This window comes from Xanthomonas nasturtii (genome assembly GCF_023337365.3).
Classification (GTDB): domain Bacteria; phylum Pseudomonadota; class Gammaproteobacteria; order Xanthomonadales; family Xanthomonadaceae; genus Xanthomonas; species Xanthomonas nasturtii.
Map to the genome: position 1 here is coordinate 3,501,295 of NZ_CP142084.2, position 230,686 is coordinate 3,731,980.

183 protein-coding genes, 1 tRNA gene, 2 other RNA genes, 11 pseudogenes and 1 riboswitch (2 of these 198 running past the window's edge) are annotated in these 230,686 nt (G+C 64.0%); of the genes and pseudogenes, 75 read left to right on the forward strand and 122 right to left on the reverse strand.

The window, feature by feature from the left end; all coding sequences use genetic code 11:
• The 7 genes from M3O59_RS15225 to M3O59_RS15255 form a co-directional block, all read left to right on the forward strand.
• Positions 1 to 1,814: the 3' portion of a TonB-dependent receptor family protein gene (locus M3O59_RS15225; protein WP_116905375.1), read on the forward strand. 322 nt of this gene lie to the left of the window's left edge; only the last 1,814 of its 2,136 coding nucleotides appear in the window; its start codon lies off the left edge, out of view; the stop codon is at positions 1,812 to 1,814.
• A 230-nt stretch (positions 1,815 to 2,044) separates the two neighbouring features.
• Entirely contained in the window at positions 2,045 to 3,271 is a 1,227-nt protein-coding gene (locus M3O59_RS15230; RefSeq protein ID WP_116905376.1) for an ATP-grasp domain-containing protein, read from the forward strand.
• Positions 3,268 to 5,070 (forward strand): IucA/IucC family protein, encoded by a 1,803-nt coding sequence (locus M3O59_RS15235; RefSeq protein WP_116905377.1) that lies wholly within the window; start codon positions 3,268 to 3,270, stop codon positions 5,068 to 5,070. The genes M3O59_RS15230 and M3O59_RS15235 overlap by 4 nt, the downstream gene beginning before the upstream one ends.
• Positions 5,067 to 6,263, forward strand: a complete 1,197-nt coding sequence (locus M3O59_RS15240) for an MFS transporter (RefSeq protein WP_064634583.1) — start codon at positions 5,067 to 5,069, stop codon at positions 6,261 to 6,263. Before M3O59_RS15235 ends, M3O59_RS15240 begins: the two co-directional genes overlap by 4 nt.
• Positions 6,241 to 8,010 (forward strand): IucA/IucC family protein, encoded by a 1,770-nt coding sequence (locus M3O59_RS15245; RefSeq protein WP_116905378.1) that lies wholly within the window; start codon positions 6,241 to 6,243, stop codon positions 8,008 to 8,010. Before M3O59_RS15240 ends, M3O59_RS15245 begins: the two co-directional genes overlap by 23 nt.
• Complete coding sequence (locus M3O59_RS15250; protein WP_116905379.1) at positions 8,007 to 9,212, forward strand: type III PLP-dependent enzyme; 1,206 nt, start codon at positions 8,007 to 8,009, stop codon at positions 9,210 to 9,212. The genes M3O59_RS15245 and M3O59_RS15250 overlap by 4 nt, the downstream gene beginning before the upstream one ends.
• A 283-nt stretch (positions 9,213 to 9,495) precedes the next feature.
• Positions 9,496 to 10,392: an SEL1-like repeat protein gene (locus tag M3O59_RS15255; protein ID WP_147308458.1), complete on the forward strand. Its 897-nt coding sequence runs from the start codon at positions 9,496 to 9,498 to the stop codon at positions 10,390 to 10,392.
• A 97-nt stretch (positions 10,393 to 10,489) separates the two neighbouring features.
• Here the strand turns inward: M3O59_RS15255 and M3O59_RS15260 are convergent, their stop codons facing one another.
• The 15 genes and pseudogenes from M3O59_RS15260 to ssuB form a co-directional block, all read right to left on the reverse strand.
• Positions 10,490 to 11,392, reverse strand: coding sequence for an AraC family transcriptional regulator (locus M3O59_RS15260; protein ID WP_249046933.1), 903 nt, complete (start codon positions 11,390 to 11,392; stop codon positions 10,490 to 10,492).
• 235 nt (positions 11,393 to 11,627) lie between these two features.
• The gene (locus M3O59_RS15265; protein WP_064634579.1) at positions 11,628 to 12,362 is read right to left on the reverse strand and encodes an adenosylcobinamide-GDP ribazoletransferase; all 735 of its coding nucleotides are present in this window, start codon (positions 12,360 to 12,362) and stop codon (positions 11,628 to 11,630) included.
• Positions 12,359 to 12,973: a histidine phosphatase family protein gene (locus M3O59_RS15270; RefSeq protein ID WP_064634578.1), complete on the reverse strand. Its 615-nt coding sequence runs from the start codon at positions 12,971 to 12,973 to the stop codon at positions 12,359 to 12,361. Before M3O59_RS15270 ends, M3O59_RS15265 begins: the two co-directional genes overlap by 4 nt.
• Positions 12,970 to 14,016, reverse strand: coding sequence for a nicotinate-nucleotide--dimethylbenzimidazole phosphoribosyltransferase (cobT, locus tag M3O59_RS15275; RefSeq protein ID WP_064634577.1), 1,047 nt, complete (start codon positions 14,014 to 14,016; stop codon positions 12,970 to 12,972). The genes M3O59_RS15270 and cobT overlap by 4 nt, the downstream gene beginning before the upstream one ends.
• Positions 14,013 to 14,534: a bifunctional adenosylcobinamide kinase/adenosylcobinamide-phosphate guanylyltransferase gene (gene cobU, locus M3O59_RS15280; RefSeq protein WP_116905381.1), complete on the reverse strand. Its 522-nt coding sequence runs from the start codon at positions 14,532 to 14,534 to the stop codon at positions 14,013 to 14,015. The genes cobT and cobU overlap by 4 nt, the downstream gene beginning before the upstream one ends.
• Complete coding sequence (locus M3O59_RS15285; protein ID WP_116905382.1) at positions 14,522 to 15,997, reverse strand: cobyric acid synthase; 1,476 nt, start codon at positions 15,995 to 15,997, stop codon at positions 14,522 to 14,524. Before M3O59_RS15285 ends, cobU begins: the two co-directional genes overlap by 13 nt.
• Positions 15,994 to 16,977, reverse strand: coding sequence for a threonine-phosphate decarboxylase CobD (cobD, locus tag M3O59_RS15290; RefSeq protein ID WP_116905383.1), 984 nt, complete (start codon positions 16,975 to 16,977; stop codon positions 15,994 to 15,996). The genes M3O59_RS15285 and cobD overlap by 4 nt, the downstream gene beginning before the upstream one ends.
• Before the next feature lie 93 nt (positions 16,978 to 17,070).
• On the reverse strand, positions 17,071 to 17,985 hold the full coding sequence (gene cbiB / locus M3O59_RS15295; protein ID WP_064634658.1) for an adenosylcobinamide-phosphate synthase CbiB: 915 nt from the start codon (positions 17,983 to 17,985) through the stop codon (positions 17,071 to 17,073).
• Positions 17,986 to 18,057: 72 nt separating this feature from the next.
• Positions 18,058 to 18,669, reverse strand: coding sequence for a cob(I)yrinic acid a,c-diamide adenosyltransferase (gene cobO, locus M3O59_RS15300; protein ID WP_064634573.1), 612 nt, complete (start codon positions 18,667 to 18,669; stop codon positions 18,058 to 18,060).
• A complete protein-coding gene (locus M3O59_RS15305; protein ID WP_116905384.1) occupies positions 18,666 to 19,271 on the reverse strand; it encodes a hypothetical protein in 606 nt (201 codons plus the stop codon). Before M3O59_RS15305 ends, cobO begins: the two co-directional genes overlap by 4 nt.
• Positions 19,271 to 19,864, reverse strand: a complete 594-nt coding sequence (locus tag M3O59_RS15310) for a hypothetical protein (protein ID WP_116905385.1) — start codon at positions 19,862 to 19,864, stop codon at positions 19,271 to 19,273. Before M3O59_RS15310 ends, M3O59_RS15305 begins: the two co-directional genes overlap by 1 nt.
• Before the next feature lie 205 nt (positions 19,865 to 20,069).
• Positions 20,070 to 21,947 (reverse strand): TonB-dependent vitamin B12 receptor, encoded by a 1,878-nt coding sequence (btuB, locus tag M3O59_RS15315; RefSeq protein ID WP_147308459.1) that lies wholly within the window; start codon positions 21,945 to 21,947, stop codon positions 20,070 to 20,072.
• Between the two features lie 115 nt (positions 21,948 to 22,062).
• Positions 22,063 to 22,285: riboswitch (cobalamin riboswitch) on the reverse strand.
• A 280-nt stretch (positions 22,286 to 22,565) separates the two neighbouring features.
• The gene (locus M3O59_RS15320; protein ID WP_064634570.1) at positions 22,566 to 23,852 is read right to left on the reverse strand and encodes an O-acetylhomoserine aminocarboxypropyltransferase/cysteine synthase family protein; all 1,287 of its coding nucleotides are present in this window, start codon (positions 23,850 to 23,852) and stop codon (positions 22,566 to 22,568) included.
• Positions 23,853 to 24,126: 274 nt separating this feature from the next.
• Positions 24,127 to 26,712 carry an ATP-dependent chaperone ClpB gene (gene clpB, locus M3O59_RS15325; protein ID WP_116905386.1) on the reverse strand — a complete coding sequence of 862 codons (2,586 nt, stop codon included), beginning with the start codon at positions 26,710 to 26,712 and terminating at the stop codon, positions 24,127 to 24,129.
• Between the two features lie 162 nt (positions 26,713 to 26,874).
• A pseudogene (ssuB, locus tag M3O59_RS15330) lies at positions 26,875 to 27,058 on the reverse strand (aliphatic sulfonate ABC transporter ATP-binding protein); the annotation flags it as partial.
• 241 nt (positions 27,059 to 27,299) lie between these two features.
• Here ssuB and M3O59_RS15335 point away from each other — a divergent pair.
• The 3 genes from M3O59_RS15335 (at position 27,300) to M3O59_RS15345 (ending at position 29,472) form a co-directional block, all read left to right on the forward strand.
• Positions 27,300 to 27,608: a GIY-YIG nuclease family protein gene (locus M3O59_RS15335; RefSeq protein ID WP_064634656.1), complete on the forward strand. Its 309-nt coding sequence runs from the start codon at positions 27,300 to 27,302 to the stop codon at positions 27,606 to 27,608.
• A gap of 98 nt (positions 27,609 to 27,706) precedes the next feature.
• Positions 27,707 to 28,717, forward strand: a complete 1,011-nt coding sequence (locus M3O59_RS15340; protein WP_082925906.1) for an IS630 family transposase — start codon at positions 27,707 to 27,709, stop codon at positions 28,715 to 28,717.
• Positions 28,718 to 28,764: 47 nt separating this feature from the next.
• Positions 28,765 to 29,472 carry a glutathione S-transferase gene (locus M3O59_RS15345; protein WP_116906303.1) on the forward strand — a complete coding sequence of 236 codons (708 nt, stop codon included), beginning with the start codon at positions 28,765 to 28,767 and terminating at the stop codon, positions 29,470 to 29,472.
• Between the two features lie 213 nt (positions 29,473 to 29,685).
• Here M3O59_RS15345 and M3O59_RS15350 read toward each other — a convergent pair whose 3' ends face one another.
• The 5 genes and pseudogenes from M3O59_RS15350 to M3O59_RS15370 all read right to left on the reverse strand — a co-directional run bounded on the left by M3O59_RS15350 (position 29,686) and on the right by M3O59_RS15370 (position 35,179).
• Positions 29,686 to 30,501: a DUF3014 domain-containing protein gene (locus M3O59_RS15350; protein WP_064634655.1), complete on the reverse strand. Its 816-nt coding sequence runs from the start codon at positions 30,499 to 30,501 to the stop codon at positions 29,686 to 29,688.
• A gap of 259 nt (positions 30,502 to 30,760) precedes the next feature.
• Entirely contained in the window at positions 30,761 to 31,930 is a 1,170-nt protein-coding gene (locus M3O59_RS15355) for a lysozyme inhibitor LprI family protein (RefSeq protein ID WP_116906304.1), read from the reverse strand.
• Positions 31,927 to 33,528, reverse strand: coding sequence for a SulP family inorganic anion transporter (locus M3O59_RS15360; RefSeq protein ID WP_116906305.1), 1,602 nt, complete (start codon positions 33,526 to 33,528; stop codon positions 31,927 to 31,929). Before M3O59_RS15360 ends, M3O59_RS15355 begins: the two co-directional genes overlap by 4 nt.
• Before the next feature lie 139 nt (positions 33,529 to 33,667).
• Positions 33,668 to 34,739, reverse strand: a pseudogene (locus M3O59_RS15365) (XAC2610-related protein).
• A complete protein-coding gene (locus M3O59_RS15370; RefSeq protein WP_064634563.1) occupies positions 34,706 to 35,179 on the reverse strand; it encodes a DUF3574 domain-containing protein in 474 nt (157 codons plus the stop codon). The pseudogene M3O59_RS15365 and the gene M3O59_RS15370 overlap by 34 nt, the downstream one beginning before the upstream one ends.
• Positions 35,180 to 35,418: 239 nt before the next feature.
• Between M3O59_RS15370 and M3O59_RS15375 the strand changes: the two genes are divergently transcribed.
• The 6 genes from M3O59_RS15375 (at position 35,419) to M3O59_RS15400 (ending at position 47,531) form a co-directional block, all read left to right on the forward strand.
• Positions 35,419 to 37,854 carry a TonB-dependent receptor plug domain-containing protein gene (locus M3O59_RS15375; RefSeq protein ID WP_116906320.1) on the forward strand — a complete coding sequence of 812 codons (2,436 nt, stop codon included), beginning with the start codon at positions 35,419 to 35,421 and terminating at the stop codon, positions 37,852 to 37,854.
• Positions 37,855 to 37,988: 134 nt separating this feature from the next.
• Positions 37,989 to 38,747, forward strand: coding sequence for a trehalose-phosphatase (gene otsB / locus M3O59_RS15380; RefSeq protein ID WP_116906306.1), 759 nt, complete (start codon positions 37,989 to 37,991; stop codon positions 38,745 to 38,747).
• Between the two features lie 42 nt (positions 38,748 to 38,789).
• Positions 38,790 to 40,568 (forward strand): glycoside hydrolase family 15 protein, encoded by a 1,779-nt coding sequence (locus M3O59_RS15385; RefSeq protein ID WP_116906307.1) that lies wholly within the window; start codon positions 38,790 to 38,792, stop codon positions 40,566 to 40,568.
• The gene (otsA, locus tag M3O59_RS15390) at positions 40,565 to 41,932 is read left to right on the forward strand and encodes an alpha,alpha-trehalose-phosphate synthase (UDP-forming) (RefSeq protein WP_064634560.1); all 1,368 of its coding nucleotides are present in this window, start codon (positions 40,565 to 40,567) and stop codon (positions 41,930 to 41,932) included. The genes M3O59_RS15385 and otsA overlap by 4 nt, the downstream gene beginning before the upstream one ends.
• Positions 41,933 to 42,499: 567 nt before the next feature.
• Positions 42,500 to 44,938 carry a membrane-bound PQQ-dependent dehydrogenase, glucose/quinate/shikimate family gene (locus M3O59_RS15395; protein WP_181920607.1) on the forward strand — a complete coding sequence of 813 codons (2,439 nt, stop codon included), beginning with the start codon at positions 42,500 to 42,502 and terminating at the stop codon, positions 44,936 to 44,938.
• Positions 44,939 to 45,662: 724 nt separating this feature from the next.
• Positions 45,663 to 47,531 (forward strand): methyl-accepting chemotaxis protein, encoded by a 1,869-nt coding sequence (locus tag M3O59_RS15400; RefSeq protein ID WP_064634558.1) that lies wholly within the window; start codon positions 45,663 to 45,665, stop codon positions 47,529 to 47,531.
• Positions 47,532 to 47,589: 58 nt separating this feature from the next.
• Here the strand turns inward: M3O59_RS15400 and M3O59_RS15405 are convergent, their stop codons facing one another.
• The 4 genes from M3O59_RS15405 to rluD are packed head-to-tail and all read right to left on the reverse strand — an operon-like array spanning position 47,590 to position 50,107.
• Complete coding sequence (locus M3O59_RS15405; RefSeq protein ID WP_373418977.1) at positions 47,590 to 48,045, reverse strand: thiol-disulfide oxidoreductase DCC family protein; 456 nt, start codon at positions 48,043 to 48,045, stop codon at positions 47,590 to 47,592.
• 25 nt (positions 48,046 to 48,070) lie between these two features.
• Positions 48,071 to 48,301 carry a DUF4166 domain-containing protein gene (locus M3O59_RS15410; protein WP_181920608.1) on the reverse strand — a complete coding sequence of 77 codons (231 nt, stop codon included), beginning with the start codon at positions 48,299 to 48,301 and terminating at the stop codon, positions 48,071 to 48,073.
• Complete coding sequence (gene pgeF / locus M3O59_RS15415; RefSeq protein WP_064634555.1) at positions 48,298 to 49,110, reverse strand: peptidoglycan editing factor PgeF; 813 nt, start codon at positions 49,108 to 49,110, stop codon at positions 48,298 to 48,300. The genes M3O59_RS15410 and pgeF overlap by 4 nt, the downstream gene beginning before the upstream one ends.
• Before the next feature lies 1 nt (position 49,111).
• On the reverse strand, positions 49,112 to 50,107 hold the full coding sequence (gene rluD, locus M3O59_RS15420; RefSeq protein ID WP_064634554.1) for a 23S rRNA pseudouridine(1911/1915/1917) synthase RluD: 996 nt from the start codon (positions 50,105 to 50,107) through the stop codon (positions 49,112 to 49,114).
• A 120-nt stretch (positions 50,108 to 50,227) separates the two neighbouring features.
• Between rluD and M3O59_RS15425 the strand changes: the two genes are divergently transcribed.
• Both M3O59_RS15425 and M3O59_RS15430 read left to right on the forward strand, forming a co-directional pair.
• Positions 50,228 to 51,109: an outer membrane protein assembly factor BamD gene (locus M3O59_RS15425; protein WP_064634553.1), complete on the forward strand. Its 882-nt coding sequence runs from the start codon at positions 50,228 to 50,230 to the stop codon at positions 51,107 to 51,109.
• A 289-nt stretch (positions 51,110 to 51,398) separates the two neighbouring features.
• Positions 51,399 to 51,886, forward strand: a pseudogene (locus M3O59_RS15430) (hypothetical protein).
• 13 nt (positions 51,887 to 51,899) lie between these two features.
• Here M3O59_RS15430 and M3O59_RS15435 read toward each other — a convergent pair.
• The 5 genes from M3O59_RS15435 to sucC all read right to left on the reverse strand — a co-directional run bounded on the left by M3O59_RS15435 (position 51,900) and on the right by sucC (position 56,877).
• Entirely contained in the window at positions 51,900 to 53,540 is a 1,641-nt protein-coding gene (locus M3O59_RS15435) for an NAD+ synthase (RefSeq protein ID WP_064634552.1), read from the reverse strand.
• Position 53,541: 1 nt separating this feature from the next.
• On the reverse strand, positions 53,542 to 53,934 hold the full coding sequence (locus M3O59_RS15440) for an endonuclease domain-containing protein (protein WP_064634653.1): 393 nt from the start codon (positions 53,932 to 53,934) through the stop codon (positions 53,542 to 53,544).
• Positions 53,935 to 54,166: 232 nt separating this feature from the next.
• On the reverse strand, positions 54,167 to 54,739 hold the full coding sequence (locus M3O59_RS15445) for a hypothetical protein (protein WP_373418978.1): 573 nt from the start codon (positions 54,737 to 54,739) through the stop codon (positions 54,167 to 54,169).
• 68 nt (positions 54,740 to 54,807) lie between these two features.
• The gene (gene sucD / locus M3O59_RS15450) at positions 54,808 to 55,683 is read right to left on the reverse strand and encodes a succinate--CoA ligase subunit alpha (RefSeq protein WP_064634550.1); all 876 of its coding nucleotides are present in this window, start codon (positions 55,681 to 55,683) and stop codon (positions 54,808 to 54,810) included.
• Between the two features lie 24 nt (positions 55,684 to 55,707).
• The gene (gene sucC / locus M3O59_RS15455) at positions 55,708 to 56,877 is read right to left on the reverse strand and encodes an ADP-forming succinate--CoA ligase subunit beta (RefSeq protein WP_064634549.1); all 1,170 of its coding nucleotides are present in this window, start codon (positions 56,875 to 56,877) and stop codon (positions 55,708 to 55,710) included.
• 232 nt (positions 56,878 to 57,109) lie between these two features.
• Here sucC and M3O59_RS15460 point away from each other — a divergent pair, with 232 nt between their 5' ends.
• Both M3O59_RS15460 and M3O59_RS15465 read left to right on the forward strand, forming a co-directional pair.
• Positions 57,110 to 58,723, forward strand: coding sequence for a sensor histidine kinase (locus M3O59_RS15460; protein ID WP_064634548.1), 1,614 nt, complete (start codon positions 57,110 to 57,112; stop codon positions 58,721 to 58,723).
• 179 nt (positions 58,724 to 58,902) lie between these two features.
• Positions 58,903 to 60,297, forward strand: coding sequence for a sigma-54-dependent transcriptional regulator (locus M3O59_RS15465; protein ID WP_147308524.1), 1,395 nt, complete (start codon positions 58,903 to 58,905; stop codon positions 60,295 to 60,297).
• 129 nt (positions 60,298 to 60,426) lie between these two features.
• On the opposite strand, the gene pilB is transcribed toward M3O59_RS15465, so the two are convergent.
• From pilB to M3O59_RS15480, 3 genes are all read right to left on the reverse strand, one after another.
• Entirely contained in the window at positions 60,427 to 62,157 is a 1,731-nt protein-coding gene (pilB, locus tag M3O59_RS15470; RefSeq protein WP_116906311.1) for a type IV-A pilus assembly ATPase PilB, read from the reverse strand.
• 45 nt (positions 62,158 to 62,202) lie between these two features.
• A complete protein-coding gene (locus tag M3O59_RS15475; RefSeq protein ID WP_116906312.1) occupies positions 62,203 to 62,643 on the reverse strand; it encodes a pilin in 441 nt (146 codons plus the stop codon).
• Positions 62,644 to 62,869: 226 nt separating this feature from the next.
• Complete coding sequence (locus M3O59_RS15480; protein WP_116906313.1) at positions 62,870 to 63,328, reverse strand: pilin; 459 nt, start codon at positions 63,326 to 63,328, stop codon at positions 62,870 to 62,872.
• Positions 63,329 to 63,695: 367 nt separating this feature from the next.
• Here M3O59_RS15480 and M3O59_RS15485 point away from each other — a divergent pair, with 367 nt between their 5' ends.
• The 3 genes from M3O59_RS15485 to coaE are packed head-to-tail and all read left to right on the forward strand — an operon-like array spanning position 63,696 to position 66,438.
• Entirely contained in the window at positions 63,696 to 64,949 is a 1,254-nt protein-coding gene (locus tag M3O59_RS15485; RefSeq protein WP_116906314.1) for a type II secretion system F family protein, read from the forward strand.
• A gap of 6 nt (positions 64,950 to 64,955) precedes the next feature.
• Positions 64,956 to 65,819 carry a prepilin peptidase gene (locus tag M3O59_RS15490; protein ID WP_046343941.1) on the forward strand — a complete coding sequence of 288 codons (864 nt, stop codon included), beginning with the start codon at positions 64,956 to 64,958 and terminating at the stop codon, positions 65,817 to 65,819.
• A gap of 13 nt (positions 65,820 to 65,832) precedes the next feature.
• Positions 65,833 to 66,438 (forward strand): dephospho-CoA kinase, encoded by a 606-nt coding sequence (coaE, locus tag M3O59_RS15495; RefSeq protein WP_116906315.1) that lies wholly within the window; start codon positions 65,833 to 65,835, stop codon positions 66,436 to 66,438.
• A gap of 71 nt (positions 66,439 to 66,509) precedes the next feature.
• Here coaE and M3O59_RS15500 read toward each other — a convergent pair whose 3' ends face one another.
• The 4 genes and pseudogenes from M3O59_RS15500 to rimK all read right to left on the reverse strand — a co-directional run bounded on the left by M3O59_RS15500 (position 66,510) and on the right by rimK (position 70,081).
• Positions 66,510 to 67,844 (reverse strand): sensor histidine kinase, encoded by a 1,335-nt coding sequence (locus M3O59_RS15500; RefSeq protein ID WP_181920605.1) that lies wholly within the window; start codon positions 67,842 to 67,844, stop codon positions 66,510 to 66,512.
• Positions 67,837 to 68,514: a response regulator transcription factor gene (locus M3O59_RS15505; protein WP_006448355.1), complete on the reverse strand. Its 678-nt coding sequence runs from the start codon at positions 68,512 to 68,514 to the stop codon at positions 67,837 to 67,839. The genes M3O59_RS15500 and M3O59_RS15505 overlap by 8 nt, the downstream gene beginning before the upstream one ends.
• 25 nt (positions 68,515 to 68,539) lie before the next feature.
• Positions 68,540 to 69,015, reverse strand: a pseudogene (locus M3O59_RS15510) (hypothetical protein).
• Positions 69,016 to 69,205: 190 nt separating this feature from the next.
• The gene (rimK, locus tag M3O59_RS15515; RefSeq protein WP_116906324.1) at positions 69,206 to 70,081 is read right to left on the reverse strand and encodes a 30S ribosomal protein S6--L-glutamate ligase; all 876 of its coding nucleotides are present in this window, start codon (positions 70,079 to 70,081) and stop codon (positions 69,206 to 69,208) included.
• A 514-nt stretch (positions 70,082 to 70,595) separates the two neighbouring features.
• Between rimK and glgX the strand changes: the two genes are divergently transcribed.
• On the forward strand, positions 70,596 to 72,728 hold the full coding sequence (gene glgX / locus M3O59_RS15520) for a glycogen debranching protein GlgX (RefSeq protein ID WP_116906316.1): 2,133 nt from the start codon (positions 70,596 to 70,598) through the stop codon (positions 72,726 to 72,728).
• Positions 72,729 to 73,337: 609 nt separating this feature from the next.
• Here the strand turns inward: glgX and M3O59_RS15525 are convergent.
• From M3O59_RS15525 to M3O59_RS15540, 4 genes and pseudogenes are all read right to left on the reverse strand, one after another.
• Positions 73,338 to 73,730: an H-NS histone family protein gene (locus M3O59_RS15525; protein WP_064634538.1), complete on the reverse strand. Its 393-nt coding sequence runs from the start codon at positions 73,728 to 73,730 to the stop codon at positions 73,338 to 73,340.
• Positions 73,731 to 73,818: 88 nt separating this feature from the next.
• The gene (locus tag M3O59_RS15530; protein WP_181920609.1) at positions 73,819 to 74,211 is read right to left on the reverse strand and encodes a hypothetical protein; all 393 of its coding nucleotides are present in this window, start codon (positions 74,209 to 74,211) and stop codon (positions 73,819 to 73,821) included.
• Positions 74,212 to 74,439: 228 nt separating this feature from the next.
• Positions 74,440 to 74,748: pseudogene (locus M3O59_RS15535) on the reverse strand (alginate lyase family protein); the annotation flags it as partial.
• Between the two features lie 448 nt (positions 74,749 to 75,196).
• On the reverse strand, positions 75,197 to 75,877 hold the full coding sequence (locus tag M3O59_RS15540; RefSeq protein ID WP_373418979.1) for a thermonuclease family protein: 681 nt from the start codon (positions 75,875 to 75,877) through the stop codon (positions 75,197 to 75,199).
• Between the two features lie 304 nt (positions 75,878 to 76,181).
• Here M3O59_RS15540 and M3O59_RS15545 point away from each other — a divergent pair.
• A protein-coding gene (locus M3O59_RS15545; RefSeq protein ID WP_330462629.1) for an IS3 family transposase occupies positions 76,182 to 77,284 on the forward strand; the annotation gives its coding sequence in 2 pieces (ribosomal slippage) (positions 76,182 to 76,431 and positions 76,431 to 77,284; 1,104 coding nt in all).
• Positions 77,285 to 77,316: 32 nt separating this feature from the next.
• Here M3O59_RS15545 and M3O59_RS15550 read toward each other — a convergent pair.
• Positions 77,317 to 78,078: pseudogene (locus tag M3O59_RS15550) on the reverse strand (type IV secretory system conjugative DNA transfer family protein); the annotation flags it as partial.
• A gap of 216 nt (positions 78,079 to 78,294) precedes the next feature.
• A pseudogene (locus M3O59_RS15555) lies at positions 78,295 to 78,444 on the reverse strand (transcriptional regulator); the annotation flags it as partial.
• A 592-nt stretch (positions 78,445 to 79,036) separates the two neighbouring features.
• On the opposite strand from M3O59_RS15555, the gene M3O59_RS15560 reads away from it, so the two are divergent.
• The gene (locus M3O59_RS15560) at positions 79,037 to 79,378 is read left to right on the forward strand and encodes a hypothetical protein (protein ID WP_116906929.1); all 342 of its coding nucleotides are present in this window, start codon (positions 79,037 to 79,039) and stop codon (positions 79,376 to 79,378) included.
• Between the two features lie 52 nt (positions 79,379 to 79,430).
• Here M3O59_RS15560 and M3O59_RS15565 read toward each other — a convergent pair whose 3' ends face one another.
• Complete coding sequence (locus tag M3O59_RS15565) at positions 79,431 to 81,026, reverse strand: MobA/MobL family protein (RefSeq protein ID WP_116906928.1); 1,596 nt, start codon at positions 81,024 to 81,026, stop codon at positions 79,431 to 79,433.
• Between the two features lie 266 nt (positions 81,027 to 81,292).
• Between M3O59_RS15565 and M3O59_RS15570 the strand changes: the two genes are divergently transcribed.
• The 3 genes from M3O59_RS15570 (at position 81,293) to M3O59_RS15580 (ending at position 83,428) form a co-directional block, all read left to right on the forward strand.
• Positions 81,293 to 81,619 carry a hypothetical protein gene (locus M3O59_RS15570; protein WP_116906927.1) on the forward strand — a complete coding sequence of 109 codons (327 nt, stop codon included), beginning with the start codon at positions 81,293 to 81,295 and terminating at the stop codon, positions 81,617 to 81,619.
• 182 nt (positions 81,620 to 81,801) lie between these two features.
• The gene (locus tag M3O59_RS15575; protein WP_080995336.1) at positions 81,802 to 82,194 is read left to right on the forward strand and encodes an HNH endonuclease; all 393 of its coding nucleotides are present in this window, start codon (positions 81,802 to 81,804) and stop codon (positions 82,192 to 82,194) included.
• Positions 82,157 to 83,428 carry an HNH endonuclease gene (locus tag M3O59_RS15580; protein WP_249047136.1) on the forward strand — a complete coding sequence of 424 codons (1,272 nt, stop codon included), beginning with the start codon at positions 82,157 to 82,159 and terminating at the stop codon, positions 83,426 to 83,428. Before M3O59_RS15575 ends, M3O59_RS15580 begins: the two co-directional genes overlap by 38 nt.
• A 109-nt stretch (positions 83,429 to 83,537) precedes the next feature.
• Here M3O59_RS15580 and M3O59_RS15585 read toward each other — a convergent pair whose 3' ends face one another.
• The 5 genes from M3O59_RS15585 to M3O59_RS15605 form a co-directional block, all read right to left on the reverse strand.
• A complete protein-coding gene (locus tag M3O59_RS15585) occupies positions 83,538 to 83,996 on the reverse strand; it encodes a hypothetical protein (protein WP_116906926.1) in 459 nt (152 codons plus the stop codon).
• A gap of 137 nt (positions 83,997 to 84,133) precedes the next feature.
• The gene (locus M3O59_RS15590; protein WP_249047137.1) at positions 84,134 to 84,454 is read right to left on the reverse strand and encodes a hypothetical protein; all 321 of its coding nucleotides are present in this window, start codon (positions 84,452 to 84,454) and stop codon (positions 84,134 to 84,136) included.
• Positions 84,455 to 84,456: 2 nt separating this feature from the next.
• Positions 84,457 to 84,837, reverse strand: coding sequence for a hypothetical protein (locus M3O59_RS15595; protein WP_095574599.1), 381 nt, complete (start codon positions 84,835 to 84,837; stop codon positions 84,457 to 84,459).
• Between the two features lie 74 nt (positions 84,838 to 84,911).
• Positions 84,912 to 85,508, reverse strand: a complete 597-nt coding sequence (locus M3O59_RS15600; protein ID WP_116906925.1) for a hypothetical protein — start codon at positions 85,506 to 85,508, stop codon at positions 84,912 to 84,914.
• Complete coding sequence (locus tag M3O59_RS15605; protein WP_220375948.1) at positions 85,505 to 85,858, reverse strand: abortive infection family protein; 354 nt, start codon at positions 85,856 to 85,858, stop codon at positions 85,505 to 85,507. Before M3O59_RS15605 ends, M3O59_RS15600 begins: the two co-directional genes overlap by 4 nt.
• Before the next feature lie 49 nt (positions 85,859 to 85,907).
• On the opposite strand from M3O59_RS15605, the gene M3O59_RS15610 reads away from it, so the two are divergent.
• Entirely contained in the window at positions 85,908 to 86,891 is a 984-nt protein-coding gene (locus tag M3O59_RS15610; RefSeq protein ID WP_116906923.1) for an IS5 family transposase, read from the forward strand.
• Between the two features lie 103 nt (positions 86,892 to 86,994).
• Here M3O59_RS15610 and M3O59_RS15615 read toward each other — a convergent pair whose 3' ends face one another.
• From M3O59_RS15615 to M3O59_RS15670, 12 genes are all read right to left on the reverse strand, one after another.
• The gene (locus M3O59_RS15615; RefSeq protein WP_116906922.1) at positions 86,995 to 87,951 is read right to left on the reverse strand and encodes an AbiJ-related protein; all 957 of its coding nucleotides are present in this window, start codon (positions 87,949 to 87,951) and stop codon (positions 86,995 to 86,997) included.
• An 11-nt stretch (positions 87,952 to 87,962) separates the two neighbouring features.
• Positions 87,963 to 90,614 carry a DEAD/DEAH box helicase gene (locus tag M3O59_RS15620; protein WP_249047139.1) on the reverse strand — a complete coding sequence of 884 codons (2,652 nt, stop codon included), beginning with the start codon at positions 90,612 to 90,614 and terminating at the stop codon, positions 87,963 to 87,965.
• A 2-nt stretch (positions 90,615 to 90,616) separates the two neighbouring features.
• Complete coding sequence (locus M3O59_RS15625; protein WP_116906919.1) at positions 90,617 to 92,179, reverse strand: site-specific DNA-methyltransferase; 1,563 nt, start codon at positions 92,177 to 92,179, stop codon at positions 90,617 to 90,619.
• Positions 92,180 to 92,364: 185 nt separating this feature from the next.
• On the reverse strand, positions 92,365 to 93,408 hold the full coding sequence (locus tag M3O59_RS15630) for a hypothetical protein (RefSeq protein WP_116906918.1): 1,044 nt from the start codon (positions 93,406 to 93,408) through the stop codon (positions 92,365 to 92,367).
• Entirely contained in the window at positions 93,405 to 93,608 is a 204-nt protein-coding gene (locus M3O59_RS15635) for a hypothetical protein (RefSeq protein WP_249050114.1), read from the reverse strand. The genes M3O59_RS15630 and M3O59_RS15635 overlap by 4 nt, the downstream gene beginning before the upstream one ends.
• Positions 93,609 to 93,771: 163 nt before the next feature.
• A complete protein-coding gene (locus M3O59_RS15640; RefSeq protein WP_116906916.1) occupies positions 93,772 to 96,357 on the reverse strand; it encodes a hypothetical protein in 2,586 nt (861 codons plus the stop codon).
• A 35-nt stretch (positions 96,358 to 96,392) separates the two neighbouring features.
• Positions 96,393 to 97,034, reverse strand: coding sequence for a DUF1629 domain-containing protein (locus tag M3O59_RS15645; protein ID WP_116906921.1), 642 nt, complete (start codon positions 97,032 to 97,034; stop codon positions 96,393 to 96,395).
• Positions 97,035 to 97,253: 219 nt separating this feature from the next.
• The gene (locus tag M3O59_RS15650; protein ID WP_147308598.1) at positions 97,254 to 97,457 is read right to left on the reverse strand and encodes a hypothetical protein; all 204 of its coding nucleotides are present in this window, start codon (positions 97,455 to 97,457) and stop codon (positions 97,254 to 97,256) included.
• A 48-nt stretch (positions 97,458 to 97,505) separates the two neighbouring features.
• On the reverse strand, positions 97,506 to 97,985 hold the full coding sequence (locus M3O59_RS15655) for a JAB domain-containing protein (protein WP_116906915.1): 480 nt from the start codon (positions 97,983 to 97,985) through the stop codon (positions 97,506 to 97,508).
• A 401-nt stretch (positions 97,986 to 98,386) separates the two neighbouring features.
• The gene (locus tag M3O59_RS15660; RefSeq protein WP_147308597.1) at positions 98,387 to 98,611 is read right to left on the reverse strand and encodes a hypothetical protein; all 225 of its coding nucleotides are present in this window, start codon (positions 98,609 to 98,611) and stop codon (positions 98,387 to 98,389) included.
• Between the two features lie 276 nt (positions 98,612 to 98,887).
• Positions 98,888 to 99,385: a hypothetical protein gene (locus tag M3O59_RS15665; protein ID WP_116906914.1), complete on the reverse strand. Its 498-nt coding sequence runs from the start codon at positions 99,383 to 99,385 to the stop codon at positions 98,888 to 98,890.
• Positions 99,386 to 99,425: 40 nt separating this feature from the next.
• Positions 99,426 to 99,932: a hypothetical protein gene (locus M3O59_RS15670; protein WP_181920678.1), complete on the reverse strand. Its 507-nt coding sequence runs from the start codon at positions 99,930 to 99,932 to the stop codon at positions 99,426 to 99,428.
• Positions 99,933 to 100,770: 838 nt separating this feature from the next.
• On the opposite strand from M3O59_RS15670, the gene M3O59_RS15675 reads away from it, so the two are divergent.
• From M3O59_RS15675 to M3O59_RS15685, 3 genes are all read left to right on the forward strand, one after another.
• Positions 100,771 to 102,129 carry an IS5 family transposase gene (locus M3O59_RS15675; protein ID WP_330462196.1) on the forward strand — a complete coding sequence of 453 codons (1,359 nt, stop codon included), beginning with the start codon at positions 100,771 to 100,773 and terminating at the stop codon, positions 102,127 to 102,129.
• A 254-nt stretch (positions 102,130 to 102,383) separates the two neighbouring features.
• The gene (locus tag M3O59_RS15680) at positions 102,384 to 103,784 is read left to right on the forward strand and encodes a site-specific integrase (RefSeq protein WP_116905182.1); all 1,401 of its coding nucleotides are present in this window, start codon (positions 102,384 to 102,386) and stop codon (positions 103,782 to 103,784) included.
• Positions 103,785 to 104,169: 385 nt separating this feature from the next.
• Positions 104,170 to 104,817 (forward strand): hypothetical protein, encoded by a 648-nt coding sequence (locus M3O59_RS15685; RefSeq protein ID WP_147308444.1) that lies wholly within the window; start codon positions 104,170 to 104,172, stop codon positions 104,815 to 104,817.
• A gap of 46 nt (positions 104,818 to 104,863) precedes the next feature.
• Here M3O59_RS15685 and M3O59_RS15690 read toward each other — a convergent pair whose 3' ends face one another.
• Positions 104,864 to 105,268 carry a helix-turn-helix domain-containing protein gene (locus M3O59_RS15690; protein ID WP_249046898.1) on the reverse strand — a complete coding sequence of 135 codons (405 nt, stop codon included), beginning with the start codon at positions 105,266 to 105,268 and terminating at the stop codon, positions 104,864 to 104,866.
• Positions 105,269 to 105,319: 51 nt separating this feature from the next.
• On the opposite strand from M3O59_RS15690, the gene M3O59_RS15695 reads away from it, so the two are divergent.
• From M3O59_RS15695 to M3O59_RS15705, 3 genes are read left to right on the forward strand one after another with little or no spacing between them, the layout of a single operon-like run.
• Positions 105,320 to 106,081, forward strand: coding sequence for a hypothetical protein (locus M3O59_RS15695; protein WP_181920466.1), 762 nt, complete (start codon positions 105,320 to 105,322; stop codon positions 106,079 to 106,081).
• Between the two features lie 54 nt (positions 106,082 to 106,135).
• Positions 106,136 to 106,450: a hypothetical protein gene (locus M3O59_RS15700; protein ID WP_116905186.1), complete on the forward strand. Its 315-nt coding sequence runs from the start codon at positions 106,136 to 106,138 to the stop codon at positions 106,448 to 106,450.
• Complete coding sequence (locus M3O59_RS15705; protein ID WP_181920467.1) at positions 106,447 to 106,824, forward strand: hypothetical protein; 378 nt, start codon at positions 106,447 to 106,449, stop codon at positions 106,822 to 106,824. The genes M3O59_RS15700 and M3O59_RS15705 overlap by 4 nt, the downstream gene beginning before the upstream one ends.
• A gap of 378 nt (positions 106,825 to 107,202) precedes the next feature.
• Here the strand turns inward: M3O59_RS15705 and M3O59_RS15710 are convergent, their stop codons facing one another.
• The 5 genes from M3O59_RS15710 to M3O59_RS15730 all read right to left on the reverse strand — a co-directional run bounded on the left by M3O59_RS15710 (position 107,203) and on the right by M3O59_RS15730 (position 112,919).
• Positions 107,203 to 107,421 (reverse strand): hypothetical protein, encoded by a 219-nt coding sequence (locus M3O59_RS15710; protein ID WP_147308445.1) that lies wholly within the window; start codon positions 107,419 to 107,421, stop codon positions 107,203 to 107,205.
• Complete coding sequence (locus M3O59_RS15715) at positions 107,412 to 109,127, reverse strand: patatin-like phospholipase family protein (protein WP_116905187.1); 1,716 nt, start codon at positions 109,125 to 109,127, stop codon at positions 107,412 to 107,414. The genes M3O59_RS15710 and M3O59_RS15715 overlap by 10 nt, the downstream gene beginning before the upstream one ends.
• Positions 109,128 to 109,316: 189 nt before the next feature.
• Positions 109,317 to 110,876 carry a site-specific integrase gene (locus tag M3O59_RS15720; protein WP_249046897.1) on the reverse strand — a complete coding sequence of 520 codons (1,560 nt, stop codon included), beginning with the start codon at positions 110,874 to 110,876 and terminating at the stop codon, positions 109,317 to 109,319.
• Between the two features lie 67 nt (positions 110,877 to 110,943).
• Positions 110,944 to 111,017 (reverse strand) — tRNA-Gly (locus tag M3O59_RS15725).
• A 117-nt stretch (positions 111,018 to 111,134) separates the two neighbouring features.
• The gene (locus tag M3O59_RS15730; protein WP_116905189.1) at positions 111,135 to 112,919 is read right to left on the reverse strand and encodes an autotransporter outer membrane beta-barrel domain-containing protein; all 1,785 of its coding nucleotides are present in this window, start codon (positions 112,917 to 112,919) and stop codon (positions 111,135 to 111,137) included.
• A gap of 189 nt (positions 112,920 to 113,108) precedes the next feature.
• Here M3O59_RS15730 and thiS point away from each other — a divergent pair, with 189 nt between their 5' ends.
• The 4 genes from thiS to M3O59_RS15750 all read left to right on the forward strand — a co-directional run bounded on the left by thiS (position 113,109) and on the right by M3O59_RS15750 (position 117,021).
• Positions 113,109 to 113,309, forward strand: coding sequence for a sulfur carrier protein ThiS (gene thiS / locus M3O59_RS15735; protein WP_064629323.1), 201 nt, complete (start codon positions 113,109 to 113,111; stop codon positions 113,307 to 113,309).
• Positions 113,310 to 113,357: 48 nt separating this feature from the next.
• A complete protein-coding gene (locus M3O59_RS15740; RefSeq protein ID WP_039405407.1) occupies positions 113,358 to 114,152 on the forward strand; it encodes a thiazole synthase in 795 nt (264 codons plus the stop codon).
• Positions 114,153 to 114,325: 173 nt separating this feature from the next.
• A complete protein-coding gene (gene trmB, locus M3O59_RS15745) occupies positions 114,326 to 115,084 on the forward strand; it encodes a tRNA (guanosine(46)-N7)-methyltransferase TrmB (protein ID WP_116905190.1) in 759 nt (252 codons plus the stop codon).
• Positions 115,085 to 115,158: 74 nt separating this feature from the next.
• A complete protein-coding gene (locus M3O59_RS15750) occupies positions 115,159 to 117,021 on the forward strand; it encodes an SLC13 family permease (RefSeq protein ID WP_064629327.1) in 1,863 nt (620 codons plus the stop codon).
• Between the two features lie 154 nt (positions 117,022 to 117,175).
• Here the strand turns inward: M3O59_RS15750 and M3O59_RS15755 are convergent, their stop codons facing one another.
• The gene (locus M3O59_RS15755) at positions 117,176 to 117,517 is read right to left on the reverse strand and encodes a Rieske (2Fe-2S) protein (protein ID WP_064629329.1); all 342 of its coding nucleotides are present in this window, start codon (positions 117,515 to 117,517) and stop codon (positions 117,176 to 117,178) included.
• A gap of 260 nt (positions 117,518 to 117,777) precedes the next feature.
• Between M3O59_RS15755 and M3O59_RS15760 the strand changes: the two genes are divergently transcribed.
• From M3O59_RS15760 to M3O59_RS15780, 5 genes are all read left to right on the forward strand, one after another.
• Positions 117,778 to 118,053: a hypothetical protein gene (locus tag M3O59_RS15760; RefSeq protein ID WP_064629330.1), complete on the forward strand. Its 276-nt coding sequence runs from the start codon at positions 117,778 to 117,780 to the stop codon at positions 118,051 to 118,053.
• A gap of 219 nt (positions 118,054 to 118,272) precedes the next feature.
• Positions 118,273 to 118,986, forward strand: coding sequence for a fumarylacetoacetate hydrolase family protein (locus M3O59_RS15765; RefSeq protein ID WP_064629332.1), 714 nt, complete (start codon positions 118,273 to 118,275; stop codon positions 118,984 to 118,986).
• A gap of 62 nt (positions 118,987 to 119,048) precedes the next feature.
• The gene (gene mscL / locus M3O59_RS15770) at positions 119,049 to 119,480 is read left to right on the forward strand and encodes a large-conductance mechanosensitive channel protein MscL (RefSeq protein WP_116905191.1); all 432 of its coding nucleotides are present in this window, start codon (positions 119,049 to 119,051) and stop codon (positions 119,478 to 119,480) included.
• 124 nt (positions 119,481 to 119,604) lie between these two features.
• Positions 119,605 to 121,023 (forward strand): M28 family peptidase, encoded by a 1,419-nt coding sequence (locus M3O59_RS15775; RefSeq protein WP_116905192.1) that lies wholly within the window; start codon positions 119,605 to 119,607, stop codon positions 121,021 to 121,023.
• 52 nt (positions 121,024 to 121,075) lie between these two features.
• Positions 121,076 to 122,128, forward strand: a complete 1,053-nt coding sequence (locus tag M3O59_RS15780) for a LacI family DNA-binding transcriptional regulator (protein ID WP_116905193.1) — start codon at positions 121,076 to 121,078, stop codon at positions 122,126 to 122,128.
• A 152-nt stretch (positions 122,129 to 122,280) separates the two neighbouring features.
• Here M3O59_RS15780 and M3O59_RS15785 read toward each other — a convergent pair whose 3' ends face one another.
• From M3O59_RS15785 to M3O59_RS15805, 5 genes are all read right to left on the reverse strand, one after another.
• Positions 122,281 to 123,321, reverse strand: a complete 1,041-nt coding sequence (locus M3O59_RS15785; RefSeq protein ID WP_064629341.1) for a cytochrome P450 — start codon at positions 123,319 to 123,321, stop codon at positions 122,281 to 122,283.
• Between the two features lie 117 nt (positions 123,322 to 123,438).
• Positions 123,439 to 123,528 carry a tryptorubin family RiPP precursor gene (locus tag M3O59_RS15790; RefSeq protein WP_064629343.1) on the reverse strand — a complete coding sequence of 30 codons (90 nt, stop codon included), beginning with the start codon at positions 123,526 to 123,528 and terminating at the stop codon, positions 123,439 to 123,441.
• Between the two features lie 342 nt (positions 123,529 to 123,870).
• A complete protein-coding gene (locus M3O59_RS15795; protein WP_116905194.1) occupies positions 123,871 to 125,559 on the reverse strand; it encodes a glycoside hydrolase family 6 protein in 1,689 nt (562 codons plus the stop codon).
• Between the two features lie 692 nt (positions 125,560 to 126,251).
• Complete coding sequence (locus M3O59_RS15800; RefSeq protein ID WP_116905195.1) at positions 126,252 to 129,188, reverse strand: TonB-dependent receptor; 2,937 nt, start codon at positions 129,186 to 129,188, stop codon at positions 126,252 to 126,254.
• Positions 129,189 to 129,329: 141 nt separating this feature from the next.
• Complete coding sequence (locus tag M3O59_RS15805) at positions 129,330 to 132,797, reverse strand: glycosyl hydrolase 2 galactose-binding domain-containing protein (RefSeq protein ID WP_249050274.1); 3,468 nt, start codon at positions 132,795 to 132,797, stop codon at positions 129,330 to 129,332.
• A gap of 218 nt (positions 132,798 to 133,015) precedes the next feature.
• On the opposite strand from M3O59_RS15805, the gene M3O59_RS15810 reads away from it, so the two are divergent.
• A complete protein-coding gene (locus M3O59_RS15810) occupies positions 133,016 to 134,983 on the forward strand; it encodes a glycoside hydrolase family 97 protein (protein WP_249046895.1) in 1,968 nt (655 codons plus the stop codon).
• A gap of 292 nt (positions 134,984 to 135,275) precedes the next feature.
• On the forward strand, positions 135,276 to 136,766 hold the full coding sequence (locus tag M3O59_RS15815; RefSeq protein ID WP_239686931.1) for a neprosin family prolyl endopeptidase: 1,491 nt from the start codon (positions 135,276 to 135,278) through the stop codon (positions 136,764 to 136,766).
• Between the two features lie 41 nt (positions 136,767 to 136,807).
• Here M3O59_RS15815 and M3O59_RS15820 read toward each other — a convergent pair whose 3' ends face one another.
• The 8 genes from M3O59_RS15820 to cysD all read right to left on the reverse strand — a co-directional run bounded on the left by M3O59_RS15820 (position 136,808) and on the right by cysD (position 150,603).
• Complete coding sequence (locus tag M3O59_RS15820) at positions 136,808 to 138,313, reverse strand: carboxylesterase/lipase family protein (protein WP_116905197.1); 1,506 nt, start codon at positions 138,311 to 138,313, stop codon at positions 136,808 to 136,810.
• The gene (locus tag M3O59_RS15825) at positions 138,313 to 139,230 is read right to left on the reverse strand and encodes a TrmH family RNA methyltransferase (protein ID WP_116905198.1); all 918 of its coding nucleotides are present in this window, start codon (positions 139,228 to 139,230) and stop codon (positions 138,313 to 138,315) included. Before M3O59_RS15825 ends, M3O59_RS15820 begins: the two co-directional genes overlap by 1 nt.
• Before the next feature lie 471 nt (positions 139,231 to 139,701).
• Positions 139,702 to 140,241 carry a GNAT family N-acetyltransferase gene (locus tag M3O59_RS15830; RefSeq protein WP_116905254.1) on the reverse strand — a complete coding sequence of 180 codons (540 nt, stop codon included), beginning with the start codon at positions 140,239 to 140,241 and terminating at the stop codon, positions 139,702 to 139,704.
• A 67-nt stretch (positions 140,242 to 140,308) separates the two neighbouring features.
• Positions 140,309 to 142,996, reverse strand: coding sequence for a M1 family metallopeptidase (locus M3O59_RS15835; RefSeq protein WP_116905199.1), 2,688 nt, complete (start codon positions 142,994 to 142,996; stop codon positions 140,309 to 140,311).
• Positions 142,997 to 143,129: 133 nt separating this feature from the next.
• Positions 143,130 to 146,255, reverse strand: a complete 3,126-nt coding sequence (locus M3O59_RS15840; RefSeq protein WP_249046894.1) for an efflux RND transporter permease subunit — start codon at positions 146,253 to 146,255, stop codon at positions 143,130 to 143,132.
• Positions 146,252 to 147,322 carry an efflux RND transporter periplasmic adaptor subunit gene (locus tag M3O59_RS15845; RefSeq protein ID WP_116905201.1) on the reverse strand — a complete coding sequence of 357 codons (1,071 nt, stop codon included), beginning with the start codon at positions 147,320 to 147,322 and terminating at the stop codon, positions 146,252 to 146,254. Before M3O59_RS15845 ends, M3O59_RS15840 begins: the two co-directional genes overlap by 4 nt.
• 396 nt (positions 147,323 to 147,718) lie before the next feature.
• Positions 147,719 to 149,632: a sulfate adenylyltransferase subunit CysN gene (gene cysN, locus M3O59_RS15850; protein ID WP_249046900.1), complete on the reverse strand. Its 1,914-nt coding sequence runs from the start codon at positions 149,630 to 149,632 to the stop codon at positions 147,719 to 147,721.
• A gap of 62 nt (positions 149,633 to 149,694) precedes the next feature.
• Positions 149,695 to 150,603 (reverse strand): sulfate adenylyltransferase subunit CysD, encoded by a 909-nt coding sequence (gene cysD / locus M3O59_RS15855; RefSeq protein ID WP_064629470.1) that lies wholly within the window; start codon positions 150,601 to 150,603, stop codon positions 149,695 to 149,697.
• Positions 150,604 to 150,781: 178 nt separating this feature from the next.
• On the opposite strand from cysD, the gene M3O59_RS15860 reads away from it, so the two are divergent.
• From M3O59_RS15860 to M3O59_RS15870, 3 genes are all read left to right on the forward strand, one after another.
• Complete coding sequence (locus M3O59_RS15860; protein ID WP_116905203.1) at positions 150,782 to 152,629, forward strand: assimilatory sulfite reductase (NADPH) flavoprotein subunit; 1,848 nt, start codon at positions 150,782 to 150,784, stop codon at positions 152,627 to 152,629.
• Positions 152,630 to 152,770: 141 nt separating this feature from the next.
• Complete coding sequence (gene cysI / locus M3O59_RS15865; protein ID WP_249046893.1) at positions 152,771 to 154,477, forward strand: assimilatory sulfite reductase (NADPH) hemoprotein subunit; 1,707 nt, start codon at positions 152,771 to 152,773, stop codon at positions 154,475 to 154,477.
• Positions 154,474 to 155,199: a phosphoadenylyl-sulfate reductase gene (locus M3O59_RS15870; protein ID WP_064629365.1), complete on the forward strand. Its 726-nt coding sequence runs from the start codon at positions 154,474 to 154,476 to the stop codon at positions 155,197 to 155,199. The genes cysI and M3O59_RS15870 overlap by 4 nt, the downstream gene beginning before the upstream one ends.
• A gap of 133 nt (positions 155,200 to 155,332) precedes the next feature.
• On the opposite strand, the gene M3O59_RS15875 is transcribed toward M3O59_RS15870, so the two are convergent.
• Both M3O59_RS15875 and M3O59_RS15880 read right to left on the reverse strand, forming a co-directional pair.
• Positions 155,333 to 156,796 carry a PepSY-associated TM helix domain-containing protein gene (locus tag M3O59_RS15875; protein ID WP_249045601.1) on the reverse strand — a complete coding sequence of 488 codons (1,464 nt, stop codon included), beginning with the start codon at positions 156,794 to 156,796 and terminating at the stop codon, positions 155,333 to 155,335.
• Entirely contained in the window at positions 156,796 to 158,799 is a 2,004-nt protein-coding gene (locus tag M3O59_RS15880) for a TonB-dependent receptor (protein ID WP_249046899.1), read from the reverse strand. The genes M3O59_RS15875 and M3O59_RS15880 overlap by 1 nt, the downstream gene beginning before the upstream one ends.
• Positions 158,800 to 158,961: 162 nt before the next feature.
• Between M3O59_RS15880 and M3O59_RS15885 the strand changes: the two genes are divergently transcribed.
• Positions 158,962 to 159,037: non-coding RNA, sX9 sRNA (locus M3O59_RS15885), on the forward strand.
• 101 nt (positions 159,038 to 159,138) lie between these two features.
• Here the strand turns inward: M3O59_RS15885 and M3O59_RS15890 are convergent.
• The gene (locus M3O59_RS15890; protein ID WP_116905207.1) at positions 159,139 to 159,576 is read right to left on the reverse strand and encodes a DUF2946 family protein; all 438 of its coding nucleotides are present in this window, start codon (positions 159,574 to 159,576) and stop codon (positions 159,139 to 159,141) included.
• 306 nt (positions 159,577 to 159,882) lie between these two features.
• Between M3O59_RS15890 and M3O59_RS15895 the strand changes: the two genes are divergently transcribed.
• Positions 159,883 to 161,079, forward strand: a complete 1,197-nt coding sequence (locus M3O59_RS15895; protein WP_116905208.1) for a sensor histidine kinase — start codon at positions 159,883 to 159,885, stop codon at positions 161,077 to 161,079.
• Positions 161,080 to 161,393: 314 nt separating this feature from the next.
• Positions 161,394 to 161,648 (forward strand): hypothetical protein, encoded by a 255-nt coding sequence (locus M3O59_RS15900; protein WP_249046892.1) that lies wholly within the window; start codon positions 161,394 to 161,396, stop codon positions 161,646 to 161,648.
• Between the two features lie 956 nt (positions 161,649 to 162,604).
• Here the strand turns inward: M3O59_RS15900 and M3O59_RS15905 are convergent.
• Complete coding sequence (locus M3O59_RS15905; RefSeq protein ID WP_064629374.1) at positions 162,605 to 162,886, reverse strand: hypothetical protein; 282 nt, start codon at positions 162,884 to 162,886, stop codon at positions 162,605 to 162,607.
• 10 nt (positions 162,887 to 162,896) lie between these two features.
• Positions 162,897 to 163,880 carry a LysR family transcriptional regulator gene (locus M3O59_RS15910; RefSeq protein ID WP_047693097.1) on the reverse strand — a complete coding sequence of 328 codons (984 nt, stop codon included), beginning with the start codon at positions 163,878 to 163,880 and terminating at the stop codon, positions 162,897 to 162,899.
• A gap of 165 nt (positions 163,881 to 164,045) precedes the next feature.
• Between M3O59_RS15910 and cobA the strand changes: the two genes are divergently transcribed.
• From cobA to M3O59_RS15930, 4 genes are all read left to right on the forward strand, one after another.
• Positions 164,046 to 165,251, forward strand: coding sequence for a uroporphyrinogen-III C-methyltransferase (gene cobA / locus M3O59_RS15915; RefSeq protein ID WP_116905209.1), 1,206 nt, complete (start codon positions 164,046 to 164,048; stop codon positions 165,249 to 165,251).
• A gap of 16 nt (positions 165,252 to 165,267) precedes the next feature.
• Positions 165,268 to 166,227 (forward strand): cysteine synthase A, encoded by a 960-nt coding sequence (gene cysK, locus M3O59_RS15920; protein WP_064629376.1) that lies wholly within the window; start codon positions 165,268 to 165,270, stop codon positions 166,225 to 166,227.
• A 418-nt stretch (positions 166,228 to 166,645) separates the two neighbouring features.
• Positions 166,646 to 167,152 (forward strand): methyltransferase family protein, encoded by a 507-nt coding sequence (locus M3O59_RS15925; protein ID WP_064629476.1) that lies wholly within the window; start codon positions 166,646 to 166,648, stop codon positions 167,150 to 167,152.
• Between the two features lie 192 nt (positions 167,153 to 167,344).
• Positions 167,345 to 167,884 (forward strand): O-acetyl-ADP-ribose deacetylase, encoded by a 540-nt coding sequence (locus tag M3O59_RS15930; RefSeq protein WP_249046891.1) that lies wholly within the window; start codon positions 167,345 to 167,347, stop codon positions 167,882 to 167,884.
• 386 nt (positions 167,885 to 168,270) lie between these two features.
• On the opposite strand, the gene M3O59_RS15935 is transcribed toward M3O59_RS15930, so the two are convergent.
• The 8 genes from M3O59_RS15935 to gap form a co-directional block, all read right to left on the reverse strand.
• Positions 168,271 to 169,275 (reverse strand): class I fructose-bisphosphate aldolase, encoded by a 1,005-nt coding sequence (locus tag M3O59_RS15935; RefSeq protein WP_064629381.1) that lies wholly within the window; start codon positions 169,273 to 169,275, stop codon positions 168,271 to 168,273.
• Positions 169,276 to 169,748: 473 nt separating this feature from the next.
• Positions 169,749 to 171,215, reverse strand: a complete 1,467-nt coding sequence (pyk, locus tag M3O59_RS15940) for a pyruvate kinase (protein ID WP_064629383.1) — start codon at positions 171,213 to 171,215, stop codon at positions 169,749 to 169,751.
• A 255-nt stretch (positions 171,216 to 171,470) separates the two neighbouring features.
• Positions 171,471 to 172,118, reverse strand: coding sequence for an HAD family hydrolase (locus tag M3O59_RS15945; protein ID WP_064629385.1), 648 nt, complete (start codon positions 172,116 to 172,118; stop codon positions 171,471 to 171,473).
• On the reverse strand, positions 172,115 to 173,290 hold the full coding sequence (locus M3O59_RS15950; protein ID WP_249046890.1) for a phosphoglycerate kinase: 1,176 nt from the start codon (positions 173,288 to 173,290) through the stop codon (positions 172,115 to 172,117). The genes M3O59_RS15945 and M3O59_RS15950 overlap by 4 nt, the downstream gene beginning before the upstream one ends.
• 323 nt (positions 173,291 to 173,613) lie before the next feature.
• On the reverse strand, positions 173,614 to 174,972 hold the full coding sequence (locus tag M3O59_RS15955) for a DUF3999 domain-containing protein (RefSeq protein WP_116905210.1): 1,359 nt from the start codon (positions 174,970 to 174,972) through the stop codon (positions 173,614 to 173,616).
• The gene (locus M3O59_RS15960) at positions 174,969 to 177,746 is read right to left on the reverse strand and encodes a DUF2339 domain-containing protein (protein WP_373418980.1); all 2,778 of its coding nucleotides are present in this window, start codon (positions 177,744 to 177,746) and stop codon (positions 174,969 to 174,971) included. The genes M3O59_RS15955 and M3O59_RS15960 overlap by 4 nt, the downstream gene beginning before the upstream one ends.
• 192 nt (positions 177,747 to 177,938) lie before the next feature.
• Positions 177,939 to 178,409, reverse strand: a complete 471-nt coding sequence (locus M3O59_RS15965) for a hypothetical protein (protein WP_064629393.1) — start codon at positions 178,407 to 178,409, stop codon at positions 177,939 to 177,941.
• Between the two features lie 214 nt (positions 178,410 to 178,623).
• Positions 178,624 to 179,625: a type I glyceraldehyde-3-phosphate dehydrogenase gene (gene gap / locus M3O59_RS15970; protein ID WP_116905212.1), complete on the reverse strand. Its 1,002-nt coding sequence runs from the start codon at positions 179,623 to 179,625 to the stop codon at positions 178,624 to 178,626.
• A gap of 441 nt (positions 179,626 to 180,066) precedes the next feature.
• Between gap and M3O59_RS15975 the strand changes: the two genes are divergently transcribed.
• From M3O59_RS15975 to modC, 8 genes are all read left to right on the forward strand, one after another.
• Positions 180,067 to 180,579, forward strand: coding sequence for an SgcJ/EcaC family oxidoreductase (locus M3O59_RS15975; RefSeq protein ID WP_064629395.1), 513 nt, complete (start codon positions 180,067 to 180,069; stop codon positions 180,577 to 180,579).
• 278 nt (positions 180,580 to 180,857) lie between these two features.
• The gene (locus M3O59_RS15980) at positions 180,858 to 181,481 is read left to right on the forward strand and encodes an OmpW/AlkL family protein (RefSeq protein ID WP_116905213.1); all 624 of its coding nucleotides are present in this window, start codon (positions 180,858 to 180,860) and stop codon (positions 181,479 to 181,481) included.
• Positions 181,482 to 181,604: 123 nt separating this feature from the next.
• Positions 181,605 to 182,219, forward strand: coding sequence for an OmpW/AlkL family protein (locus M3O59_RS15985; RefSeq protein ID WP_116905214.1), 615 nt, complete (start codon positions 181,605 to 181,607; stop codon positions 182,217 to 182,219).
• 272 nt (positions 182,220 to 182,491) lie between these two features.
• Complete coding sequence (locus M3O59_RS15990) at positions 182,492 to 183,265, forward strand: S1/P1 nuclease (RefSeq protein WP_147308451.1); 774 nt, start codon at positions 182,492 to 182,494, stop codon at positions 183,263 to 183,265.
• Between the two features lie 13 nt (positions 183,266 to 183,278).
• Positions 183,279 to 184,103 carry an MBL fold metallo-hydrolase gene (locus M3O59_RS15995; RefSeq protein ID WP_116905215.1) on the forward strand — a complete coding sequence of 275 codons (825 nt, stop codon included), beginning with the start codon at positions 183,279 to 183,281 and terminating at the stop codon, positions 184,101 to 184,103.
• 63 nt (positions 184,104 to 184,166) lie between these two features.
• Positions 184,167 to 184,943: a molybdate ABC transporter substrate-binding protein gene (modA, locus tag M3O59_RS16000; RefSeq protein WP_116905216.1), complete on the forward strand. Its 777-nt coding sequence runs from the start codon at positions 184,167 to 184,169 to the stop codon at positions 184,941 to 184,943.
• Between the two features lie 16 nt (positions 184,944 to 184,959).
• A complete protein-coding gene (gene modB / locus M3O59_RS16005; protein WP_015472643.1) occupies positions 184,960 to 185,646 on the forward strand; it encodes a molybdate ABC transporter permease subunit in 687 nt (228 codons plus the stop codon).
• A complete protein-coding gene (modC, locus tag M3O59_RS16010) occupies positions 185,646 to 186,260 on the forward strand; it encodes a molybdenum ABC transporter ATP-binding protein (protein ID WP_116905217.1) in 615 nt (204 codons plus the stop codon). The genes modB and modC overlap by 1 nt, the downstream gene beginning before the upstream one ends.
• Before the next feature lie 34 nt (positions 186,261 to 186,294).
• On the opposite strand, the gene M3O59_RS16015 is transcribed toward modC, so the two are convergent.
• The 10 genes from M3O59_RS16015 to M3O59_RS16060 form a co-directional block, all read right to left on the reverse strand.
• Positions 186,295 to 186,879, reverse strand: coding sequence for a hypothetical protein (locus M3O59_RS16015; RefSeq protein ID WP_116905218.1), 585 nt, complete (start codon positions 186,877 to 186,879; stop codon positions 186,295 to 186,297).
• The gene (locus M3O59_RS16020; protein WP_116905219.1) at positions 186,876 to 188,180 is read right to left on the reverse strand and encodes a TonB family protein; all 1,305 of its coding nucleotides are present in this window, start codon (positions 188,178 to 188,180) and stop codon (positions 186,876 to 186,878) included. Before M3O59_RS16020 ends, M3O59_RS16015 begins: the two co-directional genes overlap by 4 nt.
• A complete protein-coding gene (locus M3O59_RS16025; RefSeq protein WP_116905220.1) occupies positions 188,170 to 188,535 on the reverse strand; it encodes a BlaI/MecI/CopY family transcriptional regulator in 366 nt (121 codons plus the stop codon). The genes M3O59_RS16020 and M3O59_RS16025 overlap by 11 nt, the downstream gene beginning before the upstream one ends.
• 99 nt (positions 188,536 to 188,634) lie before the next feature.
• Positions 188,635 to 189,996, reverse strand: a complete 1,362-nt coding sequence (locus M3O59_RS16030) for an ATP-binding protein (RefSeq protein WP_116905257.1) — start codon at positions 189,994 to 189,996, stop codon at positions 188,635 to 188,637.
• Positions 189,997 to 190,013: 17 nt separating this feature from the next.
• Positions 190,014 to 190,712: a response regulator gene (locus M3O59_RS16035; RefSeq protein ID WP_116905221.1), complete on the reverse strand. Its 699-nt coding sequence runs from the start codon at positions 190,710 to 190,712 to the stop codon at positions 190,014 to 190,016.
• Between the two features lie 22 nt (positions 190,713 to 190,734).
• Complete coding sequence (locus M3O59_RS16040) at positions 190,735 to 191,397, reverse strand: hypothetical protein (RefSeq protein ID WP_116905222.1); 663 nt, start codon at positions 191,395 to 191,397, stop codon at positions 190,735 to 190,737.
• Positions 191,378 to 192,217 carry an SDR family oxidoreductase gene (locus M3O59_RS16045; protein ID WP_116905223.1) on the reverse strand — a complete coding sequence of 280 codons (840 nt, stop codon included), beginning with the start codon at positions 192,215 to 192,217 and terminating at the stop codon, positions 191,378 to 191,380. The genes M3O59_RS16040 and M3O59_RS16045 overlap by 20 nt, the downstream gene beginning before the upstream one ends.
• Positions 192,217 to 192,891: a TenA family transcriptional regulator gene (locus tag M3O59_RS16050; RefSeq protein ID WP_116905224.1), complete on the reverse strand. Its 675-nt coding sequence runs from the start codon at positions 192,889 to 192,891 to the stop codon at positions 192,217 to 192,219. The genes M3O59_RS16045 and M3O59_RS16050 overlap by 1 nt, the downstream gene beginning before the upstream one ends.
• The gene (locus M3O59_RS16055) at positions 192,888 to 194,387 is read right to left on the reverse strand and encodes an AMP-binding protein (RefSeq protein ID WP_249054346.1); all 1,500 of its coding nucleotides are present in this window, start codon (positions 194,385 to 194,387) and stop codon (positions 192,888 to 192,890) included. Before M3O59_RS16055 ends, M3O59_RS16050 begins: the two co-directional genes overlap by 4 nt.
• Positions 194,384 to 195,031, reverse strand: a complete 648-nt coding sequence (locus tag M3O59_RS16060; protein ID WP_116905258.1) for a thermostable hemolysin — start codon at positions 195,029 to 195,031, stop codon at positions 194,384 to 194,386. The genes M3O59_RS16055 and M3O59_RS16060 overlap by 4 nt, the downstream gene beginning before the upstream one ends.
• A 175-nt stretch (positions 195,032 to 195,206) precedes the next feature.
• Between M3O59_RS16060 and M3O59_RS16065 the strand changes: the two genes are divergently transcribed.
• From M3O59_RS16065 to M3O59_RS16085, 5 genes and pseudogenes are all read left to right on the forward strand, one after another.
• Complete coding sequence (locus M3O59_RS16065) at positions 195,207 to 197,165, forward strand: acetyl-CoA hydrolase/transferase C-terminal domain-containing protein (RefSeq protein ID WP_147308446.1); 1,959 nt, start codon at positions 195,207 to 195,209, stop codon at positions 197,163 to 197,165.
• A gap of 135 nt (positions 197,166 to 197,300) precedes the next feature.
• Positions 197,301 to 198,476, forward strand: a pseudogene (locus tag M3O59_RS16070) (phosphatidylinositol-specific phospholipase C1-like protein).
• Between the two features lie 132 nt (positions 198,477 to 198,608).
• Positions 198,609 to 200,850 (forward strand): annotated as a pseudogene (locus M3O59_RS16075) (TonB-dependent receptor).
• A 377-nt stretch (positions 200,851 to 201,227) separates the two neighbouring features.
• On the forward strand, positions 201,228 to 202,157 hold the full coding sequence (locus tag M3O59_RS16080; RefSeq protein ID WP_181920473.1) for a L,D-transpeptidase family protein: 930 nt from the start codon (positions 201,228 to 201,230) through the stop codon (positions 202,155 to 202,157).
• 2 nt (positions 202,158 to 202,159) lie between these two features.
• Positions 202,160 to 202,888 (forward strand): M23 family metallopeptidase, encoded by a 729-nt coding sequence (locus tag M3O59_RS16085; protein ID WP_116905227.1) that lies wholly within the window; start codon positions 202,160 to 202,162, stop codon positions 202,886 to 202,888.
• A gap of 234 nt (positions 202,889 to 203,122) precedes the next feature.
• On the opposite strand, the gene M3O59_RS16090 is transcribed toward M3O59_RS16085, so the two are convergent.
• Both M3O59_RS16090 and M3O59_RS16095 read right to left on the reverse strand, forming a co-directional pair.
• Positions 203,123 to 203,199: non-coding RNA, sX9 sRNA (locus M3O59_RS16090), on the reverse strand.
• A 58-nt stretch (positions 203,200 to 203,257) separates the two neighbouring features.
• Positions 203,258 to 203,800, reverse strand: coding sequence for an SDR family NAD(P)-dependent oxidoreductase (locus tag M3O59_RS16095; protein WP_116905228.1), 543 nt, complete (start codon positions 203,798 to 203,800; stop codon positions 203,258 to 203,260).
• Between the two features lie 34 nt (positions 203,801 to 203,834).
• On the opposite strand from M3O59_RS16095, the pseudogene M3O59_RS16100 reads away from it, so the two are divergent.
• A pseudogene (locus M3O59_RS16100) lies at positions 203,835 to 204,781 on the forward strand (LysR family transcriptional regulator).
• 330 nt (positions 204,782 to 205,111) lie between these two features.
• On the opposite strand, the gene fhuE reads toward M3O59_RS16100, so the two are convergent.
• Positions 205,112 to 207,301 carry a ferric-rhodotorulic acid/ferric-coprogen receptor FhuE gene (gene fhuE / locus M3O59_RS16105; protein WP_116905229.1) on the reverse strand — a complete coding sequence of 730 codons (2,190 nt, stop codon included), beginning with the start codon at positions 207,299 to 207,301 and terminating at the stop codon, positions 205,112 to 205,114.
• Between the two features lie 210 nt (positions 207,302 to 207,511).
• Here fhuE and M3O59_RS16110 point away from each other — a divergent pair.
• Positions 207,512 to 207,697: pseudogene (locus M3O59_RS16110) on the forward strand (hypothetical protein); the annotation flags it as partial.
• A gap of 85 nt (positions 207,698 to 207,782) precedes the next feature.
• Here M3O59_RS16110 and tkt read toward each other — a convergent pair.
• Both tkt and M3O59_RS16120 read right to left on the reverse strand, forming a co-directional pair.
• Positions 207,783 to 209,783, reverse strand: a complete 2,001-nt coding sequence (gene tkt, locus M3O59_RS16115) for a transketolase (RefSeq protein ID WP_116905230.1) — start codon at positions 209,781 to 209,783, stop codon at positions 207,783 to 207,785.
• A 211-nt stretch (positions 209,784 to 209,994) separates the two neighbouring features.
• Positions 209,995 to 211,311 (reverse strand): dicarboxylate/amino acid:cation symporter, encoded by a 1,317-nt coding sequence (locus M3O59_RS16120; RefSeq protein ID WP_095522230.1) that lies wholly within the window; start codon positions 211,309 to 211,311, stop codon positions 209,995 to 209,997.
• Between the two features lie 255 nt (positions 211,312 to 211,566).
• On the opposite strand from M3O59_RS16120, the gene M3O59_RS16125 reads away from it, so the two are divergent.
• A complete protein-coding gene (locus M3O59_RS16125; RefSeq protein WP_249046889.1) occupies positions 211,567 to 211,770 on the forward strand; it encodes a hypothetical protein in 204 nt (67 codons plus the stop codon).
• Between the two features lie 312 nt (positions 211,771 to 212,082).
• On the opposite strand, the gene M3O59_RS16130 is transcribed toward M3O59_RS16125, so the two are convergent.
• From M3O59_RS16130 to M3O59_RS16180, 11 genes are all read right to left on the reverse strand, one after another.
• Entirely contained in the window at positions 212,083 to 213,834 is a 1,752-nt protein-coding gene (locus M3O59_RS16130) for a BatD family protein (RefSeq protein WP_116905231.1), read from the reverse strand.
• Positions 213,831 to 215,648 (reverse strand): VWA domain-containing protein, encoded by a 1,818-nt coding sequence (locus M3O59_RS16135; protein ID WP_116905232.1) that lies wholly within the window; start codon positions 215,646 to 215,648, stop codon positions 213,831 to 213,833. Before M3O59_RS16135 ends, M3O59_RS16130 begins: the two co-directional genes overlap by 4 nt.
• Positions 215,645 to 216,652 (reverse strand): vWA domain-containing protein, encoded by a 1,008-nt coding sequence (locus M3O59_RS16140; RefSeq protein ID WP_116905233.1) that lies wholly within the window; start codon positions 216,650 to 216,652, stop codon positions 215,645 to 215,647. The genes M3O59_RS16135 and M3O59_RS16140 overlap by 4 nt, the downstream gene beginning before the upstream one ends.
• Positions 216,649 to 217,110 (reverse strand): DUF4381 domain-containing protein, encoded by a 462-nt coding sequence (locus M3O59_RS16145; protein WP_116905234.1) that lies wholly within the window; start codon positions 217,108 to 217,110, stop codon positions 216,649 to 216,651. The genes M3O59_RS16140 and M3O59_RS16145 overlap by 4 nt, the downstream gene beginning before the upstream one ends.
• A 2-nt stretch (positions 217,111 to 217,112) precedes the next feature.
• Complete coding sequence (locus M3O59_RS16150) at positions 217,113 to 218,075, reverse strand: DUF58 domain-containing protein (protein WP_147308447.1); 963 nt, start codon at positions 218,073 to 218,075, stop codon at positions 217,113 to 217,115.
• A gap of 20 nt (positions 218,076 to 218,095) precedes the next feature.
• Complete coding sequence (locus tag M3O59_RS16155; protein ID WP_064629444.1) at positions 218,096 to 219,115, reverse strand: AAA family ATPase; 1,020 nt, start codon at positions 219,113 to 219,115, stop codon at positions 218,096 to 218,098.
• A gap of 156 nt (positions 219,116 to 219,271) precedes the next feature.
• Positions 219,272 to 221,152: a type IV pilus secretin PilQ gene (locus tag M3O59_RS16160; RefSeq protein WP_116905236.1), complete on the reverse strand. Its 1,881-nt coding sequence runs from the start codon at positions 221,150 to 221,152 to the stop codon at positions 219,272 to 219,274.
• Positions 221,153 to 221,171: 19 nt separating this feature from the next.
• Complete coding sequence (locus M3O59_RS16165; protein WP_047695636.1) at positions 221,172 to 221,705, reverse strand: pilus assembly protein PilP; 534 nt, start codon at positions 221,703 to 221,705, stop codon at positions 221,172 to 221,174.
• On the reverse strand, positions 221,702 to 222,367 hold the full coding sequence (locus tag M3O59_RS16170; protein WP_006451354.1) for a type IV pilus inner membrane component PilO: 666 nt from the start codon (positions 222,365 to 222,367) through the stop codon (positions 221,702 to 221,704). Before M3O59_RS16170 ends, M3O59_RS16165 begins: the two co-directional genes overlap by 4 nt.
• Positions 222,364 to 223,128: a PilN domain-containing protein gene (locus M3O59_RS16175; RefSeq protein WP_064629447.1), complete on the reverse strand. Its 765-nt coding sequence runs from the start codon at positions 223,126 to 223,128 to the stop codon at positions 222,364 to 222,366. Before M3O59_RS16175 ends, M3O59_RS16170 begins: the two co-directional genes overlap by 4 nt.
• Positions 223,128 to 224,186, reverse strand: coding sequence for a pilus assembly protein PilM (locus M3O59_RS16180; RefSeq protein ID WP_064629449.1), 1,059 nt, complete (start codon positions 224,184 to 224,186; stop codon positions 223,128 to 223,130). The genes M3O59_RS16175 and M3O59_RS16180 overlap by 1 nt, the downstream gene beginning before the upstream one ends.
• Positions 224,187 to 224,400: 214 nt before the next feature.
• On the opposite strand from M3O59_RS16180, the gene M3O59_RS16185 reads away from it, so the two are divergent.
• Positions 224,401 to 226,827 (forward strand): penicillin-binding protein 1A, encoded by a 2,427-nt coding sequence (locus tag M3O59_RS16185; protein ID WP_283161265.1) that lies wholly within the window; start codon positions 224,401 to 224,403, stop codon positions 226,825 to 226,827.
• Positions 226,828 to 227,025: 198 nt separating this feature from the next.
• Entirely contained in the window at positions 227,026 to 227,676 is a 651-nt protein-coding gene (locus M3O59_RS16190; RefSeq protein ID WP_064629454.1) for a hypothetical protein, read from the forward strand.
• Between the two features lie 267 nt (positions 227,677 to 227,943).
• Here the strand turns inward: M3O59_RS16190 and M3O59_RS16195 are convergent, their stop codons facing one another.
• The 3 genes from M3O59_RS16195 to M3O59_RS16205 all read right to left on the reverse strand — a co-directional run.
• A complete protein-coding gene (locus M3O59_RS16195; protein ID WP_116905238.1) occupies positions 227,944 to 229,233 on the reverse strand; it encodes a citrate synthase in 1,290 nt (429 codons plus the stop codon).
• Positions 229,234 to 229,462: 229 nt separating this feature from the next.
• Positions 229,463 to 229,705 (reverse strand): type B 50S ribosomal protein L31, encoded by a 243-nt coding sequence (locus tag M3O59_RS16200; RefSeq protein WP_116905239.1) that lies wholly within the window; start codon positions 229,703 to 229,705, stop codon positions 229,463 to 229,465.
• Between the two features lie 71 nt (positions 229,706 to 229,776).
• Positions 229,777 to 230,686 carry the 3' portion of a nucleoside hydrolase gene (locus M3O59_RS16205; RefSeq protein ID WP_064629457.1) on the reverse strand. It continues 29 nt past the right edge of the window, so the window shows 910 of its 939 coding nt (coding positions 30–939); the start codon falls outside the window, past its right edge; the stop codon is at positions 229,777 to 229,779.

The window sequence follows — 230,686 nt, forward strand, 5'->3', positions numbered from 1 at the left end:
CGCAACTGATGTTGCGCGGCCTGTACGAAAGCCGCAGCGGCCGCGTGCAGGTGCTGGAAGACGGCATTCCGCTGGCCCTGGCGCCCTATGGGCAGACCAGCCTGTCGTTGTTCCCGGTGGGTTTGAACCAGATCGACCGCATCGACATCGTGCGCGGCGGCGCCGCCGTGCAGTACGGGCCCAATAACGTGGGCGGCGTGATCAATCTGGTCAGCAAGGACATCCCCAGCGAATGGAGCACCACGCTGGCGCACAAGGTCACTGCCGGCGGCCAGGGCCAGTTCTTGCAGGACAGCGCGCTGAGCAGCGGCGGCTACCTCACCGACAACTTCGGCATGCAGGTCGATGCCAATCGCGCCTATGGCGAATACTGGCGCGCGCACAGCGACACCGACATCAGCAATCTGCGCGTGCGTGCGGAGTGGTGGCTGGACGACACCAAACTGCTCAAGGCCAGCGTGCAGCGCTATCTGGTGGACATGGACCTGGCTGGTGCGTTGAGTCCGGACGATTACCGCCGCGACCCGCGTCAGTCCACGCGCCCCCTGGACACCTTCAACGGTCGCACCACGCGTGCATCGTTGAGCTATGAGCAACTGTTGGGCGACTGGGGACCGATGCAGGATGTGCGCCTGGAGTGGACCAACTTCAGCGCACGCAGCAGCCGCAATTTCATCGTCGGCATGCGCCAGGCCGCGACCGAAACCTGGCGCTCGGACCTGCCGCCGCAGCTGCGCCAGACTGCGCCGCGCGACTTCCGCGTGGTTGGCAGCGAGCCGCGCCTGAGCTGGAACATGGGCGATGCCGGTGGCGTGCGCCAGCAGTGGACCGCCGGTGTACGCGCCGTGCGCGAAGACATCGACTTCCTGGTCGGCAACCTGCGTCTACGCGATGGGCTGTTCACCACGGTACGCGATTGGCAGTTCGAAGACCGCGCAGTGGCCGCCTATGTCAGCAACGCAATCACGCTGCCGGACGAACGCATCACCATTACCCCGGGATTGCGCTACGAGCGCCTGGACTCGCGCTATTTCAACCGTGCGACCGGCGTGAGCACGCTCAACCAGACCCGCGATGTATTGCCCGGTCTGACAGTGGGTTTCCAGGCCAACGAGCAGTGGTTCTTCTACGCCGATGGCCAGCGTTCGATGCGCGCGCCGCAGGTCACTCAAATCATCTTCGGCAACAACCTGGATGCGGAGCTGGCGTGGAATTACGAAGCGGGCACGCGCTATCAGCCCAACGAGCGCACCCGTATCCAGCTGGGCGCGTACCTGATCGATTTCGACCAGCAGATTCAGCTGGACAACACCACCCGCGTGTTCCGCAACCTGGGCAAGACCCGCCATCAAGGTGGTGAGCTGGAGCTGCAATGGAGCCCGGAGCAATTGCGCGCGCTTACCCTCAACGCCAGCTATGCGTATCTGGACGCCAGCCAGGAATCGGGCGCATTCCGCGGCTTCCGCGTGCCGTATACCTCGCGCAACCAGATCACGCTGGGCGGCACCTACGCGCTCGGTCATACCACTGTCGCGCTTTCCGGTTATTACTTCAGCAAGGCCTTCAGCGATGCCGCCAACACCGTGCAAGAGAACGCCATCGCGTCAGTGGGCCAATTGCCGGCCTACATGGTGTGGAACACGCAGGTGAGCCATACCTTGTTCGAACGCGATGGACAAAAATTCAGCGCTTCGTTGGCGATCAATAATCTGTTCGATCGGCAGTACTGGTTCCGCGGCATCGACACCAGTCCGTGGGGCCGTCAGGCCGCACCGGCACGAACCGTGACCGCCGGGCTGGAATACACGTTCTGAGCCCGCATCACTAGCTGCACACGACCGCCGCACAGGGGTGCCGGTCGCGCCTGAGGGCAACGGCGGTCGCGCTGACGGCCGCCACAGAGAACACGGCGTGCATGACGCACGCCTCACTGCCGCAGCATGCGGTATGCGATCACCGCATCGCAGGCCACCCACCGCCCCGCGGCGCCAGGCAGCCCGTTTCAGTACCGGTTTTTCCACCGTCCTGTTGAACGAGAGCTGCCATGACTGCGACATCCGCTGCACCGTTGGTGATCCTCACCCATGTCTGCCATCCGGCCATCACCGAAGGCTTCTTGCCGGCCGCGCACGCGCTGGGCCTGCCGGTGTGGTTGCTGACCGACCACCGGCTCGATCATCTGGCCTACTTCCGCGAGCACCCGGCGCATGCGCCGCAGCGGGTGATCGAATGCGATGTGTTCAATCCGCTCGGGGTGCTCGACGTGTTGCACGATGCGGACATCGCGCCGCGTGCAGTGTTCAGCAATAGCGACCATCTGCAGACCAGCACCGCGCTGGTGGCCGCCGCGCTTGGCCTGCCCGGCAAGGACTGGCAGGTGTGCTACGCCGCCAAGAACAAGGCCGCGATGCGCCAGCGCCTGCGTGCACGTGGCCTGCCCTGCCCGTGGTTCTGCACCCTGCCGCCCGGCGCTGCGTTGCCGGCGCAGATTCCTTGGCCGGTGGTGGCCAAACCGCGCGAGGGCGTAGCGAGCCTGGATGTGCGCCACTGCGCCGACGCTGGGCAATTGCAGGCCTATCTGGACGATGTGTGGCAGCGCCATCCGCAGCGCAGCGTGTTGCTGGAAGGCATGCTGGAGGGCGCGCTGTTTACGCTGGAAACCCTGGGCGATGGCAGCAGCCTGCAAGCCATCGGCGGCTTCAAGGTACGGCTGTCGCCACCGCCGCACTTCGTCGAATGCGAAGCGCAGTGGGATGCCGATGTAGGCACGCCGGTGGTCGCACAAGCGCTGCAACAGTTGCGTGCATTCGGTGTGGGCTTCGGGCTGTGCCACAGCGAATTCATTCTGACCGCCGATGGCCCGGTGCTGGTGGAAATCAATTACCGCAGCATCGGCGACCGCCGCGAATTCCTGCTCGACGAGATGTTTGGCCGGCAATGGTTCAATGCGGCGCTGGCACCGCACCTGGGCCTGCCGTTGCCGCAACTGCGCAGCACGCGTGCGCATGCATTGCTGCGCTATTACGTGGCAGAACACGATGGCGAATTGGTCACCGCCAGCGAAGACCGCCGCCATCACGATGCGCACAGCGACGTGCACTACCGACGCATGCGCGCACCGGGCGAACACATCCGCCTGAGCCATTCCAACAAGGATTATCTGGGCGTCCTGAGCGCACTTGCCAGCGATGCACAGGCGCTGCAACAGGCGGTGATACAGGCCGAAGCGGGCCTGCAGTGGCGTATCGATCACGCGCAGGTGCGCGCATGAACAGTGCGGCCGACCAACGCTACATCGCGACCCGCATCATCGATGCCTGCCTGCGCGAAGACCTGCGTGGCATTGCCACGCGCGGCACTGCCACAACACCCGGCCCAGCAGTGCTGGCGGTGTGGACCGACCCCAGCCCGGTGGAAGGCTGGTGGCGCATCGCACATGTGCCCGGTGGCACGCTGTGGCTGCCGATCCATCGGCAGGGCACCCTGCAGGACATCAGCGCCTGCGGCGACAGCTGGATCGTGCAGACTCCCGAAGGGGCACATGTCGAACGCGGCGCGCACGCCTGGCTGCAACGCATGAGCGCCGAACTCGATGCCGAAACGCAACAACTGCATCGCGCCTACGCCGAGGAAGCCGACTGCGCCGCTGCGCATCGGGGTCTGGCGCGGCAGGCGTACCACGCACAGGCACCGGCGCTGATCAATGCGCTGCAGCACGCCGATGCCGCCGAGCGGGCGTACCGCTGCGACCAGTTGGCCAGCTACCGCGACCATCCGTTCTATCCCACTGCGCGCGCCAAGGCCGGGCTGGATGCAGCCGAGCTGCGCCATTACGCGCCGGAATTCGCACCAACCTTCGCGCTGCGCTGGCTGGCGGTTCCGCAGGCCTTGGCACAGTGCACCAGCGCCCCGCCGGCCGAGCTGTGGCCGGATTTCGTCAGCCTGGGCCTGCCGGCCGAGCTGGCCGCCACGCATGTCGCCTGGCCGGTGCATCCGTTGGTATGGGAACGCTTGGAGCAGGAAGGTTTCGCGTTGCCTAACGGCGTGTTGCGTGCGCCGCAGCCCTGGCTGGAGGTGCGCCCGACGCTATCGGTGCGCACGCTGGTGCCACTGCAGCATCCGCAGCTGCATCTGAAGCTGCCGATTCCGATGCGCACGCTGGGTGCGCTGAATCTGCGCTTGATCAAACCCTCCACGCTGTACGACGGGCATTGGCTGGAGCGCGCATTGCGCAATATCGATGCGCGCGACCCTGCGCTGCGCGGCCGTTGCGTGTTCGTGGATGAAGCCCATGGCGGGCACGTCGGCGAAACGCGTCATCTGGCCTATCTGGTGCGGCGTTACCCGCCGCTGGACGATGCCACGCTGGTGCCGGTGGCCGCGCTGTGCGCGCCCATGCCGGATGGCCGCCCGATGGCGCTCCATCTGGCCGAGCGTTTTGCGCACGGCGACGTGCTGCAGTGGTGGCGCGACTACACCGAACTGCTGCTTGCCGTGCATCTACGCCTGTGGCTGGGGTACGGCATTGCGCTGGAAGCCAATCAGCAGAACAGCGTGCTGGTGTATGCACAGGGCAGCCCGGTGCGCCTGTTGATGAAGGACAACGACGCTGCACGGATCGCGCTGCCGCAGTTGCGTGCGGCGCTGCCGGCGGTGGACGCGTTAGGCCCGCTGCAGGACGCACGCATTGCAGTGGACGACGCGCAGGCATTGGCGCAGATGTTCTGCACCATCGTGCTGCAGCTGGACCTGCAGGCCGTGCTGGAAGGCCTGGCCGAATGGCAGCCCGCGCTGCGCGCACCGCTGTATGCACAGTTGCAGGCGCAGTTCGCATCAACGCTGGCGTACCTGGAGAGCGATGGCATCGATACCGGCCCCGCGCGCCGCCTGCTGGCCGCGCCCCGGCTGCCGGTGAAATACCTGCTCAGTGCCGGCAGCCTGCTCAGCAAGCAGCGCACCGGCGCCACCGACATCAATAAGTTCTACGGCGACAGCGCGCCCAATCCCTTCGGCACTGCGTTCGCGCACGCGCAACAACCACCGCGCAAGCAGGCGGGTACGCAACGATGAGGCGCATCCTGGGCCCGGTGCTGGCCGCGCATTATCTGGCGGCATTCACTGCGTTGGGCATGCCGCTGTTTCTGCCGCAGGTCTTGGCCGAACTGGCGCCATCGGCCGCCGTGGGCTGGAGCGGCGTGCTGTATGTGCTGCCCACGCTCTGCACCGCGTTGACCGCGGGCGCCTGGGGGCGTCTGGCGGACCGCTATGGCCGCAAGCGCTCGCTGCTGCGCGCACAACTGGGGCTGGCGCTGGGCTTTGCGATTGCCGGCTTTGCACCGTCGCTGAGCTGGCTGGTGATCGGCCTGATCGTGCAAGGCGCCTGCGGCGGTTCGCTGGCGGCGGCCAACGCGTACCTGGCCAGCCAGCCGCAGGCCGGCCCGTTGGCGCGCGCACTGGACTGGACCCAGTATTCGGCGCGGCTGGCCATGGTGAGCGCGCCGGCCCTGCTTGGCCTGGCACTGGCGCTGGGCCCGGCGCAATCGCTGTATCGCGCACTGGCCGTGCTGCCGTTGCTGGCGTTTGCGCTGACCTGGCGACTGCCCGCCGACCAACCGGCCGCGCGCCCCCCCGCTGCCGGCAAACCGTCGACGTCCTCGACGCACGCAACGTCATCGTCGGCATCGCTGCCGGCAACCAGCACGCCGTTGTGGCCGGCCTTGCTGCTCGCGCAGTTCTTGTTCTGCTTTGCGATGGTGGTGACGTTTCCCTATTTCATTCCGTATGCGCTCGCGCGCGGCGCCGGCCACGATGCGCTCGCCGGCCTGCTCTACAGCCTGCCGCATCTGGTCTATCTGCTGGTACTGCCGTGGTGGCGACGCGACGACGGCGAGGCGTGGCTGGTGCCGGGTCTGGCGTTGTTTGCGGTGGCCTGCGTGTGGCAGGCGCTGCTGCACGATGCCATCGCCCTGGCGGTAGCGCGGCTGCTGTTCGGCTTCGGCATGTTGTTCGGCCTGCGTGGGCTCAACCGCAGTCTGGCGCTGGTCGCCAGCGGGCACGGCGCCGGGCGTCTGTTCGGCCGTTTCGATGCCTGCGGCAAATGGGCCGGCGTAGCCGCCGGTGCTGCCGCCGGCGCACTGGCGCAGGCATCCGGCCCTGCCACCCCTTTCCTGGCTGCCGCGCTGGCTGCGGCGGCCGCTGCGCTCACCGTTCTGGTGCGCTTCCCTTCGAGGAGAACTGCCGATGTCGCCGCACACGATGCATGACCCCTGGTACGAGAGCATGGCCGACGCGCAGGCCTGCAGCTGCTGGTTGAACTGTTACCTGCGCGAATTTGCGATTCCGCAGCGTGCGGTGCAGTTCGACTATCGCGGGCTGGATCGCCCCGGCCCGCGCATGGCCGAGCACCGCTGGCTACGCATCGACCTGGGCGAGACCGGCGCGCTGTGCGTGCGCATTGCCTACGCCGATCGCCTGGGCCGCTGCCGCTTCGCCTCCACGCCGTTTCTCAAGAGTGCCGGCAAGCCGTGGCACAGCCTGGATGCGGATGCGTTGGCGCGCTGCCTGTTGCAGGCGTTGGGCAGTGCACAGGCTGTCAACCCGGAACTGCTCGCGCAAAGCGCCAACAGCGTGGCGGTCACCGCCGCGTTGTTGCGACAGGCGCAAACCACTGCCACCACTGGCGAGGCGATGATCGACGCCGAACAATCGATGCTGTGGGGGCACGCAATGCACCCGACGCCGAAGAGTCGCGAAGGGGTGGATCTGGATCAGGTGCTGGCCTGTGCACCGGAAGCGCGCGCGTCCTTCCAGCTGTTCTGGTTCCGCATCGACCCGCGGCTGTTGCGCACGCAGGGACGCGACGTGCGGGCGAGTTTGAAGCAGCTCTCCGGCAGCGACAATCTCTACCCCTGCCATCCCTGGGAAGCGCAGCGGCTGCTCCAGGACCCATTGCTGCGCACCTTGCAGGCACGCGGCCTGATCGCGCCGGTCGGTGCGTTGGGCGATGCAGTGCGGCCGACCTCGTCGGTGCGCACGCTGTATCACCCGGAGCTTGCGTATTTCCTCAAGTGTTCGGTGCATGTGCGGCTCACCAACTGCGTGCGCAAGAACGCCTGGTACGAGCTGGAAAGCGCGGTGGCGCTCACCGAGCTACTGGCCCCGAGTTGGCGCGCGCTGGCGGTGCAGGCGCCGGGCTTCGACGTGATGCTGGAACCGGCGGCGACCTCGCTGGAGATCGCGCAAGTCGATCCCGCATTGCACGATGCCGACCCACTCGCTGCACGTGCCCTGTCGGAGAGCTTCGGCATCTTGTACCGGCAAACCCTGCCGGCCGCACAACGCGCACGCTGGCAACCGCAGGTGGCTGCGGCCTTGTTCACCTGCGATGCGCAGGGCAACAGCGTGTGTGCGGCACGCCTGCAGGCGCTGTGCAACGCGCAGATGGACCGGCACACGGCAACGCTGCTGTGGTTCCGCGCCTATGCAGGACTGCTGCTGGACGGTGTGTGGAGCGCGCTGTTCCAGCACGGCATCGCGCTGGAGCCGCATTTGCAGAACACCGTGATCGGCTTCGTCGATGGCTGGCCGACGCGGGTCTGGATCCGCGACCTGGAAGGCACCAAGCTGCTCGCCCACCATTGGCCGGCGGCACGCCTGCACGGTGTGGGCGAGCGCGCACGGCAATCGCTGTATTACACGCCCGAACAGGGCTGGAACCGGGTGGCGTATTGCGCATTGGTCAATAACCTGGCCGAAGCGATTTTTCATCTGAGCGAAGGCGATGAGGCGCTGGAAGCGCGCCTGTGGCACTGCGTGGGCGAAAGTGCCATGCGCTGGCAGCAACGCCATGGCGCAAACGCCGCATTACAGGGCCTGATCGATGGCGCACCGCTGCCGGGCAAGAACAATCTGGGCACGCGGCTGTGGCAGCGCGCGGACCGTCACTCCGACTACACCGCACTGCCCAATCCCATCGCGCGCATGACGGCGGCGCGGCAGGTGGCGGCATGAGTCTGCACATCGACAACGCCGCGGTGCTTGCCGCCTTGCCGCAGCTGCGCGAACGCTGCGATGGCCCGGTTTGCGCGTATGTCTACGACCTGGCGGCACTGGACGCACACACGGCCTGGATGCGCGCGCACCTGCCGGCGCAGTGCGAACTGTTCTACGCGGCAAAAGCCAATGCAGAGCCGCCGGTCCTGCGCACGCTGGCGCCGCATGTGGATGGTTTCGAAGCCGCGTCCGGTGGCGAACTGGCCTGGCTGCATGCACAGCAACCACAGGCAGCGTTGTTGTTCGGTGGCCCGGGCAAACTCGATACCGAACTCGCCCAGGCGGCCGCCCTGCCCAACTGCACGGTGCATGTGGAAAGCCTGGGCGAACTCGAACGCTTGGCGGCGATTGCAGCGCAAGCCGGCCGCTGCGTACCGGTGTTTCTGCGCATGAATATTGCCGTGCCCAGTGCGCAGAGCACGCGCCTGATGATGGGCGGGCAGCCCTCGCCGTTCGGCCTGGATCCGCACGATCTGGCTGCAGCGATCCACCGCCTGCAGGCAAGCCCGTCGCTGCGCCTGGAAGGCTTCCATTTCCATCTGATGTCGCACCAACGCGATGCCGCCGCGCAACTGCACCTGGTCGCCGCCTACCTGCACACCGTGCAGCAATGGCGGCACACCTATGCACTGGGCCCGTTGCGGGTGAATGCCGGCGGCGGCTTCGGCGTGGATTATCTGGCGCCGCCATCGTCATTCGATTGGGCCGGATTTTGCGCCGGGTTGCCCGCCTTGCTGCGCGACCATGGCACCGACCTGCGCCTGCGCCTGGAACCCGGACGTTACGTCAGCGCCAGCTGCGGCTGGTACCTGATGGAAGTGCTGGATCTCAAGCGCAGCCACGGCGCGTGGTTTGCGATCGCCCGCGGCGGCACCCATCACTTCCGCACGCCGGCCGCGCAGAGTCACGATCATCCGTTCCGGATCCTGCGCGGGGCACGTCCACCTGTTGTGCGCGACACGCCGGTGACCCTGGTCGGGCAGCTGTGCACGCCCAAGGATGTGCTGGCACGTAATCAACACGTCGCCGCGCTGGCGCCCGGCGACTGCCTGGCCTTCCCGCTGGCCGGCGCGTATGCGTGGAATATTTCGCACCAGCAGTTCCTGATGCATCCGCCACCGCAGATGGTGTTTTTGCCAGGGGTGGAGGCGACAGCCTGATTGCCGACCAACAAAGGTCTTGTCAGCATTACGCTTTTGTGGGATTAGCAATCGAGACACGCGCTCGTCTACTATCATGCCGGCACGTCAGAGTTGCATGCGGCAGCCAAAGCGCCGTGGCCCGTTCATCGCCTGCTGGTGCTGACGAGGCCGCACGCGTGGCAACGCGTGTGTCAGCCTTGCGTAGACCGAAGGAAATTGCCGCGGAGTCTCAACCATGCAGCTACCTGGCACGATACTTGGTGCCTGAGTAGCCACCATAGAAGCGATGTAGGGAGTTCCGTTGAAAAAGATTGTTTCAATCTTATTGGCAGCCCTAGTACTGGCTACGCTCGTGTTCTTTTACTTTCGCACAAATCAAAGAGACGGGAAAACGTCATCTCAAACTGCAAATACCTCGAGAAATGACGACAGCGCCCGTGAACCGTATGTGTTAGAAGACGGCTCGCGTGCAGCCACATCCAAGACCTGGGCATCGGATTCAAGCGAACAAATTGATCGGCTTTTCCACGACACCAAGAACAAAGCCGAATCCGGGGACCCTGTCGCGCAGCGCGAGCTCGCCCAAATTTATGAGCGCTGTTTCATGTACAGCCTATCGCCCAAAAATCTGTCAGGCATGGTCGATTCATTTGCAAAAGCAGATCCAGAGAACGCAGCACGTTATGCAGCATCATTCAAGCGCCTTTCGCACTATTGCGACTCGCTAGACAATGGCAAGAAAATACCGCTTGAAGCTTTTCAGTTATGGTACGCCGAGGCTGCCAGACGAGGAGACCTGATTGCGCAGATCAAGGTTGCTTCGACACCGGATAGCGGACTGAGCGAAGCCGCTTATGGTGAGCTCATAGCGAAGGCTTTCGAAAGCAAGGATCCAGATGCGATTTTTGCACTTGGAGATTTGCTAGCCTTGGCAAAGACACCAGTTAGCTTTGGCGATTACGCGCACCCACAAGGTGGAGATTACTCCGAACATTCGTGGGAGATTGCGGCATGCCGCGCAGGGGCAGAATGTGGTCCCGGATCGTTCCGTATCGATTCCGGCTGCCTGAGTGGCATGTGTAACGCATCAAACTATGAAAGCTTGATAAAAAAGAATTTCATTCCTCCGGCACAGTTGAAATTTCTCGAAAGGGACGTAGAGCACATCAATTTTCTACTGCGTCAAGTGACCAAGTGACTGGAGCTTGACCATTTCTTTTCGTGTCGCACGTGGAATACGAGGGCAGTTTTTTAGCCTGGGCAATATGCAACTCTGGTTTGCAGCTCATAGACCATCAACCTTGCTCATCAGCCAACTGGAGCGGCACCCGAATGTCGGCGCGCAGCTCGGCTTCGGCAACGGTTTCCGGGTCATCGAGATAGAGGTAGTGCAGCGGTGCGTCGCGCAGCGCGTAACCGCTGTCCGGTAGCCAGTGCGCGAGCAGTTGGTCGAGCGCGTTCTCGACCCCTGCATACGTCCCAACGTGGCGCAGCACGGCGTGCGTGCCGCCGGCGAGCTGGCGGACGTGCAAGGGCGATGGCGGGTCCACCTTGGCGTCGAATGCAATGCCGCATTCGAACACGTGCTGCCGCGCAGGGACATCGCGGTGGTCGCTCAGCGGCACACCGACCAGCGCCTGTAGATGCGCGATCACCCCACGGCGCTCGGCCCATGCGGCGATGCGGCCAAAGCCGCGGTCCAGATCGTCGAAGGCGCCGCGCTGGCGCAGCACCACCACTTCCAGGGGGGCGAGCACCTGCACCCGCACCTGCAACGGCGCGGTGTGTGCATGCGTTGGCAGCGACGGGCCGGCGAGTTGCTGCAACTTTTCTGCGCGCAGTTGTGGTGCATCGCGCAGGCTGGAGGGGCTGACCTGCAGCACCAGGCGGAAGGCGCGTGCCAGCGCTTGCGGGGTTTGATAGCCGACCGACAACGCTACTTCGGTCACCGAGCGGCCCTGCTCGCCCAACAGATGCAGCGCATGACTCAACCGCAGCCGCGTGGTGGTCGTGCCCAGCGTCTCGCCTGCCAGAGCGCGGTACACGCGATGAAAATGCGGCGGCGATTGATGCGCCAGCGCGGCCAGCGTTGCCAGGTCCGGCAGCGGCGCGCCGGCACGAATGCTGGCCTGCAGATGGGCCACGACGCGCTCGACCGCACGCTGCCGATGGAAGACGACCGACGCTGCTGCTGGCATGGGCAGTTCCTCTGGAAGGCGGTGAGCATCGCGCAGATTGGCAGCAGCCGCGGTCCCGATCTTGCGCATCTCGGCCCGCTCTGCCGGGCTGCTCGCGCTTGTCGGTGTGCAGTTACTGGCAACACGGAACTGTTCGTCGGGCCAAGCCGGACGATGCGCAAGGTCAATCGCCCCTGCCACCTCGAACAGCAGTCGCGTCCGCCTGACGGCATCGCAAGCGCCTGGCCCGCAGCCTTCAACTCGCTTGCAGCGCCAACGCCACGATCACTGCCGTTTCGCTCAGTTCCACCAGTGCGCCGCAGGTATCGCCGGTCATGCCACCCAGGCGCTGCAGGCAGGCGCGGCGCCACAGCACGAAGACCACAGCGGCGATGGCGCAGGCCAGCACGGCGCGTGGCACACCGGCAGCAAAGGCGCAGCCGAACCCGAGTAACAACGAGACATGCATGCCCGCGCGCGCGCTGCCAATCAGGCCACTGCCCAATCCACCGGCACGCACGTACGGCGTGCTCAAAAACGCGGCCACCAGCAACGTGCGCGCCAGCAGCGGTGCCAGCCACACGGCGCCGGGCGCGGTGGGCAGCAGCGTGGCCAGTGCCGCGCATTTGAGCAGCAGTACCAGCACCACCGCAGCCACCGCCATCGGGCCGCTGCTTGGGTCTTTCATGATCGCCAGCGTGCGCGTGCGATCGCCCATGCCGCCGACCCACGCGTCGGTCATGTCGGCCAGCCCATCCAGATGCAAGCCGCCGGTGAGCCAGACCCAACTGCTCAGCAGCAAGGCGGCCCCCAGCAGCGGCGCCACATCGCGCAGGCACCATGCCAGCGCGCTGAGCACCGCACCCAACAGCAGGCCGACCAGCGGATACCACGGCAGCGAACGCGCCTGCGCAGCGGGACGGGCGAACACCCAGCCAGGCACCGGAATGCGGGTCAAAAACCCCACTGCAGCGAGCAAGCCGTCGATCATCCGGCGTCGCGACCGGACAGCGTGGGTACGGGCGACAGCTGTGATGTCGGCATGGCATCTGCGCTGGCCAGCGGCCATTTGAGCGGATGCAGCGAAGCGTGCGGCACAGCCATCTCGGTCATGCTGCCGAAGGGACGTGCTTCGACCATGCAGCGCAGCGCGCGGATGGCGCCCCCATGGGTAACCACCAGCACGCGTTGCGCCGGATGGTGCGTCACGATGGCGTCCAGTGCTGCTGACAGCCGCGCGCAGAAGTCTGCGAACGGTTCGGCCTGCGGCGGTGGATGGCGCACCGGGTCGGCCCAGAAGCGTCCAAGCGCTGCGCCTTCGTCACGGTCGATGTCGGCCACCGGCACGCCCTGCCAGCGGCCGAAGTGATATTCGCGCAGGCGCGGGTCCAGCTGCAGCGGGATGGCGCGTGCCTGCGCCAGCTCGGCGGCAAACTTGGCGCAGCGTTGCAGCGTGGATGCCACCACCGCATCCCACACGCCCTCTGCAGTGGCCGCGCGCAGTTGCTGCCAACCCAGCTCGGTCAGCGGGTCGTCGAGCTGGCCGCGATAGCTGCGTTGCCCGGTATCGCCATGCCGCAACAAGGTGATCTGCGCACTCATGCGTCCGACACTCCGGCTTCGGCAAAGGTGGCCATGCCGTTATGCAGGGCGCAGGCGCTGCGCAGCAACGGAATCGCGACTGCCGCGCCGCTGGCCTCGCCAAGCCGCAGATCCAGTTGCAGTAAGGGTTCTGCATCCAGCGCGCGCAGCAGCGCCGCATGCCCACGTTCCTGCGAGCGATGCCCGAACAACATCCATTCGCGCACCCCGGGGTTCAGGCGGGTGGCCACCAGTGCCGCAGCGGTGGTGATGAAGCCATCCACCAACACCGGGATGCCGGCCTGCGCGGCGGCGATATACGCGCCGACCAAGGCAGCAATTTCAAACCCGCCAAGCCGGCGCAGCCGCTCCAGCGGGGTGGATGCATCGGCGTGCACGGCCAGCGCACGCGTGATCACGGTGGCCTTGTGCGCGATGCCTTCGGCATCCAGGCCGGTGCCTGCACCCGCCATCGCCTGCGGAAACTGCGACAGCAGCGCGCAGCCCAGCGCCGCGGCGGAGGTGGTATTGCCGATGCCCATCTCGCCACCGACAAACAGCTGCGTGCCGCAACTTTTTGCCTGCGCGATGCTGTCGGCACCGGCGGCGAGCGCATCGCGCAGCTGCGCGTGCGTCATCGCCGGCTGTTCGCAGATATTGGCACTGCACGGCGCGATCCAGGCACGCCGCACCCGCGGCAGGTCGCCGGGGTCGTTGACCACGCCCAGATTCACCACTTCCAGCCGCGCACCCAATTCGCGCGCCAGCACCGCAATGGCTGCGCCGCCGCGTGCAAAGTTGCGCACCATCTCGCCGGTGACCGCCTGCGGAAATGCCGACACCCCTTCGGCTGCCACAGCATGATCGGCGGCATACACCGCAATCCAGACCCGCTGCACCGCCGGGTGTTCGGTGCGTTGCCAGGCGGCCAGTTGCACTGCCAGGTGTTCCAGCCGGCCCAGTGCACCGGGCGGTTTGGTCAGCTGCTCCTGGCGGGCCAGCGCAGCAGAGCGCATGCGCGCGTCCGGCACGGCGCAGGCGCCAACGATCCAATCGCTATTCACACGCTCTCTCCCTTCAGCACCATTGGCAAGCCTGCCACCACCAACACCACATGCGCGCACTGTAGCGCCAATGCCTGATGCAGCCAGCCGGCTTCGTCGACAAAACGACGCGTGAGTTCGCCCAACGGCACAACGCCCTGCCCTACCTCGTTGCTGACCAGCACGATCTGCCCCGGAAGGTGCGGGAGCACCGCGAGCAGCGCAGCGCGCTCGCGCGCGAACGCGCCCGCATCCGGATGGCCGAGCAGATTGCTCAGCCACAGGGTCAGGCAATCCACCAGCACGCAGCGATCCGGCGCGGCATGCGCCTGCAGGCTTGCGGCCAGCGCAATGGGCTCTTCCACGCACTGCCAATGCGGCGGGCGCTGGCTGCGGTGATGGGCAATGCGCCGCTGCATTTCATCGTCGAACGCTTGCCCCGTGGCCAGATACGTCACTTCACGTCCGGAGGCGGCGGCGATGCGCTCGGCCAGCGCGCTCTTGCCCGAACGGGCGCCGCCCAGAATCAAGTGCTGCATACCGGTTCCTTGCTGATGAGGTGTGTCAGTGCGGTGGTGTCCAGATGCGCGTGCACCGCGTCGGCCAGACGCTCGAGGCTGGCCTCGCGCAGTGCGGCAAGATCCAGCGGCGCGGCCTGTGCCAGACCGGCCCACGCCAGCAAGGCGGCCAGTGCCTGCGGGTGATCGAACAGGCCATGCAAATACGTGCCCAGCACCTGACCATCGTCGGAGATGGCGCCATCGCTGCGCCCATCGTCCAGCTGCAGCAATGGCCGTGCCAGTGCGGCGCCGTTGCTGATACCGCAATGAATTTCGTAGCCGCTGACGCTGGCATCGCCCAGCAGCAAACGCCCCTGCACCCGATGCAACTGCTTGTGCGGGTGCAGCGTGGTTTGCAGCGCCAGCCAACCAAGACCGGCGCTGCTGCCGGCCGGGCCTTCGATGCCCTCCGGGTCGTGAATGTGGGTACCCAGCATCTGCAGACCACCGCAAATGCCAAGCAATTTCCCGCCATAGCGCAGATGACGGGCGATGGCGGTGTCCCAACCATGGATGCGCAGCCAGTGCAGATCGAGCCGGGTGGATTTGCTGCCCGGCAGCACGATCAGATCGCAGGGCGGTGGCGCCTGTCCGGGACCGATCAGGTGCACCTCCACCTGCGGGTGCGCCAGCAACGCATCCAGGTCGGTGTGATTGCTGATGCGCGGCAACACCGGCACCACCACGCGCAACTGCGCGTTCGGCTTCTGCGGCACGTTGCGTGGCAACGCATCCTCGGCATCCAGCTGCAGGCCGTGCAGATACGGCAACACGCCGAGTACCGGTTTCCCGGTTTCGCGTTCCAGCCACTCCAGGCCAGGCTGCAGCAACGCCAGATCGCCGCGGAACCGATTGATCACAACACCGGCCACGCGCGCGCGTTCGCTGGGCGACAGCAACGCCAGGGTGCCGACCAGGTGCGCGAACACGCCGCCGCGGTCGATGTCGGCGACCAGGATGACCGCGCAATCCACCGCTTCGGCATAGCCCATGTTGGCGATGTCGTTGGCGCGCAGATTGATCTCGGCCGGGCTGCCGGCACCTTCCACCAGCACCACATCGAAGCGCTCGACCAGGCGTGCGTGCGAGGCCAACACGGCGGTGAATGCAGTCGCCTTGTAGGCGTGATAGCCCACTGCATCCAGCGTGGCCACCGGATGCCCGTGCACGATCACCTGCGCGCCGGTGTCGCTATTGGGCTTGAGCAACACCGGATTGAAATCGGTGTGCGGCGCCAGCCCGCACGCCTGGGCCTGCAGCGCCTGCGCGCGGCCGATCTCGCCGCCATCCACCGTCACTGCCGAATTGAGCGCCATGTTCTGCGGTTTGAATGGCGCCACCGCAATGCCCTGGCGATGCAGCCAGCGGCACAGCGCGGCCACCAGCGTGCTCTTGCCGGCATCGGACGTGCAGCCCTGCACCATCAACACGCGCGCACTCACGCCGCCACCTCGCGCAGCGCTGCACCCAGACGTGCTTCGCCTGCGGCATCCGGCGGAAGACCGAAGCGCAGGCTGGCGGGTATTTCGAACAGCCGGGTCAAGATGCCGCGCTGCGCCAGCGCGGTGTGCAAGGCAGCTGCATCGTCGCGCCGGCACCACTGAAAAAACGCCGTGCCTGCCGTGGGCGCGAGCGCATGGGCCTGCAATAGCTGCGCAAGCCGCTGCGATGCCGCGTGCAACTGCGCATGTGCCTGCAACTGCCAGCGCGTGTCGGCCAATGCCTGCTGCACGGCCCAGCGCGCGGGGCCGCTCAGCGTCCAGGGCCCCAACTGTTCGCGCAGTGCATCCAGCACGGTGTGGTGCGCACAGACAAAGCCTGCCCGCGCGCCGGCCATGCCGAAGAACTTGCCCACCGAGCGCAGCACCACCAATCCTGGGCGCTGGGTGTAGGCGCACACGCTGTGTTGCGGGGTCGCATCCATGAAGGCTTCGTCGATCACCAGCCACCCGCCGCGCGCGGCCAGGCAGGCGTGCAGCTGCAGCAGCGTCTCGGGGTCGAAGCTGTCGGCGCAGGGGTTATTGGGATGGATCAGCACGATGACATCCAGCGTCTTTCCGGCTTGCAGCAACTGCGCTGGGTTCATCGCCACCACCTGATGCCCGGCACGTTGCCATGCCTGCGCGTGCTCGGCATAGCCGGGCGTCAACACACCGACGCGGCTAGGCGCGCGCAGCAGCGGCAAGGCCTGAATCGCCGCCTGCGAGCCGGCCACCGGCAATACCTGCGGCGCGCCGTAGTACGCAGCCGCGCAGTCGGCCAAGCCGTCGTCGTCTTCCGGCAGGCGCTGCCACACATGTTCCGGAATGACAGGGACCGGCCACGCAAACGGGCTCACGCCAGTGGACAGATCCAGCCAGTGCGCAAGCGGAATCTCGTAGGTCTGCGCAGCGCGGCGCAGACGTCCGCCGTGTTCAAGCATGCTGTGCTCCCGGTGGTAAGGCAGGGTGATGTGCGTCGTTATGAACGACGAGCCGATGCATCCTGGTCACGGGCCGAACCATCCGCATGCCGATCATCGCATCGCCAGCGCTGTTGCCAGCGCGCCCAGCAGCAGCCATAACGCCACACCGGCACGCACCAGCCACAACCCGCGTTGCACGCTGTTGGCGTTTGCCAATGCGCCCTCGCCCAGCGGTGGACGTGCCTGCCAGTGACCGTGGTACAGCGCCGGCCCGCCCAGCTGCACCTGCAGCGCACCAGCGCCTGCCGCCATCACCGGGCCGGCGTTCGGGCTCTTCCAGCCGCGCCCTTGCCGCCAGGCGCAGCGCATGCCTGCGCCGGTGCGACCAAGCACCGCGTAGGTCACCGCCGTCAGCCGCGCCGGCAGCCAGTTCAATGCATCGTCGATGCGCGCCGCAGCCCAGCCGAAATTGGCGTAGCGCGGCGTGCGATAGCCCCACATCGCATCCAGCGTATTGGAAAGCCGGTACAGCACCGCACCTGGCGCGCCCAGCAGCACGCCCCAGAACAGCGCGGCAAACACCGCGTCGCTACCGTTTTCCAGCACCGATTCGGTCGCTGCAGCGGCCACTTGGGTTGCGTCCAGTGCCGCCGTTTCGCGGCTGACGATGCGCCCGACCGCGGCGCGCGCCACGGGCAGATCGCCGGCCTGCAAGGCATCGATCACCGGCTGCGCGTGTTCGCCCAGGCTGCGCAATCCCAGCGCCAGGTAGAGCGTGATTGCGGCCCATCCTGCTGCCGCCCAGGGCGAAAACTGCCATAGCGCCCATTGCGCCGCTGCGGCAACGATGGTCAACGGCAACACCGCGACGCACCAGGCAAGAACACCGACGCTGCGACGGTCGCGATGCAGCCGCGCTTCGAGCCGCTGCGCGCAGTTGCCGAACAGCACCAGCGGATGCGCACGCCGCGGCTCGCCGAGCAGCAGGTCCAGCAGCACCGCCGTGATGGCAATCACCAGCAGCAAGGCGTGCCGCTGCGCGTCATGCCAGCCGGCCTGTCGGTAACGCTGCACGGCATTGCATGCGCTCGCCCACCGCTACAGCTCGATGCCAAGTTGCGCCTTGATGCCGGCGTTGAAGGCGTGCTTGATCAAGCGCATCTCGGTGACGGTGTCTGCCGCCTCGATCAATCCGGCCGGCGCACCGCGCCCGGTGATCACCACATGCTGACGCGGTGGGCGTGCGGCCACGGCGGCAAGCACCTCGTCCAGCGCGATGTAGTCCTTCACCAATGCGATATTGAGCTCGTCCAACAGCACGAAGTCGTAACGCGCATCGGCCAGCATGCTGCGCGCAATGTGCCAGGCGGCTTGCGCGGCAGCGATGTCGAGCGCGCGGTCCTGGGTTTCCCAGGTGAAGCCTTCGCCCATGACGTGATAATCGAGCAGATCCGGAAACCGGCGAAAAAACGCCTCTTCTCCGGTCGAAAACGTGCCCTTGATGAATTGCACCACGCCGCAATGCAGGCCATGCCCAAGCGAGCGCGCCAGCATGCCGAAGCCGGACGAACTCTTGCCCTTGCCGTTGCCGGTATTGACCAGCAGCACACCGCGATCGATCACCGCACGTGCGATGCGCCGGTCGACCAATTCTTTTTTGCGCTGCGCACGTTCGCGGTAATGCGCGTCATCCTGCTCGGGGGTCGTCATGCGCGTGCTCCAACGGGTGAACGGGTGCCGGCGGCGCGTAGTGCGCCCACCAGCGCGAAGGCCATGCCGACGTAGCCAGCCAGGGTGCCGAGCGCGCGCGGGTAGTACGCCGGCACGCGGGCCATGAACCCGCCCAGCGTGGCGTGCGGGTAGCGACCGGAGAGGAAATAGAAGCCGCCCTTGGAGAGCAGATAGGCGGCGCTGCCGCTGATCAGCAGGGCCAACGGCAGCCCGGCGACACCGCACCAACCCTCGCGCTGCAGCTGCACTGCAGACAGCCGCCCGCCACACCACAACACGGCGTAGGCCAACGCCAAGGCCCAGTACGCCGGCGACAAACACCAGTCGCTGACGCTGCCCGAGGCCAGGCCGATCAGATCCAGCAGCGATGCAATCCCGAACAGCAATGGCAACATCCACAGCGGCCGCAGCAACGCACCGGCCAGAAAAAACACCGCCGATGACGCGCTGGGCAAGGCGTCCACAGAAGCGAAATGCTCGCCGCGCGTGCAGACCATCAACACTGCAAGCGCGATGCCGCAGATCCTGGCCGCTGCACCGTGCAATGGCAGCGGCGCCACAGCCGCGCGCGGCGTTGCCATCACGACAGGTCCAACGGCGTGGAGAAGTGCGTTACCGCACGCGCGTTGCGCCAGCGCAGCACGCACCATGCCGCCGCCAGCACCACCGCCAGGTAGAGCGCGGTCGTACGCACGAACACCGGCCCCCATTGCCAGGCGCGCTGCAGGTACTGCGCCCAGTGCGGGTCGGTGTAGCGCCCGCCCCACCAATAGAACGCGCCATTGGAGATCAAGAACGACAGCACCGCGGCCAGGGTGCCCAGGCCCCAGGCGATGGTCAGCGACGCAGCGCCAGGCCGCACGCGTGCGTGACACGCGCGCCCGGCATACCAGAGCACGCCGTAGGCCGCCGGCAATGCGGCGTAGGCAGCAGTGATGCAGAAGTCGCTGACGCCGGCCAGACGAACGGCAGCCCAATCGATGGCCACCGACAAGCCCAGCAAGGCGACAAAGTAGCCGTGCCGCCGCAACGCCAGGCCACCGAGGAAAAACACGGCCATGGACGCGTCCGGCAAGTGCAGCCAATCGCTCGCATGATGAAAGCGGGTGGCAGTCATCACCAGCATCGCAGCGATGAACACCACGCGTTCGGAACAGCGGGATAACGGCGACATCGATGGTCTCCTTCGGGGTTTCGGTTGCCAGCCACACCGCGCAACAGACATCAGGCAAACGACCGGCCCTGGCAGACCGTAGCGTTGGTTGCATCTGGCGGCAAGCGCACACAGCGCGCAGAACCCGCAGCGTACGAACGCCAGATGATGCTTCGAGCACCGACTGCATCCATCTGGCGGTGAGCGCAGTCGGTGTTGGCTGCTCTTATTGCGCAGGCTGGTAGCGCAAGGTGAGCAGATAATTGCGGCCCGGCTGCGCGTACCAGCGTGCCGTTTCGTACTGGCGGTCGAACACGTTATTGGCGGTGAGCTGCACCTTCCAGTCCGCGTTCACTGCATAACTCACGCGCAGATCCAGCAAGCCATAGCCGGCCAGGCGTTCGGTGTTGGCCAGATCGTCGTAACGCGCGCCCGACCCGAACAGGCTTGCGCCGATCCCGACTGCGCCAATGCTGCGGTCGGCGTCGAGACGCCCGCTCTGACGCGCACGCCGCGGCAACCAGTTGCCGTGATTGACGTCGCCATCGGCCTGCGGCGCGAGCCAGGTCAGTGCGCTGCGCACCGTCCAGCCGGCCAGTTCGGTGTCATAGCCGGCTTCCACACCGCGGATGCGTGCCCGATCGATGTTGTTCGGCTGCCCGAACGGATGCGCCGCATCCACCAACGACGCGTCATAGGCAATCAGATCATCGATACGGGTCTGAAACGCGCTGAGCGTCCAGGTGCCCCAGTCGTAACGACCGCGCACGCCGAGCTCGGCGCTTTTGGAGGTTTCCGGCCCCAGCAACGGGTTTCCGTAATCGGGGTAGTACAACTCGTTGAACGTTGGCGCCTTGAACGCCGTGCCGTAGCTGGCGGTCAGGCGCAGGTGATCGGCAACGTCCCAGCCCCACAGCAGGCTACCGGTGGTCTTGCCGCCGAACTGGCTGTTGTCGTTGCGGCGCAGGCTGGCCTGCACCGATTGCGTGCCGAAGCTCTGCTGCCACTGCGCGAATGCTGCGCGGTCGATGCGGCTGTCGGCATCGTAGCTGTCGCTGCTAGCGATGGCATCGCGCTGCCAATCAAACCCGAGCGTCAGCAAACCCGGCGCTGTGGTGATATCGGCCTGCAACGCGCCCTGCTTGCGGCGGGTGTCGTAGGTCGACAAGTACGCGCCTTGGTAATACGCATCGCTCAGATCCAAACTGCTGCCAACGCTGGCGGTGAGCTTGAGCGCATCGCTCGGCGCGTAACGTACGCGGCCACCGACCGCCTGCTGCACGCCCTTGCCCAGATTGCCGCCGAAGGCCGAGCCGTCGTATTCGTTACGGCTCTGCGCGCGCAGCGCATGCACATCCGCATCCCACTGCCGGTTGAAGCGCCAGCCGCCTTGTGCACTCAACGAATCATTGCGATAGCCATCGCGGTCTGGATCGAAAGCGCTGGAGCTGGTGTCCAGATAGGCATTGATGCCGTCGGTTTCGTCATGCACGGCATTGACCGAATACCAACCGCCGGCTTCGCTCAGATCGCCCTGGCTGCGCCCGGCCACGCCCGCAGCGTAGCGGCGCGCATTGTCGCTGCCGGCTGCAACGCTCACGCTCGGCACGAAACTGCCTTGCGGGCGCCGGGTAAAGATCTGGATCACCCCGCCCAGCGCCTCGGAGCCGTAGAGGCTGGAAAACGGGCCACGCACGATTTCGATGCGTTCGATCTGCTCGATCGGAAGATCCTGCAAGGCCGCACCACCGGAGGTCGCCGAGCCGATGCGCACACCATCGATCAGTACCACCAGATGATCGGACTCGGTGCCGCGCAGGAACAGCGAGGTCGCCTTGCCCGGGCCCCCATTGTTGGCCAGCGACACACCCGCCTCGCCACGCAGCAGGTCCTGCAGCGAAGTGACCTGGCGACGCTCGATCTGCGCACGGTCGATCACGGTGACTGGCGCCAGCGTCTGGTCCTGCGTCTGCGCGGTGCGCGAGGCGGTCACCACGACTTCGTCGAGATCGATGGCGGCCTCGGCCTGGGCCGGATTGGCCAGGCACAGCGACAGTCCCACGGCGAGCACGGCACGACGCGGCAAAACGGAAGAAAGGGACATCAACTGCTGCTCCTGGAACCGCGCCAACCCGCGCGTGGGCAATGGGGCGGCAAGCAGCAACGGGCCAGGCGTCCGACGCGCAGCGTCAGACGCGCAAGGCCACGCCCACCGCGTGCCGGATCAATCCCTCCAGGCCGGTCTCCGGGCTCGCGAGTGGAAGCTGGCGCCTCCGATGCCGCGCCTTCCCATGCGAATGCACAGTGGCGTATTGCGGCATCTGACCTCGCCCACCGTTGCGGGGGCAGCTCCGGAATTGCAGCTCGCCAAGGCGGTCCGCGCACCGGATTCCCGTTTAAACCACCGGCCAGCCGGCAGTCACCTCAGGGGCGCGCATGGTAGCAGGATTGGCTGGCGCCTCAGCGGTCTCTGACCGCCCGCCGAGAGCAGCGCGTCGCCACAACGCCGGGAGGATGATTGCTGATGACTTCTCCCATCGGGAGAAGGTGCCCCGAAGGGGCGGATGAGGGTACGGGGCGAAGCCACAGGCCATGTCTGAAGACAGTGCGTACACGTGTTAGCCAATTGGCATCGCTGAACTCGACCCAGCAACTGGGAGTAGGCGTCGCCGCTCCGTACCCTCACCCCAACTCATCTCCCGCAGGAGAGGGGCGATAAACCTCACGCCCCCTGCAGCGCCTGCTCCAGATCCGCCAGCAAGTCATCGATGTGCTCGATGCCGATCGACAGCCGCACAGTGTCCTCGCTCACCCCTGCATGTTCCAGTTCGGCCGGGCCCAGCTGCCGATGCGTGGTGGACGCCGGGTGCGTCGCCAGCGATTTGGCATCGCCGATATTCACCAGCCGCGTAAACAACTGCAGGGCGTCCAGAAAACGCGCCCCGGCCGCACGCCCGCCGGGCAAGCCAAAGGTGAGCACGCCGGAGCCGTGGCCGCCCAGATATTTCTGCGCCAGCGCATGCTCGGGGTGATCCGGCAGCGCGGCATAGTTGACCCAGGCAACGCGTGCGTGGTGCTGTAGATAGCTTGCAATGGCCAAGGTATTGGCGTTGATGCGCTCCATGCGCAGCGGCAATGTTTCGATACCTTGCAAGATCAGAAACGCATTGAACGGCGACAGCGCCGCACCAGTATTACGCAGCGGCACCACCCGCGCACGCCCGATATACGCTGCCTCGCCCAACGCTTCGGTATAGACCACGCCGTGATAGCTCACATCCGGCTCGTTGAGGCGCGGAAAACGCGCCTTGTGCGCCGCCCACGGAAAGCGCCCGCTGTCCACGATTGCCCCACCGATGCTGTTGCCGTGCCCGCCTAAATACTTGGTCAGCGAATGCACCACGATGTCGGCACCGAAGTCGATCGGCCGCAGCAGCGACGGGGTGGCCACGGTGTTGTCCACGATCAGCGGCACGCCGTGCGCATGCGCCACGGCCGCCACCGCTTCGATATCGGTGATGTTGCCGCGCGGGTTGCCGATCGACTCGACGAACACTGCCTTGGTGCGTTCGTCGATCAACCCGGCGAACGCTTGCGGGTCGCGGTAATCGGCAAAGCGCGTGCTGATGCCGAACTGCGGCAGCGTATGCGCGAACAGATTGTAGGTGCCGCCATACAACGCACTGGAGGACACGATGTTGTCGCCCACCTCGGCGATGGTCTGGATCGCATAGGTCACTGCCGCTTGCCCCGACGCCAGCGCCAACGCGCCTATGCCGCCTTCCAGCGCGGCGACACGCTGTTCCAGCACATCGTTGGTCGGATTCATGATGCGGCTGTAGATATTGCCGGGCACCTTCAGGTCGAACAGGTCCGCGCCATGCTGGGTATTGTCGAAGGCGTAGGCAACGGTCTGGTAGATCGGCACCGCCACCGCGCGCGTGGTCGGGTCGGGACGATACCCGCCGTGTACGGCGATGGTTTCGGGCTTCCACTGCGGATCGGTCATGGCACGGCTCGCTATCGGACGGAAGCAGCGACGATAGCGAAGACGCGCAAGCAGCGTGCTAACCGCGCGTTATCAGCTCATGCCAAAGCGTTGCCTGGTCGGCTTGTCGGTGCTTTGCGTCCGCGGTGGAACCAAACGCACGATTCGCATATGTACCTTTTAGCAAGCAAACGCCATGCTCCGGGGCCACGAGGCAGGCAGCGGGCGGAGCGCCGCAAGCTGCTGCGGCACGCCCTGGTCAAGGACGTGCCACAGAGCCCATCGAGCCGTTTGATCAGCCCTTGCCGAACTCCAACCGGCCACCCTGTGCACGCACACGCACGGTGTCGCCACTGAGGTACTGCCCCGACAGGATCTGCTGGGCCAGCGGGTTTTCCACCTGCGACTGGATCGCACGCTTGAGCGGGCGGGCGCCGTAGACGGGGTCGAAGCCGACATTGCCGAGCAACTCCAGCGCCGCATCGTCCAGGTCCAGCTTGAGGCCGCGCTCGGCCAGGCGCTTTTCCAACCCATGCAGCTGGATGCGCGCGATCGACTTGATCTGCGCCTTGTCCAGCGGGTGGAACACCACGATGTCGTCCAGCCGGTTGATGAACTCCGGGCGGAAGTGCGCCTGCACCACGCCCATCACCGCCGCCTTCATCTGCGTATAGGCCTCGGCGCTGCCGTCGCCGGACAGCTCCTGGATCTGGTGCGAGCCCAGGTTGGAGGTCATCACGATCACGGTATTGCGGAAGTCCACCGTGCGGCCCTGGCCATCGGTGAGGCGGCCATCGTCGAGCACCTGCAGCAGGATGTTGAAGACATCGGCATGCGCCTTTTCCACCTCGTCCAGCAGGATCAGCGAATACGGGCGACGGCGCACCGCTTCAGTGAGGTAGCCGCCCTCTTCATAGCCCACATAGCCCGGAGGCGCACCGATCAAGCGCGACACCGAGTGCTTTTCCATGAACTCGCTCATGTCGATGCGGATCATCGCTTCGGTGCTGTCGAACAGGAAGTCCGCCAGCGCCTTGCACAACTCGGTCTTGCCCACGCCGGTCGGCCCCAGGAACAGGAACGAGCCACTCGGGCGATTGGGATCGGACAGGCCCGCACGCGAGCGGCGCACCGCGTCGGAGACGACCTTGATGGCCTCGTTCTGGCCAACCACGCGCTGGTGCAGCTCGTCTTCCATGCGCAACAACTTGTCGCGCTCGCCCTCGAGCATCTTGTTGACCGGAATGCCGGTCCAGCGCGACACCACTTCGGCAATTTCTTCGGCCGTGACGCGGTCCTGCACCAGCTTGAAGTCGTGATGTTCGACCTCGTTGGCCAGCGCCATCTGCTTTTCCAGCTGCGGCAGCACGCCGTACTGGATCTCGCTCATCTTGGCGTAGTCCTGGCGCCGTTGTGCGGCTTCCTGCTCCAGCTTGGCGTGCTCGATCTGTTCCTTGACCTTGGTGGTGCCCTGCAGCGCGGCTTTTTCCGACTTCCACAATTCGTTGAGGTCGTAGAACTCGCGCTCGAGCTTGTCGATGTCGGTTTCCAGATCGGCCAGGCGCTGACGCGAGGCGTCGTCCTTTTCCTTCTTCAGCATTTCGCGCTGGATCTTGAGCTGGATCAGGCGGCGCTCCAGGCGATCGAGCTCTTCCGGCTTGGAGTCGATCTCCATGCGGATGCGCGATGCGGCTTCGTCCATCAAGTCGATGGCCTTGTCCGGCAGCTGGCGGTCGGTGATGTAGCGGTTGGACAGCGTGGCCGCCGCCACGATCGCCGGGTCGGTGATTTCGACCCCGTGGTGCACGGCGTAGCGCTCTTTGAGGCCACGCAGGATGGCGATGGTGTCTTCCACCGTCGGCTCGCCCACGAACACTTTCTGGAAACGCCGCTCCAGCGCCGCGTCCTTTTCGATGTATTTGCGGTATTCGTCCAGCGTGGTGGCGCCGATGCAATGCAGCTCGCCGCGCGCCAGCGCCGGCTTGAGCATGTTGCCGGCGTCCATCGCACCATCGGCCTTGCCTGCGCCCACCATGGTGTGCAGCTCATCGATGAACAGGATGATCTGGCCTTCGTTCTTGGACAGGTCGCTGAGCACCGCCTTCAGGCGTTCTTCGAATTCGCCACGGAATTTGGCACCGGCAATCAGCGCACCCATGTCCAGCGACAGCACGCGCTTGCCGCGCAGGCCTTCGGGCACTTCGCCATTGATGATGCGCTGGGCCAGGCCTTCGACAATGGCGGTCTTGCCCACACCGGGTTCGCCGATCAGCACCGGGTTGTTCTTGGTGCGGCGCTGCAACACTTGAATGGTGCGGCGGATTTCTTCGTCGCGGCCGATCACCGGATCGAGCTTGCCGCTCTCCGCACGCGCGGTCAGGTCGATGGTGTATTTTTCCAGCGCCTGGCGCTGTTCCTCGGCGTTTTCCGATTGCACGGTTTCGCCGCCGCGCAGCCTGTCGATAGCCGCTTCGATCTTCTTCTTGTCGCCACCGGCCGCGCGCAACGCTACGCCCAGCGGGCTGGCATCGTCGGCGGCGGCCAGCACGAACCATTCGCTGGCGATGAAGGCATCGCCATGTTGCTGGGCCAGCTTGTCGGTCTGGTTGAGCAGGCGATTGAGATCGTTGCCGATCGACAGGTTGCCTTCCTGCCCGGAGACCTTGGGCAGCGTGTCCAGCGCCTCGCCAAGACGCTCGCGCAGCAGCGGCACGTTGACGCCGGCCTGCGACAGCAGCGGGCGCGTGCTGCCGCCGCTCTGCTCGAGCAGCGCCGCCAGCACGTGCACCGGTTCGATGATGTTGTGGTCACGTCCCACAGCCAGCGACTGCGCGTCGGCCAGCGCCTGCTGGAACCGCGAGGTGAGCTTGTCCATCCGCATGGGAAATCCTCTGAACAGGTGGCCGGCGACGCCGGCGATACCGTGCAGATGCGGTTGCCGAGCGGGGTTTCAAGGCTTACCGGTGCCGAAGCCGGGCAGCGGACACGCCAGTGCCGCCCCAGCAAGCGTTACGAAGGCGGTGCGCGCAGACGCTTTCGGCCGCGCTGACGCCTCGGCGACATCGTGGGTGACCAGCACCAGGGTGAAGCCATGCTGCCGCCAGAGCTGCACGATCAGCTGCTGCATTTCGATACGGGTCAATGCATCCAGCGCCCCCAAACGGTTCGTCCAGCAGCAACAGCCGCGGCCGATGCACCAACGCGCGGGCCAGCGCCACGCGCCGACGTAGGTGGCAGGTCGCGATGCGGTCACTCGGCCGCACTGCACGCTATGCAATCGGGCGTTGACCGCGAAGCCGGCTCAAGCGCCACTGGCGATACGGCATGCCGTTTACCAGCGACACGAGCATCAAACACCCAGTGTTCAGGTGGTTAGTCGATCGCGACTTGCATCGCATGCAATGGCTGCCTATGCGCGCTCTCCACGGCGCGCTGCACAAGCATGGCACACACGGCGATAATGCACGGATGGATGCGCCCAACCCCTGGTACCTCTATCTGCTGCAGTGCCGGAACGGCAGCTATTACGCCGGGATCACCAACGATCTGGAACGGCGTTTCCAGGCGCATCTGCGTGGCACCGGTGCACGCTACACGCGGGCCAATCCGCCGCTGCATATCCTGGCGAGCCACCCCTACCCGGACCGCGCCAGCGCCTCGCGTGCGGAGTGCGTACTCAAGCGCCAGCCGCGTGCACGCAAGCTGGCATGGTTGCTGGCGCAGCCGCCATGCAGCGCCGGGTCACACCCTGCTGACACCCCGATCACGCCCGCCTAGTCCACTGAATCATTGAAATCGGATGCATGATCCCCAGTTAGTGTGTCATGCAAAGAACGAAGTTGACGATCCAACAGCGTGCTGAATTGGAGGCGGTGATGCGCAAGCGTCACGGCAACGCCGCTTTGGTGCGCCGCGCGCGGTGTGTTGTGCTTTGGAGCGATGGAGAACGTCGAGTCCACATACGCACTAAGCTTGCCTGCAACGACGCATTCGTCTCGAAGTGGACGGCGGCGTTTGAGGCGCAAGGACTGGCCGGGCTGGTGTCGGTGCATCCTGGGCGTGCGCCGAAGATACCGACGGCCAAGCTGGAAGCGCGTGTGCTCAACCGCACGCTCAAGCACAAGCCCAAGGACGGTTCGACGCACTGGAGCAGTCGCAAGCTGGCTGCCGAGCTGGGCAATGTGTCGTTCTCGGCCGTCCAGCGCATTTGGCGCAAACACGGCGTGCGTCCGCATCGGTTGGACACCCACATGGTCTCCAACGACCCGGAGTTTGAGACCAAGGCCGCAGACGTGATCGGCCTGTACCTGGACCCGCCTGCGCACGCGGTGGTCTTCTGCGTGGACGAAAAGACCGCGATCCAGGCGCTGGACCGCAAGGACCGGATGCTTGCATTGGCACCCGGACGCGCGCAAAGCCACGGATTCGAATACAAGCGTAATGGCACACTGAGCCTGTTCGCCGCGCTCAATACGGGCACTGGCGAAGTGCTGGGCAAAACGGCAGCTCGTCACACCAGCGAGCAGTTCGTGACCTTCCTCGAAGAGGTTGTCGCCAGTCAGTCCAACGGCCGGGACATCCATGTCATCTGCGATAACGTCAGCAGCCACAAGACGCCGCTCGTGCATGCGTTCCTGGCCGAGTACCCCCGCGTTCATATGCACTACACCCCCACCTACTCGTCATGGCTGAACCAGGTCGAGAACTGGTTCGCCCGCATCCAGCGTGATGTCATCACACGCGGGGTTTTCTCCTCAGTCAAAGACCTCGATAAGAAGCTCATGCGCTACATCCGCCAGTACAACAAAAACCCAAAACCGCTGAAATGGACCTTCGCTGATCCAACTCGACGCATCACATCCGATTCCTCGGATTCAGTGCACTAGCCGCCCGCTTTCTATGCTGTGACGCCATTGGGCGACCGGAGCAGCGCATGCATCATCAGCTCTATTACTGGACCGGCCTGCAAGGCCGCGGCGAGTTTGTGCGCCTGGCACTGGAAGATGCAGGCGCCAGCTACACCGACGTGGCGCGCGTTGACGGCGACGAGGCAATGAACACGTTTCTGGAAGGCCAGCACGCTGGCGCGCAGCCGTTCGCGCCGCCGTTTTTGCGTGCGGGCGATGTGGTGGTCGCGCAGGTCGCAGCGATCCTGCACTTCATCGGCCCGCAATTGCGGCTGGTACCCGATGACGAAGCATCACGTTTGCAGGCACTGCAGTTGCAACTGACCATTGCCGACCTGGTGGCCGAAGTGCACGACGCCCATCACCCGATCGCCACTGGCCTGTATTACGAAGACCAACAGGCCGAAGCGGCCAAACGTGCGCAGGATCTGCGCGACAACCGCCTGCCCAAATTTCTGGGTTATTTCGAGCAGGTGCTGCAACAGGCCGGCGGCACGCATGTCCTTGGCACGCATTCGTATGTGGACCTTTCGCTGTTTCAGCTGGTCAGCGGATTGGACTACATGTTCCCCAAACGCATGGCGACGCTATCGAAGGACGTGCCAGGATTGAAGGCCTTGCAGCAGCGCGTGGCCGAGCGCCCGCGGATCGCAGCGTATCTGGCATCGGAGCGCCGGGTGGCGTTCAACACCAACGGTATTTTTCGCCACTATCCGGAGTTGGATGCGGCCTGAGCAGCGCGGCCGGCCTCAGACGATACGCCTCGATTGGTCCTTTGCGGGACTACGGTCGCCAGGGTCTAGGTTGCGAATCGTTCTTGCCGCACATTGGGTGCTGCCGTGAACTGCACGCGATGTTGGCCACGCCCCTGCGCTTCCAGACATCCAACATCCAAGGCCGCACACACGTGCGGCCTTCATCATGGCCATCGCTCGAAAACACCCGCCTCACCGGCCCTGCAACAACGCCGTGCGAATGCGCTGCAACTGCGCCTTCACGGCCGCGGCCTGGCTTGGCCCCAATCGCAGCAGCGCTTTTTGCCCGACCGATGCAGACTCCAGCGCCGGATCTACGAAAAGATAACGGCCACGCGCATCGCGCACCACGGCGATGGGCTGGCCCGGCTCGGGCGTCCGCAACAGATGGTCGACCACATCGATCACGCGGTCGTTGAAGTAACGGTCCGGCGCGCCCAGGTTGGCATACGCCTGCTGAAACAACGGGTAGAAGCGTACATAGCTGCGCACCATGGCCTGCGCGTCCACGCCGGTAAATGCGGCGACATACGGAGCGTAGCGTGCTGCATTGGCCTGGTCGATCACGCTGCGATCAGCTGCGCTGGAGACCTGTAATTCGCCTGGTAGCGGCTGCAGTACCGACGCGCGACGGCTGATGCTGGGCTGGGTGAGGTTATCGATCATCACCACCACGCGTTCGATCAGATGCGTCCGCAGCACGATCGACAGCGCGTCGTCGTGGCGTACCAGCGCCAGCAGCGCCTGCCACGCGGCATCGTCGCTCTGTGCCAATGCAGGAATCGCAGCGTCGGCGGCATCGGCCGATAACGTCTGCACCGGGTGGCGCGGTTCGGCGGGCGGCGGCGGCGATGGAGCGACAGCGGCAGCTACCGCGCTTGCGGTCCGGCTGATCGGCGCAGGCATTACGCCAGGTGGATCGGATGGCCCGCGGAAGAGCCACCAGGCAGCGCCGGCAATCAGCGGCACTGCCAACAGCCACGGCCAGCGCGACGACTTCGTTTGCATCATGGAACTCCTGACATCGACAACATCCACGGTGTGACCATGAGATGGTGCGGTGGTTCCATCGATGCGACACCGCAGCGTATTCATTGACCGCGCATGACGACCCAATACGGCGTTAGGCAAGTAATACGCGCCAATTCGGCACAAGCCGGCTGACCAGCGCGGGGACATCCGGCCCTCACGCGCCCGTATCGCCGCCTGCTCACCTCATCCGTAACGAACCACTGCCGCTTCAAACGAAGCGGCACTGCAGGCTCGCTCAATTGTCGAAGCCCAACCGCGCATTCACCCACGCCGCCACGATTGCGGCTGCGGCTTGATCGGCCTGTGTTGCAGGCAAGTGCTTTTCGCGTACCAGCCACGCGGCCGTGTCCGCACGCACCTTGGGCAACAGCGTGCGCACCGCCTTGCGGTCTGCGGCTGGCCACTGGCTGTCATCGCCACTCCAGGCCGCAACTGCCTTGTCCGGGTCATTGCCGTAGCGCTTGCGCAGGGCCGGCTGCAGATACAGCAGCGGCGACACCGATGCGCGCAGCGCAATGATTTTCCACTCGGCGTAGCTGGCATAGCGCATGGTGCCGGCATCCTTGCTCAAGGCCTCGATCAAGGAATCGAACCCCTTGTCCAGCTGCTTCCAGCTGGACAGCGCGAATAGCCCGCCCGGCAGTTCGCAGATCGGCGCGAACCCGTCGCGGGTCGAGCCGTACAATGGGCCGAATGCGTCATAGGCCGGCTCGCCCACCGCCGCGAAGATGAAGCAGTGCACGTAAGGCCGGTGATCGCTGTTGTCGCGCTCGATCCACATGCGTAGCAGGGTCAATACATGCTCCTGCTGTGGCGTGGCTGGCGTGCCGGCAGCGTCATCGAGCAACGATGCCGCAAAATCGTCGGCCTTGCGCAATGCCTTGCGCGCACTGTCAAAGCGCGCAGTTGCCACTGCGGCCTCCACACCGGCAGCAGGGACGAACTGATGCAGATACGCCAGCCATGCCGATGCCAGCGGCGTGTCGTAGCCCTGCAGCTGCCGCGCGGCCTCGGCAGGACTTGCAGGGATGCGGGCGACGATGCGGTCCTGCGTCTGTTGCTGCGCCGTGAGCGCCTTGGCCAGGACCTCGGCCCTGGTGGTGAGGCTGCGCTGCAGGCACTCGTCCGGCTTGGCATCCTGCGCGCAGGCATTGCGCTGGCGCAGCCAGGCGCGCTGTTGCTCGCGCAGGCTGGCCACTGTCGCGCGTGGCGCGGTATGCATCAACGCCTGGTAGCTCTCGTCCAGCTGCTCGTCCAGCAGACCAAGCGCCGGCACCGCGCACACCCGTTTTTCAACGGGCGTCGTCGCCTGCTTGCAGTCGAACGAAGCCGCCCACGCACCGCCGGTGCTCAGCACCAGCGCACCGCCAAGCAGCAGCCCAACTGCATGCACCCGACGACTCATTGCACTGCCTGCTTGCGTGCCGGCAGCAGCGACAACAACAGCAAGGTCACCGCCAGCGCCACATAGGCGCCGACGAACTGCCAGCTGATCACCCGCGCCAGGCCTTGCAGCGACCACGGCAGATAGATGCCGCCACGCGGGTCCACCGAATGGATCAAACCGAACAGGGTCAGCCCCGCCGCCACCAGCAAGAACACTGCGCCGCGTCGCAGCCGGCCATCGATCATCGCCGTCACCGTGGCGATCCACAGCATCGCGGTGATGATGAACCCATTGCCCAGTGCGAAGATCACCGCCAGCTCCGGCAGCCCATGGCCATCCAGCTTGGTGGTCAGCGCCACCAGTTGCTCTGGCGCGATCCAGCCCGGCGCCTTGATGGTCAACAGGTACGCAACCGACGGCAAAAAGCCCAGCACCATCGCGCCGGCGTGCTGTTTGGGCGTGGCCTGAAATGCCTGCGTGGTGATGTCGATCGAGACATACACAATGATCGGCGCCAGCACTGCCAGCGGTAGCCATTGCACCAGCCCGCTGATCACCCCGAGCATGCCACCAATACCGATGAACACCCCCGTCAGCAGCGTGTAACCGGAGCGCGCGCCCATGTGCTTGTAGGCAGGCTGGCCGATGTAGGGCGTGGTCTGCGCCACACCGCCGCAGACGCCGGCCACCAGCGTGGCCAGGGCCTCCACCAGCAGGATGTCGCGGGTGCGGTAATCGTCGCCGGCTGCGCGCGCGCTTTCACTGACGTTGATGCCGCCCACCACCATCAACAAGCCGAACGGCAACAGCAACGGCAGGTAGGCCACCGTCGCCGGCAAGCCTTCAATAAAGCCCAGGTTCGGCAGCGGCAGCACGATTTGCGGCGGATTCCACGCTGGCACGGCAAAACCGGGCGCACCCAATCCGGCCAGGCCGAGCCCGTAATACAGCGCGGTACCGATCACGAACGCCACCAGCACACCGGGCAACTTGGTCGGCAGGCGGCCCTTGGCCAGCAGCACGTACAGCAACAAGCCCAGGGTGACGAAGCCGGCCACCGGCGAGCGCAGGGTTTCCAGCAGCGGCAACAGGCCCATCAGCACCAGCGCGATGCCGGCGATCGAACCGAGCAAGGCCGCACGCGGCAGCGCGCGCGTCACCGCTTCGCCCACCAACGACAGCACCAGCTTGAGCAGGCCCATCACCACCAACGCAGCCATGCCCAGTTTCCAGGTGGCGATCGCTGCCGTCTGCGGGTCCAGCCCCTGCGCCTTGAAACCGGCAAACGCCGGGCCCAGCACCAGCAGCGCCATGCCGATGCTGGTGGGCGCATCCAGACCCAGCGGCATGGCGGTGACGTCGTCGCGCCCGGTGCGTGCGGCCAGCCGCCGCGCCATCAAGGTATAGAGCAGATTGCCCACCAGCACGCCGAACGCGGTGCCCGGGAACATGCGCCCGAACACCACTTCGGCCGGGAACTGGAAGATGCCGACCAAGGCCATCGCGATGAAGCCGAGGATGGAAAGATTGTCGACCACCAGGCCGAAGAAGCCATTGAGATCGCCAGCGACGAACCAGCGCGGCGAGGCCGCAGGACGCGAAGAAGGAGCCGACATGAGAACCAGGAGGCGTGGGGGTCGGCCGATGGTAGCCGCTGCACCGCAGGCGCGACAGCGGCGCGGTGGATCAGAGCGTGTCGTTGCGCGCTGGCGTCGGTCTGCCCGCTGACACACGGCTCGGTCACGCCGCCACGCGCTACTTCATCGCCGCATCGACATCGATCCAGCCCACGCTGTCGCTGCGCCCGGCACTGCGATACCGCGCCTGCAGCCGCGCTCCATTCGCGCTGACGTCCAGCGCATCGGCCCGATCGCCGCGCACCAGATAGCGTTTGGTGGCAGTGGCCGTAGGCGTGGCGTACAACGGCAGGCGCGCCACCCGCACGTGCAGCTGCACCGGCATCGGTGCCTCCAGCGTCGTGCCGATCTCGCTCGCCACTCTGACGCCGCGTGGGTCGTAGATTGGCCACACCGACACCGGCATGCCGTCGTCGCTCGCCGTGTCCAGCAGCGACTGGATCTGCGGCGACTCGATCCGCTGCTGCGTCCGGGCCACATACAACCGCCCATCGGACGTGTAGCGATACACCTCCGCATACCACATCGGCCCGCTGCGGCAGGAACGGATCAAGCTGCGCTGCCGTGTGTCCGTCACCAGGTTGAAGAACCCCTCGCACTGCACCGCCGGGCGCGTGGGCGCGATCAGCGCACGAAAAAGGCGTTGCGCCGGGTCGAATACAAACACCAGCACCGCCTCGTTGACCTGGCCGAGCATCGCCGACACCGCAAGATCCGGGTGCCCGTCGAAGTTGTAGTCATCGCTGCGCAACTGCGCGCCGCCTTCGCCATCGTCCACAGTTGCGTCCAACCACTGCTCGGCACCGCCTGGGGCCAGCACCACATGCAGGCGCTGGCCGACCAGGGTTGCGGTCGCCTGCGTCTTCGCATCCAGCGTCAATCGCACACGCGTGTCGTCTGCCGCGGCGGCCAACGACAGCCCGCCCAACACGGCGAACAGCAGCGCGCGTGTGCTGCGCGGGGTCGTGCGTGGAAAGGGGTCAAGCGCATGCGTCTTCGACCCGAAACAGTGGGCGAGTGGTCGCACACGCGGGTTGTCTGCACACGCAATGCGCGCAAAAAGCGGGTTACGCACAGCATCCGCCGAACGCAGCTCAGGGTAGCGTCGGGTTCGGTAAAGGCAGCAGCCTGGCAGCGGTCAAGCCCACAACACTGCTCAGAACGACACCTCTACCGCCTGCCGCGACCACAACACCGACTGGTGTCCGGTCGCCTGCTTCCAGGCCAGCCGGATCGCCTCGATGTCGTTACGCCGCTGCGGGGTGTCTTCGTGCAGGATCACCAGCACCTTGGTGCCCAACCGGTTCGGCTCCTTGGCACCACGGAACAACCACTGGCCGTAGGCGTCGAACACGGTCAGCCCATCCGGAAAGCGCGGGGTCACTTCCTTGTCCAGAAACGCGCGCCACTGGGTTTCGTCGATGGTGCGGGTCTGCGGGCGATCGGCCGGCCCGGTTTCTTCGCCCACGCCGAAATACAGCTCGCTGCGCACCCACCCACGCGCCGCCGCCGGCCGCGCCGCATCGCCCTGCAGGCTGGCGGTGGTCGAGGTCGGCGTGCCGCCGGGCGTGGTGGCGCAGGCAGACAACGCCAGCATGGCGGCAAGCAGGCAGGACGGCAGCAACTTCATCGACTTCTCCACAACGGGTTTGGGGCGAGGACAGGGCAGGAACCGGGCTGAGCCAGGCTCATGCACGGCAGATATCAGCTCATGCCGGCGTGCGCGCACTGCGCCATCTCGCGCCAGCCTGAACAACGCGATAATATCTCTCTATACGGATGAATGTGGACAATCCGACCCCCTTGCGCCCCAGCCCGGCCGGATGCCAACCGCGCGGCGCGTGTCGTTCGCAGTTCCAGGAGACCAGCATGACCCGCCCCACCCTTTCGGTTATCGGCCTGGCCATCGCCGCCGCGCTTAGCGCCAACGCACAGGCCCAGCAGGCCGAGCCTGGCGCCCCCACCCTGGACACCGTGATCGTCACCGGCACCCGCGCCAGCGACCGCACCGTGCTGGAATCGACCGTGCCGGTGGACGTGCTCACCGCCGAGGACATCCGCAAGGCGGGCGTGGTCAACGGCGAACTGGGCAGCGCGCTGCAGGCGCTGCTGCCCTCGTTCAATTTCCCGCGCCAGTCCAACTCCGGCGGCGCCGACCACATCCGCGCCGCGCAGTTGCGCGGACTCTCGCCCGACCAGGTGCTGGTGCTGGTCAACGGCAAGCGCCGTCACACCTCGGCGCTGGTCAATACCGACAGCAAGATCGGCAAGGGCACCACGCCGGTGGATTTCAATTCCATCCCGATCAACGCGATCAAGCGCATCGAGGTGCTGCGCGACGGCGCCGGCGCGCAATACGGCTCCGATGCCATTGCCGGCGTGATCAACGTGATCCTGGACGACAACCCCGAGCGCGGCGAACTGGAAGCCAGCTTCGGCGCGTACAACACCGATGTGGAGCCGATCAACCGCCGCGTCACCGACGGCCAGACCAGCTACGCCAGTGCCAAGGTCGGCAGCCTGCTCGGCGACGAGGGCGGCTTTTTCAAGGTGGGCCTGGAGCTGAAGAACCGCGAAGCCACCAACCGCGCCGGCTTCGACCAGATTCCCGCATTCGAAGAACAGACCCCGGCCAATCTGGCCCTGGCCGGCCGGCGCAACTACGTACTCGGCGATGGCGCCACCAAGGGCCTGAACGCCTGGCTCAACACCAAGATTCCCTTCAGCGCCAACGGCGAGTTCTACGCCTTCGGCACCTACAACCAGCGCGACACCGAAGGCGCCAATTACTTCCGTTACCCCGATAGCAGCGCCAACTGGCGCGAGATCTACCCCAACGGCTACCGCCCGATTTCCGAAGGCGAAAACCGCGACCTGCAGATCGTTGCCGGCGCCCGTGGGCAATTGGGCAACTGGGATTACGACGCCAGCGTCAACTACGGCCGCAACGACTTCACCTACCGGCTGCGCAACTCGCTCAATGCATCGCTCGGTCCGGGCAGCACCACTGCGTTCAAGACCGGCGATTTCGCTTTCGCACAGACCGTGGGCAACGTCGATCTGACCCGCGTCTTCGATGTCGCCGGCGCCACCCACACCTTCGGCACCGGTGCCGAATTCCGCCGCGAGCAATACCGCACCCATGCCGGCGACCCGGCCAGCTACGCCGCCGGCCCGTTCACCGACCGCCCCACCGGCTCGCAGGCCGGCGGCGGGCTCACCCCGCAGGACGAAGCCGACCTGTCGCGCAACGTGGCCAGCGCCTACGCCAGCGTGTCCAGCCAGTTTGGCGACAAGTTCTCCACCGACCTGGCTGGCCGCTACGAGCATTACCAGGACTTCGGCAGCCAATGGACCGGCAAGCTGGCGGCGCGGTATGCGTTCGCCCCGGCGTTCGCGCTGCGCGGGGCGGTCTCCAATAACGTACGCGCGCCCTCGCTCAGCCAGATCGGCTACGAAGCCACCTCCACCGGCTACGACGCCGCCGGCCGCCTCACCCAGGGTCGCCTGCTGTCGGTCAACAACCCCATTGCCCGCGGGCTCGGCGCCACCGACCTGAAGCCGGAAAAATCGCTCAATTACAGCCTGGGCTTCACCAGCAGGCTGGGCGATCACTTCGACCTGTCATTGGACTTCTTCCAGATCGATATCGACGACCGCATCGCCTTGTCCGAGGACATCACAGGCGATGCGCTGACCAGCTTCGTGCAGCAGAACTTCGGCGTCACCGGCGTGCAGAGCGCCAGCTATTTCCTCAACGCCGCCGACACCCGTACCCGCGGCGCCGAGCTGGTCGCCAACTGGCGCCAGTACGCCTTCGGTGGCGACCTGCTGCTCACCGGCACCTACAGCTACGCCAAGACCGAACTGGAAAACATCATCGCCACCCCGGCGCAGCTGCTCGCCTTGAACCCGGAGTACGTGCTGTTCGGCGTGGAAGAAAGCAACACGCTCACCGACGCCGCACCGCGCACGCGCGCCGCGCTTGCCGCCAACTGGAGCAACGAGCACTGGAACCTGCAGACGCGCGTCAACCGCTACGGCAGCGCGACGCGCGTGTTCGATTTCGGCGGCGGCTTCGTGCCGCGCCAGACCTATGGCGCCGAATGGCAGCTGGACCTGGAAGCCGAATATCACCTGGGCACGCAGTGGACGCTGGCCATCGGCGGGCAGAACATCCTGGACAACTATTCGGACCGCTCCATCGACGATATCGCCTACTTCGGCAACCTGCCCTACGACGTGCTCTCGCCGATCGGCAGTAATGGCGCGTATTGGTATGGGCGGGTGCGGTATTCGTTCTAACGCCGGGATTGGCGGATTCGGGATTCGGGATTCGGGATTGGCAAGCGCAGATCGTCGCGAATCCCCACTCCCGAATCCCCAATCCCCGCCGTTGCATAACCTGAATATCACACTGCCTTGCGCACACTAGCGCGATGGCAGACGTGCACTCCCCCCTTCCGTCGCCGCCATTGCTGGACGATGCCTGCGCATTGTTTCTGGACGTGGACGGTACCCTCATCGACTTTGCCGACAGCCCCGAGGCTGTGCGGCTCCTGCCCGAGGTCCGCGCGGCCATCGAGCAACTGAGCGATCGCCTCAACGGCGCGGTGGCGCTGGTCAGCGGCAGGCCGCTGTCGCAACTGGATGCCTTGTTCGCGCCGCTGCGGCTGCCCGCCGCCGGCCTGCACGGACACGAATTGCGCAGCGACATCGCCGCACGCGCCGCCATGCCGCAGGACACCTCCGAATTTCTGCACGGCCTGCACCAACGCGCCGCCGCACTCACGCATCGACACCCGGGCGTGCTGGTCGAAGACAAGGGCGTCAGCGTCGCGCTGCACTGGCGCGCGCAGCCGCAGGCCGGCCCCGAGGTCCTCGCGTTCGCGCAGCAGGAGATCGCCCAGCTGTCCGGCTACCGGCTGCAGCCTGGCGACCATGTGGTCGAATTCGTGCCCGAAGGCAGCAACAAGGGCCTGGCGGTCGAGCAGCTGATGCAGCACGGCGCCTTCGCCGGCCGCACGCCGGTGTTCGTGGGCGACGATCTCACCGACGAATTCGGCTTCGACGCGGCCAACCGGCTCGGCGGCTGGAGCGTGCTGGTGGGCGATCGCCCGCAGACCAGCGCGCGCTTCCGCGTCGATGGCACCGCCGACGTACACGCGTGGTTGCAGCGCAACGCACGCCACCGCTGACCACAGCGCACCTTCTCTCTTCAACAGGATCGTTTGCACTCCATGACCGAGCCAAACCTGGATCTGGGCGTCATCGGCAATTGCAGTTTCGGTGCATTGGTCGATCGGCAGGCACGTGTGGTGTGGAGTTGCCTGCCGGCCTTCGACGGCGACCCGGCCTTTTGCACACTGCTTTCTCCCAAAACCGAAGGCGGCGATTTTGCCGTGGAACTGGAAGACTTCGTCAGCAGCGAGCAGCACTACCTGCCCAATACCGCGGTGCTGCGTACCGTCTTGCGCGATAGCCACGGCGGCGAAGTGGAAGTCATCGACTTCGCACCGCGCTGGCGTAACAACGGGCGTTTCTATCGGCCGGTGAGCATCATCCGGCAGATTCGCCCGCTGGCCGGCAACCCGCGCATCATTGTGCGCGCACGCCCGCTGGCCGACTGGGGCGGCCGCACGCCGGACACCACCTGGGGCAGCAACCACATCCGCTGGGTGTTGCCGGAATTCGCCCTGCGCCTGACCACCGATGTGCCGGTACGGTTCGTGCGCGATGGTTTGCCGTTCGTGCTCAGCCACCCCGTCAGCCTGGTGCTGGGCGTGGATGAATCGCTGACCCGTTCGCTCACCGGCTATGTACAGGAGGCGCAGGAACGCACTGAAGAATACTGGCGCGAATGGGTGCGCTATCTGTCCATTCCGCTGGACTGGCAGGAAGCGGTGATCCGCAGCGCAATCACGCTGAAGTTGTGCCAGTACGAAGACAGCGGCGCGATCATCGCCGCCATGACCACTTCGATTCCGGAAGCGCCGAATACGCCGCGCAACTGGGATTACCGGTATTGCTGGCTACGCGATGCCGCCTTCGTGGTGCGTGCGCTCAATCGGCTCGGCGCCACCCGCACGATGGAGCAGTTCATCGGTTACATCTTCAACATCGCCACCGCCGACGGCACCATGCAGCCGCTGTACGGCATCGGCTTCGAGTCGCAGCTGGAAGAACACGAAGTCGACACCATGGACGGCTACCGCGGCATGGGCCCGGTGCGGCGCGGCAATCTGGCCTGGATCCAGCAGCAGCACGATGTCTATGGCAGCGTGGTGCTGGCTTCGACACAGTTATTCTTCGACCTGCGCCTGAAGGACCAGGGCGATGCCGACACCTTCCGCCGGCTCGAGCCGCTGGGCGAGCGCGCTTACGCATTGCACAACGTGCCCGATGCTGGCCTGTGGGAGTTCCGCGGACGCGCCGAAGTGCACACCTATACCGCCGCGATGTGCTGGGCCGCCTGCGACCGCCTGTCCAAGATCGCCGATCGGCTGGTGCTGCCCGAGCGCGTGACGTACTGGCGCGAACGTGCCGACAGCATCCGCGAGCGGGTGCTGACCGAAGCCTGGAGCGATGAACACGGCCATTTCACCGACACGCTCGGTGGCCATCGGCTGGATGCATCGTTGCTGCTGCTGGCCGACATCGGCATCGTGGCCAACGACGACAGCCGCTTCGTGCGCACGGTCGAAGCGGTCGGCCGCGTGCTCAAGCATGGCGACGCACTGTATCGCTACATCGCACCGGATGACTTCGGTGAGCCGGAAACCAGCTTCACCATCTGCACGTTCTGGTACATCGATGCGCTGGCCGCGATCGGGCGCAAGGACGAGGCGCGTGAATTGTTCGAGCGCATCCTTACGCGCCGCAATCACCTGGGCTTGCTCTCGGAAGATTTATCGTTTGAAGACGGCGAAGCCTGGGGCAACTTCCCTCAGACCTATTCGCACGTTGGTTTGATCATCGCAGCGATGCGCTTGTCGCGGAGCTGGCAGGAGGCGTCATGAGTCGTTTGGTGGTGGTATCCAATCGTGTTGCAGTGCCCGGCGAAAACCGCGCAGGCGGCCTGGCCGTTGGCTTGTTGGCCGCGCTCAAGGAGCGCGGCGGCATGTGGTTCGGCTGGAGCGGCAAGACCGCGCGCGGCGACAGCGGCGGCATGCACGAGCAGACCGAGGGCGACATCACCTTCGTCACCATGGACCTCAACAAGCGCGATATCGACTCGTACTACAACGGCTTCGCCAATCGCACGTTGTGGCCGTTGCTGCACTTCCGTCTTGACCTGGTGGATTACGACCGTGCCAAGCGCGAAGGCTATCTGCGCGTCAATCGCCTGTTTGCGGAAAAACTCGCGCCGCTGCTGAAAGACAGCGATACCCTGTGGATCCACGATTACCACATGATCCCGCTGGGCGCGATGCTGCGCGAGCTGGGAGTGGGCTGCAAGATGGGCTTCTTCCTGCACGTGCCGATGCCCTCGGCGGACCTGGTGCAGGCCATGCCGGATCACGCGCGCTTGTTCAGCACCTTCTACGCCTACGATCTGGTCGGCTTCCAGACCCAGCGCGATGCCGAGCGGTTCAAGGCGTATGTGCGCCTGTTCGGTGGTGGACGCATTCTGGAAGGCGATCTGGTCGAAGGCCCGGGCGGGCGTCGCTTCACTGCGTCCTCGTTCCCGATCGGCATCGACACCGAGTTGATCGCCACCCAGGCGAAGGCGTCTGTCGGCAAGCAGGCCGTGCGCGATCTTCGCGAAAGTTTGCGCGGGCGGCAGCTGGCGATCGGTGTGGACCGCCTGGATTATTCCAAAGGCCTGCCGGAACGTTTCCAGGGTTTCGAACGCTACCTGGAGCGTTATCCGGATCAATCCGGCAGCCTCACCTATCTACAGATTGCGCCGGTATCGCGCGGCGATGTGGCCGAATATCGTCAGCTGCGCGGGCAACTGGAACAGATCGCCGGCCATATCAATGGTGGACATGCGGGTCCGGACTGGACGCCGTTGCGCTACGTCAACCAGAACTTCAGCCACGCCACCCTGACCGGCTTTTATCGCGCGGCGTCGGTGGGCTTGGTCACACCGCTGCGCGATGGCATGAATCTGGTCGCCAAGGAATTCGTGGCGGCGCAGGATCCGGAAAACCCGGGCGTCTTGGTGCTGTCGTTGCTGGCCGGTGCGGCCGACGAAATGAAAGAAGCGCTGTTGGTCAATCCACACGATCTGGATGGTGTGGCGGATGCAATCGCGACCGCGGCCAGCATGCCGCTGGCAACACGCATCGAACGCTGGCACGCGATGATGGATCACCTGCGCAAGAACAACATCAACCATTGGCGTCAGCGCTATCTGCAGGCACTCGCAGACGTTTAGGCCTCGCCAATCAGGAGGCTGAGTGCATGTCGTTCTCCCTCCGGGACAACGTGTGCAAAGCCGATGTACGCACTTCCTTTTCCCTCCGGGAAACGTGCGCAATCTCGCCGCATGCACTTGCTTCTCCCTCAGGGAGAAGGTGCCCGAAGGGCGGATGAGGGACGTTTGCCGGGATTTCCGCAGGCGCGCCCGGTTGCTGCAAATTCCACAGTGCCAGCGACAGCAATTGTTGCGCTGATCACTCTTTCAGTTGCCAACGCGCATCAGTCGGAACTGTCAGCGCACTTCGCCGCGCTGCTCAACTTCCACGCCAATTCAGTGCATCCGAGCAGCAGGTTGGAATGGTGGTTCCTGTTCCATCACGGACACGCGGCTCGTAGAGTTCTAAAATATTCAGATGAGTAGCGCTGAGGACCCTGGGAGGGGCTGCGCGTTCATATCCAAGGTCGCCGGCAACCTGTCGCGCGACATCTCTCCCTCCACGACTCGTCGCCCATTGCGGCCCCGAGTCCTTCCTGACATCTCAAAATGACTGATCAATCCTCAAAACGTGGGCTAGGCACCTGGTTGCTGGTGGCCTATGCAGTGGTGATCGCCGTGCTCGGTGCGGTGCTTGCCTACGAAGGCGGCCGCCTGGTGGCTGTCGGCGGCTCCTGGTACTACCTGTTGGCAGGCATCGGCCTGTTCCTGGCGGGCGCATTGCTGGCGCTGGGCAAGCGCACCGGCCTGTGGCTGTTTGGCGCAACGCTGGCCGCCACCATCGCCTGGGCACTGTGGGAAGTGGGCCTGGATGGCTGGGGCCTGGTCCCGCGTCTGGCCTGGATGTCGGTAGTGGGTCTGGTGTTGCTGCCGTTCTGGGGCGTGGCGCGTCGACGCATGCAGCCGTTGTCCGGCGCCGGCTATGTCGTGGTGACAGGCGTACTGCCGATCCTGGGCGCCGCCCTGATCCTGTGGCCGCTGTTTGTGCCGCGCAATGTGGAGCTGGCCGACGCATCCAGGCAGCCGGCGGATACTGCCACCGCCTTCAGCCGCGCCAACGTGCCCAGCCCGGACGGTAACGTCGCGGCCAATCACGATGCCAGCAACTGGACCTCGTACGCCGGCTCCAACCTGTCCAACCACTACACCCCCGGCGCGCAGATCACCCCGGACAACGCCAAGAACCTGAAGGTGGCCTGGGAGTTCCATACCGGCGATCTGAAGCCGGCCGGCTCCAAGCTGGGCTACGCCTTCCAGAACACCCCGCTCAAGGTCGGCGAGCTGCTCTACATCTGCACCCCGACCCAGAAGGTGATCGCGGTGGAAGCGGCCAACGGCAAGGAGCGCTGGCGCTTCGACCCGCAGACCAACCCCAAGGCGATGGCCGGCGTTGCCGCCACCACCTGCCGCGGCGTGTCGTACTACCAGGCGCCGCAAGGCACCGCCGAGTGCCCGACGCGGATCTTCTGGCCGATGGTCGATGGCCGCCTCGGCGCGCTGGACGCGCAGACCGGCAAGCTGTGCACCAGCTTCGGCAACAACGGCTTTGTCGATCTCAACGCCGGCACCGGCAACACCAAGCCGGGCTTCGTCGGCCCGACCTCGCCGCCGGTGGTGATGCGCGGCGTGGTGATCCAGCCCACCGGCCAGGTGCGCGACGGCCAGGAAGGCGATGCGCCGTCGGGCGTGGTGCGCGGCTTCGATGCGCTCACCGGCCAGCTGCGTTGGGCCTGGGACCTAGGCAACCCGGCGATCACCGCCGAGCCGCCGGCCGGGCAGACCTATACCCGTTCCACCCCGAACGTGTGGTCGCTGATGGCGGCCGACGACGAGCTGGGCCTGGTCTATCTGCCGACCGGCAATGCCTCGGGCGATTTCTTCGGCAAGGGCCGCACCCCGCAGGATGAGGAATACACCGCCTCCCTGGTTGCCGTGGATGCGGCCACCGGCAAGGAGCGTTGGCACTTCCGCACCGTCAATCACGACCTGTGGGATTACGACATCGGCCCGCAGCCCAATCTGGTGGATTGGCCGGTGGCTGGCGGCGGCACCCGTCCTGCGGTGATCCAGGCCACCAAGTCCGGCCAGGTATTCGTGCTGGACCGTGCCACCGGCGCGCCGCTGATGCCGGTCAAGCAGATGGCCGTGCCGCAGGGCACCGATCATGGCGACTGGACCGCTGCCACCCAGCCGATTTCGCCGGGCATGCCCAACACCGTGGGTGCGCCGAGCCGTGAGGTCGAAACCATCATCGAATCCGATGCCTGGGGCATGACCCCGTTCGACCAGCTGGCCTGCCGTATCCAGTTCAAGCAGTTGCGCTACGAAGGCATGTTCACCCCGCCGACGTTGCAAGGCTCGCTGGCATTCACCGGCAACCACGGCGGCATCAACTGGGGCGGTGTCTCGGTCGATCTGCAGCGCGGCATCATGGTGATGAACAGCAATCGCCTGCCCTACACCCTGGAGGTCTATACCCGCGAAAAAATGAATGAGCTGGGCGTGGTGTCGGTGTTCGACGGCAAGAGCAAGACGCCGGGCTACATGGCGCAGAAGGGCCTGGCCTACGGCGCCCGCAAGGAACCGTGGATGTCGCCGCTCAACACCCCGTGCGTGGCACCGCCGTGGGGCTACATCGCCGGCGTGGACCTGCGCACCCAGCAGGTGCTGTGGCGCCGTCCACTGGGCACAGGTTACGACCAGGGCCCGATGGGCATCCCGTCCAAGACCAAGTTCGAGATCGGCACGCCCAACAACAGCGGCTCGCTGACCACCGCTGGCGGCGTGACCTTCATCGGCGCGACCCTGGACGATTTCATGCGCGGCTTCGACACCCGCACCGGCAAGCAGGTCTGGGAAACCCGCGTACCGGCTGGCCCGCAAGCGGCACCGCTGAGCTACACCATCGATGGCAAGCAATACATCGTGGCCGCCGTGGGTGGACACGACCGCATGGAAACCAAGTCCGGCGACAGCGTGATCGCCTGGGCATTGCCGGACGATGCGCAGGCCAAGCCGGCGAAGTAATCGCCAGCCCGCGCGTGCAATGACACAACAGACCGGCCGTCGCAAGATGGCCGGTCTGTTGTGGGCGCGGACTGCCGATCGGGCGGATTGCCGTTACGTGGTGGCGCGGGACATGAGGCATGCAGCCGGCATCCGGGCTCCGGCCGCACGCCTGACTTGCGCGGTGTCGCGCCCGTCGATGCACAGGTGTGGCGAACTACGGTTTGACTGACGGGGCCATCTACATCGCACGAGCCTTGCCGGCTTGCGTCGTTCCGAAGTTCTTCGGCTCGATGTTTTTCAATTGCGCCTGCTGCGGTTCCCGAGACTCGGTGCACTGCCGTAGCGATGGGTTGTGCCCGCTTCGTTTTCAGTGCGAACCCGACGACCGGCGGCGGTGTAAAGCGCGCCAGTCGCTGCCACCAGAGCAGAGAGGGGCAAACCGGTCATGCGCATTCCAGCGGTAAGTGGTGCTTGCCTAGTCAGCTCACCCCAGAATTCACGCAGAATTTACAACTACACCAATTGCGTCCGGCCGTCGGCAAGTGACTCAACCGCTTTTTACCCCCCAACTGAAACCGCTTCCAAATCAAGGGCATCGGCGTTCCCGGACACTTGAGTCACACATTCCGACGAAAGGTGATTTCACGCCATCATGATTCGGGCTCATCCGCCGATACCCCATTGCAGCCCACCCCTGCCGCACACCTTTCCCCTATCCCTGAACACACGTTGGATTCAGCCTATGTTGCCTTCACACGATGCCGCACCCGTTTCCCGCCCATCGGCGGCGGCAAACGTTGCGCGTACCACCTGGAATGCATGGATGCCCGCTCTGGCACACCTCGGGCTGCTGGCCTTGCTGACGTTCTATGCCGCCACGCTGATGCCCGGCGGCGTCGCTGGCGCCGTTGCGAAGCTGTGCCCGGCCCTGCTGGTGCTCGGCGCGGCCAGCGTTGGCCTGTGGTGGTGGGCACGTCGTCGCAACAGTGCACAGCTGCAGCAGGCAGTGACTGCGGTCGCGGCGCTGGGCGATGGCCGCTTCCAGCGCCTGAACCTGCGCACCGCCTCCGGCGAGTTCGCACCGCTGCTGCAGACCTTGCAGGCGACCCAAGACAAACTGGCTATCCGCATCGACGTGATGGAACAAGGCCTGCGCCATGGGCAGTTCGTGATCAAGGCACTCGACGACCTGGACACCATGATCCGCATCGCCGACGACGACGGCCAGGTGCTGTTCGCCAATCGCAAATTGCTGGCGATGCTCAAACTGATCGAACCGGATGTGCAGAGCTTCCGCCCCAGCTTCCATGCCGAAGGCTTCGTTGGCGGCAGCATCGGCGACATTTATCCGGACAGCCAGGCCGCCATCGACCGCATGCGCGCCTTGAATGCCTCCAAGGCCGTGCGCGCGCCGTTCTTCGGCCGACAGATCGACTTCGTCTACAGCCCGATCATCGCTGCTGACGGCACCAAGCTGGGCAACATCGCGCAGTGGATGGACGTCACCGCGCAGGTCAACGCCGAGGAGGCGCTGATCCAGATCATCGACGCGGCATCGGCCGGCGATTTCAGCCGCCGCATGCAGGTCGACGGCATGGACGGGGTGCTGTTGTCGCTGGCGCAAGGCATCAACCGCATCTACGACTCGGTGGAAACTCACCTGGCCGCGTTGGCGCGCGTCATCAGCGCAATGGCCGAAGGCGACCTTACCCAGCGTGTGGACGGCGATGCGCACGGCATCTTCGCGCGCTTGCGCGACGACACCAACCAGACCGTCACCCGTCTGACCGAAATCATCGGCGGCATCCAGACCGCATCGGACACCATCCGTCAGGCTGCGGTGGAAATCGCCGCCGGCAATACCGACCTCTCCGAACGCACCGAGCAGCAGGCGGCCAATCTGGAAGAAACCGCAAGCTCGATGGAAGAACTCACCTCCACCGTGAAGCAGAACGCCGAGAGCGCACTGCAGGCCAATCGCCTGGTGGTGGGCACCGGCGAGGTTGCGCAGAGCGGCGGCCAGGTGATGGACGATGTGGTGGCCACCATGAGCCAGATCAGCACCGCCTCGCGCAAGATCGGCGAGATCATCGGCGTCATCGACGGCATCGCGTTCCAGACCAATATCCTGGCGCTCAACGCCGCGGTGGAAGCGGCACGCGCCGGCGAACAGGGCCGCGGCTTTGCGGTGGTCGCCTCGGAAGTGCGCGCGCTGGCGCGACGCTCGGCCGATGCGGCCAAGGAGATCAAGACGCTGATCGCCGACTCCACCGACAAGGTGGAACTGGGCTCGGGCCTGGTGCACCGCGCCGGCGCGACCATGCGCGAGATCGTCGGCTCGGTCAAACACGTCACCGACATCATGAGCGAGATCACCGCCGCCAGCGCCGAGCAGTCCAGCGGCATCGAGCAGGTCAACCGCACCGTGGCGCAGCTGGACGAAGTGACCCAACGCAATGCCGCGCTGGTGGAAGAAGCCACCGCCGCTGCACGCAGCCTGGAAGAACAGGCCGTGGAGCTGGCCGATGCGGTCTCGATCTTCCGCCTGCAGCCTGCGCACAGCAGCAACTCGAACGTGGTGCGCGCAAGTTTTGGCAACGCGGCGGCGTAAGCGGCCGATGCACCGAATCGGGAATAGCCAACGCGGCACTGGCTTGCCGAGCTAAGCGCTAGTCGAGAAATCGCTCGCGCTGCTCCGGGCTGGGCAACATGCAATGCTCGGTGCGACCGAACCAGCGGTAGCGATTGCGGGCGATCAAGCGATAACCGATATCGCGCACGCTGCGTGGCGGCACGCGTAGCAACGCGGCCAGCCGCCAAACGCCGCCGAGCCCGGCAAGCACGCGCACGATTGCATCGCTATCGGTCCAGGCACCGCCGGCATCCACCAGCAGGAACGATAACGGGTCGTCCGGGTCCAGACCGTGCTGCAGCAGCAGCGCGCGCCCGGCCTGTCCCTGCATGGCGGCGAAGCGATAACGCCCACGTCGATCGTGGCGCAGCAGAAACTTGACCCAGCCATTGCACAACAGGCACACGCCATCGAACACGATGGTTGCGGGCCTCGCGCCTGGCTTGCCGCCGGGTGGCGCAACACCAGGCGGCTCCGAATGAGACGGCTCCACTTGTGCGCCTTCAATGCGCGGTGAATCAACGCAGTTCAAGCCAGCCCTCGTAGCGAATGAAGGCGCCCACCAGCGGCAAGCGCACATCGACCAGAAATCCATAGCGCCAGGCATCGGCATGCTCGCGGCAACGCACCCGCTCGAACCAGCGCGCTGGCATCTGCCGCTGCTGTACCCAGTGCACTGCGCGGACCGGTGCGGGCAACCGCGCGAAGGCCTCCCGCCCGAGCACCTGGGCAAACAGCGGCGTGCTCAGGGCGCGATCCAGGCCAGCGTGGCCATGCGTCCGCTGCGGCGATCGCGACGATGCGAGAAGAAGCGCTGCGGATCGGAAATGGTGCACAACCCGCCGCCATGGATGGCGCCGACCGGCACACCGGCATGCGCCAGGCGCTGCCGTGCGAGCGCATACAGATCCACCCGCCAATGCCCCGGACGCGTGGCGACAAACGCGTGTTGCGCCTGTGCATCGTGCGCGACAAAGGCGTTGAACACGTCCTCGCCGATTTCATAGACCTGCGGCCCCGCCGCCGGCCCCAGCCAGGCCATCAGCTGTTGCGGTGGCGTGCGCATCGCGGCCACGCTGCGCTCCAGCACGCCGTCGGCCAGCCCGCGCCAACCGGCATGCGCGGCGGCGATCTCGCTGCCATCGACCGCCACGAACACCACCGGCAGGCAGTCGGCGGTGAGGATCGCCAACACCACGCCGGGCACCGCCGTCACCGCCGCATCGGCAATCGGTTCGTGCACGCCCGGCGGCAGAGTGCCTGCCCTGTCCGTTGGCGCGGGCACAGCGGGCGGTGCGTCCAGCCGCGCAACCTCCACGCCGTGCACCTGGCGCAGCCAGTGCGGCGGGCTCGGCAATGCCAGTGCGTCGTCCAACAGCGCCCGGTTGCGCTCCACCTGCGCGGGCACATCGCCGTCGGCGCTGCTGCGGTTACCAAGGTTCAGCGTGTCGAACGGCGCCAGCGAGCCGCCAAGGCCATGCCGCAGCGTGGTCAGCGCGTGGATGCGTGGCGGCGCCGGCCAGTCGGCGGGCAGGATGAAGGGCGCGGCCACGGCCACCTCAGCGGCGTGCCAGCTCGGCGGCGCGTGCGCTGTCTTCGCGCAAGGCGGTCATCAGGCGCTGCAGATCGGCCGGCACCGGCGCGCTGGCGCGCACCGGCTCGCCACTGACCGGATGCACGAACTCCAGGGTTTCGGCATGCAGCGCCTGGCGCTTGAAGGTACGCAATTCGTGCACCAGCTCGTCGGTGGCGCCCTTGGGCAGCTTGAGCGCACCGCCGTACAGCGGGTCGCCGACGATGGGCGACTTCAGATGCGCCATATGCACGCGGATCTGATGGGTGCGCCCGGTTTCCAGACGGCATTCCAGCGCGGTGTGCGCGCGGAAGCGCTCGCGCAGGCGGTAATGGGTCACCGCATCGCGGCCATCGTCGCGCACCGCCATTTTCAGCCGATCGCGCGGGTGGCGGTCGATCGGCGCATTGGCGGTGCCACCGGAGACCAGCGCGCCGACCACCACCGCCAGATACTGGCGATGCACGTCGCGCGCGGACAGCTGCTCCACCAGCGCGGTCTGCGCCTGCACGGTGCGCGCCACTACCATCACGCCGCTGGTGTCCTTGTCCAGGCGATGCACCACGCCGGCGCGCGGCACCGACGCCAGCGCCGGGTCGCGGAACAGCAGTGCGTTGACCAGCGTCCCATCCGGATTGCCGGCACCCGGATGCACCACCAGGCCGGCCGGCTTGTCGATCACCAGTACCTGCTCGTCTTCGTACAGCACGCTCAGCGGGATGTCCTGCGGCGCGGCGTGGGTCTGGGTTTCCAGCACCACCTGCACCTGCACGCTCTCGCCGCCGCGCAAGGTGTCGCGCGGGCGCGCCATGGCGCCATCCAGCAGCGCGTCGCCGGACTTGATCCACTCCGACAGCCGCGAGCGCGAGAATTCGGGAAACAGCTCGGCCAGCACCGCGTCGAAACGGCGCCCGGCGGCGTTGTCGGGCACGATCGCCTGGCGGATGGACGGGTCGAGGGGTTCGGCAGATGGGTCGGACATGGACACAGGCACTCAGGCAAAAGCGGGAATTTGGGGGTCCGGGCGGCGGGAGTCAGTCGCCGGACAGGCCACTAGGCTATCATCGCGCTCTCGTTTTCCTGATGCGTCCTGCCCAGACCCATGATCCGACGGTCCACGTTTTCCGCGCCTGCGCGCCTCATTGCCCTGATGCTGGTCATGGCGTTCGTCGTCACCGGCTGCCACCGCGGCGCCAAGGACAAGAATCCAGACGAAGGCATGCCGGTCGAACAGCTCTACGGCAAGGGCCACAATTTGATGGAGAAAGGCAACTGGGCCGGCGCCGAAGCCAGCTACAAGCGCCTGATCGCCCAGTACCCGTATGGGCCGTACACCGAGCAGGCGATGATCGAAACCGCCTACGCGCAGTACAAGGCCGGCAAGCACGACGACACGGTGTCCAGCGTCGACCGCTTCATCCGGACCTACCCGACCCACCGCAACATCTCCTACCTGTATTACCTGCGCGGGCTGGCCAACAGCAACCGCGACACGGTGTTCCTGCGCCGCGTGTGGTCGCTGGACCCGAGCCGCCGCGACCTGTCCTCGCCGCAGCAGGCCTACAACGACTTCAACACCGTCACCGACCGCTACCCGAACAGCCGCTACGCGCCGGACGCGCGCAAGCGGATGATCGAACTGCGCGACGTGTTTGCCCAGCACGAGCTGGACAACGCGCTGTACTACCTGCGTCGCAACGCATGGGTGTCGGCGGCTGGCCGTGCCAATTACCTGCTGGAAACCTATCCGCAGAGCGCCTATCAATACGACGCCGTTGCGGTGCTGGCCGAGGCCTATACGCACCTGGGCAACAAGACCCTGGCGGCCGACGCACGCCGCGTGCTGGAACTCAACAGCCCGCAGCACCCGTGGCTGACCGGCAACTGGCCGAAGTATCCGTGGGCCATCCGCAAGCTCAACCCGTTTGCCGGCGAAAAATCTGCCGCCACCGGTCAGCGCAATGCACAGATGAGCCGCGACTGAGGCATCAGGCGCAGCGCATTCCAAAAAAGAGGCCGCAAGGCCTCTTCTTTGTTTTAGCGATGGTGAGGCGGCACGGTGGGCTGCAGTGGCACTGACTGAGGCTGCAGCTGATGTAACAGCAACAGCATGCGTCCACCTGCGCCTGCATCTTGAACAAGCCTGACCTCCCCGCCCAGCGCGCTGCTGCCGGACCCGGCGCGCATCCAGGACCCGGCGCCAGGTCACCGAATGCCCAGGATCCGCTGCCTATACTGACTTGAAACCCTTCGAGCCCAGCCAAGGAGGCCGCATGTCTCGTGCCATCGTCCCGTTGCTGCTCATGCTGTTGCTGGCGACACTGGCGACAACAGCCACCGCAGCCCCCATCGTCTACGGCGTCGACGCCCACGACAATCGCCCCGGCTATCCCATGACTCAGGCCGAGGCACGCTTCAAGCTGCTGGCCGCGCGCAACCTGCGCAGCTACCGGTTCGATGTCGACCCGCGCGATTACGCAACGCTGGATACGCTGGTCCCGTTGGCACGCAAGTACGGCATCACCTTGCGTCCGATGGTTTACCCGATATCGCGCGAGATCGGCTACCAACTAATGTCCGAGACAACTACGCCGGCGTGGTGGCCGAGGTGAACGTCTACGAGTTACTGGACCAGACCACCATCCAGGGCGCCGAAGGCCACTTTGGCCTGATGTACGACCTGGCACGGCCAAAACCGACCCTGGACCTGCCCACCCGTTTCGCTCAACCGCCAGCGACCGCGGCGGCAGCCGGCAACTGACCGGAGTCGCCAGCTACTGCCCGGAATAACCATTGGTGATGGGATAGCGCCGCTCACGCCCGAATGCACGCCGCGACACCTTCGGCCCGGGTGCGGACTGATGGCGCTTCCATTCGTTGAGCCGCACCAGCCGCAGCACATGCTCCACCGTCTCGGCGGCGTAACCGGCGGCGACGATGTCATCGCGCGACTGCTCCTGGTCGACGTAGCGGTACAGGATGCCGTCGAGCACATCATAGGGCGGCAGCGAATCCTGGTCGGTCTGGTTGTCGCGCAACTCGGCCGACGGCGGGCGTGAGATCACCGCCGGCGGAATCACCGGCGCGCCGCCCACGGTGTTGCGCCACTTGGCCAGGCCGAACACCTCCGTCTTGTACAGATCCTTGAGCGGGGCATAGCCGCCGCACATGTCGCCGTAGATGGTGGCGTAGCCCACCGCGTATTCGCTCTTGTTGCCGGTGGTCAGCACCAGCCCGCCGAACTTGTTGGACAAGGCCATCAGGAGCACGCCGCGGCTGCGCGACTGCAGGTTTTCTTCGGTGATATCCGGCTGAGTGCCTGCGAACATCGGCCCCAATGCACCGAGCAAGCCTTCGAAGGCCGGCTCGATCGCGATGGTTTCCAGCTTGACGCCCAGCGCGCGGCATTGCTCCTCGGCCAGATCGTTGGAGAGGTTTGCGGTGTAACGCGACGGCAGGCGCACCGCAGTGACGTTGTCGCCGCCCAGCGCATCGACCGCCATCGCCAGCACCAGTGCCGAGTCGATGCCGCCGGACAGGCCCAACCACACCTTGCTGAAACCGTTCTTGCGGCAGTAGTCCTGCAGCCCGCGCACCACCGCACGCCACGCCAGTGCGTCCATGCTCTCATCGCCGTCGTCCACCCACACCACCGGGGTGAAGCTGCGCTCGCCGGCGGCGTAGTCCACCACCAACCACTGGTCCACGAAGGCGGCGGCGGCCGGATGCACGGTGCCGTCGCCATCGGCCACTACCGATGCGCCGTCGAACACCAGCGCGTCCTGCCCGCCGACGACGTTGAGATAGGCAATCGCCGCCCCGCTCTCACGCGTGCGTTCGGCCAGCAGAGCGTCGCGCTGCGCATGCTTGCCACGCTCATATGGCGATGCATTGGGAACCAGCACCAGCTCGGCGCCAGCCTGCACGGTGTTGGCCAACGGCTCGGCGAACCACAGGTCTTCGCAGATCACCACGCCCACCTGCACACCCTTGACCGTGACCACGCAGTTGTCGCCGTCCGGGTCCACGTCGAAATAGCGGCGCTCGTCGAACACCGCGTAATTGGGCAATTCGCGCTTGCGGTAAGTCGCCTCGATGCGCCCGTCGCGCAACACGCTGGCGGCGTTGTAGACCACGCTGCCGGCACTCTGCGGCCAGCCGACTACCGCGACAATGCCGCGCGTGCTGGCGGCAATGCGCGCCAGCGCTTGCTCGCAATGGGCGAGAAAACCCGGCCGCAGCAGCAGGTCCTCCGGCGGATACCCGCTGATCGCCAGCTCGGGAAACAGCACGATGTCGGCGTCGAACTCGTCACGCGCTGCTGCGATGTACTCGATGATGCGATCGGTATTCTGCGTCACGGCACCGACCGGGAAGTCGAACTGGGCCATGGCGATGCGGAGCGTCTGGGACATGTCAACGGCCTTGTGCGTGTGTTTTCCGAAGCACGGAAGCGGGAAGGGAGGAACGAGCCGCAAGCAGACCCCGCGCGATCATCTCGCAGACGTCGTCGCCGCTGGCCAGAACTGCATTATTCCAGAAGCGCAGCACCTGGAAGCCCTCGCAGCGCAGGAAGGCATCGCGCGTGGCGTCCGCGCCGGGCAGCAGGTGCTGGCTACCGTCGATTTCGACGATCAACGCCTGGGCGAGGCAGACGAAATCGACGATGTAGGGCCCTACCGGAAACTGACGCCGGAACTTGAAACCGAGCAGGCGTCGATCTCGCAACCGATACCAAAGCGCGCGCTCGGCGGCGGTCATTTCACGACGCAGGTGCTTGGCGAATCCGGTCTTGGCGGCGTGGCGCATGGACATTTCCGGCAGGAGGATGGTCAAGGTGGCTTGCGCCGCCCGGGTGGCGCTATCGGTGTTGATGGCGCTTTTGCGTGGGGGATCGCCGCGTGGGAGGCTGCCCTCACCCCTGCCCCTCTCCCGCAAGCGGGAGAGGGGATGTCGCAGCCGGCGGGGGGTTGAACTGCGAAAGTTGCGTGGCCGTGACGTGCTCCGTCGATCAAGCAGGCAACGACCGGCCCGGCATTCCTTAGACCACGATCCAGCAGCATCTGTTGCTCTTGCTGTTGCTCTTGCTGTTGCTCTTGCTGTTGCTCTTGCTGTTGCTGTTGCTCTTGCTGTTGCTCTTGCTGTTGCTCTTGCTGTTGCTCTTGCTGTTGCTCTTGCTGTTGCTCTTGCTGTTGCTCTTGCTGTTGCTCTTGCTGTTGCTCTTGCTGTTGCTCTTGCTGTTGCTCTTGCTGTTGCTCTTGCTGTTGCTCTTGCTGTTGCTCTTGCTGTTGCTCTTGCTGTTGCTCTTGCTGTTGCTCTTGCTGTTGCTCTTGCTGTTGCTCTTGCTGTTGCTGTTGCTCTTGCTGTTGCTCTTGCTGTTGCTCTTGCTGTTGCTCTTGCTGTTGCTCTTGCTGTTGCTCTTGCTGTTGCTCTTGCTGTTGCTCTTGCTGTTGCTCTTGCTCTTGCTGTTGCTCTTGCTGTTGCTCTTGCTCTTGCTGTTGCTCTTGCTGTTGCTCTTGCTGTTGCTCTTGCTCTTGCTGTTGCTCTTGCTCTTGCTCCCTTCTCCCGCCTGCGGGAGAAGGTGCCCGAAGGGCGGATGAGGGGACGCCTCCAAACACCCAAAAAAAAGGCCGCCCGAAGGCGGCCTTTTTCGCACCTGCACGCTTACGCGCGCGCTGGTGCTTACTTCACCAGCGCAGCAATCGCCGCACCCAGATCGCCCGGCGAACGGACGGTCTTGACGCCAGCGGCTTCCATCGCGGCGAACTTGCCTTCGGCAGTACCCTTGCCGCCCGATGCGATCGCACCGGCGTGGCCCATGCGCTTGCCGGCCGGGGCCGACGCACCGGCGATGAAGCCGACCACCGGCTTCTTGACGAACTGCTTGATGTACTCGGCACCGGCTTCCTCGGCGTCGCCGCCGATTTCGCCCACCATGATGATGCCTTCGGTCTGCGGGTCTTCGTTGAACAGCTTGAGGCAGTCGACGAAGTTCAGGCCGTTGATCGGGTCGCCACCGATGCCGATGCAGGTGCTCTGGCCCAGGCCCACTTCGGTGGTCTGCTTGACCGCCTCATAGGTCAGCGTGCCCGAACGCGACACGATGCCGATCTTGCCCGGCTTGTGGATGTGGCCCGGCATGATGCCGATCTTGCACTCGCCCGGGGTGATCACGCCGGGGCAGTTCGGCCCGATCAGCACGGTGTCCGGATGCGAGCGGGTCAGCACGTTCTTGACGCGCAGCATGTCCAGCACCGGGATGCCTTCGGTGATGCAGACGATGACCTTGATGCCGGCCGCAGCCGCTTCCAGGATTGCATCGGCCGCATACGGCGGCGGCACGTAGATCACCGACGCATCGGCGCCGGTGCTCTGCACGGCGTCGGCCACGGTGTTGAACACCGGCAGATCGATATGCGTGGTGCCGCCCTTGCCGGGCGTGACGCCGCCGACGACCTGGGTGCCGTACTCGACCATCTGGGTGGCGTGGAAGGTGCCCTGCTGGCCGGTGAAGCCCTGCACGATCACCTTGGTGTTCTTGTTAATCAAAACGGACATGGATAGTTCCTTCGGTGTCGTGAATCAGGCGGCGTTCTTGACAGCTTCAACGACCTTTTTGGCACCGTCGTTGATGTTGTCGGCCGGGATGATGGCCATGCCGCTGTCGCGCAGCAGCTGCTTGCCTTCTTCCACATTGGTGCCTTCCAGGCGCACCACGACCGGAACCTTGACGCCCACTTCCTTGACCGCGGCGATGATGCCTTCGGCAATCATGTCGCAGCGGACGATGCCGCCGAAGATGTTGACGAAGATGCCTTCGACCTTGTCCGAAGACAGGATCAGCTTGAACGCTTCGATGACGCGCTGCTTGTTGGCACCGCCGCCCACGTCCAGGAAGTTCGCCGGCTCGCCGCCATTGAGCTTGATGACGTCCATGGTGGCCATGGCCAGGCCTGCGCCGTTGACCATGCAACCGATGTTGCCGTCCATGGTGACGTAGTTGATGTCCAGCTCCGAAGCGGTCACTTCGGTCTCGTCTTCCTGCGTCTTGTCGCGCATGGCGATGAGCTGCTTCTGACGGAACGCGGCGTTGTCGTCGCTGTCGAACTTGCCGTCCAGCGCGTACAGGTTGCCGTCGTCCAGGATCGCCAGCGGGTTGATTTCAACCAGCGCCAGGTCCTTTTCGTTGAACAGCTTGTACAGGTTCACCATGATGCTGGCGAACTGGCCGGCCTGCTTGGCGTTCAGGCCGAGCTTGAAGCCGAAATCGCGGCCATGATAGCCCTGCACGCCTTCGACGAAATCGACGTTGAGCGAGTGGATCAGCTCCGGCGTTTCGGCCGCAACCTGCTCGATCTCCACACCACCCTCGGACGAGGCGATATAGGTGATGGTCTTGGTGCCGCGGTCGACCAGGATCGACAGGTACAGCTCCTTGACGATCTCGCCGGCGGTGGTCACCAGCACCAGGTTGATCGGCAGCTCGACGCCGGCGGTCTGGTAGGTCGACATCTTGGTGCCGAGCATCTTGGCCGCTGCGGCCTTCACATCGTCAGTGGTCTTGCAGAACTTGACGCCGCCAGCCTTACCGCGACCGCCCGCGTGGATCTGCGCTTTCACCATCCAGGGGCCCTTGCCCAGGGAATTGGCGACTTCAACCGCTTCGTCCGGGGTCGCCGCGACCTTGCCGGCCGGAACGGGGATGCCGTACTCGGCAAGCAGCTGTTTTGACTGGTATTCGTGGAAATTCATGCGTCACCGTGGGAAAAGGAAACGACCGCTGCGTGCAACGCAGTCCGCCTAGGCGGCACGTCATAGGACGCGAACGGGCCTCCTATTGTGGCCGACCACGCCGTGCGGCGCAAAATTCGCCGGGTTTGGCCGCCTGATCGCAACGCTTGCGCGCAGGCCGACTCTGTGTACAAACGCTGCCCAGACCGCGCACCTGCCTATACTCGCGGCTCGCTCCAGCGGGGAATTCGGCTTGGCATCCATCGCATCGCTCATCGCCCGGATCCAGTCCGCGCCGCAGCGCGAGCTGTACTTTTTCTCGTTGTACCGGGTGCTGGTGGCCGGCCTGATCGCCGCACTGGTGTTCAGCCCGTTGTCCGACGCCATCCCCGAGCCGCGCTACCCACGCCTGGCCGCCGGCGTGGCGATCGGCTATCTATGCATGGCGATCCCGCTGTTGTTTTGGGGCCGTGGCGAACGCCGCCTCACCCCGACCGTACTGAGCGCGGTGGTGGCCGACATCCTGGCCGCCTCCCTGGCCACGCACGCCCTGCCCGGCGCCAGCGCCGGCATCGCGATGATGCTGCTGTTCAACGTCGCCGCCGCCTCGATCCTGCTGCGGCTGCGCTACGGCATGAGCGTGGCGGTGCTGGCCAGTGCCGCCATCGTGCTCGAATATCTGTGGACGGTGCTCGAAGGCGGCGGCGCCACCCGCCCGCTGGCCGAGCTGGCGATGTTTGCCACCAGCTATGTGGCCGTGGCCTATATCTGCCAGCAGATCGCCTCCCGCGCGCGCAGCAACCAGGTGCTGGCCGAACAACGCGGCGCCCAGGTCGCCAACCTGTACGAGATCAATGAACTGATCATCCGGCGCATGCGCACCGGCGTGCTGGTGGTGGACACCCATAACCACATCTCGCTGGCCAACGAAGCGGCGCTGGCCCTGCTTGGCGATGGCGACCAGCGCAACGCGCCCGCCAACCTGTCGTTGGTGGCGCTGACCCCGGAACTGGCGCGCCGGCTGCAGCGCTGGCGTAGCGGCTGGCGCGAGGAAGAGGCCCCGCTGCAACTGGGCGCCGACCGCCCGGAAGTGCAGCCGCGCTTCGTGCGCCTGCTCGCCGACAGCGACCTGGTGCTGGTGTTCCTGGACGACGCCAGCGTGGTCTCGCGCCGCGCCGAATCGCTAACCTTGTCGGCCATGGGCCGCTTCTCGGCCAGCCTGGCGCATGAGATCCGCAACCCGCTCGCGGCGATCAGCTACGCCTCGCAACTGTTGGAAGAATCGCCGGACATCGGCGATGCCGACCGCCGCCTGCTGCAGATCATCCACCAGCAATGCCAGCGCACCAACGGCATCGTCGAAAGCGTGCTCGCGCTGGCCCGCCGCGAGCGCGCCAGCCCGGACAATCTGGACCTGGCGGCATTCGTGCGCCGCTTCGTGGTGGAGTACCGGCAGACCCTGTCGATGGAAACCGACATTCTGGAAGCCAGCATCCAGGGCAGCTCGGTGCACGCCCTGGTCGACCCCAAGCATCTGCATCAGATCCTCACCGCGCTGGTGCATAACGCACTCAAGTACGGCCGGGTGATGGACGAGCCGGCGCGGGTCAAGCTGCGCGTCGAACGCCTCGAGCGCATGGCGGTGATCGATGTGATCGACCGCGGCCCCGGCATCCCGGAAACCGTGGCCGCACAGCTGTTCCGCCCGTTCTACACCACCTCCGAACACGGCACCGGCCTGGGCCTGTACATCGCCCAGGAACTGTGCCGCGCCAACCAGGCGCGACTGGACTACGTGTCGGTGCCTGGCGGCGGCGCCTGCTTCCGGATCTTGCTGCAGGTGCCGAACGGGTTGCTGGGCAAGTGAGCGTCATCGCAGAGTCATGCCTGCCTTGCGCAGGCCAAGTGCGCAGCGTGTGCCTGCGGCCAGCCGCGACGGGTCGTGCCTTGTCCGAGCGATGCACCGTTGTTTGATCGCGTGAATCGTTAGGCGCCAACGCGCCCCACAATTGTCGGCTGTCATCGCCGTGGGCTATCGTGCGCACCATGAGCGAACCCAAAAGTGCCCTGGTTGTCGATGACGAGCGTGATATCCGCGAGTTGCTTGTTCTCACCCTGGGACGGATGGGCCTGCGCATCAGCACCGCCGCCAACCTGGCCGAAGCGCGCGAGCTGCTGGCCAACAACCCCTACGACCTGTGCCTGACCGACATGCGTTTGCCTGACGGCAACGGCATCGAACTGGTCACCGAAATTGCGAAGCACTACCCGCAGACCCCGGTGGCGATGATCACCGCATTCGGCAGCATGGACCTGGCCGTGGAAGCCTTGAAAGCCGGCGCCTTCGACTTCGTCAGCAAGCCGGTGGACATCGGCGTGCTGCGTGGGCTGGTCAAGCACGCGCTGGAATTGAACAATCGCGACCGCCCCGCCCCGCCACCACCGCCGCCGGAGCAGGCCAGCCGCCTGCTCGGCGACTCCAGCGCCATGGAAAGCCTGCGCGCCACCATCGGCAAGGTTGCGCGTAGCCAGGCGCCGGTCTACATCGTCGGCGAATCCGGCGTGGGCAAGGAGCTGGTCGCCCGCACCATCCACGAACAAGGCGCACGCGCCGCCGGCCCGTTCGTCCCGGTCAACTGCGGTGCCATCCCCGCCGAGCTGATGGAAAGCGAATTCTTCGGCCACAAGAAGGGCAGCTTCACCGGCGCACATGCCGACAAGCCCGGCCTGTTTCAAGCCGCGCATGGCGGCACGCTGTTTCTGGACGAAGTGGCCGAATTGCCGTTGCAAATGCAGGTCAAGCTGCTGCGCGCCATCCAGGAAAAATCGGTGCGCCCGGTCGGCGCCTCCGGCGAATCGCTGGTCGATGTGCGCATCCTCTCGGCCACGCACAAGGACCTGGGCGACCTGGTCTCCGACGGCCGCTTTCGGCACGACTTGTACTACCGCATCAACGTGATCGAACTGCGCGTGCCGCCGCTGCGCGAACGCGGCGGCGACCTGCCGCAACTGGCCGCCGCCATCATCGCGCGCCTGGCGCATAGCCACGGCCGCCCGATTCCGCTGCTGACCCAATCCGCGCTCGACGCGCTGGATCACTACGGCTTCCCCGGCAACGTCCGCGAACTGGAAAACATCCTCGAACGCGCCCTGGCCCTGGCCGAAGACGACCAGATCAGCGCCACCGACCTGCGCCTGCCCGCCCACGGCGGCCACCGCCTCGCTGCCACACCCGGCAGCGCCGCCGTGGAACCGCGCGAAGCCGTCGTCGATATCGACCCCGCTTCGGCCGCCCTGCCCTCTTATATCGAACAACTGGAGCGCGCCGCGATCCAGAAAGCGCTGGAAGAAAACCGCTGGAACAAGACCAGAACCGCCGCGCAGCTGGGCATCACGTTTCGTGCGCTGCGGTACAAGTTGAAGAAGTTGGGGATGGAGTGAGGGGTGGGTGGGGCTAACGGACCTCCCTTCTCCCCTCGGGAGAAGGTGCCCGAAGGGCGGATGAGGGTACGTCGGCATAGCCGCCACACCCCTTTCAAAACTTAGCCAACGAGAGAACAGGGCAACCACTCAATCCTTGGTCACCCGATTGATCTCAGCCAGGCTCGTCACCCCATGCGCCGCCTTGACCAAGGCCGACTGGCGCAGGTCGCGGATACCGATCCTCTGCGCCGCCTCGGCAATCTGCATCGCGTTACCGCCTTCCAGCACGATCGCGCCGATCTCGTCGGTCATCGGCATCACCTGGTAGATACCGGTACGTCCCTTGTAACCTTCGGTGCATTCATCGCAGCCGACCGCCTCATACAGCTCGATGTTTGCGATTTGCTCGGGCGTAAAGCCTTCCGCCAACAGCGCATGCTCCGGCAGGGTCGACTTGCGCTTGCAGTTGTTGCACAACCGCCGCGCCAGGCGCTGCGCAATCACCAACGTCACCGAAGAGGTGATGTTGTACGGCGCAATCCCCATGTTCATCAAACGCGCGATGGTTTGTGGCGCATCGTTGGTATGCAGCGTGGACAGCACCATGTGACCGGTCTGCGCCGCCTTGATCGCGATCTCGGCAGTCTCCAGGTCGCGGATTTCGCCGACCATGATGATGTCCGGATCCTGACGCAGGAACGAGCGCAATGCTGCGGCGAACGTCATCCCGCGCTTGACGTTCTGCTGCACCTGATTGACGCCCGGCAAGCGGATTTCGACCGGATCCTCGGCCGTGGAAATGTTGCGCGTCTCATCGTTGAGGATGCCTAGCGCCGTATACAACGACACCGTCTTGCCCGAACCGGTCGGACCGGTCACCAGCACCATCCCGTAGGGCTTATGGATCGCATCCAGGAACAACTTCTGCTGATCCGCCTCATAACCCAGCTTCTCGATCCCCAGCTTGGCCGCACTGGCATCGAGGATACGCAGCACCACCTTCTCGCCAAACAGCGTCGGCAAGGTACTCACACGGAAGTCGATTTGCTTGGTCTTGGACAGATTGAGCTTGATGCGCCCGTCCTGCGGCACCCGCTTTTCGGCGATATCCAGCTGCGACATCACCTTCAATCGCGCCGCGATGCGTTGGCTCAGCTTCACCGGCGCCTTGGCCACGTTCTTCAGCAACCCATCGATGCGCAACCGCACCCGGTAGTCGTCTTCATACGGCTCGAAATGGATGTCGGAGGCTCCCCGCCGGATCGCATCCACCAGCACCTTGTTGACGAACTTCACCACCGGCGTGTCGTCGCCCTTGGCATCGACCCCGGAATCCCCACCGGCGCCCATGTCCTCGTCGCCGGCCGACACGTCCAGGTCACCTATATCGTCATCGTCATTGCCGAGCGACGACCCAAGCGCGGCATTGCTGGCCTGCCACTGTTCCAGGGTGCGACGGATCTGGTCCTCGTCGACCAGAATCGGCTCGACCACCAAATTGGTATGGAACTTGATGTCGTCCAGCGCACGGGTCTGGGTCGGGTTGCTCACCCCCACGAACAACCGGTTACCGCGCTTGAACAACGGCAGCACCTGGTACTTCTGGAGCAACTCTTCGCTGACCAGCTTGATTGCGTTCTGGCTGGCGTCGAAGACCGACACGTCCATCAAAGGCATACCGAATTCTACGGCGTTGGCAGCAGCTAGCTGAGACGCTGTAACCAGCTTTTTTTCGGCGAACCATTGTGGCAAAGGAACCTTTGCCAAAGCGGCTTGGTCCATCGCCGTACGCGCTGCTGACTCATCTAAGGCCCCATCTTGAACGAGGCGTCTTGCAATACCTGTGATCCCAACTAAGTTCAAGGTTAGCGCGCTCATTGTTTACCTCGTACATTTAGTATAAGTGCAGCCAAGCCTAACACCTCAAGGACAATGACCTTGGCCCGACTTGAAACCGCGAATCGAATCACAGGTTGTACCAGTATTTAACCATCTCAATTGCCCACTAAAATAACTTGGCGTATCTACTACCGTTAGATACTCTCCACTCTGTAAATTTGTAGCTCCGGTCTTAGCCTCAATGATGCCGTCAGCGACTGAGAATGTCTCAACGAGATTCCTGGTGGTGAATAAAGGAATTGGTGGCACACCGTTGAGGCCAGCGGTACACCCTGACAAGGTCTGGCGTTCGTTAGCGCAATCCGCTACGGCGACCCTATATCCTTCTAGCTCAACCATTGCGCCCGAAGCTCTTGATCTTGAAATATAATGATGATACTGCGGAAAAGCAATTGCCGCAATTATACTAATTACCGCAATTACCATCATTAATTCTATTAAATTAAAACCACTATTTTTTCTCATACTCCCCTCTCATAACAAAGGGACCGCATCACCGTGCTTGCTAATTACCGAGCCCAGCCGTTCAATCCACTACCAGCCACACACGAACAAGGACTGTGCGACTTGAAGTTTTGGCGCCCCAATACAAGTGATAAATTTGCAATTCATACTGCGCAAACTAATCAATAGAAATAAATACGGCCCCGGGAAACCGGAGCCGTATTTATCGAAAAGAAAAGCTAAAAAATCAAGGAGTGGGGCAACCACCTTGCCCAGGCTTGAAGCCACGAGTAGGGTTACACGAGGTACCGCTATTGCGCCATGTAATGGATGCTCCATTAGCGGTCGGCGTGAGAATATAGGTCAGATTTGCGCCACCACTGCTGGCAGTTGCACCGGTGGTCGCAGTAATGACACCGTCAGTAATGCTTGTAATTTCAGTGACATTCCTGGTCACCGGAAAAGCCGCTGCTGTGATAGCCGGAATGCCGTTCGTGGCAGCGCTACAGCCGACATTTGTCTGAGTTTCTGCGATGCAAGAGCTTACTGCCGTACGGTAGCCAGCAAGCTCAGCTGCTGCGCCAGCAGCACGAGTACGAGAAACGTAGTCCTGGTACTGCGGAATTGCGATGGCAGCCAAGATTGCGATGATTGCCACAACAATCATCAACTCAATCAATGTAAAGCCCTGTTGTGCCTTCTTCATAACGTATCCCCTAGATCTGATAGTTGAAATTTCCCGAGACGTGGAGTCCGAGCTGCACAACGGCCGTGTTGCGCACAGAGGTATTCCAGCAAAACTCGTGCCAACCGTGCCAGAAGCCGCGCTTCGAACTCCCGACGCTATGATCCACACGATGTACGGGCATGTCATGCCATACATCACAGTTGTGAGAGCACATCGGCATTACGCCAAATGTCGTCACATGATGACAACCAGGGTCAGTTCCACCTCAAGAATCTTCCGCGACCAGTCAAGACCCCGATTTACAGGATAATTCTGGCGCTCTGACCTGAGAAAGAGGTAACATCCGTGTACTTCCGCCTGGGGACGGCGGTTCGGGGACCAGAAAATGTCAGCAGTACGCAGCAATCTTAAGAACACTCCGAAGAGCGTGACCACTCAACTCCCCACGTTCACGTGGGAAGGCGTGGATCGCCGCGGCGTGAAGATGAAAGGTGAGCAGACTGCTCGCAATGCAAACCTATTAAAGGCAGAGCTAAGGCGACAGGGCATCACTCCTAGCGCAGTAAAGCCGAAGGCGAAACCACTGTTTGGCGCAGCCGGAAAAAAAATAACACCTAAGGATATCGCTTTCTTTAGCAGGCAAATGGCAACGATGATGAAGTCCGGGGTGCCTATTGTTAGTGCACTTGAGATTATCGGTAGTGGACATAAAAACCCTCGCATGAGAGATTTGGTTGGCCAACTACGAGCTGATATCGAAGGCGGCTCATCACTCTATGAATCGCTAAGCAAGCACCCCGTCCAGTTCGACGAGCTATACAGAAATCTCGTTAAGGCAGGTGAGGGTGCGGGCGTGCTTGAAACTGTTCTTGAAACAGTTGCGACGTATAAAGAAAACATCGAAGCACTCAAGGGAAAGATAAAGAAAGCGCTCTTTTATCCAGCGATGGTTGTTGCAGTAGCAATCATTGTCAGCGCCGTCCTACTCATTTTTGTGGTCCCACAATTTGAAGATGTATTTAAGGGGTTTGGCGCTGAACTTCCAGCTTTCACGCAGCTTATCGTTTCCGCTTCACGCTTCATGGTCTCTTATTGGTGGCTGATATCATTCATCGTCATTGGCTCCGCAGCAGCATTCCTATTCACTTTCAAACGTTCCTTGCGGCTGCAGCACTTCATGGACCGCCTCGTACTCAAAATTCCGATTATTGGGCAGATTATGCATAACAGCGCAATCGCCCGTTTCTCTAGAACCACAGCTGTCACATTTAAGGCCGGCGTCCCACTTGTTGAGGCATTAGGAATTGTGGCGGGCGCGACCGGTAACGCGGTATATGAAGAAGCTGTTTTCAGGATGCGAGACGATGTCTCTGTGGGATACCCGGTAAATACCGCCATGAAGCAAGTCAACCTCTTCCCTCACATGGTAATTCAGATGACAGCCATTGGCGAAGAGGCTGGCGCCCTCGACGCAATGCTATTCAAAGTGGCAGAATATTACGAGCAAGAAGTGAATAATGCGGTGGATGCTTTGAGTAGTCTGCTTGAGCCACTCATCATGGTTTTCATTGGCACGGTTGTGGGAGGGATGGTAATTGGCATGTATCTTCCCATCTTCAAACTAGCTTCGGTGGTCTAAAACGTAATGGCATTTCTCGACCAGCATCCCGGTCTCGGCTTTCCTGCCGCGGCCGGACTGGGACTGCTGATCGGCAGCTTCCTGAACGTGGTGATCCTGCGCTTGCCCAAGCGCATGGAGTGGCAGTGGCGGCGCGACGCGCGCGAGATCCTGGAGCTGCCCGACATCTACGAGCCGCCGCCGCCGGGGATCGTGGTGGAGCCTTCGCACGACCCGGTCACCGGCGACAAGCTCAAGTGGTGGGAGAACATCCCGCTTTTCAGTTGGCTGATGCTGCGCGGCAAGTCGCGTTACAGCGGCAAGCCGATCTCGATTCAGTACCCACTGGTGGAGTTGCTGACCTCCATCCTGTGTGTGGCCAGCGTCTGGCGATTTGGGTTCGGTTGGCAGGGTTTCGGCGCGATCGTGCTGAGTTGCTTTCTGGTTGCGATGTCGGGCATCGATTTGCGCCACAAGCTGCTGCCGGACCAGCTGACCCTGCCGCTGATGTGGCTGGGCCTGGTCGGCTCGATGGACAACTTGTACATGCCGGCCAAGCCTGCCCTGCTGGGCGCGGCGGTCGGCTATGTGTCGCTGTGGACGGTGTGGTGGCTGTTCAAACAGCTCACCGGCAAGGAAGGCATGGGCCACGGCGATTTCAAGCTACTAGCCGCGCTCGGTGCCTGGTGCGGGCTGAAAGGCATCCTGCCGATCATCCTGATCTCCTCGCTGGTTGGCGCCATCCTGGGCTCGGCCTGGCTGGTGGCCAAGGGCCGCGACCGCGCCACCCCGATCCCGTTCGGCCCCTATCTGGCCATCGCCGGCTGGGTGGTGTTTTTCTGGGGCAACGATTTGGTGGACGGCTACCTGCACTTCGCAGGCCTGCGTTGAAAGAGGCACGGCGATGAGCGACTTCGTCGTCGGCCTGACCGGCGGCATCGCCTCCGGCAAGAGCGCGCTTGCCGCTGAATTCGAGAAGCTGGGCGTGCCGGTCATCGATGCGGATGTCGTTGCTCGCCAGGTCGTGGCGCCCGGCCCCATTCTCGAAGCCATCGTGGCTTGCTTTGGGCCAGGCATCCTGTTGCCGGACGACACTCTGGACCGGCGGGCCTTGCGCACTATCGTCTTCGCCGATCCCAATCAACGTAAAGCGCTTGAGGCAATCACGCATCCTGCTATCCGTGCAGAGCTGCAGCGGGCGGCACAGGCAGCTGAAGGCCCGTATGCCATCGTTGCGATTCCCTTGCTCACCGAAGCGGGTGGCCGTGCGACCTATCCATGGCTGGATCGGGTTCTAGTGGTCGATGCACCGGTCGCGGTGCAACGTGCCAGACTGATGCGACGCGATGGCAGCACGCCTGAGTTGGCCGATCAGATGATTGCCGCGCAGGCGTCCCGCGAACAGCGTCTGGCGCTCGCAGACGATTTCGTGGTCAATGACGACCAGCCGGCACATTTGGTGCGAGCGGCTCACGATCTGGATGCTCGGTATCGCTGCCGCACAAGTTAGCTCGTCCTGCCCGCTGTGCGGCATGTTGCACTAGCAAGCTCAGCGAAACACGAGACGCCGCAAGCCACTGCCTAACGATGAAACGCCAACGTCGCGATCACGCCGCGCTCCTGGCCTGGGCGCACGCTCACGCGCCAGCCGTACAAATCGCATAGCCGGCTGACGATCGACAGGCCGATGCCGCCGCCTTGCGAGTGGCCGGCGTGGGTGCCGCGGTAGCCGCGTTGGAAGAGTTTGGCGGCGTCCTCTTCGCTCAGGCCGGGGCCCGAGTCGATCACTTCCACCGCGTCGCCGCGCACGCGCACGCGCACCTGGCCGTCCTGGGTGTACTTGACGGCGTTGCCGATCAGGTTGCCCAGCGCCACGGACAAAGCTGACTCGGGCGCGTCGATGACCAGGTCGCGCTCGCCTTCCAGCAACAGCTCCAGCGGTTTGCCGCCGAGTTGTGCGCGGTGCGAATCGATCAATTGTTCGGCCACCTTGGCGACGTTGCTGCTGCCCTGCCCGCGCTCGTTGCGCGAGAGCAGCAGCAGCGAGCCGATCAGGTCGCTGCATTGCTGTTCGGCGCGCTGGATGCGCTGCAGCCGCTGCAGCACCTTTTCGTCGAGATCGGGTTTGGTGAGCAATAGCTCGGTGGCACCGCGGATCACTGCCAGTGGCGTACGCAGTTCGTGGCTGACGTCGGCATTGAATTCGCGGTCGCGTTGCACGACTTCGGTGAGGCGGGCCGAGTAGTCGTCCAGCGCTTCGGCCAGCTGGCCGACTTCGTCATCCGGGAAATGCGCGGCCAGCGGTTTGGGTTCGCTGGTGCCGCCGCGGTAGGCGCGCAGGCGTGCGGCCAGATCCGACACCGGGCGCATCACCTTTGAGGCTGACCACCAGCCAATCAATAGCGAAAATCCGCTAAAAACAAGCACCGACAACATCAAGGTGCGTTTGAGCTGGATCTCGCCCTTGAGCGTTTGGGTCATGTCATAGGCGAGGAAGAACCACTCGCTCGGCGTCTTGCGCACCGCCAGCTTGTACGAATACGCGTTGCCGCTTTCGTCCAGGCCGGTGATGGTGTGGATGCCGTCGGGCAGTTGGTACCACTCCGGCTGTTCCTGGCGCAGCGATTCGAATTTATCGCTTTTGACCACGCGCCCGCGCATCTGCTGCACCGGCAGGTCTGGATTGCGCAGCGGGTCGGAATAGAAGCGCTGCGCAAACGCATCGATATTGCGGTTCATCACGTCTTCGACCAACTGGTTTTCCACGCGCGCGCGTGCCCAGGTGGTGGCGAAGGCGAACAACGTCGTCAGGCAGAAGCCCAACAACACGAACGAGAGAATGATGCGGCTGCGCAGGCGCCGCCGGTAGCGGCCACGCCCACGGGCGGGCCGCGCGCCGTTATTGCTTTCAGGCATCGGGCGAGGCGATGCGGTAGCCGATGCCGTGGCGGGTCTGGATCATCGGCACATCGAAGGGCTTGTCGACCACCGCGCGCAGGCCGTGGATGTGCACGCGCAGCGAGTCGGAATCGGGCAGTTCTTCGCCCCAGACGCGGGTTTCCAGTTCCTGGCGCGTGACCACGGCCGGCGAGGCTTCCATCAGCGACTGCAGGATCTTCAACGCAGTGGGGTTGAGCTGCAGCAGCTTGCCGCGACGACGCACTTCCAGCGTGTCCAGGTTGTATTCCAGATCGCCGGTTTCCAGTACGCGGGTGTGCACGCCCTTGCCGCGACGCGAAAGCGCGTTGAGCCGCACTTCCACTTCCTGCAGCGCAAACGGCTTGATCAGGTAGTCGTCCGCGCCGGAGTCGAAACCGGCCAGCTTGTTGTCCAGCGAGTCGCGCGCGGTGAGCATCAGTACCGGCGTCTGCTTGCGCGCTTCGTTGCGCAGCTTGCGGCAGACTTCGATGCCGTCCATGCCGGGCAGGTTGAGATCCAGCACGATGGCGTCGAACTCGTGCACCACGGCCAGGTGCAGGCCGGTGACGCCGTCTGCGGCGAAATCCACCGTGTGGCCGCGGTCTTCGAGGTAATCGCCCAGATTGGCGGCGATATCGCTGTTGTCTTCAATTACTAGAATTCGCACTGGAACCTCATTCGTTAAGCTGTTTTTAGCGCTGGCGCCGAGAAATTTCGTCTTGACTCACCGTGGTCTGACGGCGCCGCTGGGCGGCCGTCATGCACTGTTTCGTACTCATCTGCGAACCAGTTGCACGCTCGCGCCGGCAAATCAGCCGGCTATCTTCGCTTGCCCTGGTCAAAATTCTGGTGACGAACTCCTGATCGTTGCGAACCGCCGCCAGCTACCCGGCCGCAGTGCCTGGGCGTTGGGCTGCGCTTCGAATACTGCGTCGAGCCGATCAAGCGCCGCACTCACCTTAGCGCGCTCATCCTGACTGATCTCGGAGTACTTCTCGCCTGCGGCAAGGTCGGTACGCACCTGCGCCGCCTGCGGCTTGAACGGCTGGTCCACAGCGAGCACGACCGCCAACGCGTGCTCGGCAAAAAAACACGCCACAAGCAGCAGTCCACCTACACTCCACAGCCTTGCCATGCGACGCCTCCTTGTGCCTGAGCGATTTAACATTTGGCGAATGTAGACGCGAATTTCAACAGCGGCAAGCCGTCCATAAAAAGGCCCAAGTGCGACACCGCACTTGGGCCAAAAGTTCATCCCGATCACCGTCACTGCCGAGAGCGGAGCTACGGTCGGGAGAGGCTAGCCGGGCAAGGATTAGCGTTTCGTTAAAATTTCGATAAAAATGGTAGCCGGCCGATCAACGGATGGACTGCTCCAGGTGCTGAATGATGGCAGCGGCCACGTCTACCCCGCAGACACCCTCGACGCCTTCCAGGCCGGGGGTCGAATTGACCTCAAGCACCAGCGGGCCTCGCTTGGAGCGAATCAGGTCCACCCCTGCCACCGCCAACCCCAGCGCGCGTGCCGAGCGCACGGCGACGTCCTGCTCCTGCTCGGTGGCCTGGGCGGCGGCGGCGGTACCGCCCAGGTGCAGGTTGGAACGGAAGTCGCCTTCGGCCGCCTGGCGCCGCATCGCCGCGACCACCTTGTCGCCAACCACGAAACAGCGTAGGTCCGCGCCTTCGGCTTCGCCGATGAATTCCTGCACGATGAAATTGGCGTACAACCCGCGCAGCGCTTCGACCACCCCGCGCGAGGCGCTGGCCTTTTCGGTCAGGATCACCCCGGCGCCCTGGGCGCCCTCGTTCAACTTCACCACGTGCGGCGGCGGGCCGAGCATGGAGAGCAGGTCCTGGGTGTCGTCGGGGTTGTCGCCGAACACGGTGACCGGCATGTCGATACCCTGCGCGGCCAGCAGTTGATGCGCCCGCAGCTTGTCGCGCGAGCGCAGGATGGCGTCTGAGGGATTGGGCGTATAGGTGCCCATGAATTCGAGTTGGCGCAGCACCGCGGTGGCATAGCGGGTGACCGAGGCGCCGATCCGCGGGATCACCGCATCGAAGCCGGTGATCGGCTTGCCTTTGTAGTGCAGGCTGAAGCCGTCGGCGGCGATGCGCATGTAACAGCGCAGCGGGTCGAGAATGCGTACGGTGTGGCCACGCTTGCGCCCGGCTTCGATCAGGCGCCGGGTGGAATAGAGTTTGCTGTTGCGGGAAAGAATGGCGATCTTCATCGCGGCAGGCACACGGCGCGGCTTGGACATGGGCGGAGTCTGATGACGAAGTGGCCCAAGTCCGTACCTGGCCTGCCGATGGCGCGTGTGCGCGGGCGGCGGCCCGGCGTTGCACACTGTGATCGGCGGGTTGCGTCGGCCCCGAGAATGAAAGCGCGATGACGCCTTGGCGGAGCGAAACCACGCAACCGCTGCGCAACCTCACGCAGCCCGATGCTAGCAGGGCGCCCGCGCGACGCTCAAGCGACGGAAGCCCGTTGCGCAGCGCGCATGACGCGGTATCGATACGCAGCTCACGCTCCACCCCACTCGAGCGCTACGTAACCGGCTGCCCGCACCTGATTGCAAGGCAGCGCGGCAGACGCCTTGCAATGCGGTCGCGCAGCGCCACCCTCGAACGTCCCATCCATCGCCCTCACGCCGCCCCCCTGTCTCCGTGACGCGTCTTGCACAGAGGGAAACGCAATGCTTGAGTCCCCTCAATGCCGGCGTGCCGGCGCATCCGAGACTCTCCATGCGACGTCCAGCAAGCGCGGCTTATGCCAACCCCTCCCGTATCCGCCAGGGGCGCCCGTTTCCCCGCGGGGCCGTCTTCGACGGCAAGGGCACCAATTTCGCGCTGTTTTCGGCACATGCCACGCGTGTGGAACTGTGCCTGTTCGACGAACACGGTAACGAAACCCGCGTCGACCTTCCCGAGTACACCAACGAGATCTGGCACGGCTATCTGGCCGATGCCAAACCCGGGCAGCGCTACGGCTATCGCGTGCACGGCCCTTACGCACCCACCGAAGGTCACCGCTTCAACCACAACAAGCTGCTGCTGGACCCGTATGCGCGCGAGCTGGAAGGCGAGCTGATCTGGTCCGATGAACTCTACGGTTACACGGTGGGCCACCCCGATGGCGATTTGAGCTTCGACGAGCGCGATAGTGCGCCCTTCATGCCCAAATGCGTGGTGGTCGAAGACACCTACGATTGGGGCGACGACACGCGCCTGCTCAAGCCTTGGAACGAAACCGTCATCTACGAGACCCACGTGCGCGGTTACACCATGCGCAACCCGCAGGTGCCCGAGGCCGTGCGCGGCACCTTTGCCGGCCTGGCGCAACCGCAGGTGCTGCAATACATCAAGGACCTGGGCATCACCGCAGTGGAACTGCTGCCGGTGCATGCATATCTGGACGACCAGCATCTGCTGGACAAAGGGCTACGCAATTACTGGGGCTACAACACCATCGGCTTTTTTGCGCTGAAGTCGCGCTACCTCTCCAGCGGCCATCGCGACGAATTCCGCGACATGGTCAAGGCCATGCACAAGCAGGGCCTGGAAGTGATTCTGGACGTGGTCTACAACCACACCGCCGAAGGCAGCGAATTGGGGCCGACGCTCTCCTTCAAGGGCATCGACAACGCCAGCTACTACCGCCTGGCCGAAGACAAACGCTATTACATCAACGACACCGGCACCGGCAATACGCTCAATCTGAGCAATTCGCGGGTGATCCAGTTCGTCAACGATTCGCTGCGCTATTGGGCCGGCGAAATGCACGTGGACGGCTTCCGTTTCGACCTGGCCACCATTCTTGGCCGCGAACCAAGCGGCTTCGATCAACGTGGCGGCTTCCTGGATGCCTGTAATCAGGATCCGCTGCTGTCGGAGGTCAAGCTGATTGCCGAGCCGTGGGACTGCGGCCCGGGCGGCTATCAGGTTGGTCATTTCCCGCCGGGTTGGTCGGAGTGGAACGACAAGTTCCGCGACAACGCACGCGAATTGTGGAAAGGCGAAGATGGCAAGCTGGCGGAATTTGCAACCCGCTTCACCGGCTCTGCCGATCTGTTCGACCGCCGCGGCCGCCGCCCGTGGGCGTCGGTGAACTTCATCACTGCGCACGACGGCTTCACCCTGCGCGATCTGGTCAGCTACAACGAAAAGCACAACATCGACAACGGCGAAGACAACCGCGACGGTTCGTCCAACGACGGTTCCTGCAACTACGGTGAGGAAGGCGATACCGACAACGCGGACGTGCTGCAGATCCGCGAGCGGCAGATGAAGAACCTGCTCGCCACACTGCTGCTGTCGCAAGGTACGCCGATGATGCTGGCCGGCGACGAGCGTGCACAGTCGCAAGGCGGCAACAACAACACCTATTGCCAGGACAACGAAATCACCTGGCTGGATTGGGAAAATGACCCGACCGATGGCCGTCTCACCGACTTCGTCAAAGCGCTGACCAGGCTGCGCAAGCGTTACCCGATCCTGTCGCGTGGCCGCTTTCTCAATGGGCAGTACAACGAAGAAGCCGGCCTGCGCGATCTCACCTGGCTCAATCCGGGCGGCATCGAGATGGACGACGCGCATTGGACCGATGCCGGCGCACGCTCGGTCGGCCTGTTGCTGGAAGGCAAGGCGCAGACCTCTGGCGTCAAGGAGCTGGCCAACGACGACACCTTGCTGATCGTGATCAACGCTTACCACGAGGGCGTGACCTTCACCCTGCCCTCCACCGACGAGCCGGTGCACTGGAAGCTGGTGCTGTCGACCGATGAAGCGCTGGAGGTGGACATGATGCCGGCCGGCGCCAGCGAATTCCTGGCACCGCCACGCAGCGTCTCGGTCTTCGAGTGCAAGAGCGACCAGTAAGACGCGAACGTCAATGCGTAAACGATGAGCGACGCTCGCTGCCTACTATCTTCGTAGGCAGCGAGCGTTTTTCGTTTGGCATTCCCCGCCGCGTAATTCGCAGGCGTTTTTGAGTGCGCCGAGGGGTTCAACGGTGATGCCGGCGCGCGTTGATGCACAAAGGGGATGCTGCGCGCACGGCTGCGTTGGATCTCACTGTTGTGCATTGGCCGGATAGAGCGCCGCGCATTGACGACATTCAAGCTTCGGAGGCTTTCGCTTAAATTTTTATGCCGCCTTCCTCAACACTGCTTGAAATTCAGCATTGAATGTGACGCTTAGACACCGGTAGCTGGCGATCAGAAATACAGATGGCAGCCCTTCAACGCCTATCGTCTGTCAACGAACAGCAGGCAGCCGAAAAACCGAGAAGCACGCAACCGAGCTGAACATCGATCGACGATAGAGCATCGAATATCGGCTAATACCGCAAACAACAGCCACTTCGGCCGAGCGCCGACCGACGCAAAAACGCATCCAGGCGCTAGGGCGCCAAACAATCGCTAAAACATTCACGCTGCGGGCCAGCGCAACTCCAAGGTGCAACCACTAAAACGACGATCGAACGGCTCAGCCCGGATACAGCGGAAAACGCTTGTCCGGGTGATTGGCCTTCCATTCCTTGTAGGAGCTGGTGCCTTCCCAGGCCTTGAACGCGCGTGGCGTACGGCCACGGCCGGACCAGGTCTCGCCGGAATGCGGAATCCAATACTTGGCGACCACTTCGCCGGTAGAGGACAGCGGGCCTTTGGATTTACCAGTCATCGCCAGCGAGGCAATCTGGGACTTCTGCTTGGCATTGAAACGGCTGCCGAACTGCGTGAGCACCTCGACCACCTGGTCGAAGGCTTCCAGCGTCTGAGCATATTTCAGCTGCGCTTCTTCCTGCTCGAGCTTGCGCAGCTCTTCCAGCAGTTGGGCGCGTGCAGCGGCGGCGGGTGAAGCGGGAGGAACCTGGCGCATTGGCAAAACGTAAGGTTGGGCGGGTCAGCGAGTATTGCCGCTGCGCCGCCCAGCGTAAAGCGCCAGGGCCGTACGAGTCTGCTGGCGCTCAGCGATGGCGCAGCAGCGCGTGCTCGCGGGCCATGGTCAACACCGGGCCGATCCGCCCGGCACGGATCAGCTCGCTGCAGTGCTTGCCGACGAATTCCACCCGCGGCGCCCGGAACCACTGCACCACCCGCTCCAGCTCGCCGGCATTGATCGACCAGGCGTGGCAGACCGCCTCGCCCAGTTCTTCCACCCCGATCAGCCCAAATTCGCGGATCTGCGCCGGCTCGAGCGCGAACATTTCCAGCACCTTGTCCGCATCGTCCGCTGTGGCAAAGCCGATCCTCGTCTGCTCCGCGAGGCCGGCGCTGTAGGCGATCGACGCCGTCCGCGCAGACTCGGCACGGCGCATGCCCTTGACCAGCGCGCCGACGAGTTGGGAATGGGTGTTCATGCCTGCACTATGTGGCGGGGCGGCGGAAGGCTCAATCGGGATCTCCCTGACTCTGTGCAGGGAAATTCCGAAGCTCTGGGTGTGCTCGCAGGCCTTGCGCCGATCCGGCGGGCTGTCCTGCGCGAGCCCCAGCGGCAGGTAGGCGTAATCGCCTGTTGCGGAGTAGCGCACCTGCTCGGTCAGCGCACGCCGTAGCGCCACGTCCGCCCAGTCGATATGGTCCTGCTGGCCGATCGCCATACCGGTTGCCGCAATGGCCCAGGCAGCCCAGTAATCATGATTGTTGAAATGCGCGAAGGAGGCCTTGCGCCGCGGCGTGTGGTCGGCAATCACCTGCTGGGCGAGCTGCGCCAGCCAGGTGCGGCTTGCCTGCGACAGTTCGAAGCGGTGATTGCTCAAGGCCTGGGTCTGCATGACCACCGCTGCAATGGCAGCCAGCGCCCATTTGCGCTCGGCGATGCCGGTCTTGGAGGCATCAGGGTCGAGCAATGCGCCCGCGTCTGCCCAGCGATCCAGCCCCTGGCCGACGCAGGACAATGCCGTTGCGGCATCGGTTGCACTGCTGGCCCGCTCAAAGCGTGCAGATGCCGCAACCAGCTGCTGCAGATACGTTCGAATCTGGGTTTGGGTCGCTTGCGTCTGCGCATTTTGCTGCGTCAGCGTGGGCCTGCTCGCATCGAGCCTGTGCGTACTTGCTTTGCAGCAGCAGCCGCCCGGTAAACGGCTTGGCCCACGACACCGGGCAGGCGGCCACTGTTGCCGGTTGCTGCAGCAGCCGTGCAGCCGCGCTGGGCTGTGCCGGCCAGATCGGCGTCACCGCCGCCGCGCTCCCTGCCCATGCGAGCAGCACCGCAAACAGGGATCTCCGAAACATTCCTTTCATCGCCAGACGCGTCATCGCCCACCCGGTCGTACGCGGCGTGGCAACGCACGTGCTTTCAGGCGCACCACGTGCCGCGGCAGGCCACGGTACACCGCAGCCGCATCACCGTCGCGCCGGTCGCCACCCGGCAGCAGTGGCTTCGTTCACCGAACAGAAGAAGCGCTCGCCCTTCTGGGTTGAAACGCGCGTCCGTGCGTAATCGCGCTGGCCCGGCACATGGAAGATCTTGCTGCCATTGCTGGAAATATTGCCTTTGATTCTGCAATGGCTTGGCGCCGATGGTGCAGCCTGGCGTGCGGTTGCTGCCCGTGCCTTCTTGTCGCGCCGGTACTCTGCCGGCACCTGAAACACGCCTTGCCAAATGTTGCGCCGTTGCTGTTGCGCAATGCGCTCGTCTGCACTGAACGCAGTGGCGTATTGCCGATAGGCCACCGCCCAACCGGATCGCACCATCCAGGCATTGACGGACTGCCCCTGCACGAAGCACTCGGCAACGGTGCGGCCATAGCGATCGGTATCTTTGGGCTGGCAGCGCACCGTCTTGTCCAGCAGATAGCCATCCAACGCGGCGGCCGCGCGGCGGCCGCACGGCCAGGCGCTGCCATCATGTGCAGTGCACTGCTGCGCGCTCTCCGGCGCATCGATTCCCCACAGGCGGACGCGCTGTTGCGCGATGGTGATGGTGTCCCCATCGGTCACCGTCGCACGGCCGACCAGCTCTGCAGCATGAAGAGGCGAAACAACCAACACCACCGACAACAACCAAGCTTTCAACAACCTCAACCGCCACTTCCTTTCTAAATCGGCAGACCGCGCTCCGCGTGTCGTGCCTTGTTGCCACTGCAGCCGGCCGGCTTGGTCAAGCGTTCCATCGAACCTGACATCTGCTCCGGCAACCAATGCCAGCGCAAGGGCCGGCACTGTATGCCAATCCACAGGCGCTGCCTATCCCTTCGGCACGATGTCGTGTGCACGCTTCAGGCATGCTCCACCGCGGACCGAACGCCTCGTCAGCGATCCGACGTCCCCCCGATTTTGAGTAGCGCCGCAGTTTGGAGTCCAATTCCCTACCCGAAGGAGATTGGACGTGAAGAAGCGTTTTACTGACGAGCAGGTCATCGGCTTTCTGCGTGAGGCCGAAAGCGGCGTGGCGATCAAGGACCTGTGCCGGCGCCATGGCTTCAGCGAGGCCTCCTACTACCTGTGGCGCAGCAAGTTTGGCGGGATGAGCGTGCCCGATGCCAAGCGACTCAAGGACCTGGAGGCAGAGAACACGCGCCTGAAGAAGCTGCTCGCCGAGCAGGTGTTCCAGAACGATCTGATCAAGGAGGCACTGCAAAAAAAATGGTGAGCGCACCGGCGCGTCGTGCGCTGGTGCGCGAGTGGATGGGGCGAGGGGCCAGCGAGCGTTGCGCGTTGGCCGCGATCGGCATGAGCGCCAGTGCGCTGCGCTATTGCCCGCGCGAGGACCGCAACGTTGCGCTACGCGAGCGCATCGTGGAACTGGCGCATCGCCACAAGCGCTACGGCGTGGGGATGATCTATCTCAAGCTGCGCCAGGAAGGACGCCTGGTGAACTACAAGCGTGTGGAGCGCTTGTACCGCGAGCAGCAGCTGCAGGTCCGCCGCCGCAAGCGCAAGAAAGTGTCAGTGGGCGAGCGTCAGCCGCTGCTGCGGCCATTGCAGGCAAACCAGGTGTGGTCGATGGACTTTGTGTTCGACCGCACCGCCGACGGCCGGGCGATCAAGTGCCTGGTGATCGTGGACGACGCCACACACGAAGCGGTCGCCATCGAGGTGGAGCGTGCAATCTCGGGCCATGGCGTGACGCGTGTGCTGGAGCGGCTGGCCATCAGCCGCGGCTTGCCGCAGGTGATCCGCACCGACAACGGCAAGGAGTTCTGCGGCAAGGCGATGGTCACCTGGGCGCATGCGCGTGGCGTGCAGTTGCGACTCATCCAACCCGGCAAGCCAAACCAGAACGCCTATGTCGAATCGTTCAACGGCCGGTTGCGCGATGAATGCCTCAACGAGCACTGGTTCCCGACACTGCTGCACGCACGCACCGAGATCGAGCGCTGGCGACGCGAATACAACGAGGAGCGACCCAAGAAAGCAATCGGCGGCATGACCCCGTCCGCGTATGCCCAACAGCTGGCCAACACCGATATCATCAACCCCGGACTCTAGACCCGGCCGCTACTCAGGATGGGGGGACGTCGGCTATCGAACAGATAGAGCGTAAACGCCATGAAGGCGTTGCGGGCCTGGCTCACCCAGAACTTCTGTGCCTCAGAGCCGTCTGGATAGAGCATCGCCGCGACACTCATCAGATCCGACACGCGAAAGGCGGGATCGGGCGAGATGTAGCTCAGCGGATTCCAGCGGTGCGTGCGCCCGTCTTCGGCAAAGGGGTTGAACAAGAAGACCTCTTGGCCTTGGCTCTTGCGCCAACCCGAGGTCAGTTCGAAGTTTTCCTGCTTGATATCCAGGACCACCACCGAGCCTTGGTAGTCGAGCAGATTGGGAATGACGATGCCCACGCCCTTGCCCGAACGCGTGGGCGCGGCCAGGATCACAAACTGCTGACCGGGCAAGCGCACCAGCTTGCCACCGTGCTTGCCGACCACGATGCCGGTTGGCGACGGTTTGAGCATGTCCTTCTTAGCCAGATCACTGCCAGAAGCAAAGCGCGCATCGCCATGCAAAGCGGCGGCCTTCGGCTTGAACAGCGGGATAAGCAGTGCGATCCAGGCCAGAAGCGGCACGCCGAAGCCGAAGACACCAGCCAGCTTGATCTTGGTCGCGTAGGGAGCGAACTGCGGGAGGCCGAGCGCTTTGACGTAAGACCAGTAGGTGGTGAAGGTGAGTGGCTCAGCCACCTTCAACAGCATCAAGATCAACTGGCCGGAGAGAAAAAGTCCTCCGACCAAGGCAAACAGCAATAGCCCGATGGCGACACCGATCTTGATCTTTCCGCTCATAACGCCATGCCTTCCATGCTCGGATCCCTGGCTTGTTTGAAAACGACCGTCCGCTCGCAAGATTACAGGATCACACCGCCCGTTCAGATCGGTTGCACATTGGCATCTGTATAGAAATTGTCTGACGGATCCAAGACACCAGCGAGGCCCGATGCACGATGGGCTCGGCTGATTGCTACGCTGGGCTTAGAGCTGCAATTCGGCGACGACCTTTCACTACTCTTCGACGGAGAGCTTGGCGAGCACTTGGATGGCATCTGCCAACTCATCGGTCTCGGCGAAGAAGGCAGCCAGTGGCATGTCGAGGGCATCGGCCAGGCGCTTGGCGGTGCGCAAGTCGCACCCGTTGACACCCTTCTCTGCCCTTGCAAATTAGCGGGAGCCCAAAAGCGCACTAGATGCCTGATGGCCGATGCAGCAAGAGGGGCTTTGGCAAAGCGATATCTCAAACGATACCTCGGGAGGTCGTTCGGAGCGGTCTTCAACCGGGAGGATTAGCCAGCGCGGCCAACGACTTAGCGCTGAAATTCGCAAGACTGGAGCGGGCGATGGGAACAGAATCCTACCGCGCCAACCAATTGATTTTCCTAACTTATCCCGGAGTGGGGTGATCCAAAAATGATACCCCGCGTGATACCCGATCATAGCCAAGCGAGTGGCAGCGCTTCAAGTCTCCATGCCCGCGAACCTTGGACTGCTCGGGAACCGGACAGGCTCCAGAGGGAGGGAGGTTGGCCGTTCGGTCTCCCACGCCTGCGAGTCGTGTCTCCCGCAGCACGTGGGGTCCACATTCTTCCGGCTGCGCTGGAGAGCGGCGGCAGCCCACATATCAACATTGGGCATACTAAAGATGAAATCTTTCCTCGTATTCAAATTTGTGAAATAAGCCCACAAGCGAGCTCTTGCTTAGCTGAGAATTGTTGATTGGATGAGGACTTCCCCACACACAGGAGTTTTCATGACTATCAACCCCCAACAACTTGAGATCGCCGGCCACTTGCTCGCCGGTCTGATGAGCCAGACCCTCTCCGACGAGCCCCTGTTGCGGCAGAAGAATGTTTGCAATGCCTGGGCGTCCGCCGGGGAACTGATCGTCTACAGCCAGAAGAAGCCACCAGATGGGAGCGCCGCCGCCCAATCCTTGGAGCATGTCCCTCCCGGTCCCTCCCAACCGGTGCGCACCCGGGAGGCCGTCATCGTTAGGGAGCTTCCTTCGATGGAGGAGTGGCGAGCGGGCCGAAAGCCCAAAGACTCTCAGCTGGACCCAGTGCGCAACAAGAAGCGCCCAACGCTTCACTGAGCCGGCCAAGCGCCCGCAAACATTGAGCCCCGCACTGCGGGGCTTTTTGGTCTCAGTGGAAGCGCGGCGGTTTGGGAACGTAGGCGCAAGTAGGGGGAGCGGAGATGGGAGGGCTTGGACGGGGCTGATCGGGTTCAACCGCCATGTCGAGCTGGAGGGGGTAGCGCTGAAGCACGTCCCGGCTCAAGGCCTCCAGGTGCGCCGCGCTGGCCGACGCCTCTTTCTCGCAGAGGGCTTGTTCCTCCGCGGTCACCCGAGTCCTTGCATCGGCCAGCTCTGCGGCTCGGGCTTCGAGGGTGCTCAACCGACGCCCGCGCCGCTGCTTCCAGTCCCCCTGCGTCCATGACGTCCCAGGCTCGGGATTGTTCGCCAAAAAGTCGTGCCACGCGTTCTCGGCCATGTGGTGCAGCTTCTCCGCTCGGCGCACCGCCAATAGCCGCCGGGCGAACTTCATGGTGGCTGCCTTGAAGCGCCGCAGCCGACGGAGCAACTCGTTGAGGTCCGGGCGCAGCCGGGCCTCCTCGGCGAAGGCAGTCACGCGTTCCCTGATCCACTGCATCAAGGACAGGGTTGCTTGGAGCGTCTGAGCCAAGCGGGGATCCGCTTGAATAGCCACTCCCCATTCGTCATTGGCCTCCTCCGCGAGCTCGGAGACCGAACGTGGCTCGCGCGACGGCTTGGCCTCCTCGGCCTCCATCAGTCCCAGCCCACGGGCAATGGTCGCCATGCTGCGGGACACCTCGATGTGCCCTGCCCCGCGCCCGAGCGACAAGGACAGCCCATCAGAAGGGCGGCGAGACTCGCGCTCGGCCTGGGCCTGGTTGTGACCGTCGGGCACCGGCATGGCGCGCCCTTCCTGCTCGAACACGGCGATGAGCTTTTGGAAGGTCTCCTCGTTGGTCTCCTCGATTCGACGGTTCTCGTCTGAACGCTCCGACGGCTGGCCCCGCCGGGCCAGCGCGGTGCCGTTTTTGCCGACGTGCTTGGTGGGCTCGCGGGACAGGACGGCAGCCGCGGCCACGTCGCCGCGCGCCAGGGCGTCACTTGCCTGTGCTTCCAAACTGCGGTGGTCCACCCGAATCTCAAGCGCCGCCTTTTCGAGATGGGCGTTGATGGTGGAGGCGATGAGTTCGCGCACCCACTGCACCTCGACACGTCCCGATGGCCCGCCGTCCAGTTCCTTGGTTTTGTCCGTAAGACCGTCCGGCCCCATGCGCCGCGTCGTTGCCAGGACGTGGACATGCCAGTTCAAGCCGTCCTTGCTGCCAGGGCTGTGGATGCTGGCTTGGGCCGCGAACCCGTAGCGACCGACGAGCGCACGGGTGACTTCCACGGCCAGCTCGGAGCGCTGGAGGTCATCGAGTTCGTGCGGCAACGCGAACTCGAACTCCCGCGCGACGGTCGAATCTTTGCGACGCTCTGCCGCCTCTGCCGCCGGCCAGAGCTCAGCGGGGACTAGGGCCCAATCGGGCGCGTCCTCGGGAGCGATGCAGCGCGTTTCGACGACGCCGTCCCGGCGGCGGTAGTCGTGGCGCAAGCCGGTGAGCGCGTCCTCCAGCAGCAGGCCGGCGCGGTAGGCGGCCGCTGCGATGGACGAATGTCCTTTGGCGCGGCTGAAGGTTTTGACGTTGGCGTGGTAGATGGCCATGAGGCGGCGACTCCGAAGCAGTGGGGTTGCTTGGTTTATGCCTCGGCTTTGGATTTTCGCAAGCGCCCTCGGCGCTTGGGGTTCAAGGGGCGAAGCCCTTTGCGCACGTGTCACCATGTGACACCTAGGTGCGCTCTTGCTTCTTTCTTTTAAGCCCTGTTTTTCAAGCTTTCCGATTCTAGATGCGGACGAAATTCGAGACCACCTAGATGCTTGACGCGAGCCGTTTTCCTGCTTGACTCATTGCAGCAACTCAGGAGAAACCCATGACCACCACCCATCACTATCACAGCCAAATTCAGCGTGCGACGGAACGACTGGCTCAGCGTCAAGCGCGCGAGCTTTTAGCGCACCAGCGCCAAGCGGTGAAGGCCAAGGGAACGCAGCGCCGCGAAGAAGCCAAGCGACGCACACGGGTGGCAGAGCTCGTGTTCCTTGCAGGAGCAGAATCGCTGGAGGATGCCGAGTTGGTGGGTGCGCTTTTGGCTCACGTAGGAAATCGGAGCGACGCGGCAACCCGTAACCAAGCGAGCTCCCTCGGCGCGTTGCGAATGGAAATCTCGAACGCCGAAGAAGGTCACAGCACGCATTGAGCGTGGTCGCCCGCCCTGCCCATCGCGCATCGGAGGGTTGCAGCCGCACCGATGGTCGGTTACAACGTGTCTGCCAGTGGGGGCATCCCCGCGGTGTTGTGCCCGCATAGCCACTAGGCTCCGGGTGCCCGAGGTTCTCCACTAGGAGGCACGGGAATCTTCTTTTGATTCCGGAGCCCTCTATGAGCAACAAGCGCCTCAAATCTCTTCGCACCAATGCCTTCAATGCACAGTCCGGCCGTTGCTACTACTGCGACCGGCCGATGTGGCTGGCCTCTCCTGTCGAGCTAGGGCTGAAGCCCGGCAAGGCACGCAGCTTTCAATGCACTGCCGAGCACCTGGTGGCCCAGCAGGACGCGGGCTTGGACGTTCCAGGGAACGTAGTGGCCGCTTGTTTCCTCTGCAATGTCCGCCGACACCGCGGGAAAGGTCAGGCGTCGAATCCCACTCACTACAAGGCGCACGTTCAACGGCGCTTAGCCAAAGGAAAATGGCATTCTATTGTTCGTCTTGAGCACTCAAGAAAGGAATCTACAAATGTTGAAAAGCGGGGCGTTCCGCACTTTTGGCGCTGAGATCAAGCCCGCGATCTCAACATCCTCATGGATTACAGAGTCTCGTAGGGAGTTGGTGGTCAGTCTTTGGAAGCACAACTTTTCTGAGGACTACAGCGCCTACAGCGACGAGATCACCCATTGGGGCTCTTCTGGGGGAGTCAAGTTCAAGAAGGATGTGGCGGATGCGTTGAAGCAAGGCCTGCCTGTTCGGGTCGTCCTTGCGCAGACGGACCAGGTCGATTTGGTTAGAAACGGACGAGCGAAAGATGCCAAGAGCACTTACGACCCTCGCCCGGATCTGATTGGAACGGTTATCCGAATCAGCAAGGACGAGGTTGTTTTTGCCTTTGAGACGGTAGAGGCGGCGCCAACGAACCCCTCTGCCACAAGTCCCAGCGGCGGCAGCGCCGCTGCCGCGACCGCGAAATACTGGCGCGTGGTTGAAGCAGTCCAGGCGCTTGGGACCGGCACACTTGCCGAGATCGTGGCGTGGCTTGATCAGCGATACCCGGGAGATCCCCTTGGCAATCCCCGTGCCGACCTGGAGCTTCTAACCGTCAACTCGCCTGGCCGACCCCACTTCAACCTGGCTCGCCACGATTGGCGCAGCGATCTTGCGCATCGCCACGACCGACTGTTCAAGCTTACAGACGCCGGCCCACCACTTAAGACTCGCTACACCCTCTTCAATCCAGCGGTTTATGGCCATGTGAGTCTTGAGCAGTCCTCTGGCGGGAAGTGGCAAGTCATTGCGCTTTCCCTTGGCGAACTGGCCCGAGCCGAGGTTGAAGGCGAATCATTGGCCTCGCTGCCTCCCATTAGCTCAGACCACGACTCGCGCGTGTGGGCCATGACAGCGATCTCTCAGAGGCAGGGTCAGCAGCACTTCCGTGTGGAACTGCTCGACGCATACGAAAGACGCTGCGCAGTTACCGGCTCCAACGCCGTCCGCGTTCTGGAAGCAGCGCACATTCTTCCCTACCGTGGTGAGCACACCAACAGGGTAGACAACGGCCTATTGCTTCGAAGTGACATCCATACCCTTTTCGATCTGGGCCTGCTTTGGTTCGAAGACCTGCGACTTGCTGTCTCAGCAGAGCTGAATGGCACTGATTACGAGGCCATGCACGGAACGCCGTTGACACTTCCCAGGACGGCTGCTTGTCACCCAAATCCCGAGCATCTTAGGCACCATGCCCGTTTGGCGCGCCAGCGCAACGGCCTTGATGAGGCAAAAATAGGCCGGAGGTGAGCCCGCCGAAGGAACTCAAGGATCATGGAACGGGGAGGATTATGCCCTCGTCGGTTCGAAGGGATTGAGACCCCTGGGCGAAATCCCGTCTGCGCTTCTGACGCCGCCGTCAGGTGCTTTCTGGAAGCCCGACAAGCTCCATCCAGCTCGACTGCACCGTGGAAGCGTTTGCCATCAAGGGCCAGTGTCCCGGGATGACCTTCAGCTGGTCCACGCCAGCTTGGTCTTGGGGAAAGAACGGGCCGTCCGGGCTGAAGACGAAGTGATCGCCTTGCAGCTCGTCGCAAGCCTTGCAGTGGTTCGCCAAGTAGGTCTGGTTGGCCGTCTGCGAAAAGTTGGGCTTGAGCCAGGGGACCGCGGCCTTGACCCGGCCCATCGTCCCCACGTCCAACTCGCTGACATATTTCAGTAGAGAGGGGCCGCCTTCTTCCGGGTATTCCTCGTCCTCGTTGTCGAGGAAACCGGGCACCCAAATGGCGGTCACGGGGATAGACGCCGAACACTTCCAGCAGGCAGCCTCGCCCTCAAACAAGGCGTAGCTGGTGGCGGTGATGTTCAGTTCGGTCATGGGGACTTGTCCACGTATGCGCCGCGATCCCAGGAGCGGTAGCACCAGGGCAACACCTCCTCCAAGAACGTGATGCGGGGGCTGGGGAGGTTCTTCCAGAACCGATGATGGCGTATTGGATGCCGTTGGCATTGGACTCAGGGACAAAGAGCCAGGGAATGACACTCCAATCCAGCGGCACGCCGCTGTCCCGGGCCAGCGCTGCCCTGACCCCATGCCAATGTTCGTCCCACGCCCTCAGACGTGCCAAAGGGAGGACGGCGCCCGTCGGCGTAGGTGATTTCGCAGAGGCAAGCCGCCTGCTCCTTGAAGCTGACCACCACCGCGTCGCAATGCCAACACGGGCCGCTCGTATCGGGGTTGGCGCCTTCGTTGAGTTGGATGCAGCACTGGCTGTTGACGAACAGCGCGCGGTCTGCGCGCAGGTAGTCCAACACCACGCCTTCAAAATGGTCCACGGCTAGCCTTGCCCCATCGCGGTTCGCAGCTCTTCCAGGCGCTCGGCGAGCTTGGCTCCGGATAGCTTGCCGCCCCCAGCGCCTCGAACCTCTTTGACCATCGCCAGCGAAACGACCGAGGCGCGCAGGAGGTCGCTCTTGTTCCTGTCCAACTGCTTCCAGTTGTCCGGAAGCGCGGTTAGCGCAGCCGTGGCTTCCTTGCCGGACAGGTATTGAAGGCAGTTCAACGGCGACCAGGCCAAGCCGATCTCGTTGACCAGCAGGCTGCGAACCGCTCGCTCGTCGGCCTTGCCCTCGGCCATGTTTAGCACCGCGTGCGCGGCCACGATGGCCTTCTGCTGGGGAGACAACTTCGCACTGGGCCAATGGGTGGTGCGGACCATTTTCTTGCTCCCAATCTATTCCGGGCGCGTGACTGGCATCCCAACGTCTTCAGCGCCTGATTCACATTGAATCCTCAAGGCACCGCGGGCGGAGTGTAGGGCTGAAGGTCCGTGCCAACCTGGACAAAGGCCTCCGCTTTCGAGGTATCTAGCACCGAAGGCTCGTTGGCCTGGATGTCCTCCAAGAACTTCGCGAATATTCGTCCACCCTTCTTCATCGTCATTTCTTCACTACGCTGGTGGTCATCCGATTCCATCACCATGATCAACTCATCGGCGCCGGCCAACTCCTTAAGGAAGTCTCCAGAGATTGGCGCGAGCACGGTCCATGACCATGTGCAAAGCTGCCCGGAACAATGAACGTCCGGCCGACTGGTGTTCTTAGCGCTCAATCGAATAGTGCGCTGTCCATCAACACGAAAGAGAATCGAGCTGACATCCAAAGGCTTGTAGACGAACATGACCGCACGCTGAAATCCCATTTGTCCGTCAGCAGTGATGATCTGGTTGCCCACGCCAGCCATCCCAATCGCGCCGGTGCCGTAAACGCAGCCCTTTTTGCCGGTGAAGCTGTCGATCTCACATTTGGGCTTGGCCAACAGTGGAGCGGCAACGATCAACAATCCCATCAGCAGGCTGCATCGCAGAGCAGCAATCGCTACGTGTTTCATTTATCCCCCTTTCTTTCTTGATTCGAGCCAGCGCTGCCCTTGAGTAATGATCTAGCCTGATAGGTGTCTACAATGAACCAAACATAGGTAAGTGCCGCGTTGACTGCCAGGCGCGCGTGCCGAGGCTGAAGCCCGCGATGATGTCCACTCGGCCCATGCCCTGTCCCGTAGCGCCCGCGCAACTCAGCCAAGTGGTTGGTTATCGCTGTCAGGTTCCGCAGGATCAACTTGATGTTGTCTGCGCCCTTGGCTCGGTCACTCACGCCTTCAGGAACGAGCTCCAGCTCCTTTGCTACCCGCTTGGTCAGATCGTTGATGTCGCTTGACTTTCCTAAGGAAGGTCTGAACAAAGCAGTCTGATCTGCGACAATCGATCAACGAACCGAGCGGACGATTTCGATGCAGCTGACCTTCGGCGACGCGGAGTACAACGGCAAGCGCAAGCAGACGCGGCGCGAGGTGTTTCTGACCGAGATGGATCAGGTGGTGCCGTGGAGAGACCTGCTGGCGCTGATCGCACCGCATTATCCCAAGTCGGGGCAGCCGGGGCGACAGCCGTATCAGCTGGAGACGATGCTGCGCATCCACTTTCTGCAGCAGTGGTACGCATTGAGCGATCCATCGGCGGAAGAAGCCCTGTACGACACGGTGTCGATGCGCCGTTTCGCGAAGATCGGCGGCCTGGATGAGGTGCCGGACGAGACCACGATTCTCAACTTCCGCCACCTGCTGGAGCAACACGATTTGGCGCGCAAGCTGTTCAACCGGGTCAACGCGCACCTGTCGCGCAAGGGGCAGAGCCTGCGCGGCGGGACGATCGTAGACGCCACGATCATTTCAGCGCCCAGTTCGACCAAGAACCAGGACGGCAAGCGTGATCCGCAGATGCACCAGACCAAGAAGGGCAATCAGTATTACTTTGGGATGAAAGCGCACATTGGGGTAGACGATGTGTCCGGGTTGGTCCACCACGTGGAATGCACGGCGGCCAACGTCGCCGATATCACGCAGGCGCACAAGCTACTGCATGGCAAGGAAGACACGCTCAGCGGGGATAGCGGTTACACGGGGCTGGACAAGCGCGCGGAGATGGCACGCAAGCGCACGTTGCGCTACCTGATTGCAGAGAAGCCGTCCAAGCTCAAGCAGATCAAGAACGCGCGCGAGTTGCAGTGGACCAAGCGCTGGGAGCACACCAAGGCCAGCCTGCGGGCGAAGGTGGAACATCCGTTTCGGGTGATCAAGCGCCAGTTTGGTTACGTCAAGGCGCGCTATCGCGGCCTGGCGAAGAATACCGCGCAGGTGCTGACGCTGTTTGCACTGTCGAACCTGTGGCTGAAGCGAAAGCAGTTGATGCCTGTCGTGGGGGCGGTGTGCCCGTAACCCGGGCAACACCCCGCAAACGCGCCGAAAACGGCAAATAATCGAGGGTCTGAGCGCCGTCAGCCCGGCTGATGCGGTTTGGATCATCCTCCGACGCCGTTGATCAGACCATCCCTAAAGTGACACCCAGCCTGTCGAGGATGGTCTTGCAGCAGGTCTCCACAAAATCCTTGGCGGCTCCAATGGCAACCTCTGGATCGGCGCTGATGGCGTTTTGCATGCGCTCAATCTGACGCGCCATGGCACCCGCCTCTAGGAAATCGGCAACGGCCTTGGCGCGCTCGATGGCCTCCCTTCCACCGTGAGCAACTTGTTGCGGGACGTATCGGGGTCTCCCGGCGATTCGTTCCTCTTCAACCAGCTCCCACCCTGCCCTGCGCAACTGGTCATTGAAGTGCTGGACGATTACTTCAGTTTCGGCGCGGTCAGGACGAACCACCGGGTGAACGATCTCGCACAAGAAGCGAAGAAACGTGTCCGCAGGCCCGTCCAACAATGCAAACCGGTCGTCATCAAAGATCCAATACTGATCCCAGTCGTCGTTGTTGATCCGGTGCTGGTAGATGTCGCCTGCTGCGTCCTTGAACCGGCTGTCAGTGGACGGGAGCCGACGCAGTTCAAAGATTCTGCTTAAGAACTCGGGGTCCCCTAACTCACCGAACACGTTCACCTGCTCCATGCGGAGGCCATCAAAGATGTTCCGACGGATAGTCCGCGAGAGCACTTCTGACGGCTCCTCGCGCCAGTTGAAGCCCGGCTCAAGGGTTGGCGTCAGGTGGACGTGGTAATAGTCCTGACCGTCTGGCGGGATCGAGGTCCGGACCGCTTCGGTCATTACGCGCTGAAGTTCCTCTTGCTTCTTCCGAATCCCCGCGAACGCCCCCGCCGGAACCTCCAAAATGAGCTTGTAAAAGTTCGTCCCACCGTTAAGGTTATCGTAGTAGTCGATGACGGCTTTTGCGGTGCTGGTCCTGAGCAATGACGCGGCCTCTAAATGCCCCTCCTGCGTGAGGAGGACGTAGGCTGCGCCCAGGTATCGGTCTAGATCTTGGTCGTCCATGACTGCTTAGCTCAGCTCGTCTTCCGGATTGCAGCCTGAAGTTGCTCGGTCACGCTGTCGCCCTTCTCGTTCTTCAACTGGGCCATGAGGTAGATCCCCTTACCCTTGCTCTTGGTGGCCCAAAGCTCACCGATCATCCGCTTCTCCTTCTCGGAGTCGGACGTGTATCGGTCACCGCCCTTGTATTCAACGATCAACAGACGCCCATCCTTTAGCCGAGCGACAAAGTCCGGGTAGGTGCGCTGCTTGGACGTCGGCATCCAGAACTGGCTCTTGTCCACCAAGTTGCGGACCCAGAACTCCACCTCGTCCAGTTGGTCGATGGCCTGGGCGCAGAGGAACTCTTCGCCCACCTTGCCACCGGCCGTCTTCCACTGCAGGTCGCCCACAAACGGGTAGTAGTGCTTGCGGAACCGGTAGGTGCCGCCCTGGTAGTAGGAGTGCGCCGGATACTGGGTCATGTCCGCCGGGTAGGTGAACATTGCACCTGGCTCATCGCTGACCACGATGTCGGCGTCTGGGCCAAACAATGCTTGCTGGAAGCCCTCCTTCAGCGCCGCGGCCTTGGCGATCTGCAGCTGCTCGCCCAACTTTCGGCGCAGGACGAACTGCCCGTTGAGCAACTGGGACAGAGAGAACCCGCGGTCGTCTGCCAGGCCGCTGATGGCTCGGCGCAACCATTCCCGCAACACCGGCTGCTTGACGCCGGGGTCCCGGATCTTTTGGTCCAGCCAGCCCACCAGATCCGCCTGGGTGCGGTCCTTGGCAAAGCCCGGCAGGTAGGTGTTCACATCGTCGTCGATCTTCGTGTAGCTCACCTTTGAATCGACGAGGTCCACCTCAAAGGTCTGGCTGTCGGCATTGAACTTGAGGCTGGACAGGTCCGGGGGATAGGCCAGCAGTTCCCAGGCAAAGCCCGGGGGCGTGGCACCGCTTTCCACGAACTCCAGCTCGCCCTGCTCCATGACCCCGAGCCGGGGCACGCTGAACACTGCGCCGTTCTGGCTGGGGGCCTTGACAGCCTTGGAAGCGATCTGATGGCGCTCGATGGTAGCCGTCGCTTCCTCACGCTCCTTGGTTGGCACGACTTTGGTGATCGCTTCCACCGTGGAATCGTCAACCTCGCCAGTGATCTCAACCGATCCGCCCTTCCCCTCTTCGTTCGGAGTAAAGACCACGTTGGCTTGGTCACGCGCGGGGATACCGGTGAGGTCTGGCTGCTTGCTCACCGCGATCGTGGTCTTTGGCGTGACGGGGGCCGGATTGACGTTGCCGCCTTGCAGAGGCAAACCAGGCCCAGGGGTGAGATCCGGCAGCACTGCGCCCACGGCTTCCAGCGGGTTGAACCCGATATCGATGAGCGACTTGGTGAGCTCTGCGGCCGCCAAGTTGAAAGCCGTGGTAGTGACGTGTGCGTAGGCCTTGTTCATGGCCTCCTGCTTGCGGCGGGTGGCATAGGGCATGCGCAGCACGCGGCCCAGCAACTGCTGGATGTCCTTGTCGCTTTTGACTTGGGCCACCGAGCAGAACACATAGGCGAAGGAGCAGTCCCACCCTTCCTTCAGCGCTTGCTTGGTGATGATGACCTCAATGGGGCAATCCTTGGCGAACAGGTCCATTCCATCGATTTCGCGTTGGTCACCGGTGGCGATGGCAATGGCCTTCTCGGGCACCTTTTCGTTGTCGATGAGGTGCTTCTTGACCTCTTCCACCGTGGCCGTGCCCCTGGCGTTCTCGGCCTGGATCAACAGGATGGGACGGATGTAGTCCGGCTCCCCAAGCGCGGTCTTGCCCAGCTCGTTTCGGCGGGCGACGGCGCTGCCCACCGCCACTTCCCACTGCCCGACGTGCTCTTTGAGCACGACTGGAAACTTGATCATGTCCGCTGCCTTCAGCTCAAACGCGCTGACGCTGACAAGCACATTGCTCTTGCCGGCTTGGGGGGTCGCGGTCAGCTCCACCACTACCTTGGCGCCCAGGCGCTCGTAGACTTGATACGACAGCGGCGTGTTGGCGTTGTGGGCTTCGTCGGTAATGACCAAAGGGCCATGGAGCTTGAGCAAGTTGGCAAACGACGCGATGGCCTTACCGGCCTTGTTTCGCTCCAAGTAGGGCAAGTAGGACACGCTGCCGGCGAAATGGGCTTCGAGATCTTCGTGATGCTCGTAGACCTTTCGACCGTCTTGGTTTTCGACGCGAAGTGCTGCCATGGTCGAGATGACCACGCACACCTTAGTGCCTAGGTCCGCAGGACGGATATGGGTGAAGTCCTCCACGTCGAACACGGCGACCTTTCTGCCGAACGCCTCGTCCAGTTCCTGGCGGTAGGGATGACGCGGATTCTTGAAGGCTTCCAGCGTCTGGGTCTTGATCTGGGTCGTGGGCACCATCCACATGACCAGCGGGAACTCGCGTTCCAGATACGCGTCGCCTGAAGCCTGAATGATGTGCGCGCCCATGACGGTCTTGCCGCCGCCCGTGGGAATGCGAAGGCAGACGTAGGGCGAGGCTTCCATGCCCGGCATGGGTCTGTAGTGGGTGACCAGGCCGGGATCCACGTTCTTCTCGAACGCAGATGCGGGGCCGGTCAGCCGGGCGTCCTCCAGGAACTGGGCCAAGCTGGATAGCGCCCGCTGCTGATACACCTTGAGGGAAAGAGCCATGCTTAGCGTGCCTTGATGTCGTAGGGGGTCTGCTTGAAGGTGATCTGGAGCTCCTCCAGTCGCTCCTTGGGTAAGTCGCACAACTCGCCGTAGATCACCTTTGGACCACCAAAGGGTTGCAGGCCCTTCAACACTCGCTTGGTCAGCACGTTGCCGCCGGTCTTGCTTTCATCGCCCAAGATCCCGTTGAACAGCAGGTAGTAGCCGATTCCGTGGTGCTCGCCCAGGAACGGCTGCTTAGGAGCACGGGTTGAGCGTGCCGTGCCCGTTTCGGCAAACCAGACGTGAGCGGCCAAGTGCTCAAACTTGATGCCCTCACGGATATGGCCCTCGTCATCGAACACGGGGACGCCAAGCTTGTAGAAGCGGAAGCCACCCCCACCTTCCCACGCGACCGCCTCGGATACGCCGCCTTGCTCGCCGTCAACCACTCGGACCAAACGCTGGCGGCACAGCTCTCTCACTTGCTCGCCCATCTCAATTCCAATCCAGCGACGCCGCATTTTGTGAGCCACCGCCGCTGTTGTCCCCGAACCGAGAAAGGAATCCATGACGATTTCGCCGGGATTAGTCGCAATCTCGATGACGCGCTTCATGAGCCCTTCCGGCTTCGGCGTGTCAAACACCGCCTTCTCCCCAAAAAGAACCTCCAACTCGCGCGCGGCGTGCTGATTGAGGCCAACGTCATCCCATATTGTAGGAGCCGTCATGCCCGTTTTCGCCTCTGTTTTAAAGAGCTTCCTCATCGGAGTTCCAGCTCTCCCATCCTTCCCCCAGAAAAAGCGTCGCTCCGCGACCATCTGCTCCATAACTTCACGCTTGTATACCCAGCAACGCCCTTTTCTTGGATACACCAGTTCTCCGGTGAAGGGATTTTTTACCGGATAGACCAAGCTTTCCACAAAGCGCCCCCCCTTGGCATTCCCGGTGGAATCAACCTTACGGAAGGGACCTCGCTCGTCGAACCCAAAAGGCTCTTCATAAAGTCGATACTGCGAGTCCGCCTTTTCAGTCCGATCCATCAAGTTGAACGACTCTTCGGCCTTGGTCTTTTTTGCTCCCAGGGATGAAGATTTCGAGTAGACCAGCACATGGTCGTAGGTAGAACCGATCTTTCGATCATTGGGCGCGCCATCGCGCTTCTTCCAGGCTATGTCCGCGATAAAATTGCGGCGCCCCATGATTTCATCGCACATCACCTTGAAATAGTGTGCTTCATTGTCATCAAGCGAGACCCATAGCGAACCACCTGATGCCAGCAAATCACGCAGCAGTTCAATCCGCGCATACATCATTGACAACCATTGCGAGTGTTCGAGGTTGTCGTCGTATTGCCCGAACGCACTTTTGGTGTTGTAAGGCGGGTCAATGAAGATGCACTTCACTTGGCCGGCGTAATACGGCAACAGCGCCTTCAAAGCATCCAGGTTGTCGCCCTCGATCAGCATGTTGGGCGAGTCCACCTCCCCATAGGACAAGCTGGCCACCGGCTCCAGGAGGCGGTAGGGCGTCAGGGCGGAACGGGTCAGGTCCTCGTCACGGTTGGACCAGTTGAGCAGCGGCATCTAAGACATCCCCAAGAACAGACCCCAAGTATCGGCCAGGCAGGGCGTCTGGAACCAGCACCCAACATGAGACCCGGCCATCTTGATGCTTAGTCTTGCATCGACGGGTCGCAAATATCGAAACGCATGATGTTCATCTTCTGCGCCGCGCATCCGCCCTTAATGCAGCTACTTCGTAGCTTCCATCATCGCCGAGGCTCGTCACCCGCAAGCGTTGCGCCGCCGGGAGCGCCAACCTGCCCCGGTGCAGCACAACCTTCAGTTTGCGGCGATGGAACAGTCTCCAAGACCTGCTTGGCATTGGGTCTCTGACGAAGGCTTTCAGCAGCAATGCTACTGAAGCCGGCCACAACGACGGCAAGTAGCCCCAAAACGGTCGACTTGAGCGCCATGAAAGGGGCAAGGAAGAGAAATATCGGCAGCCCCAGATAGAAGTAGTGCCGAGTGACGGCTACTACCGATGATTTCCTCTCTAGTGCGGATCCGCCACCAGCAACACTGCTCGCGTCTTGCTGACCAGCGGCTGCCTGTTGAAACTGCTTATACAGCTCCAGATCGAAAGCTTGTGCAGACACGATTTGCTTCATCGACACGATGATCTTAAATATCTCAAAGCTCGTATCTTCTGGCAGCTTTATGTCGTAAAAGGTAGTCAGGCTCAGCGAACCAGTGTCATCACGATAGCCAGACGCCACGGGAGTCATGGCGACCCAATCCTTGCCTACTCTTGGGCCATTGAACTCATCGAGAATCCCTGCGTAGACCTTGCCGCTATCCAACGTCAGGGCGACCAGAGTTCCATCCTCTTCGCATTTGATCGCCAGCCCTTCAACTGCATCGATGGCCCCCAGTCGGAAGGCCACCAGCTGGGCAAGGGAACGGATACGAACGAGCGGGTCGTTCAAGAGGATCGGAAGAACTGCGGCAAGAAGCAAACACCACAACGTCAGCGCCAGATGAAGCGCGAGTCCAGCCGAAGTCTGCTTTTCGCCGACTTGGAGAGGAAGCATCGCTAGAAGCTTCCCAAGGTATTCGAGGTAAAAAGGATGTCGAGCGGCGAGCGCATGCAGCCCCGTGCTCATGCCAAACAGATAGACCGCACAGAGCGCGGCGCCAAAATATTGGGGATGACCGGGGTGATGTAGCGCCTCAAAGCGCGTGTATCGCCATTGCCTGTAGAAATACCAACCAGCGGCTAACAGAACGGCCAGTAAGGCCAGACTGGTCATTGATCAGCAGGCGCCTTTCGAGCAACAACTTTCTTAAGCACTCGGGCAGCTTCGAGCTGACGATTCATTCGACCAGACTTCAGCAGCTCGTCGCGATTGAGCACAAGCGCACCATCTCTGTTGACCTCGTAGAAGGTCTCCCGGTGGCCGGGCTTTGCTATCACGAACTGACTGAAAAAGCGTTTCATGCCCATGATCATAGGTCCTCCAGGATCCATTGCAAGGTGCTTGCAAGCTCTATGGTCGCTTGGCTGAACGCGGCTTGGTCTTCCGCCGTTGTCAGCACGGCCGCCCAGCTTCTTGACGCAGGCAGCTCGCGAGTCTCAACAACCTTTGCGACTCAGGCTCGGAACCCTCCAGCTGCTACATTGTCATCCGCGGCCCTTGCTCCTGCTGGACGCTTTGCTGCTGCGTCTGTTCGAGCGCCTGCTGGCGAACTTGGCTCTGCTGAATGGTTTCGGCCTGCTGAAGGTTCTGCTGGGCCGACTGCTGGGAGGCCTCGCGTCCATCGACATGGGCATGGAACATGGGCGCGACCCCTATTCCATGAGGAGCGTAGACCGCAAAGACGTTGTGGGCCCCATCTCGGCCTAGGCCCCCGGTGACCTGGTCCACACGCTTCAGCAGGGGGTCTTCGGTCTTCTGCTTGTAGAGTGCGGCGCTGACGTTTCGGCTCTCTTCTTCATTCCAGTTACCCGTGCCTTTGACCCAATCATGGATGCGAGCATAGGTGCGATGGTCCGGGTGCGCGGGGTTGTCCGCCAGTAGCGGACCAGCCGCCGCCTTCTCCAGCGCCGGTTCGGCATCTCGCTCCTTGCTGCGCCCTGGCCCTGTCACCGATACGGCTCCAAGCGTCGGCACATGCGCCATAGCAGGCTGGCCGAGCTCGGCCTTGGCTTGGCGCAGCTCCTCAGAGGTAGTTACTGCCACTTGGTGGGCCACCCCGTCTTGGCCAACTTGGTAGTGGGCAATGGGACTGTCGTAGCCGTATTGCCCCTGCTCGTTCGGCTTCAGCTGCTGCATCGTCGGGCCGGCAAGGCCTTCGGCCTGCTTAGTGCGCTGGGTGGCCAACTCCACCGCTTGGAGGTTGTTCTCCTGGGCATTGAGGTCGACACCCGCGGCCCGGTAGCGATGCAGGAGCTCGTTGTGCTCCATCTGCTCCGGCGTAGGCGCTGGCCGCGACTGGATGCCTGTCAGGGCTTCCTGGGCGCGCTCTAGGGACGGCTGGCGCATCTGGTTGGTGAGCTCCAGCTCCACTGCCAGGTTGCCGGTGGCCATCCCGTCCTTGCCAGCCCACTGCCCGGTTTCGTTTCGCTGGTAGAGCTGGCCGTTATGGCCCTGGACCTGGTCGGGCTTGGCTCGGGCGCTCTCCACGGCCTCAGGCACTGCAACCCCGTAGTCCTGCCCGCGCTGAGCGGCATGGTTTTCCAGATAGGCCTGGGCGATAGCCTCGCGGCCAGTGGAAATGTTGTTTTCGATCCGAGCCAGGGATTCCTGGTTCAAACGCCGCGCCTGCGCCGGGGTAGCGGCCTGAGGCTCGTAAACTCCCTGGTCGTTGGCACCCGCCACGACCGTCTTGACCTGGCGTTCCCAGGACTCGGTAGTCGGATTGCGCTGCCAGTTCTGGTTGTCCAGTCCCGTCTGGTCGCCAGGCTTAGCCGGAAGATTGAACGGATCCTGCGGCGGTGGCGCTTTGCCCAGCGCGAACTCCACCGCCTTAGCGTTGGCCAGAGCGCCCAGCTCTTGGGACTTGGCGTAGCTGGCTCCCACCGGAGCCTGACTGGGAGTGTCTCGCCCATCGACCCCGCGCTCGAAAGCGCCCTGGCGTTCCCAATCCCGGCCATTGAACTGCCACTCCACCCCGGTCTTGTCGGTCTGGTTGTAAATGGCGCGGTTGTCCAGCAAGTCAGCACCCTTATCGAATGCCTTGCTCATCAAGACGGCGTCGCCGACCACCAGGGCCGCGGGCACAAAGCCTCCGCTGCTACCCAGTGCTGCGGCGGTTGACGCCCCACCTGCCCAGCCGCCCGCGTTGCGCGCGATGGCGTGCTGAACCTCCGACTGGGCGGCCGTCGTGTTGCCCTGCTCCATCAGCGCCGAGGCTGTGCGCGCGGTCATGACTGCATCTGCGCCGGTGGTCAAAAGTCCGCCAGCGCGGGTTAGGCCCCGAGCAGAGGCCTCACCCATCAACAGCTGCATGGCGACATCACCGCGCTGCCCACGCGGCACACGGAGGTTATGCGCGGCTTCCTCTCCTAGGGTTTGCTCGACCACCAAGATACCTCGCTCGGACAGCATCACGCGCCCATCTTGGTGGGCATTAGCGATCGCTTGCGACAGACCGTGCCGCTGAAGGTCCGGATTGCCTCCTCGCGTCAGCGCTTGCGTGGATCCTTGGAGGTGTTGGAGTGTTGCAAGCACACGGGGTTCGCTTTGCGTCACCACACCCCATTGGCGGTTTAACGAGCTGGCTTGGCCATGTGCGTCCACTTGTTCGGCATGAAGCTTGTCGTAGCCGTTGGGATCTTGGAAGAATGCCTTGGTCTGGGCCCGTGCCTGATCGATCGTCTGACCCAATCCGGTGTTGGTGCGAAGGTCACCGTTGATGAGCGCCACTTGCACGCTGTCACCGAGCCGATGGACTTTCGCCGCAACCCTATCCAGCGCTTCGGGATCGCCTGCCAACGCGGCACGACCGTCCTTAGAACGCTCCAACCGGGCAAGGCTGTCCTCTAAGCCCTGGCGGTAGTCACGGATAGGGCCGCCACTGTGGGGAGAAACGCCAAGCGCATGAGCCAGCACCTTGTCGTTCGGCATGTTGATCAGGTTCAAGCCTGAATCCATCTCGAAACGCCCAGCGTCCGCCAGCGCTTTCAACAAGCGGCTATGCCCCAGGGTTTGTTGCTCGATGCCGTGGTGCCCTTGAAAAAGGGGACTGTTGTTGGGCATGGTGCAGATTCCTTCCTTGTCGCGCCTGAGGGCAGTCAGATGTCCGATGCGTCGATGAAAGAGATGCCACTCGCCGCAGGGTCTTCAGGTATTCCAGCGCTGTGAACCGCTTCCTTGAAAAATCGGTCGCAAACGACAAAGGAATTGAACGGCGTCAGAAACACGTGCGCACCATTCAAGACATCCCGTCTGAAAGCCAAGCTGGCTCCTCCACCCAGGGAGTAAAACTTCCCGTTAACGAAGTCCTCGTCAATCTCAATCTTCAACCTTGAGGCTTTTTCGTCCAGGGCATCCACTTCGCGAACAACGTCGCAGAGGAAGTGTCTTGGCCCTTTCGTGCCGTCCGCAAGAAGGGTGTTGCACTCCACGAATGCGAAGGCACCTGGGTCAACGGAAGCCATGGCTTGTTGTAGCCGTTCCGAGACCAGCCAATACCCGCTGAAGCCTCCTTCTAAGTCCCGTGGCGCGGGCCCCTGGGCAGAATCAAACAAAAGCCGTGGTGCTTCACTCAAGGGAGGGAATCCGCCGTCTTCGGGTCGAAGAATGAGGCGAGGTGGACTGAGCAACGCTTGGACGTTTTCAAAGACCGCGCCCCGGAACGGTCTATCGCTCTCAAGGTCGGGCCCAAATATAAAAAACTCTCCAGACTCTGGCTGATTGGTCATCATCGATTCCATGCGTTGCGCTCCATCTCTTTTGCGTTGCGCCATCTCTCGGAAGAGCTTACCTGCTTTAGAGTTTGCTCGGCGCGCAGCGATCCCGCACTTCCACAACTATAGGCATCAACGTTTTGCCGGCAGCCGTTCTGCCTCCAAATCACTAACAGCACGGCTGAGCCCCAACGGCCACAATAGCCAGGCGATGGCCACCGATCAGCCTTTCCCCGATTCACTGCCCTAGCCGACCTCAATCTCTTCTACGACGGCAATCTCGCTCACCAGCCAGCCGTATGCATTGCTGAGCGCATCGGCGATGTCTTCTTCGCCCTCACATCGAACTGTTGCTTCAACGGGCAACGCAGGACGCTTGCCGTCGGTCTCCCATACAATCCCGCGCACGTGAAACGCCTTCATTCCTGCTCCATAGGTGTCGATGTGCATCTGCCGTGGCAGTCTAGCTTCGGCAGGCTGCACAGGTGAAGGGGCGGGCTACACCCACCCCCTTGCCGCCAGACTGACGTGCTGCCGGCCGCCGATGACCAGGTGGTCGAGGATTCTGATGTCTAGGAGGCCCAGCGCTTGCTGCAGGCGCTCGGTGATCTTGCGGTCCGCTTCGCTGGGCTCCGGATTGCCCGAAGGGTGGTTATGGAAAATGATGAGCGCGACCGCGTTGAGCTCCAGCGCGCGCTTGGCAACGACTCGGCTATGGACTTCGCAGCCGTCGATGGTGCCTGAGAACAAGTGCTCGGTAGAAATGATGTGGTGCTGGTTGTCCAGGAAGACGATACCGAAGACTTCGTGCGGCAGGTGAGCGCAGCGGGCAACCAGGTAGCTGCCGGCTTGGTCGGGGCTGTGGATCCGACCTTGGCGTTGAAGGCGCTGTTCCAGGATAGTCGCGGCGGCGAGCAAGATGCCCTCCTCGTCCATCTGGAGTTGGTATTGGGCCTTCAGGTCTTGGGTGCGCTTCATCGGTTTGTCTCCACCAGCGCGTTGTGCGCCTCGTGGGAACCGACAGGCGAAGCGTTCGGCTCGACCGCACCCGGGAGTGAGCACCGCAGCAGCGGCGCGCAGCGAAGGGCCGCAACAAAGCGTCAGCGACGAGGAGGAGGCTTGTCCTTGCGGTCGGGACAGCGGAGCTAGGATTCCCTTTCAGAGGCCCAGCGCTAGTGAGGACAGCACCATGCATGCCCTACAGGGCCTGCTGGCTAGGAGGCAATCGGATGGACGCGGTGGATTGATGTCAGCAGGCGATGGCTGAGCTTCGCAGTCAGTGATGGGCTACGAGGACCTGTGCATGCTTGCCTTACGCAAGCACCGCTGCGCATGAGAAGAACGCAGGCATCGGGATGGGCTGGTCGGCACCAATGGACTCAGACGTGTTCGTCCGTGTTTTCGAGCCCATGCCAGGACAAGATTTCCTCGGCCCGACGGCCGACGAACTGCGCGTCTTCGCTCGTCGCTGCCTTGCTCTCGATGGCGGCGGTCATGCTCGCAAAGGCTTGCCAGAAGTGGCGGCGATCAGGACTTGAGGCCCGCAGGGCGGGCACCGCAGTATCCAGACGCTCAAGGTGACGGCGAAGCTCAGCTCTGTTCATGGGCTTGAGTATCAGCGGTCTTGTCGCACTGCGTGAGACGCATCGCCGCCAATGCAGCGTGGAATCAATTTTCGGGTGCCACCGCGGCGCTGCTCAAGCATTCCATTGAGGAGCTTCTCAAAGTCTGGTAACGCCCACTGTAGGCCAACGAAACGCTTTCAGCCTCCCCAGCGCTACCTGGCTCCCCTCACCCTTTGAAGAACGAGAATCTCCTGGTGACAAAGAAAAACGCCCCAGCTTTGAACTGGGGCGTTCTTAGAAAAGCTCGACCTGATCTCAGCTCGGCAGGGTTTCGATGGGACCCACGTCACCGGTCGGAATTCTGCCGCCGCAAGAGCCGTAGCAACCGCCGCCAATCAGCACTCCACCACCACCACCACCGGTTCCAGCGGAGCCGCCGCCACCACCGCCGCCGCTCGAAGTCTGCTGAGCAATCTTCTCGGCCATTTCCTTTGCCTTCTTTCCGCAAGGCTTCTCAATGTAGACCATGCCACGGCCAGTATAGTTGAGAATCTTTACGGTGTAGGAAACATACCCCTTGTAGGAGTTTGTGACCCAATTTCCCTCACCCAGCAGCTTGGATGCTGCCGAATCAAGCCTATCCATAAAAAGGGCATTGGCAGGATTCTTGCTGTCGCTAAACTTCGGCAACTGCGTCAAGGGCACCTGAATTGGCACCAGTGGCGGCATCGGGAGTTCCGAGCACGCGAATGCAACACCAATAAGTCCCGTCAACGACATCGCTGTGATGCCGACCTTCTTCATAATTCCCATTTACGCCCCACTCCTTTTAAAAACAATTGACCAACAAAACTTACTGACCGATTGGACGTTTATCCACTACCGGTGCCCTGCCATACTTCGAAGTGTAGATCCGGTCTATTTCGGCGTTGAGTCGCAAGGCTTCAGATTCCCCGAGCATTCTTTGCTCTGTTGAAAGTGACTTAGACATCATCACTTCCCGAGTAACAGACGCACGGGAATCTCCACGCATTTCCGCCACACGCGACACGGCATACGCCGCAACAGGGTCCCCGCTTGCGCTGCCGCCTTGAAAGGACGCCAGCATGTTTAAAGCAAAGAGGTTTCCTTCCGCTCCGGCGTCTACCAGACGTTGTTGCGCCATAGGATCAGAAGCGAGTAATCGCGCGTCTAAGATCGTCTGTGCGACTTTATCCCCTGCCTCTGAGGCCTGCTTCAGCAGCGCCTCTGGCGCGCCCATGTAGGCGTCGAGCTGTTTTTCATTGGGAAAGCCATGACGATCTAGCCACTTCTGCTCGGCCTTGCTTTCGGCATAGCCCGGGTCGTTATCAAAGCTCATCCCATCTCGGGTTCGTGGAACCTCTGGAAACGGATGCCTGACACGAGAGCCCGTCGCCAGATGAGAGCCCCTGTCAACGGATTGGGACACGACCTGATCTTTGACTGATTCGTTTGACGCCTTGGGGGTCTCATGCTGAGAGATGCCCTGTGCTGGGACCTCGACCTTACGCGCCTCATGTGTCCAGACGATGCCAGCGACTACCACGGCCAGTGCTGCTGCACTTAGCGCTACTGCTTTGTTGCCCATCTCACCTTCTCGTAAATCCATTACAGCTGCTAATACGCAGTCCTATGAAGCAAATTTTTGCAGATCAGCTCGCCTTCTGCAAGCTCGTTGTTGTGGCGGCACAGGGCTACTCACGCTGTCGAGGCATCGAAGACGAGGCGATCTCGCGTCCAAGGCCTCAGTATAGGCGGCGCCGTCGCATAGACTGAGACAAACTGGCGTGAGCAGCGTGGCGCATGCCACTCAAGTGATTCAATCCGACGCCACTCAATCGTCTTGCGAGTTATGCACCTTCGCCCCGTCACGGGCGGGGATCGGAAACAGTAACCAGGACCGGTTGCCGACGACATCTTTACGCACTGATGAGCCAATAGCGCTTTTAATTCGGAATATCTCCGCCCTAAGATTCAAATAATACTAACAATAATAAGCTAACATTTAACTTAAATTCATTTTTAAAATCGGCCATTAATTTCATTTAGTTAGCTTATTTAGTCGCCCCTGAAAAACCCCCAAACCACATCCATTGCAGGGCTTTCCCCGCATTTTCGACGTGCTGGAACTGCCAGTTTTCGTTAATGTACGCACTGGTTTCTGGCAGTTTTCGCCCATGCGCACACGCCGTCCCGCTGCCGATCACTTACCTGCCGATGAGTTGTTTCGTTCGCGTCTGGAAAACCAGATCGACCTGCGCCATCCACTGGTTCAACTAAGCCATCGGCTGCCGTGGAGTGTGTTGGAGCAGGCGCTATCGCCACGATTGCCGGCCACAACTGCCAGCGGCGGACGGCCCGGCCTGCCGATGCGTCTGATCGCCGGGCTGCTCTACCTCAAGCACGCCTACGACCTGTCCGACGAGGCCGTATGCGCGCGCTGGCTGGAAAATCCGTACTGGCAGTTCTTCACCGGCGAGGTGGTATTCCAGACCTGCTTGCCGTGCGATCCCAGTTCCCTGACACGTTGGCGACAGCGTCTGGGCGAAGCGGGCATGGAAGAGCTATTGGCGCACACGATCAACACCGCGCATGCGATGAAGGCGGTGGATGCACGCGAGTTGTCGCGGGTGATCGTGGACACCACCGTGCAGGAAAAGGCGATCGCCCATCCCACCGACAGCCGGCTGCTGGAGGTGGCGCGCAAGAAGCTGGTGCTGCTGGCCAAGCGCCACGGCATCGCACTACGACAGACCTATGCGCGGCAAGGCCCGGTCTTGAGCCGCAAGGCCGGGCGCTATGCGCATGCGCGCCAGTTCAAGCGCATGCACAAGGTGCTGCGACGCCAACGCACGCTCCTGGGACGCGTATTACGCGATCTGCAACGCAAGCTGGACCCCTTGGTGCGTGAGCGCATCAGTGTCTGGCTGGAACGCGCACAACGGGTGTTGACACAACGCCCCAAGGACAAGCAAAAGCTCTACGCCCTGCATGCGCCGGAAGTGGAATGCATGAGCAAGGGCAAGGCACGGACACCTTACGAATTTGGCGTCAAGGTCGGCATTGCGGTGAGTGCGCGCAAAGGCTTGATCGTGGGCGCGCGCAGTTTTCCCGGCAATCCTTACGACGGCGATACGTTGGCCGAGCAGCTGGAGCAGACGCGTGGGTTGCTGCAGGATGTGAATGTAACCCCGCAGGTAGCGATCGTGGACCTGGGGTATCGCGGACGTGAGGTAGATGGCGTGCAGATCCTGCATCGCGGCAAGGCCAAGACGCTGACACGACGGCAATGGAGCTGGATCAAACGCCGGCAAGCGGTGGAGCCGGTGATTGGACATCTGAAACAGGACTGCCGCTTGAATCGCTGTTATCTAAAGGGTGCCCAAGGCGATGCACTGCACGTGCTCGGCTGCGCCGCCGGCTACAACCTGCGCTGGCTGATGCGCTGGATCGCCTTTTTGCGTGCCTGGTTGCAGGCGATGGCAGGGGCATCCTTGAGCCTGGCGCACCGGTCGCCGCTGACCTTTGGTGCTTGAAGGGGGTTTTTCAGGGGCGACTATTTACTGCAAACAGTACGCAATTGACTGCGATAAATCGACACAAATTCTCTTGAAGCCCTTGGTTTACAAGGCTTCTCACCGGATAACGAATTGGCGGACCCGGGAAGCACTCCATTGGGAATATCCCAACACCTAAGGACTGCGCCGACAGCGCAGATTTTTGTATCGCCCCCGTTGACGAATTTTCGTCCTGTCATATCCCTACTTCCATCTCTCGATGGAAGTGACCCATGACCGCCCTACCCTCCGCAGCACTCAACAATTACATCGCTTCGCCCTTCGGCCTCCTGCATTTGGAAGGCATCCACATAGGGCGGTTCCGCATCGACCGCGCCATCATCCAAGGCCGGGAAGCAGCTATCAACCTCCAAGAATGCATCCTCGCTGCGCTCGACGAAACCGGTCGGAAGAGCGGCCTGAAGAACAACACACGCTATCCCGCCCAGCTCCCTATGGGCACCCCGTCGCGCCCTCTGGCCAAGGAGATCGAGGATCATCTGGAGGACATGCGCCGCCGCCAGCTTGACCCGAGGACCGTCCAGTCCACCGAGCGCACGTTGAAGCTGCTGCTTCTTACCTGCGGCAACATCTCTGCGGCTCGAGTCGACTACTACCACATCCAAGCGCTCTGGACGCTGCTGCGTTGGGCTCCGAGGAACCTGGTGTCGGATCCGCTGCTCAAGGACCTCACCTTCGACGAAGCCATCGCAATGGGGAAAGCGCAGGACGTGCCACCGCTGGCGCCTGCCACTGAGGAGCGTCATCGCCGGTTCCTCGTCGCTTTCTTCAACCACCTGGTCAACGGACAGGCCATCGTGTCTTCGCCCATGAAAGCCTTCCGGAAGATCAAGAAGGACGACACCATCGACCCAGAGAAAGCCATCCGGCTGTTCGAAGATGAGGATCTTCAAGCCATCTTTGACCCCACCACCTTCGTGGCCTGGGCGAAGAAGCCGCAGTATTGGTGGGCACCGATGATCGGCCTCTACACCGGCGCGCGGGTAAATGAGGTTTGCCAGTTGAAGTTGACCGACATCATCGAAGAACGCGGGGTGTGGTGCATCGCTTTCCAGAAGACGTTGGACCAAGACTTGGCCGCGGACCCGAAACGCCGGCGGCGCAGCCGGCAAAGCATGAAGGGCGCGGGGTGCATGCGCATCATCCCCATCGCCAAGCCGCTCCTGGAGGCAGGCTTCCTCGAATTCGTGGAGGACATGAAGGAGACGGGCCATCCTCGGCTGTTCCCGCTGCTCTCGGCGGGCGTTAACCGAACGACAGGGGAAACCAACGCTCGCTACAGCCAGCAGTTCGTGGTGGACTTTGGGCGCTACCTGAAGAGCCTGGGCTTTCCGAAGGGCATCGGGTTTCACGCCTTCCGCCATACGCTGGCAACCGAGCTCGACGTCAACGATGTTCCAGAGAAGGAGATTGCCCTGGTCACCGGCCACAGCACCGATCCCCGCGACCGGGTCCAGGTCTTGCGCCAGCACTACCTGCACAAGAAACCGCAGGTGACGCGAAGCAAGCAAATCAGCGCGTTAGAGCTGTATCAGCCCAACGTGGAGCTGCCGCGCTATCAGCGGGGGCAGTTCGCTCAGTGCTTGGCTGATCCGAGCAAGTTTTACCCTTAAAGAGATACGCTGTCCCGCTATAGTGATGCAGCTAAGCGGCGAGCCTAGCTTGCAGCCTTACTCCGCCCGGCTCTTCGTCGGCAACCTCCATCTTCCGCAGACTATGATAATGAATGTTGTTACCACAACGACACTCCCACCCCTTAACTCCTGCATGTATTGCGGAAAGTCAGGTGTCGATGTCAAGCTAACCAACGAACACGTCATGGCACGAGGACTCAACGGAGCATTGCTTCTTCCTAAGTCATCGTGTGAAGACCCTTGTCAAAAGATGATCAATCGAGAGATAGAAACTCCCATTCTTCGGAATCGCTGGCTTGCCCAATCTCGATTGGTAATGGGATTACGATCTTACAATAAGAATTCCAAGCCGCGAATGATAAAAATGTCCTTTATTGGTGTTGATGGACAACGCTTCAAGAAGGATGTTTCAAGAAACGATGCCGTGGCTGTAATCTGCCTACCATTACTTGTGCCAGCACGATTCATGATCGACACTTACCCGATAACAGCTCGCGACGGCATCGAAGTGCGCGGGACGTGCGATGTAATGGTTCACGGCGGAACGCTGACGAACACGTCTGACCCACAAGCTAAGATTTCCGCCCTGTGCCGACGCTTTAGGGCTAGTCAAGTCGACTTAAATGTCCAGATAACGCCTGGTGAGCTTAGCAGGTTTCTCTGCAAGACCGCTCACGGTTTCCATGTATCTCAGCGGGGCCTCTTTCCCTTAGAAGAGAGCCCCGCCCTCGCCATAATGAGAGCAGATAGAACTGACTATTCAAACTGGATCGGAAGTGAAGACTTTTCACCGAGCGGTGATACGTCTGAGATGCATGACCTCTCGATAGAGGACGTAGTTACCGAAGCCGGAATCTCCTGCACTGTGGTGAAGATCCGCATGTTTGGCGCCTTTGGTGTGGATATGCGCTATGTGGTTGTGACCCGAGCCAAGGGCTGGCAGGTCCACACGATCAGAGACCAGAACCCTATCGTCCGCACCGGAAAAGTCTCACTGGTAAGCGAGATTTGATATTGGAAAGCGCTAAAATATCTGCGCAAATAACTAACTCGCCAATCTAGCGCCCTGTCGTTTGCCCGCGCACCAACTCTTGGAGGCGCTCAAGCGCCTCCTTTTGCTTAGGCACGGGTAACTTTGACACCAGCAAAATTATCTCGGCCAGCGTGTCAGAAGTAGCGTGAAAATACGCAACTGGCAGCCCTAGTGCTTTTGCCAAGGCATCGGAGGTTGCCGGATCTGGGTCATGTTGCCCCGTCTCGTAGCGGCTCACGCGCGTGGCTCCGGACACCGAGTCCACCATCCCGATGCGCTCCGCCAACTCGGCTTGGGTCCAACCCATGACCATCCGCGCATGGCGCAGACGCGTGCCATAGACCGTGGCCGGTGTTTTGGGTTTGGGCATCGAGAAGATTGCACGAAAGCTGAATTCCCTCAGTGTGCCGCTTGGAAGCGGGCTTCTCATCTGCGATTATCGTAAATGCCGCCAGGCCGGCGGTCTACAGGGGCTTTCCGTATGAAGCACACAGGACAAGGAGCGTTCGCTGCGCTCTTGGCGTTGACGCTCGTCTCGCCGTTCACCACCCAGGCCCAGGACTTGCCAGCGCAGAAGCCCGGCCTCTTCCGTCAGCTCGGAAAGAGCTTGGCCAACTCAGGCAAGCAGATGGTTGGCATCCAGCCGAACGCTAGCGGCAAGGCAAATAGCCAAGGAACTGGCTCGATCTACACGCCTATCAGCGGTGCAGGAAAGCTGCCCACCCTTTTCAAGGGCGACAACCACCAGTGGGCCCAGCTCGGGAAGTTGGACTGGCCCCGGGTGGCGTTGACGTTCCAGGAATGGGGTGCGTCCTTGCCTTGCTGGACAGTCGAAGCCCGGATTTGGACCAACGCCAGCGCTTCGACGGTGGAAACGTTCCGGACCTGTGCAGATGCAGCCCTGACGGAGACCGACGACCTGGGCGACACCGCCGAGCTCAACACGGCCGCCCTCTGGAAGGGCCGCGACACCCTCAATGGCATCCGGGTGCCGTCGAGCAAGGCCAACACGGGGGCCAGCCGCTCTATCGGCCCGAATCCGCCGGCCCAGCCCTTTGTCGTCAATGTCTCCCGCCCTGGTGTGTCCGACAAGGCGTTCGACGTTGCCCTGAGGGTGGCCTGGGTCAGCGGCTTCATCCAAACCGCGGATCTACACCCGGGACCCTCGGGAATGCTGACGCCCTTCAAGGATTCCCGACTGTGGATCGCGGGGTTCAAGCCCGACGGCAACCGCGACAAGTAGTGAGCACTGCCCTCGGCCGCTTCTCCCATCACCATCTCTCAGCAAAGGAACGACATGAAAAACGCATGGATTGGCCTGGTCGCATTGACCATGGCCCTGGGCCTGACCGCCTGCAGCGGCAAGCCATCGAGCGACAACGCCAAGCAGGCGCTGGTTACCCTGCTCCAACAGAGCGGTGCCGGCCAAGTCACCGACATCCAAAACTTCGAACTGACCGGCTGCGTGGAGGCGGAAGGCGCCGACGGCTACAGATGCGACACGCGCGGGCAGGTGGTCTTGGAGATTGCCGGTCGGCAGGTCCCCGTGCCGGTCAACAAGAACTTGCGCTACGCCAAAGCGGACGGCACCTGGAGCGCTTACGCCAAATGAGCACGAAGACCGATTCGATGGCAGGAACGTCCGTCGACGCCCTGGGGGCTGGCGGGGACGCCGCGCGGCGAGCTGTTCCCAGGAAGGTCATGACACCCCACAACCGCTTCTTCTGGTGGTTCTCGCTCAGTCTGCTGTTCCTGGGTCCGTTTGGCTTTCTCGTTGGGCCGCTGATGGCTCGCCGGGGCCTGCGGAAAGCAGAGCGCTTTCACGCTTTCGAGGCTCATATGGCACGTCAGCGTGATCGCGGCTTCAGCTGGTGGCAGTGGTGGGTCATGACCCCGCTGACCGTCATGGGGGCTTTTTGGGTCACCTCGGTGCTGAGCAGTCTGCCAATGGTTCTGTTTGTGCTGTATGCGCAGCTGACTAAGTGAGAATTGTCTCTCACCCGTGGCAAAGGACTCATAAGTGCCAGCCGCAGGGAAATATGCCCGACGTCCCGACTTCTCAAGGGGACATGGCATCAAACCTGTGAGTCTGATATTAGATAAGCAACAACCCTACATGCATGGACTTTCCTTGGGTTTTTGTTGGAATCTTATTCACGGCCTGCAACTGACGGTGCCATCGTAATTGACCTAAAGTCGACTACAGAGACTACACTGTGACTTCTACTGCAGCGGAAAGCATCATCATCAATGAGCGCTAAAAACCGCCATTAACTTCAAACTCAGTTTCAGTAAAAACGGGCTGTGTTTCCACAACCCGTCCTATCTCAATAAATCGGAGATCTGAGACAGACAAATCATGCCTCACTCAAGTTTAAGGGTCGACGCATCGACTAGCGGTGCATCAACGTCTTCTTCGCCGCCACTTACCCTCCCGCTAGAAGCCCAGATAGAGAAAGTCTTCTTCATAGACTTCTGCTTGGCGGCGGCGGCATCAAACTTGACGGCCCGCTTCAACGTCAGCGGTGTGGTGGTTCGAGGCATTCGCACGAACAGGTTCCGGCCAGGCTTTTTTACTTCCATAGCTGTGTCCTCACTGCTGCTACCGACATCTCTTCACGTTGAGGAAACTGATCTACCATTTCCTCGAACACTTCAACAATGCCACTTATTTTTGACGCTTCTTCACCGCTTTCACCTAGCATGATAGCAGCAAGGCGGTCAAGCGTCAAATTGGCAGATTCAATTAGAAGAACAGGCGGACCGTCTTCGTTGGTGAAAGTTTCGGGCAGCGTCAACTCAAGCGCAACAAGCCACTTGCCTTTATTGATGAGCCAGCCGCGCTCACCGGACTCTTCCTGAATCATTAAGGCAGGGTAAGGGGAGCGATCCTCTGCTTCCGGCCCAGTTTTGATTGCCAGCCTAACAAACGGAAGGCGCCTTTCTCGCAGTTCGTCGCCAGAATACCCCAGCGTAAATCGAGGCCAAAGCAGCGAGGGATGCTCAGGCCTTCTAAGTGCAATCGAAAATAGGAAATCTTCATAGCTGACCTTAGTATCACAATCGTTACCATTAAGATGATCAACTAAAGCTACACGCAGAACGTCCAACATATCTAGAACCTCCTGCTCAGATACCGATGAGATCAGGACGCGCTTGCAGGACAACCTAGCCTTTTCTACCTCAGCGATGTAGTCAGAAAGAGACAAATCAAAATCTAGCAAATCCAATTTCGTTGGAACTGGAACCATAATTAGCCCGGGTATTCCTCGCTTATGAATACTTGATGGGCCCGACAAAACCGCCGATATCATTCCGGCAATCCAACCTCCCTCCGCCTTATCGCTTGGTCCAGCTTCACGGACCAAAGAGAAACCCAGGGTCCACGCCTCGGGCGACAAGGCCCTGTCGTCATCAAATGGCCATAAGGGCAAGTTAGAAAGAACACCTCCATCCACAAAACGCTGAGGCCCACGCTTCTCAATATTAATTTCGTATGGAGAGAAGATAATTGGTAGACATATAGAGGCACAAACTGCGTCAGCTACCGAAACATTGGCAGTAGTCCAATACGAAAAAACCTCCACATCCCTAGTTGAAACATTGGTAGAGACAATTTTTAATGACCTACACCCGCACTTTCTAAGATCCTCGAAAGTTACGCCGTCGGGATGCTCGACCGGACGCCCTTCCAAAGCCTTTAAAATTGCATCATTGATAACGTCCCTAATCACATCAAGAGATGCCAATCCCTTTTTTATCTTCAAGAATCTTATGGCCAGAATAGCAAAAAAGAAAATAGGAAGGGCCAACAAAATTACTGGCACCCAAGCAGACCATTCGAAACCCAGAACGACAAAAGAAACTGACAAGGCAATCAAGTTAATATAAAACTCAGCCGCAATGAATTTTATCAGAGAAAATTTATCTGTTAACTCCTTTAAAACAGCCCTAATCCGCTTTATGTTCCCCCATCCCCTTTCGGTAAATAGGGACGTCGGGCTTTTGTAACGTCCATCACACACTTCCTCCAGAATGTGAGACCCCGTTTTTTGGCCGCTACTGTTAATCTTACAGCTAAATATATCATCCGCCCGATATCCGACCGCCACTAGCGCTGCGACAATAGCTCCAGCAGACGTTCCAGCGACTGCAGATATTTCATGAGGGATACCTCCGAGAGACTTTTCATGAATCCAATCTTCCAATGCTTTTAAACCACCCAGATGAGCCACTCCCTTCGCCCCACCGCCCTGGAAGGATACATATATTTTCTGGCTTTCAGTCATTTTCAGTTATCGGTCCATTTTTTCGATGCAGCACGTCGCAGCTTTTTCAAAGCAAGCCAACGATTGAAAAGTATGCCAATCTTGGTAAGAGACCTGGCGGGATCGCCAATTATGTGGAGCTGAACTGACACGCTGCATGCTCCCGAAGTTTGCACAGCATATTAAAGCCAAGCCCCTCTATGGCCCCGCTTATGACAGATTTTCGGCAAACTGGCCCAGGCTATAGAGAGGAAGCGAAATAGGGAGACCGAGCTTGGACAGCGTAGCAATCCTGTCAGGCAGACTTCTCCTGTCGATGTAGAACTTCTCCAACACGGTCTGCCCGGTTCCGTGCCCCGTGAGCGCCCCAATCGCCGAAGCCGACACCCCTGCCTCGTCTAGCTTCGAAGCGATAGTGTGCCGGAACCCGTGGAAGCCCTGCCCCTTCTCCAACACCCCCTGCCGCTTAATGTAGACGGAGAACTGGCGGCTCAGCTGCCGTCCGTAACCCAGCCCTGTTGAGTTGGGCAGGTCCGGGAATAGCCGCTCCACTCCAGCCTGTCGGGCCTCTTCCACGTAGGTCAGAAAGCCGCAATCGATCACCGGCTGAGCCAGCGGGATGAACCGCCGGCTGTGCTTGTTCTTGATGCTCTGCTTCTTCCCGATTTTGCGGACGAAGAAGCCCGGCACGCCGTCAATGGTGTCGATGTCCTCCAGCCGGAGCTGCGCGATCTCGTTGACCCGAGCTCCTGAGTAAAGCCCGAGGATCGGGCCAAACCACCGATGGGGATATTTCGACGCCCACTTCGGGAACTCCACCGGGTCAAAGATGGCCTTCAACTCCGCATCGGTAAACGGTGAGCCGGTGTCTTCCGAGTCCGGCGTGGAAATCGCACGGATGCCCGCCAGCGGATTCACCGCCAGATGTTTGCCCTCAACAAGCGACACCAGAAAGACGCTCAGCCGCTGCCGGTGCTTGGCCATCGTCCATGCCGCCGGCTCTGGTTCCTCGTTCTTTTTCGCCAGCTTGATGACCTCGGGCACCGACAGGTCCCGATAGGCCGGCCGCTTGGTGGCATTCGACGGCCAATAGCGCACGCCCTCAAAGAAGGCCCGCACGTGATCCTGGGTCAGCGAAGCCACAGGCACGTCCTTGCCGATGATCCCGGCAAACAGGCGCAGCGTATGGCGGCTTTCGAGCACGGTCTTTTGATGCAGGCGTGCGCCGGCCAAGTCACTCAAATGATCGGCCATCGCCTTGGACAGCATCAGCGCCTTGGGTGCATCGCCGCCGCCGGATATGCGCTGACTGCCCTCGCGCAACTGTTGCCGACGCTTGGCCACCCTCGCCGCCATGACCTCGGTGGGCTCTGTCTGCCGCGCCCGCACCATCAGGTCTCCGAAGATCCCGGCATCGGCGGGGTTGTCCAGCTGCGCCTGAGCAATGCGCGTGCCGTCCGGCAGCGTCACATCTTTCAGCGTCAGCTCTTTGATGTCCCCACTGCGAACCTTTTCCAACAGCTCTTCCAGATCCACGGTCATCCCTTTCCGCATGGCATCGAATGCCATCGATAGTGCCATTCCCATCGTGGCCGCCGCCAGCCTGGCGTGGTCACCACGACGGTTTCCCAGCGATCGGACAAGGTAACGCGAGCCAATCGAGGCTCGAAGATCGGTAGGGACAAAGAAGCGCGCATAAAGGCCAGCCGAGCGCGACATCATCAGAGGCTTGGGCAAGATTGATACCTCGATTGATACCTCAAGGGGCATCGCTCGGAATCATCAATCGGCCGAAATATCCAGCTAAGTCAGTCACTTATAGACTTGGCGGAAGCTCTGGAGCGGGCGATGGGAATCGAACCCACGTCAGTAGCTTGGGAAGCTACAGCTCTACCATTGAGCTACGCCCGCACGGCGCTGGGAGAGTTTAGGCGGGTGTAGGCATCGGGCGCAATGCGCAGACGTGACGAGGGCCGGTTGCCCGGCCCTCGTGTCTTGTACGTGCTACCTGCAGCGATTCGGCGTGGGTCAGAAATTGCCGCTGAAGTTCACGAACAGCGTTGCATCGCGGGCGCTGCGCTGCGCGGTGGTGGTACTCAGGCCAACGTTGCTCTGCAGGCCCCACAGGCCGGTGCGTGCCCCCAGCACCACGGTGGCGTAGTTGCGATCGAAGTTCTGGCCAGGGACGGTGTACATGCCCACTTCCGGCATCGACTGCAGCCAGGCGCTGGCTTCGCTACCGTCCTTGAACTCGTGGTCGTAGGTCGCCTGCAGATACGGCTTGACCGCCGCACCGTCGAGGCGCACCTGGAAGCCGATACGGCCGACCAGCGAGTCGATGTCCTGGTCGGCATAGCCCAGCGCGGTAGAGCTTTCGTTGCTTTCGGTGTAGCCGTCGAGCTTGAGCTTCTGCCAGGTCAGGCCGACCACCGGGCCGTACTTGACGTTACCTTCGCCCAGCGAGTAGCCGGCGTTGACCGCGGCGGTGAGGTTGCTGCCGTCCGGCGAGCCGCTGTGCACGCGCGTGGCTGGCCCAAGCTGTACTTCGCGGTCGACGTCGTAGCTCAGCCAGCTGTAGCTGACCTGGGCGTTGACCCACACCGGGCCGGTGTACCAGCCGAAGAAGCCACCCAGGGTGGTGTCGTCCTGCTTGAAGCTGCCGTTACGGTTGCCGAAGTCGGCGTCCATGCTGCCGAAGCCGGCAAAGCCGCCGAACACGACATCACCCGCGCTCCAATCCACACCGAACAGGCCGGCCGGCGCCATGCCGTCGTACAGATCGGCATGGTCGTAGCGCTGCATGTCGCCACGCACACTGCCCCACCAGCGCAGGCCGTCGGCGTCCGGCTTGCCGTCCAGATGCCAGGCCACCTGGTCGGCACGTGCGCGGCCGATCGCCTGCGCGGAATGCGTCAGCACCTGCTGCAGACGCGGCGCTTCCAGCAGCGAGATGGCGTACTGGCCCAGGATCTGGTGGGTGGCGGTGGTCGGGTGGATGCCGTCGGCGAACACATAGCTGTTCTGCGCGTTGGCCGCGACCAGGCTGGTGGGGTTGCACGCCGGCAGCGGCACCGCCGGGTTGCAGGCGGTGCTGGTGACGTTGCTGAAGCCGTAGGTGCCCGGATCGGCGACCACTTCCTGCAGGATGTGGAAGGTATCGACCGGAATCACGCGCAGGCCGGCCGAACGCAGGCCGTTGAACAGTGCGGTGTTGTAGGCGGTTGCCGCGGCGGTGCCCTGCGCCATCGCAGCGGCTCCGCCGGCACGGAAGCGCGGGGTGATGCCCACGTCCGGAATGGTCGGCACCATGACGTAACGCGCGCCGGCGTTCTGCAGGGTCGCCACGGCGCCCACCTGTGCGGTGACCGCGCTGCCGATGATGGCCTGCGCCTGTGCCGGCACGGTGGCTGCGGCGAGCAGGTCGTTGGCGCCGCCCCACACGGTGTAGAGCGCGTTCGGGTCGGCGCGGCCGCCGTTGGCGGTGAGGTAGGTGTTGATCTGGCTGGTCACCGACGGTGCGGCGCCAAGTGCGCTGACCGAGCTGGCCTGGATGCGCGCGCCGCCGGCGGCGTAGTTGTCGCCGACCTGGCCATTGCCGTTGGGCGCGGCGTTGGTGCCGAAGTGGTCGCCGACATATTCGGCCCACACCCAGCCGGGGTTGGTGGTGAACTTGCCGGTGACTGCGCGCGAAGCGGCCGGCAGCAGCGGGTTGTAATAGCCACTGTCGGTGAGGCTGTCACCGAAAAATACAGTCCGGTCGAAGGCCGACTCGGCCATGGCCGGGGTGGCCGCAAGAGCAATGGCGACCGCCATCAGGGAGCGGATCGGGCGAAGTGTTGAAGCCATGGGAGTGCCTGCTTGAAGTGGATGGGACCGGACCGGCCTTGCAATACGTACGCCGGCGAATGGCAATGGTTTCACCCTTGCCGCCCGCGCTCACGCTGCATTGCCGCATAACGCAAAAACGCGCGCCGGGGCGGCACGCGATGCAACAATGATGCCATGAACATTCAACTCAACGGCACCCCGCGCACGCTTCCCGACAACCTGCCGCTAGCGACCCTGCTTGAACAGGAAGGGCTGGCACAGCGACGTGTGGCGGTGGAGGTCAACGGCCAAATCGTCTCGCGCGGGCGGCATGCCGAACACGCGTTGCGCGAGGGCGATGTGGTGGAAATCGTGCATGCGCTGGGCGGTGGTTGATTGCCGCGCAGGCCGGCGCATCCGCGCCCGATCGGTGATAATTGCCGCATGACGAATCCCGCCCCCTCTGATGCGCTGGTCATCGCCGGCAAACGCTACCGTTCGCGCCTGTTGACCGGCACCGGCAAGTTCAAGGATCTGGACGAAACCCGCCTGGCCACCGAGGCTGCGGCGGCCGAGATCGTGACGGTTGCCATTCGCCGGGTGAATATCGGCCAGGACCCCAATGCGCCCAGCCTGCTCGACGTGCTGCCGCCGGAGCGCTACACCCTGCTGCCCAACACCGCCGGCTGCTATACCGCCGACGATGCGGTGCGCACCTGCCGGCTGGCGCGCGAGCTGCTGGACGGCCACAACCTCACCAAGCTGGAAGTGCTGGGCGACGAGCGCACGCTGTACCCGGATGTGGTGCAGACGCTCAAGGCCGCCGAGCAGCTGGTGGCCGACGGCTTCGAGGTGATGGTCTATACCTCCGACGATCCGATCCTGGCCAAGCGCCTGGAAGAGATCGGCTGCGTGGCGGTGATGCCGCTGGCGGCGCCGATCGGCTCGGGCCTGGGTATCCAGAATAAATACAACCTGCTGGAAATCATCGAAAACGCCAAGGTGCCGATCATTGTCGACGCCGGCGTGGGCACCGCCTCGGATGCGGCGATCGCGATGGAGCTGGGCTGCGACGGCGTACTGATGAACACCGCCATTGCCGGCGCGCGCGATCCGATCCTGATGGCCAGCGCGATGCGCAAGGCGATCGAGGCCGGGCGTGAGGCGTTTCTGGCCGGGCGGATTCCACGCAAGCGGTATGCGTCGGCGTCGAGTCCGGTGGATGGCGTGATTGGATGAGGGGAGATGCTGCGTTGACAGTGCGGTCGATGCGCAATGATTGGCCGTGTGGCGTGCCGGATGTTGCCGTTGCTAGATCGCGCGTTGCTGCGAGTGGCTCCTCACGCCGTACCCTCACCCCAACCCCTCTCCCAAAGGGAGAGGGGCTTTGTTTTCTGATGTGACTGACTTTCATGACTGATCCTTTCACCAGCGACGGCGCCAAGATGCCGCCCAAGCCCTTCACCATCGAAGAGGGGCGCCGGCAGGTGCGCAGCTTCGTGTTGCGCCAGGGCCGTTTCACCCCCGCGCAACAGCGCGCCTTCGACGAGCTTTGGCCGCGTTTCGGGCTGGACTACACCGGCACGCCGCGCGATCTGGATGCCGCATTCGGACGCGACGCGCACAAGGTGCTGGAGATCGGCTTCGGCAATGGCGCGGCGTTGCGCTTTGCCGCGCAGCAGGACCCCAGCCGCAATTACATCGGCATCGAGGTGCACGCACCCGGGGTGGGCCGCCTGCTCAACGCGCTGGACGACGATGGCAGCACGCATGTGCGCCTGTATCACCACGATGCGGTGGAAGTGCTCGAACACGAGATCGCCGATGGCGCGCTGGACGAGGTGCGCATCTATTTCCCCGACCCGTGGCACAAGAAGCGCCATAACAAGCGTCGCCTGATCCAGCCCGCCTTCGCCCAGTTGCTGGTGCGCAAGCTGCGCGACGGCGGCCGCCTGCATGCCGCCACCGACTGGGCCGATTACGCCGAACAGATGTGGGACGTGCTCGACGCCACACCGGGCCTGGTCAACCGCGCCGGCCCGCGCGGCCACGTCGAACGCCCCGCCTGGCGCCCGCAGACCCACTTTGAAACCCGCGGCCAGAAGCTTGGGCATGGCGTGTGGGATCTGGTTTATGACCGGGATTCGGGAATCGGGATTAGGGATTCGTAACAGCGCCTTCCCGCACACCCGACGCCGCAGCAGCTCAACGAACCCCACTCCCGAATCACGAATCCCGGCCCCCAATGGACACCGCGCTGACGCTGACCAACGATATGAAGCTCGTCCTCGGGCTGGTCGGTTTCACGATGGCGATGTTCCTGTTCGAGCGCATTCGCGCCGACGTGGTGGCGTTGATCGTGCTGGTGGTGCTCGGTGTCACCGGATTGGTGGCGCCGGAAGAACTGTTCGGTGGTTTCTCCGGTAATGCGGTGATGAGCATCATCGCCACCACCATTCTCGGCGCGGGGCTGGAGCGCACCGGTGCATTGAACCGGTTGGCCACCTGGCTGCTGCGGCGTTCGCACGGCAGCGAGCAGCGTCTGATGATGATGACGCTGGCCATCTCCGGCTTGAATTCGTCCTTCATGCAGAACCCGTCGGTAATGGCGCTGTATCTGCCGGTCGCCTCGCGGCTGGCTGCGCGTACCGGGCTTACCTTGCAGCGCATGTTGTTGCCGATCGCCGCGGCCATCGTGATGGGCGGCGCGCTCACCATGGTGGGCAACTCGCCGCTGATCCTGCTCAACGACCTGCTGGTGTCGGCCAACAACAACCTCCCCTCGGGCATGGCCAGCATCGAACCGTTGACGATGTTCGCGCCGCTGCCGATCGGTGTGGCGCTGCTGATCGCCGCGTTGCTGTACTTCCGCTTCTACGGCGACCGCAAGCTGATCGAAGAAGAACGCCTGATCAACGAAGGCGTCACGCCCTCGCGCACCGAAAGCTATTTCGCCAAGACCTACGGCATCGACGGCGACGTGTTCGAACTCATCGTCAGCGCCGAAAGCCCCTTGGTCGGCATGACCCTGGGCGAGGCCGAAGCCATCCATGACGCCCCGCTGCTGCTGGCCTTGAAGACCGGCAACGACACCCGCCTTGCCCCGCCGGCGGACATGCGCATCTGGGTCGGCAGTGTGCTGGGTGCGATGGGCAAGCGCCAAGACGTGACAGACTTTGCGCAGAACCACTTCCTGCGCATGTCCTCGCGACTACGTAACCTGGGCGACCTGTTCAACCCCAGCCTTGCAGGCATTTCCGAAGCGGTGATCCCGCCCAACTCGCGGTTGATCGGCAAGAGCGCCGGCGAGCTGCGCCTGCGCAAGCAAGCCGGCATCAGCCTGCTGGCGATCAACCGCGACAAACAGGTGATCCGCGAGGACGTGCGCAACGTGCCGCTGCGCGCCGGCGACATGCTGGTCTTCCACAGCATCTGGCAGGACCTGGCGCAGGCTGCGGAAAGCCGCGATTTCGTGCCGGTCACCGACTTCCCGAAAGGCGAGCAGCGCCCGCACAAGTTCAAGATCGCGATGGCGATCTTCGCTTTCACCATCTTGATCGCGCTGACCTCGCGCCTGCCGGTAGCACTGACGCTGATGACCGGCGTGGCCTGCATGCTGGTCAGCGGCGTGCTGCGCATGGACGAGGCTTACGCCTCGATCAACTGGAAGACCATCTTCATGATGGCCGGGCTGATCCCGCTCGGCTGGGCGATGGACAGCAGCGGCACTGCGGCCTGGGTGGCCGGCCACACCATCGACCGCCTGCCCGAAGGCATCCCGGTGTGGGCGCTGGAAATCAGCCTGGCGTTGCTGACCACGGCATTCTCGCTGGTGATCAGCCACGTGGGTGCGACCATCGTGATGGTGCCGATTGCGGTGAATCTGGCGCTGGCCGCCAACGGCAACCCGACGGCGTTTGCGCTGATCGTGGCATTGTCGGCATCCAACAATCTGATGACCGCCTCCAACCCGGTGATCTCGATGGTGGCCGGCCCTGCCAACTATCAACCGCGCGAGCTGTGGCGCGTGGGCGCACCGCTGTCGCTGATCTACACCGTGGTGATGGTGTCGATGATCAACCTGATGTTCTGGTGGGCGGCGCGCTAAAAGCGGCTAGCAAACGACTGCGCTCGCCGCAGCATTGGCGTCCGGTGCAAGCTGCGGCATGTTCGCTCGCATACGCGGCTTTGCGTCTCGTCCACGCACCTGCTGATTCCGCGCGATATTGCCAGCCGCTCTAAATCGCCAGTGTGCGTCGGGCTTACCCCAGCAGCACCTGCTCGTCCTGGACCCGTACCGGTACCGCAAACAGCGATTGACCACGGCACGGGCCGCTGACGCATTCGCCGGCATCGAGTTCGAATGCCGCCCCGTGCGCGGCGCAGACCAATTGCCCGTCCTTGGTCTTGAGAAATTGCCCCGGCGCCCAGTCCAGCCGGCGACCGGCATGCGGGCAGATGTTCAACCAGGCACGGACCTGCGCGCCGTCGCGGTACAGCACCACCGATTCGATCCCGCCATCCAGCACGGCTTCGACCTCCAGAAATCCGGCATCGGGAATCTGCGTCAACGCGGCAAGCGTGGTGGGCGATGGCGAAGACATGCAGGCGACCGGACAACGATGGGCCTGAATTGTGGCATGCGCGCCGGGGCAGCACTGCCCACCTGGGGGCGACGGCTGCAAGCGTCTGAAGAGATGGCCGCCCCCGGCCAACCGGCCATCCCCGCGCCGCAGAGGCCTTGCCCCGCACGCACCATGTGATCGCGCTTGCAAAACGCAGCACCGCTTAACGAACTTTTCACTCAATGACATGAAACCGCAACGATACTGCGCGCTTGTTTCCTGCCCGGCAGCCCACCGCCATGCCTGCACGCATCTTCCAATTCGGCAACCTCCACCACCTGTTTGCGCCGCGCAAACCGCGTCACCCGTTGGTGCGCGTTGCCGCCGGCCTGGCTGGCCTGGTCATCCTGGCGGTGCTGATCTTCTTCAGCGTGTTCGTTGGCGCGGCCATGATCCTGGGCGGCATCGCCTGGAAGGTGTTGAGCAAATCGAACCGCCGCACGCCGCAGCAGGCGCGCGTGGTTGAAGCCGAGTATCGCGTGGTGCGCAAGCCCGCGTTGCCGTTGTCGCACTGAGCGTCTTTCGCTTGTGCCGCACACTCGCTGCGTCTCGCACCGGGGGTGAAGCACCCCCTGTCCTGCATCGGCATGTGCTCGCACATGCCGATGTGCGTTGAGGGGTGTCACATCCTTCCTGTTGCGTGAGCTGTGGTCTGCGCTCGCTTCAACAGTGAAGGTTCCGCCGGACACGGCCAAGCGGCTAGACTCACGCGTCCCGTTCTTGAGGATGCGCGCATGACCCACGATGTGATTCCCGCTGCCGATGTCCCGCGCATTCCAGTGGTCGGCGGCGGCAGTTTTCCGGTGCACCGCATCTACTGCGTCGGGCGCAACTTTGCCGACCATGCGCGCGAGATGGGCGCCACCGCACCGGCCTCCAAGGCCGAGCGTGGCCAGCCAACCTTTTTCATGAAGCCTGCCGACGCCATCGTGGTCGGTCACGGCGACCAGATCCCCTACCCGCCCGGCACCAAGGAACTGCACCACGAAGTGGAGCTGGTGGTGGCGCTGGGCAGCGATGCGCCGGCCGGCGCGTTGCCGGTGGAACAGGCCGACGCGTTGATTTACGGCTACGGCGTGGGCCTGGATCTGACCCGCCGCGATCTGCAGGCCGCTGCCAAGGCCAAGGGCCTGCCGTGGGACATCGCCAAAGGCTTCGATCACTCCGCGCCGATCAGCGAGCTGGTGCATGCCGGCGAAGTCGGCGCGCTGGAGGCGTTGAATCTCTCGCTGGAGGTCAATGGGCAGGTGCGTCAGCAGTCGTTGCTGGATCAGATGATCTGGACTGTGCCGGAAATCCTGCATGAGCTGTCCAAGCTCTATGCATTGCGCGCGGGCGATCTGATTTTCATGGGCACGCCGGCCGGTGTCGGCCCGTTGTTGCCGGGCGACCAGTTCAGTGCACGCCTGGAAAACGTCGCCGAGCGCCACGGCATCATCGCGGGCTGACATCGGGCCGGCTACGATCGGGCTGCGGCAGTTGGTCCGCGACCGCAGTTTTGGGGTGCCTTATGGGAATGGTCAGCGAATTCAAGCAATTCGCGATGCGCGGCAATGTCATCGACCTGGCGGTCGGTGTGGTCATCGGTGCGGCGTTCGGCAAGATCGTCACCGCATTGGTGGAGAAGATCATCATGCCGCCGATCGGCTGGGCCATCGGCAATGTGGATTTTTCGCGTCTGGCGTGGGTGCTCAAGCCCGCAGGCGTCGATGCCACCGGCAAGGAAATCCCGGCAGTTGCCATTGGCTATGGCGATTTCATCAATACCGTCGTGCAGTTCGTGATCATCGCCTTTGCGATCTTCCTGGTGGTCAAGTTGATCAACCGCGTGACCCACCGCAAGCCCGATGCCCCGAAGGGCCCGAGCGAAGAAGTGCTGTTGCTGCGCGAGATTCGCGACTCGCTCAAGAACGACGCGCTCAAGCCGCCGGGCGCGCTGTAAGCGGACGCTACCAACGAATGCATCCCGCCGCGCAACTTCGCGCAGAAGGATGACCTTTCGCACGCAGACGGGGGACGCCGCGCTGATAAGCTCGGGGTCCCCCTTGTCGTTGGAGCCGCCCTGCATGCGTCGCCTCGCTGTTGCCATCTCTGCCCTACTCGCCTGCTCCTCCGCGCTCGCCGCCCAGACCAGCATTCCCGACAGCGCATTGCGCACCGCGGCGCAATTGCGCGAGCAGGCGTTGGCCGATGACACCGGCTTTGCGGTGGTGCAATCGCTGACCACCGAAGTGGGCCCGCGCATTGCCGGCGGCGAAGCAGATCCGCGTGCAGTGGCCTGGGCCAAGGCCAAGTTTCAGTCCCTGGGCTTCGACAAGGTGTGGACCGAGCCGGTGACCTTTCCCAAGTGGGAACGGCGTAGCGAACATGCAGCGGTAGTGGGCGCGCACGCGCAGCCATTGACCATCACCGCGCTGGGCGGCAGCCCCGGCGGCACCGTCGAAGGCGAGGTGGTGCGCTTCGAGACGCTCGCTGCGCTGCAGGCCGCGCCGGCGGGGTCGCTGGCCGGCAAGATCGCGTTCGTCGATTACCAGATGGTCAAGGCGCGCGACGGCAAGGATTATGGCAATGGCGGCGCAGTCCGCAGCAAGGGTCCATCGGAAGCGATTCGCAAGGGCGCAATTGGATTTGTGATGCGCTCGGCCGGCACCGACTCGCACCGCGTGCCGCATACCGGCATCACCCGTTTCGATGAGGGCCTGACGCCGGTGCCGGCGGCGGCGCTGTCGGTGCCCGATGCCAACCAACTGGCTCGCCTTGCTGCACTGGGCGGCACGCGCCTGCGGCTGGCGCTGGATTGCGGCTGGGACGGCACGGCAACTTCATACAACGTCATCGGCGAAATCACCGGGCGCAGCAAGCCCAAGGAGGTGGTGGTCATCGGCGGGCATCTGGATTCATGGGACCTGGGCACCGGCGCAATCGACGACGGCGCCGGCGTGGCAATCACCATGGCCGCCGGTCATCTGATCGGCCAGCTGAAGCAAGCGCCCAAGCGCAGCATCCGTGTGGTGGCCTTCGCCAACGAAGAACAAGGCCTGTACGGCGGCAAGGCCTATGCCGCCGCGCACGGCAGGGATGCCAAGGACATGGCGCTGCATCAGATCGGCGCAGAAAGCGATTTCGGCGCCGGGCGCATCTATGCGTTCAATACCGGCGCGGCGGCCCCGGACGACTCGCGTGCAGCGACCAAGCAGATTGCAGAGGTGCTCGCGCCGTTGGGTATCGCCTACGAACCTAGCAAGGGTGGCCCAGGTCCGGATGTCGGGCCGATTTCCGCCAAGGGCGGCGCCTGGGCATGGCTGGCGCAGGACGGTACCGACTACTTCGACCTGCACCACACCGCCGACGACACGCTGGACAAGATCGACCCGAAGGCGCTGGCGCAGAACGTGGCCGCCTACACCGTGTTTGCGTATCTCGCAGCAGAAGCCGATGGCGATTTCGGCAGCCGTGCGAAGGGCGTGCAACCGCCTAGCGAGTAATCTGGGAACGCAGCACTGCGTTGGCGTTTCCACTCCAGGACGAGCACACACGATGGCGGTCAAGCGGCAACGCAGTGCGAACAACGCGGCGACGTTGCTGGACGTCGCAAAACATGCCGGGGTGTCGCCGATGACGGCCTCGCGCGTCATCAATCGGCACCCGCACGTAGGCGAAGACATGCGCGTGCGCGTGGAAGCCTCGGTGCAGGCATTGGGCTACCGGCCGAATCTGGCCGGGCGCTCGCTGCGCACCAGCGGCTTGTTGCGCATCGGTGTGCTGTACAGCAACCCCAGTGCGGCCTATCTCAATCAGTTCATGCTCGGGCTGCTTGAGCAGAGCAGCCTCAATGGCAGCCAGGTTCTGGTGGAAAAATGCGGCGCCATCCGCAGCCAGCGTGCAGCGACCGAGCGCCTGCTCGCAGCCGGCGTGGATGGCGTGATCCTGCCGCCGCCGTTATGCGATTCGCGCCAGACCATTGCCGAACTCGACGCACGCGGCATTCCGGTGGTGGCGGTGGCCAGTGGCGCGCCGATGGCGCAAATCAGCTCGGTGCGCATCGACGACTACCAGGCCGCACGCGCCATCGTGGCGCATCTGATCGAACTCGGGCATCGCCGTATCGCACTGATCAAGGGCGACCCCAAACACACCCCAAGTGCCCTGCGCGCCAACGGCTATCTGGACAGCCTGCAGGCCGCTGGCCTGCCCGTGGCAGATGCCTTGATCGCCGAGGGATTGTTCACCTATCGCTCCGGCCTGCTCGCCGCGCGCAGCCTGTTGGCCCAATCGCAACCACCGACCGCCATTTTCTGCAGCAACGACGACATGGCTGCCGCAGCGGTGGCGGTGGCGCACGGATTGGGTTTGCGCGTGCCCGAAGATGTCTCGATCGCTGGCTTCGACGATACGCCGGTGGCCACCACCATCTGGCCGGAACTCACCACGGTGCATCAACCGGTCACCGCGATGGGCCGGGCGGCGGTATCGTTGCTTGCAGACGCCATTCGCCAACGGCGCAAGGGCGACGCAGCACACGGCGTGCATCAGGTGATGAAGTACACCGTGGTCAAGCGCGGCTCCACGGCTGCACCGCCCGATGAGTAATGCATCGACGCGTGAGCGTGCGGCGATTGGGTAGAGGCTGGCTGCGGCGGCAGTGTGCGTCTGCGATCTTGATGCAACTTCCTTCGCTCATCTCACCACGCCGATGCAATGCGCTCGCCGTTGCATACACGCAGACCAGCAAGCTGCATGCACTAGCCACGCACCATATCGACCTGAGATACACCGAGCAATCCCGCCAACGGCACGTGTGCCTGGCGCTGCCGCGGACTGACGGTCAATCCCTGATTGCGCAGGATGTCCAGCAACTGCTCCGCCAGGGGCATCACCATGTGCCTGCCCCAACAGCGCTCCGACGCGTGACCGAACGGGAAATAGCCAGGCTGATCATCCGGATCCAGCTGGTTCCAGCGCTCTGGGCGAAATGCATCCGGCGCCTCCCACAACGCGGGGTCGCGATGGCTCAGCAGCGGCAGCACCAACACATCGTCTTGCGCGCCGATGCGGGTATCGAGCAGCGGATATTCCGGCGATGCGTTACGCAGAATATTCCAGGACGGCGGCAACAGACGCAGCGACTCGTAGACGATACTGCGGCTGGAAATGTCCGGGTCGAACGGCGCGCCAAGCCAAAGGGCATTGGCGACCAGGGTGGAAATGGTAAAGCACACCGGCGCTGCAGTGCGTCGATACAAGCCCATGGCAAAGCGACGCGCATCGTAGCCATCTGCGGCGGCAGTCAGGGTCGCCAGTGCCGATGCGTTGGCTTGCAACGTGAGCGGTCTCGTTGCACCGGCGGCGATGAGTACCCAGGTCAGCTTGGGCGTCAGCTCGAGGGTGCGGTCCATCAACATGCGTAAACGCAGCGGGTCGCCACCCAGCAGCAGATCGCGCAAATACACGTGCCCCACGTGCGGCCATGGCCCGGACAGATCCACGTCTGCCGGAATGGGCCGCTTCAGTGCCTCGCGCACATCGCGTCCGATGGCCTGCATCAGCTTGGATGCCTGCGTACGAGCAATCGAGCGCCCCTGCAGCGGCTTGAAGGTCGGCCGCTCGGCCTCGGTGGCAGGCCGTGCAGCGAGCAGACGATGCGTGACCAAAGGGCCAGCGACGCCAACGGTATCGACATCCAGCCGAAAGACGTCCTTGCCCGTATGCTCTTGCAGCAGCGCCAGCAAACGCGGCGCGAAGACAGTCGCCCGGCCTAAGTCGGCGCTAGTGGATGGAGACATCGGGATCGCTCTGCGCTCGTTGACGCCCGCGTCCGGCAAAACGCTTGCCTCGCGCGGGCGGGCATGACCAACATCACACGACACACAATGCGGTTTCGGCCGCGCTTGCGGTCGTGCTCAGTACCAGATGTACCAGGCGTAGGACTTCAGGCTTTTCTTGGAAGCCAACAGATTCTTCAGTGAGAACAGCATCTTCATGAGCGACATCCTGTTTGGGGAGTGGTTTGGTTCGCCCTGATGGGCATTTGCACAATCGGCGACGCACAACGCGAGCGGCCATGGTCGCGCTCGCCACACCAAACTAATCCCAGCGCGCAACCAGGAACATTGCGTGCGCGCACAGATTCGCCACCCCACGGCAACCGTATTGTTGCGATGCGCGCTTTGACGCACATGACTTCGCACTCCGTACAAACGGCCATGGCGGCCAGTTGGCCGCCATAGGCTTTTCAACACAACATCAGATCGCCACAACATCGCTGTCGTCGCAGCCACGCGTGACGTTCACGATGGATGGACACCGGCGTCGCCTGTGTCCATCCGAGCGCATCACTTGACGGGCTTGGCACGCACCACAACCGATGGCGCACTGCTCCCGGCCATACTGTTTGCCGTCACTACGTAGTCATAGTTCGCGCCATTGGTGACGGACCAATCAACATATGACGCTGCTGCGACATTGGTCCCCACCGTGGTGAATGCACCGGCGCCGCCGGCACGGCGCTGCACCGTGTAGTTGGTTGCTCCCGGCACTGGTGACCAGCTCAGCTTGACCCGGCTGTCGCCAACCGTGGCGGTGAGACCACGCGTTGCACTCAGCGTGGTGACCGGCGCGGAAGTGGCCCCCGCCGCAGTGCTGGCTGTTGCGATGACCGGGTACGCGTTGTTCACCAGCTCGACGAACTGGTTATGAAACCACGCACCGGAGATCGGTGCGCCGGCCAGTGCACCGGTCAACACGCCATCGGCGGTTGTATAGGTGGGGTCGCACATGCGGTCGAAGCCCTTGCCTTCATTGTTGGCAATGAGGGTGCTGGAGCCATCGGATTCGCCCGGCGGCTTGACCCAGGCATAGGCGTCCAGATGCGGACCAGGCGCGGCAACCGGCAAGGTACCGATGCCCGCCCCACTCTGATTGCACCAGTTGCCGCGATGCAGGCGGCGATCGATGCGGCCGGAATTGACGTAACTGGTGATGTCGTTGCCCGACGCTCCGGCCGGGCGATTGGGTCCACCCCAACCGTTGCGGCCCGTATCGACAATGAACCCGATGCTGCTCGGCCAGCCCGCATTGACGAAGCCGCTATACAGGGCCTGGGTGAAATCGGCTTCGTCGAAATACGGATTCCATTCGTAGTACTTCGCCGATTTGATCGGCTGGCCATTGATGCTCAACTCCGGGTTGGGCAGGTTCGGCTCATTCAGTGGCGTGGTATTGGCGGTGTTGGTGACGAAGCCGTCCACGCTGGCCAGGCCGGCATTGGTTGCCTGCACCACACGCGTATACAGCGCGATGGAGGGGCCGCGGTTGCTGTCCCAGCCCAACCAGCCGGAATGCCCGATATCCAGATAATTGTAGGTATTGGGAACGGCATGCAATTTATTGAGGGCGTACTTGATGCCTTCTTCGTAAATGCCAGTGGAATTGGCCAGCGCGCAGCGCATGTCATTCAAATTGGTGACAAGGTTCGGCAGGCTATCCGGCTCGATCACGTTGACGATGCGGATGTCCTTGTATTTCGGGTCCGCAAAGATGGCTGCGATGACGTCGATATATTCTTTCTTGTAGCGCTCCAGGGCAGCGGGGGTCAACGGCAACTCACCATTGGACGCCAGCGCATGGCAATCGCGCCCCGGCAGATCGTAAATGACAAAGCTGGCGGTGATCGGCGTATTGGCCTTCTTCTGCGCCAGTGCGGCATCCAGATGCCCTCTCAGGCTCAGCCGCCCTGCATTCTGCGAACCACCGGCAATCGCTGCAATGCGGTCAAGCCAGACCGCTGTAGGCACCGTCTTCACCACGCCCATCTTGCCTTTCAACGGTACGCTCTTCACTTTCGCAATCGATGCATCGACCTTTTTTGCATAATCCGGATTGACATAACCGGTTGCACCGACGAAAGGATTATCGACATGGACTTGCGCGCAAACATTCGCGATGACGAACGGATTGGCGGCCAATAGCGCCACGGTCAGTGTGCGCTTGAGATTCCGACGGATGCCAGTGCTGGATTTCATGATTTTTTCCTAGTTTTTCGGAGGAGATTGATGCGCTACAGATAAAACGCAGCCTTTATGATTGGCCGCTCTTATTGGCCTCTTTAATTTTCCAGGGCACCCGTTGGAAATATCTGTTGCCGAACGACGCCACTCCATCGGCAGCAAGCCGAAGAGGACAGGCACGGCAGTACGTGGGTGAGACGCAGGCAAACACGCAAACCAACAGGCCTGCGCAGCGACCAAAGCGAAACACCTAAGACCTCAGAATCGTTGGAGGCGAACCTAGCGTTGCGAATGATGTCGCAACGACTGCCTCCATGAGTGTGCGGAGTATCTCCAGGGAGCGAATGTGCGAGCTGGGATGTCGGGCTCGCCATGCGGAGACTACGCCGCCTTTTTGCGCTACACAATCGTCAAACATTGCGGTTGGACACAGATCCAGAGACTGGCTGCAGCAGCATTTCAACTGCAGGCATTACTGCGCAAACCCATGTGCCATCACGCACAAAAAAACGGCCACATCGCTTCCCGACGATGCGGCCGAATGGGAGGGTGTTCGACGTGACCGTCGAACGTATTGCAACGCCGCATCAAACGGCGACGGGAAGAACGCGCAATGACCGCTTGGAGAGGACGAACGCAACCGCGCGTGCGACACGGCGCGAGGGTGCGCCGTGTCGCACATCAGTGCATCGCATAAGGCCATCACATCAAAACCGCAGACGCAGGCCCGCGTAGTAGCGGCGCTCGAAGATGTTCTGGTCGTAGTAGTGGTTGGTCCACTGTGCGTAACGCCGCTCACTTTCGCCGGTGAGGTTGGTGGCTTGCGCGTAGAGCGTCAGATGGTCGTTGACGTCGTAACTGAAGGACGCGTCCAGGTAGCCGACGTCATCGTTCCAGATCGCCAGCTCATCGCCCCATGCACCGCTGTTGACCTGACTGAAGCGCTTGCTGCGCCAGTTGTAGGCCACGCGCGCCTGCAGCTTTTCCTTTTGATACCACAGCACCGCGTTGGCCTGATGCTTGGAGTTGTCGCCGATGGGCAACGTGTTGCCTTCGATATCGGTGTTGTCGGTGTCGGCGTCGGAGAAGGTGTAGTTGATGTTGGTGCCGAACCCGCTCAACCAGCCCGGCAGGAAGTCGAACGCCTGTTGGTAGCCGATTTCGAAACCCTTGATCTTGCCGCCGCCGCCGTTGACGATGCGCTCCACCGGGCCGCCCAGGCGGATCACGCCATCGGCGTCGGGCTGCGGTTCGATGTTGGTCACCGTGGTCGGGAACGACTTCACATCGATCAGGAAGGCGCCCACGCTGATCAACGACGCATCGGAGAAATACCATTCCCACGAGGCGTTGTAGTTGGTGGCGCGGTACGGATCCAGATCCGGGTTGCCCGAGCGGCCGTTGAGGAACAGCACCGCATCGGAGGGCAGCGCCGGGTTGCGCGGCGGCGTGCCGTTGACGGCGTAGAAGCTCACCAGGCCGCGCCCGAGATCGGGCAGGTCCTGCCGTGCGACAGCCTTGTTGTACGCAAAACGCAATTTCTGCGCGTCGGTGATGTCCAGCGACAGGTTGGCGGTGGGCAACACGTCGGTGTATTGACGGTTCAAGCGGTTGGTGCCGATCGCCGGGCTGACGCCATTCCATTCCACATTGCCGATAAACACATTGCCGCTGCTCAGGTACTGGTCGATCGCCAGTTTGGTCTGCACGATGCGCGCACCGATATTGGCCGTCCACGGCACTGCAGTGCCGGTGCCACCTTCCAGGTTCGCAAGAAAATATGCCGCAGTGCTCTTTTCGGTGACCTTGTACGAATCGGCAGCCTGCTGATAGGCCACGTTGCCCGGATACAGGCTGTTGAGATACGCCACCGGGTCCTTCATGACCTGCGGGTTGATTGCCGGCAAGCCCTGGCTGCCCAGGCCGGTGACCTTGAGCGGATCGAAATCGTTGAAGTACGCCCAGTAGCCGGGAATCGAATTGAACGGCAGCAGACGCGCTTCCGAAACACCACTGCAGGTGTCCACGATCAACGGATCCTTGAAGTAATACAGCGAGCGGTTCGGATCGGCGCAGGTGGTGGACACCGGCGACAGGTAGCGATAAGTGTCCAGCTTGACCTCGCGCTCGCCATAGCGAATGCCGAACTGGAAGCCGCGCACCACGCCTTCATCGAACTCGAAGGTGCCGTCGGCGCGGAAGGCGTCCATCGTCGCTTCGATCTTGTTGCCCTGTGCCCAGGTGGACATCAGCTGCCAGTTGTCCGGGTTGGACACATCGGTGCCGAGATTGACCGCCGGGTAGGTGCCACGGAAATCCACCGAGGCGTCCACGGTGGGCAGGCCATTGGCATTCGCCCATTGGGTGACGCCGCCAGCACGCGTGATCTGGTCGCCACGCGTCACCACCGCATCGGCACGCGCTTCGTCGTAGGTGCGCTGCGCATCGCCGTGCACCCAACGGAACGATGCACGGAACGGGCCGCCGTCGTCGAAGCGCACTTCCAGATTGGTGTTGAGCGAATCCGAATCGGCCACGCCTGCCATCGAGTGTGCCTGGAAGCGGTTGTAGCGGAACTGGCCGTATTCCAGCACACCGTTGGGATCGACTACCGAGCCGGGCTGCAATTGATTGGTTGCCCACCCGGTGTGCAGCTGCGCGGCCACCGAGGTGTCGTGATCTTCGAGCTTGGTATAGGCCGCATCGGCCAGCAACGTCCAGGAGTCGTTGATGTTGAACTGAAACGAGCCATTGACGCCGGTACGCTGGCGGTCGGTGCTGCGGTTGTCCAGTTCCGTTGCCACCCAGTTGTAGAAGTAGTCGCGCGGCAGGTTGGACGGATCGGTATTGCTGCCGATGCGCCCGTCGCCGTTGAAGTCAAAGCCGACGTTCTGTTCGGTGGATTTCTGCGCGCCGTTGGAATACACGCTGGGGTGCTTGTTCTCCAGCGTGGCGTCCGAATACGACACCGCCAGCAGGGCGCCCCAACGCTCGGTGCGGAAGCTGGCCAGCCCCGAATACAACTCGTTGAGTTCCTGCACGCGGTCGCCGTAGGAGCCCTCGGCCTGGCCGCTGAAAGTCCAGCCTTCGGGTAGATCGAACGGGCGCCGCGTCTTCAGCGACACCGTGCCGCTGATGCCGCCATCCAGATCGGCGGCGGTGGGCGACTTGATGACATCCACACCACTGAACAACGTCGGCGGAATGTCGACGAAATCCGGCTGCGCGCGGCCGATGTTGGGTTGGCCGAACTGATCGCCACCACCGGCGCTCAGATACAGCTCGCCGTTCATGGTGGTCTGCACCTGCGGCATGCCGCGGATATTGAGCTGCGAGCCCTCGCCGGCCGAGCGCCGGATCTGCACGCCGGGCACGCGCTGCAGCGAATCGGTGATGGTGACGTCGGGCAACTTGCCGATGTCTTCGGCCGAGATCGAATCGATGATCTGCGCGGCGCTGCGCTTGTTTTCGATGGCCTCGGCCTGCGCGCCGCGCACGCCCTTGACCATGACCTTGTCCAGGTCGGTGACGCCTGCGGTGTTGGCGGTGTCCTGCGCGCTTGCGCCGCCGGCAAGCAGGGTCAGCGCAGCCGCAAGTGCGGCAGCCAATGGGGTGTGGCGGGTGTTCGAATGCAGCTTTTTCATGGTCCCCTCCCAGGGATGACGACAATCCACGACCGTTTCGAATGACATTGCCGGCACGGCAATGCGGTGTTGGCTGACGCACCAGGTGGTACGTCAGTGCGAGCGCCGTGCATGACACGGCGCGGCAACAAGCAGACGCCGCTACGGAAGCCCGTTGGCAACGCCTGTCGATGGTTCGGCATTCCAGCCACGCAGTTGCAGCGTGGCGTTGCGCAAGGTGGCAGCGGACGGGCCGCGGATCTCCACCACGCGTTCTTCGCCCGGTACCAGGCTCAGATAGTTGTCGCTGTAGTACGCCGGCAGGATGCGTTGGCCTTGCGCATCCACCAGGGTGAGCTTGGTGTTGAGGGCCACCTGCTGCGACGGGTTGCGCACGGTAGCGCGCAGCACGGCCTCGTTGCCCTCCTGCAGTTGCGTGGTGAGGTGCAGCGGCACTGGCGTGAGCGCATCCAGCCCACGCATCGCCGCCGCATCACGCGCCACCCAATAGAAGTTGCGCGAACGCACCACTGCGTCGCGATCGAGCAACTGCAGCCGCACAAAGCCCAAGCCATTGGTGTCCTTCAACAACGGCGCCAACTGCAGCACCGGCGCCGACACTGCCACCGCTGCGGCATCCAGCGCCTGTTCGCGCTGCTGCAACAGTTTTCCATCGGTGGCGTACACCTCTGCACGCACGCGCAGCCAGCGCACCGGCTCGGCAGCATTGTTGACCACCACCACCTCGTGCCCCGGCAGGTTCATCTGCACGTGCAATGTTTCTGCCGCATTGCGCACGCCGTAATACGCGGCGTGGGTGTCGTAGTCGTGGCTGTAGATCTGCCACATGTTGCTGGGCCAGGCCGGGTGGCTCATCCACAGCAGACGCCCGCTGTTCTTGCTCCACAGCTGCGCGTTGAAGCCTTCGAAGATGGCGCGATGCGTTTCGTAATTGAGCAGCTGCGCCTTGCGCTCGAAATCGGCCAGGCTGGTGGGTGCGCCCAGCTTGTCGGTGAGCGTGCGCATGAAACTGTTGGTGTCGCCGTTACCGGACTGGTGCCAGTCGTGATAGGCCCAGGCATCGCCGATCGGCCACTGATCGCCAGCAGCAGGTATCGAAGCCTTGAATGACTCCAGCGTGGAGAACGACGGCGTGCCCACCTCCACCGAAAAGCCCTGCGCCAACGCATTGAAGTAGGCCACCGGCTCGCGGTAGTTGTACGGGCCGCTGCCCTGCAGATTGACCTGGTTGGAACTGCCGGTGTACCAGCGCGTGCCGTCCAGTTCGGCGACCAGCGCATCCAGGCCTTCGTTGAGGATCGGCGCGGGCACGCCTTCGTTGCGGCCGAACCACAACACGATGGAGGGATGATTGCGGAAGCGCTTGATCACCTCGGCCGCGTTGTCCAGGAACAGCGCCGCGTCGGCCGGCTCCATGTTGTAGTTCTGCGTGGATTGCCAGAAGTCGTTGAGCACCAACATGCCGTATTCGTCGGCCAGCTCGAAGAAGCTTGCTTCGGTGTTCTGCCCGACCCAGTTGCGCACCACGTTGAAATGCGCCTCGCGCTGCAGGCGGAAGTACGGCTCAAGCCGCTCGCGCGACACCCGCTTGCGCCAATCGTCCATGCCCCAGTTGCCGCCCTTCACCGCAATCCGCACGCCATTGATACGCAGGGCCAGGTAAGGCGCAAGCGCGTCATCCTTCAGCGGCGTAACCGCCGGCGACACGGCCGCACCGGGATAGAACGATTGCGCATCGCCACCGGGCACGGGGCGGATCGCGCTGTGGCGCGCATCCACAATGCGCTCGCCACGCAGACGCGTCTTGTTGAAATCCACCAGCACCCGCCGCAGCGCCCCATCCTCATCGAACAACGACAACTCGTAGGTGACCTCGCGAATGCCGAAGCGCAACTGCTGCGTGTCCGAACGCGCACCGGCAACCTCCACCCCCACCTGCAGGGTGTACAGCGCCGGCTCGCCGTAGCCGTTGGGCCACCACAGGCGTGGGTTGGCGATGATCAGCTGCGGGGTGTCGCCGGCGGTGAGCTTGAGCGTGGTACCGCCCGCCGGCACGTTGACCTCGCGCTGGATGCGCACATCGCCAATGGCCAACTGCACGGTACCCTGCACGGGCGCAGCACCGTCGTTGCGCAGCGGCACGCTGATTTCGAGCTCGGCGCGGCGGTGATCCGGCGCCAGGCGCGCGGTGACCACCTGGGTATCGCCGATGGTGACCGGCCCGGTGGCATGCAGCTGCACGTCCTGCCACAGACCGGCGTTACGGTCGCGCACGGCCGGAATCCAGTCCCAGCCCTCGCTGGCGATGAAGGTGGGCCCGTCCAGCGCCTGCACGCCGCCGTTTTCGCCGACGCCGGCGGTCATCGACTGCTCATGCGCAATGCCCGGATGCGGCGGTGGCGACACGCGCACCGCGACGACATTGCGGCCGGGCTTGAGCTGCTTGCTGACATCGAAGCGACCGCGTGCGAATGCACCGCGCGTGCGCCCGACCTGCGTGCCGTTGACCCAGATTTCGCCCGCATAGTTGATGCCGTTGAACAGCAGCTCCAGCCGCTTGCCGTGCGCATCGGCAGGCAGAGCGAAACTGCTGCGGTACCACCAGTCCTGCCGGCTCAGCGATTCGGGAATGGCCATGTTGTTGAGGCCGATATCCGGATCCGGGTACACGCCGCGATCGACCAGCGTGGTGAGCACCGTGCCCGGCACCGTGGCCACACGCCAGGCGCTGCCACCCGCCGCGTCGCCACGCGACAACGTGGCGCCGGTGGCGGACCCGAGATCCGGCGCAGCGGCCAGCTGCCACGCACCCACCCGCCACGCAGCGGCATCCAGCGGCTGCAATGCCGGCGTGTTCGGCACCGGCTTGGCTACCGGCGCAGAAAACGCCGCTGCACTGCGCGGCAACGTTGCGGGCGCCTGTGGCGCCACCTGCCCGGCCATCTGCTTGACCTGTACCTGCCACGCCGGGGATGCATCCTCGAAGCGCTGCAGCGCCGGGTCCGGCGTGCGTGCGGCCAGCTGCGCGACGGCGGGCGCCTCCAGTGCCTGCGCGTGCGCGGTGAAGCCGGCGATCTCGCCACCGAAGTGCTGCGTGTAAGCGGCAGGCTGCTCGCGCGGGCCGAACATCAGCACCGGCGCCACTGCACGTTGCCGGGCGGCGCCGCTGGCCACCTGGCGGCCGTTGGCGTACAGCGTCAGACGACCGCCATGGGCCACGGCGGCCACCTGCGTCCACTCGCCTGCATGCAGCGCCTGCTTGCTGCGCAGCACGCTATCGGCACCCTGCACAAAGCCGAGCGTGCCGGCATCGATCGCGAAGTAGCGGCCCGCGTCCTTGGGATCGCCGACACCGGCAATCAGGGCCGGCCCTGTGCTAGCACGCGACGGGCGCACCCACGCCGACAGGCTCCAGTCCGCGTTGGCGGACAACAGCGGTGCATCTGCGGCGAGTTTCTTTGCCAGCCCCATCCCGCCCGCAAGCACGCGGACATCGTAAGGCCCCGGCGGATTCGCATCGGCGGGCGCAGCCTCCACTGCCGTCCAGCTCATGCAACCACACAACAACCACAGCGCTCCACGGCGGAACGCCTTGCGAACCATCAGCATTAGAGGCCTCTCCCAAGCTCTACTGCCACGCAACGGTGCACACCACGTCCGTGCAACCGACCAGCGTCCATCTGGACACTGCGTCGATCGCGCTTGGTGATGCAGCCCGTGGCTGCCGCCCCTGTTTCAGCGGCCATGGTGCGAGGTAACGTTACCCCAGCTGGATATCGACAACAACCTTTCTGCGTTAGGGTTGGCAATTCCAGGAGGAGGGAACCATGCGAAACCTGATCCAGTCCGCACTACCGGCGGCATGCGCGTTGTGGTGTTTGATGGCTGCGCCCGTTGCAGCACAAAGCTTGCGCGTGCAATCGCCCGATGCACGCACGCACGTGGAATTCACCCTGCGCGAGGGCGGTGTGCCCAGCTATCGCGTGCTGTATCGCAACACGCTGGTGCTCGACGATGCACCGCTGGGACTGGACCTGGGACCCGCCAACAAGCTCGGCCACGACATGACGCTGCAAGGCAGCACAACCGAATTGCATGACAGCCGATTTACCCTGGCGGTTGGAAAAACGCGGCAGGCACGCGACCACTACCGCGAACTGCGCGTGCAACTGGCCGATGCGCAACACCGCAAGCTCAGCATCGAACTGCGTGCGTATGACGATGGCGTGGCGCTGCGTTACGTGCTCCCGGATGCAGGCCAGGTGCGCATTCGCGACGAGCTCACCAGCTTCGCGTTCCCACGCGATTACCACTGCTGGACATTGAATCTGGGCCGTTTCGGAACCAGCCACGAGGGCGAATACGACGCGATCGCCGCATCCCGATTGCGTCCGCACAATCTGCTCGAACTGCCGCTGGTGTGCCAGACCGATGCCAATGGCACCACGCTTGCGATCGGCGAAGCGAACCTGCGCGATTACGCCGGCCTGTATCTCACCGGCCGTGCCGATGGCGGGCTGGGCGTGTCGGCAAAACTGTCGCCGCGCCTGGACGACCCCAAGCTGGCGGTCAGCATCGATGCCAAAGGCGGCGATTTTGCAACGCCCTGGCGCGTCATCATGCTGGCCGACAACCCGGCGAGCCTGATCGAATCCAACCTGATTTCCGCCCTCAACCCACCACCTGCTTTCGATGCAGGTTGGGTCCGCGCCGGCAAATCGGCGTGGGATTGGTGGTCGGGCAGCCTGGCCAGCGGGGTGACCAATCCCGGCATGAATACCGCCACCATCCAGCGCTACATCGATCACGCACAGCAGTTGAAGCTGCAGTACATGCTGATCGACGACGGCTGGTATTACGGCAGCACCGGCGATGGGCAATACAACAGCGATGCGGATATCCGTCGCCCGGTGGAGCAACTCGACCTGCAAGGCCTGGTGACCTACGCACGCAAACGCGATGTGGGGCTGTGGCTGTGGGCGCACTGGCGCGCGCTCGATGCGCACATGGACGAGGCGCTGGCCTGGTACCAGCAACTCGGCATCAAGGGCATCAAGGTGGATTTCATGGACCGCGACGATCAGCAGATGGTGGACTTCTACCATCGCCTGCTGAGCAAGGCTGCCGCGCACAAGTTGCTGGTGGATCTGCACGGTGCGTATCACCCCACCGGCCTGACTCGCACCTACCCGAACTACCTCACCCAGGAGGGCGTGCTCGGCGCCGAATACAACAAGTGGACCACGCGCATCACCGCCACCCACAACCTCACGCTGCCGTTTACGCGCATGTTGCTCGGGCCGATGGACTACACGCCAGGTGGCTTCCGTAACGTGCGTCCTGCCGAATTCAAGATGCAGCACATCGCCCCGCAGGTGATGACCACGCGCGCGCAGCAGCTGGCGATGTATGTGGTGTACGAGAGCCCGTTCGCCGTGGTGGCCGACAGCCCGGAGCAATACGAACACGTGCCGGCGGCGCAGTTCTTGCGCGATGTGCCTGCAAGCTGGGATGAAACGCGTGCACTGGATGGCGCCATCGGCGAACACATCGCGCTGGCGCGACGCAGCGGCAAGGACTGGTATGTGGGTGCGATGACCAACGAGCAGGCACGCACGATGCAATTGCCGTTGTCGTTCCTGGGCAAGGGCAGCTGGACGGCGACCATCTACGCCGATGGCCAGGCGCCGACGGCCGTGCGTATCGACACCCGCACGCTCACCCGCGACGACACCTTGCAATTGGCATTGGCAGCGAACGGCGGCGCGGCAATCAGACTGCAGAAAAGTAAGTAGAGCCATGCCCAAGTGACGTGACCTCACGCACCTTTGCGCAGCGGCACCTGCCGTCTGCACGAACGGGCGAGACCTCCGACACGGCATCGGAGCAATGCATTGCGCTCTGCGTGTGTGTGATGTCACGCAACGCATGTTTGCTTCTGCGTGCGCAGTGGCAGCCGCTAGCATGCGCACGCCCTCATCGCAGGTCTGGATGCCACCGTGCAGCGCCAGGCCTGCGCAATGACGGCACTGCCCTGCACGTCCGCCGCGTGCAGGCAGTCTCGTTCCGGCGCAAGGGGAATTTCGCATGACCTTTCATCCCACCCGGCCGATGCTCATCGACCGCACCATCGCTGCGCTCGTCGTTTGCGCATTGGCGCCTGCCGGCGTTGCCAGCACGTTCGTCCCACCGTCGATCTCTCCCGCCCGCGACCGCAGTATCGATGCGCTGATGCCGCCGTTGTCGCACATACCTGCCACGGCATCGGTGACAGGTGCCAACGCCGATGCCGTACACCACAGCACTGCCGCCGCATCGCGCGCGTTTCCGCAGGTCACTGCCGGGTTCAAGCAATTTCTGGACGCTCAGGTGCAAATCACTTACGCCACGCGTAGCGCTACCGCAAAGGTCGCCGACCCGACTGCCTTCGCCGAGATGCAGCGCTACCTGTTCAACCGCTACAACGGGCTGACCGTGACCAGCAGCCTGCACGAGGGCACGCAGGTGTTCGACTGCATTCCCCAAGCTCAGCAACCGGGTCTACGCAACGGCGACCTCATCGCGCTGCCGCCCAGCATCGCCCCGGCCAAGACGCCGGGCGCCCCCGATCCAGCGTCGCAGCGCTGCGCTGCCGGCAGTGTGCCGCTGGCACGCATCGGCCTGGCCGACATGAGCAAGCATGCGACGCTGCAGGACTTCCTGCGCGGTACCACGCCGCGCATCGCCGCAGCCACACGCGCACCCGTCGCGCCAGCCGCGCAAGGCGCCGCATCGGTGGTGCACTACTACTCCACCATCTATCTGGACACCGCCGGGTCGCCGGTGACCGGCGCGGGTGCCGATCTCAACACCTGGATCCCGGCCGTGCGTGCCAACGATGCGCAGTCGATCAGCCAGATCTGGTTGGGGGGCTACACCCCGCAAGGGCAGATACAGACCCTGGAAGCCGGCTGGCAAACCCAGCCGGGCGCAGGCTGGGGCAACACGCCGTTTCTGTTTATTTATTCAACCCAGGACGGTTATGTCAAAACCGGTTGCCACAATCTGGATTGCGCCGATTTCGTGCAGACCAGCAGCGCAAACGTTCTCGGTGCCACACCCGCTGGCGGCTTCAGTAGTGCGGGTGGCAAACAAGCTATGCTGCACGTGGAATTCCAGCGCAATGCCGATGGCTATTGGTGGTTCGGCTTGAATGGCGAATGGATCGGTTACTACAAGGCCGAGCTCTACGCGGGCGACATTGCCGAAGGCAGCGCCAACATCTTCATCTCTGCCGGTGGTGAAATTTCCACCTGGGACGGCCGCCCCAGCGCACCGATGGGCAGTGGCCGGTTCGCGTCTGCCGGTTACCGCCAGGCCGCCTTTCAGGCCAACCACTTCTACCGCGATGCCAGCATGGCGACCCGGCCGGCACAGCGCCTGTCATCGCTCAACGTGGAGCAACCGGCCTGCTACACGCTGGCACTGGCGGGTTACACCTATCCGTACGCACTGGGCAGCGGTGTGTCGCGCACCAGCCTGTCGCCGGAGATGCAGAACGGCGGCTTCTATTTCGGTGGCCCGGGCTGCGCACGCTGAAGTGAAGCGATCGCGCGCACTGCGGCAGTGCGCGCGATCGGCTACGGCAAATCCACCCCTGCACACACGGCCGGGCGCGCGTCCTTGATGGGCTGCACGCCACGTGCATCGAACTGCAATCCTGCATGCTCGGGCGCAAACGCCGGCCAGGCAGGCAAGCCCTTGGCATTCGGGTTACCGCGCTGCACGAACGCAGCCCAATAGCGCTGCAGCGACACCGGCGGCTGGCCGATGGGCAGATTCTTGAACAGGAACGGCAACTCGGCGCTATGCGTGACCTGCGCGCCGGGGGCAGCCGTGTCGAACACGTAATGCCACACCGGCACGCCGAGAGCGGCCTGGTGCTGGGCCACCGTCACTGCCGGGCAGCGGAAGGTGAGATCGGTGGACAGCTGCATTGCCGCATTGCCCTGCCGCGCAGCACGCTGCGCCGCGTGCGTGCGTTGCGCCTGCAGCACCGCATCGGCGCGCTCGGGATAGTCGCGGCGCAGACGCGCCTGCGCGCCTTGCTCGCCACCATAGGTGAGTTCCTGCACCACGTAGCCGATCAGCAGCGGCACCTTGGCCTGCGCGCCGCTTGCCAACAGTTCGGCCGGCGCGCGCGGCAGCACGCGTCCATCGACAACCGCCTGCAGCCAGATGTAACCGTCGTCATCCAGCGCCGGCACGTCCACGCCCTGCGCGGCCGTGAGCAACTGCTCCACCGGTAGCGCGCGCAGTTGATCGAGCCGTGTTGCCGGATCCGCGATGCCTGCGCGTTTGGCGATGCTGACACCCAGCGCGCGATTGTCCTCCAGGCTGCGTGCCGGCAAGCCGAACCCGGCAGTGCCGCTCTGTTCGATCGCTGCCGAAAACAGGCCGCGCGCCAATGGGCTGAGCATCAGCAGGCCCACGTCCTGGCCGCCGGCCGATTGCCCGGCAATGGTGACCCGCGCCGGGTCGCCGCCGAACTGCGCGATGTTGTCGCGCACCCACCGCAGGGCAGCGATCTGATCGAGCAAGGCGTAGTTGCCGGCAGCCTGGTTGTCGCCATCGCGCAGTTCCGGCAGCGACAGAAATCCCAGCGCACCCAGCCGGTATTGCAGCGTCACCACCAGCATGTCTTGCGCGACCAGGTTGGTGGGCAGATGCCCATCGGCGCCACCGGCCACGTTGGCGCCGCCGTGGATCCACACGAACACCGGCAACGGCCTGGCCGGATGCAGCTGCGGTGTCTGCACTTGGACATAGAGGCAATCTTCGCTGCCGCGCTTGGCCATGGCGTCGTTCCAGCCCAGCGCCGGCTGCACGCATGGCGTGGCGGCCTGGGTGGCATCGCGCACCTGCGTCCACGGCGCAATCGGCTGCGGCGGGCGCCAGCGCAGCGCGCCCAGCGGCGGCGCAGCGAAGGGAATCGCGCGGAAGACCGCACTGCCGTCGTCCTGCCACTGGCCGCGCAACGCGCCATGATCGGTGCGTACCTCGGGCGGTGCGGCAGGCGTGGCGGCGTACGCGCTAACGCTGAACACGCAGCTGGTTACAAGCAACACGGCAGAAAAACGCAGCATCACTGTTCTCCGGTGCGCACGCGCGCGTGCCAGGCGGCCTGGAACACGGCAGTGGCCGAGGCCACGTTGAGGCTTTCCACCTTGCCGCTGCCGCGGATCGACAACTGCAGGTCGCAATCGCGCGCAAAGTCGCGGTCCATGCCTTCGCTTTCTGCGCCCATCACGTACACCAGCCGCTGCGGCAGCGCGGCGGCGAACACATCCTGGCCACCGTCGACCAAGGTGGCTGCAATCGCAAAACCGGCCTGACGCAATTGCGCCATTGCGGTTGCGGTGTCGGGCAGTTGCACCAACGGCACCGCTTCGGCGCCCCCTTCGGCCACGCGTGCCGCCGCGCCGGACAAGCCCAGCGTGGAGCCGGCCGGCAACAACAGACCGGCCACACCGAAGTGCGCCGACGAGCGCAGCATCGCGCCGAAGTTATGCGGGTTGCCCACGCCATCCAGCCACAGCGCCAGCACCGGGCCCTGCGGCAAGGCGGCCAGCCACTCCTGCAAGGGGTGCGGCGCCACGCGCAGCACCTCGGCCACCACGCCTTCGTGGTGCGCACTGGCGGCGAGCTTGCTCAGATCTGCGTCTTCCACCACGCGATAGCCGATGCGCTGGGTCACGCACCAGGCCAGCAGCGCCTTGAACTGAGGAATGCGCGCTTCGCTCAAATAGAGTTTGCGTAGCGCCTGCGGGCGCGCCTTGAACACGGCCTGCACTGCGTTGATGCCGTACAGCCGCACCTCGCGCGCACTGCCGCCTGCTGCAGCGGCAGGTGGCGCGGTGGCAGGCGTGTGCTGCGCCGGCGCGCGGGGCGCGGCGCTGCGCGGTGCAGGTGTGCGCGGCGCAGCGCGGCCCCACGAGTTGTGCGAGGCGCCGGAGCCGCCATCGCGTGGCGGCCGTCCGCCGCGTCCATCGTGCTGTGTCATCGTCGTATCCAGAAGTGGCTGTTGCTTGCAGTGCGGAACAGGTTGTTTCGGCCCCTTTCGCAGTGTGGTGTTGGTCGTGCTGCAGCACCGGCAGGGCCGCCGCCGCAGCAACAATGACGACGATGGTAAGCCACTGGCGCGATGGGGCGTAGACGGCGGCCGGGCTGGGCGTTGTGGACGTCTTGCCGTGCTGTCGCGGGGCTGCGTTGAAGCGACGGAATGCGTGCGGGTTCAGTGCGCCGTTGTCGAAGCGCAGAACACACCTGGCGAGCAGTCGTCAGATGGTGTGGACGGTGCGCAGCAACCGCACTGTACGCAGTGCACATGCCACACCAGCACCAGCCGCGCCCGCGCCCGCCTGGCGGCGAGCGCGGTTGTTTTGTCAGCTACTCTCGGGCACGCGGTATCTGCCTGCTGCTGATCGCATCACGCGCATGCAACGATGCACGGCAAGACAACACGAACAGGCATTCAAGCATCAACGGGCGGGCGCACCCGTGCGCACACACGCAGGTCGTGCAGCCCGTCCGGCTTCATCAGCGCGCAACGGCTGACACCCTCTTCGACGAAGCCATTGCGCAACAACACCGTAGCCGATGCGGGATTGGTATCGAGAACGGTGGCCTGCACGCGGTAGAGCGGCAGGGCCTGCATCGCCCAGGCAACATAGGTGCCCACGATGCGTGTCATCCAGCCGCGGCCCCAGTGCGTGCGGCCGATCCAATAGCCCAACTCGGCCGAGAAGCGGCGCTCGCCCTGCCCTGGACGTACCGCAATCGTGCCGCAGGCCTGGCCATCGATCTCGATGGCCAGCAGCGGATGCTGCAGGTCGACCACGCGCCCGGCCAGGAACGCCTCACCGTCGGCACGTGTATACGGATGCGGAAATCGTTCGCTCAATCCACGCGGCACCAGCGGGTCGTTGGCATGCTGCAGCAAGGCGTCCAGCTCGTCCTGACGCCAGCGGCGCAGCACGAAGCCTTCTTCCTGCAGCGTCAGCATTTCATGCATCGGGTGGGTCCTGGCATGCGCAGTATCGGCGGTGCCAATACTGCGCATGCCAGACGCACGCCGCAACTCACCGCGTGGCGGTTTGCGCCTGCTTCAGCGCGGCGCACAGGCGGATGGTTTCGCCGGTCTGGGCCATTCCGCGGTCGGCGCCACTGAGCTTGCCCAGGCGTGGCTTGAAGAACGCCTCCATGCGCTCGGCCTCTTCCACGCTGCAGCCGCCGGACGCGCCCAGTGCCGGCAACCCGCCGCCGTCGAACGAGCCGCTGCGTTGCACGATGCGGTCGAAGTTGGCGGTGAACCAGGGCCACATCGACGCATGCGATGCCTGCACGGCATGACCACGCCGCAGCAGGCTCTTCATTTCGCCGACCTTGATCGCATCGGTGAGCGCGAAATCCCGCACCTGCTTGAGCAATGCCGGGTCCTGCACCGTGCCCAGCCCATCGATCATCGCGTTGCGCTGCGCCGGGTCGGCCTGGGTGCGGAGCGCCGCGATCAAGGCATCCACCGCGGCCTGCCCACGTTCCTGCACGGTCACTGCCAGTGCGCTGCCGAGCAGGTCGGGATTGGCCGCAGAGAAGTCCAGCGCGCCGTTGCCGCCGGCCAGCACGGCATCGCCCTGGGCGAGCAAGGCCTTGCGCACCTCCGGCGTCTGCAGGCGCAGGCCAAACAGGCTGCTCAACGCGCTGCGCAATGCGACATCGTCGACCGATTCGCCGCTGCGCCGCGTGTACCCCAATTGACGCAGGCGCGGCAGGTAGGCCTGCTCGGCCACCTTGCGCAATGCGCCGCGCTGCGCATCGGTGCTGGCCTGGTATTGCCAGATCCACACGAGGCGGTCCACCAGCGCGGTGGACACCTCGGCCGACGCAGCCGGCGCCAGCTGCTTGATCGCGGCCAGCACCGCATCGCTGTCGGCATCGCCGTGGCGGTAAGCCGCATCGATCGCATCGGCGTAGGCAAGCTGTTCGTTTTCGTCGAGCTGGCCGATCTGCTTGCCCAGCGCCGCCAGCTGCTGCTTCGGCAGGCTGAAACGGTAATAGCCGGCGCCGCGCGCGTTGGGGAACACCCAGGTGTTCTTGCCGGCGCCTTCCAGCACGATGCTGCCACTGGCGTCTGCGAGCATCTGGCAGGCAGTGCCGACCTGGTTCCTGCCCTTGCCGTACTTCACGCAGACCGGCACACCCCATTGCTGCGCGGTGGAGCCGGTTGAGCCCAGCGGCAGGTAGCGCTGCTGTTGCAGCTTGACCACCGTCTTGCCGTCTTCGCGTGCCACCTGGGTCTGCAGATACGGTACGCCCGGCTGATTGAGGAAGCTGCGGAAGGCGGCCTTGAAATCGGCGCCCTTGCCGGCGGCATCGGCGATCGCATCGACCAGATCGTCGGCGGTGGCGTTGGCAAACTTGTGCTTGGCGATATAGGCGCGCATGCCTTCGCGAAAGACGTCTTCGCCGACGAAGGCTTCGAACATCGCCAGCACTGCCGCACCTTTCTGATAGGTGATGCCGTCGAAGGCGGTTTCGATATCGCCGTTGCCGGTGATCGGCTGGCGGATCTTGCGCGCGCTGACCAGGCTGTCGTTGTTCATCGCATATTGCGCGCCGGTGATGCGGTCCAGATTGGCGCGATATTCCGGGTGCAGCCGCATGGTGATCTTCTGCTGCATCCAGGTGGCGAACGCTTCGTTCAACCACAGGTCGTCCCACCACGCCATGGTCACGGCATCACCGGTCCACTGGTGGGCCAACTCATGTGCGTTGGTGTTGAACGAGCGCTGCACGTTCACCGCCGGCGAGTCCTTGTCCAGCAACAGCAGCCAATCGCGGAAGGTGACAAAGCCGGGGTTTTCCATCGCGCCGGCACTGAAATCCGGCGCGGCGACCAGATCGAGTTTGTCGAACGGGTAGCCGAAGGCGTAATAGTCCTCCAGCGCGGCGATGATGGCCGGGGTCTGGTCCAGCGCGGGGGTAATGCGCGGGCCCTGGCCCTGGGCGGCGATGCCACGCAACGGCGTGGGGTTGGGCCGCTGCGGGGTGGCCGGCATTGGCGCCACGTCCACCACGTCCCACGGGCCGGCGGCGTACGCAACCAGATAGGTGGGCAGCGGCACGGTCGGTGCGAAGGTCACCGTCTTCCAGCCCTTGCCGGCCGGCTGGGTCGAGGTGGCGATGGTGTTGGCCAACGCCTGGTCGTCGCTGGGCACGGTCAGGCTCAGGTCGAATGGCGTCTTGAACGCAGGCTCGTCGAAGCCCGGGAACGCGTACCGCGCACTGATCGGCTCCATCTGCGTCATCGCATACGCCTTGCCCTGGTACTTCACCTGGTACAGGCCCTGCAGCTGCTGGTTGAGCGGCGCGCTGTAGACGATGTCGACGGTGAGCGTCTGCGGCTGCAGCGTGCGGCCGAAATCCAGCCGCACCACACCGGTCTGCGCATCGGCTTCCACGTAGCGTGCGGTCAGCGGCTTGGCTTTGCCCTTGCTCTGGGCTGGCGTGATCGTGACCTTGCTGACCTTCAACTCCTTGCCATGCAGCCAGAGGTGATCGGAGGCCTGCTTGAGCTGCACGCGGATGCTGGTGCGGCCGCTGAACTCGGCCTGCTCCGGGTCGATCTTGAACGACAGGCTGTAGCGCTCCGGCACCGCCCAGGTCGGCAAGCGACCGTTAGGCACGGCTTCGCCGGAGGACTGCGCCAGCGCAGTGCCGCAGCACAACGCCAGGAGAGAGGGAGCAAGCAGGCAGGCAAAACGACGCATGGGCAATTCCGGTCACGGTAACCACCGAAGTCGACCATAGCCGGGCATGACTGTCATGTGACTTTCGTCATAGCGCGGCTCACGCACGTGGCGCAGAAAGTGCGCGGCAGCAGCGTACCGCTGCCGGCATCACTCAGGCATGCCCACCCACCGAAGGCGTCTGCGCCTCCAGGGTTTCCAGCTCGCGCGCCACCGCTTCGGGCGACTTGGTAAAGGGCGCGATCAAACTGTAGAACGCCGGCACCACGTACAACGACAACAAGGTGGACAGCGAGACACCGAAGATCACCACCACACCGATGGTGGCGCGGCTGGCCGAGCCGGGCCCGCCAGCCACCACCAGCGGAATCGCACCGACCACGGTGGCGATCGAGGTCATCAGGATCGGGCGCAAACGCACCGATGCCGATTCGACGATGGCCGCATGCACGCTGCGCCCTTCGTCGCGCAGCTGGTTGGCGAATTCCACGATCAGGATGCCGTTCTTGGCTGCCAGGCCCACCAGCATCACGATGCCGATCTGGCTGAACAGATTGAGCGTCCCCCCGGTCAGCCACAGGCCTACCAGTGCGCCCAGCACCGCTAGCGGCACGGTGAGCATGATCACCAATGGATGCGCGAAACTTTCGAACTGCGCGGCCAAAACCAGGTACACCACCAGCAAGGCCATGCCGAAGGTCAGCAAGACCGCACTGCCGGATTGTTGGTACTCGCGCGATTCGCCCTTCCAGTCCACCTGCGCATACTCGGGCAGTTCTTCCTGCGCGGCCTGCCGCGCCCAGGCGATGGCCTCGCCCAGCGGATAGCCCGGCGCCAGGCCTGCGGTGATGGTGATCGCACGCAGGCGATTGAAGCGGTTCAAGGTGCCTGCTTCGGCCACTTCGCTCAAGGTCACCAGATTCGAAAGCGGAATCAGCTCGCCGCGGGTGGAGCGCACGCGGATGGCGGTGAGATCTTCCGGCGACATGCGGCCCTCGCGCCCGGCCTGCAGCATCACATCGTATTCCTCGCCGTTGTCGACGAAGGTGGTGACGCGGCGCGAGCCCATCAGCGCCTCCAGCGCGCCACCGATAGCCGTCACCGGCACACCCAGATCGGCCGCGCGCAGGCGGTCGATGTTGACGCGCATCTGCGGACGGGTTTCCTTGTAGTCCGAATCCGGGCCGACCAGGCCGGGGTTGGATTCCATGCGCTGCAGGATGCGGTCGCGCCACTGCGCGATTTCCGCATAGTCCGGGCCACCGAGCACCAGCTGGAACGGCTGGCCGCGGCTGCGCACCAGCCCGCCGCTGACCTGCGTGCGCGCACGCACGCCGCTGAGCACGCTGAGCTTTTGTTGCAGTTCATCGGCCACTTCGGTGGTCGGGCGGGTGCGTTGCTCCCAGTCCTGCAGGAACACGCTGACGCGGCCGGTGTGCATTTCCTCGCTGCTGCCGAAGCCGCCGGGCACGCGCGGGTTGGCGCGTACGATGGGTTTGTCCGGGCCCACGTAGGGGCGCAGGATGTCTTCCACCTGATGCATCTGCCCCACCGTGTAATCGAAGCCGGCGCCCTCCGGGCCATCGATCATGATCTGGAAGTTGCCGCGGTCTTCGGCCGGCGCCAGTTCGGAAGGAATGCGGCTCATCAGCCATGCGCTGGCGCCAAGCGCCAACAGCATCAGCAGCGCGAAGATCCAGGTGCGGTGCACGTGCCGCTCCAGCGAGCGCCCATACGCACCGGACACCGCCTGCATGCGCCTATCGAACCAGCGATGGAATCGATTCGGTCTGGCCCGCCCGTGCGAGCGCAGCAGCTTGGACGACATCATCGGCGTCAGCGTCAGTGCCACGAAGGCCGAAATCGCCACCGCCGCCGCCAGCGCCACCGCCAACTCGCGGAACAGCCGCCCGGTATTGCCTTCCAGGAAACCGACCGGCAAAAACACCGCCACCAGCACGGCCGTGGTCGCAATCACCGCAAACGCCACCTGCCCGGTACCGCGCTTGGCCGCCACCAGCGGCGGCTCGCCCAGGTCGATGCGGCGCTGGATGTTTTCCACCACCACGATGGCGTCGTCCACCACCAAGCCGATACACAGCACCAACGCCAGCAGGGTGAGCAGGTTGATCGAAAAATCGAAGGCGTACAGCGCAATGAACGCGGCGATCAGACACACCGGCACGGTCACCGCGGGAATCAATGCCGCGCGCGCGCTGCCCAGAAACACCCAGATCACCACCAGCACCAGCACCACCGCTTCCACCAGCGTGTGATACACGCGCTCCACCGCCGCGTCGATGAAGGTGGTGGTGTCGAAGGCGACGAAGATGTTGGTGCCCCGCGGCAGCGACTTCTGCACTTCTTTGGCCTGCGAGCGCGCTTCGCGTGCCACGTCCAGCGCGTTGGCGGTGGAGTTGCGCACGATGCCCAGGCCGACGTTGGGCACGCCGTTGCTCTGGAAATACGCGCGCCGCTCGGCCGAACTCAGTTCCACCCTGGCCACGTCTCCCAGCCGCACCACGTAGCCACCCTCGCCCTTGTTCAACGGCAATTTGGCGAAGTCTTCGGGCTTGAGGTAACTGCGCTCCACGCGCAAGGTGAAATCGCGTTGCGCCGATTCGATGCTGCCGGCCGGCAACTCCACATTTTCGTTCTGCAGCGCCGCTTCCACATCGGCCACGGTGAGATCGCGTGCAGCCAGTTGGTCGCGGTCCAGCCAGATGCGCATCGCATAGCGCTGGCGTCCGCCGATACGCACCTGCGCCACGCCATCCAGGCTGGAAAAACGATCCACCACGTAGCGCTCGGCGTAGTCGGACAGCTGCAGCGTGTCCATCGTGCTGGAGCTCATGTTGAGCCACAGGATGGGGTCGGCATCGGCTTCGACCTTGGAAATTTCCGGCGGACGCGCCTGGTCTGGCATGCGGTCGGAGACGCGGCTCACCGCATCGCGCACGTCGTTGGCGGCCGCTTCCACATCGCGCGACGGCACGAACTCGATGCTGATGTCGGAGGAGCCATTGCGGCTGCGCGCCTCGATGGTCTCGATGCCCTCGATGCCGGCCAGCGCGTCTTCCAGCACCTGGGTGATACGGCTTTCCACCACCGCGGCCGAAGCACCGGTGTATTCCACATCCACCGAGACGATGGGCGGGTCGATCGCCGGCAACTCGCGCAGGGTGAGACGGGTGAACGACATCACCCCCAGCACGATCAGCAACAGGCTCATCACTACCGCCATCACCGGGCGGGTAATGGACAGGTCGGAGAGTTTCATTGTGCGGCGGCCTGCGGGCGCGCCGACGCGGGTGCGGCCTGGTCGACCACCTTCAAGCCCGGGCGCAGCTTGCCGGTGCCATCCACCACGATGCGCTCACCGGCCTTGACGCCTTCGAGAATTTCCACCTTGCCCTCGCGGCGCTCGCCCAGCCGCACATCGGCACGCTCCACGCTGCTGTCGGGCTTGACCCGGAACACGTACGACTCGCGCCCCACCTGCACCACCGCAATTTCCGGGATCACCACCGCCTGCCGTGCCGGCTGGAACAGCCGCACATCCAGCAGCATGCCCGGGCGCAGCCGGCGATCGTCATTGGGGAAATCCGCGCGTACCGTCACCGAGCGGGTGGTCTCGTCGATGCGCGAATCGATGGTGGACACCTCGCCCTTGAACTGCGCACCCGGATACGCCGCCGCGCTGCCGCTGACTGCGTTGCCAACCTGGACCAGGCCGAACTGCGATTCCGGCACCTGGAAGTCCACGTACATACGCGCCACATCGTCCAGCGTGGCGATCACGGTGCTCGAGGTGATCAACGAGCCCGGGCTGATCTGGCGGATGCCGAGCACGCCTGCGAATGGCGCGCGCACTTCGCGGTCGGTGATTTCCGCGCGCATCTGCTGCACCCGCGCCTGCGCCGCATCGCGCAGCGCGCGCTGCGTATCCACCGTGGATTTGGCCACCAGCTGCTGACCAACCAGGCTCAACTGTCGGCGATACAACTGGTCGGTTTCTTCGAAGGTGGCCTGGGCGGCGGTCAAGGCCGCCTGTTGCGAATTGCCGCGCAGACGCAGCAGCAATTGCCCGGCCTTGACCTGGTCGCCGCTGTCGAAATACACCTGCTCCACCACATCGCTCACCGCAGCGGTGAGCGCCACCGATTCGCGCGCGCGCACGGTGGCGATCGACTGCACGGTCGAGTTCCAGGGTTGGGTGGCTACCGCCTGCACAGAGACCGGAATGGGTTTGGCAGCGGCTGGCGTGCTGGCCTGACGGCTGCAACCGGCCAGGACGGCGACCAACAAGAGCGCGGCGCAGCTGCGCGCGCTGGGCAGAACAAGCATCAGAACATCCTGGCGGGGTACGTCGAAAGTTTACCGACCTGGCCGCCATGCGTTGACAGAAAGGGCGCGCTTTGCACCATGACCAAAGACCCTTGCCGTCTTCGGCGCGATGCGCTGGCCAGCGCGACCATGACCTCGCTGCGCACCTGCCAGCCCGGCGCGGCCGGTGCACAGCGGCTGCATGTATGGATTCATACACCGCCGTTGTGCACACCTGCCACGCTCGTCTGACGACCGCCTGCAATGTCGTAGCGACGCTCTTCAGGGCAACTGACAAAGGTCGCGCGCAGTCGTTAGCCTGCTGTGGCCGGCGCACGGACTGGCGTGTGCACATACACGCCGCTTCCGAACATCGGCCGCCTGCCTGACGGCCGCGCAGTCGTTTGTCAGCTGCTCTCAGCGTTCCAGCCCCAAAAACTCGAGCACGTGGCGCGCCAGCGCCTCTACATTCTCACCATCGGCGTGAAGATGGATCTCCGGCGTTTCGGGCGCCTCGTATGGCGAGTCGATCCCGGTGAAATTGGGAATCTGCCCGGCGCGGGCCTTGCGGTACAGCCCCTTCACGTCGCGCGCCTCGGCAACGGCCAGCGGCACGTCCACGAACACCTCGACGAACTCGCCCTGATCGAAGCGCTCGCGCGCCAGTTGCCGCTCGGCGCGGAATGGCGAGATGAAACTCACCAGCACGATCAGCCCGGCGTCGGCCATCAGCCGCGCCACTTCGGCCACCCGGCGGATGTTCTCCACGCGGTCTTCGTCGGTAAAGCCCAGATCGCGGTTGAGCCCGTGGCGCACGTTATCGCCATCCAGGATGAAGGTGTGATAGCCCAGGGCGTGCAGGCGCTTGTCGACCAGATTGGCGACGGTGGATTTGCCCGCGCCCGACAAGCCGGTGAACCACAGCACGCGCGGGGTCTGCCCCTTGATGCGCGCACGTGCGCTGCGGTCCACATCCAGATGTTGCCAGTGCACGTTGCCGGCGCGGCGTAGCGCGAACTCCAGCGTGCCGGCGGCCACCGTGGCATTGCTCTGCCGGTCGATCAGGATGAAGCCGCCCAGCACGCGGTTGCACGCGTACGGCGAGAACGCGATGGGCTCGTCCAGCGCAAGATTGCAGTAGCCCACCTCGTTGAGCTCCAGCCGCTTGGCGGCCAGCCGCTCCTGCGTGTTCACATCGACCTTGTGCTTGATCTCGCTGATGCTCACGGTGACCGTGCGGGTGCCGATCTTGAGCCAGTACGGGCGCCCGGGCAGCAGCGCAGCATCGTCCATCCACAGCAGATGCGCGGCAAACTGGTCGGCCACTTCAGGCGGGTCGTCGATGGCGGCGATGATGTCGCCACGGCTGATGTCGATCTCATCGCGCAAGGTCAACGTCACCGCCTGCCCGGCGCGTGCGCTGTCCACCTCCCCGTTGGCATCGAGCACGCTCGCCACCTGCGTGCGGCGCCCGGACGGCACCACCACCACCGTATCGCCCACATGCACCTGGCCGGCAGCAATCGTGCCCGCATAGCCGCGAAACTGCGAATTGGCGCGATTGACCCACTGCACCGGCAGCCGCAGGCCGCTACCGGCTTCCGGTGGTTGCAGCTGCACGGTTTCCAGATGCTGCAACAGATGCGGGCCCTGGTACCACGGCATCCGCGTCGAGGCGCTGGACAGATTTTCGCCAGCCAGCGCCGATAGCGGGATGCACTGCACATCGGCAATGCCCAGCTGCGCGGCCAGCACCCGATAGCCTTCGGCAATGTCCGCGAACACCTGCGCGTCGTAGCCCACCAGGTCCATCTTGTTGACCGCCAGTACCACATGCCGGATGCCCAGCAAGGACACGATGTAGCTGTGCCTGCGGGTCTGCGCCAGCAGGCCCTTGCGCGCGTCCACCAGCACCACCGCCACATCGGCGGTGGATGCGCCGGTGGCCATGTTGCGCGTGTACTGCTCATGCCCGGGGCAATCGGCCACGATGAACTTGCGCCGGTCGGTATCGAAATAGCGATACGCCACATCGATGGTGATGCCCTGCTCGCGCTCGGCCGCCAGCCCGTCCATCAGCAAGGCGTAATCGATGCCCTCGCCCTGCGTGCCATGCCGCCGGCTGTCGCGTTCCAGCGCGGCAAGCTGATCGTCGAACAAGCGCTTGCTGTCGTACAGCAACCGCCCGATCAACGTGCTCTTGCCATCGTCCACGCTGCCGCAGGTGATGAAGCGCAGCAGCGGTTTGGATTCGTGTTGCTGGAGGTAGGCAGCGATGGTGCCGGGATTGGGGAGTGGGGATTGGGGATTCGCAAAAGCGCCCCCTTCCACCGTTCCGCTCGCCGCAAACAGCTCTTGCGAATCCCCAATCCCGACTCCCGAATCCCGGCTCATCAAAAATACCCCTCAAGCTTTTTCTGTTCCATCGATGCGCCCGGTGCGTGGTCGATCATGCGGCCCTGGCGTTCGGAGCTGGTGCTGACCAGCATTTCGGCAATCACCGCTTCCAGCGTATCTGCAGTCGATTCGATCGCACCGGTCAACGGGTAGCAGCCCAGCGTGCGAAAGCGCACCGAGCGCAGTTGCGGGGTTTCGCCGGCGTGCAGCGGCAGGCGCGCGTCGTCGACCATGATCCAGGCGCCATCGCGCTCCACCACCGGGCGCGGCGCGGCGAAGTACAACGGCACCACCGGTATCCGTTCGCGGTAGATGTACAGCCAGATGTCCAGCTCGGTCCAGTTGGAGAGCGGAAACACACGCACGCTTTCGCCCGGTTTGGTGCGCGCGTTGTAGAGATTCCACAGCTCCGGGCGCTGGTTCTTCGGGTCCCAGCGATGGCGCGCATTGCGGAACGAAAACACGCGCTCCTTGGCACGCGACTTTTCTTCATCGCGGCGCGCCCCGCCAATCGCCGCATCGAAGCCGCCCTGCTCCAGCGCCTGCTTCAGGCCCTGGGTTTTCATGATGTCGGTATGCACGGCAGCGCCATGGCTGATCGGCCCGATGTCCTGCGCGATGCCGTCGGGGTTGATGTGCACGCGCAGGTCCACGCCGGTTTCGGCGGCGCGGCGGTCGCGGAAGGCGATCATCTCGCCGAACTTCCAGCGCGTGTCCACGTGCAGCAGCGGGATCGGCGGCGGCGACGGCGCAAATGCCTTGAGCAGCAGATGCAGCAGCACCGAGCTGTCCTTGCCCACCGAGTACAGCATCACCGGGGCCCGGAACTCGGCGGCGACTTCGCGCAGGATGTGGATGCTTTCGGCTTCGAGCCGGTCGAGATGGGACAGCGGCGGCAGGGTCATCGGGATGTCGTGGGCATCGGCGGGCAGACCAACCGATGGTAGGGCAAGGCGCTGCAGTGTGTGCCGCCGGTATGCCTGCCCGAAATAAGCAGCCGGCATAACGCGATAACGGCTGCTCCTTTCTGGTCGCTGCAACGCCTCCCTAACATCGTCCCTCTCATCAAAGCCCCGGATCCGAATGACCGCCGCCAGTTCCGCGCTACCGCCCAGCCCCTTGCCCGACGAGCGCAAGGCGCTGCTGGACCGGTTGGTCGACGGCCTGGATGCCGCGGCGCTGTGGTGGCTGTCCGGCTACACCGCCGGGCTGGCGCAGGGCCATCCGCCGCGCTCGCTGGCAGTGTTGCCGGGCGGGCAAGCGCAGGCCATCGCCCAGGAAGGCCAACGCCTGACCGTGCTGTACGGCAGCCAGACCGGCAATGCCCGCCGCGAGGCCGAGCACCTGGCCGCCGATGCCGAAGCCGCGGGCCTGAGCGTGCGCCTGCTGCGGGCCGACGCCTACCCCACCCGCGAGTTGGCCAGCGAGCGGCTGCTGTACGTGGTGATCAGCACCCAGGGCGAAGGCGACCCGCCGGACGATGCGATCGGCCTGGTGGAGTTCCTGGCCGGCCGTCGCGCCCCCAAGCTGCCCGAGCTCAAGTACGCGGTGCTGGGGCTGGGCGATTCCAGCTACGCGGATTTCTGCGGCATGGCCCGGCGCATCGACGAGCGCCTGGCCGAACTCGGCGGCAGCCGCGTGCAGCCGCGCGGCGAAGCCGATCTGGACATCGACAGCATTGCCGTGCCCTGGCGCACACAAGCGCTCAAGCATGCCCGCGAGCAACTCAGGAGCGGCCCGCATTCGGCCACGGTCACCCCCCTGCGCAACAGCCCGGCCACGCCGGCGTGGTCGCATCAACAGCCATTCGCCGCCGAGCTGTTGTCCAACCAGATCATCAGCGGGCGCGATTTCAAGGGGCCGGGCTTCCGGGTCTATGCGTTACCGGGCAAGCGCGTGCGGCATCTGGAATTTTCGCTGGAAGGCAGTGGCCTGAGCTATGAGCCGGGCGATGCGCTGGGCATCCGGCATCGCAACCCGCCTGCACTGGTGGAGGCACTGCTGCAGACGCTGCAGCTGGACGGCGATGCCGCCGTCACCGTCGGCGAAGAGACGCTGGCGTTGAGCGCATGGCTCGCCACCCGCCGCGAACTCACCAAACTCTCGCGGCCGTTTCTTGCCGCCCATGCCGAACGCGCAGACGCACAGGACCTGCAAGCGTTGCTCGCCCCCACCCAGACTGCCGGCCTGGCGTCGTTGCTCGCCGATCATCAAGTGATCGACGTGCTGCGCCGCTGGCCGGCGGATTGGGACCACGCCGGCCTGCTGGCCGCGCTGCGTCCGCTCACCCCACGGCTGTACTCCATCGCCTCAAGCCGCAAGCGCGTCGGCGAGGAAGTGCATCTGGTGGTGGACGAGCTCACCTATTTCGCACACGGCCACGCCCACCAGGGCGCGGCCAGCGGCTTCCTGGCCGGGCTGGCCGAAGGCGACACCGCCCCGGTCTACATCGAACCGAATGCGCGTTTCCGCGTGCCTGCCGATACCGACCGCGACATCCTGATGATCGGTCCCGGCACCGGCGTGGCGCCGTTCCGCGGCTTCGTGCAGGAACGTGCCGAAACCGGCGCCAGGGGCCGCAACTGGCTGTTCTTCGGTGCCCAGCATTTCAATACCGATTTCCTGTATCAGGCCGAATGGCAGCAGGCCCTGCAACGCGGTGAACTGCACGCGCTGGACCTGGCGTTCTCGCGCGACCAGGCCGAAAAACTCTATGTCCAGCATCGCCTGCGCGCGCGCGGCGCCGAGGTCTATGCCTGGCTGCAAGGCGGCGCGCATGTGTACGTGTGCGGCGCCACCGGCATGGGCAAGGACGTTCACTCAGCGCTGGTGAACATCGTCGCCACCCACGGCGCCATCGATACCGAAGCCGCCAGCGCGTATCTCACCCAGCTGCAAGTGGAGGGGCGGTATGCGCGGGATGTTTATTGAGGTGTCGGGACCCGGGACCCGGGAACGGGGACCCGGTAAAAGCAAGAGCCGGAGCCGGTGCGGCAGTTCCCGCTTTTACGGGTCACCGGTCCCCGGCCCCGGGTCCCGCCCCAACAGCCCCTTCATCTCCAGCCACCTCCCATGACCCACTCCGTCGAAGACATCAAATCCGAAAGTCGCCGCCTGCGTGGCTCGCTGGAACAGAGCCTGGCCGATGCGGTGACCGGTGCATTGCGTGAGGACGATCAGACCCTGATCAAGTACCACGGCAGCTACCAGCAGGACGACCGCGACATTCGCGAGGAGCGCCGGCGGCAGAAGCTCGAGCCGGCGTATCAGTTCATGATCCGCACGCGCACGCCGGGCGGAGTGATTTCCCCAACGCAATGGCTGGCACTGGATGGCATCGCCACCCGGTATGCCAATCATTCGCTGCGCATCACCACGCGTCAGGCATTCCAGTTCCATGGCGTGATCAAGCGCGAACTCAAGGCGACCATGCAGGCGATCAATGCCACCTTGATCGATACGCTGGCGGCCTGCGGCGATGTCAACCGCAACGTGCAGGTGGCGGCGAACCCGTTGTTGTCGCAGGCGCATGCCACGCTATACGCCGACGCGGCGCGCGTGTCCGAGCATCTATTGCCCAATACACGGGCGTATTACGAAATCTGGCTGGACGAAGAGCGTGTCTCCGGCTCCGGCAGCGAGGACGAGCCGATCTATGGCGACCGCTATCTGCCGCGCAAATTCAAGATCGGTTTCGCCGCGCCGCCGCTCAACGATGTGGACGTGTTCGCCAACGACCTGGGCTTTATCGCCATCCTGCGCGATGGGCAGTTGCTGGGCTATAACGTGAGCATCGGCGGCGGCATGGGCGCCTCGCACGGCGACGCCGAGACCTGGCCGCGCGTGGCCAACGTGATTGGCTTTGTGACCCGCGATCAATTGCTCGATATCGCAACCGCAGTGGTCACCACACAACGGGACCTCGGCAACCGTGCGGTGCGCAAGCGTGCGCGCTTCAAGTACACCATCGACGATCACGGTCTGGACACCATCGTGGCCGAAATCACGCGGCGCGCCGGCTTTGCGCTGCAGCCGGCGCAGCGGTTCGCGTTCGACCACAACGGCGACCGCTATGGCTGGGTCGAAGGCGAAGACGGGCTGTGGCACCTGACCCTGTCGCTGCCGGCCGGGCGCATCGCCGATACCGAAACGGCAGCGCATCTGAGCGGGCTGCGGGCGATTGCGCAATTGAACGTTGGCGAATTCCGCATGACGCCCAACCAGAATCTGGTGATCGCCGGCGTGCCGGCCACCGAGCGCGCACGTGTCGACGCGTTGGTGGCGCAGTACGCACTGGATGCAGGCAACCACGCCGCCAGTGCGCTGGCGCGCGGCGCAATGGCCTGCGTGGCGCTACCCACCTGCGGCCTGGCGATGGCCGAGGCCGAGCGCTATCTGCCCGATTTCAGCGCGGCGCTGCTGCCGCTGCTGCAACTCCATGGGTTGGCCGAAACGCCGATCGTGCTGCGCCTATCCGGTTGCCCCAACGGCTGCTCGCGGCCGTATCTGGCCGAGATTGCGCTGGTGGGCAAGGCCCCCGGCCGCTACAACCTGATGCTGGGTGGCGACCGCCGCGGCCAGCGCCTCAACACGCTGTACCGCGAAAACATCACCGAAGCGCAGATCCTGGCCGCACTGGACCCCCTGCTGGCGCGCTACGCCGCCGAACGCGACCAGGCCAACGACGAAGGCTTCGGCGATTTCCTGCATCGCGCCGGCCTGATCGCCCTGCCGCCCTACCCCACGCACCGTCGCCTCGACCTGGAATTGCTCGCATGACCGCGCTGCCTGCCGCATCGAATACATCTACGGCGTTGGACGATCTGGACACGCTCAACGTGCAACTGGAAGGCCTGCGCGCCGACGAGCGCGTGGCCTGGGCGCTGCAACACGGCCCGCAGGAGGCGGCGCTGTCGTCCAGCTTCGGCGCGCAGTCGGCGGTCACGCTGCATCTGCTCAGCCAGCAGCGCCCTGACATTCCCGTCATCCTGATCGATACCGGCTACCTGTTCCCGGAAACCTATCGCTTCGCCGATGCCTTGACCGAGCGGCTCAAACTCAATCTCAAGGTATATCGCCCGCTGGTCAGCCGCGCCTGGATGGAAGCGCGCCACGGCCGCTTGTGGGAACAAGGCATGGTGGGCATCGAGCAATACAACAACCTGCGCAAGGTCGAACCGATGCGCCGCGCCCTGGACGAACTCAACGTGGGCACCTGGTTCACCGGCCTGCGCCGTAGCCAGTCCGGCGGCCGCGCGCAGACGCCGATCGTGCAGAAGCGCGGCGAGCGCTACAAGGTCAGCCCGATCGCCGACTGGACCGACCGCGACGTGTGGCAATACCTGCAGGCGCACGACCTGCCGTATCACCCCTTGTGGGAACAGGGTTACGTGTCCATCGGCGACTTCCACACCACGCGTCGCTGGGAACCGGGCATGCGCGAAGAAGACACCCGCTTCTTCGGCCTGAAGCGCGAGTGCGGCATCCACGAAGACATCTGAGCACCGCGCACTGCGACCTTCGTTCTGCAGGTTGCAGGCGCGAAGACGCCTCGACGCTTCCCGGTGGACACCTCACGCGAGTGCGTTCCTGCCCGAGCGAATCAACAGCACGAAGACAGTGACGCGGCACTCCTCATGGCGCCGGAAAACGTGTGTGAACACGCTGCATCCAGTAACGATCGAACAGCCACATCAGTAGTAACGACAGCCCGACCAACGGGAAGATCAGCCCGCACAGCACCAGCAGCACCATCAAGCCGCGCAGCGTGCGTGGATCGGCCGGCAACGGCGGCACGCCCAGCCCACCGCTCGGGCGACGCTTCCACCACATCACCGCCGCGCTGACGCATAACAACACGATCGCGATGCAGGCAGCCAGCAGGATCAGCTGGTTGGCAGTGCCGTACTGCTGCCCCAGGTGCACATTGATGCCCCACTCCAGCAGCTTGGCCAACGGCCCGTAGTCGCGATAACGCATGTCCAGCAGTACCGCACCGCTGTACTGATCCAGATGGATCACCCGCTGCCGCTGCAGATCGGCCGGATACACCGAGGCGGTGTACACGCCAGTGGCACCCCGTGGTAGCGCCACGCTGTAACCCGGCACGATGCCGCGTGCGTCGAAGCGCGCCATCGCCGCATCCAACCCGATCGCCCCGTGCCCGGGCGTGGCAACACTGCCCGCGCCGCCGTGAGCTGCGTGCTCGCCATCAGTCGAGTGCGCGTGTTGCACCCCCTTGCCCAGTCCGGCGGATCCTTGCTCAGGCAACACCGATTCCGGCACACGCGCCTGTCGCAACGACCACGCAGTGTCACCACTGTCGGTGAGCCGCTGCTGCGACATCGGCTGCTGCACGCGCAGCCCGGCGGGATAGCCGAAATCATGCCCGTTGGCCCAGCGATTGACCTGCGCGCCCCACAGCCACGACCACGGCATGCCGGTCAGCGCCAGAAACAACAGGATCGCACCGACCCCTGCACCGGTCACCGCATGCAGGTCACGCCAGAACAACCGCTGCTTCGGTTTGCCACGCACACTGACCACGCCGCCATGTCGCCCCCGCGGCCACCACAGATACACACCGGTGAGCACCAGCACGATCGCCCAGCCAGCGGCCATTTCGATCAACCCACGCGCAAACGGCCCGACCAACGCCAGGCTGTGCAGCCGGCGGATCGTCCAACTCAGCGTACCGTGCTCCGGCAAGGCGCCCAACACATGTGCACGATATGGATCGACATACACCACCCGCCGCACGCCACGCATATCCACCAGCCCAACTTCGGCACTGGCATTGGCGCGTTTTGGCGTGGTGTATACGAACAAGCTACCGCCGTAGCGACCTTGTGCAGCAGCAACCAATTGCTGTGCAGGCATGCGCGCAGCCCCCACCGCAACCACCTTCAGATCATGGTGCACACTGCGATCGATCGCGTCCTGATACAAGAACGCAGCCCCGGTCACCGCCAGCCAGATGATGAAAGGCAGCACCAGCAGCCCGGCATAAAAATGCCAGCGCCACGCCGCGCGATAGAAGCGCCAACGGCTGTCCTGGCGTGCCTTGCGTACACCGCCCCGGGCACTGCTTGCCTGCATCAGAAACTCCAGTCCCATGACAGCGACAACGCACGCCCATCGCCCGGCGAGTAGCCCGAGCTGCCGCTGTCGTACCAGGCATACACATACGCACGATCAGTCACATTGCGCAGCTGCAGGTTGATCGCGTTGCGCGCATCCACGTTCCAGCGCGCGCCAAAATTGAGCAAGGCATAGCCGCCGGTGCGGCCCAGGGTATTGCTGCGCTCCAGGTAATAATCGCCCTGTGCATTGCCCCAGGCGCTGAGCTGCACCGCTGCACTCACCTGCCACTCCAGCCCGGCGGTGGCCAGCCAGTTCGGCACGTTTTCGATCTCCTTGCCGCGCGTTGCCGGCGCGCTGGGATCGGGCGTGGCGATGCTGGCCTTTTGCCGCGAATACGACATCCACGCACGCCAATGCTCGGCAGGCTGCAGGTTCAGTTGTGCATCCCAGCCGCGCCGCAGCGTCCGGCCGACATTGGCCACATCGCCGACACCCGCCACCCCGTTCACACCCAGAATGGTCGCAACCTCACCGGACGCGCGTTGCTCCCAGTACGCCAGGCGCCCATCCAGAATCGCCGACGGCGCGAATTTGAAACCGGCTTCCCAGCCATCGTTGGTCGATGGCCCAAGGTTGCCTGGCTGGCGACGGTAAGCACCATCGCCGCTGCCGATCTGGAAGGTACGTCCCCAGTTGGCGTACACGCTGCTCTGCTCGCCCACACGATAGCTGGCGCTGAACTTGGGCTGCTTGATGGTGCCGTAGTCGTAGGTCGGCGCGGAGATACCGGTAAGCATGTCGTGCAACGTGCCATCGACCCGATCGATGCGATATCCCGGCACCAATTGCAAACGGTCGACCGGGTTCAGCACGGCCTGCACATAGGCACCGCGGGTGCGCAGGTCGTAATTCCAGTTGCGCAGTTGCGCGCCGCGCACGCGTGCGACAGTCCGGTAGCGCTGCGACTGGTTGTCCTGCCACTGCGCATCCACCCCAGCTTCCAGCGCCGCGTTCCACACGCCCCAGCCCGGCTGCCAATTTCCGCGTAGCAGCACGCCGCGATGGGTTTCATCGGTATCGCGTTCCTGCTGCAGACCAGCGGCGGAAAACCGTACCCAGCGCTGATTGCGGTAGTCGTTCTGGTAGGCCTTGGCGCTCCATTGCGCATCGGCGCCCAGCGTGCCATCGGCATGCAACGCCGTCTGGCGCACACGGCGCTCGCTGCGATCGTCCTGTGCGTAGGCCGGCGAACTGCGCGGCGCCGCACGCGCGCTGGCCGCATCCAGATACCCCGACTCCAGCGCGTGGTTGTCGTAGTAGCGCGTGGTGAGCCCGGCACGGAAGGCGCCATCCGGGTCGGTGTAGAACCACTTGCCGGCCACACTGCGTTTGCGCGCATCGGCATGGTCCCGATACCCATCGGAGTCGCGCCAGGCCAGCACATAGTTCTGGCTCCAGGCGCCGTGTTCGAATCCTTTACCCAGTTGCACCTCGCGCGCACCGAAGCTGCCGGCCGTCACGCTCAAGCGGCCGTCGTTGCCGCCGGTGCGGGTCAGCACATCCACGCTGCCGGCAATCGCGTTCAACCCGTAGCGCGCGTCGTTGGTGCCGCGCACGATCTCGATGGCGCTGATGTCCTGCGGAAACACCGCATCCAGATACGGCATACCGCCGGCGTTGTCGTTGCTGGGGATACCGTCGATCAGCAGCTTGACCGCATTGATCCGCCCCTCGCCATTGAATCCCCGGAACGAAAAACGCCCGGCATCGGTGCCCATGCGGAACTGGGTGACCTGGACACCGGGCGCGCGCATCAGCAGTTCCCAGCTGTAGTCCACATGCTGATCGTGCAGCAGCTCGCCGCCGATCACATCCACCGAGCTCAGCACGCGCGCGGTGCTCGGGCTGCGCTGCGCGTGTTCGCTCACCTGCACCTTGCCCAGCGTCAATGCCGAATCCTGCGCCTGCACCGTGCATGCAGTCCCCCACACCAGCGCCAACGACGGCGCATACCACATCGTTTTCAACATCCGCAGACGCATGACTAACCCTTTGCCGTGGCAGCACGGCCATACAGCCGTGCGCTGCCACATCCATGGCGCGCATCGGCATCACTTAGATGCGACTAACAACGCTGCTGCGCAGCCGCCAGGCGGGCGCGGCCGGTGCTCGGAATCGGCACGTACCACGCGTATACCTCTGTTCTGAACGCGCCGTCCGCACCCACCCGACGACTGCTCGCTACGTTTGTTAGCCGCTCTTGATCGGAAGCGAGTCGTCCGCAGTGCCCGGCAGTGACGCCGAAACCCGGGCGCGCACCAAATACACCTGCATGGACGCCCGCACAGGGGCAACCCTTATGCGTGCCGCGGCGGCCCGCGTGCACCGAGCGCAGACCACCGCAGGGACGAGCCTGCACCGGCCTGCATGTGCGCCGGAGCAGGCGTTGCCCGCAGCTGCAGCAGGCACAGCAACGCCACGACCAGCAATGGCAGCAAACGCGCGGCCAGTACGCAGTAGTCGCAGGCCTCACCATGCGTCGCCGCGTCGTGGGTGCCGGCCTGCTGAGACGCTAACGGGTCGCCATGGTGTCGATGCGCCGCCGCGCCTGGCGGCTGGAGTTGATGACCGGCCTGCAGCGAGCTATCCGCAGACAGTGCCGGGACGCTCGTGCACATCGGCTCGGTCGAGTGCGTCTGGCTCCAGCGGCTGATCAGCGGAGCCACCAACATCAGCACCACCGCAAGACAGGCAAGCAGGGGCAACAATCGATAGTGGCGGAACGAGCGTAGCATGCCGTGAAGTGTAAGCCGCCACGTGACCGGGAGCGATGCCCCCGCCCCGGCGCGCGACCAGATGTCGCACCTGGTTGACCGTGCGGCAGCCGTCACTACTTGTCTGGACACGTACCAGACCCCGACGGCAGCAGTGCCGCGCGATTCGACTCCGCGCTGCCATGCCCACCGCCATCACACCAGCATCACCTGCAAGCCTTCGTCCAGGTCGGCAATCACACTTTCGCCGCGCGTCCGTGACAGCAGACACGTGTCGGGCTCTGGCATGCCCTATGCTTGCTGCTTACCACTCTTTCCCCTGCGCGCATGAGCACCGTCCTGTCCGATCCAGCGGCCGAACCACTTCCCTGCGCACCCAAGCCGCCCAGCGAAGGGCTGCGTCTTCAGGCGCTACGCAGCTACGGCGTGCTCGACACGCCGCGTGAAGCTGCGTTCGAAGACATCACCCGGCTCGCTTCGATCATCTGCCAGACCCCGATCGCGCTGATCAGCCTGGTCGATGCCGACCGCCAGTGGTTCAAGAGCGAGCTTGGGATGGGCGAGCGCGAAACCCCGCTGTTCAAGTCGATGTGCGCGCATGCGCTGCTGGACAACGACGTGCTGGTGGTGCCAGACACGCGCGAAGATATCCGCTTTGCACGCAACCCGCTGGTCACCGGCGAAGCGCCGCTGTACTTCTACGCGGGCGCCTTGTTGAAGACGCCCGATGGGCTGCCGCTGGGCACGGTCTGCGTCCTCGACCGGCAACCGCGTCAGCTGACCGACGAGCAGGTCGAAGCATTGCGTGCGCTGGCACGCCAGACCATGGCGCAGCTGGAACTGCGCCGCGCGCTGTTGCTCGCCGAAGAGTCCGACCGTTATCGCAGCCGCCTGATGGCCATCGCCGGGCACGATCTCAAGACCCCACTGCGCACCGCCGCCTACGCTATCGACAAGATGCGCCGGCACGCCAATGTCGATTCCATCCCGACCCTGGTGACTGCGCGCGATGCGATCAGCCTGGTCGGTCGCAGCCTGGATGAGCTGGCCACGCTGGCGGCCGCGAGCAAGGCTGCCATGCCGGACCTGCAGCCGCTGCAGCTGGAAGACGTGCTGCACTCGGTGCTCGGCGTGTGGCGGCAGCAGGCCATCGACAAGTGCCTGGCGTTGCGCCATGTGCCTACCTCGCTGCGTGTGCGCAGCCACCCCACCTTGCTGACGACCTTGATCGGCAACCTGGTCGGCAATGCCATCAAGTACACCGAACGCGGCCGCGTGCTGGTCGGCGTCCGCCGTCGCCCCGGTTTTGCGGTGGTGGAAATCATCGACAGCGGCATCGGCCTGAATCTGGAACAACCCGAGCAGGTGTTTCAGGCATTCCGTCAGGCCGACCCGCGCAGCGACGGTCTGGGCATCGGGTTGTGGATCGTGCACCGCACGGCCGAGACATTGGGATGCGAAGTGGACGTGCGCCCACGCCCGGAAGGCGGCACCTGTTTCTCGGTGCGGATTCCGTTGGCCTGACGGTCTGTAGTGCGCAAGGTGTTCCGGCAATCTGCGGCTGCAGCCCAGGGGCTGGCTTTCAAAAGATGCGTCGCCGCGCAGAGCACAACCCAAAAAAAAGCGGACCCGGGCTCCCGACCCGGATCCGCCGCCAGACACGCCAGGCCTCTCCCCAGGGACCCGGGTGCGCCAGCCGCTCTGTGCGCAGCCTCGCGCAACAGTGATGCGACAGCGCTAGCAACCCTTCGACGACACCGCGAAACACACCGGCGATGCGATCACCTGCATCGCCGGCTCTGCGCCGTCCACCCCTAGACGTCCGAGAGTGTCGCTTCATGATTGCTATAGGGGTTTTCGACAACGCGGCGCGCAACTTGATGCGCCGTGCCGACGCCAACTGCGCGTCCCTGACAGGGGTAGGGAAAATCACCGACACCACGCACTGCGGCACAGCCAAGCGCGGGCGCATCGCATTGATCCTGTTGGGATTTTCCCGGGATCGCTGCGCTGCAGTGCAGCACATGCGTCACAGCGAACACGACCGGAAAAGTTTTAAAGCAGCTGACAAGACGTATCTAGCGCTCGCTTGAAAAGTGAGCGCGTGGTTTTGTCGGTCGCGCCTGGTGGATACAGTCAGAACACGCTGAGTTGGTCGAGGGCGCGGTGCCCTCACCGCTCGCGGGACACGCCGTTAACCCATCCATGGGGGCTCGATGGCGGCATCCATGCCGCCAACGGTCCCGCAATCGGTAAGGACACCGCGCTAGACAGTTGGTTGGTGACTTCGTTGAAGAACGAAATCATCGCGTCAGAGTGTTTGCCCGCTTTTTATTGGAAGCCGTGCGCACCGACCATCGCGACTGGTCATTGCACGCTCACCGTCGCAGGACCTTGAGCAGCATGGATGCCGCGCCAGCGCCTCCAGGGACGGATTCACGGCGTGTCCTGCGATGGTGGGCGTGCAAGGGCCCTGCAGCAAAGGCAAAGACGTCGAGTGCGCGGTGCCCTCACCGCTCGCGGGACACGCCGTTAACCCGTCCATGGGGGCTCGGTGGCGGCATCCATGCCGCCAACGGTCCCGCAATCGGTAAGGACACCGCACCAGACAGTTGGCTGGTGGTTCGTTGAAGAGCGAGTACATCGCGTCGCAAGTTAGCTAATCGCTTGTTGAAGACTATGCGCACCGACCATCTCCATTGGTCCTTGCACGCTCACCGTCGCGGGACCTTGAGCGGCATGGATGCCGCGCCAGCGCCTCCAGGGACGGATTCACGGCGTGTCCTGCGATGGTGGGCGGGCAAGGGCCCTGCAGCAAACGCAAAGACGTCGAGCGCGCGGTGCCCTCACCGCTCGCGGGACACGCCGTTAACCCGTCCATGGGGGCTCGTTGGCGGCATCCATGCCGCCAACGGTCCCGCTATCGGTGAGGACACCGCACCAGATAGTTGACTGGTGGCTTCATTGAAGAACGAATCAGCGCAGCAGACAGTTGGATAGCCAGCTACCGACTGCCCGCTACGGTTGTCAGCAAATTTAAAGTGCGCGCTCACAACTCGGACGCATCTGCATCCTGGCGTGCGAACCACTGTGCCGAATGCACATCCTCGGCGGCAACGTCCAGCGCCTTGCGCAGGATCTCCAGCGGAATCTGCACATGCGTGTCGCCTACCTGCAACGCCACCCATAACGCCTCGTCATGCGGGTCGGCCAACACGGTCAGCAGCGCGTGCTCGTGTCCCTCGATGCTGGCAGACAGTTGCAGCGACATGCCGCCGTCCGGCTCGGACGACCACAGTCTGCTCAATGCGGGACGCAGTGGCTCGGTCATCGCACGCCGCTCAACTGGTGATCGTCTGGGTCAGCGATTCCCAGGTCGGCGGCAGCGGCCAGTTGGGCGCCTGATTGCCGTCCAGCACGCGGCGCAGATCGCGCTTGTCGATCTGCGGCGCCAGCACGTGCACCAGGTCCAGTGCGTAGTCGCGCAGCACGCGGTCGCGCGGCAGCACCGCCCAGGCGATGCACTCGGCAATTGGCGCAGGCGCCGGCCAGGCGCGCAGATCTTCATCGAAGGCGTTGACTGCCATTTCCGCCACCAGGCCCACACCCAGCCCGGCGCGCACATAGGTCTTGATCAGGTCGGCATCCAGCGCAGTCAATGCGATGCTCGGCTCCAGCCCCACCTGCGCAAACGCCCGCTGCAGCGACGAGCCCGGCCGCGTGGACGACTCGTAACTGATCAGCGGATGCTCGGACAACGCCTGCATGTCCGGCGCCGTGCGCGGGTTGTCCAGCGCATGCCCGCGCGGCACCACCACCAGCCGCCGCCAGCGGTACAGCGGCACCGCAATGCCGGCACTCGGCTCGCCACCGGCGGTACTGACCACCGCAATATCCGCATCGCCCTGGCTGAGCAGATCCAGCGCCGCGCTTTCGGCCGCCTGCTGCAGATGCACGCTCACCTGCGGGTAGGCGTGCTTGATCTGCGCTACCGCTGGCGGCAACACGAAGCGCGCCTGGGTGTGGGTGGTGGTCAGGGTCAGCTGGCCCTGGCTTTCGCGGCGCTGGTTGGCCGCATACGTACGGATGTTGTTGGCCTCCGACAGCACCGCGCGCGCGCGCTCGATCACCTCCACCCCGGCCGGCGTCACCGCATCCAGGCTGCGCCCCTTGCGCACGAACAACAAAAAGCCCAGTTCGTCCTCCAGCTGCTTGAGCTGCTTGGACAGACCGGGCTGGGTTGCGTGCACGCGCGCCGCCGCCAGCGTGATGTTCAGCTCGGCATCGGCGATCGCCACCAGATAGCGAAGTTGGGTCAGCGTCATGGGCTTATATCCAAAAAAGCGCGAGGCGCTACAAGGGCTTCGACTGTAGATGAGTTCTGTAGGCCAGCTTATAACCGAACGCTATTTTTAGGGTGTATGAAGTCATTTCCGACGGCTATAAGCCGGCGTTACGGTCTGGCCCTGCCCCCTGATGCTCCCCGATCCGTGACCTCTGCGTTCCCGCTCCTTGCCGACCTGCGTGGCCGTGCCGTCCTGGTGGTTGGTGGCGGCCTCGATGCCGAACGTGCCACCGCCCAGCTGCTGCAGGCCGGCGCGCTGCCGCTGGTTGGCGCGCCCGAATTGACCCCGCAGCTGCTGCGCTGGGCGCAGGCCGGGCAACTGCGCTGGTTGACCGGGCGGTTCGACCCGGCATGGCTGGCCTTGCCCGATCAGCCGGTGTGGCTCGCCATCGCCGCCAGCGACTCGGCAACCCTCAACGATGCCTTGCGCCATGCAGCGAGCGCCCACCGGCTGCTCACACATGATGCGGCGCCTGCCGCTTCCACCACGATTCCTGTGCGCTCCACCGCGCCACGCAGCGCAATCGGCGCGCTGGCGCCTGGCAGTGTGAGTCTGGTCGGCGCCGGCCCCGGCGATCCCGGCCTGCTCACCCGGCACGCGCTGCGGGCACTGCGTCAGGCCGAGGTGGTATTGCACGACCGCCTGGTCAGCCCGCAGATCCTGCGCCTGGCGCGGCACGGCGCGCGGTTCATCGAAGTGGGCAAGTCCGCACAAGGCCACAGCACCCGGCAGGAGCAGATTCACGCACTGATGCTCGAACACGCCCGCGCCGGGCGCCGCGTGGTACGGCTGAAGGGCGGCGATTCGTTCGTGTTCGGCCGCGGCGGCGAAGAGCTGGAATTTCTGCGTGCGCACGGCATCGGCTTTCAGGTGATTCCCGGCATCACCGCCGCCATCGCCTGCGCTGCATATGCCGGCATCCCGCTCACCCATCGCGACCACGCGCAATCGCTGCGGCTGATCACCGCGCACTGCAAGGATTCGCTGGACACGCTGGATTGGCACGCGCTCGGCCAGGAACGCCAGACGCTGGCCTTCTATATGGGCGTGGCCGGCCTGGACGCCATCCAGCAGCGGCTGCTGCAGGCCGGGCGCGCAGCGTCCACCCCGTTTGCGCTGGTCGAAAACGGCTCGCGCCCGCAGCAACGCGTGATTACCGGCACGCTCGCCAGCCTGGCCTCCACTGCGCGGCAGCACGCCGTGGCTGCACCGGCGCTGCTGATCCTGGGCGAGGTGGCGTCGCTGGCGCAGACGCTGCACTGGTTCGGCAGCGCGCCCCTCAGCACCGCGACACTGCCGCACTCACCTATCGCAACGCCCGACACGCCCACACTGGCCCACGCAGCCTGATTCCGACGGAGACCCCATGGCCCTGTACGACAACATCCTCGACACCATCGGCCGCACCCCGGTGGTCAAACTCCATCGCCTCGCCCCCAAGCACGTGACCTTGTACGTCAAGGTGGAATCGTTCAATCCAGGCGGCTCGGTCAAGGACCGGCTGGCGCTGGCGATCATCCTGGATGCCGAACAGCGCGGCCTGCTCAAGCCCGGCGACACCATCGTCGAAGCCACCTCCGGCAACACCGGCGTGGCACTGGCCATGGTCGCGGCCGCGCGCGGCTACAAGTTCGTCGCCACCATGGTGGAAACCTTCTCCATCGAACGCCGCAAGCTCATGCGCGCCTATGGCGCCAAGGTCATCCTGACCCCGGCCGCCGAGCGCGGCAGCGGCATGGTGCGCAAGGCCAGGGAACTGGCCGAACAGCACGGCTGGTTTCTGGCCAGCCAGTTCGCCAACCCGGCCAACCCGGCCTACCACCGCAACACCACCGCCGCGGAAATCCTGCGCGACTTCGCCGGCCACCGGCTCGACCACTTCGTCACCGGTTGGGGCACCGGCGGAACGCTGACCGGCGTGGGCGAAGTCCTGCGCGTGGCGCGCCCGGACGTGCGCATCACCGCAAGCGAACCGGCCGGCGCCGCCTTGCTGCAAGGCCAGGACTGGAAGCCGCACAAGATCCAGGGCTGGACCCCGGACTTCGTGCCCGAGGTACTCAACCGCGATGTCGCCCATGAGGTGCTGAGCGTGGAAGACACCGACGCCATCACCGTGGCGCGCCGCCTGGCCGCCGAAGAAGGCATCTTCACCGGCATCTCCGGCGGCGCCACCGTCGCCACTGCATTGCGCGTGGCGGAGGGTGCTGAGCCCGGCGCGGTAATCCTGGCGATGGTGCCCGACACCGGCGAACGCTACTTCTCTACGCCGCTGTTTGCCGACATCAACGAAGGCTCCGACGACGACTGGCTGGCTGGCCTGCCCTGAGCGGTCACGAGGGGCGACGATGCGGAGGCCGTGCGGATGCGCGGCCTTCTTTTTTCAAGGCGCTGGGAACCGGGAACCGGGGACCGGGGACCGGGGAACCGGAAGAGCAAAGGCCTCGACGCCTACGATCTGGTCGTTGGGTCGATCGCTTGGCTTGCCGATGGAGCGAGGCTGTCGCCTGGATGCGGATGGTCGTATCGATTCGGAACCGCATCCGGAAGCGCGTTGAAGCGCACAGGCTTGGGGGTGGACCGAGTGCCTTGTAGCGCTACGCAATTTGCACTTGCACCTGACGGTCAAGGCCGCCACGCATGCTCGTCGGCTGCCTGCTGGCTTCTTGAGTCACAGCTTGGGGCGCCCGCACTCCCGCCCATGTCAAGGAAACGTTAGGATGGCGGCCGTGATGCAGGAGAAAAGCGTGAGCAACCAGCCGTATGGACACAGTGACACCCGCGCCTCGCGGGCGCCATGGCTGGTGAAGATGACCTCGCCGGTGCACTTCGCGCTCGCCCTGGGTCTTGGCGCGTGGCTGCAGGACGCCCTGGAGCTCCCCCTGCCCGCTCCCACGCCGTTGGCATGGATCCAATTGGCTGGCGGCGGCCTCGCCTGTCTTGGCCTGGCGCTGGCGGTGAGCTGCTTCATCCTGTTCGCACGTCGGCGCACCACCATCATGCCAAGCGGCCATCCGTCGCGTCTGGTGCTGGACGGCCCATATCGCTTCACCCGCAACCCGATGTACCTGGCGCTGGTGCTGAGCTACGTCGGCCTGTGCCTGCAGCTTGGGCTGTTGTGGGCAGTCGCGCTGGTGCCGCTGCCGTGGCTGGCCCTGCGGCTGTATGTCATTCCCTTCGAAGAGGCACGCCTGCGCGCAGAATTCGGCCGCCATTACACCGACTACTGCGCGCGTGTCCGCCGCTGGGTGTAACAGCCGACGTGCAGCAGCGTGTCCGGCGATTGATGCAAGCGATCGGCGTCAAGGGTTTCGGACGCCTCGAACGGTATGGAATCGGACCCGCGCCACCGTCGCAGCCGATGAGATGAATGGACGATAGCGTGCGACTTCCGCAGCGTGCGCCCCATCACACGCTCATCATGCAAATCCCATAATTATCGCGCTATGAGAATCGAAGTCTGGCAAGGCGACATCACCGAACTCGACGTTGACGTCATCGTCAACGCCGCCAACGAATCACTGCTGGGCGGTGGTGGCGTGGATGGCGCCATCCACCGTGCCGCCGGCCCGCGTCTGCTGGAAGCCTGCGAAGCATTACCGCAAATGCGCCCGGGCGTGCGCTGCCCCACCGGCGAAATCCGCATCACCGACGGGTTCGATCTGAAGGCGCGGCATGTGTTTCATACCGTAGGTCCGGTCTGGCGCGACGGCAAGCACAACGAGCCGGAACAGCTGGCCAACTGCTATTGGCAATCGCTGAAACTGGCCGAACAGATGATGCTGCATTCGATCGCGTTCCCGGCGATCAGCTGCGGCATTTACGGCTACCCGTTGTACCAGGCCGCGCGCATCGCCGTGACCGAAACGCGCGATTGGCAGCGCTCGCACAAGGTGCCCAAGCACATCGTGCTGGTGGCCTACAACGAAGCGACCTACAAGGCGTATCAGCAGGCGCTGGCCATGCAGGACTCCGCGGCCGCCTGATCTCGGCGCCATGCACAGATCGCCATCACGAGCGCCGCAGGGCGCTCGTTGCGTTTGGGTCGTCGAAGTTCCGTTGTTGTTTTCGACTCGAACGATCTACGCGTGGTGGTTGTGAGGCTGAGCGCAAACGCGTGTGCTTGTACCAGGAGCAGCGGAGCAAACGCAGCCAGCAGTCATCAGGTCTGTCCTGAAGGGCGCTGGACATGCGTAACCTGCCGATTCGGCGCGTCTGCATACCCCGTCTCGGCTATGCAGCAGTTGTGCGAGTTGCTCTGCCTCCATGCTCATCCCGGCTCAGTCAACGCTTGTGGATCCATAAAAAACGCCGGCATCTGCCGGCGTTTTTGGCTTATTGGTGCGACGGCCTTGCGGCCGCCATCAACCGATCAGCCCTTCCACTTCCCCAGCGCGGCCAGGCCGTTTTCCTTGGCGCGCTCGTAGATGACCTGCTGCGCCTTGGCGAAGTTGCCGGTCATGTCCTTGGCCCACAACTTCAGTGCGGCCTGCTGCATGGCGCGGCCGTAGGAGAAGCTCAGCGGCCACGGCAGGTTGCCGAGCTGGTGCATCTCGTTGAGGTGCGCGGTGGACTGCTCGTCGGTCTGGCCGCCGGACAGGAACACGATGCCCGGCAGGATCGCCGGCACGGTCGACTTCAGGCACATCACGGTGGACTCGGCCACTTCTTCGATGCCGGCCTGCTCTTCGCAGCCCTTGCCGGAGATGACCATCGAGGCCTTCAGGATGGTGCCTTCGAGCACGACGTTCTGCTCATACAGTGCGCCGAACAGCGAACGCAGCGTGGCTTCGGTGACTTCGTAGCAGGTTTCGATATCGTGGTTGCCGTCCATGATCACTTCCGGCTCGACCATCGGCACCAGGCCCTGTTCCTGACACAGCGCCGCGTAGCGCGCCAGCGCGTGGGAGTTGGCCTCGATGCAGGTGCCGGACGGAATGTCTTCGCCGATGTTGATGACCGCACGCCACTTGGCGAAGCGCGCGCCCAGGGTGTAGTACTCCTCCAGGCGTGCACGCAGGCCGTCCAGGCCTTCGGTGACCAGCTCGCCCGGCATGCCGGCCAGCGGCTGCGCGCCCTTGTCGACCTTGATGCCCGGGATGATGCCGTGGGCGGTCATGTACTCGGCGAATGGCACGCCATCCTTGGTCTTCTGACGGATGGTCTCGTCGAACAGGATGGCGCCGGAGATGTAGTCGCTCAGCTTGGGCGTGGTCAGCAACAGTTCGCGGTAGGCGCGACGGTTTTCTTCGATGTTCTCGATGCCGACGCTGGCAAAACGCTTGGCGATCGTGCTGGTCGATTCGTCGATGGCGATGATGCCCTTACCCGGGGCGACCATGGCCTGGGCGGTTTCGGCAAGCTGTTCGATGCTCATGTAGTTCCTGTGGCAGCTGCGGGGGAGAACGAAAGTATAGCGACGAAAGTCGCAGACATTCCTTCACGGAATGCCTGCAACCGATTACACCTTGCCCGCGTGACAGGATATGTGGTGCTGCTCGCATCGCATGTGTGGGAATCGGGAATCGGGAATCGGGAATCGGGAATCGGCAGAGCTGAGCATGCGCGCGGAGTGTTGTAGCGATGCTGTGCCGTGTGCCTGCAACGACGTGCGGCGGCGCGGTTGCAGCAAGGGCACGTTTGGTTGGTCGGCGTGTGCGGAGGTGGGTTGCTTGGCCTGTTGCGTGCTGCGTACGCATTGCGCTTGCGGCACGCAATGCGTCGCGAGGGATGTTTCACCGGCACACCGCACGCACCAGCTGCCACACAACACAACGGCGACCCTGGGGTCGCCGCTGCGTGTTACGTCGCTTCCGGCTCAGATCATGCGCCGGATGGCGTCAGCAGGCGTTACAGCTCGCCCAGGCCGGTCGCGCGGCCGTCTTCGCCCACTTCCAGCAAACGCAGCGTGTTGGTGGCGCCGTGCATTTCCATGTGCTCGCCGCTGGTGAACACCACGCGGTCGCCGGGGCCCATGCGCTCGTTTTCCACCAGCAGGCGGATCGCCGCACGCGCGGCTTCGCGCGGGGTCAGGCCGCGGCTGTCGAAGCTGATCGGGAACACGCCGCGCATCATCGCCATCTGGCGACGCGCGCCGTCGTGACGGGTGAACGCATAGATCGGCATGTTGGAACGGAAGCGCGACAGGAAGCGCGGGGTGCCGCCGGATTCGGTCAATGCCACCACGCCGCCCAGGCCGATGTGCTCGGACAGGAACATGGTCGCCATGGCGATCGCCTGATCGGCGCGCTGCAGGTTGCGTTGCGCCGCTTCGAAGTCGGTATCGAACTCGAACTGGTGCTCGGCGCCCAGGCAGATGCGCGCCATCGCTTCCACCGCACGCACCGGGTAGGCGCCGGCGGCGGTCTCGGCCGAGAGCATCACCGCGTCGGTGCCGTCGATGACCGCGTTGGCCACGTCCAGCACTTCGGCACGGGTCGGGATCGGGCTTTCGACCATCGACTGCAGCATCTGCGTGGCAGTGATCACCACCTTGTTCTGCGCCAGCGACTCGCGAATGATCTTCTTCTGCAGGCCCGGCAATTCGGCATCGCCGATTTCCACGCCCAGATCGCCACGCGCCACCATCACCACATCGGAGGCTTCGACGATTTCGACCAGGTTTTCGATCGCTTCGGTGCGCTCGATCTTGGACACCAGCTGCGCATCGCAGCCGTGCTGCTGGGCGATCTGCCGCGCGTCGTGCATGTCCTGCGCGTTACGGCAGAACGACACTGCGATAAAGTCCACGCCGATCTTGGCGACGATGCCGATCAGCTCCTTGTCGCGCTCGGTCAACGCGCCCAGCGACAAGCCGCCGCCCTGCTTGTTGAGGCCCTTGCGATCGGACAGCACGCCATCGTTGAGCACGGTGGTGACGATGCGCGCGCCCTGCACGTCGGTGACCTGCAACTGCACCAGGCCATCGTCCAGCAGCAGCACGTCGCCTGCGGTCACGTCCTGCGGCAGGCCCAGGTAGCTGACGCCCACCTGATGCTGATCGCCGGCCGGCGCATTGGCATCGGCCACCAGGTCGAAGCGCTCGCCCATGGTCAGCTTGATCTTGCCTTCGGCGAAACGTTCGATGCGGATCTTCGGGCCCGGCAGGTCGGCCAGGATGCCGACTTCGGCACCGGCACGCGCCGCGGCGGCACGCACTTCGGCAGCACGCTTGGCCTGGCCGGACGGGTCGCCATGGCTGAAGTTGAGGCGCACCACGTTGACGCCCGCCTTGAACAAAGCGTCCAGCACACCGGGCGGGTCCGTTGCCGGTCCGAGGGTGGCGAGGATCTTGGTGCGGCGTTGACGTTCTTTCATGATGGCCTCCCTGTAAAAGCCGCGAAACTTAACACACGCGTCACGTCCCAAGGATGGCATTGCGGCATAGCCACCCTCGTATTCCGGCATGTCCTAAAGACAGTGCGGGACAGTACGTACGCTTGCGCATGCGTTATATCTGGCAACGCAATGCGGTCGCCACCCTAACCCGGTGGCAGTGAAGACACATCGGCGCGGTCGCGCTGCGCACTGCAACGGTGTCGGCCAAGCGAACGCCACAGCCGACCCCATCACTCATGCATGGATCAACTGCGTCAACTCGGAAGGCGTGCGCGCAATGGCGCCGGCGCCGGCATCGCGCAATTCGGCCTCGTCGCCAAAGCCCCACAACACGCCGACGCTGTGGATGCCGTGGTGATTGGCGCCATCGATATCCATGCGCCGGTCGCCGATCATCACGCAGCCGGTTTTTTCGATCTGCAGGCGGCGCAGCGCTTCGGCGATGAGGTCCGGCTTGAAGCGACGCTCACCGTCTTCGCTGGCACCGATCACCTCTTCGAAGCACGCACCGAACGGCAGATGCTCCACGATGCGTCGCGCGTAGCGTTCGTTCTTGGAGGTCACCACGGCCAGCCGATGACCGGCGCGGTGCAGGCCGGTGACCACCTCGCCGATGGCATCGAACACGCTGAGTTCGGTCCAGCCCACCGCGTCGTAGCGTGCGCGATAGAGCCCGAGCGCACGCTGCACCAGCTCGGGATCATCCGGAAAACATTCGGTGAAACTGTCGCGCAGCGGCGGGCCGATCCAGGCACGCAAGGTCTGCGCCGATGGACGCGGCTGCCCGATCTCGTCGAAGGCATGCACGATGCTGGCGACGATGCCCGGCTCCGAATCGACCAGGGTGCCGTCCAGATCGAAGAACAGCGTGGCTGCACTCACTTGCCACGTGCCTCGAGCGCGGCCACCGCCGGCAGGGTCTTGCCTTCCAGGAATTCAAGGAACGCACCGCCGCCGGTGGAAATGTAGGTCACGTCACTGGCGATGTCGTACCTGTCCACGGCCGCCAGGGTGTCGCCACCGCCGGCGATCGAAAACGCCTTGGAGCTGGCGATCGCACGTGCCAGCGTTTCGGTGCCGTGGCTGAAGGGCTCGAATTCGAACACGCCGACCGGCCCGTTCCACACCACCGTGCCGGCATTGGCGATCAGCTCGGCGTAGCGCTTGGCGGTCTGCGGGCCGATATCCAGAATCAGATCGTCCGCATCCACCGCATCGAGCGACTTCACGGTGGCCTGCGCATCGGGCAGGAACTGCTTGGCGACCACCACGTCGGTGGGCAGCGGAATCTCTGCACCACGCGTCTTGGCATCGGCCACGATCTGGTTGGCGGTGGGAATCAGATCCGGCTCGTTCAACGACTTACCCACGTCATGCCCGGCCGCGGCGATGAAGGTGTTGGCGATGCCGCCGCCGACGATCAACTGGTCGACCTTGTTGACCAGGTTGGACAACAACTCCAGCTTGGTGGAGACCTTGCTGCCGGCCACGATCGCCAGCAGCGGCTTGGCCGGGTTGTCCAGCGCCTTGGCCAGCGCGTCCAGTTCGGCCATCAGCAGCGGGCCACCGGCGGCAACCGGCGCGAAGCGGATCACGCCATGGGTGGAGGCCTGCGCGCGATGCGCGGTGCCGAAGGCATCCATCACGAATACATCGCACAGCGCGGCGTACTTGCGCGCCAGGGTCTCGTCGTCCTTGCCCTCGCCCACATTCATGCGGCAGTTTTCCAGCAGCACCACCTGGCCCGGCGCCACCTCCACCCCGTCGACCCAGTCACGCACCAGCGGCACGTCCACGCCGAGCAGCGCGGTCAGGCGCGCGGCCACCGGCGCCAGCGAATCTTCTTCGCTCCAGCTGCCTTCCTTGGGCCGGCCCAGGTGCGAAGTCACCATCACTGCAGCGCCTTTTTCCAGCGCCAGCTTGATGGTGGGCACCGAAGCGGTGATGCGCTGTTCGGAGGTGATCTGGCCGTTGTCGATCGGCACGTTGAGATCCTGGCGGATCAGCACGCGCTTGCCGGAGAGATCGAGGTCGGTCATGCGGACAATGGACATGGGCTCAGCTCGCTAAGTCTGGGGGAATGGGGAATGGGGAATGGGGAATGGGGAATCGAAGCAGCAACCGGTGCGCGAACTGCCACGCTCCGAGCGCTGGACGGGCAGATGCTTTGAGGCAGACGTCTCACGCGGTTGTTGCAACCGCATGCAGATCGCGGGGATCGCACCTTGCCTGTCACCTCTGTCGCTGCCACTACGGTTGGCAACGCGGGGGATGCTTGGTCGAACACGACGGGCAATGCGGCTGCCTTGGCGACGGGGGACGCCCATTGTCGGACCTTCGCGCCGCAGCGGCAAACCGCGGTGCGAGGCGGGTGCACTCAGCCGCTGCGATTGGCCGACGCGTTACGCAGCAGACTCACCGCGAAACCACCGACCAGCAAGGCGCCACCGACCAACAGGCCCCACAGCAGCCAACGCTTCCAGTCGCGCGGCGTGGCCGCCGGCTCCAGCGCGGCCTCGCCGGCCAGCGGCTGTGCCTGCGTGGCCACACGGGCCTGCGCCGGTTGCCATTGCGCGCCGCGTTCGCGTCGCAGTGCCTGCAGCATCGAGGCCAGCGGTGCGTCGGTACGTTGCGCGCGCGCACTGCCGGCGACCAGCGCATACGGCGGCTGGCCCTGGGCCAGAAACATCAGCCGTTCCGGTTGATAACCGGCGCGTAGCGTCGGCACCGCGGTGCTGCGCCCTTGCGCGGCCACCAGCCGCCACTGGCGATCGCGCACCGGGGCGGACAGCAGTTGCGGCGGCGATGCCGCGGCCGCGCCCTTGCCCAGCCGGTATGCCAACCAGGGCCCGGCACGCTGCAACCACAGCGCATCGTCGGCATCGCGACTTGCCGCGATCCATTCGACCGCTTCGGCCTGACCGCCGCCGACATCGAGTTGGGTGATCGGAAAGCGCCCCGGCAACGCATACAGCACCACTGCGTCCTGCGCGGTGCCTGGCAATTCCAGCCATTGCAACGGTGCGGACGCCGCGATGCCGTCCAGCTCCGCCTCGACTATGCGCAGGGCCGGCAACTGGCCCGACACCGGCACGATGCGCAGATAGCGTGCGCCGTCGTCGAGTGCGATGCGGCGTTGCTGCAAGCGCTGCGCCTGGTTGTCCAGCGCGATGACCGTGGCCTCGGCCGCTAGCACGCGCCAATCACGCAGATCGTCGCTGCCTTCCACGCGCAGTTGCGCCTGCACCGGCATGTCGCCGTCCCAATCCAGCAGCAGCGCCCGCGGGCGATCGCGCAATGCGCTGGCATCGATCAACCAGCTCCCACCGCCGCCTGCAGCGGCGGCGGCACCGGTCGCAAAGCGGCCTTCCAGACGGCGCACCGCACCACTGGCATCGCGCTCGGCAATCAGTTGCAGATCGCCGTTGGCCGGCGCCGCACCGGCCGGCAAGGCAAACAGGGGCAGGCGCTGCCGACGCACCGCAGCCGCCGGTGCGGCATCCAGCGGTAACCAGGCGGTGGGCAGTTCTTCGCCACGCGCATCGATCACCGTGACATCGCGCAGCGCGGCGTCATGCGCGCTGCGGTACACCGCCGCGTTCAAGGTCAGCTGATAGATGCCGGCATCGGACCCGGTCACCTGCAGCGGCCATTGCTGGCGGTAGTCCTGCCGCACATCGGCGGCCTGCGCCAGCAGCGGCACCATCACCAGCAGCGCCCATCGCATCGCTTTCATGCCTGATCCTTTTCGACGCCGTCGTCTTCGACGGCAGTGCCTTCGGTTGCCAGCGGACGCGGCGGCGCCGGCGCCAGGTAGCCCACCACGGTGCACAACAGGCCATAGGCCATGAACGAGCCGATGCCCAGCAGATTACCCAGATGCTGGCGGTCGACCAGCACCAACTTTGCCAGCACCAGGCCCATCAGCAACGCCCCGCCCAGCCATAGCCCACGCTGCCCGCGACGCGAGCCGATCACCCAGCCCAGCACGCCCAATACGCTCCACACGATGGTGAGGCTGGTCTGCGACAAGGTGGCGCCGATCAACGCGGAATCCCACGCCACGCCACCCCAGTGATGCACGCTGTGCAAGGTGCTGCCGGTGATCAACGCCCAGCCCAGCACACCCAGCGCGGTCACGCGCCAACGCTGCAGCAATGCCGGCGCCGATGCCGACCAGGCCCAGCGCGCGAGCAATGCGAGCACCGCCAGTTGCGTCAGCTCGGCCGGATTCAGCAGCGGCAGCCATGGCAACGGCGCAGCGCTCACCGGGTCCAGCAACACCGCCAGCCAACCGATGCCCAGCACGGCGAACACGCAGCTCAGCAACGCGCTGCGTGCAGGGTCGAAGCCGGCGCCCTGCGGCCAGGCCAGCCACGGCCAACGCAACAACCCCAGCATCGCCACCAGCAGCCACGGCGCAGCCAGCAGGGCGCACCGCCAGCCATTGGCCAGCAAGAACGCATCGGCCAACCAGGCCGCACCCAACGACACCACCAACGGCCACAGCAACCACCAGATGAACTGTGCGGCCATCGCGCCAGCGCCCTGCTGCAGGCGCAGGCACCACAGCGCACGCGCACCGGCCACCGCAAACACACCCCAGGCCAGCGCCCCCCAATGCGCGAACGGCTGGGTGTGCGCCTCGCCCTGCCACACCGCCAGCGGTGCTGCCAGCGCCAGACCCGACATCACCGTCCATACCCGCGCCGTTGCGGGACGGCGGCGATGCACCTCGGCCGCCAGCCATAGACTGAGTGCGGTAAAGCCCAGCAGCAGATCGGGTTCGCTGCGTAGATCGGCAAAGCGCAAGATCTCGTGCACACCGCACAGCGTCCACCAGCCCAGCCCCCACAGATACGCCCCCAGCGCGCGTCGCGGATGCCCGGCATCGCGCAGGAACCAGGCACTGGCGCAGCCGGCAATGGCAAGCAGCAAGGTGCTCATGCAGGTGGCATTGGCCACCGCTACCGTGTCGTCGCCCCATGCATCCACGCCGAAGGCGACACCCACTGCCGCGAGCAACTGCAGCGCCACGCCGCTGATCTGCGGGATGCGTCGCTGCTGCCGCAAGCCCAACCACAACAAGCCCACACCTTCGAGTGCGAACACGCTTGCCGTGGCACGTGCCGACAATGCCAGCGGTATCGCCAGGGTTGCGAAGCCGACCGCCAGCATCGCGTGTGCCTGGCCCAACAAGCGCGTGGAGGCGCGGCGCAGCAACCAACTGGCCAGGCCTGCGTACAACGCAGCCACCGCCACCGCGCACAACGCCAACGGCAGCCGATCGCCTTCGAGCAGGCGTGCCTGCAACGCGAAGGCCACCAGCGGCGTCCCGAACAACAGGCTGCCATCGATGAGCTTGCCTGCACTGCCGTCGCCGCGGCGCGCGTGCAATACCGGGATGGCCACATACATGGCGAAGAACAGCAACAGGAACGGCTCGGTCGAGGCGAATTTCGCAGGCGTGTACTGCAGCGCGCCCCACAACGTGCCGATGCCGAAGGTGAAGGCGAAACCCAGCAGGTTCAACACGCGCCACGGACGCATCCACGCAATCGCCACGATGCCTGCGTTGAGCACGGCGTAGTACGAAAACAGCCCAACATGATTGCCGCTGCCGGTGGACAACCAGATCGGCGCAAGAAATCCGGCCAGCACGCCCAACACCGCCAACGTGCGCGAATCCTGCACCACCGCCAGCACACACATGCCGGCAATCAGCACCACGCTGATACCCATCGCCAGACCGGCGCCGAGCAATCCATACAACTTGAAGGCAGCGAACACGGTCAACAACAAGGCGCCGATGGCGCCGCCCTGCAAGGCCAACGCAAAGCCCGGCCGCTGCTCGCGTTGCTTCCAGCCGAAGACCAGACCGGCCAAGGCGAAAACGCTGATGCCGGCCAACCGCAGCTCGATCGGCATGCGCATCCAGCCCTGGTAGCTGGCGTACTTCAACAACGAGGCCACACCGGCCAACAACACCAGCATGCCGACCTTGACCGGCACATTGCCTTCGGTGAACCAGCGCTTCACTGCACTGGCCGCGCGCGCGATCGGGCCGGGTTCGGACGGAATGTAGTGCGGTTGCTGCTGTGACTGTGGCTGCGGCTGTGGCTGAGCCTGCGCAGGCGCAGTGGACGAAGTCGGCGCATCGCCAGCGCTACGCGCTGCCGAAGACGCGAACGCATCGGCGGGCAATGATGGCGGCATCGTCACGACAGACACCGGTGCAGCTTGCAGGTCTGCTGCGCGAGGCGAGTCGGGCTCGCCAAATGCAGACACACCGACGTCAGATGCGTCTTGCTGCGGCTCCCACGCCCTGAAAGGCGTTGGCGTTGGCGAATGCACCGCCGCCGCATCTGCGGCCCCCGCCCCACTGGCCTGCCACTGCGCAAGCCGATGCTCCAGTGAATCCACGCGTCGCCGCAACCGGGCAATCCACACCAGTGCGATCACCAATCCCACCGGCAACGCAAGCAGAAACAGCACTACCAGCCCGACCATCGTTTCCAACGCAGCAACCCCCTGAGTCGGCATCCGGCCGAATGCGCGAACCATACAGGCTAAGGATGCGTCTGGGCAGCCAAGCCGGGGGAAAGCTCTGCGACGCGATGACGTCAGCAGCTCCGGGACGCAATGGCTGCACGTACACAAGCGCGCCCAAAAAAACGCCCGGAGAACCGGGCGTTTTTAAACTTATTCGCGGTAGCCGCTGTCGTTTTTGTTATGGATGATCCAGATCAAGTTGCCGCCGGTATCCATCGACTTGCCAGCGAAGACCAGACGGCCCTGGCCCTTGTAGGCCATCTCGTACCGGTAACGGTCGCCGCCGAAGAAGAACGGAATGAACGCCTTGCCAGTCACGTACGAACCCTGGTCATTCGGCTGCCCGATCAGATCGGTCACCTGCTTCATCGGCATGCCGATCTGCAATTGGGTGAACTTGCTGCCCGGCGCAGGCTTGCCGGTGATCTCGCCTTCGTAATCGTTGACGCCCTTGACGGTCTCGCCATAGCCGGCCTCGACGTCGGACGACTTGATCACTTCACCATCGGCATTCATCCACGCCGGCGTACCGCTCTGCTTTTTCGCCGCCCAACTGTTCAACGGAGCCGAAAACGCAATCACCACACCGAGCGCCAATGCGCCCGCCAGAAATTTACTCATCGTTATGTTCTCTCGATCCATGGAGTTCCCCGATCCTTCGTACACGACACGGGAACGGCCGCCGTGCGCGCAAATTAGCGCACGTGAGCCTCTCAAAGTCCACATCTCGTACTGGCGACGAAGCGGTGACGGCGCATGTCCACATCACACTCCGACCTACAAAAAACAAAGGCCCCGGCATGCCGGGGCCCTCAAAGCGTCGCGTAAGCGCGATTTACTTCGCCACAACCCGCACCATTTCCAGGCACTTGTTGGAGTAGCCCCACTCGTTGTCGTACCAGGACACCAGCTTGACGAAGGTGGAGTCCAGCGCGATGCCGGCGTCGGCGTCGAACACCGAGGTGCAGGTTTCACCGCGGAAGTCGGTCGCCACAACCTTGTCTTCGGTGTAACCCAAGATGCCCTTCAGCGCGCCTTCGCTCTGCGCCTTCACTTCGGCGCAGATTTCGGCATAAGTGGCCGGCTTTTCGAGTTCGACGGTGAGGTCGACCACCGAGACGTCCGAGGTGGGTACGCGGAAGCTCATGCCGGTGAGCTTCTTGTTGAGTTCGGGAATCACCACACCCACGGCCTTGGCAGCGCCGGTGGAGGACGGAATGATGTTCTCCAGGATGCCGCGACCGCCACGCCAGTCCTTGTTCGACGGGCCGTCCACGGTCTTCTGCGTTGCAGTGGCCGCGTGCACGGTGGTCATCAGGCCGCGCTTGATGCCCCACTTGTCGTTGATCACCTTGGCCAACGGCGCCAGGCAGTTGGTGGTGCACGAGGCGTTGGAGACGATCGCTTCGCCCTTGTAGGTCTTGTCGTTGACGCCGAACACGAACATCGGGGTGTCGTCCTTGGACGGTGCCGACAGGATCACCTTCTTGGCGCCGGCGTCGATGTGCTTCTGTGCGGTTTCCTTGGTCAGGAACAGGCCGGTAGACTCGATCACCACGTCGGCGCCGACGGCGTCCCACTTGAGGTTGGCCGGGTCGCGTTCCTGAGTCAGGCGGATCTTCTTGCAGTTGACGATCAGCGTGTTGCCGTCGACCGAAACGTCGGCCTTGAAGCGGCCATGCACCGAGTCGTACTGCAGCATGTAGGCCAGGTAGTCGGGCTCGAGCAGGTCATTGATGGCCACGATCTCGATGTCATTGGCGAAGTTCTGCACCGCAGAGCGCAGCACGTTGCGGCCGATGCGACCGAATCCGTTGATGCCGACCTTGATTGCCATGTTCACTAGCTCCTGCGGCCGCGACAGCGCGGCGGATGGAAAGGGGTGGCCATTCTAGCAGCGTCCCTTGTGTGCAGCCGTGTTGTTGCAGGCGCCGGGGGAATGGGGTGACGGGCGGAGCTCTACGCGTCACGCTTTGCGGGGAATTGACCCGCAGCTGCCCCCGGCCCACGGAGTGAGCGTACATGAGCGGCCACGCCACGCGTCGCAGCAATCGTGTCGGTCAATTGCCGACGACATCGCGCCAATCGGCGCTAGCGCCAACACGATCCGACACCAGTCAAAACCGCCACACCCCATATATTTCAGTCACTTAAATTTATATTCGATAGGCTGAAAAGCATATTCAACACTATGCCGAACAGCAGAATTTCGGCACTCCGTGGATTTCGATACTGGCCATGCCTGCTGAGGCACCCATTCATCACACGGAGATTCCCCATGCGTCGCACCCTGTTCTCTCTGGTTCTGGCCCTTGCTGCCACCCCGGCGCTGGCCGCTGGCGTGATGCATTACAACGCAAAGGCCACCCTGCCCGCCGATGGCGAAGCGCGCGAAGTCGCCGCGCTGTTCGATACCTGGAACGCCGCACTGGCCACTGGCAACCCCGACAAGGTGGCCGATCTGTATGCACCGGACGGCGTGCTGCTGCCGACAGTCTCCAACGAAGTGCGCGCCTCGCGCGAGCAGATCGAAAAGTACTTCGAGATGTTCCTGACCAAGAAGCCGCAGGGCGTGATCAACTACCGCACCGTGCGTGTGCTCGATGACGACAGTGCAGTGGATGCCGGCGTCTATACCTTCACCCTGACCGATAAAGAGGGCAAGAAGAGCAACGTGCAGGCGCGCTACACCTTCGTGTACGAAAAGCGCGACGGCAAGTGGCTGATCATCAACCACCACAGCTCGGCGATGCCGGAAGTGGATGCACCCAAGGTCGCCAAGGCCAAGTAAGTGGTGGATCGCACAAGCCATCGATTGGCTGTCGCCGCCAGCACCCATGCAACCGTCTGCGTCCCTCCTCCGCCGACGGTTGTGCCAGGCACATCACGTGCTACTGGCGGTGCGCTGCACCGCTGCGACCACCCGCACCACTGCCGTCAATGCGGGTTGCTGCTGCAGCCAGCGCAACGCCGGGCGCCTGAGCACGCTGCCGGATTGATCAGGATCAAGGCAGCGGCGGCGCCAAGCCCCAAGACTTCCTCCATTCATTGCACCCAACGAGAATTCCTATGCGCATGCGCTCTACCCTCCTGCTCGCCGGCCTGGCCGCCGCTTTCGCCAGCGTCCCCGCACTGGCTCAATCCAAAGGCGACTGGACCGTTGCCGTCGGCGCCCACCAGGTCGCTCCCAAATCCGATAATGGGCGCTTGGTCGGCGGCACGCTCGAAGCGGAGGTGGGCAAGGACATCAAGCCGACCTTTACCGCGGAATATTTCATTGCCGACAACCTGGGCATCGAAGTACTGGCCGCGCTGCCGTTCGAACACGACATCGCATTGCGCGGGCTGGGCCGCGTTGGCAGCACCAAGCATCTGCCGCCGGTGATTTCGCTGCAATACCACTTCAACAGCCAGGGCAAGCTGTCGCCGTTCGTTGGAGCCGGCATCAACTACACGCGCTTCTTCAGCACCGACACCCGCGGCGCACTGGCCGGCAGCGAGCTGGAGCTGGACGATTCCTGGGGCCTGGCCCTGCATGCCGGCGTGGACTACAAGCTCAGCGACCGTGGCGCGTTGCGCGTCAACCTGCGCTGGATCGACATCGATACCGAAGCGCGCCTGGATGGCAACCGCATCGGCACGGTCAACATCGACCCGCTGGTCTACGGCGTGGCCTATGTGCACCGGTTCTGACCCTTGGCGGCGTGGGCGGCGCTTCTCTGGCACACTTGCGGTCCAGGGACGTGCATCCATCCACCGCCGGAGTTGCGGACAGGTCGGTCACGTCGACCGCCTGTCCGACCTACCGGGGATTCCATGAACACGCTGATTCGCACCGCCCTCGCCATTGCCCTGGCCGCCTCGGCCGCCCCCGCTTTCGCACAGTCGGCCAGCCACTGGACGACCGGTTACGGTGCCGGCTATGTGTCGCCCAAGTCCGACAGCGGCACTTTCGGCGGCACGCAGGCCGAGATCAAGGGCGCGCCGGCACTGTCGTTTACCTACGAATACTTCATCCGCAACAACCTCGGCATCGAAGTGCATGCCGCAGTGGCGGGCAAGCACGACCTGGAACTGCAGGGCCTCGGCAAGGTGGGCAGTTACTGGTCGGTGCCACCGAGCGTGTTGTTGCAGTACCACATCAACGGCTATGGCACGGTGTCGCCGTTCGTGGGCGCGGGCATCAACTACACCACCTTTCTGGGCGAAGACACCGAGCCGACCATCGGCAGCGGCGATCTGCGCTTCGACGATTCGGTCGGTGCCACCGCACATGTCGGCGTGGATTTCATCTTCAACGAGCGCAGCGGGCTGCGCGTGGATGCGCGCTGGACCGATTCGCGCAGCAACGTCGATCTCAACGGCGCGCGGCTGGGCAAGGCGCGGATCGATCCGCTGACCTTTGGCGTGTCGTATCTGGTTTATTACTGAGCGCTGCCAGCAAAACGACTGCGCTCACCACCAGGCGGGCGCAGTCAGTGTTCGGTGCGGCATATACCGCTCGTGCACCGGGTCCTGAGCGTGCTGTCCACATCTGCCTGACCACTGCTCGCCAGGTTGTAGTCGCCGCTCCAAGCGGTGCTGGTGCCACGCTGAGGCGTGGCTGTCGCATGTCCGGGGTGGCCATCAAACCGTCCCGGACCGATGCGTACAATCAGCGGATGAAGACATTCCCCCTCTCTGCAATCGTCGTTGCGACGGCAATGGCCGCCGCGATCCACCCCACCACCGCGCTGGCCTGGGGCCCACAGGGTCACCGCCTGGTGGCGCGCATCGCCGAAACCGAACTGAGCCCGCAGGCACGTGCGCAGGTGGCGCAATTGCTGGCCGGCGAGCCGGACCCGACGCTGCATGGCGTGGCCAGCTGGGCCGACGCGCTGCGCGAGCACGACCCGGACCTGGGCAAGCGCTCCGGGCCGTGGCACTACGTCAATCTGGGCGAACACGACTGCGCGTATTCGCCGCCGCGCGACTGCCCGGACGGCAATTGCGTGATCGCCGCGCTGGATCAACAAACCGCGTTGCTTGCAGATCGCAACCAGCCGCTGGACGTGCGTCGCCAGGCCCTGAAGTTCGTGGTGCATTTTGTCGGCGACATCCATCAACCGATGCATGCCGGCTACGCGCACGACAAGGGCGGCAACGACTTCCAGCTGCAGGTCGATGGCAAGGGCAGCAACCTGCATGCGCTATGGGACAGCGGCATGCTCAACGACCGCCATCTGAGCGACGATGCCTACCTGCAACGCCTGCTGGCATTACCTGCTGCCACAGCGGTGTCTGCGGCATTGCCACCACCGGCTGCGGCGTGGGCACAGGCCTCGTGCAAGATCGCCATCACGCCCGGCGTGTACCCCAGCGCACATGTGTTGCCGCAGACCTACATCGCCACCTATCGCCCGGTCGCCGAAACGCAGTTGCGCCTGGCCGGCGACCGGCTCGCCGCCGTACTCAATGCGGCGCTGGCCAGCCCCTGACGTGGAGACGCCGATGCAGCCCCAGGTCCTTGCGTTCTTTCATGCCGCCAGCAACACCTTCACCTATGTGGTCGCCGATGCCGCCTCCGGTGCGGCGGCGGTGATCGACCCGGCGCTGGATTATGTGGCCGATACCGGCATCATCCAGACGCATGCGGCGCAAGCCATCCTCGATGCCATCGAGCAACGCGGATGGCAGCTGCAGTGGCTGCTGGAAACCCATGCGCATGCCGATCACCTGTCTGCTGCGCAGTGGCTGAAACAGCACTGGCCGCAGGCGCGCATCGGCATCGGCGAAGGCATTCGTCAGGTGCAACAGACGCTGGCACCGCAGTACGCATTGCCGGAAGACTTCCGTGCCGATGGTTCGCAGTTCGATCATCTGTTTGCCGATGACGAGCGTTTCCTGCTCGGCGGCATCGCCGCACGCGTCATCGCAGTACCCGGCCACACCAGCGACAGCATTGCGTACCTGATCGGCGATGCGCTGTTTCCGGGCGATTCGTTGTTCATGCCCGATGCGGGCACCGCGCGTTGCGACTTTCCCGGCGGCGATGCGCGCCAGCTGTTTGCGTCGATCCAGCGCATGTATACGCTGCCGGAGCGCACCCGTGTGTTCGTCTGCCACGACTACGGCCCCGGTGGGCGCGCGGTGGCGTACCAGACCAGTATCGGCGCACAGCGGCGCAGCAATATTCACGTGCGCGACGGCGTCGATGTCGATGCCTTCGTGGCGCAGCGACAAGCGCGCGATGCCAGCTTGCCCGAACCCAAGCTGATCCGGCCGGCCTTGCAGACCAATCTGCAGGCGGGCCGCTGCGCCGGACTGGTTCCGTAGTCGCCACGCGGGGCGCATCGCCCAGCCGTTATGATCGGGGACTACCCGGTGAGGAGTTCCCCCATGCGCATGATCGGTTTCTGGCAACGCGCGTTGTGCGTGCTGATGTTGGCGCTGCCCATGCTGGCGAGTGCGCAGACCGCACCGGTCACCGTATTCGCAGCGGCCAGCCTGAAAGAATCGATGGACGAGGCCACGGCTGCATACGAGAAAGCGGCCGGCACGCCGGTGCGGGTGTCGTATGCAGCGAGCTCCGCACTGGCACGCCAGATCGAACAGGGCGCACCGGCGGACGTGTTCTTTTCGGCCGACCTGGAGTGGATGGATTACCTGCAGCAACGTGGCCTGGTGCTGCCGGCGCAGCGTCACAACCTGCTCGGCAACACGCTGGTATTGATCGCGCCGGCCAACAGCAAGCTGCGCGTGGACCCGCGCACACCCGGCGCCATTGCCAAGGCGCTTGGCGAGAACGGCCGCCTGGCCGTTGGCCAGACCGCCAGCGTGCCGGCCGGCAAATACGCCGCCGCTGCGCTGCGCAAGCTCGGCCAATGGGACAGCGTCAGCGACCGCCTTGCCGAATCGGAAAGCGTGCGCGCGGCATTGATGCTGGTCTCGCGTGGCGAAGCGCCGCTGGGCATCGTGTACGGCTCGGACGCACGCGCCGATGCCAAGGTCCGCGTGGTGGCGACCTTTCCCGACGACAGCCATGAGGCCATTGTCTATCCGGTTGCCGCATTGAAAAACAGCAGCAATCCCGCCACCGCCGCTTTCGTGACCTGGCTGGCGAGCAAGCCGGCCAGGACGATCTTCGCGCGCCGCGGTTTTTCGTTGAAGGATTGAGGCACGCCGCTTGTCGATGTTCACCCCGGAAGAGCTGACCGCGATCGGCTTGAGTCTCAAGGTTGCGATCGTGGCGGCGCTTGCCAGCCTGCCGCCGGGTATCGCCTGCGGCTGGTTGCTGGCGCGGCGCCGCTTTCCGGGCAAGGCGCTGCTGGATGCGCTGCTGCATCTGCCGTTGGTGATGCCGCCGGTGGTCACCGGCTATGCGCTGCTGGTGGTACTGGGCACGCAGGGGCCGGTGGGCAGCTGGTTGCTGGAACACCTGGGCATCCAGTTCGCCTTCCGCTGGACCGGCGCGGCGCTGGCGTGCGCGGTGATGGGATTTCCGCTGATGGTGCGCGCGATCCGTCTATCCATCGAAGCCACCGACCGTCGCCTGGAAGCGGCCGCCGCCACCCTGGGCGCCGGGCCGTGGCGGGTGTTTTTCAGCATCACCTTGCCGCTGGCCTGGCCGGGCTTGGTCGCCGGCGTGGTGCTTGCGTTTGCCAAGGCACTGGGCGAGTTCGGCGCCACCATCACCTTCGTGTCGAATATCCCTGGCGAAACGCAGACCTTGTCGTCGGCCATCTATGGCCTGATGCAGGTGCCGGGCATGGAATCGGGCATCTGGCGGCTGGCCGGCGTGGCGCTGGCGATTTCGCTGGCAGCGTTGCTGCTGTCCGAATGGCTGGTGCGCAGGCCGCATCCGCGCGAGGAGGACTGATGCTGGATATCGATCTGCAGCTGCAACGCGGCACCTTCGAACGGCGTATCCGCATCCACGACGATGCGCGCGTGGTGGCGCTGGTGGGCCCATCCGGTGCCGGCAAGACCACGGTGCTCAACGCGATTGCCGGACTGGTGCGCCCGCATGCCGGGCATATCCGCATCGACGGGCGCTGCCTGTTCGACGCCGGGCAAGGCATCGACCTGCCCACGCACAAGCGCCGGATCGGTTACGTGTTTCAAGATGCGCGGCTGTTCCCGCACCTGGATGTGCGCGGCAACCTGCGCTACGGCCGGCATGCGCGCGGCACGGCGCCGTTCGGCTTCGACGATGTGGTGGGACTGCTTGGCATCGCGCCGTTATTGCAACGCCGGCCGCGCAACCTCTCCGGGGGCGAGGCGCAGCGCGTGGCGATCGGCCGCGCCTTGTTGGCGCAACCGGCGATCCTGCTGTTCGACGAACCGCTGTCTGCTTTGGACCAGGCGCGCCGCGAAGAATTGATCCCGTACCTGCAGCGCGTGCGCGACGAGATTCGCCTGCCGATGCTCTACGTCAGCCACAACCCCGATGAGGTGCAGCGCATTGCCGATAGCGTGCATGTGCTGGATTGAAAGCGGCGACTAAACGTAGCAACCGCTGCAATCCCTATCGCGCGACCTTCCCGCTACGCACGCTCACCTTGCCTTGCCGCACCTCGAAGGTGAACGCGAACGACAGCGTCACCGGTACCGGCTCGATCTGGGAGGCGCCGGTGCAATCGTCCGGTGCTGCCGGTTGCGCAACCCCGGGTGCATACGTGCACATCGCGGCCGGGACGAACTGCCATCGCTGCGCGGTGGTGCGCACCGCCTGCAGCAGATCGGCATTGTCTGGCAGCAGCCCTGCCACGCATTCTTCGCGGTCGGACATCGCATCGACGCGCTGCACGCTACCGTCGGCAGCGAGGATGAGATGGGCACAGACGGTGGTCGGCGCCAGGGTCTGGCGCGGCGAATCGGCAGGCAGTACCGGTGCCTCGCTGCGCAGCGCACGCGGCATGCGAAAGCGCTGGGTTGGCGCCAGCTTATAGGGCTCGATCCTCGCGGTGCCCACGTCATCCGGCTGCGATGGCAGCAGGCGTTGATCCACTGAATCCTCGCGCTGGCGACGTTCCTGCTCCACGCCCTGCCGGGTGGCGCAACCGCTTACAGCCAGCGTCAGGAAGACGCTGCAGACCTTGAGGGAGTTCATTGCAGCGTTCCGCGTTCAATGCATTGCGTCTTTGCGCAGCTGGCAACGCGCTTGGACTGCGCTGCAGCGTGCTGCGTTTCGGCATTGTGATCGGGACCGGCATTTCGATGCGTAACTGCCGGCGCAGGTTCTGGTGGATCCAGTTCGAATTTCACCGGCACGCGTACGTCGGACGCCACTGCGTGGCCCTGCCTGAGCGCCGGCTTGAAGCGCCAGGTGCGTGCTGCGTCGAGCACGGCTTGATCGAACACGCCGGCCGGCGTGCTGTGCACGATCGCGATGTCGTCGGGTGTTCCAGTTGGGCTCACCGCGATCTGTAGTTCGACAAATCCGGCAAGCTGCGCGGCAACCGCATGCGCTGGATACCTGGGCGGCTGCATGCTGCGAAAATCGGGCGCATTGCCGGGCACGGGCATACCCTGCAGTTGCGCAGGTTGGAAAGCCCAGCAGGCGCCGCTGAGCATCACCGCCATCGCGACCACCATGCGTAGATTCCAACGCGCACGCGGTACTTCCACCGCAGGGCTCAGCAATGCAGCCACGCGTTGCGTGATGGCATGCGGCGCGGCCCAATGGCAGGCGGTCGTCGGCATCCAGCCGGCGCCACACTGGGTCTTCAGCATCGCCGTGGCGTAGCTGCGGCGCTGGCCCGGGAAGCGCGCCAGCACGGCAGCATCGCAGGCCAGTTCCTGATCCAGCCGGAACGCGCGCCATGCCAGATGCATCAACGGATGGCACCAGCCGATACACAGCAACGTTGCGGCCAGCAGATTGGCGTGCAGATCGCCGCGACGCAGATGCAGGCGCTCATGCGCCAGGATCAGCGTGCGCTCGGCGGCGGTGTAGCGCTTGTGGAAATCCATCGGCACCACGATGCGCGGGCGCCAGATGCCCAGCGACACCGGCAACCCCACATCGTGCGTTGCCGCCCACAGCCCGCTGCCCAGCGCATGCAACGCGCCCAGGCTGTGCACGTATTGCCGTTGTCGCCAGCAAAGCGCGACGGCCATCGCAACGGCACCGGCCAGCCAGGCAGCCAGCAACTCACCCGCCCATGCGGGCTGGCTGCTTTCCAGGGTGAGCGGCAATGCAACCAACGCCGGCATCTTCGGCAACGCTGTCGCTAGCGGCGGCCCCGGCAGCAACGCTGCCAACACCGCGAGCGGCACGGCGGCCCAGATCGCGTACGCAGCTGTTGCGCCAAGCCAGGCACGCAGCGCACGACGCAGCAGCAGGCATGTCAGTAGCGCTGCGCTGCTGTACAGCGTGACGCGCAACAGCGATGGCAGGTCAAGGTGCATCGTCCAACTCCTTGAGCAGACGCTTCAATTCCGCGATGTCGGCCCGGCTGAGTTGCCCGCGTGCGCTGAAGTGGGCCACCAGTGGCGCAACCCGCCCGCCGAACAGCCGCTGCAGCAATCCTTCGCTCTGCTGCTGCACCCAGTGCTCACGCGCCAGCAGCGGTGTGTAGTGGTATTTGCGACCATGCTTTTCTGCTGCAACGGCGCCTTTGGTGAGCAGCCGGTTGAGCAAGGTCTTGATGGTCGGCTCGGCCCAGCCGGTGTGTGCCAGCGCGGCAATCACCTCTTCGGCCGTGCGCGGAGCGCCGTCCCAGAGCACCTGCATCACCACCGCTTCGGCATCACTGATCTGCATACGATTACACCCGTAATTTTTTTCGATTACGCGCGTAAACGAATCCGCTGTCAAGCACCGTTTGTCGGTGCGGTGCCACCCTCGCCGACGGATCGTCTGTCAGCTGATCGGCTTTCCGGCAAATTGCACACTGACACGTAAGCCGCCCAATGTGGGCGCTTCATCCAGCTGCACGCGTGCTGCATGTACCACAGCGATGTCGTGCACAATCGACAAACCCAGCCCGCTGCCTTCTACACCGGTGCCTAGTTCGCGATGGAAGCGATGAAACACGCGTGCGCGCGCCGCTTCGGGGATGCCGGGACCGGAATCCTCCACCACCAGTGTCGGCTGCGGTGCGTTGTGCGTGCTGACCCGGATGCGGCCACCCGCCGGGGTGTAGCGCACGGCGTTTTCCAACAGGTTGCGCAGCAGCAACGACAACGCGGTTTCATCGGCGATGACCATCACCGGTTGCAGTGCCAGCTCCACGCTCTGCTGGCGTTGCACCGCCAGCGCCAGCACATCTTCGGACTCGCTCCGCACCAAGGTATCCAGGCTCACGCTGCGCTGTGGTAGCGCAGCGACCGCTTCGACCCTGCTCAAGGCCAGCAGCTGCGCAATCATGCGTTCGATGCGCAGCACATTGGCATCGAGTTGCTGCTGCGATTCATCGCGTTCCTGTGCGTTGGTGGCCAGGCGCAGGTTGGCCGCGTGCACTTTGAGCGCGGCGATCGGTGTCCGCAGTTCATGCGCGGCGTCGGCGATAAAGCGGCGTTCGCGTTCCAATCCGTCCTGAACACGGCCCATCAATCCGTTGACTGCGCGCACCAGGCCATGCACCTCGCGTGGCATATGCTGTGGCTGCAGCGGCTGCAAGCGCTTTGGGTCGCGCTCGCCGATCTCGTCGGAGACACGTACCAGCGAGCGCATTGCCCAATTCACCACGGCCCAGATCAGCAGCCCCATCAATGGCAACGCCATCAGCAGCGGCAACAACGTTCCCAGCGCGATGTCTTCGGCAAGCTCCTCACGAATATCGGCGCGTTCGGCCGATTGAAACCAGCGCCCGCCCGGCGAGCGCAGGGTGAATGTGCGCCACTGGCCATCGGCAAGGTGTACGTCTGCATAGCCGGCACGTAGCGGTGCCAGTGGTTGCGCCGGTGCGCTGTCAGAACGCAATAGCAGCGCACCGGCAGCGTTGCGCACCTGGAATGCCAGTTTGGTTTCGTAGGCATGGCCGTCGTTGAACGCCAACGCTTCGCCCACGCCTTGCGCTTGCCCATGCCATCCACGGATCACGATCGGCTCGCCTGCTCGCAGATCGTCCAGGGGTCGATCCACCAACGACAGCAGTACGCGTGCCGACTGCACGAGGCGTGCATCGAACATCTCACCGGCTTCCTGCAGCCCTGCGCGATAACTGAACCCGGCTGCGGCCAGCATCAGCAACGACAACACGCCCAGCAAGGCCAGCAACAACACACGCCGAATCGAATTCATTGCGGCGCCTGCGGCGGGGTCGCGGCGGCCTGTGCGGCCTGTTCGTCCAGTGCGTAACCAATGCCGCGAACGGTGCGGATCACGGCTGCCGACAGCTTGCGACGCAACTGGTGCACATGCACGTCCACCGCATTGCTGGCCACGTCATCGTCCCATCCATAGAGATGTTGCTGGATACGCTCGCGCCCGATCGGCCGGCCACGCTGCTCCATCAACAGCCACAACAGGGCAAACTCGCGCCGGGTCAGATCCAGGTCGCGGCCGTGCCAGCGCACCGACATGCCGGCCGGGTCCAGCCGCAGTGCGCCGGCCTGCAATGCCGGCTGTGCGCGCCCGGCCGAGCGGCGCAGCAGGGCCCGCGTGCGCGCCAACAGTTCATTGGTGTCGAAGGGCTTGCCCAGATAATCGTCTGCACCGACATCCAGCCCAAGCGCGCGGTCGGCTGCACGCTCACGTGCGCTGAGTACCAGAATCGGCGTGTCCAGCGCACGAGCGCGTGCGGTGCGGATGACCTCGATGCCATCCATGCGCGGCAAGCCCAAATCCAGGATGACCAGATCCATGGTCTCCTCCTGTAGCGCCATCAACGCACTGACGCCGTCATGCACCCAGTCCACTGCATAGGCGGCGCGCCGCAATGCAGTGCGAATGCCCTCGCCCAGTGAGAGATCGTCTTCAACCAGCAGAATGCGCATGTGCGCCAGTCTGTAAGTCTGCTCACTGCTTGGCAAGCTGCGCCCGCACATCTGCCAGCTTGGCGGCAATTTCCTTGCGTCGGCCAGCGTCGGCAACCTGCCGGCCCTGACGTGGTGGTGCGGCAGCGGCCTTTTCGAACGCTTTTGCCGCCCCAGCCCAGTCCTTCTGGTCGCGCAGGAAGTCACCGACGAAGTAATTGCTGTCCAGTCCGTCTGGATCGATCGCCAGGCCCTGATAGAGCAATGTGCGCGCCCTGGCGTCGTCACCGAAACCGATCGGCCAGCCGGGCACTTGGTAATACAGCGCGCCCAGACTGGTGTAGGCCGCACCGTCGAGCGCGCGCGGTGCGCGCTTGATGGCCTGTTCGAAATCCGTACGCGCGCGTTTGACCTGCGCCAACGCGCCCAGACCGCCTTTTTCCCCAGCCAGACTCGAGCGCACGATGCCGTCCCAGATCAATGCCTCTGCATCGTCCGGCAAGGCATGGCACACTTGATCGGATTGCTGTGCGAGTGCTTCCAATGCGACAACCCGCTGCGGTTTTGGCAGTTGATAGGTGATCACCGCCCAGCGGTCCTGCAGCTGCGCCACCTGCGGCGACAGACCGGCCGCCCAGCCGGCGCCGGCGATCATGCACAATCCCAGCGCACTGAAGATGCGCGATTTACGGCAACTGCGGTTCATGCGAAAACTCCTGTGTGGCGGCGGTACCGCTGGGCCGCGCATGGCGACGGATGAGGTGAAGCTGTTTGCGCAAGGCGCGGTCCACCAGTTCGGGCAGTAGCCCATTGAGCCGGGCAAACAGCTTTTCCGGCCACCCCAACTGACGCCGTGCATCGCCGCGCACGATTGATTGCAATAGCGCTGCGGCCACGTCCTCGGCACGATCCACCGCGGTCCCCAGCTCCGCATTGAGCGCATCCACCGCCGCAGGATTGAACGCAGTGGCGGTGGCACGCGGCGACAGATACTGGAAACGCACGCTGGCACCGGCATGCTCGCGCGCCAGCGCTTCGAACAGACCACGCAGACCGAATTTGCTGGCGCTGTAGCCGGCAAAACCGGCAAACCCGATACTGCCGAAGGTGGAGCCGACCGCCACCATCGCTGCATCCGGCTGGCGCGCGAAGGCCGGCAACAGCGCCTGCACCAGCAGCATCGGTACGGTGAGATTCAGATGCACCACTGCGGCCAGATCCGCCGGGTCTTGGTCCTGCAGTAATCCGAAGTGGCTTTGCGCATGCGCAAGCACCAGCACCGACGGTGCCGGGCGCATCTCATGCGCACGTGCCAGCAACACCGCACGGCCCGCGTCGCTGGCCAGATCCGCGACCACCGGCACCACGCGACCGGGCGCGTGTGCGGCAGCTAGCCGCTGCAACGTCTGCTCCGTTCGCCCCACCGCGACAACGGTTGCGCCTGCCCCGACCAAGCCGGCGCACAGTGCGGCGCCGATGCCACCAGTGGCGCCGGTCACGATGACGCACTTGCCATGCAGATCCATTACGCCGCCTCCGCCAGACGCACGCCTTCGCTGCGCAAGGTGCGAAACAGATCGCCGTACAGCACGTAAAAACGCTTGGCCGCATGCACCACCGCCTGCTGGTCGAACGGGTCGTCGAGCCGGTTCATCAACGTCTCGAAAAAACCGGCATGTTCGATATCCAGATCGCCATGCGACAACAGGTAACTGAAGGCATTGCGTGGCAATTCCAGCGAATGCGCAATGCTGTTGGCCGCACGCGTGGCCAACGCCACGCTGGTGCCTTCCAGCACCAGCACCATGCCGAAGAACCCCACCGGGTTGCCACGCTGGATGGTGTCGTAGGCGTAGCTGACCAATAGCTCGGTGGCCAGCGATGGCCCCGCTAGCACGGTCGCTTCGCGCGCCTGCCCGCACGCCACCAGATCGTCCAGGATCCATTCCTGATGGCCCATCTCCTCTTCGATGTATTCGCCGATGGCTTCGCGCAGCCATTCCAGCCGCGCCGGCAGGCGTGCGCCGCAGGCCATCAGCAGCGGTACGGTGTGCCGCACGTGGTGATAGGCCTGGCCGAGAAACGCCACGTAATCGTCGCGGGCGATGTTGCCGGCCAGTGCCGCCTGGATGATCGGCACCTGAGTCATGCGCTCGCGTTCGGCCTCGGTCTGCGCCAGCAGGGATGTGTAAAACGTCATGGAGAAATTCCTTGAGAGACGACGGTAGCCGGCGACCGGTAACTGCGATCGACGGCGGATTGATAGCGCGCGAGGATCGCGTCGCGGCGGGGGCGCCCGTTGGCCGTGAGCAGGCCCTGGAGTGCGCTGAAGGGTGCATCTGCGCGCACGAAGCGCGCCACGCGTGCGTAATCCGGCAAGCCGGCGTTGACTTCGGCCAGCGCCTTGGCGATTGCCGCGTCGTCGCTGTCGGGCCGTCGTGGCCATAGCACCGCCACGTTGTCGGCCTGCGCTTCGCCCCACACCACCGCCTGTGCAAGCAGCGGGTGTTGCAGCAATTCGCTTTCCACCCATTCGGGCGACACGTTGCGGCCGAAGGCAGTGATGAACAGATGCTTGCGGCGCCCGGTGATATGCACGAAACCGTCGTGGTCCACATATCCCAGATCGCCGGTGCGTACCGGCCCCGGCGGCAATGCTTCTTCGCCCAGATAGCCGAGTGCGCGCACGCCATCGACCTGGATCTCGCCGTCGACGATCTGCACCCGTGCATGCGCCAGCACCTGACCGACACTACCCGCACGCACGGCACCGGGCCGGTTGAGGCAAACCACCGAGCCGCATTCGGTCAGGCCGTAGCCTTCGAACACCGGCAGCCCCAACGCCGCGGCACGCGCGAGCAGACTGGGGCCGATATGCCCGCCACCGACAGCGATGTAGCGCAGTGATGCCGGCAGGGCAACGCCCTGCTCGGCAGCGCTGACCAAGGCCAGCAACAACTGCGGCACCAGGATGACGCTCTCGGGTTGATACTGGTGCAGGCAGCGCAGTAGCGTCGGCACATCCAGCCCGCTGGCGCCGGTGTAGCCGATCTGCGCCAGCGACGGCAACGCCACCTGCGCGCCGGACAACAAGGTTGCGTACAGCCCGGCCACGTTCTCCAGCAAGGTGGACAACGGCATCAGGCAAAGATGCCGACGCGGTGCGATCGCAGACGAAGCATCCACCAGCGAGCCGGCAACCGTGAGCAGGCTGTCGGCGGACAGGCACACGCCTTTGGGGCGGCCGGTGGTTCCGGACGTATAGGTGATGCACGCAGTGGCTTCTGGCAAGGTGGGCAGCCCGACAACTGCAGCCACCCGCCAGAACCGCAGCGAATCGCCATGCATTGCGGGGAGCGGGCCGCTGCTGCCGGCCGGCGCGGCGGCGGCAAGGTCGGTCACCACGCATTGCGCGCCGCTAGAGGTCAGCGCGTGCAGCACCTGGGAGTCGGAGAAGAAGGTCGGCAATGGCACGTGGACGGCGTCGATCAGACGTAGTGCCAGATCCAGGATCAACCAGTCCGGGCCGTTGTCGAGCCGGCTGGCAACCCGTGTCAGCCCTGCGATCTGCATGCTCGCCGCCAACCGCGCCACCGCATCGGCCAACGCCTGCGCGCCCAGGCTCGCGGTGGCGGTCAGCACCCGCGGTGCATGGCCGTGCAAATGATCGAGCAACTCGACGAAACGTGCGCTCATGCACCTACTCCCATCTGGTACGGCATCGTCTCGATGCCAAGGCGTGCGGCCTGCGGATGCAGTGATTGCCGCGCGAGCAAAAAGGCATGGCCGGCGGCGACGTCGCCGCATACCACCTGCGGTTGCGTTGCGTAGTAGCTGCCCCAGTCGCTGTCGTCGTCGCGAAGGCGCGACTGCAACGCGGGCGCCAGTGCCAGCGGCCGCAGTTGGAGCCGATCGAAGGTATTGCGCAACCCGCGCGTTGCGGCGAACAAGACCCAGCGCACACCGGCATCGTGCAGCGCGTGGGTCATCTGCGGGATCAGCGCACGTGCGCTGCCGGCACTGATCGCCGCGAAATTACCCACCTCGGCCAGGCACGAGCGTGCCACGGGCGCAGCCATGCAGGCGGCCAGCGCCGATTCGGCGGGCTCATCCAGATACTGCTCCACGAACAGACGACCGGCGCTGCCGAGCCGCATGCCTACTGCCGCCATCAGCGCACCTTCGGCATCGCGGTAGACCAGCAACTGCGGCAGAAAGCTGCGCAGTTGCGCACCGTAACGCTGCAGGTAGACCGCAGCGATGAAGCGTTCCACCTCCGGGCGCTGCGCATGCCCGACCCCGATCAGGCTGGCACTGGCAAATCCACGGCGGGAATACAAACGCGAAGGCGAGGAGGTGATCATGCAGTGCATGCTGGGCCGGCTCGATTAAGTGACCATGAGCCATGTGTTATCGAGTTGTAAGTTCTGCCGTAGCAATTCGTTGCACGGCGTCGGGTATCACCTGACAGCTGTCGGTGCCAGCACGACAGCGCTTTCGGCTACGCTCTCGTGCATGAGTACGCATGTCACTGAGTTGAGCACTGCCGTTTCGCATATCCTGCAACGTATCGATGGCCCGCTGCGCGTCGGCGCACCGCTGGGCATCGGCAAGCCGCATCGCCTGTTGAACGCGCTGTATGCCCGCATCAAGGACACGCCGTCGCGGCCCCTGGCGGTGTACACGGCGTTGTCGCTCAATCCGCCCAGGCCGGGCGCGGGGCTGGAGGCACGCTTTGCCGCACCGTTCATCGCGCGTCACTTCGGCGAAGATTTTCCGCGCCTTGCCTATGTCGATGCGATGCTGCGCGACGCCCTGCCCGCGCATGTGCAGGTGGAAGAGTTCTACATGCAGTCCGGCGGGTTGCTGCATTCCACCCAGGCCCAGGCCGATTACACGAGTCTCAACTACACGCATGCTGCCGCCGCGGTCGCGCAACGCGCGCCCAACCTGATCGTGCAGAAGGTGGCGCGCGAACCCGGCGGCACGCGGCTGTCGCTGTCGTGCAACAACGACATCACCCAGGACACCCTGGATGCGGTGCAGGCATTGGGCTTGCCGCGCCCAATGCTGGTGGCCGAAGTGGACCCGCAACTGCCGTGGATGGGGGGCACTGCCGCCGTGGATGCCGCGTTCTTCGATCTGGTCATCGACCTGCCCGGTGCTTCCCCACGCTTGTTCGGCTTACCGCGGCAGGCGGTGAGCAGCGTCGACTACGCCATCGGCCTGTATGCCAGCACCCTGGTGCGCGATGGCGGCACCTTGCAGATCGGCATCGGCACGCTCGCCGATGCACTGAGCCATGCGTTGGTGCTGCGGCATACCGATAACGCGACCTATCGCCGCGTGCTGCAGGCACTGGATCCGGCACTGGAACAGCACCCGGCCGTGCAGGCAAGCGGCGGCCTGGCGCCGTTCGCCATCGGCTTGTACGGCTGCAGCGAAATGCTCAACGAAGGCTTCAAGCAACTGGTGGACAGCGGCGTGATCCGCCGCAAGGTGCATGACGATCTGCCGCTGATGCAGCGCATCAGCGATGGCAGCGCCGATGCAGCAGACCATGCACGGCTGGCAGCCGAAGGCGAGTTCCTGCATGGCGCGTTCTATCTCGGCTCGCCGGCGTTCTACCAATGGTTGCGCGATCTGGATGCGCCAACACGCGCGGCAATCGGCATGCGCCGCATCAGCGAGATCAATCAGCTTTACGGCGGCAACGAGGCGCTGCAGCGGTTGCAGCGCAAGGACGCACGCTTCTTCAACTCCTGCATGATGGCAACTGCGTTGGGGGCGGCGGTGTCCGACGGGCTGGAAGATGGCCGCATGGTCTCCGGCGTGGGCGGGCAATACAACTTCGTGGCGATGGCGCATGCCCTGCCGCAGGCGCGCAGCAGCTTGATGCTGCGTGCCACCCGCGAGACTGGCGCGCACACCGCCAGCAACCTGCGCTGGAACTATGGCCACACCACCATTCCACGCCATCTGCGCGACCTTTACATCACCGAATACGGCATCGCCGATCTGCGCCACAAGACCGACCAGGACTGCGTGGTGGAAATGGCCGCCATCTGCGATGCGCGCTTCCAGGACGCGCTGCTTGCCCAGGCCAAACAGTCGCGCAAGCTGCGCACCGCCCCGGTGCTGCCGGCACGTGCGCAACGCAACACACCACAGGCACTGGAACAGGCGCTGGCGCCGTTTCGACGCGACGGCAGCCTGCCCGAGTACCCGCTCGGCAGCGACTTCACCGAGATCGAGCACCGTCTGCTGCGTGCATTGAGCTGGCTCAAATGCGCAACGGCTGGCACCGGCGGAAAAATCGCCACGGTGTGCCGCGCACTGCTCGCACGCAAAGCGTTGGATGCGAATGATGTTGCCTGCCTGCAGCGCATGGCGCTGGATGCACCACGCAGCCTGGGCGACCGCGTGCAGGCGCGGTTGCTGACCTATGCGCTGCAACAGACCGCCCCGTCGTGAGAAACAATGTCACGATGTTGCAACCAACACGAACCCCTTGCAGCAAGACCTGACGCATCACGGACACACTGCAGAAAGACATGCGTCAAGCTGGGCCGCGATGATGGCGGCCTCGTCGCTTCCCGGCTGTACTGCATGCATCTTTTTGGCGCTTTTACTGCTGTCACGTCAGGCATCACCCGCAAACCGAAGCTGGTGCGCGCGAAGCGAAGAGCCACCACGCGTATCGTCTTCTTCACCGCGCTGGTGCTGAGCAATGTTGCCGCGCAAGCTGCGCCGCGTCTCACCGATCTGCAGTACATCGGCAGCCACAACAGCTACCACGCCGGCGTTGCACCCAGCGAAGCGGCTGTGTTGAAGCACCTGGACCCGGCACTGTTTGCTGCACTGGATTACCGCCATACCGCATTGACGCAGCAACTCGACGCTGGCGTGCGCCAACTCGAACGGGACATCTTCGCCGATGCACAGGGCGGGCGCTATGCGCACCCGGCCATCGTCGCGCAGATCGCCAAGGCCGGACTGCCGGCCGCACCGGCAAGCGCGCCGGCCGGGGTGATGGAGACGCCGGGCTTCAAGGTCATGCATGTGCAGGATCTTGACCAGCGCAGCAATTGCCAACCCTTGATTGCCTGCCTGCAGGACATCCGCACCTGGTCGAAGCAGCACCCGGGCCATGTGCCGATCTTCATCCTGCTGGGAACCAAGCAGACGCCGATAGCGCTGGCGTTCCCCACCGTGTAACCCGAACCGTTCGACACGAAAGCGATGGATGCGCTGGATGCCGAACTGCGCTAGGTGTTCCAGCCCGATGAGTACATCAGCCCCGATCAGGTACGGGGCAGCGCGCGCACCCTCAATGCCGGCGTGCTCGCGCATGGCTGGCCATCGTTGGATCAAGCGCGCGGCAAGGTGGTGTTTCTGCTCGACCAACGCGCTGCAGGCGCCAGCTACCTGCCCGGCCATCCATCACTGCACGGCCGCGTGTGTTTCACCAATGCGGTGCCGGGCGAGGACGATGCGGCATTTATCGAGCGCAACGACGGCCCCGCCGATGACATCGCGCAGTTGGTCAAGGCCGGTTATCTGGTGCGTGCGCGTGCCGATGCCGATCTGAAAGAAGCGCAGCGCAACGACACCTCCCGGCGCGACGCCATGCTGGCCAGCGGCGCGCAATTGCTCAGTACCGATTTCCCGATCAACGAGCCGGCCGATAACGGCTACGTGGTGCGCTTCGATCACGCTGCCGTGGCGCGCTGCAATCCGCAGCGACCAAGCGTGCACTGCAGCGGCCTCGACCTGCGCCATTGAGCGCAGCGCCGCGCATACACGCGCCGGCTAACCCCACGCATCAGACCTGTCGCAATGGAAGGCGTCGGCGACCCAGGCCAGTGCCCGTTCACTGGATGCGGGCACTCCTTCCCACTTCCGCGAGCCCTGAGCATGCAGTCTTCCCGTCCCTTCCATCGCCTGAGCTGTGCCATTGCCGTGGTGCTTTCCGCACCAGCATTTGCACACGCTGCAGAGCTGACCACCACCACGTTGGATTCGGTCACCGTGCAAGCCACCCACGCCGAGGCACCGGGATCGCTGAATGAGCAGCGCCTGTCCAACAGCGTCAACAGCGTGATGAGCAAGCAGCAGATCGATGCGATCCCCTCCGGCGGCATTGCCGATGTCGTGGCGCACATGCCGGGTTTATCGGCCTACAGCGACATGCATCTTGGCCAGGCCACCACCGGCGAAAACGCCTACGTCTGCATCCGCGGCATGGATGCCAGCTACAACGCGTACACGCTCAACGGCTTCGGCATGCCGGAGACCGATTCGTCGACACGCGCCATTTCGTTGAACATGCTGGCACCGTTCGGCATCCAGTCGGTGCAGGTGTCCAAATCGCCCACGCCCGACATGCCCGGCGATTCGATCGGTGGCGCGATCGACATGCGCACCCCCAATGCGTTCGATTTCGACCGCGATGTGTATGCCAAGAGCACCGCGCAAGGCCAGTTCAACGCATTGGCCAAGCATCTGGGCGGCAAGCACGGCGGCGGTACCTTCCAGCAGGAGCTGGCCTGGAAGTTCGGGGGAAGGCGACGCCTTCGGGATCCACGCATCGGCTTATTACGGCAAGAACAACACTATGGCGCAGGCACCGGCGCCCAACAGCACATATGTGCCGGCAGACCCTGCGCCCGCCGCAGCCACCGACCTGCGTGATGTGGGCCCATTGATCAGCGCCCGCTACAACTACAGCCTGTACACCAGCCAGATCGAACGCCACGGCGGCAATCTGTCGCTGGATTGGCAAGGCGATACCAGCGCGCTGTATGCGCGTGCCATCTACGGCAGTTACGGCGTCACCGGCACCCAGGACCAGTCCAGCGCGCGCCTGGAAACCTATCGCAACCAACCCACGGCGGTGCGCGGTGGCTACTCCCGCCGCCGGGGGCACGCCGCTGAGCGCGATTCCCGGCCGCATCACCTACAACGCATTCGATGGTTACTACGCCGGGCCGTTCAAACTGCTGGATCGCGGCTGGATGCGCGCGCAGGCGCTGCCTTACAAATATATTGCCGATCCGAACGGCGCAGGCAGTTACACCGCCAACGACTACAACGCCAACACCACCTCCAGCACCGAGGCGATCTATTCCGGTTACGCAATGGCCGCGCTGCATATCGGCGCGGTGAGCGTGCTGCCTGGTGTGCGTTACGAGCTGACGCGCTACTCGGCCCAATCCTGGCAATCCAGCGGCGATGGCAGCGCCGGCAGTTTGGTCGGCAGCGGCAGCACCTATGGCAAGGTCTTGCCGGGCATCGGCATCAACTATCGGCCGAACGATCTCACCGTGTATCGCGCGGCGTTGCGGCGCAGTTTCAGCCGGCCGGCGTTCGGGCTGATTTCCGGCGAGACGGTGTATTCGATCGACGACACCCAAAGGGTGGTCGGCATCTCCAAGCCCAACCCCAACCTGCAGGCAAGCACTGCCGACAACGCCGACCTGTCTGCCGAGTTCTACGACCACACCGGCGGCGTGCTCAGCGCCTCGACGTACTACAAGCGCATCAGCGGCTTCATCTATACATCCCAATCGGCCACTGGCAACGACAACACTCTGGGCGGGCTGGTGCCGACCGGCACGACCTTCGAAAACGGCGTACCGGTGACCATGCCGCAGAACGGCGGCACCGCAACGCTCTACGGACTGGAGTTGGCAGCAAGCAAACGGCTGCAGCAGTTGCCGGGGCACTGGAGCAATCTGGGCGTCACTGCCAACCTCACGCTGCAACGCAGCCAGGCAGACAGCAAACGCAGAGATCAGCCGGAAAAGACCTGGCTACCGCGTGCGCCCGAGCGCATCTACAACCTGGACCTGTTCTACGACGATACGCATCTGCGCACCGACCTGAGCTACAACTACACCGGCCTGCAATTGCTGGGCTTGACCAGCGACCGGCTCAACGACTACCTGCAACCGGTGAAGTCGTTGGACTTCAATGCGACCTACCATTTGCCGCACCTATCGATGTCGGTGTCTCGGCCAAGAACCTGCTCAACGCCGCCACGTTCTACGAAACCCAGGGCAAGTCCAAGCGCTACATGGCCTACGACCCCAGCGCCGATGGCGCTTACGTGCAGACCGGGCGGGTGTACCTGCTGACAGTGGGCCATACCTACTGACCATCGGGCCAGGGCGGTAGGCGACCAGGCGGGTGCTCTTGCACGTGGGCGCACAGGTCATCGGTCGATTGTCTGCGCATGATGCAGGCGGTCGGCCTCCGATCAATGCTGCGAGGTCGAGGTCTCGCAAGCCAGCCTTCATGACCCGCGTGCAACGCGGTGGCGTCGTGAGGACCGCCGCGCAACCCGGAACCGCACAGCCCTCATCGAGCAAGGACCGCAGCGCCATCGCGCCTCAGTCAGTCCGGGTGCAGCCATTTCACGCAGCAAACGCAGGCCGCTACGGCACTGTGCGCGCTTGCCTCTTTGCGGACCTGCACATGCCCCCTCGCTCTTACGCTCGCGTCTGTTTGCTCGCCCTGTCGTTGAGCACTTCGTTGTCTGCGCTGGCACAAGCACCGCAAGCTGCGCCTGCTGCCGCCCCTGCGCCGACGGCGACGCCTGCCGCAAAAGCCGTCGCCACCGGCCCACGCTCGGACCTGCATGCGCAGGTGCTGCTGGACCGCGCGCATTTTTCCCCAGGCCAGATCGATGGCGAACGTGGCTCCAATCAGAAGCGTGCGGTCTCCGGGTTCCAGGCCGCACACAACATCAAGGTGACCGGCGAACTGGACGATGCCACCTGGCAGGCCTTGCAGGCCGACAGCACACCGGCGCTGGTGCACTACACGCTCACCGATGCCGATGTTGCCGGCCCGTTCCAGGCGATTCCCAAGGGCCCGGCCGAACAAGCCAAGCTGCCTTCGCTCGGCTACACCTCGGTGGATGAATCCCTGGGCGAGCGCTTTCATGCCGACCCTGCGTTGCTGCGCCAGCTCAACCCCGGCGTGGATCTGAGCAAGGCCGGCAACGCGATCCAGGTTCCCAACATCGACGGGGTTGCCCCGCTGGCCAAGCCAGCCAAGCTGGTCGTGGACAAATCCGACTCGACGCTGCGGCTGTTCGATGCCGACGGCAAGGTCTATGCGCAATTCCCGGTGTCCTCCGGCAGCAAGCACGATCCGCTGCCGATCGGCCGCTGGAAGATCCTGGGCACCTCGCGCGACCCGGTGTTCAAGTACAACCCCAAACTGTTCTGGGACGCGAAAAAAGGCGATCAGAAAGCCACCTTGCCATCGGGCCCGAATAACCCGGTCGGCCGCGTCTGGATCGATCTGTCCAAGCCGCATTACGGCCTGCACGGCACCCCGGAACCCGGCCACGTCGGCAAGACCGAATCGCATGGCTGTGTGCGCCTGACCAACTGGGACGTGGTCAACCTGGCCAGCGTGGTCGGCCCGTCGTTGCCGGTGGTGATGCAGGAGTAAGCATGAAACTGCTGATGATCTTGGTGATCGGCATGCTGCTGGGTGCAGCCGGCTATTGGTGGCTGGAACGCACCGCACCCGAGGCAAACGTAGCGCCGGCATCCAGCGCTGCCACTATCGCCAAGGACCCCACTGCGGCAGGTTCCGCATCGGCGGCATCGGCGGCATCGCCTGCTCCGGCGCCCACGGCGGCCCCCGCGGTTGCCGCTGCGCCAGCACCCGATGCCGCGCCAACCGGCATGCCCGTGGCAGCAACGCCGGCGCCTGCTGCCGAGACCACGGCACCGGGCAGCGGCCTGCTGATCCCGGTACAAGGCATCGGCGCCAGCCAGCTGCAGGACACCTATACCGATGCGCGTAGCGAAGGCCGCGTGCACGATGCCATCGACATTCTTGCGCCCACCGGCACCCCGGTGGTTGCAGTGGCCGACGGCACGGTGGAAAAACTCTTCAACAGCGAACGCGGCGGCCTGACCGTGTACCAGTTCGAGCCCGGCGGCAATTATTGCTATTACTACGCGCATCTGGAGCGCTACGCCGACGGCCTGGCGGAGACACAATCGATCAAGCGCGGTCAGGTCATCGGCTACGTCGGCAGCACCGGTAACGCGAATCCCGCCGCACCGCATCTGCACTTCGAGATCCATCGGCTGGGGCCGGAAAAACAATGGTGGAAGGGAGACCCGTTGAATCCCTACCCGGTATTGCATGGCGACCAGGCCTTGCAGTGAGACAATTGCCCGAGTGGATGTCGCCAAAGGCCTGTGTAGTTTGCGCAGGCCTTTTTTATGGGCAGTTCTTGCCAACGGCAAGAAGCGGCGTCGATCCGATCGATCTGTCTATGTATCCGGCTTGCCCACGCTGTAGGCAGCGCATGAAACGCACAAAAAGGCATCCGCATACGAGCGCTGCGATCTCAGTGAGCGACGTAGCGCCCTTTGCGGTTGAACCGCCACCCTTAGCGCTGCTGACAGGAACGTAGCGAGCAGTCACCGGATGAGTGAGGCCGACGCGCAGCAACCGGCATGCACGCGTGGCACATGCCGCACTGACATCGGCCGCGCCCGCAAGTCGGTAAGCGCAGTCGGTTCGTAAGTCGCTTAAATCAACATCCCTCCAGAGACTTCGATACGTTGCGCATTGATCCAGGCAATGCCCGGTGCAAGCAATGCGGCCACCGCCGGCCCGATGTCGTCCGGCAGCCCGGGGCGACCCAACGCGGTGACCGAGGAAACCATTGCATCGACCTGCGCGTTGTCGCGCAGGAAAGACGGCCCCTTGAGATGGATGGCAACCAAGCCATCGAACTGCGCCGGCGTGGTGTCGGCGAAGGACGCGTGCAGGCCGGTCCCGGCGTTGTTGACCAGCGCATCGAACTGGCTGGGTCCCCAACCAGCCAGCACCTGCTTCAGCTGCGCGAAGGCGGCAAAGGGATCGGCGTCGGCAACATCGAGTTGCAACGCGTGCGCGCGCCGGCCGTGCTTGTGGATCTCTGCCACCACAGCGGCGGTCTCATCGGCCTGGCTGCGGTAGGTCAACGCGATGTCGCTGCCATCGGCAGCGAGCGCAAGCGCCGCGTTGCGGCCCAAGCCGCGGCTGCCGCCGGTAATCACAGCGATGGGTGCAGTGGTAGTGGTCGACATGCGTGTGTTCCGCCAAGAAGGAGCACCTAAGCTATTGCGCTTGCGACGCCGCATAAATCGACTCACCCTGATTGCACCGTTCAAGATCACCGACCGATCGATGGACACCTTGGAGTCGCTGCGGGCGTTTCTGCGCGTGGCCGAACTGGGCAGCTTCACTCGCGCCGCCGACACCCTGGGGCTCCCCAAGGCCAGCGTCTCGACCGCCGTGCAACGGCTGGAAGCCTCGCTCGGTACCCAGCTCCTGCATCGCACCACGCGACGCGTGCAGCTTACCGGCGACGGCACCGCGTTCTAATCAGCGCAGCCGCGACCTGCTAGACGACACGGACCAATTGCAGGGCATGCTCCAGCGCGAACGCAGCCAATTGCGTGGGCGCCTGCGCGTAGACATGTCCACCGGCATCGCACGCAACTTCGTGATCCCCGTCTTGCCGGCATTTCTGGCGCAGTACCCGCAGGTGGATGTGGTGCGCGAGGGCTTTGATTGCGTGCTGCGGGTCGGCACGCTGGAAGACACCAGTCTGGTGGCGCGCCCGCTTGGCGCATTTCGCATCGTCAGCTGCGCCAGCGCAGCGTACCTCGCCGAGCCCGGCACGCCGGCACTGCCCGGACGATCTGGCCCGGCACGATCTGCTGCATTACGCGCCCACGCTGGGCCAGTACTCCTCGAGCTTCGAGTATTACGACGGGCAGGCGTATCAACTGCTGCCGATGCGCGGCCCGGTAACGGTGAACAACGGCGATGGCTATCTTGCTGCCGCACTCGCGGGGCTTGGCATCATCCAGGCACCGGCCAGCCCGCTACCCGCGTACCTGGACAGCGGCCCACTGGTGGACATCCTGCCCGAGCTGGCTGCCGAACCGATGCCAGGGACGCTGTTCTACGCACAGCGCCGACATCTGCCGCAACGCGTGCGCGCCTTCATGGATTGGGTGGCAGAGGTGATGGCACCGCATCTGCAGCCGCTTATGCAGTGAACAGCACGCGCCATAGCGCAGCCCGACGCGAGCGAGCGATGGAGTCATGCACAGCCAAGCTCGGTAGTGCATGCCTCGCAGCGCACCCGCAACGTCGTTGCTGGCCAGTGTCTTGCGCGGTTGTTGTTGCGACGACACAGCGTGCTGCAAACCTGCCTGTCGGTGAGTGCAGTGATCGCGCAGAAAATCCTCCTGCGCGATAGCCGCAAGCCGTAGCAAGTCGGGTACATATAAATCGGGCGCACATAAAAAAGCACAGGCATCTCTGCAAGATGCCTGTGCCACGTACCAACCACATCGAGCCGGCCAAGCGCCCGATGTCGTTCCCAATCAGAACGTGTAGTTGAAGGTCAGCATGCCGTTGCGCGATGCGCCCCACGCGCCGTAACCACCGTTGAACTGCGCGTAGTAGCGCTTGTCGAGCAGGTTATCGACGTTGAGTTGCACCGAGAACTGCGGCGACAGGCGATAGCGTGCGAAGGCGCTCACCAAGGCATAGGCGCTCTGCTGGAAGGTGCCGTACACCGGGTCCACGTAGTACGACCGGTTCTGCCAGTTGACGCCACCGCCGACGGTCAGATCGCTCCATGCACCCTGCGGGGTGTAGCTGCTGAACAGTTTGATGGTGGTGCGCGGCAGATGCGTGTTGATCGATGTGCCGCTGTCGTCGCGCGCGGTGTAGTGCGAGGCGCCAAAGGTGGCGTTCCAGCCCTGGGTCAGGCGGCCGGAGAGCTCAAAGTCGAAGCCTTCGCTGACCACACCGCTGGCAGCCACGAACGCGGACTCGCTGCTGCCCGGCACGAAACCGCCGGTGGCCACGCCAAGGTTGTCCTGCTCGATGCGGAACACGGCCAACGAAGCATTGAGCTGATCGTCGAACCATGCGGCCTTGACGCCGGCTTCGTAGCCCTTGCCGCTCAACGGGTCCAGGTAGCCGCCATTGGCATCGCGCAGGGTCTGCGGGTTGAAGATTTCGGTGTAGCTGACGTAGGTCGACCACACATCGTCGATGTCGTACACCAGACCGGCGTACGGAGTCACTTCGGTCTGCGTGTCGGAGAACGGTACGAGCCCCTGCACCGCATCGAAATTGCGGCCATCGATCTGCCAATCGGTATAGCGTGCGCCCACCAACAGCGTCAGCGGGTCGGCCAGCGAGAAGCGTGCAGCCACGTAGGCGGCCTTCTGCTTGATGGTGCCATCGCTCTGCACCGTGCGCGGGCTCCAGTTGGGTTCCGCGTACGCGCCGTTCCAGCCGAGGTAGCTGTCCAGCGGCGCCGGGAAATCGAAGGTGCCGTTGTTGACGTATTCGCGGCGGTTGTAGCTGGCGCCGGCCACCAGATGATGCTCGCGGCCGAACAGCTGGAACGGGCCCTCCGCATAGACATCGGCGCCATCGGCCTTGCGCTCGGTCAGGTAGTTGCCCGAATACGGCACCACGCCGCCACCGGTGGCGCGGTCGAAGCCGAAGATCGTATAGAACGGATAGAACAGATGATTGGCCGCTTCGGTCTTCTCATGGCTCAGATTGGCCTTGAGGTTCCAACCGTTGTCGAAGCTCTGCTGCAGGCTGGCGAAGGTGCGCTGCAGACGCGTATCCCAGAACGTCCAGTCGGCCGCCGGGTTGAACGAGCGGTCGTAGTTGGTGCGGGTGCCATCGCTGTAGAACAGCGGGAAGCCGCCCCAGGTGACATCGTTCGATTCCTTCTTCTGGTACTCGTAGCCCACGCTCAGCAAGGTGCTGTCGGTGAGGTCGGCATCGATGATCGCCGAGCCGATCTTCTTGCGCAGGCCGTAGCGGTCCATGTCGGACTCGCCATCCTGATACACGCCGATCACGCGCGCGCGCACGGTGCCTTCTGGGCTCAGCGGCACGGTGACATCGGCCACACTGCGGGTCTTGTTGAAATCACCGCCGCCGACCGACACGGTGCCGGTGAAGTCGCGGCTGAGCGCGTGCTTGCGCACCAGATTGATCGAGGCCGACGGATTGCCCGAGCCGGTGAGCAGGCCGGTGGCGCCGCGCACCACCTCGACGCGGTCGTACAGCGCCACGTCCAGCGCCGAATCGCCATAGCTCCAGGCCTGCTCCATATAGGCCGGGATACCGTCGAACTGGTAGTTGTCGATGTAGAACCCGCGTGCGAAGAATTCCAGCCGCTCGCTGTCGCTCTGCGCCACCGAGATGCCGGTAACGTTGTTGAGCACGTCGGTGATGCTCTGCAGGTTCTGGTCGTCCATGCGGTCGCGCGTGATCACGGTGACCGACTGCGGAATCTCGCGCAGCGCCAGGTTCATGCGCGTGCCGGCGGTGGTCTTCTCCACCGTATAGCCCTTGGCCTGTTCGCCCTGCACGATCATCCGGTCCAGCGTGGTGACCTCGGCATCGGCGGCGGCAACGGGCGTCTCGGCCAATGCCTGGCCAGCGGCCAGCGTGCACAGCGCAGCGAACAGCGCGCGCGGCAGGGCATGACGACGCGCGCCCATGGAAACATGACGCAACTCGGTACTACGGATCATCGGGAACTCCAACGCAGACGGAATCAGACCACGCGCTGCGAAGACGCCGCGCCGGCAACAAGGGGGAGGAAGCGGTGTGCCGTACCAGCGGCACCGCGCTATTTTAATGGGAATGATTCACATTTTAAATAGCTGGGTTGACATTTTTTTAGCATTTTCTTGACATAAGCAAGCGCTACCTGGATCGGAGCGCATTTCGCAGGATCTGGTCCAGCGGAGATCAGCAAGGCCTACTTCGATGGTCTTTCTGCCCCGAGCAAGCAATTCCTGCTGCTGCCACGCACCGGGCACGATCCCAACCCGCCGATGATGGAGGCACAGTTGAAGGGGCTGACCAGAATCCGCGCCTCGGCGCTGGCCAACGACGCGCACCGAAGCACACCACGCTTCCGTTGAACGATGACGCATCGCGCATCGCTCACGAGGCTCAACAAAAAAGCCGGCTTTCGCCGGCTTTTTCTTTCAAGCACCACGCAAGGCCTTACAACGCCTTGGCTGCCGCAACCACATGCTCGGCGGTGATCTTGAAGTACGCATACAACTGGTCGGCCGGCGCCGAGGCGCCGAAGGTGTCGATGCCGACGACATCGCCATCCAGGCCCACGTACTTGCGCCAGAAGCCGGTCACGCCCGCTTCCACCGCAACACGCTTGCGCACTGCATTCGGCAACACCGATTCGCGATACGCCGCATCCTGGCGGTCGAACACGTCGGTGGACGGCATCGACACCACACGCGTCTTCAGACCAGCGGCGTCCAGGGTCTGCTTGGCTTCCACCGCCAGCCCGACTTCCGAACCGGTGGCGATCAGGATCACGTTCGGCGTGCCACCTTCGGCATCGGCCAGCACGTAGCCACCGCGTTCGATCAACTTGATCTGCTCGGCGCTGCGCGGCTGGTGCTGCAGGTTCTGGCGGCTGAACACCAGGCAACTCGGGCCGTCCTTGCGGGTGATGGCCGCTTTCCAGCTCACCGCCGACTCCACCGCATCGCCCGGGCGCCACACATCGTTATTGGGGATGTAGCGCAGCGAGGCCAGGTGTTCCACCGGCTGATGGGTCGGGCCGTCTTCGCCCAGGCCGATCGAGTCGTGCGTGTACACGTGGATGGCATGTGCCGGGTTCAATGCGCTCATGCGCACGCCATTGCGCGCGTAATCGCTGAACACCAGGAAGGTGGCATCGAACGGAATGAAGCCGCCATGCAGCGCCAGGCCATTGGCAATGGCGGTCATGCCGAACTCGCGCACGCCGTAATACACGTAGTTGGCGTCCGGGTCGTCGGTGGCCACCGACTTGCTGGCCTTCCACAAGGTCAGGTTGGAATGCGCCAGATCGGCCGAGCCGCCGATCAACTCGGGGAGCAACGGCGCAAACGCTTCGATCGCCAACTGCGAGGCCTTGCGCGAGGCGATGGTCTGGCCGTCTTCCTGCGCCTTGGCGATGTAGGCATCGGCCTTGGCAATGAAGTCGGCCGGCAACTCGCCGTGCGAGCGACGGGTGAGCTCGTCGGCTTCGCTGGCGTACTGCTTGCTGTACTTGTCGAACAGCTGCTCCCACTCGGCCTGACGCAGGGTGCCGGTGCCGCCGGCGCGCCAGCCGGCGTAAATTTCTTCGGGAATTTCGAACGGGCCGTACGGCCATTCGAGTGCCTTGCGCGCGCCTTCCAGTTCTTCCTTGCCCAGCGGCGCGCCGTGCGAGGATTCCTTGCCGGCCTTGGTGGGCGCACCGAAACCGATCTTGGTGCGGCAGCAGATCAGCGTGGGCTTGTCGCTGTTTTCCAGCGCGGCCTCGATGGCGGCCTTGATCTTGTCGGCATCATGCCCGTCCACGTCGCGGATGACGTGCCAGCCGTACGCCTCGAAGCGTGCCGGGGTGTTGTCGCTGAACCAGCCGGCGGTGTTGCCGTCGATGGAGATCTGGTTGTTGTCCCAGAACGCGACCAGCTTGCCCAGGCCCCAGGTGCCGGCCAGCGAGGCGGCTTCGTGCGAAATGCCTTCCATCAGGCAGCCATCGCCCATGAACACCCAGGTGCGGTGATCGACGATCTCCAGCTCCGGGCGGTTGTAGCGCTGCGCCAGCAATTTCTCGGCCAGCGCAAACCCGACCGCATTGGCAAAGCCCTGCCCCAGCGGACCGGTGGTGGTCTCCACGCCGGGGGTTTCGCTGCGCTCGGGGTGGCCGGCGGTCTTGCTGTGCAACTGACGGAACTGCTTGAGCTGCTCGATCGGCAGGTCGTAGCCGGACAGGTGCAGCAGCGCGTACTGCAGCATCGAGCCGTGGCCGTTGGACAGCACAAACCGGTCGCGGTTGAACCACTGCGGGTTGTTCGGGTTGTGCCGGAAATAATCGTTCCACAGCACTTCGGCGATATCGGCCATGCCCATCGGCATGCCGGGATGGCCGGATTTGGCGGCTTCGACCGCGTCTGCGGCGAGAAAACGGATGGCGTTGGCCAGCTGGCGGCGGGTGGGCTGGGTCATGGGCGTCTATGGAAGCGGAGGGGAACACCGCTGGAAGCGGAGCCCCGTATTCTCCCACACAGTGTGTGACTAGGGCCGGGACCCGGGACCCGGGACCCGGGAAGCCTCGTCTCTATTTAGCGGATGTCAACACGCGTTACGGCAATCCCTGGATTCTCGGCCCTGCCAAGACATTTCAGATACGGATGCCGTCGGCCGCTCATCGCACTGCTTAGGCATTCGCGGGTCCCGGGTCCCCGGTCCCCGGTCCCGGCTCCCCTTTGGCCACCAAGGTCGTCAGCGCCAGATCCCCGGTCACGTTCAACGCCGTGCGGCACATGTCCAGGAAGTGATTGACGCCCAGGATCATGCCGATACCCACCGGGTTGACCCCGACCATGGCGCAGATCAGCGCCACCACCGGTAGCGAGCCGGACGGCACGCCCGCGGTGCCGATACCGCCCAGGATGCACACCAGCATCACCATGAACTGCTGGCCGATACTCAGGTCCACGTTGAAGAACTGCGCCAGGAAGATCACCGTCACGCCCTCGAACAGCGCGGTGCCGTTCTGGTTGGCGGTGGCACCCACGGTCAGCACGAAGCGTGAAACGCGTGGCGGCAGGCCCATCTCGTCGGCCACGCGCAGCGCGGTCGGCAGGGTCGCGTTACTGGACGCAGTGGAGAACGCCATCATGGTTGCCTGCTGGGTCTGCTTGAAGAAGCCCAGCGGCGAGCGCCCGGCAAACTTCACCGCCAACCCGTAGCTGACCACCATGTGCAGGCCCAGCGCCAGTACCACCACGCCCACGTAGGCGCCCAGCCGGATCAACAGATCGAAGCCAAACAACGCCGCCAGGTTGAACATGAAGCAGGCCACCGCATACGGCGCCAGGCGGATCACCAGCCCGATCAAGGTCATGGAAATTTCGAAGATGCCTTCGATGCCGCGCCTGAGCGTGGCGACCTTTTCATCGGCGGTCAGCACCATGCCCACGCCGAACATCACCGCAAAGAACATCAGCGACAGGATCGCGCCATTGCTGGACGCGGCGGCAATCACGTTGTTGGGCACGATCGACAGCAGCATGTCCATCCCCTGCGGCTGGGTGCCGGAGCTGGAGATGATCTCGCGGGTGCGCTCAGCGTTTTCCTGGATCAGCTGATTGGCCAGCTGCGGGTCCACGCCGGCACCGGGCTTGAGCACATTGACCAGCACCAGGCCCAGCAACACCGCCACGCCGGACAGCACCACGGTATAGCCCAGCGTGCGCCACCCCACGCGGCCCAGCGCACGGATGTCGCCCATCTCGGAAATGCCCATCACCAGCGCCGAAAACAGCAGCGGCACGATCAGCATGAAGATCAGATTGAGGAAGATCTGCGAGAACGGCGTGGTCACGTACTTGGTGGCCAAGCCCACCCACTCGGCATCACTGCCGGCCAGGTAATAAACGGCCAGACCCAACAACAGGCCAACGGCGAAGCCAATCCCCATCTTCCAATGCAGGGGCAGGCCCGGGCGGCGCGCGGCTGGGGATGCAGTCATCTGGTCGGCCTTGTTCTGGACACAAAGACCGGAGCTTAACAAACGCCATGGATGCGGCCACCTACCCGGGTGCACTTGCGCGCCTGCTACGGGTAGGTGCCCCTCTCAGCAGGTGCGCCTCTCAGTCATGAGGGCGCCGCGCCAGACAACTACTGGGTGCTTGTTGAACACGTTGCGCACCGACCAACTCCCCTGGTCCTTGCCCGCTCACCGTCGCGGGACCCTTGGCGGCATGGATGCCGCCACGGAGCTTACATGGACGTACTTGCAGCGTGTCCTGCGATGGTGGGCTGGCAAGGGCCTTGCAGCAAACGCAAAGACGTCGAGTGCGCGGTGCTCTCACCGCTCGTGGGACACGCCGTCAACCCGTCCATGGGGCTCGGTGGCGGCATCCATGCCGCCAACGGTCCCGCAATCGGCGAGGACACCGCACCAGATAGTTGGCTGGTGGTTTTGTGAAGAGCGAGGAGCGCGTCGCGGCTTGCCGGTTGCTCGTTGAAAACCATGCACACCGACCATCCCGACTGGTCCTTGCCCGCCCACCGTCGCGGGACCTTGAGCGGCATGGATGCCGCGCCAGAGCCTCCAGGGACGGATTCACGGCGTGTCCTGCGATGGTGGGCGGGCAAGGGCCATGCAGCAGACTCGCAGCAGTAACTTTTTTCTCGGCGACACGGTTTTCAAACCAGGCGCATGGAGCTCAAAAAACCACTGCGACGTAAAGGTGATAACCATCGTCGCCATCGATCGACGTCGATTCATCGCAGCCGATCAAGACACCGGCGGATACAGCGGCGCCAGCACTTCGGGTTCTGCTGCGCTTGCATGTTGCCAGCGGGGGCCCTTGGCGAACGCTTCCCGCAAGGCTGCGCGCGCGCCGGCCACATCGCCGTCGCCGCCCCAGCGCGCGCGTTGCATGCGCGCCACGGCTGCCCGCTGCGCCGGGTCTGCCAACGCCGCCAACACCGCGTCGATATCGGCAACACCGGCCATGCCACAGAGCACGACTGCCACATCGTCCATTCCGCCGGTGTCCAACGCGCGTCGCAGCTCGGCCACGCCATGGGTTGCACGCTTGCCGGGCATGGGCGTGGCGCCAACGCTTGTGCCGTCAACACTGTTTGGCATGCCGCGCCGACGTCGCAACGCCCATACCAACGTCACGACCCACAACAGTGCGAAGCCGGTCGCCGCGGCAATCCATCCCCACGGCCGTTGCATAGCAGCGGACTGCTGCTGCAACGTCAGCGTACCGGCTGTTGGCGCAGGCGCCGCGTCGTTGATTGCCGGACGACCCGTTGGCGCCGGTGCTGGCGGTGGCGCGGCAAAGGCCCCGCTGCCGGCTGCAACATCCAATGTCAGATCCGGCAACGTCGCAGTCTTGGCCGCCGCTGCGGCCACATCCCACCACGCCACCTGCAGACCGGGGACTACCAAGGGACCGGCGCGGTTGGGCACGATCGAATAGCGCCGGGTCAACCGCAGTTGCGGCGAGCCGTCCACGAAGCGTTCTTCGAACTGCGCCGGCTCGGCGAACACCTGTGCGTCTGGCACGCTTGGCGTGGGCAATTCGGGGAACTGCGCCTGCGTGGCACCGCGCGCACTGGCTTCCACCACGAGTTGCGCCGCCTCACCGGCGGTGGCCCGCTGCGGCGTGGTCGTGTAGCGCAACTGCAGGCTGCGCAGCGGCAGCCAGGGCTGTGGTGCGTTGGCCGGCTGCGCGCGTACCTGCAGCGGAATGCTGGCGCTGCGCGCACTCAGCTCTCCGTTGCCGCGACCGAAGTAATCGTCGAAGAACCCGCCAACCGAACGCCCATTGAAACGGGCCGGCGGCAGCAGCAGACGCCCACTACGTTCGGGCACCAACAGATAGCGCCGCTCCACCACGTTGTACTGGCGCCCGTTGAGTACCTTGACCGAGCTGACGTCATCGCCGACGCGCTGCATCGATGCACCATCGGGAGCCTCAAGATCCAGCTCGCCCGATGCCAGCTGATTGGCGAAGTACAACCGCACCACCACGCCCACGCTCTGCTGCACGTAAGGCTGGGGGTCGTCCACCCGGGTTTCGACGAAAGCCTCTTCATTGCCCTGCGCCGCACTCGGCCCGCCGGCAGCGCCGCTGGAATTGCTGGCGGCATCGTTCGCCGCCCCAACCACCTGCAGGCGCAGGGGTTCGGTGCGCTCATTGCCCACCCGTATCGCCGGCACGATCAGTTCACCACTCTTGCGCGGCGTCAGCACCACACCGAACAAGGCACGCACCGTCACCGAACCGTTGGTCACCTGCATCTGCTGATTGGCGCTCTTGGCGCCCAACGAAAAATCGGTGCGCAGCGGCGTGTAATCCGGATCGACGCCGCGTTGGTCGGTTTCGATGTTCAACATCACCACGTCGCCAGCACTGGCGCTATCGCGATCAAGCCGTGCGCGTGTGACCGCACCGGCTGGTGCGCCAACCAACAGCATCATGCTGGCCAGCATGCCGATCGCCGCGCGACGCAAATGGTGTCTGCCGATCATCGTCCGTCCCGTTGCCTGCGTTCGTATTCCAGCCTGAATTTGGTGCGTAGCAGGCTGCCCGGATCGTCCGGCACCCGCCGCAGCCACGCATCCACCGCCTGGCGTTGCTCGCGCTGTTCCGGCGTCTCGCTTGCGGCGGCGGCCTCCTGCTCGCCGCCTTGGCCCGTCTGCTTGTCGCCCGCCTGCGCCATGGCCTGTTGCATCTTGCGACGCTGCGCCTCATCGGCCTGCTGCTGCGCCTTGGCGTCGGCAGACTGCGGTGGCGAGCTCTGCTTGCTCTGCTCGCCTTGCCCGTTTTTGGATTGCGCATCCTGCGACTTGCCGTCCTGCGGCGTCTGCGCGTCGGAGGGCTGCTGCTTGCCGTCCTGCGGCTTCTGCCCATCCTGGCCGGATTGCGTGTCCTGCTGATTCTGGCCCGACTGCTGTTGCCCCTTCCCATCCTGGCCGGGTTGTTTCTGATCCTTGGACTGGCCTTTGCCGTCCTTATTGTTCTGCTGCTGACGCTTGCGCGCCGCATCGACCGCCGCGCGGTTGGCGATGGCATCTTGCTGATTCGGATGTTGCTTGAGCGCACGGTCGTAGGCTGCGATCGCCGCGTCGTATTGGCCTTGTCGCGCCAGCGCGTTGCCGAGGTTGTACAGCCCCTCATCGGTTGGCACCGCTTCGAATGCCTTCTGCGCCGCCGCAAAATCGCCCTTGCGGTACGCCTGCACGCCGGCATCCAGGCGCTGTTGCTGCACCTGGTCGGCACGTTGCCACAAGGTGCCTTCCGCAGCGCGCGCGGGCTGCGCCAGCGGCAGCACGCAGACCATTGCCAGCACCGCCACCACCGCGCGGCGTCGAAACGCCAGCAGAGCCAACAGCATCACCGGCATCACCAGCCAATAGCCTTCGTCGAGCCAGGTCTTGCCACCATCGGACTCGGCGGTTTCATCTGCCAGCGGCTGTTGCGACGGGTCGAGCACACCCAAGGCGCGCAGATCCGCATCGTCCGGTGCGATGCGCGCATACCGGCCACCGCCCTGCCCGGCCAGGTCGCGCAGGCTGCTTTCGTCGAGCTTCGCCTGCATGATCTCGCCGCTGGCCGTGCGATACGCGGCGCCGCGCTCGCCGCCCACGCCCAGCGCAGAGACAGCGAATCCGCGCGAACGCGCCACCCGTGCGGCGCTTTCGGCGGAACGATCGGCACTATCGCTGACCAGCAGGATCTCGCCCTGCTTGAAACCGGCTTGCTGCAGCAGCTGGACGGCTGCATCGATGGCCCGGTCCGCGCGCTTGCCGTCGACCGGCATGACCGACGGCGACAGCGCATCCAGAAACAAGGCCACATTGGCGCTGTCTTCTGTCAATGGCGCAACCGTGAAGCTCTCACCCGCATAGACCAGCAATGCAACTTCGCCACCGGCACGTTTGCGCAGCAGCGTCGCCAGCTTGGCACGGGCCTGCAGCAGGCGCGATGGCGGCAGGTCGGTCGCGTTGGCACTGGACGACAGATCCAGCACCACCACCAGCGGCATGCTGGATTGATACACCGGGCGCTCGGTCTGGCGCCAACTCGGCCCGCTCATGGCGACCACGGCCAGCGCGTAGGTCAGCGCGGCCAGCACGAATCCCAGCCATCCGCGCCGACCACCGGAGACCAGCAATGTCGACAGCAGGTGCGCATCCACGCTTTGCCGCCAGACATCGGCATCGCGTCGGCGCCAGTGCCACAGCGCCGCCGCCGGCACGATCGCCAGCAACGCCCACAACAGCGTCGGGCGCAGCAAATGCAGCGACTGCAGCGACACTGCCACTTCGGTCAGCGCATTCATCGCCACCTCCGCGGCAGCACATAGGCCAGCAACGCAATCGCGATTGCCGCGCCCAAGGGCCAGTAATAACGCTCCACGCGCGGTTGCACCGACGGGCCAAGCCCCTTGACCGGTTCCAGCCGATCCAGCTCGGCATAGATGCCGGCCAGTTCTTCGGTATCGCGGGCACGGAAGAAGCGCCCACCGGTCTGCTGGGCAATCTTGCGCAGCCCGTCTTCATCGATATCGTCGTTGCCACCGGCCGGAATCGGCACGCCGAACAAGGAATAGCCGCCGCTGCCGCCGAACGCGATGGTATGCACGCGCACGCCTTCGGCCTTGGCGAGTTCGGCGGCTTTCAACGGATTGAGCACGCCGGCAGTGTTGACGCCATCGGTGAGCAACACCACCACGCGTTCGCCCTGCTTTTGTTCGCGCAGACGCTTGACCGACAATGCGATCGCATCGCCAATCGCGGTTTCGCGCCCGGCCAGGCCCACCACGCTATCGGCCAGTTGATCGCGCACGGAGGTCAGATCGGCGGTCAATGGTGTCAGCGCGTAGGCGCGTTGACCGAACACCAGCAGGCCGACGCGATCGCCATCGCGCCGATCCAGGAAATCCGACAGCACGGCTTTGGCAGCGGTCAGTCGATCCACCACCTTGCCGCCGAGCACCATGTCCGGCTCGCTCATGCTCCCCGAAAGATCCACCGCCAGCATCATCTGGCGCGCCTCGCGCGGTGGCTGGATCACCTCGCCCAGCTGCTGCGGGCGTGCAAGCGCCGCACACAACAGGAACCAGCCCAGCCACGCCAGCCACCGCGGCATCCGCAGCGCCGGCATGCTTTTCGCTTGCGCCACCGCCTGCAGCTGCTCCGCATACGGCACGCGTAGCGCGGCCGCATTGGCACGAGGTTGCGGCCAAAACCACATCAGCAACGGCAACGGCATCAACCACCACGCCCACGGCCAGGCGCAGTGGGCCAGCGCGTCCTGCCATTGCGACCATTGCAGCCAGTTCATCGCCGGCCCCGCATCAGCGCTACGAAGCGCTGCCGCGCCAGCGCTTCCACCGCAGGCAGATCGCTCACTGCAGGGGTGCGTTGAAAGCCGCCTTCCAGCACGGCACGGCCAGGGCCCTGCGAAAACAGCTGGTCCTTGCTCTTGCGGCCATCCAGAAACTGCAACCAGGCATCGCCCTGCAAACGGTCGGCCTGTGGATCGACCCGGCGCGCCGCACGCCGCAGCAGCATCGACACCGCCGCAAGACGCTGCGCGGGCGTGGCGGCACTCTGCAATTGCGCATCGAAGGCAGCCAGCCAACGGCGCTGCCGCTGACGGCGTCGCCACCACCAGACCCACGCGCTGCCCAGCACCAGCACAATGACCGCGATCACCAGCCACCAGCCGGGCGCCAGCGGCCACCACGACGGCGACGACGGCAGATGGACATCACGCAGCGGCAGCGATTGCGGCGTCATCGTCAGCGCCTCTGCACGACGGGGCTGCCGCCCAACCAGGCATCGCTGGCATCGTCGGTCGACAATCGGTGCAAACGCACGCCACGCGCCTGCAGCAGCGTGCTCAGCCGCTCCAGCGGCGCGACGAATTCGGCATGCCAGCGCGCGCGTCCGGCCTGGCTGGAGAGATCGATGGCGACCCGCTCGCCGCGCACATCGAAGGTCAGTGCACGCGCAGGCGGGGCCAGCTCCAGTGGATCCACCAGCACGATCACCACCACCTCGTGATGCAAGGCCAGCCCCGACCAGCGCGTGGCAGAAATTCCATCGGCACTGCGCGCATCGGCCAGCACGGTCAGTCGTGCGCCGGGGCGCAACAGGCGCGCTGCATGATCCAGCGCCACATCCAACCCGGCATCGCCGGAGGGCGGTTGCGCGTACCAACGCGCCAATGCATCCAGCACCGGCAACACGCCACGCTGGCCGGAACGCGGCGCAATCGGCGCCTCGCTGGCGGTGCCGCGCAATGCCGCAATCCGGTCGCCCTGGCGCTGCGCCAGCCATGCCGCCACTGCGCCGGCGCGCGCCGCCTGTACCGACTTGTAGCGCACCCGCGTGCCGAAGAAGAGCGCAGGCGAGGTGTCGGCCACGATCAGACTCAAGCGCTCGCGCTCGGCCTGAAACAACTTTGTGTGCGCACGTCCGGTACGTGCAGTCACGCGCCAGTCGATATGCCGTGCATCGTCGCCGGCCACGTACTCACGCGACTCGGCGTATTCCATGCCGCGCCCGCGCGTGGCCGCAGGCACCGGCCCCACCAACCCATGCCGACCGCGCCCGGGTTGGCCGCGATGAGCCGCGGTGCCGCGCAACGCAATCAACTCTGCAAGCGTCGGGCGCAGACCATCGCCGGCAACAGGCGACGGCGTGGTGGAAGGGGGCGAGAACGGCATCGAAGACATCGGTGTCTGGCGGGAGGGCGGCATACCTCAGCGACGCTACCCGATCAGGGCAGCGGAATCTTTTCGAGCAATGCAGCAACCAGGCGTTCGCCATCCCAGCCTTCGGCCGTGGCCTCGTAGCTGGGCAGCACGCGGTGCCGCAGCACGTCCGGGGCAATGGCGCGAATATCGTCCGGGGTCACGTAGTCGCGCCCGGCAAGCCACGCACGCGCACGCGCACAACGCTCCAGCGCGATCGAACCGCGCGGGCTTGCGCCCCAGGCAATCCGCCGCGCCAAGGCGGGGTCGTAACGCTGGGCGTCGCGCGAGGCGAGCACGATTTCGATCAGATAGCGTTCCAGCTGCGGCGCCAGATGCACGTCCAGCACCACGCGCCGTGCGGCAAAGACATCTTCCAGCGGAATCTTGTCGGGCACGGTCTCGTGCTTTTCCAGCGTGTCGCGGGCCGCCTCACGTGCCAGACGCAGGATTTCCGCCTCGGCGTCGGCCTGCGGATAGCCGATGCGCACATGCATCAGAAAGCGATCCAGCTGCGCTTCGGGCAACGGGAACGTACCCTCCTGCTCGATCGGGTTCTGCGTTGCCATCACCAGGAACAACTGCGGCAGCGCATAGGTATGACGACCCACAGTCACTTGCCGTTCGCCCATCGCTTCCAGCAACGCCGACTGCACCTTGGCCGGTGCGCGATTGATCTCGTCGGCCAGCAGAATCGGGTGGAAGATCGGCCCGGGCATGAACTCGAAACGGCTGTCCTGCGGCCGCCAAATCTCGGTACCGGTCAAGTCGGCCGGCAACAGATCCGGGGTGAACTGCACCCGCGCGAAATCTGCTTCCAGCCGCGAGGCCAGCGCGCGGATCGCGGTGGTCTTGGCCAAGCCCGGCGCGCCCTCCACCAGCAGATGACCATCGGCCAGCAAGGCGATCAGCAGCCGTTCGACTAATGCCGACTGCCCAACGATGCGCTGCGCCAGCGACTCGCGCAGCGAGGTGAATTGACGATGCAGCCGGTCCTCGGCGGGCGCGGCAACGGCTTCGGGGGGTAGCAGTGGCGGTGCGTTCATAGGTCCAGTGTGACCGATCCGGACGCGATTGGTTCACTTGGCGATGGCTAGAGGTTCAGTGAGTGACCGGGTTCATGCTGACTGGCATGCAAAACGCGGAAGGCCAGGCATGCCCGTGACATGCCTGGCCTTCGGCAGTACCGATGTGGTGCCGTATTAGCGTACGGCAGAAGCCACGCGCAGCACTTTCGGTGTAATGAAGACCAGCAACTCTGCCTTACTCTTGCTACGGCCCCGGCTCTTGAACAGATTGCCGAGGAACGGCACGTCGCCCAGGAAAGGAACCTTGTTGACACTTGCGCGATCAGTGAATTCGTACACGCCGCCGATCACAACCGTCTGCCCATCGTCCACAAGCACAGCCGTGTTGATTTCGCGGCGGTTGATCGATGGCACTGTGCCGTAGTTCGGCAGTTCGATCAGCTGATCAACTTCGTCCTTCTTGACATTCATGTTGAGAAAGACGCGATTGTCGTTGGTGATCGTCGGCGTCACCTTCAGCTCCAGCAGCACCTCCTTGAACTGGACGTTAGGCGTTGCTGCTTGACCGGCGGTACCGCCGGTAATGGTCACATAACCGATTTCGCGACCTTGCTTGATAACACCTTCGCGCTGATTGGAAGTAACGATGCGAGGATTGGAAATCACCTCACCGCGGCCTTCTTGCTGAAGTGCAGACAGTTCAAGGTCCAGATTGAAATTCGAACCCAGGAGCGTGTATGCAAGGCTTGGGGCGGTGGCGCCGCTGGTGAACGCGCCGGTTGGCAGATTCACGTTAAGTCCTCGTCCTGCAGCAACGCCGCCACCGGTTGCACCACTGCCGATCGTTGCAACATTGTCACCGTAAGTATGGGTTCCACCCAGTCCGAACTTGGCACCCAGATCGCGTGCGAATGTATCGGTCGCAATCACGATGCGACCTTCGATCAGCACCTGATCCACCGGGCGATCGATATGCGAGATCAGCTCGCGCATCTGCGCGACCTTCTTGGGAATATCGCTGATCATCAAAGTGTTGGTGCGTTCATCAGCAACCAAACGTCCGCGTGGTGACAAAAAGCCATTATCTTGCTGACCGGCACCACCTTGTCCGCCCTGACCGCCACCACCACCGCCGATCCCCTTGGCCTCGGTCAGCGCTTTAAAGATCACCGCCGCATTGTGGTAATTGATCTGCACGTAATCGGTGATCAGATCTTCGCGATTCTCGATCGCGATACGCGCGTCTTCTTTATCCTGCTCGAACTTGGCCAGCTCCGGTTGCGGGGCGACCCACACCACGCCGCCGTCGCGGCGCTTGTCCAGACCCTTGGCACGCAGCACGATGTCCAGCGCCTGGTCCCACGGCACATTCATCAGGCGCAGCGTGACGTTGCCCTGCACGGTGTCGGAGGCGACGATGTTGAGGTTGGATTCCTCGGCGATCAGCTGCAGCACGGTGCGCACCGGCACGTCCTGGAAGTTGAACGTCACCGGGCGGCCGGCGTAGCCGCGCGCCGCAATCTGCGCGGCGGCCTGCGTGACCGCTGCAGCACTCACGCCGCCAACGGCCGGCTGGCCCTTGCGCGGGGTGATTTCCACCACGTATTCGTTGCCGGTCTGGTAGGCCAGCGAGTCGAAGGCGCCCTTGGTCGACAGCACCAGCTGCGAACCGGAGCCGGACGGCTTCACTTCCACGCGCTGCACCGGCGTTGCGAAATCGGTGACATTGAGCGGGCGTTGCAGCTCGGCCGGCAGCCTGGCGTTGCTGATGTCCACCACCACGTTGTCGCCCTGCGTGCGCAGGTCCGGGCTCGCGCCCTGGCCGTCGAACTGCAGGATCAGACGGCCAGCGCCGTCTTGGCCGCGTTTGAAATCGATCTTGGACACCGCCAGGCTCGCCGGAGCGGCCTTGGCCGGGTCCTGCGCAGGCTGAGTCAGCGCCGCCGCAGCGAACGCGCCGCCGCTCGCCAGGGCCAGCGCGAACCCCAACGCGCAGGCCTGGAAGATCGCGTGGCGTCGAACCGGACGCAGCCGCTGGGCATTGGAAAACGTCATCGTGCTATCCCCTATCACTTTATTGATCATCCAATGCGAGTGCTGCCGGCCGTTCAAGCCATCCACCCGCACCGTCCGGCACAAGTTCAATCAGCTCGATGCGGTCTTCGTAGACCCCGGTCACCCGGCCATCGCTCTGTCCCAGATACACACCCGGCCGCACCCGGTAGGTCACCTTGTCAGGCGCCATCACCAGCGCGATCAGGCCCGAGCCGCCGCCAATGGTCCCCACCATGTCGAGCGCGTCGAGCGGAAAGGCTTCCAACGGTTCCTTGCGCCGGTTCGGATCCGGACGTGTGCCATTGCCACCTTCGGCAGTGACCCAGGCATCGCTGAACGGGTCGCGCATCACCTGCGCGGCATATTCGAACGTCTCGAACTGCTGCATCACCGGCAACGGCTCCAGCGGCGGCGCAGGACGCGCGCGCACCTCGGCCACCCAGGCTTCCAGATTCGGCGCATCGCCCGGGGTGCTGGTCACACCGCGCGTGCACGCCGGCAATACTGCAATTAGCGCCACGCAGGACAGGATCTTGAGCAGTTTCATGGTCATTGGCCGCCCTTCTTCGCAGCGTCGGCCGCAGCCTTCTCCTGCTCGGCCATTTCCTCATCGTCCAGATAACGATAGGTCTTGACCGTGCCGGACAGCTCCAGCGCACCGCGCGGGGTGATGCCGGCCTTGGGATCCTTGGGCTTGAGGTTGATGTCGTGCATGGTCAGGATCACCACGCGCGGCAGCGATGCCACACCGCTGACGAAGGCGCCGAACTGGTGGTAGCTGCCCACCATGCGCAGGGCGATCGGCTTCTCGGCGTAGAACTCCTTGGGCGATTCCGGTCCCGGCTGGAACAGCTCGTTGGACAGGCCGCTGGACAGCGCGGTCTGCGAGATGTCGATGATCAGATCCGGCATTTCGGTCTTGCTGGGCAGCTGACGCAACATCTGCTGCAGCACCTGTTCCATCTGCGCGAGCTGCTGCTTGAGCGGCTCCAGATTCACCGCGCGCCCCTGCTGGGTCTCGAACTCGGTGCGCAGCTGCGTTTCGGTGCCTTCCAGGCCTTCGAGTTCATCGCGCTTGCCGCTGATCAACAGGAACCAGGCCAGCACCAGAATGAACAGACCAACCACCACGCAGAACACGATGCGTGCCTGCTGCGGCCAGCCGCCGATGTTGTTGAAATCCAGATCGCTGAGCTTGAAGGATTTCTTGCTCATGACGCTGCCCCCTGCTGCGGCCGATTGGCGGGCGCCGGCGCTGGCTGCGGTGCTGCCGCAGGTGCGCTCGGCGGCGTTGCAGGCGCAGCAGGCGTGGTAGCAGCCGGCGTTGCGCCCGGTGCAGCGGCACCCGGCGCAGCCGGATCCACCACCGCGGGCGCGGTGCCGTTCTTGTCGGCCTCGTTCGGATTGGCCAGCTTGACCTTCAGCGTGAATACGTATGGCAGCGTCTTGGTGTCCATCGACGAGGTGGCAGGCTGCCCGGCCTTGTCCTGGCTCTTGGCCTCGATGATCGACAGGTCCGGATTGGTCATCCAGCCCGAGCCTTCCAGGTTGCGCATGTAGGCACTGACGCGCGCATTGGATTGCGAGCGGCCTTCCAGCGTCAGGATGTCGCCATCCTGCTTGATGTTGGTCAGCGCCACGCCATCGGGAATGGTGCGCACCAGCGAATCGAACAGGTGCACCATCTGCGAGCGGTTGGCCTGCAGCTCCTCGATCACCTTCTTGCGCGCAAGCAGGCGATCCTTCTTCTTGTCGAGTTCCTTGATCTCTTCGTTCTGCGCCTTGACCTTATCGATCTCGGTGGTCAGGAACGCATTGCGCTCGGTCTGGCCGCTGATCTGCCCGTCGTAGTAGAACCAGATCAGCGCCGACAACAGCACGCCACCGAGCGCGGCGAAGCCGAGCATCGAATAGAACTCACGCTCGCGCGCCTTCCGGCGCTCGGCGCGCCAGGGCAATAGATTGATTCTTGCCATCAGTCAAAGCTCCTCAGGGCCAGGCCGGTGGCGATCATCAATGCAGGCGCATCCAGTGCCAGCGCATGGGCCTGAACCTTCGGGCCCAGCGTCATTTGCGCGAGCGGGTTGGCGACCACGGTGGTCACGCCCAGCTGCTCTTCCACCATCTCCGGCAGGCGCGAGAGCGCGGCGCAACCGCCGGCCAGCACGATGCAGTCGACGCGATTGAATTCGCTGCCCGCATAGAAGAACTGCAGCAAACGGCTGATCTGCTGCACCGTGGCTTCCTTGAACGGCTCCAGCACTTCGACCTCGTAGCTCTCCGGCAACCCGCCCTGGCGCTTGGCCAGGCCGGCTTCTTCGTAGGTCAGGCCATAGCGACGCATCACTTCGTCGGTGAGCTGCTTGCCGCCGAACACCTGTTCGCGGCTGTACAGGCTACGACCGGAACGCAGCACGCTCAGCGTGGTCATGGTGGCGCCGATATCCACCAGCGCCACCACTGCGTCAGCGGCCACCGGCAGTTCGCTGGCAACCAGGGCAAAGGCGTTTTCGACCGCGAAGGCCTCCACGTCCATCACCTTGGCGGTCAGACCACCGAGTTCCAGCGCCGACTGGCGCAGTTCCACATTCTCCGAGCGCGAGGCCGCCAGCAGCACCTGCACCATGTCCGGGCTGTTGGGCATCGGACCGAGCACCTCGAAATCGAGATTCACTTCCTCGATGGGGTACGGGATGTAATTGGTGGCTTCAAGTTCGACCTGGGCCTCCAGATCGCTGTCGTCCAGATCGGCAGGCATCGGGATCAACTTGGTGATCACCGCAGACCCTGCCACGGCCGCAGCCGCGTTCTTGGCCTTGCTGCCGGACCGGTTGATGGCGCGACGAATCGCTTCGCCCACCGCCTCCACTTCAACGATGGTCTTTTCCACGACCGCATTCGGCGGCAACGGTTCTACTGCGTAATGTTCCACGCGGAAACGGTTCCCGCTGCGCGACAGCTGCAAGAGCTTCACGGCAGTAGAACTAATGTCGACACCAATCAGTGGCGACTGACTCTTGGGTAAAAGCCCCACGGTAACTCCCCTGCCGACGGGCACTTGGACGCATGTCTGCGCCCTCGTATTAATAATCAAATTTTAACAGTTGACAAGCCCTTCACGCTCCAGGCAATGACCCGGCGACGTGACCCCAGTGCTGTCTTCTGCGATCCCCAGAGTTCGGCCCCAGCCAAACTCGGCGTCATCTATACTCTGTGACCAAGAAATCTGCAATCGGAATCTCTCTTACATGCCCCGTATTCGCCGTTGGCTGGGCTGGATCCTGGCCACGCTCGTTGTGCTCGCACTGCTTGGCGCTATTGCTGCCGGCGGCCTGTATTACGCCATTTCCTCGAAGTTGCCGGACGTGCAGTCGCTCAAGCAGGTAGAACTGCAGGAGCCGATGTACGTCTATTCCAGCGATGGCCGCCTGATGGCCGTCTATGGCGAGACCCGGCGCTACCCGATCCAGATGAAGGACGTGCCGCTGCGCCTGAAGCAGGCATTTCTGGCCACCGAGGACGCCCGCTTCTACCAGCACGGGGGCGTGGACTACAAGGGCATCGCCCGCGCGGTGTGGCTGCTGGCCAGTACCGACGCCAAGCGCGTGCCGGGCGGCTCGACCATCACCCAGCAGGTGGCGCGGCAGTTCTTCCTCAGCTCCGAGTACAGCTACACCCGCAAGCTCGCCGAGATCCTGCTGGCGCGCAAGATCGAGAGTGAGCTGAGCAAGGACGAGATCTTCGAGCTGTATCTCAACAAGAGCTTCTTCGGTAACCGCGCCTACGGCGTCGGTGCCGCCGCCGAGTACTACTACGGCAAGAAGATGAGCGAGTTGAGCCTGGACGAGATGGCCTCGCTGGCCGGCATCCCCAAGTTCCCGTCCAGCGGCAATCCGATCAGCAACCCCGAGCGCGCACGCGAACGCCGCGACTACTACGTGCTGCAGCGCATGGCCGACCTGGGCTTTGTGACCCAGGCCGAGTCCGACGCCGCCAAGGCGGTGCCGATGCATGCCAAGCCGCACGAGCCGCCGGTCGAGGTGTACGCGCCTTACGTGGCCGAGCTGGTGCGCCAGGAAATGATCGCCAAGTATGGCGGCGATGTACTCAACAAGGGCTATCACGTCACCACCACCATCGATGCCACCCTGCAGACCGGCGCCGATGCGGCCGTGGCCGAAGGTCTGCGCCTGTACGACCACCGCCATGGCTGGCACGGCGTAGAGCAGCATTTCGATGTCGCCGCCGATGCGGATGCGCCGGCACTGGCCAAGCATTTGTCGGGTGCATTTACCCAGGGCGGCCTGCGTGCGGTGATCGTGGCGCGCACCAATCCCGATGGCGGGGTGACCGTCGTGCAGAGCGACAAGACCGAGCTGACCCTGCCGGCCAGCGCCAGCCGCTGGACCAACAAGACGCCGGCCAAGTTGCTGACGCGCGGCGACCTGACCCGTATCCGCGCCGGCGAAAAGGAAGGCGAATGGATCATCGACCAGCTGCCGCGCGGCCAGGCCGCGCTGGTGTCGCTGGATGCCAACAGCGGTGCGCTGCGTGCGCTGGTCGGCGGTTTCAGCTTTGCCGGCAACAAGTTCAATCGCGCCACCCAGGCGCGGCGCCAGCCGGGCTCGAGCTTCAAGCCGTTCGTGTATGCAGCCGCCTTCGAAAAGGGCTTCAACCCGGCCTCGATCGTGCTGGATGCGCCGGTGGTCTTCCGCGACCGCCGCGGCAAGACCTGGTCGCCGCAGAACGACGGCGGCGGCTTCCGCGGCCCGATGCGCCTGCGCGAGGCGTTGGTGCAATCGCGCAACCTGGTGTCGGTGCGCTTGCTGGACGCGATCAGCGTCGATTTTGCACGTAAATACATCAGTCAGTTCGGCTTCCAGGAAGCCGAGTTGCCGCCCAACCTGTCGATGTCGCTGGGCACCGCCTCGCTGACACCACTGTCGGTGGCGCGTGGCTACGCCGTGTTCGCCAATGGCGGCTCGCGGGTGGAGACCTGGATCGTGGACGAGGTCAAGGACCGCGACGGCAATGTGGTCTTCAAGGAAGTGCCGGCGGTGGCCTGCCGTACCTGCGCCTTGCAGGGCGGCAATGTCGCGCCGGTGAGCCAGGTGGTGGATGGCTTCAACTTCGGCGCCCCCGCCCTGCCCAAATCGATCGAACCGACCACCGCGACGCCGGCCACGCCGGCGGAGACCGCCCCGGTAGCCACTGCCGAAACCAAGATCGCACCGCGCGCCATCGACGAACGCACCGCCTACCAGCTGGTGTCGATGATGCGCGACGTGGTCCAGCGCGGCACCGGTACCGCGGCCAAGGTGCTCGGCCGCGAGGACGTCGGCGGCAAGACCGGCTCCACCAACGACCACCGCGATGCCTGGTTCTCCGGCTTCGGCGGCCCCTACGCCACTACCGTATGGGTGGGCCGCGACGATTTCCGCTCGCTCGGCTATCGCGAGTACGGCGGCAAGGCGGCGCTGCCGATCTGGATCGACTACATGCGCGTGGCGCTCAAGGACAAGCCGATCGCCGCCAACGACCCGCCCGATGGCATGACCCAGGCCACCATCAACGGCGCGGTCGAATGGGTCAAGAACGAAGATCTGGACCGCTTGCAGGATTACGACTACGGCCTGCAGGAACAGCAGGACGAAAAGGCCTTCGATATTTTCTGACGGCAGGGAATCGGAATTGGGGAATCGTGACGGCGCGGCTGTTCGGTTCCCCTTTTTTCTGGGGTGTGTGATGGCGCACGGCACGCATGATCGACGTAGCGCTCGCGCTCGATCGCGCTTCAGGACGGCGCGCTGGATTCGCCATGTCTTCATGCAGCTGTTGTAGAGTCGAGCTCAGGTTCATAGGGGAGCCCGGTCATGCATCACGCACGCGAGCACGCCGATACACGAACCCGCGAACGTCGCCATCGCCTGGCGCACGAAGCCGCACGCCTGATGGCCGAGGGCGGCATCCGCGATTTTCATCAAGCCAAGCTCAAGGCGGCCAGCCGGCTCGGCATTCATGACGACGCCTCATTGCCGCGCAACCGCGAGATCGAAGACGCGTTGCGCGAATACCAACGCCTGTTCGCCGGACCTGCACACGGCGTGCGTGTACGCCAACGTCGCGAAGCCGCGCTGCGGGCGCTGGAATTTCTCCGCCCGTTCCAGCCGCGACTGACCGGCCCGGTGCTGGATGGCACCGCCGATGCCAACGCGCCGGTGCAGTTGCAGCTGCACAGCGACGATGCCGATGCAGTGCAGCGCTTTCTGGAAGAACACCGCATTCCGGCCGAGTCGCGCACGCGCCGCCTGCGCCTGGATCGCGAGCGCACCGGCGAGTTTCCAGTGTGGCTGTTCAGCGCGGAAGAGCTGACCTTCGACCTGACCGTGCTGCCATACGACGCACTGCGGCAGGCGCCATTGTCGCAACTGGACGAAAAACCGATGCCACGCGCATCGGCCGCGCAGCTGCGTCAGCTGTTGGCCGACGAGGACGGCCCCGACGTCTTGCAGCTACCACGCTGAGCCGCGGTCATTGCGGCGCCGAGCCTGCGAATGCGGCAAGCTGGAGACGCGCTCTTCGATGCGAGGATGTCGCGACGAGAGCGATCGTTTGTAGGGGCGTAAGCGCCACTGCACCCATCCGACGCGATGAGCGCCGCCGACACCGACACCGACACCGACACCGCGGCAGTATCGCGCTTGGCTTGCAGACCGACCGCAACCTGCAGCCATCCAAAAGCAAACGCCCCGCAATGCGGGGCGTTCGTTCAAGCAGACAACCGCAAAGGCTTAGCGGTGGCCGGCGTCGGTGTAGTCGCGCTTGTCGTAGCCGGTGTAGATCTGGCGCGGACGGCCGATCTTCATTTCCGGGTCGACCTGCTGCTCCAGCCAATGCGACACCCAGCCGGCGGTGCGTGCAATGGCAAACATCACGGTGAACATTTCCACCGGGATATTCAGCGCCTTGTAGATCAGGCCCGAATAGAAGTCGACGTTCGGGTACAGCTTGCGCTGCACGAAGTAGTCGTCCTTCAGCGCGGCTTCTTCCAGCTTCAGCGCCACTTCCAGCAACGGGTCGTTGACGCCCAGCTCGCCCAGCACCTTGTGGGTCATCTCGCGGATGATCTTGGCGCGCGGGTCGAAGTTCTTGTAGACGCGGTGACCGAAGCCCATCAGACGGAACGAGGAGTTCTTGTCCTTGGCCTTGGCCACGGCCGACTCGACGTTATCGGCGGTGCCGATCTCTTCGAGCATCTTCAGCACGGCTTCGTTGGCGCCGCCGTGTGCCGGGCCCCACAGTGCGGTGATGCCCGCTGCGACCGAGGCGTACGGGTTGGCACCGGTCGAACCGACCAGGCGCACCGTCGAGGTGGAGGCGTTCTGTTCGTGGTCGGCGTGCAGGATAAACAGCAGATCCAACGCCTTGGCAACGACCGGGTTGATCTCCAGCGGCTCGCTCGGCACTTCGAACATCATGTGCAGGAAGCGGTCGACGTAGTTCAGGTTGTTGCGCGGGTAGCGGATCGGCCAGCCGATCGAATAGCGGTACGCGGCAGCCGCCAGGGTGGGCACCTTGGCGATCAGACGGATGGCGGCCTGACGGCGCTGTTCCGGATCGTTGAGGTCCAGGGTGTCGTGGTAGAACGCCGACAGCGAGGCGACCGAGCCGGCCAGCATGGCCATCGGGTGCGCGTCGTGACGGAACCCACCGAGAAAGTTCTTCAGCGACTCGTGCATCATCGTGTGATGCGTCACTTCGTGGTCGAACTTCTTGAATTCGTCCGCCGTCGGCAGTTCGCCGTTCATCAGCAGGTACGACACTTCCAGGAAGCTGGACTTCTCGGCGAGCTGTTCGATCGGGTAGCCGCGATACAACAACACGCCGTTGTCGCCATCGATGTAGGTGATGGCCGACTTGCAGCTGGCGGTGGCGGTAAAGCCCGAGTCGTAGGTGAACAGACCGGTTTCTTTGGTCAGCTTTGAGATATCGACGCAATCGTTACCCAACGTGGGCTTGAGAACCGGCAGAACGACCGACTTGTCGCCGGCGTTGAGCGTGACCTGATCAAGATCGGACACTGTGTACGCTCCTTCAGTGGAAGGCGCCTGATCCCACATGGGCAGGCACGTGATGGAAGTCCAAGGCGTCGCCTCGGATCACGTCATTATCGCACAGCAGCATTTTGGCCGTCGCTTGGACAGAAGTCGTAGATGCATTGGCCAGGGACACGCACATGAAACGCGGGCGACCTAAAAAACAACGGCCGCGCAGTGCGCGGCCGTTGCCGGTACAGCCCGTCCTGCAAGTTCAGCGCGCGTAGCGCTTCTGGAACTTGTCGATACGGCCGCCGGTGTCGATCACCTTGTGCTTGCCGGTATAGAACGGGTGCGACGCCGAAGAAATTTCCACCTTGATCAGCGGATATTCCTGGCCGTCGTCCCACTTCACGGTCTCTTTCGAGCCCATGGTGGAACGGGTCAGGATCTTGAAGTCGGACGTCACGTCGTGAAAGACGACGTCTTTGTAAGTGGGATGCACGTTATCTTTCATGGACTTGGCGCCGGGCTGCCTGGATAAGCCGAGCATTATAGCGGCCTCCGTTCGCCCGGCGCAAGGTTGCCCTAGCCAGCGGCCAGGGCGGCCCCGACCAGGCCATAGAACTGCGGGCGGTCGTACGCCAGCAGCAGGTTGGCGTTGTCGGGCGCCCCACCCTGCCGGTTCCAGTCCACCAGGGTCATGCCACGGGTATGCGTGCCGGACAGCTCGATGTGGACCGGGCGCTGCTCCAGCCGCTGCGCGCCTTCCGGGTGCAGGGCGAAGGCCATCGCCAGCGCGTCGGCGGCATACCAGTACTCGCCGCGGCTGTCTTCGGACCACAACCGGGTCTTGCGCGAGATTTCCTCGTAGAAGCGGGCGCGGGGGGTGTCGGCGGCCAGCCACTGTTCCACGTCCCGGTGCAACAGGCCATGCGCGATGGTGGCCTCCCAGTCGGCGACGTCGAACTGCGGGAAGCCGCGGAACACGATGTGCGCGGCCTCCGGGTCGAAGCCGATGTTGAATTCGGCCGCCGCGGTGATATTGCCGTGCCCGGTCAGCGCGCCGCCCATCACCACCAGCCGTGCCACGCGCTGCGGCAGGGTCGGGTCCAGGGTGAGCGCCAGCGCAAGATTGGTCAGCGGGCCCAGTGCGACCAGCAGCAGCTCGCCGGCGTGCTCGTGCGACAGCCGCAGGATGGCGAGCGCGGCGTGTTCGGCCTCGGCAGTACGCTTGGCCGGTGCCAGACCCACATCGCCGAAGCCGTCGATCCCGTGCACGTGCGCTGCATCCACCGAAGGGTGCAGCAGCGGCTGCGGGCAGCCGGCGTAGACCGGTACATCGGAGCGGCCGGCGATCTCGCACACCTTCAAGGCGTTGCGCACGGTGTGCTCCAGGCCGACGTTACCAGCGGCGATGGTCAGCCCGACCACCTCGTGGCGGGTGTCGTTGAAGGCCATCAGCAGCGCCAGCGCGTCATCCACGCCGGGGTCGGTG

Coding starts and splice junctions, on each gene's coding strand:
- M3O59_RS15230 (WP_116905376.1), top strand. CDS start 2,045: ATGACTGCGACATCCGCTGCACCGTTGGTGATCCTCACCCATGTCTGC.
- M3O59_RS15235 (WP_116905377.1), top strand. CDS start 3,268: ATGAACAGTGCGGCCGACCAACGCTACATCGCGACCCGCATCATCGAT.
- M3O59_RS15240 (WP_064634583.1), top strand. CDS start 5,067: ATGAGGCGCATCCTGGGCCCGGTGCTGGCCGCGCATTATCTGGCGGCA.
- M3O59_RS15245 (WP_116905378.1), top strand. CDS start 6,241: ATGTCGCCGCACACGATGCATGACCCCTGGTACGAGAGCATGGCCGAC.
- M3O59_RS15250 (WP_116905379.1), top strand. CDS start 8,007: ATGAGTCTGCACATCGACAACGCCGCGGTGCTTGCCGCCTTGCCGCAG.
- M3O59_RS15260 (WP_249046933.1), bottom strand. CDS start 11,392: ATGCCAGCAGCAGCGTCGGTCGTCTTCCATCGGCAGCGTGCGGTCGAG.
- M3O59_RS15265 (WP_064634579.1), bottom strand. CDS start 12,362: ATGATCGACGGCTTGCTCGCTGCAGTGGGGTTTTTGACCCGCATTCCG.
- M3O59_RS15270 (WP_064634578.1), bottom strand. CDS start 12,973: ATGAGTGCGCAGATCACCTTGTTGCGGCATGGCGATACCGGGCAACGC.
- cobU (WP_116905381.1), bottom strand. CDS start 14,534: ATGCAGCACTTGATTCTGGGCGGCGCCCGTTCGGGCAAGAGCGCGCTG.
- cobD (WP_116905383.1), bottom strand. CDS start 16,977: ATGCTTGAACACGGCGGACGTCTGCGCCGCGCTGCGCAGACCTACGAG.
- cobO (WP_064634573.1), bottom strand. CDS start 18,669: ATGACGACCCCCGAGCAGGATGACGCGCATTACCGCGAACGTGCGCAG.
- M3O59_RS15305 (WP_116905384.1), bottom strand. CDS start 19,271: ATGGCAACGCCGCGCGCGGCTGTGGCGCCGCTGCCATTGCACGGTGCA.
- M3O59_RS15310 (WP_116905385.1), bottom strand. CDS start 19,864: ATGTCGCCGTTATCCCGCTGTTCCGAACGCGTGGTGTTCATCGCTGCG.
- btuB (WP_147308459.1), bottom strand. CDS start 21,947: ATGTCCCTTTCTTCCGTTTTGCCGCGTCGTGCCGTGCTCGCCGTGGGA.
- M3O59_RS15320 (WP_064634570.1), bottom strand. CDS start 23,852: ATGACCGATCCGCAGTGGAAGCCCGAAACCATCGCCGTACACGGCGGG.
- clpB (WP_116905386.1), bottom strand. CDS start 26,712: ATGCGGATGGACAAGCTCACCTCGCGGTTCCAGCAGGCGCTGGCCGAC.
- M3O59_RS15335 (WP_064634656.1), top strand. CDS start 27,300: ATGGATGCGCCCAACCCCTGGTACCTCTATCTGCTGCAGTGCCGGAAC.
- M3O59_RS15340 (WP_082925906.1), top strand. CDS start 27,707: ATGCGCAAGCGTCACGGCAACGCCGCTTTGGTGCGCCGCGCGCGGTGT.
- M3O59_RS15345 (WP_116906303.1), top strand. CDS start 28,765: ATGCATCATCAGCTCTATTACTGGACCGGCCTGCAAGGCCGCGGCGAG.
- M3O59_RS15350 (WP_064634655.1), bottom strand. CDS start 30,501: ATGCAAACGAAGTCGTCGCGCTGGCCGTGGCTGTTGGCAGTGCCGCTG.
- M3O59_RS15355 (WP_116906304.1), bottom strand. CDS start 31,930: ATGAGTCGTCGGGTGCATGCAGTTGGGCTGCTGCTTGGCGGTGCGCTG.
- M3O59_RS15360 (WP_116906305.1), bottom strand. CDS start 33,528: ATGTCGGCTCCTTCTTCGCGTCCTGCGGCCTCGCCGCGCTGGTTCGTC.
- M3O59_RS15370 (WP_064634563.1), bottom strand. CDS start 35,179: ATGAAGTTGCTGCCGTCCTGCCTGCTTGCCGCCATGCTGGCGTTGTCT.
- M3O59_RS15375 (WP_116906320.1), top strand. CDS start 35,419: ATGACCCGCCCCACCCTTTCGGTTATCGGCCTGGCCATCGCCGCCGCG.
- otsB (WP_116906306.1), top strand. CDS start 37,989: ATGGCAGACGTGCACTCCCCCCTTCCGTCGCCGCCATTGCTGGACGAT.
- M3O59_RS15385 (WP_116906307.1), top strand. CDS start 38,790: ATGACCGAGCCAAACCTGGATCTGGGCGTCATCGGCAATTGCAGTTTC.
- otsA (WP_064634560.1), top strand. CDS start 40,565: ATGAGTCGTTTGGTGGTGGTATCCAATCGTGTTGCAGTGCCCGGCGAA.
- M3O59_RS15400 (WP_064634558.1), top strand. CDS start 45,663: ATGTTGCCTTCACACGATGCCGCACCCGTTTCCCGCCCATCGGCGGCG.
- rluD (WP_064634554.1), bottom strand. CDS start 50,107: ATGTCCGACCCATCTGCCGAACCCCTCGACCCGTCCATCCGCCAGGCG.
- M3O59_RS15425 (WP_064634553.1), top strand. CDS start 50,228: ATGATCCGACGGTCCACGTTTTCCGCGCCTGCGCGCCTCATTGCCCTG.
- M3O59_RS15435 (WP_064634552.1), bottom strand. CDS start 53,540: ATGTCCCAGACGCTCCGCATCGCCATGGCCCAGTTCGACTTCCCGGTC.
- M3O59_RS15440 (WP_064634653.1), bottom strand. CDS start 53,934: ATGCGCCACGCCGCCAAGACCGGATTCGCCAAGCACCTGCGTCGTGAA.
- sucD (WP_064634550.1), bottom strand. CDS start 55,683: ATGTCCGTTTTGATTAACAAGAACACCAAGGTGATCGTGCAGGGCTTC.
- sucC (WP_064634549.1), bottom strand. CDS start 56,877: ATGAATTTCCACGAATACCAGTCAAAACAGCTGCTTGCCGAGTACGGC.
- M3O59_RS15465 (WP_147308524.1), top strand. CDS start 58,903: ATGAGCGAACCCAAAAGTGCCCTGGTTGTCGATGACGAGCGTGATATC.
- pilB (WP_116906311.1), bottom strand. CDS start 62,157: ATGAGCGCGCTAACCTTGAACTTAGTTGGGATCACAGGTATTGCAAGA.
- M3O59_RS15475 (WP_116906312.1), bottom strand. CDS start 62,643: ATGAGAAAAAATAGTGGTTTTAATTTAATAGAATTAATGATGGTAATT.
- M3O59_RS15480 (WP_116906313.1), bottom strand. CDS start 63,328: ATGAAGAAGGCACAACAGGGCTTTACATTGATTGAGTTGATGATTGTT.
- M3O59_RS15485 (WP_116906314.1), top strand. CDS start 63,696: ATGTCAGCAGTACGCAGCAATCTTAAGAACACTCCGAAGAGCGTGACC.
- M3O59_RS15490 (WP_046343941.1), top strand. CDS start 64,956: ATGGCATTTCTCGACCAGCATCCCGGTCTCGGCTTTCCTGCCGCGGCC.
- coaE (WP_116906315.1), top strand. CDS start 65,833: ATGAGCGACTTCGTCGTCGGCCTGACCGGCGGCATCGCCTCCGGCAAG.
- M3O59_RS15500 (WP_181920605.1), bottom strand. CDS start 67,844: ATGCCTGAAAGCAATAACGGCGCGCGGCCCGCCCGTGGGCGTGGCCGC.
- rimK (WP_116906324.1), bottom strand. CDS start 70,081: ATGAAGATCGCCATTCTTTCCCGCAACAGCAAACTCTATTCCACCCGG.
- glgX (WP_116906316.1), top strand. CDS start 70,596: ATGCGACGTCCAGCAAGCGCGGCTTATGCCAACCCCTCCCGTATCCGC.
- M3O59_RS15525 (WP_064634538.1), bottom strand. CDS start 73,730: ATGCGCCAGGTTCCTCCCGCTTCACCCGCCGCCGCTGCACGCGCCCAA.
- M3O59_RS15530 (WP_181920609.1), bottom strand. CDS start 74,211: ATGAACACCCATTCCCAACTCGTCGGCGCGCTGGTCAAGGGCATGCGC.
- M3O59_RS15560 (WP_116906929.1), top strand. CDS start 79,037: ATGACTATCAACCCCCAACAACTTGAGATCGCCGGCCACTTGCTCGCC.
- M3O59_RS15565 (WP_116906928.1), bottom strand. CDS start 81,026: ATGGCCATCTACCACGCCAACGTCAAAACCTTCAGCCGCGCCAAAGGA.
- M3O59_RS15570 (WP_116906927.1), top strand. CDS start 81,293: ATGACCACCACCCATCACTATCACAGCCAAATTCAGCGTGCGACGGAA.
- M3O59_RS15575 (WP_080995336.1), top strand. CDS start 81,802: ATGAGCAACAAGCGCCTCAAATCTCTTCGCACCAATGCCTTCAATGCA.
- M3O59_RS15580 (WP_249047136.1), top strand. CDS start 82,157: ATGTTGAAAAGCGGGGCGTTCCGCACTTTTGGCGCTGAGATCAAGCCC.
- M3O59_RS15585 (WP_116906926.1), bottom strand. CDS start 83,996: ATGACCGAACTGAACATCACCGCCACCAGCTACGCCTTGTTTGAGGGC.
- M3O59_RS15595 (WP_095574599.1), bottom strand. CDS start 84,837: ATGGTCCGCACCACCCATTGGCCCAGTGCGAAGTTGTCTCCCCAGCAG.
- M3O59_RS15600 (WP_116906925.1), bottom strand. CDS start 85,508: ATGAAACACGTAGCGATTGCTGCTCTGCGATGCAGCCTGCTGATGGGA.
- M3O59_RS15610 (WP_116906923.1), top strand. CDS start 85,908: ATGCAGCTGACCTTCGGCGACGCGGAGTACAACGGCAAGCGCAAGCAG.
- M3O59_RS15615 (WP_116906922.1), bottom strand. CDS start 87,951: ATGGACGACCAAGATCTAGACCGATACCTGGGCGCAGCCTACGTCCTC.
- M3O59_RS15620 (WP_249047139.1), bottom strand. CDS start 90,614: ATGGCTCTTTCCCTCAAGGTGTATCAGCAGCGGGCGCTATCCAGCTTG.
- M3O59_RS15625 (WP_116906919.1), bottom strand. CDS start 92,179: ATGCCGCTGCTCAACTGGTCCAACCGTGACGAGGACCTGACCCGTTCC.
- M3O59_RS15630 (WP_116906918.1), bottom strand. CDS start 93,408: ATGACCAGTCTGGCCTTACTGGCCGTTCTGTTAGCCGCTGGTTGGTAT.
- M3O59_RS15635 (WP_249050114.1), bottom strand. CDS start 93,608: ATGATCATGGGCATGAAACGCTTTTTCAGTCAGTTCGTGATAGCAAAG.
- M3O59_RS15640 (WP_116906916.1), bottom strand. CDS start 96,357: ATGCCCAACAACAGTCCCCTTTTTCAAGGGCACCACGGCATCGAGCAA.
- M3O59_RS15645 (WP_116906921.1), bottom strand. CDS start 97,034: ATGGAATCGATGATGACCAATCAGCCAGAGTCTGGAGAGTTTTTTATA.
- M3O59_RS15650 (WP_147308598.1), bottom strand. CDS start 97,457: ATGCACATCGACACCTATGGAGCAGGAATGAAGGCGTTTCACGTGCGC.
- M3O59_RS15655 (WP_116906915.1), bottom strand. CDS start 97,985: ATGAAGCGCACCCAAGACCTGAAGGCCCAATACCAACTCCAGATGGAC.
- M3O59_RS15660 (WP_147308597.1), bottom strand. CDS start 98,611: ATGAACAGAGCTGAGCTTCGCCGTCACCTTGAGCGTCTGGATACTGCG.
- M3O59_RS15665 (WP_116906914.1), bottom strand. CDS start 99,385: ATGGGAATTATGAAGAAGGTCGGCATCACAGCGATGTCGTTGACGGGA.
- M3O59_RS15670 (WP_181920678.1), bottom strand. CDS start 99,932: ATGAGCTTTGATAACGACCCGGGCTATGCCGAAAGCAAGGCCGAGCAG.
- M3O59_RS15675 (WP_330462196.1), top strand. CDS start 100,771: ATGCGCACACGCCGTCCCGCTGCCGATCACTTACCTGCCGATGAGTTG.
- M3O59_RS15680 (WP_116905182.1), top strand. CDS start 102,384: ATGACCGCCCTACCCTCCGCAGCACTCAACAATTACATCGCTTCGCCC.
- M3O59_RS15685 (WP_147308444.1), top strand. CDS start 104,170: ATGTCCTTTATTGGTGTTGATGGACAACGCTTCAAGAAGGATGTTTCA.
- M3O59_RS15690 (WP_249046898.1), bottom strand. CDS start 105,268: ATGAGAAGCCCGCTTCCAAGCGGCACACTGAGGGAATTCAGCTTTCGT.
- M3O59_RS15695 (WP_181920466.1), top strand. CDS start 105,320: ATGAAGCACACAGGACAAGGAGCGTTCGCTGCGCTCTTGGCGTTGACG.
- M3O59_RS15700 (WP_116905186.1), top strand. CDS start 106,136: ATGAAAAACGCATGGATTGGCCTGGTCGCATTGACCATGGCCCTGGGC.
- M3O59_RS15705 (WP_181920467.1), top strand. CDS start 106,447: ATGAGCACGAAGACCGATTCGATGGCAGGAACGTCCGTCGACGCCCTG.
- M3O59_RS15710 (WP_147308445.1), bottom strand. CDS start 107,421: ATGGAAGTAAAAAAGCCTGGCCGGAACCTGTTCGTGCGAATGCCTCGA.
- M3O59_RS15715 (WP_116905187.1), bottom strand. CDS start 109,127: ATGACTGAAAGCCAGAAAATATATGTATCCTTCCAGGGCGGTGGGGCG.
- M3O59_RS15720 (WP_249046897.1), bottom strand. CDS start 110,876: ATGCCCCTTGAGGTATCAATCGAGGTATCAATCTTGCCCAAGCCTCTG.
- M3O59_RS15730 (WP_116905189.1), bottom strand. CDS start 112,919: ATGGCGGTCGCCATTGCTCTTGCGGCCACCCCGGCCATGGCCGAGTCG.
- thiS (WP_064629323.1), top strand. CDS start 113,109: ATGAACATTCAACTCAACGGCACCCCGCGCACGCTTCCCGACAACCTG.
- M3O59_RS15740 (WP_039405407.1), top strand. CDS start 113,358: ATGACGAATCCCGCCCCCTCTGATGCGCTGGTCATCGCCGGCAAACGC.
- trmB (WP_116905190.1), top strand. CDS start 114,326: ATGACTGATCCTTTCACCAGCGACGGCGCCAAGATGCCGCCCAAGCCC.
- M3O59_RS15750 (WP_064629327.1), top strand. CDS start 115,159: ATGGACACCGCGCTGACGCTGACCAACGATATGAAGCTCGTCCTCGGG.
- M3O59_RS15755 (WP_064629329.1), bottom strand. CDS start 117,517: ATGTCTTCGCCATCGCCCACCACGCTTGCCGCGTTGACGCAGATTCCC.
- M3O59_RS15760 (WP_064629330.1), top strand. CDS start 117,778: ATGCCTGCACGCATCTTCCAATTCGGCAACCTCCACCACCTGTTTGCG.
- M3O59_RS15765 (WP_064629332.1), top strand. CDS start 118,273: ATGACCCACGATGTGATTCCCGCTGCCGATGTCCCGCGCATTCCAGTG.
- mscL (WP_116905191.1), top strand. CDS start 119,049: ATGGGAATGGTCAGCGAATTCAAGCAATTCGCGATGCGCGGCAATGTC.
- M3O59_RS15775 (WP_116905192.1), top strand. CDS start 119,605: ATGCGTCGCCTCGCTGTTGCCATCTCTGCCCTACTCGCCTGCTCCTCC.
- M3O59_RS15780 (WP_116905193.1), top strand. CDS start 121,076: ATGGCGGTCAAGCGGCAACGCAGTGCGAACAACGCGGCGACGTTGCTG.
- M3O59_RS15785 (WP_064629341.1), bottom strand. CDS start 123,321: ATGTCTCCATCCACTAGCGCCGACTTAGGCCGGGCGACTGTCTTCGCG.
- M3O59_RS15790 (WP_064629343.1), bottom strand. CDS start 123,528: ATGTCGCTCATGAAGATGCTGTTCTCACTGAAGAATCTGTTGGCTTCC.
- M3O59_RS15795 (WP_116905194.1), bottom strand. CDS start 125,559: ATGAAATCCAGCACTGGCATCCGTCGGAATCTCAAGCGCACACTGACC.
- M3O59_RS15800 (WP_116905195.1), bottom strand. CDS start 129,188: ATGAAAAAGCTGCATTCGAACACCCGCCACACCCCATTGGCTGCCGCA.
- M3O59_RS15805 (WP_249050274.1), bottom strand. CDS start 132,797: ATGCTGATGGTTCGCAAGGCGTTCCGCCGTGGAGCGCTGTGGTTGTTG.
- M3O59_RS15810 (WP_249046895.1), top strand. CDS start 133,016: ATGCGAAACCTGATCCAGTCCGCACTACCGGCGGCATGCGCGTTGTGG.
- M3O59_RS15815 (WP_239686931.1), top strand. CDS start 135,276: ATGACCTTTCATCCCACCCGGCCGATGCTCATCGACCGCACCATCGCT.
- M3O59_RS15820 (WP_116905197.1), bottom strand. CDS start 138,313: ATGCTGCGTTTTTCTGCCGTGTTGCTTGTAACCAGCTGCGTGTTCAGC.
- M3O59_RS15825 (WP_116905198.1), bottom strand. CDS start 139,230: ATGACACAGCACGATGGACGCGGCGGACGGCCGCCACGCGATGGCGGC.
- M3O59_RS15830 (WP_116905254.1), bottom strand. CDS start 140,241: ATGCATGAAATGCTGACGCTGCAGGAAGAAGGCTTCGTGCTGCGCCGC.
- M3O59_RS15835 (WP_116905199.1), bottom strand. CDS start 142,996: ATGCGTCGTTTTGCCTGCCTGCTTGCTCCCTCTCTCCTGGCGTTGTGC.
- M3O59_RS15840 (WP_249046894.1), bottom strand. CDS start 146,255: ATGAAACTCTCCGACCTGTCCATTACCCGCCCGGTGATGGCGGTAGTG.
- M3O59_RS15845 (WP_116905201.1), bottom strand. CDS start 147,322: ATGCTTGTTCTGCCCAGCGCGCGCAGCTGCGCCGCGCTCTTGTTGGTC.
- cysD (WP_064629470.1), bottom strand. CDS start 150,603: ATGACCCTGCCGCCGCTGTCCCATCTCGACCGGCTCGAAGCCGAAAGC.
- M3O59_RS15860 (WP_116905203.1), top strand. CDS start 150,782: ATGACCGCCGCCAGTTCCGCGCTACCGCCCAGCCCCTTGCCCGACGAG.
- cysI (WP_249046893.1), top strand. CDS start 152,771: ATGACCCACTCCGTCGAAGACATCAAATCCGAAAGTCGCCGCCTGCGT.
- M3O59_RS15870 (WP_064629365.1), top strand. CDS start 154,474: ATGACCGCGCTGCCTGCCGCATCGAATACATCTACGGCGTTGGACGAT.
- M3O59_RS15875 (WP_249045601.1), bottom strand. CDS start 156,796: ATGCAGGCAAGCAGTGCCCGGGGCGGTGTACGCAAGGCACGCCAGGAC.
- M3O59_RS15880 (WP_249046899.1), bottom strand. CDS start 158,799: ATGTGGTATGCGCCGTCGTTGGCGCTGGTGTGGGGGACTGCATGCACG.
- M3O59_RS15890 (WP_116905207.1), bottom strand. CDS start 159,576: ATGCTACGCTCGTTCCGCCACTATCGATTGTTGCCCCTGCTTGCCTGT.
- M3O59_RS15895 (WP_116905208.1), top strand. CDS start 159,883: ATGAGCACCGTCCTGTCCGATCCAGCGGCCGAACCACTTCCCTGCGCA.
- M3O59_RS15900 (WP_249046892.1), top strand. CDS start 161,394: ATGATTGCTATAGGGGTTTTCGACAACGCGGCGCGCAACTTGATGCGC.
- M3O59_RS15905 (WP_064629374.1), bottom strand. CDS start 162,886: ATGACCGAGCCACTGCGTCCCGCATTGAGCAGACTGTGGTCGTCCGAG.
- M3O59_RS15910 (WP_047693097.1), bottom strand. CDS start 163,880: ATGACGCTGACCCAACTTCGCTATCTGGTGGCGATCGCCGATGCCGAG.
- cysK (WP_064629376.1), top strand. CDS start 165,268: ATGGCCCTGTACGACAACATCCTCGACACCATCGGCCGCACCCCGGTG.
- M3O59_RS15930 (WP_249046891.1), top strand. CDS start 167,345: ATGAGAATCGAAGTCTGGCAAGGCGACATCACCGAACTCGACGTTGAC.
- M3O59_RS15935 (WP_064629381.1), bottom strand. CDS start 169,275: ATGAGCATCGAACAGCTTGCCGAAACCGCCCAGGCCATGGTCGCCCCG.
- pyk (WP_064629383.1), bottom strand. CDS start 171,215: ATGAAAGAACGTCAACGCCGCACCAAGATCCTCGCCACCCTCGGACCG.
- M3O59_RS15950 (WP_249046890.1), bottom strand. CDS start 173,290: ATGTCCATTGTCCGCATGACCGACCTCGATCTCTCCGGCAAGCGCGTG.
- M3O59_RS15955 (WP_116905210.1), bottom strand. CDS start 174,972: ATGAAAGCGATGCGATGGGCGCTGCTGGTGATGGTGCCGCTGCTGGCG.
- M3O59_RS15960 (WP_373418980.1), bottom strand. CDS start 177,746: ATGGTCGGGCTGGTAGTGCTGTTTCTGCTTGCGTTGCCGGTGGGATTG.
- M3O59_RS15965 (WP_064629393.1), bottom strand. CDS start 178,409: ATGAGTAAATTTCTGGCGGGCGCATTGGCGCTCGGTGTGGTGATTGCG.
- gap (WP_116905212.1), bottom strand. CDS start 179,625: ATGGCAATCAAGGTCGGCATCAACGGATTCGGTCGCATCGGCCGCAAC.
- M3O59_RS15975 (WP_064629395.1), top strand. CDS start 180,067: ATGCGTCGCACCCTGTTCTCTCTGGTTCTGGCCCTTGCTGCCACCCCG.
- M3O59_RS15980 (WP_116905213.1), top strand. CDS start 180,858: ATGCGCATGCGCTCTACCCTCCTGCTCGCCGGCCTGGCCGCCGCTTTC.
- M3O59_RS15985 (WP_116905214.1), top strand. CDS start 181,605: ATGAACACGCTGATTCGCACCGCCCTCGCCATTGCCCTGGCCGCCTCG.
- M3O59_RS15990 (WP_147308451.1), top strand. CDS start 182,492: ATGGCCGCCGCGATCCACCCCACCACCGCGCTGGCCTGGGGCCCACAG.
- M3O59_RS15995 (WP_116905215.1), top strand. CDS start 183,279: ATGCAGCCCCAGGTCCTTGCGTTCTTTCATGCCGCCAGCAACACCTTC.
- modA (WP_116905216.1), top strand. CDS start 184,167: ATGCGCATGATCGGTTTCTGGCAACGCGCGTTGTGCGTGCTGATGTTG.
- modB (WP_015472643.1), top strand. CDS start 184,960: ATGTTCACCCCGGAAGAGCTGACCGCGATCGGCTTGAGTCTCAAGGTT.
- modC (WP_116905217.1), top strand. CDS start 185,646: ATGCTGGATATCGATCTGCAGCTGCAACGCGGCACCTTCGAACGGCGT.
- M3O59_RS16015 (WP_116905218.1), bottom strand. CDS start 186,879: ATGAACTCCCTCAAGGTCTGCAGCGTCTTCCTGACGCTGGCTGTAAGC.
- M3O59_RS16020 (WP_116905219.1), bottom strand. CDS start 188,180: ATGCACCTTGACCTGCCATCGCTGTTGCGCGTCACGCTGTACAGCAGC.
- M3O59_RS16025 (WP_116905220.1), bottom strand. CDS start 188,535: ATGCAGATCAGTGATGCCGAAGCGGTGGTGATGCAGGTGCTCTGGGAC.
- M3O59_RS16035 (WP_116905221.1), bottom strand. CDS start 190,712: ATGCGCATTCTGCTGGTTGAAGACGATCTCTCACTGGGCGAGGGCATT.
- M3O59_RS16040 (WP_116905222.1), bottom strand. CDS start 191,397: ATGAACCGCAGTTGCCGTAAATCGCGCATCTTCAGTGCGCTGGGATTG.
- M3O59_RS16045 (WP_116905223.1), bottom strand. CDS start 192,217: ATGGATCTGCATGGCAAGTGCGTCATCGTGACCGGCGCCACTGGTGGC.
- M3O59_RS16050 (WP_116905224.1), bottom strand. CDS start 192,891: ATGACGTTTTACACATCCCTGCTGGCGCAGACCGAGGCCGAACGCGAG.
- M3O59_RS16055 (WP_249054346.1), bottom strand. CDS start 194,387: ATGAGCGCACGTTTCGTCGAGTTGCTCGATCATTTGCACGGCCATGCA.
- M3O59_RS16065 (WP_147308446.1), top strand. CDS start 195,207: ATGAGTACGCATGTCACTGAGTTGAGCACTGCCGTTTCGCATATCCTG.
- M3O59_RS16085 (WP_116905227.1), top strand. CDS start 202,160: ATGAAACTGCTGATGATCTTGGTGATCGGCATGCTGCTGGGTGCAGCC.
- M3O59_RS16095 (WP_116905228.1), bottom strand. CDS start 203,800: ATGTCGACCACTACCACTGCACCCATCGCTGTGATTACCGGCGGCAGC.
- fhuE (WP_116905229.1), bottom strand. CDS start 207,301: ATGATCCGTAGTACCGAGTTGCGTCATGTTTCCATGGGCGCGCGTCGT.
- tkt (WP_116905230.1), bottom strand. CDS start 209,783: ATGACCCAGCCCACCCGCCGCCAGCTGGCCAACGCCATCCGTTTTCTC.
- M3O59_RS16120 (WP_095522230.1), bottom strand. CDS start 211,311: ATGACTGCATCCCCAGCCGCGCGCCGCCCGGGCCTGCCCCTGCATTGG.
- M3O59_RS16125 (WP_249046889.1), top strand. CDS start 211,567: ATGGACGTACTTGCAGCGTGTCCTGCGATGGTGGGCTGGCAAGGGCCT.
- M3O59_RS16130 (WP_116905231.1), bottom strand. CDS start 213,834: ATGATCGGCAGACACCATTTGCGTCGCGCGGCGATCGGCATGCTGGCC.
- M3O59_RS16135 (WP_116905232.1), bottom strand. CDS start 215,648: ATGAATGCGCTGACCGAAGTGGCAGTGTCGCTGCAGTCGCTGCATTTG.
- M3O59_RS16140 (WP_116905233.1), bottom strand. CDS start 216,652: ATGAACTGGCTGCAATGGTCGCAATGGCAGGACGCGCTGGCCCACTGC.
- M3O59_RS16145 (WP_116905234.1), bottom strand. CDS start 217,110: ATGACGCCGCAATCGCTGCCGCTGCGTGATGTCCATCTGCCGTCGTCG.
- M3O59_RS16150 (WP_147308447.1), bottom strand. CDS start 218,075: ATGCCGCCCTCCCGCCAGACACCGATGTCTTCGATGCCGTTCTCGCCC.
- M3O59_RS16155 (WP_064629444.1), bottom strand. CDS start 219,115: ATGAACGCACCGCCACTGCTACCCCCCGAAGCCGTTGCCGCGCCCGCC.
- M3O59_RS16160 (WP_116905236.1), bottom strand. CDS start 221,152: ATGACGTTTTCCAATGCCCAGCGGCTGCGTCCGGTTCGACGCCACGCG.
- M3O59_RS16165 (WP_047695636.1), bottom strand. CDS start 221,705: ATGACCATGAAACTGCTCAAGATCCTGTCCTGCGTGGCGCTAATTGCA.
- M3O59_RS16170 (WP_006451354.1), bottom strand. CDS start 222,367: ATGAGCAAGAAATCCTTCAAGCTCAGCGATCTGGATTTCAACAACATC.
- M3O59_RS16175 (WP_064629447.1), bottom strand. CDS start 223,128: ATGGCAAGAATCAATCTATTGCCCTGGCGCGCCGAGCGCCGGAAGGCG.
- M3O59_RS16185 (WP_283161265.1), top strand. CDS start 224,401: ATGCCCCGTATTCGCCGTTGGCTGGGCTGGATCCTGGCCACGCTCGTT.
- M3O59_RS16190 (WP_064629454.1), top strand. CDS start 227,026: ATGCATCACGCACGCGAGCACGCCGATACACGAACCCGCGAACGTCGC.
- M3O59_RS16200 (WP_116905239.1), bottom strand. CDS start 229,705: ATGAAAGATAACGTGCATCCCACTTACAAAGACGTCGTCTTTCACGAC.